Genomic DNA, 222097 nt, shown 5'->3' on the forward strand with positions numbered 1-222097 from the left:
GGTTGATAGGCCAGATATGGAAGCGCCGTAAGGTGTGGAGTTGACTGGTACTAATAGGCCGAGGGCTTGTCCTCAGTTGCTCGCGTCCACTGTGTAGGTTCTGAAGTAACGACCTGTGTCCGTGCCGGGTTGGTTAACTTCATAGTGTTTCGGTGGTCATAGCGTTAGGGAAACGCCCGGTTACATTCCGAACCCGGAAGCTAAGCCTTTCAGCGCCGATGGTACTGCAGGGGAGACCCTGTGGGAGAGTAGGACGCCGCCGAACAAATTTTGATAAAGCCTCGTTCCCCGAGTTTCGACTCGGGGAACGAGGCTTTTTTGCGTTTCCGGCCTTTGTGTTTCGGGAGCGGAGGTGCCAGGGGAGCGGGGGACGGCAACGGTGGTGATGCCGTTGCGTACGGCGGGTGGCAGGGGGGAGCGGTGTCGGGGGGAGGCCGAGCCGGGGCAGGGCGCGGTGGGCGCAGTGCCGGGTGGCGGTGAATTCGTGGGGGCGCTTGGCGCCGGCGTGGGCGATGGCCCGTTCCTCGGCGGGGAAGAGGGCGGGGGCGATGTGCGCCGGGTGGGGGGCCGGTCGGGGTCGCCGAAGGCGTCCTCGCCCACCGCGGTCGTGGGAAGAACGGCTTCGATCATCTGCAACTCCTCGTTCTCGCAGGTCGGTTGGGGGTGGGGGGCGGGTTTTGGCGCTGGTGGGCGGCGCGGGAAAGTTGGCGTTGTTTTTCTAGGTCGCGTGACCTAGTCTCGTCCGTGTGGACGATGACATCCAGCTTGATGTGACAGGGCCGGTCCTGGTGGTCGGCGGCTACGGCACGGTCGGCGGGGATCTGGCGCGGCTTGCGGCTCCCTCGTGGCCGCTGCTGCTCACGGGGCGTACCCCGGAGCGTGGACAGGCGCTGGCCGATGAGGTCGGTGCGTCGGTGCGGCGCTGGGATCTGAGCGATCCGGAGCCCTTTTCGGCCAAGGTGCGGGCCGTGATCAGCACGGTGAACGACCCCGAGGACCGGGTGCTGCTGGCCGCGATCCGGGGCGGTGTCCCGTACGTGGACATCACGCGCTGGACGGCGCGACTGCAGCGGGCCACGGCGGTGGCGGCGGTGGAGTCGGTCAAGGCGCCGGTGCTGCTGTCGTCCAGTTGGATGGGCGGGGTGACCGGGCTGGTCGCCGCGGCGCTGGCGGCGGAGGTCGGCGGGGCGTCGGCGGTGGAGATCGCCATCCGCTACGACCTCAAGGACCGGGCGGGCACCGACTCGGTGGAGTTCATGGACCGGCTGGGCCTGGACTACGAGGTGACCGAGGGCGGCCGGCGACGGATGATCATGCCGCTGAGCGGTGCCGGGTACGTGGACATCGGCGGGCACCGGACCAAGGTCGCGCGGATCGACACGCCGGAGCAGTTCACGCTGCCGCTGGTGCTCGGTGTGGACACGGCCCTCACCCGGATCGGGTTCAGCGCCAACTCCTCTACGTCCACCCTGTTGGCGCTCAAGAAGACCGGGTTCTTCCGGTGGGGGCGTGGGGACCGCTTCGAGTCGACGCGCCGGTCGATGCTGTACTCGCCGGGCGAGGGCGGCAGCGCGTTGCTACGGATCGATGTGCGGGGACGGGGTGGTCAGCGCCGTTCGGCGACGCTCACCGATCCGGCCGGGCAGGCGCATCTCACCGCGCTGGGCGGACTGTTGGGGCTGCGCCGGGTGCTGGGTGAGGACGGGGCCGCCGCGCCGCAGGGGGTGGCCTTCCCCGAGATGACGCCGGTGCCGCAGGACGTCGTCGCCGCGCTGGAGAAGGCGGGCGTGAAGGTCGAGGTGTCATGACGGAGGAGAAGGGGCCGGGTGCCGCCGGGAAGGGCTCGACGCTGACCCGGCAGGGCAGCATCCGCCGGACGAGTCTGCTGGACGCGGCCGAGGCGGTGCTGGTGGCCAAGGGCTCGGATGCCTCGTTGCGGGCCATCGCCGGTGAGGCCGGGGTGCGGGTCGGGCATCTGCAGCACTACTTCCCGACCAGGGCCGATCTGATCAAGGCCGTACTGGAGCGGGCGCTGGAGCGTTCGCTGGAGCGGCTGGCCGAGACGACGGGGCTGCGCACGGTGCGCGACGACCCGTCGGCACTGGAGAGCCCGGCGGGGCCGGCGGACCCCGACGAGGTGGTGGCCGTGGTCCTCGCCGAGCAGGAGGATCCGCAGCTGGTCCGCCTCTACGTCGAGGTGTGGGCGCTGGCGGCGCGGGACGAGGAGATCGCCGCGGTGGTGCGGGAGTTCTACCGCAAGTACGTCGCCCATGTGGAGGCGTTCGTCCAGCAGGGGCGGCCGGACTGGTCCGGTGAGCTCTGCCGGGCCAGGGCCGAGACGTTCGTGGCGCTGGTGGAGGGGGCGGCGCTGATGCGGTCGGGGATCGCCGGCAGCCGGTCGGCCGCGATGGACGCACAACTGGCGTTCTTCGCCGTGCAGTTGCTCCGGGACTGAAGGGCCCGGGGCCATCTAGGGGGGATCTGTACATGACCGAGGTAGTGGATCTGGCCGAGCTCGCTTCGACGGCCGGACTGGAGCAGGAGCTGGACCGGCTCGCCGGGAGCCAGGGCATCATCCGTACGCGGCAGCTGAACGGGCAGGAGACCTGGACGGTTCTGGGGGCGGGGCTGACGCGGGAGCTGCTCGGCGATCCGCGGCTGTCCAACGACGTGCACGCGCACGCCCCGCACGGGGCGCTGGTCCCGGGCATGGCCGTGATGCTCCTGGAGCAGGACGACCCCGGGCACGCTCGGAACCGGCGGCTGGTGAGTGCGGCCTTCGCCTCGCGGGCGGTGCGGCAGCTGGAGCCGCGCATCGAGGAGATCACCCGGCAGCTGTTGGACAAGCTGGGGGACCGCGGTACGGCGGACTTCATCGAGGAGTTCACCTATCCGATGCCGCTGGAGGTGATCTGCGAGCTGCTGGGGGTGCCGGCCGAGGACCGGGAGCCGTTCCGCAAGTGGGCGATGGACATCTCCGCGGCGCCGTCCGCGGAGGCGATGCAGTCGGCGGCGGTGGAGCTGTTCGGCTACTGCATCGGGCTGATCGGCGCCAAGCGGGAGCGGCCCACCGAGGACCTGCTGAGCGAGTTGATCGCCGCCCGGTTCGAGGACGGCGGTGCGCTGAGCGACGAGGAACTGTCGTCGTTCGCCGCGGTGTTGCTGATCGCCGGGCATGACACGGTCACGAATCTGCTGGCGAACGCGCTGCACGATCTGCTGGCCCATCCCGGGCAGCTGGCCGCGCTGCGTCGCGATCCGTCGCTGGTGGGTGCGGCGGTGGAGGAGGCGCTGCGCTTTCGGGGCTCGGCGATGACCACGGTCAACCGGGTGGCGCGCGAGGACATCGAGGCCGGGGGCGTGACGATCCGTGCGGGGGAGCTGGTCCGCTTTCTGCTGAACGCGGCCAACCGCGATCCCGAGGTGCGGGCCGATCCGCATGCGTTCGACATCCACCGGGCGACCGCACAGCATGTGGCGTTCGGGATGGGGGCGCACTTCTGCCTGGGGCAGCGGCTGGCCCGCCAGGAGGCGACGATCGCGCTCACCGAGATTCTGCGGCGGTTCGGCACGCTGGAGTTGGCGGTGCCGGCCGAAGAGGTGCGGTGGCTGCCCTCGGATGCGATCCGGGGCCTGGTCGAGCTGCCGCTGCGCTACGCGCGCTGAGGAGTGGGGGAGTGGGCAGGGTGAAGATCACTGTGGATCACGGGCTGTGCGACGGGCTCGGGCAGTGTGCGCTGGTGGCGCCCGAGGTGTTCGCGCTGGACGACGACGAGCGGCTGGTGGTCGCGCCGGACCCGGCTCCTGAGCTGGCCGGCAGGGTGGCCGCGGCGGCGCGGGCCTGCCCGGTGCGGGCCATCTCGGTCGAAGGGGCCTGACCTTGCGCGACGTGGTCGTGGTGGGGGCCGGTCTGGCGGGTGTGCGGGCCGGCGAGTCGCTGCGGGCGCAGGGGTTCGCCGGCCGGCTGACCCTCGTGTCGGACGAGCGGGAACTGCCCTACGACCGGCCGCCGCTGACCAAGCAGCTGGTGTCCGGGACGTTGACGGAGGCCGATGTCCGGCTGGCGGGCGCCGAGGACTTCGGCGCCCGCTGGATCCGGGGGGTCGCGGCGGTGGGACTGGACCGGGAGCGGCGGCGGGTCCGGCTGGCCGACGGTACGGCGCTGCCGTACGACGGGCTGGTGCTGGCGCCCGGCGCCAAGGCCAGGTCCTGGCCCGGGGCGCCGGTGCCGGCCGGGGTGCTGACGGTGCGGGGGCTGGCGGACGTCCGTGCGCTGCGGGCCGAAGTGGCCGGCGGGGCCCGTGAGGTGGTGGTCGTCGGGGCCGGGTTCGTCGGGGTGGAGCTGGCGTCGTCGCTGAGCGGGCTGGGTGTGCGGGTGACGCTGGTGGAGCCGTCCGATGCGCCGCTGCGGGCGCTGGGCGGGGTGGTCTCCGAGGTGGTGGCCGTGGCGGCGCGCCGTGCGGGGGTGGTGTTGCGGCTGGGCGTCGGCGTGCGGGGGTTTCGGGCCACTGGCGGGCGGGTCGGCGCCGTGGAGCTGGTCGACGGGGGTGTGCTGGCCGCGGACTGTGTGGTGGTGGCGATCGGGATGGAGCCCGCGACCCGGTGGCTTGTGGGGTCGGGGCTGGCGCTGCCGGGTGGGCGGATCCACTGTGACGAGCGGCTGTTCGCGCGGGGTGCCGGGGCGCCGGGGGCGCCGGATCACGGGGTGGTGGTGGCCGGGGACGCGGCGTGGTGCGATGCGGTGCGGGGGGCCGACGGGCCGGTTCCGCTGGAGCATTGGAGCAATGCGGCGGCGCAGGGGGAGCTGGCGGCGCGCAATCTGCTGGCCGGGCCGGCGGCGGCGGAGCCGTATGACCATGTGCCCTCGTTCTGGACGGCGGCGTTCGGGCTGCGGATCAGGTCGGTCGGGTTGCCCGGCAGCGGTGACCGGGTGGTCGTGGAGGCGGGGGAGTCGGCCGAGGGCGCGGCGCTGGTGGCGCACTACCGCGGGGACCGACTGGTCGGTGCGGTGAGTGTGAACCAGGGGCGGTTGCTGCCGGCGTACGCGCGGCGGCTGCGCGCGGAGCGGTGCATCGGGCCGGGGGAAAACAAAACCTCGGGAATGTGAACCCGCCGTTAAGGCTCTCATTACCACGGATGCTTTTGGATTAATCCCTTCCGGATGTGATTGGGTCAGGTGACCTATCGCACATTTCCGTGACGGTGCCGGGCGGCTCTGGTAACGTTTTTATCGCGCCTCCAGGAGAGGCGGTGCAGGCCTTGTGGGGGATCACGACGAGGTGCTCGCCGACGATTTCTGGCCTGTTTCTGTATGCAGGTACCGGGGGAACTTTTTCTACGGGGGATGGCATGTGTAGCACCTTCAGCCATGTCTGAATCGGTGTCTGAAATCGGACCTTCCCACAGCTGGGAAGCCTGTTCCGACCTTCTGTTTTTCCTAGGTTGAGTGCGCCGCCACGGCGGCCGTCACCTCTTGTCGGGCACTCCTGACGTGAATTTCTGAACCCTTCGCGCGGACCGACTCAAAGTAGCTCCGGTCTGTTTTGCCGTGGGTTTTTCAGGTCTTACCAGTGCCCTTTGCCGACGCTTTCGTTTCGGTGTCGGCCCATCGCTTCACATGCGCGACGAAGCGCTTCTCCAGGTATCTTCCGCTGCCGTTTCCCTGGATTTTCCATGGCTGGAAACGGCCGCATCCACAGTGCGTATCCATGCGTCCGCAGTGCGCAGAGACGAGGAGAGAACGATGCAGAACCCCTTCGAGACGGAGCAGATCCACGACATTGTGCGCGAGGGCCTGGCGCAGGTCCTGGGCAGCGGTATCGACGAGATCACCGCGGACGCCACCCTCGTCGCCGACCTCGGCGCCGAGTCGCTCGACCTGGTCGAGTTCCGCTTCGAGATGGAGACCAAGCTCGGCGTGGCGCTGCCCAAGTCGAACGTGCTCGACCAGCTGGCGTCGGTGCTCGGCGGTTCGGAGCAGCTCTACGACGAGCGGGGCGGCATCTCCGAGCTGGCCGCCGAGGTGCTGCGGCGCAGCGCGTTCGGCTACTCCGAGGAACAGGTGCACGCCGGGATGCGCCCGTACGAGGTCGCCGGGGCGGCCACCAGCGCGCACTGGGCCGCCTTCACCCACCGGATCTTCGACCACCTGCCCGAGGTGTGCACCGAGTGCGCCGCCGACAAGGCGCAGATCGCCCCCTCCGGCAAGGCCCAGTGCGCCGGTTGCGGCGTGGCGCTGGAGCCGGCCACCGGTGACGAGGTGATGGCGGACGGCGTCCGCGCGGCACTCGAGGCGCTGGGGCACGCCCAGCCCGTCGGCTGAGGCGGCGGGCAGTCGCAGATGGCGCCCGTCGTGCGAAAGGAACCCAAGTGAACCGCCACATACCCCCCGGGGCCGGTCATGAGGTCGTGGTGACCGGGATCGGCCTGGTGGCCGGTCGACTGACCGACCCCGAGTCGTTATTCGACCATCTCGCGCAGGGACACACGCTCATCACCGAGCACCCGCTCCACAAGGAGTGGGGAGTGCCCTGCGCCGTCTCCGCGCACGTCGACCCCCACGTCCGGCAGGCGCTGGCGGACGCGGTGCCCGAGGAGGCCGGGCCGCTGGGGCCGGCCGGGACGCTCGCCTGGCACGCCGCCGCCCAGGCCTGGGAGCGCAGCGGTCTGCCCCGGCGGCTGGAGAGCGAGCGCGGCGGCGTCTTCCTCGCCTGCAACCGCATGGTCATGGAACCCGCCGAACTGACCGGCCTGGCCGGCCATATCGACTTCGAGGGCGGCGCGCTGGACCTGGACGGCTACCTCGACGAGGGCGGCCTCGACCCGCGGCGCTACGAGCAGATCCAGCCGGACACCGCCACCGTGCGCCTGGCCGACTACTTCGGCGCGGCCGGCGTCCTGGAGACCCACGCCGACGCCTGTGCCGCCGGCGGCATGGCCATCGGCAGCGCCTACCGCTACATCCGCAGCGGAGCGCTGGACGTGGCGCTCGCCGGGGGCGCCGAGAGCCTGACGACGCTGACCTCCGTCGCCGCCTTCCACGGGGTGGGTGCGCTGGCCCCCTCCGAAGGGCGGGACGCCGACCGGATCAGCCGCCCCTTCGACAAGGACCGCTCGGGCTTCGTCATCGGCGACGGCGCCGCCTTCCTCGTACTGGAGTCGCGGGCGCACGCCGAGGCCCGCGGCGCGGGCATCCTGGCGCGGGTCGCCGGGTACGCGGGGGTGACCGAGGCGGTGAAGATGACGTCCAGTTCCCGCGACGGCGCCGACTACGCGGAGTGCATCCGCGCCGCCCTCGCCGACGCCGGGCTCACCCCGGGCGACATCGACCACGTCAACGCGCACGGCACCTCGACCGAGGCCAACGACACCTGCGAGGCCGCGGCGCTGCACACCGTGTTCGGGGAGCGGGCCGCCCGTATCCCGGTCACCGGCAACAAGTCCGCCATGGGGCACTCCCTGGCGAACAGCGGCGCGGCCGAGGCGGTGCTGTCGGTGCTCAGCCTGCAGCGGCAGTCCGTTCTGCCGACCCTGAACTTCACCGAGCCGGACGAGGTGACGCGCGGGCTGGACATCGTCACCGAGCGCCGGGCGGCGCCGGTCAGCGCCGTGCTGTCGAACTCCTTCGGCTTCGGCGGGCAGAACTGCTCGCTGATCCTGGCCAAGGCGGGGTGAGCGGGCGATGACGAACCTGGACGCGGTACGGCTGACCGCACCCGGCCTGTACACGGCGGCGGGCCCGGACCCGGCCGCCCTGTGGGAGGCCCTGGTCGCCGGCAAGGACACCAGCCGGCCGAGCGGACTGCCGGCGTCGCCCTGGCCGGAGGCCGTGAGCGCCTTCCTCGTCGACGACCCCGACGCCGCGACGCTCGGTGTGCACCGCAGGGTGCTGCGCACCTCGGAGAAGCAGGCCCGGATGGCGCTCTACGGCGCCCGGCTGTCGCTGGGCGGCCACACCGGGCCGGTGGGCGGGGAGCGCTGGGGGCTCTACCTCGGACTGCCCACGGTGGACGAGGAGCTGCTGCGGTTCACCGCGCTCGACGGGCTGCGCAGGGCCGCCGGTTCGCCCGACGCGGTGGCGGCGCTCTACGCCCGCGAGGTCCCGCCGTTCAGCGGCCTGTCCCACCTCAACAGCACCGCCGCCGCCCATGTCTCGGCCGTCTTCGGGCTGACCGGGGCGATGGCCGCGTACTCGCCGTTCTCCGACGCGGGGCTGCAGGCCCTGATCGACGGGGTGCTCTCGGTCGTCGAGGACGAGAACGAGGCGGCCGTCATCGGGGCGGTCAGCCCCAAGGTCCATCCGCTGCTGCTGCCGCAGTACGAGGAGCTGGGCTGGGACGGGGCCGCCCCGGGCGAGGGGGCCGCCTTCCTCCTCGCCGCGCGGACCGCGGACGTGCCCGCGGCGGCGGTCCGGCTGGCCGGCTACGGGCGGGCGTTCGGCGCGGACGGCGCGGGCCGGACCGAGGCGATCGCCGAGGCCGTGCGCGCGGCGCTGCGGATGGCCGGCACCGACGCCGGCGGCATCGGCTGGGTGCTGCCGGACGCGGTCTGGACGCCGGACGGGCGGCGGGCCCAGCGCGCCGCGCTCGACGCGGTCTTCGCGGGGGCCGCCGAGCGGCCCGCGGAGTTCACCAGCGCCGCCGTCACCGGCGTGCTCGGACCCGCCCACCCGCTCGCCCATGTGCTGCTGGCGCTGCACGGCCTGGCCGGCGGGCGCCGGCTGGTGGCCGACGGCGCCGCGGTGCGCGAGGAGGACCTGGGCATCCCGCGGGTGCTGGCGCTGGCGTGCGGGGTGCGCGGTCAGGTGTGCGCCGTCGTACTGGAAGGAGGGGACCGATGAGCCGCCGTGTCGTGGTGACCGGCATGGGCGCCGTCTGCGGACTGGGGCTCGACCGGCAGACGGTGTGGGAGGGCCTGTGCGAGGGCCGCTCGGCGATCCGCGCCTGGCGACCGCCGGGCGTGGAGGACTTCCCGGTGCGCTATGCGGCGCCGGTCGACGACGCGGAGTTCGCCCGGCGCCACGGCGCCGACGAGGGCCTGGACCGGCCGATGGAGCGGCGGATGCGGTTCGGCCTGGCGGCCGCCGGGCAGGCGCTGGCCGACGCCGGGCTCGACGCCGGCGACGACGCCGCGCGCCCGCCGGGCCGGGTCGGTACGGCCGTCGGCTCGGGCGTCCCCGAGCGCGACGCCCACGAACTGCTGCACGCCATCGGGGACGACGGGCAGCCCGGCTGGCAGACGCTGTACGACCGGCGCGCCGAACTCGACCGTGCGAGCGGCCTGTTCTGCACCAACGACGCGCTGGCGGCCGGGATCGCCACCCGCCACCGGCTGCGCGGGCCGGCGCTGAACTACAGCACCGCCTGCGCGGGCGCCAGCCACGCCATCGGCCACGGCTTCCGGATGATCCGCCGCGGTGAGGTGGACGCGATGCTGGTGGGCGGCGCCGACTCGGTGCTGAACCTGCCCACGATGACGGGCCTGCACCTGCTGGGCGCGCCGTCGACGTCGGAGCTGTTCGGGGACCGGCTGTGCCGCGCCTTCGACCGCGACCGCAGCGGTCTGGTCGCCGGGGAGGGCGCGGCGATGCTGGTGCTGGAGAGCGAGGAGAGCGCCCGCCGACGCGGAGCGCGGATCTACGCGGAGGTGGCCGGCTTCGGCAGCTCCCTGGACGCGTACCAGGTCACCGCGCCGCATCCGGAGGGCAGGGGCGCGGCGCTGGCGATGAGCCGGGCGCTGGCCGACGGCGGGGTGGAGCCGGACGAGGTGGCCTCGATCAACGCGCACGGCACCTCCACCCCGCTCAACGACCCGGCCGAGACCCGGGCGATCAAGGATGTCTTCGCCCGCGGCGAGCACTACCGCAGGCTCGCGGTCACCGCCAACAAGACCGCCCTGGGCCATCTGATCGCGGCGGCCGGCGCCCCTGAGCTGATCGCCACGGTGCTGTCCGTGCGCGACGGCATCGTGCCGCCGACGCTGAACCTGCAGAACCCGGATCCGGCCTGCGACCTCGACTACGTCCCGGACAAGGCCCGGCACCAGGAGGTGCCGGTGGCAGTGAGCAATTCCTTCGGCTTCGGCGGACTCAACGCCAGTCTGGTGGTGCGCGGTTATGACTCCTGACCCTGCGAACACGAACCCTCCCTCCGGCCCCGCGGACCGCTGGTCCGACCCCGACGCCGTCGTGGTGACCGGTATCGGCGCGGTGCTGCCCACCGGTCGCGGGCCGCAGGCCCTGTGGTCGGCCTGGCGCGCGGCGCAGCCCGCGCTCTCCCCCTACCGGGACCCGTACGTACGGACCGAGAAGATCACCCACTTCGGGCACGTCCCCGACGAGCTGCAGCAGCAGAGTCGGGAGAGCGTGCCGCACAAGCTGCGGAAGTTCGGCACGGCCTTCACCTTCAACGCGGTGCTCGCCGCGCAGGACGCCATGGAGCAGGCCGGTGAGAGCTGGCAGGCGATCCCGGAGGAGCGCCGCGGGCTCTACGTCGCCCAGGACGACTCCACCGAACTGAGCGCCGCCGCCTTCCACAAGGCGCTCGACCGGGCCCGGTCGGACACCTCCCCGCAGGCGGGGGTGGACCTGCAGCGGCTGGTGGCCGAGGCGTTCGGCAACGCCGCCACCTTCAACCCGTTCACCGTGATCAGGGCGCTCAACAACAACACCCTGGCGATGGTCTCCATCGCCCAGCGCTTCCGCGGCGACTGCGCGGCGTTCGTCCAGGACGCCGGGGCCGCGCTCGGGGCGCTGCAGCGGGCCGCCTTCACCCTCCGCCAGGGCCACTGCGACACGGCCCTGGTGGTCGGCGCGGGCAGCTACAACGAGCCGTTGAAGCTGGCCGCGCAGTACCGTGCCGGGCACTTGAGCGCGGGCGGCGCCGGCGGCGCGGCGGTGCGCAGCTTCGACGCGGAGCGCGACGGCACGGTCCTGGCGGAGGGCGCGGTGGCGCTCGTACTGGAGCGGGCCGGCGATGCCGCACGGCGCGGCGCACGGCCGCTGGTGACGTTCCTCGGCGCCGCGCTGCGGCCCGCGGTGGACAGCGGCATCGGCCCGTCCACCCTCGCCGAGGGGCCCCGCGGGCTGCTGGCCGACCACGGTCTGACGCCCGACACCCTGGGCGCGGTCCTCGCCGACGGCAAGGGCACCGTCGCGCACGACGCGGCCGAGGCCGAGCTGCTGCGGGCGCTGCTGAAGGACAGCGGCGTCCCGGTCGGTTCGCTGCGCCCGGTCACCGGCACGCTCGGCGCCGCCGGGCCGCTGGCCGAACTCGCCCTGGCGCCGCACCTGTTCGCCGAGGGCGAGCTGCCGCCGATCGCCCATCTGCGCACCCCGCCCGACGACGGCACCGACTTCGTCATGGGCGCGCCCAGGAAGCGCCGGATCGACTCCGTGCTGAGCCTGCACAGCACCTTCAACGGGTTCGCCGGCGCGCTGCTCGCCCAGCGCCCGCACACGCCCTGACGCACGAGGGGACCACCATCACCATGTCGCAGTTCACCGACTTCGTTCAGCCCCGGATGGGGCGGATCTTCGCCGCCCTGGGGCTGGACGTGGAGTACGTCCGCGCGCAGGGCAACACCCTCTACCACCGTGACGAGCAGGGCAGGGACATCCCGGTCCTGGACCTCATGGGCGGCTACGGCTCCCTGATCCTCGGCCACAACCACCCCGAGATCGTCGCGCACGCCCGCGCGCTGCTGGACCGCGACCTCGCCGTGCACGCGCAGTTCTCGCTGCGCGGCGAGGCCGGCCGGCTCGGCGCCGCGCTCAGCGACGTCGTCCGCCGGGAGACCTCCGCCAAGGAGCCGTACGTCGCCACCTTCGGCAACAGCGGCGCCGAGGCCGTCGAGGCGGCCGTCAAGCACGCCGAACTCGTCCGGGTGGACAAGGTCACCGCGCTCGCCGACGAGATCGCCGGCAACGCGGCGGCCGCGCGGGAGGCCGTCCGCCGCGGGGACGCCGTCCTCGACGCGGACGCCTTCCGGCTGCCGGCCGTCCGGGAGCGGGCGCCGCACGACCGAAGCGTCGACGCGCTGCTGGCGGCCGTGGAGGCCCACAACGCGGCGGCGCTCGCCACCCGGCCGCTGTTCCTGGCACTGGAGCGCTCCTTCCACGGCAAGCTCGTCGGCAGCGTCCAGCTCACCTACAACAGCGGCTTCCGCGCCCCGTTCACCCACCTCGGCGCGCGGGTGCGGTTCGTGTCCATGGACCGGCTGGAGACGCTGGAGGCGATCGCCGACGAGGAGCGGGTGACGCTGCTGGACACCGAGATCGACGCCGGGCGGATCAAGGTCGTCGAGCGCGGCCTGCCGGTCATCACCGCGTTCCTGGCCGAGCCGGTGCAGGGCGAGGGCGGTATCCACGTGCTGACGGCCGAGCAGGGCCGGGCCATCCGGCTGTTCTGCAACAAGGTCGGCACCCCGCTGATCCTCGACGAGGTGCAGAGCGGCATGGGCCGCTGCGGCGCGTTCCTGGCCAGCTCGCTCATCGGACTGCGCGGCGACTACTACGCGCTGTCGAAGTCGCTGGGCGGCGGGCTCGCCAAGATCTCCGCCATGCTGGTCCGCCGGTCGCTGTACCAGGGCGAGTTCGACATCATCCACAGCTCGACCTTCGCCATGGACGACTTCTCCTCGTCCGTCGCGCACAAGGTCGTCGAGCTGCTGGAGGCGGACGACGGAGAGGTCTACCGGCGGGTCGCCGAGCGCGGCGAGAAACTCACCGCCATGCTCACCGGACTCAAGGCGGACTTCCCCGACGTCGTCGAGGACGTCCGCGGCAAGGGCCTGTTCATCGGCCTGGAGCTCAAGGACCAGGGCGAGGCCCGCTCCATGGTGCTGCGCGGCAGCGCCTACACCGGCTCGCTGGGCTATCTGCTCTCCGGCTACCTGCTGCGCCAGGAAGGCATCCGGATCGCGCCGACCGGCAGCGCCGGCAACGTGCTGCGCATCCAGCCCTCGGCGTACCTCACCGACGAGGAGATCGAGCGCCTGCGCGGGGCCCTTGCGCGGCTGTGCCGCATCCTGCGCTACGAGGACACCCTGCACCTGGTCCACCCGGCCAGCGACCGGCGGATCCCCAAACCGCGGGCGGAGATCAGGGACTTCCGGGGCGCGGTGGCCGGATACGAGCAGGGCGGGGGGCGCCCGGCGACCGGGCCGGTGCGCAAGGTGGCGTTCCTCAACCACCTCATCGAACCGGCCCATCTGCGGCAGGTGGACCCGGCGCTCGCCGACTTCGGTGACGCGGCGCTGCGCTCCTTCGTCCTGGGCATGGACCCGGTCAAGACGGCGGCGCCCTACCCCGGCGTGCGGATCGACTCGCCGCTCGGCAGCGCCGTCGAGTTCGCCCTCTATCCGCTGATGGTCGGCTCCGAGCAGATGGGCGGCTACCTCGCCTCGGGGGACGTCACGGGCATCCGCGCGGACATCGAGGAGCGGGTGCAGGCCGCCCGCGACGACGGCTGCGTGGTGGCGGGCCTGGGGATGTACACCTCCATCGTCACCGCCAACTGCACCTCGCTGCGGGTCCCGGGGATCGCGCTGACCTCCGGCAACGCGCTGACCGTGGCCATGGGTGTGCAGGCCATGGAGCGGGGCGCGAAGGACCGCGGCTGGCGGGTCGAGGACGCCACGCTGGCCGTGGTCGGTGCGGCCGGCAACATCGCCTCGGTCTACAGCCAGCTCTTCGCCGAGCGGCTCGGCCGCATCGTGCTGGTCGGCAGCCGGCGGGACGGCTCGGCCAGGCGGCTGCAGAACACCGTGCACGGGGTCTACCAGGAGTGCTGGTCGCGGATCGCGGAAGGCGGGGAGCTGACCGGGATCCCGGCGCGGCTCGCCGAGGAGCCGCTGATCACCAAGTGGCTGGCAGAGGGGCCGGCCGACGACGCGGGCCGGGGCCGGGCGATCGCTGCGTACCTTCAGGAGCGCTACGGCAGCGACCCGTTCCTGACCGTCACCCAGGACAGCGCCGCCCTGAAGGAGGCGCAGCTGGTGCTGTGCGCCTCCAACAGCCCCGAACCGTTCCTGACCGGCGAGCACTTCGCGCCGAACACGGTGATCTGCGACATCGCCGTGCCCAACAACGCCGTTGCGGGCCTCGCCGAGCAGCGGCCCGACCTGGCGTACATGCTCGGCGGCATCGTCGCCACGCCCCACGGCGAGAGCCTGCACCCCTCGGCGCGCGCCTTCCTGGAGGCCGGCCAGCTGTTCGCCTGCATGGCGGAGACGGCTCTGATGGGCCTGGCCGGCCTCGACCAGCACTACTCCTACGGGAACATCAGCCGCCAACAGGTCATCGACATCGCCGCGCTGGCCAAGGCCCACGGGCTGCGGCTCGCCGACTACAAGAGCGCGCACTCGGTCTGAGGACCGCAACCCACCGATGCGAGAGGACACCATGGAATTCGAAGGCCAGGTGGCGCTGGTGACCGGCGGCAGCCGGGGCATCGGCCGCGCGATCGCCGTGAAGCTGGCGGCGGCCGGGTGCGATATCGCGCTCAACTACCGCAGCGCGACCCGGGAGGCGGAGCAGGTCGCCGAGCAGATCGCCGGACTCGGCCGGCGGGTCGAGCTCTTCCAGGGGGACGTCTCCGACCCCGAGGTGCCGCAGGCGGTCGTCGGCGGCGTACGCGGCGCCTTCGGGCGGCTGGACGTACTCGTCAACAACGCCGGGATCACCCGCGACGAGCTGCTGGTCAACCAGAGCCTGAAGGACATCGAGGAGGTGCTGGCCACCAACCTGGTCGCCCCGATGCTCACCGTGCAGGCCGCGGCGCCGTTGATGCTGCGCCGCCGCTACGGACGGATCGTCAACGTCTCCTCGTCCGCGGCCTCCAAGCCCGGCCGCGGACAGTCCAACTACGCGGCGGCCAAGGGCGGGCTGGAGGCGTTCACCAAGGCGATGGCCGTGGAACTCGGCTCCCGCGGGATCCTGGTCAACGCCGTCGCCCCCGGCGTGATCAACACCGAGATGACCGACACCATCCGCAGCCACGGCGAGGACGAGATCATGCGCCGGCTGCTGGTGAAGAGCTACGCCGAACCCGAGACGATCGCCGACGCCGTGGCGTACCTCGCCAGCCCCCGCAACACCTACACCACGGGCGAGGTACTCCACGTCGACGGCGGACTGAAGATGGCGTGAGGGAGCGCAGGATGAGCGATGTGAGCGAAGGCGACGTGCGCGAGGACGGCGGGCGCACCGAGCGGCCGCGGCCCGGTGAACTGGCGGGCAGGACGGCCGTGGTCACCGGCGCCGCCCAGGGCATCGGCCGCGAGGTGGCGCTGGTGCTGGCCGAGGCCGGCGCGGCCCGCCTGATCCTCCTCGACCGGGACGCCGGCGGGCTGGAGACGGTCGTCAAGGAGGTGCGTGAGCTGGGCGCGGCCGCCGTGGCCGTCGCGGCCGACCTGCGCGAGCGCGAGACGGTCCGCACCCGGCTGCGCGCCGAACTGCGGGCCGCCGGCCGGCTCGACATCCTGGTCAACAACGCCGGGGTGGCCGACGAGAACGGGCCCGACGACGAGCGCACCTGGCTGCGGGTGCTCGACATCAACCTCAACGGCACCTTCGCGGTCACCGCGACCTGCCTGGAGTACCTCGCCGACCAGGGCCGCATCGTCAATGTGTCCTCCATCCTCGGCAAGGCCGGCAAGATGCGGAACACCGCGTACTGCGCCTCCAAGCACGGCCTGATCGGCTACACCAAGGGCCTCGCCCTCGATCTCGCCGCCCGCGGGATCACGGTCAACGCCGTGCTGCCGGGCTGGGTCGACACCCCCATGCTCCGCCGTGAACTCGCCGCCCAGGCCGACGAGATCGGCGCGGACCCGGTACGGATGCTGCGCCAGGCACGCAAGGGCGTCCCGCTGCGCCGGCTGGTGGAGGCACGGGAGGCCGCGGACCTCGTCGGCTTCCTGGTGTCCGGCCGGGCGGCGGCGATCACGGCGCAGAGCCTGACCGTCGACGGGGGCTTCACCCGTGGCATGTAGCCCCTGGTTGCGCCGGCTGGCTCCGGGGGCGGCCGGCGCCGCCGTCGTGGTGTGCTTCCCGCACGCGGGCGGCGGCGCGGGCGCCTTCCGGCCGCTGGCCAAGGCCCTCGCCGGTGCCACCGAGGGCGCCCGCCCCGAGGTGCTGGCGGTGCGCTACCCGGGCCGCCACGACCGCGCCGCGGAGGAGCGGATCGAGGACCTCCGGGCGCTGGCGGCCGGGGCCCACCAGGCGCTGGCGCCGCTCGCCGGCCGGCCGTTGACCCTGCTGGGGCACAGCATGGGCGCACTGGTGGCGTACGAGGTGACCCGGCTGCTGGAGCAGCAGGGGCACGATCCGGTCCGGCTGGTCGTCTCCAGCGCCTGGGCGCCGTCCCGGGTCAGGGGCGGCACGGTCCATCTGCGGGACGACGACGGTCTCGTCGAGGAGGTCCGCCGGACCCAGGGCACCGACCCCCGGCTGCTGGAGTACCCGGAGCTGCTGGCCATGGCCCTGCCCGTGCTGCGCGGCGACTACAAGGCCGTGGAGACCTACCGGCACCGTCCGGGCCCGCCGCTGCGCACGCCCGTCACGGCGCTGGTCGGCGACGCCGATCCGCTGGTCGCCGTCGAGGACGCGGCCGCCTGGCGCGCGCACACCGCCGGGGACTTCCGGATGCGGATCTTCCCGGGCGGTGGCCACTTCGCGCTGCGCGCGCACTGGCCGGAGCTGGCGGAGCAGCTGGCCGAGGGGGCGCGGCCGGCGGCGTCACACCGGCAGTGAGCGGTGCGGCCAGCGGGCCCGGGCCTGCTCCTGGGAGCGCATGGTCGCCAGGGTCAAAAGGCCGCGCGTCCGGCCCGTTTCCAGCAGGTCGGGGAGGGCGGGCAGCGGGGCGAGCGCGGCGATGTCGTCCAGGACGAGGGTGAGTGGTGGGTCGAGCCGACCGTCAGATGACCGTTCGGCCATGCGGCGGCCGTGCTCGACCACGCTGGAGAGGAGTGCGGTGAGCAGCGGCATCGCACCCGGGTCGGTACGCGGATCCTCGACGGGTTCGCCTACCACGTACAGCGTTCCCCCCTCATCGAGGAATGATTCGAGAAGGACCGAATCCGCTCGAAGTGGAGTGCAGACGTCCCGGATGTGGAGGGAGGACAGGGCGGTCAGCGCCCGGCCGACCAACTCCGTGGCCAGCTCGCGGCGTTCGGCGTGCGCGGTGAGTACCGACTCCAGCTCGCCGGCCTGGCCGCCGGAGGCCTTCGGGCTGGTACGCAGAATGCGCACCGGCTCCTGGGCGCTGCCCGCGGCGTGGGCCCAGCGGTGCAGCTGGCGGAACGGGCGGCCGTCGACCGCGGCGGCGTGCAGCCAGCAGCGCAGCAGGGTCTGCGCGGCGTCGGCGACGGCCGAGTCCGGCGCGCCGGACGGCCGTACGGGGGCGAGCAGCGCGGCGGCCCGGGCGGCGGCGGTGGCCAGGTCGTCGCAGCCGGACGTGGGCGACCAGCGCAGCCGGGCCGGGGTGTCGAGGCGGTGCGTCGGATCGTAGGTCAGCAGCGGGCCGAGCTTGGCACGGGCGTCCTTGGTCTCGGACCACAGCGTGGGATCGGTGGTGGCGACGATCAGGGGGCCCGGGGCGGCGGTGGCGGTGGCGACGGCCGCGGCGAGGGCCGCGGCCCGGCCGGAGGTGGCGAACTGGACGCGGGGGAGGGTGGGTTCGGCGAGCCGGCCGGCGGCCACGGGGGAGTCGGTGCGCTGCTCGGGGACCGGGCCCGTAGGGGCGGTGGGGTCGGCGGGCGTGGCGGGGGCGGCCGGGACGGCGGGGGCGTCCTCGGCGGGCGCGGACGGTGCGGCGGGTGCGGCCGCGCCCGCCCGCGCGGCGCGGGCCGCCGCCAGGGCCTCACGGTCCTCCCGCTCCTCCCGCTCCCGGCGTGCGAGGTCCTGCGCCGCCCGGTCGGCCTCCCCGGCCGTGCGCGCGGACCTGGCCTCCCGGGCCTTCGCCCGCCGCGTGGCCCGTACGGCGCGATAGCGGGTGACCGTCCCCAACGTGAAGACGGTCAGGACCAGCAGCACCATCAGCTCGCCGATGAGGATGCCCCAGAACAGGCCGTAGCCGGAGAGCTGGCCCTTGGGGGTGGCGGGCCAGGCGGCGGCCATGTCGTGCGGCGCGGAGACGAGATGGCGCAGGGCCATCGGCGTTCCCGGGTAGCTCACGCCGTCGGGCCAGGCGCCGTGCGCGAACAGACCGGCCAGGCCGGTCGCCGTCCACACCAGCACGGTCAGGCCCAGCAGGAAGGCCAGCAGCCCGACCAGCAGGGAGTCGGGGATACCGCGCCCCCGGCCGCCGTGCGGATCGCGGTAGCCGCCGCGGCCGCCGCCTCGTTCGTCGTCGTATCCGCGCCTCACGCCACCGTCTCGCTCGACTCGTCTCTCCACTGGCGCTCCATCGCCATCGCCTCCGCGCGCGCCTCGGCCTCGGCGTCCGCCGCCGCCTCCAGGGCGCGGGCCTCGTCCGTCGGCATCGCGGAGGCCTCGGTCATCGCCCGGTCGGTGAAGACCAGCGGGCGTTCGGCCTCGGTGATCAGGTGTTTGACGACCTGGACGTTGCCGTTGACGTCCCAGACGGCGATGCCGGGGGTGAGGGTCGGAATGATCTCCACGGCCCAGCGTGGCAGGCCCAGCACCCGCCCGGTGGCCCGCGCCTCGTCCGCCTTCTGGGCGTAGATGGTCCGCGTCGAGGCCATCTTCAAGATCGCCGCGGCCTCGCGTGCGGCCGCCCCGTCCACCACGTCGGACAGGTGGTGGACGACCGCGACGAACGACAGGCCCAGCCGGCGCCCGAACTTCAGCAGCCGCTGGAACAGCTGCGCCACGAACGGCGAGTTGATGATGTGCCAGGCCTCCTCGACCAGGAAGATGCGTTTCTTCCGGTCGGGCCGGATCCAGGTGTGCTCCAGCCACACCCCCACGATCGCCATCAGGATCGGCATCGCGATGGAGTTGCGGTCGATGTGCGAGAGGTCGAAGACGATCAGCGGCGAGTCCAGGTCGATGCCCGCCGACGTCGGTCCGTCGAACATGCCGCGCAGGTCACCGTCGACGAGCCGGTCCAGGACGAGCGCCACGTCCAGGCCCCAGGCCCGCACGTCGTCTATGTCGACGTTCATCGCCTCGGCGGACTCCGCCTCCGGGTGCCGCAGCTGCTCGACGATGTCGGTCAGCACGGGCTGCCGGTCGGTGATGGTCTCGTTGACATAGGCGTGCGCGACCTTGAGGGCGAAGCCGGACCGCTCGTCGAGTCCGTGGCCCATGGCGACCTCGATGATCGTCCGCAGCAGGGCCAGCTGGCCGGTGGTGGTGATCGACGGGTCGAGCGGGTTGAGGCGGATACCGCCGTTGAGGGCGGCGGTCGGGTCCAGGCGGATGGGGGTGATGCCCAGCTCCTCGGCGATGAGGTTCCACTCGCCGACGCCGTCCTCGCCCTGCGCGTCCAGGACGACGACCTGCCGGTCGCGGAAGCGCAACTGCCGCAGGACGTAGGTCTTCTCCAGTGCCGACTTGCCGTTGCCGGACTCGCCGAGCACCAGCCAGTGCGGCGCCGGCAGCTGCTGTCCGTACAGCTGGAACGGGTCGTAGATGTACCCCTTGCCGCTGTAGACCTCACGGCCGATGATCACGCCGGAGTCGCCGAGACCGGGGGCCGCGGTCGGCAGGTACACCGCCTGGGCCTGGCCGGTGGAGGTGCGTACGGGCAGCCGGGTCGTCTCCACCTTCCCGAACAGGAAGCTGGTGAACGCGTCGGTGAGCGCTCCGAGCGGATCGTGCAGGGCCATGACGTACGCGCCTCCCAGCGGCTTAGCGGCGGATCCCGGTCGCGAACGGCAGGGTGTTGACGAACGCCCGGTGGTGCTCGCGGTCGCACCACTCCAGCTTGAGATAGGACTTGCCGGCCGAGGCGCGGATGGTGCGCTTGTCGCGGGCGAGCGCCTCGGGCGAGCGGGAGGAGACCGTGATGTAGCCGACGAGGTTGACGCCGGCCGCGCCGGACGCGAGGTCCTCACCGCGCTGGTCCACCCGTCCGTGGTGTGCCACGTCCCGCGGGTCGACCACCCGGTTCATCTTCGCCGCCCGGCTCGCCTCGGCGTCGTCGTTGGTCTTCTCCGTCAGCATCCGCTCGATGGCGACCTCGGTGGGCTCCAGGTCCATGCAGACCGCGACCGTGCGGATCACATCCGGGGTGTGCACCAGCAGCGGTGCGAGGAAGTTGACGCCCACCGGGGTCAGCGGCCACTCCTTGACCCAGGCCGTGGCATGGCACCACGGCGCCCGCGTCGTCGACTCCCGGGTCTTGGCCTGCAGATACGTCGGCTCCATCGCATCGAGCTCGGCGGGCCAGGCGTTGCGCCTGCTCATCGCCTGGATGTGGTCGATGGGGTGGTCCGGGTCGTACATCGAGTGCACCAGGGAGGCGAGCCGGGCCTGGCCCAGGGGCTGGCGCACCCGGATGTCGGCCTCCGCGAGGCGGGCGCAGATGTCGGTCAGCTCACGGGCCATCACCACCGCGAGCCCGGCGTCCCGGTCGAGCTTCCTGCGCAGCAGTCCGCCCTGGTGCATCCGGGCCGCGCGCGCCATCGTCTGCGCCTCGGCGGCCAGTTCGCGGGTGTAGTGCATACAGGCGACGAGGTAGGCGCGGTGCTGCTCGGAGGAGGTGGAGACCATCGACTGCAGCTGGTCGTAGGAGTCCTGCAGCCAGCGGGGGGAGCCCTTGTCGCCGCGCTGGGCGACGTCCTTGGCGTGCGCGTCGGGGTCGGCCGGGAGCGTACGCGCCAGCATCTGCAGCCGGGTGACGAAGCCGTCCCCGTTGGCGACGTGCTTGAGCAGCGTGCCGAACCGGTCGACGAGGGCCTCCTGGTCCTCGCTGTCGCGCAGTCCGACGCCCGGCCCCTCGATCTCGATGGCGGCGGTCACCGTCTTGCGGTCGGCGTGCAGCAGGACGGCGATCTCGTCCGGGCCGAACGGCGCGGACAGCCAGTTGATCCGCCCGATCCCGGGCGGCGGGCCGATCTCGACCTCCCGGCCGTCGAGCCGTACGCCCGCCTCGGCGGCGCCGGAGCGGTAGACCGCGCCGCTGCGGACCGTACGGCGGAAGCTGCGCCGGATCTCGAACCACTTGTAGAACGTCCGGCCCTTGTACGGGACGTAGACGGCGGCCAGGCCCAGCATCGGGAAGCCCGTGAGCGTCATGATCCGCAGCGGCAGCATCGGCACCAGCAGCCCGCACATCATGCCGAGGAACGCGCCCGCGATGATCAGCGCGATCTCGCCGGTCTCGCGGTTCTTGCCGACGATGGCGTTGGGCCGGGCGCGGCCGATCAGATATGTGCGACGCGGCGCGATCGGGTGGGACTGCGTACTCAACGCCCATCACCTCCTGCTGTCTTGCCGGTGCGGGCGTCGCTGCCGGTCCGGGGGTTCGTACGGGGAGCGGGGGCGGCGGGGGACGAGCCGCCGCCGGAGCGGGAGCCGTGGGCCGCGACGCCACCGGAGACCGCGTCGGCCGGCCGGGACTGGCCGCCCTGCGCCTGGCCGCCGCCGTCCCCGCCGGAGCTGCGGGAGCTGTGCGTCTTGATGCCCTGGGACACCAGCGCGGCCGGGGAGCTGAGGACGGCCGCCGCGGTGTTCTCCGCCCCCCGGCTCATCCGGTTGTTCCGCGACGCCGCGATCTCGTCGCCGAAACCGGGCACGAAGCGGTAGATCACGGCGCTGGCGAAGATGGCCAGCAGGATGATCGCGAGCCCGGAGACCACCGCGGAGATGGCGTTCGGCCCCTTGTCGGACGACAGCGCCCCGGCGACGCCCAGCACGATCACGATGACCGGTTTCACCATGATCACCGCGATCATGATGCCCGCCCAGCGACGCACATGACCCCACATGTTCTTGTCGACCAGCCCGGCGTAGACCACCGTCCCCAGCAGCGCCCCGACGTACAGCAGCGCGGCCCGGATCACCAGCTCCAGCCAGAGCACACCGGCGGCCAGCACGGAGACCAGCGACACCACGATCAGCATGATCGGGCCGCCGCCGATGTCGGTGCCCTTCGTGAGCGCCTGCGAGAACGACCCGAAGAAGGTGTCGGTCTGCGCCCCCGTCCCCTTCGCGATGATCTCGGTGACGCCGTCCGTCGCCGAGACGACCGTATAGAGGATCAGCGGCGTGAAGGCGGAGGCCAGCACCGTCAGCCAGAGGAACCCGATCGCCTCGCTGATCGCCTCCGTCAGCCGCACCCCGCGCACCGCCCGCTTGGCGACGGCCAGCAGCCACAGCACGAGCGTGAGCACGGTGGAGGCGGCGAAGACGACGGCGTACTGCCGCAGGAAGGCCGCGTTGGTGAAGTCCACCTGGGAGGTGGCGTTCACCGCGTCGGACAGCTTGTCGACGATCCACGCGGCGGCCTTGGCACAGCCTTTGGCGAGGGACTCGAGGGGGTCGAGGGGGTTGGCGTCGGTGAGGCCGCCGCCGCCCGGATCGCTCGTACCACCGCCGCCACCGCCCGTGCTCCGCTGTTCGCAGAGCTCCTTGGCCTTGTCCGTGAGCAGATCGCAGGCGCCCTCGGTCGGCTTCGGCGAGGGAGCGGCGACGGCTCGGGTCGACAGCAGCACGCCTGCCGCCTGCAGGCCGGTCAGCGCCGAGGCGACGGCGAGGGCCCGGCGTCGGTTGTTACCTCGCATAGGTGAACCCTCCGAACCCTTGGACGGCCTTGGACATGTCCTTGGCGGTCGCGGCGGTCTGGTCGCCGCCGACCGGGGCCGGCCCGGCCTTCTGTGTGAAGCCGGCGACCTTCCAGTCACCGTCCACCCACTGCAGCTCCATCGTGGACGTGTACCAGCTCTCCGCGACCGGAGTCTGGGAGCCCTGGCCGGCGAGGCCGAACAACTGGGAGTACCAGACCGCGACCTTGGCGGTGGTGCCCTCGAACTTCTCGGTCTTCGTGCCCGCCGGGTTCGCCCGGGAGACGAAGGTCATCCCGCCGGGCGCGCTGCCGTCCGCCTTGAGGCCGACCCGGCCCAGGAACTTGGGGTCCGTGTAGACCTTGCGCAGGCTCTCCTTGCGGGCCGCGGCCGCGGAGGGGGTGTAGACGGCGTTGACGATCGCGTCCCGCCGGTCGGAGGTGTACATGCCGTCACTGGACAGCGCCACCACGTAGTTCGCCGCCGCCGACTCGGCCCCCTGCTCCGTCTTCGCGAACCCCGAGGCGATCTGGCCGTTCTTGCCCGTGACCGGCTTGGTGCCGGTGGGGGCGGTGGGGCGGGCGGCGCCGGCGCCGGTGTCCTTGGGGGAGTCGCCGCCGGACTCGCTGTTGCCGCTGCCGTCGCGGTTGGCGAAGGCGATGGCCGCGAGCAGCAGGACGATCACGCCGACGATCGTGACGAGGTTGCGGCTGGACATGCCGGCCCGGGGCCGCCGCCCCGAGCCGTACAGGTCGCCGTCGTCGACGGGGAGTCTGGTCCGTGTCTGGCCCGTCTCGGGACCACGGTGGCCGTCGCCGCCGTAGCCGCCGTCGTCACTGAGACTCATCGCGCCTGTGCCCCCTCTGCCGCCGCCGTGCGTGCTGTTGTCGTGCCGCCCTCATATGACCGTAGCCGCGCGGGCGGCGGCTCGGGCGCAGTGGTACGAGTACATCTCACCGTGACGGGTCCTCAGATGCGGTGCGGCGGAGGCGAATGGGGGACATGGGGGACTCTGGGCCGTTTTGTGATCATCGCCTGCTCCGCGTGCGCCATCGCCGTCCGGAGCCTGTTGGCCCCGGGTTCACCTGTCCCCGTGCGGTGGGTCGCCCAATCGGTCCGCTGGTGGCGGGGGTGGCGGCGGCGCGTGGCCGTGCGGGGTGAGGGGGCGTCAGCATGGGGCCTCGGCAGGGTGGGGGCGGCCGGTGGAGGCGAGTGGGGGCACGGGACGGCGGAGAGATGTCGGACGGGGGCGCACGGGCGGCGGCACGGGGACGGGCGCGCGATCAGGGTGCGCGGGCGGTGTGGCGGCGGTGGCGGCCGCCGCGCGGTATGACGGCGGCGCGCCGGACGCCGCGCCGCGGCCGGGCTAGACCGCCATGCCGTAGACGATCGTGAACAGTGTCCCCAGGGACCCGATGATGAAGACGCCGGTCAGACCGGCCACGATCAGGCCCTTGCCCTGCTCGGCGCTGAAGGTGTCGCGCAGTGCGGTGGCGCCGATGCGCTGTTTGGCGGCGCCCCAGATCGCGATGCCGAGGCACAGCAGGATCGCCACCGCCATGACCACTTCGACCATCACACGGGCCTCGTTGCCCAGGCTGCCGAACGGGCCCCAGTCCGGGGCGATTCCGCCGATGATGGTGGTGATGTCGCCCTTTTCGGCCGCAAGGAACATGTGTGACATGTGTGCCATGTGTGAACTCACCGCCCTTTATGGGTAGTTGGTTGCCCTCGCCCGCGCCGGTGCGGCACGGGTCGGCTTCTATCTTCGCTGACGAAGGCGCCGTCAGAAATCGACTTGGCGCCTTTCTTTGGCGGATCCGATGCGAGTGACGTGCGCGGGTGGGCGCACGTCCTCCATTGAACCGACTGGTCTCACCGTGTGTATCACGGGCGGTAACCCTGAGCAATGATCATCGGGGCGGGGGTGCGCGGCGATCCGGGGCTGGCGCCGGGCGGCTACTTCGGGGCGTGCGACATGGCGAAGATCATGACGAGGGCCACCAGGTGGATGGCGAAGAGGAAGTACGCCACGCGCCACCACAGGTGGCGGTTCATCTGCTTCTGGTTGTTGGGGTCCATGGCTCTCGTCCTGTTCGGGATGCTGGGTGCAGTGTCGCTCATCCGGCGGCGCCCCCGGGCACCGCGGTGCGCGCAGTCGCCCCGGGCCGGGGCGCCGCTGCGCCCCCCGTGTGACGCAACGCGCACCGAGCGGCCGGAAAAAGGCAGTGAACCGCCGCTGAATGGGGGAGGGTTGTGAGGTGCGGAAATTCTGGGTGGCCGGTGGGCTCGGGGCAGGGCTGGTGCTCTGCCTGCTCGGGCTGCTTGTGATCGGTACGTACACGGCGGCGGTCGGGCTGGCCGGCGGCCGGGCGGTCGGGCTGGCCAAGGGTGCGGTGCCGGCCGCGTATCAGTCGCTGGTGCAGAAGTGGGGCACGCTGTGCCCGGCGATAAGCCCCGCGCTGCTGGCGGCGCAGCTCTATCAGGAGAGCGGCTGGAACCCCAAGGCGCAGAGCCCGGCGGCCGCGCAGGGGATGGCGCAGTTCATCCCCGGCACCTGGCAGACGCACGGCATCGACGGCAACGGCGACGGCAAGCGGGACGTCTGGGACCCGGAGGACGCGATTCCGTCGGCCGCGTCGTACGACTGCGAGCTGGCCAGATACGTCGAGCGCGCGCCGGGCAACGACACCCACAACATGCTCGCCGCGTACAACGCGGGCGCGTACCGGGTGATCCAGTACAACGGGGTCCCGCCGTACCGCGAGACGCAGAACTACGTGAAGACGATCACGACGCTGGCCAAGAGCTTCGAGGCGCCGGCCGGGCCGGTGGCGCCGTCGCGGCAGGCCGCGGGCGCCATCTACTTCGCGCAGGACAAGCTCGGTACGCGCTATCTGTGGGGCGGCAACGGGACGCCGGAGCAGGGCGGGCGGTTCGACTGCTCGGGGCTGACCAAGGCCGCGTACCACTCGGTGGGCATCGAGCTGCCGCGGGTGGCGAACGACCAGTGGAACGCCGGTCCGCACCCCAAGCGCGACGAGCTGCTCCCGGGGGACCTGGTGTTCTTCGCCTACGACCTGCACGATCCGCGGTCGATCCACCATGTGGGGATCTATGTGGGCGGCGGGTACATGATCAACGCGCCGTACACCGGTGCCGTGATCAGGTTCGACAAGATCGATACGCCGGACTACATCGGTGCGACCCGCGTCACCTCGGATGGCGCAAAAGCGCTCCCTCGTGCCAACGCTGCGTAAACATAAGGCCCTGAACTGCAGCGATGAGTCAAGCTTCGATAACGTCCTGGTGATCTTCCGGTGGAGAGTGGAACGACCGGGGCGGGCATGGCGTTTCCTTTGCGTGGGGACGTAAGCGCGCTCGAAGCAGCACACGCTCGACGACCACGGGGGCTGGCAGCAACACGAAGGCGCTCGCGCGCGCGAAAGATAAGGGGCCGCGGCAGATGGCTGGACTCGCACTCGAGGGGCCGAACCCCGACGTCGACGTGCTCGAGGGCGTCAACGGCCTCGCGAGGGACGCCCCCCACTGGGTCAACAAGGCCATGGAGTTCATCGGCGAGTACGGCATCATCGCCGCCCTCGCGGTGCTGTGCCTGGTCGCCTGGTGGTCCGCGCGCCGCCGGCCCGGCGCGCCGTCCGCGGTCGCGGGCCTGGTGTGGGCGCCGCTGGCCGCCGGTATCGCCCTGCTGGCCAACATCCCCATCCGGGAGTTCGTCGAGCGGCCGCGGCCCTTCAAGGACCACGCCGGCCTGGAAGTGCTCATCCCCGGCAAGAGCGACTTCTCGTTCGTCAGCGACCACGCGACGCTCACGATGGCGGTCGGCGTCGGCCTGTTCGTCGCCCACCGCAGGTACGGCCTGATCGGGATCGCGCTGGCGCTCGCCGAGGGCTTCTGCCGCGTCTACATGGGCGTGCACTACCCGACCGACGTGGTCGGCGGCTTCGCGCTGGGCACCGCCGTCGCGCTGCTGCTCGCGCCGCTCGCCCAGGCGCTGCTGGTGCCGCTGACGGCGGCCGTCGCCCGCTCCCCCCTGGCGTGGCTGGTGCGGGCGCCGGGCACGGAGGCGGACGACGGCGCCGAGGGCAGCCGGGTGGTGGCCGCGGGATCGGCGCTGCCGAGCGGACACAAGGAACGGGACAAGGACCTGGCGGCCTGAGGGCGGCACACGAGCACGACGGAGCCTGGCGGATAGGGACGGCCCGGACCCCTCACGGGGCCGGGCCGTCCGTATGTCCGCCGGGCTGCCGGCAGACGCTCAGAGCGCCTGCGCGAAGGTGCTGAACAGCCGCTGCGGGTCGTAGGTCCGCTTGACCCGGTCCAGGCGCCCGGCGGCGGCGCCGTAGTAGGCGGACTTCCAGTCGGTCAGCCCGGGGTCGGTGTAGTTCTGGTACGCGGCGCCCGACGCATGGCGGCGCATCGCGTCATGGAACGAATTGAGCCACGCTGTGCGCGTGCCGGGCGACCCTTTCGCCGGCCAGGACGTCAAGTACTGGGCGAGGAACCGCGATCCGCGGTGCACGAACGCGGTGTCGGTGCGGCCGACGCGGTTGATCGCACCGCCCAGCGCCGTCAGCGCCACGTTGCCGCTGACACCCTTGCGGCCGCCGCTCTCGATCTGGTCCATCAGGGTGCGGATGCCGGCCGCGGACAGCGAGCGGTCGAAGAAGTGCGAGCGCGCCGCGTAGGTCTCGCGGCCGAGCTGGCCGGCGCCGTTCTGGCCGGGCAGCGAACCCGGTGTGTGGCACTGCGCGGTGGACTTCGACGAGCAGCCCGCGTAGGCCTCCATCGCGTCCAGGTAGCCGATCGGGGTGAGGCGGACGGTGGCGGCGGGGCCGGGGCCGCCCGGCTGGTCGGCGAGCTTGTCGAGGGCGTTCTTCAGCTCGCCGTAGCCGCCCAGGGAGAACGCCGCGACGGACACCGCCGGAGTGCCCCCGGGTCGCGCGTCGAGATGGCAGGCGGACCAGATCTCGTCGGCCTGCACCGGCCCCCACTTCTGCCAGGAGGCCACGACCTTCGCCGTCTTGGCCCACGGCCAGGTCAGGTACGCCATCACCGCGCGCGGCGCCGGATGCGTACGGAAGCGGAGTTCGGTGACCACGCCGAAGTTGCCGTTGCCGGCGCCGCGCAGTGCCCAGAACAGGTCCGGATGGTGGTCCTTGTCGCACGAGACGGTCTTGCCGTCGGCCGTGACGAGGGTCGCGCCGACCAGGCTGTCGCAGGTCAGACCGTAGGCGCGGGAGACCACGCCATGGCCGCCGCCGAGGGTGAGGCCGGATATGCCGACGGTGGGGCAGGATCCCCCGGGTATGGTCACGCCGTGCGCCGCCAGCCCCTGGTAGACGTCGATCAGCTTGGCTCCGGCGCCGATGCGGGTGATGCCGCCGGAGGGCGCGCCGACCTTGGAGAGCGCGGAGACGTCGACGACGAGCCGGCCGTTGCCGCTGGAGAAGCCCGCGTAGGAGTGGCCGCCGCTGCGGATGGCGACCGGGGTGCCGTGGCGCCGGGCGAAGGCGAGGCATTCGGCGATGTCGGACGGGTGCTTGACGTACGCGATGGCCGACGGCTTCAGCGTGTCGTAACGGGTGTTGTAGAGGCGGCGGGCGGTCGCGTAGGCGGCGTCGGAGGCCCGTATCAGCCGCCCGTCCAGGCTCTTGCCGAGCGCGGTCCAGGAGGCCTGGGTGGCGCGGCCGGCGGCGGCCGCCGTCTGGGTCCGCGCGCCACCGGCGGCGGCCCCGTCGGCCGGGGCGGAGGACGCCGCGGCCGCCGCGGCGTTCTTGGTGTCGCAGCCGGTGGCCAAGGCGACCGAGGTGGCCGCCAGTCCGGTGCCGGCCTGCAGGAGTGTGCGCCGCTTCACTGGGATGAGTCCCCCTCGATGTCTGCGGCCCGGCCCCGGCGGCCGATGACGGCCGGTGGTCGCGGGGCGTGCCGCGCCGTTGCTTCCCTCCACTAGCCAGATGCCGTAAGGGCGTTGGGGGTTCCCGGAACGGACTGAGTCATTCCACAGGGGGCTGGGGGCCGGCTCCTGCCCCGGCCTCGACCAGATGCCGCTCCGCGTCCGTGCGCGCCTGTGAGCGGGCACGGCGGGCCGGCCCGCGCCAGCCGCAGGTGCAGCGGGCCGTGCAGAAGGAACCTCGCTCGGTGGTGGAGGTCGCGTGGTGGGCTCGGTCGGGCACCCGTCCACGCTACGCGCCCCGGCCGCCGTTGCGTGACGAGCCCCCTCAACGGTCGTTGAACGGGTCGGTCGACGGAACGTCAGAGGTGGCGTTGGCGGAACGTCCGACCCTCCCGAGCGGGCCGGCCGGACCAGGCCGGTCCCGAAGACGGCGGCCGAGGGGGCTCGTACGCGATGGTGGTGCAGGACAGGCGAGGCGGGGCGGCCGCCGTGGCCGTGGCGTGCGGGACGGGTCTGGCGGTCGGGCTGCTGGTGACGGGCTGTTCCTCCAAGGGCGCCGCGGCCGACGACCAGCAGGTGCCCGGCCGGGCCGCCGGCGCCGCGGCCGCCGTCCGCGCCAGCGCCGACGCCCTGGTCCGCGCCCGCTCCGCGGAGGTCCGTACGGCCATGGAGACGGTCAGCGGCGGCACCCGCGTCGCCATCCGCGGCACCGGCGGCTATGACTTCACCACCAGCAGCGGGCAGCTGCGCGTCGTCCTGCCCGACCCCGCGGGCCGGCCCGGCGAGGGCCGCCAGCCGATCACGGAGATCCTCGCGCCCGGCGCGCTGTTCATGAAGAACCGCGGGGCGGGGGTGCCCGCCGACAAGTGGGTGCGGGTGGACACCGGCACGCTGACCGACGGCAACCTGGTCACCGGCGGTGCCACCGATCCGTTGGCCGCCGCGGAGCTGCTGCGCGGTGCGCGGGACGTGACGTATCAGGGGCAGGAGCGGCTGGACGGCGTCGTGGTGCGGCACTACCGCGGCACGACGGACATCGGGACGGCCGCGCGGGCGGCCTCGCCGCGCACCAGGCCGGCGCTGGTCGCCGCGGAGAAAGGGTTCACCACCGACGCGGTGCCGTTCGACGCCTATCTGGACGAGGCCGGCCGGCTGCGCAAGGTGCGCCAGCGGTTCCGCTTCGCCAACGGCGCGCCCCAGGGGGCCTCGGTGACCTCCACGACGGAGCTGTCCGGCTTCGGCGGCCGGATCGCCGTCCGGCTGCCGGACCGGCGGGACATCTACGCGGGGAAGATCGCTTCCGCCGCCCCCTAGGGCGGGGCAGGTGACGGGGGCGGTTGCCCCGTGGCGGAAATGGTCCATCCGTGCCATGGGCCCGGGGGACGGCCGTCCTTACGCTGGGCGGTAACCACTCAGAGGCGTGGTAAGGCGCTCGAAGGAGGAGGTGTCGTACGTGGCCGGACACCGCCGTACGACGGTTCAGGACCACGTAGCCCTCGTCGAGATCGACCTGACTGGTGAGCTGATGATCGCGGCCGCGGCCGCGAGCGAGGATCGGCTCAGCCCGGACCGTATCGACGAGGTACTGGACGTGGACGGGGACGGCCGCGAACCGCCGGGTGAGCCGGGCTGAGGCGGCAGTGACCCCCGGCCGCCGTCAGGTGCGCAGCATCCGCTCGATGGCCTTGGTCGCCTCCTGGACCTTGGCGTCGATGGCCTCGGGGCCCTTGACGGCGGCGTCGGCGACGCAGTGCCGCAGGTGCTCCTCCAGGAGCTGGAGACCGAAGGACTGCAGGCCCTTCGTGCTCGCCGAGACCTGGGTGAGTATGTCGATGCAGTAGACATCTTCTTCGAGCATCCGCTGCAGCCCGCGGATCTGCCCCTCGATCCGGCGCAGTCGCTTGATGTGCGCGTCCTTCTGCTGTGCGTAGCCGTGGACGCCGGTCGTGGGGGAAGTCTCTGCGGTATCGGTCACGGTCCGGGGGGCGCCGTGGGGGGCGGATTCCGGCTTCGGGGCGGGGCGGGCCGCGGCGGCTGCGGCGGGGCCGTTGGCGTCGGCGTCCGTGGTCGTCATGGCCGTCTCCCGTGGTATCTAGGCGATCTATATACCCCTGGTGGGTATATGGTACCGAACTTTGCGGGCACCTGCGGTACCCCGTGCAGAGCATGCTGCCCGATGGGCGACACTGAGGGAATGCCGGTTAGCAGTGGCTGGATGATGCGCCTAGCATCAACCCGACCGAATCCCATGCACCCCGAGGATTTCACGTGCGCTTTCGTCTGACCCCCAGGGAGACGAGCTTCTACGACATGTTCGCCGCCTCCGCGGACAACATCGTCACGGGCTCCAAGCTCCTGATGGAACTGCTCGGGGCGGACGCCTCCGCGCGGGCCGAGATCGCCGAACGGATGCGTGCGGCGGAGCACGCGGGAGATGACGCGACGCACGCGATCTTCCACCAGCTGAACTCCTCGTTCATCACGCCGTTCGACCGCGAGGACATCTACAACCTCGCCTCGTCGCTCGACGACATCATGGACTTCATGGAGGAGGCCGTCGATCTGGTCGTCCTCTACAAGGTCGAGGAGCTGCCCAAGGGCATCGAGCAGCAGATCGAGGTGCTGGCGCGGGCGGCGGAGCTGACCGCCGAGGCGATGCCGAACCTGCGCACGATGTCGAACCTCACCGAGTACTGGATCGAGGTCAACCGTCTGGAGAACCAGGCCGACCAGATCCACCGCAAGCTGCTCGCGCACCTCTTCAACGGCAAGTACGACGCCATCGAGGTCCTCAAGCTCAAGCAGATCGTGGACATCCTCGAAGAGGCGGCCGACGCCTTCGAGCACGTCGCCAACACCGTCGAGACCATCGCGGTCAAGGAGTCCTGAGCCCCGGCCATGGACACCTTCGCGCTCGTCGTGACCATTGCGGTCGCGCTCGGATTCACCTATACCAACGGCTTCCACGACTCGGCCAACGCCATCGCGACCTCGGTCTCGACGCGGGCGCTGACCCCACGGGCCGCGCTGGCGATGGCCGCCGTGATGAACCTCGCGGGAGCCTTCCTCGGCAGCGGCGTCGCCAAGACGGTCAGTGAGGGGCTGATCTCCACTCCCCACGGCAGCAAGGGGATGGGCATCCTCTTCGCCGCGCTCCTCGGCGCGATCGTCTGGAACCTCGTCACCTGGTACTTCGGTCTGCCGTCGTCGTCCTCGCACGCCCTGTTCGGCGGCATGGTCGGCGCGGCGCTCGCGGGCGGCACCGAGGTGATCTGGACCGGGGTGATCGAGAAGGTCGTCCTGCCGATGTTCATCTCGCCCGTCATCGGTCTGGTCGTCGGCTATCTGGTGATGGTCGTCATCCTGTGGATGTTCCGGAAGGCCAATCCGCACAAGGCCAAGCGGGGCTTCCGCATAGCGCAGACGGTCTCGGCCGCGGGCATGGCGCTCGGCCACGGTCTGCAGGACGCCCAGAAGACCATGGGCATCGTGGTGATGGCCCTGGTCATCGCCGATGTCGAGGAGGCGAACGCGGCCATCCCGATCTGGGTCAAGCTGGCCTGCGCCATCACCCTCTCGCTCGGTACGTACGCGGGCGGCTGGCGGATCATGCGGACGCTCGGCCGCCGGATCATCGAGCTGGACCCGCCGCAGGGCTTCGCCGCGGAGACCACGGCCGCCTCGGTCATGTACACCGCGTCGTTCATGTTCCACGCGCCGATCTCCACGACCCATGTCATCACCTCCGCGATCATGGGTGTGGGCTCGACCAAGGGCTCGCGCGCGGTGCGCTGGGGCGTCGCCAAGAACATCGTGATGGGCTGGTTCATCACCATGCCCGCGGCGGCGCTGGTCGCGGCGATGGCGTACTGGCTGGTCCAGCTGGCGTTCGGCTGACGGCCGGCGCCACGGCGCCGGGAAAGAACAGCGGGCCCGCCCCCCGGGAAGGAGGGGCGGGCCCTTCGTCTTGCGGTGGCACCGCCATGCAGCACCGCAGGACGCTCGGGGGGCGTCGGCCGGGCAGGGCCTAGCCGAAGCGGCCGGAGATGTAGTCCTCCGTGGCCTGGACCGAGGGGTTGGAGAAGATCCGCTCGGTCTCGTCGATCTCGATCAGCTTGCCGGGCTGCCCGACGGCCGCGAGGTTGAAGAACGCCGTACGGTCCGACACGCGCGCGGCCTGCTGCATGTTGTGCGTCACGATGACGATCGTGAAGCGCTCCTTCAGCTCGCCGATCAGGTCTTCGATGGCGAGGGTGGAGATCGGGTCGAGGGCCGAGCACGGCTCGTCCATCAGCAGCACCTGCGGTTCGACGGCTATCGCGCGGGCGATGCACAGCCGCTGCTGCTGGCCGCCGGACAGGCCCGAGCCGGGCTTGTTCAGGCGGTCCTTGACCTCGTTCCAGAGGTTGGCGCCCTTGAGGGACTTCTCGACGACGTCGGTCAGCTCGCTCTTCTTGTACGAGCCGTTCAGCCGCAGGCCGGCCGCCACGTTGTCGAAGATCGACATCGTGGGGAACGGGTTGGGGCGCTGGAAGACCATGCCGACGGTGCGGCGGACGGCGACCGGGTCGACGCCCGCGCCGTAGAGGTTCTCGTCGTCCAGCAGCACCTTGCCCTCGACGCGGCCGCCGGGGGTGACCTCGTGCATGCGGTTCAGGGTGCGCAGGAAGGTCGACTTGCCGCAGCCGGAGGGGCCGATGAAGGCCGTCACGGAGCGCGGCTCGACCGTCATCGAGATGTCGTCGATGGCCTTGTGGTTGCCGTAGAACGCGGAGAGGCCGCTGACGTCGATTCGCTTGGCCATGGGATCACTGCTTCTTTCGGTGCTTCAGAGGGTCGCTGGTCGGCCCCGCTCGCGGGAGCGGAGAGTGTCGCGTTAGCGACCGGTCTTGGGGGCCTTCCAGCGGGCGATGCCGCGGGCCACCAGGTTGAGGATCATGACGAAGGCGATGAGGACCAGTGCCGCGGCCCAGGCGCGGTCGTAGGAGGCCTCGGAACCCTGCTGCCACTGCTGGAAAACGTAGAGCGGAAGCGACTGCTGGGCATCTTCGAAGGGGTTGTTGTTGATCGTCTTCGCGCCCCACACCAGGAGCAGCACGGGCGCGGTCTCACCGGCGATACGGGCGATGGCGAGCATCACGCCGGTGGTGATTCCGCCGATCGACGTCGGCAGCACGACCTTGAGGATGGTGCGCCACTTGGGCACGCCGAGCGCCAGGGAGGCCTCGCGCAGCTCGTTCGGGACGAGCTTGAGCATCTCCTCGGTCGAGCGGACCACGACCGGCATCATCAGGATCGCCAGGGCCATCGCACCGGCGAAGCCGGAGGGGCCGAAGCCGAGGATCAGGATCCACACGGACAGGATGAACAGGCCGGCCACGATCGAGGGGATGCCGGTCATCACGTCGACGAAGAAGGTGACGGCGCGGGCCAGCCGGCCGCGGCCGTACTCGACGAGGTAGATCGCGGTGAGCAGACCGATCGGCGCGGCGATCAGGGTGGCCAGGCCGACCTGCTCCAGGGTGCCGATGATCGCGTGGTAGATACCGCCGCCGGGCATCGCGTCGGGGAGGGTGCCCATCGAGTGCGACAGGAAGTAGCCGTCCAGGACCTTGATGCCGCGGGCGACGGTCTCCCACAGCAGGGAGGCGAGGGGGACGACGGCGAGCAGGAAGGCGCCCCAGACCAGGCTGGTGGCCAGCCGGTCCTTGGCCTGCCGGGTGCCCTCGACGCCCGCGGCCAGCGCGAAGGTGCCGAAGACGAACAGCAGGGCGGCGATCAGGCCCCACTGGATCGCGCTGTCCAGGCCGGCGGCCAGCCCGATGCCGCAGCCCGCGCCGGCCGCGACCAGCGCGAGGACCGCAGGGGCCCAGCGGGGCAGCCGGGGGTGCTTGAGGGAGGGGAGCGGAGTGCCGCCGTTGGAGACCGCGACGCGGTCGGTGGTGATACTCATGCTGCGGCTCCCGAGTACTCCTTGCGACGGGCGATGATCAGGCGGGCCGCGCCGTTGACGAGGAGCGTGATCACGAAGAGGACGAGGCCGGAGGCGATCAGGGCGTCCTGGCCGAATTCGTCGGCCTCGCTGAACTTGCTGGCGATGTTCTGGGCGAAGGTGCCGCCGCCCGGGTCCAGCAGGCTGGCGTTGATCAGGAAGCTGGGGGAGAGGACCGTGGCGACGGCCATCGTCTCGCCGAGCGCGCGGCCCAGGCCCAGCATGGAGGCGCTGATGACGCCGGAGCGGCCGAAGGGGAGCACCGACATCCGGATGACCTCCCAGCGGGTGGCGCCGAGCGCCAGCGCGGCCTCCTCGTGCATCCGCGGGACCTGCAGGAAGACCTCGCGGCTGACGCTGGTCACGATCGGCAGGATCATGATCGCGAGCAGGATGCCGACGGTGAACAGCGAGCGGGCCGCCCCGCCGCCGTACTCGAAGATGCCGGTCCAGCCGAGGTAGTCGTCCAGCCAGCCGTAGAAGCCGCCCAGGTGGGGGACGAGGAAGAGCGCGCCCCACAGGCCGTAGATGATGCTGGGCACCGCGGCGAGCAGGTCGATGACGTAGCCGAGCGGCGAGGCCAGCCTGCGCGGGGCGTAGTGCGAGATGAACAGGGCGATGCCGACCGCGACCGGGACCGCGAGGAGCATCGCGACCACCGAGCTGACGAGGGTGCCGAAGGCGAGCACCGCGATGCCGAACTTGGGCTCGGTGCCGCTGGCGTTCCAGTCCAGCGTGGTGAAGAAGTTGGCCTTGTCGCCGGAGATGGCGAGCACGGACCGGTAGGTGAGGAAGACCGCGATGGCGGCCATGATCACCAGGAGGGCGATGCCGGAGCCCCGGGAGAGCCCGAGGAAGATCCGGTCACCGGGACGGACCGCCTTGCCGGACACGGCGGAGCCGTCGGCCCGTGGCGCGGGCGGGTTGTCGGTTATCGAGGAGGGTGTGTTCATGGGTTCTCCGGTCTGCGGAGCCCGGTGGGGGCTCCTGGCGCGGCGGTGCACCGGACGGGCGGCGGCCCGAAAGGGGCCCTGGTCTCAGGACCCCTTCGGCCGTACGACGGCGAGCTGGGCCGCCGCCCGGTAGGTCAGGAGATCTTGGCGACGGTCGCGCGGACCTTGTCGGCGATCTCGGTGGGCAGCGGGGCGTAGCCGAGCTCCTTGAGGGCGGCCTGGCCGTCCTTGCTGGAGACGTAGGTCAGGAAGGACTTGGTGGCCGGCAGGGTCTCGGCCTTGTTGCCCTTGTCGCAGGCGATCTCGTACGTCACCAGGGTGATCGGGTAGGCGCCGTCGGCCTTGGTGGTGTAGTTGAGCTGCAGGGCCAGGTCGTCGCCCTTGCCGACCTGCTTGGCCTCGGAGATGGCCTTCGAGGCGTTGTCGACGGTGGCCTCGACCGGCTCCTTGGCGCCGGTGTTCAGCTTGACCGTCGGGATCTTGCTGGAGGTCGCGTAGGACAGCTCGAAGTAGGAGATCGCGCCGCTGGTCTGCTTGACCTGCGAGGAGACGCCGGCCGAGCCGGACGCCGCCTGGCCGCCCTCGCCCTCCCACTTCTTCGCCGGCTCGTGCTTCCAGCCGCCGGCGGCCTTGAGGTACTTGGTGAAGTTGTCGGTGGTGCCCGAGTCGTCGGAGCGGTGGAACGCCTGGATCTTGAGGTCCGGGAGCTTGGCGTCCGGGTTCAGCTTCTGGATCGCCTTGTCGTTCCACTTGGTGATCTCGGAGTTGAAGATCTTCGACAGGGTCGGGGCGTCCAGCACGAGGTCGTCCACGCCGGGGACGTTGTAGCCGACCGCGATCGGACCGCCGACCATCGGCAGGTCGATGGCCTGGCCGCCCTTGCAGACCTGCTTGGACTTGGTGACCTCTTCGGGCTTGAGGGCCGAGTCGGAGCCCGCGAAGGCGGTCTGGCCCTGCAGGAAGGTGGTGACGCCGGCGCCGGAGCCCGTCGGCTGGTAGTTGATCTCGGTGTCCTTGCAGGCGCCGGAGTAGTTCTGGACCCAGACGTCCATGGCGTTCTTCTGCGCGGAGGAGCCGGAGGCGAGCAGCTTGCCCTTGCCCTCACACTTGATGTTCGAGGCCTTGGCGGAGCCGCCGCCACCGTTGGCGCCGGTGGTGTCGTCGGAGCCGCACGCGGTCAGGGCCAGGGCACCGGAGACGGCGAGAGCGCCAACGGCGAGGGCGCGAACCCGGTTCTTGCGCTGAAGCTTCACAGTCGGGAATTCCTTCCTGGGGCGCGCCGCTTCTCCGGCGTGCGAGGTGGTGTGGCGTGTGGTGTGTGGTGACCGCCGTGGGGGTGCGGTGTCAGCTAGCCGTGCCGCGGTTGCCGATCAGGCATGACGCGCACTCGGTACGGCCGAAATTAGGCAGATCAGGTGAAGCAGCCGATGGAGGAGAGTGAACGCAAGGTGAACCTCGGCCATCGGATGGGTGCGGGGGAAGAAGTGTTCGCCCACTCGTACTAAAGGGCCCGTCGCTCTGTTGAATTACTGATGGGTATGGCAGCATCCGCGCCGGAGGACCACGCGAATCGGTGCGGAACGACCGGAGGTGGCTGGTGGGGCGCCAGGGGGCACAACAGGGCGTTCGGGGTGTGCGGGAACTAGGGGGCGAAGAGGGCGTACGCGGCATAAGGGGCAGGCGCGGCGTCCGGGCCGGCCGGCTGGTGGCGTGCACGGCCGTCGTCCTGTGCGTGACGGGTCTGCTCGGCGCCACGGCGGGGACCGCGTACGCCGACGACCCCAAACCCGACGCTACGACCGACTCCGACGCCCGGCACCTCGACGACGTACGCCAGAAGATCGACGCCCTCTACCGCAAGGCCGAGCGGGCCACCGACGCCTACAACGCGGCCAAGGAGCAGGTCGAGCTCCAGCAGAAGGAGATCGTCCGGCTGGCCCGCAGCATCGACGGCACCCAGCGCAGGCTGGCCGCCCTCAAGCGGCAGGCGGGCGCGCTGGCCAGCGCCCAGTACCGCGGCGGCGGGCTGCCCGCCGAGGCGAAGCTGGTGCTCAACACCGACCCCGAGGCCTTTCTCGACAATGTCACCCTGGCCCGCAAGGGGCAGCTCGCCGCCAAGCGCGTGATCGGTGAACTCACCCGCCTCGAAGGCGACTTGAAGAAGTATTCGGACTCCGCCACCGATCGCTGGGAGCGGCTGGAGGCGAACCGCAAGAAGAAGGAAAGCGCCCGGCGGGACATCAAGAAAAAGATCGACGCGGCAAAGAAGCTGGAATCCAAGCTGGCCGCCAAGGAAAAGGACTGGCTGCGGAAACTGGAGGACGAGCGGGCCTTCCGGGAGCAGCAGAAGTGGCTCGACTCGGGTGTTCTCGACGACATCAGCAACAAAGCCTCCGCCCCGGGCAAGAAGGCGATTTCGTACGCCACCGCGCAGATCGGCAAGGATTATGTGTGGGGTGCGGAGGGGCCGGACACCTTCGACTGCTCCGGGCTGACGCTGCGGGCCTGGCAGCACGGCGGCCGGACGATCCCGCGGACCTCGCAGGAGCAGTGGCGGCAGCTGCCGCGCGTCGCGCTGCGGGACATGCGCCCCGGCGACTTGATCATTTACTTCTCGGACGCCAGCCATGTCGGCATGTATCTCGGGGACGGCGCCATCGTGCACGCACCGCGCCCCGGCCGCCAGGTGACGATCACCGGCGCCGGCTCGATGCCGATCCTCGGAGTGGTCCGCCCCGATCGTGACGGCGGACACCATGACGAGGGTCGCGCACGATAAATGACCGGAATGTTTCCTCTCCGAGGGTTGCCGCGTTGTAGCTGAATGCACTCAAGCGGGGTGATATTCGTCATTCCGCATTCCGGCTGCCGCAGGTCAAATGCCTTATCGGGTGCGGCATATGACAATGGCCGATTGCCGTCGGCCATTCCCTCTTCCTCCACGCTGCCGCTATGGTCGCCTGTCAGTGCCGGTGCGCGCCCCGCCCGGAAGACCGAAGGGCGGGTGCGGAGCCGGGCACGGTGGTGCGCCGGTCGGCGCTCACCGAACCCCCTCGGGGGGAGGGAAGGAAGCAGACCGATGCCCGTACCCGTACCGCACCAGCGGACGGTCGTGCTGCCCCACCAGGCAGGACCGGTGAACGACGCCTGCGCGGATTCCGCGCGGGCGGCCGGCGCGCCGGGCGCGGGGGACGCGACGGACCAGGGCGTGCGCGTCCCGGCACCCGACGCCGGCCGGCGGACCGCCCACGCGGCGCCGCAGGGCCTCCAGGAGCCCGAGGAGCCGCTTGTGGACGAACGGCGACTTTCGGCCGACCACGGGACGCCCCAGCAGGGCCTGACCCTGCTCCTCATCGGCGAGGACCCCAACAGCCATGTCCCGGAGATGTCGGACTGGGCGGGCCGCCGGGTACGCCTGCGCACCGCCCGCAACCTCACCGAGGCCGAGCGGCTGCTCACCGACGACGTGCACTGCATCCTGCTCGACCTGCCCCCGGCGGAGCGCGACGACCGCACCGAGCGCGACGGCGGCCCGGACGGCGTGCCCGGCGCCGAGCTGGGCATGCTGCACGACGTCCTGCGGATGGCGCCCTCGCACGCCGTCCTCGTCCTGACCTACGAGACGGACGCCGAGCGCGCCGCCGACGCCGTACGCGTCGGCGCCCAGGACTACCTCTTCCGCGACGAGCTGGACGGCGCGGTCCTCAGCCGCGCCGTGCGCTACGCCGTCGAACGCAAGCGCGCCGACCTCGCGCAGCGCCAGCTCACCGAGTCGCGGATGCTCGCCCAGGAGAACGCCCGCCTGGAGCGCGGCCTGCTGCCCACACCGCTGCTCGACGGCTCCGACCTGCGCTTCGCGGCCTGCTACCGCCCCGGCCGCAGCCGCGCGCTGCTCGGCGGCGACTTCTACGACACGGTCCGCACCCCCGACGGCACCGTCCACGCGATGATCGGCGACGTCTGCGGCCACGGCCCCGACGAGGCAGCCCTCGGAGTCGAGCTGCGGATCGCCTGGCGCGCCCTGACCTTCGCCGGGCTCTCCGGCGACGAGCTGCTGGCCACCCTCCAGAAGGTCCTGGAGCACGAGCGCTCCGACGACGAGATCTTCGCCACGCTCTGCACCGTCGACATCTCCGCCGACGGCCACCACGCCGGCCTCTCCCTGGCCGGCCACCCGGCCCCCCTGCTGGCCCGCGCCGGCGAGCTCCCGCAGCTGCTGCCGTACGAATGCGGCGGCCCGGCGCTCGGTCTGCTGCCGCAGGCCCGCTGGCCGCGCCGGCAGGTCGAGCTGGGCGGCTCCTGGAGCCTGATGATGTACACCGACGGCCTGATCGAGGGCCGGATCGGCGAGGGCAACCGGCGCCTGGGCCAGGAGGGCATGACCGAGATGGTCAGCCGGCAGATGGCGCGCGGCCTCACGGGCGAGGACCTGCTCGACGCCACGGTCCGCGAGGTACGCGACCTCAACGGCGGCGAGCTGACCGACGACGTGGCCGTACTGCTGCTGGACCGCTGACCGCTGAGGTCACTGCTGCCGGACCGGAGCCGATGTGCTCGCCGTGTGCCCGGTGCTCAGCGCCCGCCGTTGTAGGGCCCGTACGGCCCGTCCGAGCTGGAGCCGCCGCGCCGCGGGCCGCGCCCGCCGCCGGTGACCTCCCGCAGCGCCGGTCGCACGTCGACGGTGTAGACGATCACCGCGATCACGCCGATGATCGGCAGGAACGACATGATCGGGAGGATGAACAGCAGCGCCGTGGCGAGGGCGAGGAAGATCAGCCACATGCCCTTGGTCTGCTTGCTCGCGGCACGGTAGGCGTCCTCGCGGCGCACCGCCGCATCGATCAGCATCACGCCGGCATAGATGCCCAGGGCGAGCTGCACCCAGCTCAGAAGGCTCTGGAACCCGTAGATCAGCACGCCATACACCGCCCGTTCGCCGGTCGTGTCGTCTTCGTCGGCCGCGGCCGTCCACCGGCCCGCCGCGGCCCCACCGTACCCGGACAACGGGCCGGGCACCTCAAGGGTGCCCGGCCCGGCCGGGCGATCCGCGTCCCCGGGGAAAGGGGGCGCCGGTTCACTTCGCAGACGGCGGGGTGCTCTTCTTCGCCGGTGCCGGCTTGCGCTGCGCGACCGGCTTCTTCGGGGCGGCGGGCTTGGCCTGGGTCGTCGACGGGGTGGCCTTGGTCTCCGCCTTGGCCCCGTTGGCGGTCTCGGTCTTCGCGCCGCCCTTGGCCGCCGACTTCGGGGCCGGCTCCGGCTCGATCGCCACCGCGAGCTCCTCGACCTGGTCGGCGGCCTCGCCGCGCCAGGTCGCCACCGCGCCGCGGCCGCGCTCGGCCAGCTCCTCGTAGCCCTCACGAGCCCGCACCGCGGTCTCGGCGACCCGGCCCACGCCCTGCAGCGCGAGCTCCTGCGCCTGGTCGCGGAACTTCTTGAAGTCGCCGTCGAGCGAGTCCAGCAGCTCGGCCAGCTTCTCCTGGGCGTCCTTGGCCTGCTTGGTGACCAGCGCCTGGACGTCCTTGGGGTCGGTGCTGCGCACGGACTCGAAGCGCTTGGGCGCCTCGGCCTTGAGCTTCTCGACGAGCTGCGGCACCTCGCCGAGCTTCTCGGCGGCCAGGTCGACCGTGCCGGCCAGGGCGTACAGCGGGGTCGTGTTGGTCAGGGCCTTGCGGAGGTCATCGGTGTTGATGGCCATGACGTGGTTCCTCCTGGAAACGAAATCGGTTGCTCAGGTGGCGTGCGGGCCGTCTTCGGCCTCTGTCTGGGTGTCCGTGCCGCGCCTGTTCCCGGACCCGCTCGCAGTGCCGTCCTTGTCGCCGCCGACCAGCCCGTTCTCCTTGCGGAAGGACTCGTAGATCTGCAGCAGGACCTGCTTTTGCCGCTCGTTGAGCGCGGGGTCGGTGAGTATCGCGGTCTGCACCTCGACCCCGTCGAGCCCCCGCCGCTCGTCCAGGATCCCGGCCTGGACGTACAGCGTCTCGGCGGATATCCGCAGCGCCTTGGCGAGCTGCTGCAGGATCTCCGCGCTCGGCTTGCGCAAGCCGCGCTCGATCTGGCTGAGATACGGATTGGACACCCCGGCGGCATCCGCGAGCTGCCGCAGGCTCAGCTGCGCCGTGCGCCGCTGCTCCCGCAGGAACTCGCCGAGATTGCCGACGTTGAGTGATGCCATGACTCGATACTGCATCCTCGTGCTAACTATTGCAAGCAAGCCGCTAGCAAAAGTGGTTCGAGCAGGTGTGACGTAGCGCTCCCGTCGGCCCTTCAGCGCTTTCGTCGGGCCGAGCGGGGCCGGGCGCGCAGGGCAGGCAGCCGGGCGCAGTCGTCCGCTCCGGCCAGGCTCTCGCCCAGGGCCAGGAGCGAGAGGACCCGCACCGGCCGGCCGACTGTGGCAGCGGCCTCCAGTTTGTGGTGGCCGTCGAGGAGGAAGTGGGTCAGCCCCCAGTGCGCGGAAGGGTCGTCTCCCACGTCGAGGGCCGGCCGGCACACGTCGAGCGTGGAGATCGCGACCGCCGTGGAGACCGTTCCCTGCTCCATGAGTGCTCCGTACTCCTCGACGCGTTCCCTCTCGTTCCACGTCGGGGGAACCATGGGCACGATGAACTCGTAGAGGTGGGCGTCCGCGTCGACGGCGGTCTCGAAGGTTCGGTAGTACGGGGTGTGCGGGTACTCCGGGAGGCCCCAGAACTGATCGACTCCCCACGTCGCGACCTGTTCGTGGCTGAAGTAGTCGCCTTCTTTGCCGGGGACGACCAGCCGGGGTTCTACGTCCAGGAGCAGCGGGAGGTACTCGCCCTCCGGCAGCAACGCACCGAATGCCTCGATCACGCCGGCGTCATCCGGATCGTCCAGCGCACCGGTGAGTCGTTCCTGCACGCTCTCCAGGGACAACTTCTCCCGCGCGGTCTCCAATCGGCGGAACAGGAGTGGGCACGTTCCGCAGTAGAAGCTGAGCTCGAAGGCGGGCTCGTCGTCGACCATGAGCAAGCGGCGCCGCGGCCCGCCGCCGATCTCCTGCCGTTCCGTCTCGAAGCGCAACCGCGCCTCAGGGGCGGGGAGGCCGAGGCTGCGCGAGCCGCCCGTTTTGATCATCACGGACCGACAGTACGGGTACGGGGCCCTGGGGTCGGCTCCACCGACTACTGAGCGCCTATCTGGTCGGTCGGGCCGACTGAAGCGCTCGGTCACAGCAGGTGCGAGCCGAGCGATCCAGCCGATAGACCTCCCCGGTCGCCGGGCCGACGCGGACGTCCACGACGGCAGGCGACGCCACCGTCCCAGCCCCCGCAAAGGACCTGTGCACGAGGCCACTTGTACAGGGAAAACGCAACTTCGACAGGGCCCGCGGAGGCCGCTACCTTCACCTGGTCTTCGGCGATCGCCCACGGTCGCAGGGGAGTTCCTTCGGACTGAGCCACCCGTGACGGGACGAGCTGTCACGCCCCACGAACCCTCGCCCCATGCCCCATGCCCAAGCCACCGAACCGGGTCCACACCAGGCACCCCCACCAGGGAGAGACGCATGCCCCATCTTGCGCTGTACACATTCGGCGTCCTGAAGTCACCTCTCGCCGATCCCGGACCTCTCACGCGCGAACTCCACGGCAGCGGCGAGGCCATCTACCGGAAGATCAGCCAGCACCCCGGGTACCTCACTCGTGCCGAAGCGGCAGACCGCAGCCGGGGCACACACTTCGACTTGGACTGGGGTGCATGGGGCGAGTTCGCCGTACCGACCTGGTACGACAAGGGCCGCACCGTGGAAACCGCCGTCCTGGACGCGACCCTCTCGCTCTGGACCGACCTGCGCCTCGCCTTCGACGCCGTCTACACCGGTCTGCACCGCGAGGCGCTGAACAGGCGTCACGACTGGTTCGAGAGGACAGAACACCCGAGCCACGTCTGCTGGTGGGTCTCCGACGGCGTGATACCCACCTGGCGGGACGGGGTTTCCAGGCTGGAATACCTCCACGACCACGGCTCCGCGCCGCACGCCTTCACCTTCCACCACTCGTTCACCCCGGACGGAACTCCCACCAGGATCAAGGACATCGGGCCGAAGAGCGACCAGGTCCGCTGACGAGGAAGCCTGAACGACCGGGCCCGCTGCCGAGCGCCTCGGTGGAATGACGGCGAACGACCCGGCTCGGGACCGGACAAGTGACCGAGCCCGGCCCGGTGCGGCCTCGCCCTGGCGGAAAACCGCGGGGTACGCCCGCGGCATGGGCAACCAGGCCACACGATGAGTCGACGTGGATGGCACGGACAGCAAGTGACCCCGCACGACATGCGCTTTCAGGAGGTGGGCACTATGACGGACAGTGCTGAGCGAACCGGTCTCCCCGCCATGCGTCCCATGGTGCAGGAGGTGTACGGCCCGGCCGATCTGAGCGGGAAGCCGATCTTCGCCGGTGGATTCATCAACTTCGGGTACTGGCGCGCCCTCGACCTGAGCCTCCCGCTCGGCGAGGCGGAACGGGTGCGCAGCCAGGAGGACCTCTACCGGCACGTCCTCGGCGCCGCCGGTCTGCGCAGGGAGCCGACGGAGCCGCCGGAGTCGACGGGACCGAAGGTCCTTGAAGTGGGCTGTGGGCTGGGCATGGGGTGTGCGGTGACCCTGCGGGAGTACGGCTCCGCTGCGGTGACCGGTATGGACATCCATCCGCAGCAACTGCGGCGGGCGCGCGACGCCCACGCGGACCTGCTGCGGGACGTACCGCGACGGTTGCGGTTCGTCCAGGGGGCCGCGGAGCGGATGCCTTTCGAGGACGGCGAGTTCGATGCCGTCATCAGTGTGGAGGCCGCTCAGCACTTCCCGGATCTCGAAGCCTTCGTCGCGGAGACCTCGCGGGTGCTGCGGCCGGGTGGCCGGATGGCCGTCGCCACCTTCTTCACGGTGGACGACGCGCCCGGCCGGCCCGAGGAACTCGCCCGGTTGCTGGACACGTTCGCGAACGGGCTGGACATCGCCTGGCCGGTGAACGTACTCGCGGATGCGCTCACGGCGGCCGGGCTCACGGACGTCCGCGTCGAATCCATCGGGCCGCACGTCTGGCAGGGGTGGGACCTCTGGCTCGGCCGGTGGTGGGCCCCGGAAACCTGGCCGCGGAACTTTCTGCGCGCCTACGAGGAGGGGGTCCTCGACTACTACGTCGTCACGGCGGGGCGGCCGGAGTAAGGGACGCGGCGCCGCCGCCCGACGGGCGGGCCGGTCACCGCCGCCGTAGTGACGGTGACCGGCCCCGGCGGCCTGGATTCGGCCTGCGCGGCAAGCCTCGACGGGAAGCGATGTGGAGTCAGCTCGCCGACGCCTCGCCCGGACGTTCTTCCTGCCGTGCCAGCGGGGTGCCGCCCCAGCCGTCTTCCAGCAGGGCGAACACCTCGCGCATGGTCCGGACCGGGTCCTCACCGGCGCGGGCGATGCCGGGGGCTTCCAGGGTGAAGCGAGCCAGGGCGGCGACGGCGGGGGAGTCCGGGGCGAGCCCGGTGGCCTCGGCGAGGGCGGCGGCCAGTGCCTTCTCGTGGCGCGACCACATGCGCCGGGCGTAGTCCCGCAGCGCGGGCGTGGATTCGACGAGGACGAACGTGGGGTCGTCGGTCCGGACGGCGGTACGGCTGCGGACCATGTGGTCGCGCAGGGCGTGCAGCACGGACTGGCCGGGGGCCCGGTCGCGGACCGCGGCGACCAGCGCGTTCTCGACGTCCGCGTCCAGGTCGAAGACGAGGGCTTCCTTGCTGGGGAAGTGCTTGAAGAGCGTGCTCAGCGAGACGTCGGCCGCTTCGGCCACCTCGCGTACGCCGACGTCGTCGAAGCCGCGCTCGGTGAACAGCCGCACCGCGGCATCCGCCAGGGCCTGCCTGGTCTGGGCCTTCTTGCGCTCACGGCGCCCTGTCGTCGTCTCGGCCATGCCCCCACCCTACCCCTTGAGGGGATTTGATCATAAAGGCGATCGACTAGAAAGTCGGAGCAGTTGTACTTTTGGAGCTGCTGTGTTTCTGTGGATGGGCGCACCCGACCGGCGGCACTGAGCTGCCGGACCCCGGGAGGCGACACCCCTCGGCACCCCTGTCGTCAGCGCCCTCTTCGTCAGTGCCCTCTTCGCCGGCACTCCCTTGATCCGTAGAACGGAGCGTGCCCCTCATGTCCACCACTCCCCGCATCGCGATCGTCGGCGCCGGACTCGGCGGCCTCGTCTGCGCCCGCGTCCTGCAGCGGCACGGCGTGCCGGTCACGGTCCTCGAGCAGGAGGCCGACCCCCGCTCCCGCGCGCAGGGCGGCACCCTCGACATCCACGAGGACACCGGCCAGGTCGCCCTGCGCGCGGCCGGACTCTTCGACCGGTTCCTCGCCCTGTCCCGGCCCGAAAGCCAGGAGTGGCGCCTGTACGACCGCCACGCGACCCTGATACGCCACGACCGGGCCGACGAGGGCGATCTGAGCAGGCCCGAGATCGACCGCGGCCAGCTGCGCACCCTCCTGCTGGACTCCCTCGCCCCCGGCACGGTCCGCTGGGGCCACTCCGTCAGGGCTGCCACCCCGCTACCGAACGGCGCCGCCCGCCTGCACCACCACGACCGCACCACCGAGGACTTCGACCTGGTCGTCGGCGCCGACGGCGCCTGGTCCCGGGTGCGCCCCGCGCTCTCCGACGCCCGGCCCGCCTACGCCGGCGTCACGATGGTGGAAACCCACTTCGACGACGTCGACCGCCGCCACCCCGGCATCGCCCACCTGGTCGGCCGCGGCACCATGTCCGCCAAGGCGGGCCGCCGCAGCCTGGTGATGCAGCGCAACAGCAACGGACATGTGCGCGTCTACGTCACCTTCCGCGGCCCCCAGGACTGGCACGCCGGCCTCGACCTCGCGGACACCGACGCCGTACGCGCCCGACTCCTCGCCCAGTACCAGGGCTGGCACGAGAGCCTGCTGGAGATCCTGCGCGACAACGAGGGCGGTTTCCTCAACCGGCCGATGTTCGTCCTGCCCGTTCCCCACACCTGGCAGCGCGTTCCTGGCGTCACCCTGCTCGGCGACGCCGCCCACCTCATGCCGCCCGTCGGCGTCGGCGCCAACCTCGCCCTGCTCGACGGCGCCGAACTCGCCCAGGCCGTCATCGGCCACCCCACCGTCGACGCGGCACTCGACGCCTACGAGGGCGTCATGCTGCCCCGCGCCGCCGACCAGGCGAAGACCGCCCGGCAGCTGCTCACCACCCTGATGCCCGACACCGACTCCGACGAGGCCGCCTTCCCCGACACCCTCTGGCCGACCGACACACTCCCCGACTCCCGCCCCGTGCACAGCGGTTGAGCCCGGGGGGAGTGCGTCGCCCCGCGTTCCTGCAAGGGGGGTGTGGGGCGCTCCGGCCCCACCGGGCGGTGTCGTGAAGTGAATCACACCCGCGGGCTGTCACGGTTTGCCGGCGCGGGGTGTCTCGATGGGCGTCCGAGGAGAGGAGCCGGGTGTGATGTCGGGGTACGCACGCATGCTCATGGTGGGGGCGGGCCATGGTTGAGGACGCCTTCACCGAACACCGTCCACTGCTGTTCACCATCGCCTACGAGATGCTGGGCAGCGCCGCCGACGCCGAGGACGTGCTGCAGGAGAGCTATCTGCGGTGGAGCGCGGTCGATCCGGCCACGGTCGAGCATCCGCGCGCCTACCTGGTCCGCGTGGTGACCCGGCAGGCCCTCAACCACCTGCGCACGGTCAGGGCACGGCGCGAGGACTACGTCGGCCCCTGGCTGCCCGAGCCGATCCGCACCGCGCCCGACGTGAGCGACGACACGATCCTGGCCGAGTCGGTGTCGATGGCCATGATGCTCGTCCTGGAGACGCTCAACCCGACCGAACGCGCGGTCTTCGTACTGCACGAGGTGTTCGGCTACACCCACGGCGAGATCGCCGCCTCGGTCGGCAGGACCGAGGTCGCCGTCCGGCAGATCGCCCACCGGGCACGCCGGCACGTCCACGCGCGGCGCCGCCGCTTCGAGCCCGACTCCGGTGCCGCCCGCGAGGTCGTCCAGCGGTTCCTGCTCGCGGCGACGACCGGCGAAGTCCAGGCGCTGATGGACCTGTTGGCCCCCGACGTCGTGCAGATCTCCGACGGCGGCGGGAAGGTGGTCGCCGCCCGCCGCCCGATCACCGGCCGCGCCGAGGTGGCCCGCTTCGTCCTCGGCGTGCTGCGCACCACCACCGCGGCGACCCGCATCGAGCACGCCACCTACAACGGCATGCCCGCGGCCCGGTTCGTCACCGACGGCGAACTCGACTGGCTGGTCGCGTTCGAGATCCACGACGGACGGATCACCGGCCTCTACGGCATCCGCAACCCCGACAAGCTGCACCGCGCCGAGACGGTGCTCCCACTCGACCGAGGAGGCCACCAGCCGTGGAAACCATGACCGTCGAGCGCGTCATCGACGCCCCGATCGAGGACGTGTTCGCCTGGCTGACCACGACCACCCACTACACGGCCTCGCCGCTGATCCTGCGCTGCCGCCTCACCCGGCACGGCGAGTCCGCGCCCTACGGGGTCGGCGCGGTACGCAACCACCTCTGGCTCATCGGCTGGTTCCGGGAACGCATCACCCGGTACGACCCGCCGTATGCCACCGAGTACGTCGTCGAACGCAGCCTGCCGCCGTCCCGGCACGAACTCGGCCGGATGACGTTCACCGAGGTCGACGGCGGCACCCAGGTGTGCTGGACCACCCGCGCCGAGATCCCGGTCCCCCTGCTCGGCGCCTTCCTCACCCGGCGCCTCGCACGGCCGGTCATCACCCGCACGTTCCGCAACATCCTCGACACCGCCGACGCCGCGCTGGCCCGGCACCCCGACCGGAAGCGGGCCTGACGGCGGGCGCGGCGCCGACGAGCGGACACCGGGCCCGCCCCGCCGTCAGTCCGGGCGGGTCCCGACGACGATCGTGGCGTACAGCTCGTCGGAGGAGTCCACCCGGGCGAGCAGTCCGTTGCGGGTGAAGGCCTCGACGGCCCGGGGCGCCTGACGTTCGCTCGTCTCGACCAGCAGATGGCCGCCCGGCGCCAGCCACCGCGGGGCGGCCGCGGTCACCCGCCGCAGCACGTCGAGCCCGTCCGCACCGCCGTCGAGCGCCACCAGCGGCTCGTGGTCACGCGCCTCCGGGGGCAGCAGCCCGACCTCTTCGGACGGTACGTAGGGGACGTTGGCCACCAGGATGTCGATGCGCCCCCGCAGGGCGGCGGGCAGCGGGTCGAAGAGGTCGCCCTCGTAGACCTCGCCGCCCATGGCGGCGACGTTGCGGCGGGCGCAGCGCACCGCCGCGGGCTCGATGTCGGCGGCGTACAACTCGACCCGTTCCAGGCCGTCGGCCAGCGCGGCGCCCACCGCGCCGGAGCCGCAGCACAGGTCGACGGCGACGAGGGGACGCCGGGTGCGGCCGGTGGTCCGGCGGCCGAGCTCCACGGCCCGCCCCACGAGGAATTCGGTGCGGCGCCGGGGCACGAAGACACCGGGGTCGACGGCGACCCGCAGGCCGCGGAACTCCGCCCAGCCGACGACGTGTTCAAGGGGCAGGCCGACGACTCGCTGCTCGACCATGACGGCGAGTTCGTCCGGCGTACGCGCCGCGGAGACGAGCAACTCCGCCTCGTCCTCGGCGAAGACACAGCCGGCTGCGCGCAGCCTGGCGACGACGGTGGAGCGGGGGAGTGGCGCTACGTGCCCAGGGGTGAGAGGTGACGACTGCCCAGGCGTGAGAGGTGGCGACTGCGCGGGGGCGAAAGGCGAGAACTGCGCGGGCGGTGACTTCGGAGATGACGACATGTGAGCCCTTTCGGGGCGCCGAGGGCGCTTACCGGGTCACGTGTGCCGGACGGTCACCTGCATCGGGTGGCCGTACGGGCGTGAGACGAAAGCGCCTGCCTGCTCTGGCGGGGTATCGGTCTCACCTCCTCGGTCGGTCCACTGCTGGCACGCAACAGTACCTGACCTGGGGCGGGGGCACATGAGGGGGTGGGGTGGGGCGGGACGACGGGTTGGAGCGGGGGCCGTGGAGAGCGGGGCTGCGGAGAGCGGCGCTGAGGAGAGCGGGGCTGCGGAGGGAGCGAGCAGGGTCTGGCCGGAAAGTACTTGTCAGATTGGAAAGTTCTTGTCACGATGAATGCACGAGGCCGGCGAAGGACCGGCGGGGAGAAGAAACACCGGTTCGTCAGGGGGGACTGACACCATGTCGGAGTACGCGTCTGCTTCTGGGGCGTCATCCGCGGCACGGGACGCGGCGGCCGCACTGGCCCGTGCGCAGGAGTTGCGCTCAACGGTCAAGGACGGCACGAAGTGGTACGTCCGCTATCAAGTGATCTACGGTTGCGCCTCCGCGCTCCTGGTGCTCGCCATAGGGCTGTTGGGTCAGCCCCATGGTGTGGCGCTCGGCATCGGTTTCTGGGTCGTCGTCATCACCGGCCTGTCGGTGTACTCGGCCCGGCAGCGCGTCTCCCGGGTCGGGTTCGGCCGATGGCATGCCGGCCTGATCATCGCCTGGGCGCTGCTCTACGGCGCGGTGCTGGTGCCTGGCCTGATCTGGTTTCAGGGCGCGGCGGCATGGTGGGTGCCCGGCGCACTGGTGGTTGCCCTTCCCGGGCTGATAGGCGGCTATTTGGAGGCCCGGCGGTGACCGACCCGCACCAGGGAACCCATCCACGCCACGGGCTCGACGAGGTCATCCACGCACCGGTCCGATTCTCCATCGTGGCGACGCTGGCGGCCGCGGAGAAAGCCGAGTTCGCCTTCGTCCGCGACACCGTGGAGGTGAGCGATTCGGTGCTGTCGCGCCAGGTCGCCACCCTGGAGAAGGCCGGCTATGTCGCCGTCACCAAGGGGTACGTCGGCAAGCGCCCGCGCACCTGGCTCGCCCTGACGCCCACCGGCCGTGCCACCTTCACCGCCCACTGCCAGGCCCTCCGGGCCATCGCGGGAGCCACTGACTGACAGCGGCGCACCGGCTGACGGGGGAAGCCGACTGGTGGGGCACCGACTGGGGGAGCACCGACTGACGCGGGACTCCGCCTGGTGGGGGACGGGGCGACGGTGCGGACCGGTAGGCACTGAACTGCCGCCTCACCCTGACAGCAACCCGCAATCCAGGCGTCGTTGACTTCGAGTGCGCTCCAATGCATACCGTCCCGAAGGGGCTCCGGGAAAGGCCCGGCCCAGGAGGTAGCAGCACCATGACCACGACCAACATTCCTTCGCGCAAGCTCGGTGGCCTGGTGGTTTCCGCGCAGGGGCTCGGCTGTATGGGGATGAGCCACGGCTACGGGAAATCGGACGACGCACAGTCGATCGCGACCATCAACCGGGCGCTCGACCTCGGCGTCAGCCTGCTGGACACCTCCGATTTCTACGGTGCGGGGCACAACGAAGAGCTGATCGGCCGAGCCATCGCGGGGCGGCGCGACGAGGTGGTGCTGGCGACGAAGTTCGGGTTCGCCAACCGGCTCGGCGAGCCGACCGCGATCCGGGGCGACGCCGCCTTCGTACGGCAGGCCTGCGACGCGTCGCTGCGCCGGCTCGGGGTCGACCACATCGACCTCTACTACCAGCACCGCGTCGACCCCCGCACACCGATCGAGGAGACCGTCGGTGCGATGGCCGAGCTCGTCGCGGCCGGCAAGGTGCGGCACCTCGGACTGTCCGAGGCGAGCGCGACGACGCTGCGGCGGGCGCACGCGGTGCACCCGATCGCCGCGCTGCAGAGCGAGTGGTCGCTGTGGACCCGTGATCTGGAGCAGGAGATCGTGCCGGTGTGCCGTGAACTGGGCATCGGCCTGGTGCCGTTCTCGCCCCTCGGCCGGGGCTTCCTGACCGGGCAGTACACCTCGGTGCAGGGGCTGGCGGAGACCGACGTACGGCGGACCCAGCCCCGCTTCGCCGACGGCAACCTCGAACAGAACCTGGCCATCGTCGGCAAGCTGAACGAACTCGCCGCGGAGAAGGGCGTCAGCGCCGGACAACTCGCGCTGGCCTGGGTCCAGTACCGAGGGGACGATGTCGTGCCGATCCCCGGCACTCGTCGCCAGAAGTACCTGGAGGAGAACCTCGGCGCACTCGCCGTCGAACTGTCCGCCGACGAGCTCGCCGCCATCGACGCCGCGGCCCCCGCGGCCCGAATAGCCGGGACCCGTTACGACGAGGTGAGCATGACGTTCGTCGACGGCTGAGGCTGACGGCCCCGAGAAGGGGAGAGGTGGGGCCCTGGGGGAGGGCGAGTCCGGTGAGGAGGCCGAGGGGCGGGATCGCGTAGGCGGCATGGCATGGTCCGGGCCCGCGGCCTCGGCGGCGCACAGGATGCGGGTATCCGCCTTCGCTCCCTAGACTTTTTGCAGCGCGACAAGGCCTGAGGTGACGGCGGCCCGGACAGGGGCCGTCGCCCGTACGGAAGGACGGCGCGCCATGGACTGGAAGCTCGAACTGGTGCCGGTTCCGGTGTCCGATGTGGAGCGGGCGAAGCGCTTCTACAGCGAGCAGCTGGGCTTCGCCGTGGACCACGACGTCTGCGTCGGCGACGCCGAGGTGCGCATCGTGCAGCTGACGCCGCCGGGATCGGGCTGCTCGATCGTCATCGGGAGCGGTGCCGGCGTCACACGGGTGCCGCCCGGTTCGGTGCAGGGGCTGCAGCTCGTGGTCTCCGATATCGCCGCGGCCCGTGCGCAGCTGGTCGAACGGGGGGTCCCGGTCAGTCCCGTGCAGCACGTCGAGGACGGGGCGATGGCCGACGGCCCCGGTGGGGCCTGGAACTCGTTCGTCTACTTCAACGACCCGGACGGAAACGGCTGGGCACTGCAGGAGCGCCCCGAGGAGGGCTGAGGCACCCCCCCGGTCGCCGCTTCCGGGCGGGAGACGGATACCGGCGTGCTCTCCTAGGGTGGAGTGGATGACGACGCCTCAGGAAGACTTTCTGCGCAGCTTCCACGCCGCTCGTCCGGCGGTGACCGTGCGGGCGATGGCCCATGGGCGGGCCGAGGACGGCCGGTCGAGTTACGAGATCCTCCGGGACCGGGTGGCGGCGTGCCGGCGGGTGCTGGACCTGGGCTGCGGCGACGGGCTGCTGCTGGAACTCCTTGCCGTCCGCGGTCCGGGCGCCGGCCGGGCGGCGTCCGCACTGGCGGGGCTCGACCTGTCCCCGGAGGAACTGGCGCTCGCGCGTCGGCGCCCGTGCCTCGGCGGGGCCGATCTGCGCCTCGGGCGCGCACAGCAACTGCCGTTCCCGGACGGCTGGTTCGACGGCTGTGTGTCCCATATGGCGCTGATGCTGATGAGCGATGCGGAACGGGTCGCGGCCGAGGTGGCGCGGGTGCTGGCGCCGGGGGGCACGCTGGCCGTCGTCGTGGGGGGCGGCGCGGCCGGCGGGGAGGCGTACGAGACGTTCCTGCGGCTGGCCAAACCGCGGTTCGAGGCGGCGCCCGAGGGGGAGCGGATTCCGCCGCTCGGGGACCGGCGGCTACGGACCCGCGAGGGGTTCGACGAGGTGTTCGGCCCGGCTGGATTCGGCCCCGTGGAGTGGGAGACCGTACGGATCGATCTGACCGGGTCGCCGGAGCGGGTCTGGGCGACGGTGGGCGGCATCTACGACCTCGGGCCGCTCGATCCCGCGGTCACGGCGGAGCTGCGGGGGCGCTTCGAGGCGGAGACGGCGGCGTCCGCCCTGCCCGACGGGCGGATCCCCTGCGCGATGCGGGTGCATATCGCCACGGCGGTACGGCAGGACGGTGGCCCCCGGGGCGGGCAGATGCCAGGTGCCCCGGGCGGCCAGGGGCCGGCGCCTCGTTGAGCCGGGGCGCCGGCGGGGCGGGGCCTTCCGGCCCCGTTCACCGGTCACGGTCCCGGTCTCCTTGTCCACCGGTCACGGCCTCGTTCACAGGCCCTGGGCGGCCATCCACTCCGGGTCGGGGTCGATGAGCTGCAGTACCTCGATCAGGGTGCCCTCCGGCCCCCAGACGTTGAAGCGGCGCTGGCCCCACGGCTCGTCGCGCACCGGTTCGGCGATCGGCACACCCTTGGCGCGCAGTGCGGCCTCCTCGGCTGCGGCGTCCTCCACGAGGAAGGCGACCACTATGCCGCCGGTCTCCTGGGTGCGAAAGCCCTCGGGCATGGACTCATGGCCGCGCTGGACGAAGTCCAGGGTGAATGCGGGGTGCTGGGGGTGCTGGAGGCTGGAGTACCAGTCCAGTTCCGCCAGCGGGCGGAAGCCGAAGTGGTCCGCGTAGAAGCGGGTGCTGACGGCGACATCGTCGGTGAGCAGGGCGGTTCCGAGCTTGGCGAAGCGCATGGTGGTCCCCTCTGTTCGCGGCCGGCCGGTCCGACCGCGGCAACAACTCCAGTTGTAGTACTCTGGCCGTAGTGGTTGCAAGTCGTTTTCTGAAGACGCTCGGAAGGAGTGCGGACGGCATGACGCGAGGTGGACGACATGGTGCGTAATCCGGAGCGGCGGGCGGCGCTGGTGGATGCCGCGATCGAGGTGCTGGCGCGGGACGGTGCGCGCGGGCTGACCTTCCGGGCCGTCGACGAGGCCGCGGGCGTGCCCAAGGGCACCGCCTCCAACTACTTCGCCAACAGGGACGACCTGCTGGGTCAGGTCACCGGGCAGATCCACCAGCGCATCGCGCCCGACCCGGACGAGGTCGCCGAGGTGATGGCGGCGCCGCCGAGCCGGGCGCTGGTCGTCGAGCTGATGAGGTGGATCAACCGCCGGGTGACCGAGAACCGCACCGGCTATCTGGCGATGCTGGAGTTGCGGCTGGAGGCGACCCGGCGCCCCGAACTGCAGGTGGAGATGGTCCGGGCGATCCGGACGACGCTCGACGACGACATCCGCTTCCACCTGGAGAACGGGCTGCCGGGGGACCGTACCGCCGTGATGCTGATCTATCTCGCGATGACCGGACTGATGCTGGAGCAGCTCACGCTGCCCGGAGTGGTCCCGGTCGAGGAGACCGACGGTCTGATTTCGGCGCTCGCCGACCGCGCGATCGTCCCGCAGGACGGTGCGGTGGGCCGGGAGGTCTCCCCGTAGGGGTGCCGCCCGTCGCCGACGGTCCGACGGCCCGGCGGCCGGTGCGGTTAGGCGCCGTACGGCCGGGCCGTACGGGCCTCGCGGAGGGCCACGGCCCACCAGGTCAGCTGGCGGAGCAGGGCGTCGGCGGCCTGGGCGACGGGGGCCGGGTCGTGCAGCCGGCCGGCGTCGTCGAAGAGGTTGCCGGCGAACGGGAGGCTCACCGTCTCGCGCACCGTCGTGGCGTGCAACTCGGCGAAGACCAGCCGCAGTTGCTCGACGGCGCGAAGCCCGCCGGAGATCCCGCCGTACGAGACGAAGCCGACCGGCTTGGCCTGCCACTGGGGGTGCAGCAGGTCGATGGCGTGCTTGAGCGGGGCCGGGAAGGAGTGGTTGTACTCGGGGGTGATCACGACGAAGGCGTCCGCCTCGTCGACGCGCTTGGCGTACGACCCGAACTCCTCGCTGCCGTGGCGGAGTTCGTACGGACGGATGGTGTCCAGGTCGATGACGTCCACGTCGATGTGGGCGTGGCTTTCGGCGTGCCGGGTGAACCAGTTCGCGATGACGGGCGCGAACCGGCGCTCCCGGGTGCTGCCGACGATCACTGCGAGGCGGTAGCGGTGCTCGGACATGTGTGGCCCTTCGTGGCGTGGTGGGTGAGTCGGCGGACGGCGGTGTCGCCGTCGTCGGGACCCGACGCTAGGACCTCAAGCAAGCTTGAGGTCAAGCGCCACGAAAACCCTGTTCAGCCGCCGTGAAGGGCGCCGTTCGCCGGCCGATACGGACGCCGCTCACCCGCCGTCACGGGCGGTGCCCACCCGCCGGTCACGGGCGTCGGGCACCTGCCGTCACGGGCGCGGACACCCGCCGCCGCCAGCGGCGCCGCCCGCCGGTTCACTCCGCCCCGAACAGCTTCAGCAGTTCCGTCTTCTGGAACATCCGGGCCGTCTCGATCGCCGAGGGCGCGCCCGCCGACGGGTCCGCGCCGTGCGCGATCAGCACCTTGACGACCTCGTCCTCGCCCTTGAAGACCGCTCCGGCCAGCGGGGTCTGGCCGCGGTCGTTGGTGCGGTCGACGTCGGCGCCGCGCTGCAACAGGGCCTCGGCGGTGGCGGCGTGGCCGTGGTAGGCGGCCAGCATCACCAGGGAGTCGCCCCTGTCGTTCGTCAGGTTGGCGGGGACGCCCGCGTCCACGTACGCGGCGACGGTGTCGGTGTCACCGTGCCGTGCCAGGTCGAAGACCTTCGCCGCGAGCTGCAGCACCTCGGGGTCGTGCGCGTGCTCGATCGCCTCGGGTCCCTGCGGCTCGGGATTCGCGTCGCTCATGGTCGCCGGCCTCCTGCTGTGGTGGATGGTGCGTGCACTGTCATCGCCACTTTATGCAGGCCATGGCCGTCGCGGCAGCGGTCGCGGGGCCGATGGTGGCCGGGAGTTGCCCGTCTGCTGACGGCTCCCGGCCATGTTCGGGCCGACGGGCCCTACGGGCTGGGCGAACAGATCCCGTAGGGGGTGCGAAGGCCCCCTGCGGGTCCACAACGTGGTGGGGTGTGGGCGGTATTCCGGTGCGGGCTGTGTGATCCGGTCCGGCCGTGCGGCCCGGTGCGGGCGGTGCGATGCGGTCCCGGTGGTGCGATCCGGTGCGGGCGGTGCGGTTCGGGCCGCGCGATCCGATCCGGGCCGCGCGACGCGGTCCGGCCGCGACCCGGTGTGGGCCGTGTGATCCGGCTCGGGCGGTGCGACGCGGTGCGGGCCGCGCGATCCGGTCCCGGTGGTGCGATCCGGTCCGGCCGCGCGACCCGGGGCAGGTGGTGCGATCCGGCCCCGCCGCGCGACCCGGTGCGATGCCGAGGCCTCAGATCCGGGCGGAACCCGTCCGGGCAGGAATCCGGTGCGGGCGGAGATCCAGTCCGGGCGGAGATCCAGTTCGGACGGAGGTCCTGTCGGGGCCGCGCGACCCGGCCCGGGTGGATGCGCCCCCGCGCCGCCCGCCCTCAGAACGCTGCTCGGATCTCGCCCACTCGTACGCCGCCGCCCAGCAGAGGTGCGTCCTCCAGGCGGGACAGTACGGGGGAGTCGATGCCCATCTGGCGCAGGGTGCGGGCCAGGATCGGGCCGAGGGTGCGGGTGGCGCCGTCGTCGATCTTGAAGGCCACGGCGCGGCCGTCCGGGAGGGCCAGCGCCTGCACGGCCTCGGCGCCCATCTTCGACAGGGTGCCGGGCATCGCCTGCATCAGCCAGGTGTCGGGGCGGCGGGTGCCGGCGACGTACTCCGGGTGGGCGCGCATCGCGTCCGCCACCCGCCGCTCCGGGGTGCCGGGCTCGGCCAGTACGAAGTGCCGGAAGGCGCGGGCCAGGCCGGTCAGGGAGAGCGAGAGCAGCGGCGCGCCGCAGCCGTCGGTGCCGACGTGGGCGACGTCCTCGCCGCTGGCGCTGCGCACGCCCTCGGCCACCAGTTGCTGCAGCGGGTGGTCCTGGTCGAGGTACGAGGCCAGCGGCCAGCCGTTGAGCGCGGCGGCGGCCAGCATCGCGGTGTGCTTGCCCGAGCAGTTCATGGCGAGGCGGTCACGGACCCGGCCCGAGGCGAGGTAGGCCTCCGCCTCCGCCGGGTCCAGCGGCAGGTCCGGCGGGGTCTGCAGATGGTCGGGGGTCAGTCCGTGCTCGGCCAGCATCGTACGGACCAGATCGAGGTGGAAGGCCTCGCCGGAGTGGCTCGCGGCGGCCAGCGCCAGCCGCTCACCGGACAGCTCCAGGCCCGCCCGCAGCACCGCCGCCGCCTGCATCGGCTTGTTCGACGAACGCGGGAAGACCGGGGCGGCCACATCGCCCAGCGCCGATTCCACGCTGCCGTCGGCCGCGAGCACCACGAGCGAGCCGCGGTGCCGGCCCTCGACGAAACCGGAGCGCACGACCTCGGCGAGGACGGGAGAAACCGGAGAAGCCGGGGAAGCCGCAGAAGGCACCGAAGCGGCGGACGCCGGGGTCGGCGCGGGGATCGGGGTGGGCGAGGACGAGGTCATCGGCGGCCTTCCGGGGTGGGGGAGTGACCTTCTGGCCCGGAGGCTTGTGGCCCGTTCAGGACAGCAGGTCGTCTACTTGTGCTTCGCCTTCACGGTACCTGCGGGCGATTTCCGCGCTGCACTCGTCGGTGGTCCGCTGCAGCGACTGACGGCGCTGCGAGACCTGCCGCTCGTAGCGAATCAGCCGACCCATCGCGTCGTGCAGTTCCTGGTCCGTACGCGCGGTGAGATCGGACAGCTCCACGTCACCGAGCATCTCGTCGGCCAGCCTGCGGTACTCCTCGCTGTGCGGGGTGCCCAGCGTCACATGCCGCGCCGAGGAGCGGTGCCGGGACGGCAGGTCCGTCAGGATCTCCGGCAGCCGGTCGAGCAGGGGTGAGTGCTGCGCGGTACGGCGGGCGATCTCGGCCCGCAGGATGTCGATCCGGCCCTGCAGCAGCCGCCGCAGATAGCTCAGATCGGCCTCCTCCTGCTGCGAGTCACGTCGCACCACCCGCAGCTCGGGCAGCCCCAGGCCGGAGAGATCGGGAATGTCGGCCGGGCGGCAGTGGTCGCGCTGCTGCGGGGGGCGGGGGTGCTGCGCCTGGCCTGCCTGGAGCATGGGGCCGTCCTCGGTGCCGGCGGGCTCGACCCGAGCCGCTGCCGTGGTCGTAGTGGTGGTCGGTGCGGTGGTGGTGGGTGCGGCGGTGGTGCTCGTCGTGGAGGCGGCCGGCGGCGCCGGCGGGACGGGTACCGCAGGTCCGGGGTCTGGTGCGGGGGAGGCCGGTGGTGTCCGTCCGGTCGGTGTCGTACGGGCGGTTGGTACGGGCCCGGGTGTCTGTCCGGCGCCGAGAGTGCTCATGAATCGTTCCGTCCCCTCGTCCGGTGCCGCGTCCAGGGCATGTTGTCCATGAAACGCACCACGTGCACGCATCGTGCCACTCTGGGCGGTCCTTCTGCAGGGCCATGGCACCCGAACGGCCCCTGCAGGGGCACGGCTGTCCGAAGCGCCCCGCCTGCCCGGCATCATGGCGGGTATGCGAGCTGTGGTGCAGAGAGTTGACGGCGCACGCGTCGAGGTGGCGGGCGAGACGGTCGGGGAGATCGTGGGGGAGGGCCTGTGCGTGCTGGTGGGCGTGACCCACGACGACACCCCGCAAAAGGCGGCGCAGCTCGCCCGGAAGCTGTGGTCGGTGCGGATGCTGCAGGGCGAGAAGTCCTGCTCGGACACTTCGGCGCCGCTGCTGGTGATCAGCCAGTTCACTCTCTACGGTGACGCCCGCAAGGGCCGTCGCCCCACCTGGAACGCCGCGGCGCCGGGGCCGGTCGCCGAGCCGCTGGTCGACGAGGTCGTCGCCCAGCTGCGGGCGCTGGGCGCCCAGGTGGAGACCGGCCGCTTCGGCGCGCAGATGAAGGTGTCGCTGACGAACGACGGGCCGTTCACGGTGCTGGTGGAGGTCTAGGGCGTGTCCGATGCCCTGTCCGGTGGGTCAGAGGGCGGACAGGCCCCGGACCCCGGACAGGCCCCGGATAGGCCCTAGGCCCGGGGCTGGGGGCTGGGGGCTGGGGGCTGGGAACGGCCCCCACCCCGCCCGCGGGCGCCCCCTACGGCTCGACCACGACCTCCTGGGCCGCCGCCGTGGTCCCCGCCATCAGTTCGGCGTCCACCGGGACGTTGCGCTTGACCAGGGCCAGGGCGATCGGGCCGAGCTCGTGGTGGCGGGCCGAGGTCGTGATGAAGCCGAGCTGGCGGCCCTCCGGGCCGTCGGCGGCCAGGCGTACGGGGGTGCCGTGCGGCGGCAGATGCACCTCGCTGCCGTCCAGGTGCAAGAAGACCAGCCGGCGCGGCGGCTTGCCCAGGTTGTGGACCCGGGCGACGGTCTCCTGGCCGCGGTAGCAGCCCTTCTGAAGGTGGACGGCGGTGCCGATCCAGCCCAGTTCGTGCGGGATGGTGCGGTGGTCGGTCTCCAGGCCCAGGCGCGGGCGGTGCGCCTCCACCCGCAGCGCCTCCAGCGCCAGCACGCCGACCGCCGGGCCGCCCGCGGCCGCGGCGAAGGACTCCAGGTGCGCGCGCGGCAGGAACAGGTCGCGGCCGTGCGCGGTCTCGCGTACGACGGTGTCCGCGGGGGTCTCGGTGATGGAGCCGGCCGGCAGATGCACCACGGCGATCTCGGCGGTGCGGTCGGCGACCTCGACCCGGTAGAAGAACTTCATGCTCTCCAGGTAGGCGATCAGCGCCTCCTGCCGGCCCGGCTCGGTGTGCAGCCAGGTCGTCCCGCCGTCGTCGACGAGGTACACGGCGTGCTCGATGTGGCCGTGCGCGGAGAGGATCAGCGCCTCGGTGGCCTGACCGGGCGGGAGTTCGCTGACGTGCTGGGTGAGCAGCAGATGCAGCCAGGTCAGCCGTTCGGGGCCGGTGACGGTGACCACCCCGCGGTGCGAGAGGTCCACGAAGCCGGAGCCGTCGGCGAGGGCGCGCTGCTCGCGGAACAGATCGCCGTAGTGCGCGGCGACGCCTTCGTCGGGCGCCTCGGCGGGGACGGCGCCGGGCAGCGACAGCAGAGGGCTGGCGGGTGATTGTCGCAGCATGAGCCCAGCCTACGACCCGCCGGCGGTTGCCTCAGCCGTCGCCCTCCTCGGACGCGGTGCGGCAGTTGGCGCAACGCCCGAAGATCGCGAAATGCTTCATGTCCGTCTCGAAGTCGAACCGTTCGCGCAGCGTCGCGGTGAACGGCTCGGCCACCGACAGATCCGCCTCGATGACGTCCGTGCAGTCCCGGCACACCAGATGGATGTGGTGGTGGCGGTCGGCGAGGTGGTACGTCGGCGCCCCGTGCCCGAGGTGGGCGTGGCTGACCAGGCCGAGCTCCTCAAGGAGCTCCAGCGTCCGGTAGACGGTGGAGATGTTCACCCCGCCCGCCGTCTTGCGCACCTCGGTGAGGATGTCGTCCGGGGTGGCGTGCTCCAGTCTGTCCACAGCTTCGAGCACGAGCTGACGCTGCGGGGTCAGGCGGTAGCCGCGCCTGCGGAGGTCGCTCTGCCAGTCGGTGGTCACCACACCGCCAGTGTAGGAGGCCGGGCGCCGGCGTGTACGCCCGCCGCGTCAGCCGCCCGCCCGTACGCCGCGCAGATAGCGGGCGAGTGCGCTGACGGCGGCCGGGTTGCGGGGGCTTTCGACCAGATCGGCGTAGTCCATGACGTAGATCCGGTCGTTCTTGACGGCCGAGACGTTCGCCAGCGGCGGGTAGGACTTCAAGAACGCCTTCTTCTGCGCGCCGGTGGGGGTGCCGTAGTCGTTGACGACGATGACGTCGGGGTCGCGGGCCACGACGGTCTCCCAGCCCACGGTCGTCCAGGAGTCCTTGAGGTCCTTCATCACATGGTCGCCGCCGGCCTTGGTGATGATGTCGTGCGGGCCGGCGTACCTGCCCGAGGTCAGCGGCTTGTCGTGGCCGCCGTCGTAGAGGAAGACCGAGGGGCGGCGGGAGGGCGCGGGGGCCTTGGCGGCGGCCTCGGCGACCTGCGCGCGGTACTTCTTCACCAGGGCGGCGGCCCGGTCCTCGACGTGGAAGATCTTCCCGAGGTTCTCCAGGTCGGCGTAGAGCGCCTCCAGGGGCGGCATCACACCGCGGGAGCCGCCGGAGGTGCCGTTGCGGCAGGACTCGGTGAGCACGTAGCTGCCGATGCCGAGCTTCTTCAACGACGCCGGGGTGAGGTTGTTGTCCTCGCCGAAGCCGTAGTTCCAGCCCGCGAAGACCAGGTCGGCGCGGGCGTCGAGCGCGATCTCCTTGGTGATGGCCTTCTTGGAGAGCCAGGGGACCTTGCCGTAGGCGTCCTTCCAGGCCACCGCGTCGATCCTGCCCCGGTAGGCGGGCATGACGTAACCGGCCATGTGGTCCTCAAGGCCGAGCGCGAACATGATGTCGGCGATCCCGACGTCGTTGGTGACCACGCGCCGGGGCGCCTGGCGGTAGGTCGTGGGCACACCGCAGTTCTCGACGGTGACCGGATAGTGGCCGTCGGCGGCCCGGCCGGCGGCGCGGTCCGGGGCGACCTGGGCCCCGCAGCCGGTCAGGGCGAGGGCGAGGACGGCGAGCAGGGCGGCGGTGCGGTGGATGCGCATGGTGGTCCTCACGGGGCGGTCGGGGCGATGCGGTCGAAGAGCAGCTGCACGGCGCCGGATCCGGGGTGCGTGACGCGGTGCGCGCGGACGTGGAAGACCTCGGCGAGCAGGTCCTCGGTCAGCACGTCGTGCGGGGCGCCGGAGGCGACGATGCGGCCGCCGGCGACGACGTACAGCTCGTCGCAGTGGACGGCGGCCAGATTGAGGTCGTGCAGGGCGGCGAGCACGGTCGGGCCGCCCTGCGACCCGTCCCCGGGGCGCCCCCAGTCCCGTACCAGCGCGAGCACCTCCAACTGCTGTGCGATGTCGAGGTGGTTGGTGGGCTCGTCGAGCACCAGCACCCTCGGCTGCTGGGCCAGCGCGCGGGCGATCAGCACCCGCTGCTTCTCGCCGCCGGACAGGCTCGCGAAGCCGCGGTCGGCCAGATGGCCGGTGCCGGTCCGCGACAGCGCCGCCGCGCAGATCTCCCGGTCGGCGGTGCCGGGGCGCCCGGAGCCGCCGCGCTGGTGCGGCAGCCGCCCCATCGCGACGACCTCGGCGGCGGTGAAGTCGAAGTCGGTGGCGGTCTCTTGGGGCAGCACGGCCAGCCGCCGGGCCCGCTCGCGGGCGGTCATGGCGGCCAGCTCGGCGCCGTCCAGCCGTACGGTGCCGGCGGTCGGGCGCAGCGCGCGGTAGACGCAGCGCAGCAGGGTCGACTTGCCGCTGCCGTTGGGGCCGACCAGCCCGACGAACCGGCCGCTGCCCGCGCGCAGGGTGACCTCGCGCAGCAGGCGCACGCCCGCCACGTCCACCGACACGTCCTCGACGTCGACCCGCATCAGGCACCGCCCGAGAAGCTGTAGCCGCGCCGCCGCATCAGTACGACGAAGCAGGGCACGCCGATGACGGCGGTGATCACCCCGACCGGCAGCTCGACGGGCGCCAGCAGCACACGGGACAGGGCGTCCACCCACACCAGCAGCACCGCGCCGAGCAGCGGTGCGACGGCCAGCACCCGGCGGTGGTCGGCACCGACCAGCATCCGGGCCGCATGCGGCACCATCAGCCCGACGAAGCCGATCGCGCCGCTGACCGCGACCACCGCGCCGGTGACGGCGGCCGAGATCACGAACAGCTCGCGGCGCATCCGCCCGGCGTCCACGCCCAGGGCGGCGGCGGTCTCGTCGCCCATGGCCAGCGCGTTCAGCCGGCCCGCGGTCAGCAGCAGACGGGCCAGCGCGGCGGCCACCGCGACCGCGGCGATCGGCAGCGAGCCCCAGCCGGCCCCGCTCAGGCTCCCCAGCAGCCACATCATCGCCGAGCGGGCCGCCTCGCCGCGGTCGGCGGTGAAGACCATCAAGGTGGTCAGGGCGGAGAAGCCGTAGTACATCGCGGTGCCGGTCAGCACCAGCCGCAGCGGGGTGAGCCCGTGGGCGGTGCGGGCGGCCGCGTACACCAGGGCCATGGCCAGCAGCGCGGAGGCGAACGCCGACACCGACAGCGCCCACACGCCCAGTGCGCCCAGCGCCCCGAAGAGCAGGACGGCGTTGGCGCCGACGGCCGCGCCGGAGGATATGCCGAGGACGAAGGGGTCGGCGAGGGCGTTGCGGACCAGCGCCTGGACGGCGACGCCGATGGCGGCCAGCCCGGCGCCGACGACCGCGGCCAGCACCGTCCGGGGGAGGCGCAGCTCCCACACGATGGTGTACGCGGCGACCTCGTCGGGTGCGATGGTGCCGCCGGTCAGCCCGGCACCGAGGTAGCGCAGCACCTGCGCCCAGCTCACCCCGGCGGCGCCGAGGCCGACGCCGCACAGCAGGGAGCCGAGGAGGACGGCGCACAGCGCGGCCACCAGGGGGGTCGTTCGGGCGGGGGGTGCCAAGGGGGCCTGCGCCTTCGGCTCGGGCCGCGGGCGCTGGAAAGGAGCGGCGGCCCGGGCGCCCCGGCTCGCACCGGGAGGCGCCCGAAGGCAACGGCGGCGTCCCCTCGCAGTCCACGGCGAGTTGTGAGGATCGGGCGCCGCCGCGGGCGATCGGGCTTGCGGAAGGGGGCTTCCGCTTACCGTTGCGGGTCAGCGCCGGACTCTCACCGGACTTCCCCCGCGGGGCGCGTCACACTGAAGAGGGCCGGTCAGCCCTGGTACGGGGTGCCGTCCGGGTTGAAGAAGGCGACCCCGTCCGGCATGTCGTCGGGCAGGCTCTCGGCCCACTCCTTCAGGCCGGCGACCTTCTTCAGGTGCGCCGACATGTACGGGCGCAGCGGCACGTCCGGGGTGGACTTCTCGCCGACCCACATCAGGTCGCCCTTGACGTAGCCGTAGAGCCGCTTGCCACCGCTGTACGGGCCGGAGGCGGCGGTGCGGGCGACGGCGTCGGTGGCCAGGTCGATCTGCGGCTTCTTGTCGGCCAGCTCGCCGTACCAGACCTCCACCACGCCCTGGTCGCGGATCATGACGATCTCGACCTTGCGGTCCGCGTCGACGCGCCAGTAGCCGCTCTCGGTCTCCAGCGGGCGGACCTTGTTGCCCTCGCTGTCGAGCACCCAGCTGTGCGAGGTGTATTCGAGGAAGTCACGGCCGTCGTGGGCGAAGATGACCTCCTGCCCGAAGTTGCACTTCTCGGTGCCCGGGAAGTCCGCGACGCCGGCACCCTCCCAGCGGCCGAGGAGGAAGGCGAGCGGCACCAGGGCCGGGTTCAGGTCGGACGGGATCTCGATCATGACAGCTCAGGCGATCTTTAGAGGGGGCAGTCGGCAGGGGTGCGCGAAGCGCTCTGGCGAAGGTCGGTGCTGGGCGGCGCGCAGGCCGGTCAGCGCTGGCCCTGATACAGCTTCTTCCAGGTCAGACCGGCGAACGCGATCACGCCGACGCCGACCAGAACCAGCAGGGTGGTGAAGAATGCCTCAAGCACGAGCGCGCTCCTTGGACGGAGTGACGGTGTAACGGACCGCCTGCGAGTCTAGTCGGCGCGGGTGACGGCGGCGCTGTGAGGTCCACCGCGCCGGTGTCCGCTCTACTCTTGACCCTATGGCGAAGAAGCTCGTGATCAAGGTGACGGCGGGCGCGGACGCGCCCGAGCGGTGCTCGCAGGCGTTCACGGTGGCGGCGGTGGCGGTGGCCAGCGGCGTGGAGGTGTCGCTGTGGCTGACCGGCGAGTCGGTGTGGTTCGCGCTGCCGGGCCGGGCGGCCGAGTTCGAGCTGCCGCACGCCGCGCCGCTGCCGGAGCTGATCGACGGGATCCGCGCGGGCGGCGGGGCGATCACGGTGTGCACCCAGTGCGCCGCCCGGCGGGACATCGAGCAGAAGGACCTGATCGAGGGAGCGGGCATCGCCGGCTCCCAGCTCTTCGTCAGCGAGATCATGCCGGATGACGTGCAGGCGCTGGTGTACTGACGGTGGTCTCGACGGACGCGCACCGGGCGCTGGTGTACTGACCGCGGTTCCGACGGACGCGCACCGGGTGCTGGTGTACTGAGCGGGCCCTGCCGGGCGGTCTACCGCGGATGCTTGTCGTCGCCCCGGTCGTCCAGCTCGCGCCACCAGCGGTCGGACTCGGGGTCGCCCGACTCGTCCCACCAGCGCTCGCCGGGCTCCCGCCGGTTGCCGATGATCGCCGCGATCGGGGGGATGACCATGGCGACCAGGCACATGCCCACCGCGGCCGGCACCGACCACAGCCGCACCACGCCCCAGGCCAGGACGAACAGCACCAGGCACACGCCCATCAGCACGAAGTAGCGGCGGTGGCGGCGCTCGGCGGGCGACCGGCGGCGGCTGTCCATAGCTCCACGGTAAGTCCGCGGCGAGACGGAAAGAAGCCGCCGCGAAGGCCCGTTCCGCCCCCCGGACACGCCGAAGGGCCGCACCCCCGCAAAGGCGTCCAAACCTCTGGGGTGCGGCCCTCCGGCCGTACGAAGGCGCCCGAAGGCCGCCGTCAGACGGCGATGGCGACCTCCGCCAGGCCGCCCTTCTGGGCGACGACGGTGCGGTCCGCGGTGCCGCCCGGGACCAGGGCGCGCAGCGTCCAGGTGCCCTCCGCCGCGTAGAAGCGGAACTGTCCGGTCGCGGAGGTCGGAACCTCGGCGGTGAACTCTCCGGTGCTGTCCAGGAGTCGGACGTAACCGGTGACGGGCTGGCCGTCGCGGGTCACGCTGCCCTGGATCGTGGTCTCACCGGGCTTGATGGTCGAGGCGTCCGGGCCGCCGGCCTGTGCTCCACACATAGCGGTACTTCCTTGAGGGGTTCGGGGGAGAAGCTGTCTTGCTTACTTGTTGGCGCCGAGCTCGATCGGGACGCCGACCAGGGAGCCGTACTCGGTCCAGGAGCCGTCGTAGTTCTTGACGTTGGTCTGGCCGAGCAGCTCGTGCAGCACGAACCAGGTCAGCGCGGAGCGCTCACCGATCCTGCAGTAGGCGATGGTGTCCTTGGCGAGGTCGACGGACTCCTCCTCGTAGAGGGCCTTGAGCTCGTCGTCCGACTTGAAGGTGCCGTCGTCGTTGGCGTTCTTCGACCACGGGATGTTGCGGGCGCTGGGCACGTGGCCGGGGCGCTGCGACTGCTCCTGCGGGAGGTGCGCGGGGGCGAGCAGCTTGCCGCTGAACTCGTCGGGGGACCGCACGTCGACCAGGTTGAGGTTGTCGATCGCGGCGACGACGTCGTCACGGAAGGCACGGATGGAGGTGTCCTGGGCCTTGGCCTTGTACTCGGTCGCCGGGCGCTGGGGCACCTGCGCGCCGTCGACCAGGTCGCGCGAGTCCAGCTCCCACTTCTTGCGGCCGCCGTCGAGCAGCTTGACGCTGTCGTGGCCGTAGAGCTTGAAGTACCAGTACGCGTAGGAGGCGAACCAGTTGTTGTTGCCGCCGTAGAGGACGACGGTGTCGTCGTTGGCGATGCCCTTGGCGGACAGCAGCTGCTCGAAGCCCGCCTGGTCGACGAAGTCGCGGCGCACCGGGTCCTGGAGGTCCTTCTTCCAGTCGATGCGGACCGCGTTCTTGATGTGGTTCTTGTCGTAGGCCGAGGTGTCCTCGTCGACCTCGACGATCACGACCTTCGGGTCCTCGAGGTGGGCCTCGACCCAGTCGGCGTCTACGAGGACGTCGCTACGGCTCATGTTCTTCTCCTCCGGGGCAGTTGCGGGGGGCGGTTGCAGACTTGCACGCGGGTACGCCGGTTATGCGCCGATCTCGTGCGGACGGCCCGATTCATTCGAACGGGGGCCAAAGTGGCGCTGAGTGGGGACTCGCGGGGGGTGCGGCCTTGAAGGCCGACCGGGCGCGGGGCTCCCTCCGCTGCTCCGACAGCTCGGGGGAGGGTGCTCAAGCCCGTCAGGCAGGGCGACAGAGCATGGCGGCGACGCGACACAGGTCTACTGCCCGCCGCTTCGTGAGTACCGCCTGTCCCCGATGCCGGAGAGGGCTCCATGCGCTCTGCATGGCACCGATCGTAGGGACGCGGAGCCGGGCATGTCACCGGTGTGTCAAATGCCGAGACGCGATTGTCCGTGATGTGGGATGAGAGGTGGTGCGGGGCGGGCGCGGGCGCCGGGCCGGGGCCCGCGCGCCGGTGGGGGGTCTGGCGTACGGACCGGGGTGTCTCAGGAAGTGGACGGCGCGGCGGGCCGGTGGGGCGGACCGCCGCCTTTCGCGCGTCAGCCGGGGAGCTTGACGTTCTTGCCGGAGACCGACAGGGAGATGCCCTCCGGCTTCGTCACGACCTCGTCCAGCTTGAGGTTGCCGGGCAGCCGGTTCAGCGTCCACACGTGGTCGGTCTGGGTGCGCACCTTGGACTGGCAGGTCGGGATGGCCTTGCACATCGCCGGGATCTCGTCGGCGCGCAGCCTGACGGTGTTGCCGGAGACGGCCAGCGAGCCGGTCACCTCGACGGAGCTGAGGAGCGGCAGGTTCGGCGAGATCTTGACCCGGGGGCCGTTCTTCTCCCCGGCGTAGCTGATCTTGATGCCGCCGCCGGCCGCTTTGGTCAGGTCCGCGTAGGAGATCGTGGCGCTGCCGGTGGCCGAGGCGGCGCTCTCGATGGAGGAGTAGTCGCTGGTCAGCCTGACGTCGTGGAACTGCGCGCGCAGCTTGTCCACGCGCAGCGTGCGCCCGTCGGCGCTGGCCGACATGCCCCCGAGGTCGGCGTCCACCTCGGTCAGATTGCGGCCGAGGACCTGGGTCAGGAACGGGAAGCCCTTGATGGAGACCTCCGGGGTCCGGTCGAGGCCCTGGCTGCCGCGGATCTTCTCCGCGGCCATGTCCTCGGCGAGGTTGACCGCCAGCCGGTCGCCGGCGACGAACAGCCCGCCGAATATGACGAGGATGATCAACAGCACGCGAAGTGCACGCATCGAACCACTTCCCCCACACCTGGGCCGGTACCCGGCCGGATCGTCCGTGCAGGCCCCCTGCCTGCGTTCCGGACAGACCCTAGATGACGTGGTCGAGGGAGCGGGAGCGGCGGCCGCCGCAAGGCGCAACAAGCGCCGCGATACGGCCGGCGGCGGCCGTCGGGAGGTAGGGCCTCCCAGCGGCCGCCGCAGCGGACGGAACCCGGGCAGTGGCCCTACTGGCCCAGCGCCCGGCCCAGCACGTACACCGCGGGCGCGGCCAGGGCCAGCGGCAGCGCGACGCCGGCCGTCATGTGCACGAAGCGCGACGGGTAGTCGTAGCTGGCCACCCGCAGGCCGATCAGGGCGCAGCCGCCGGCCGCCAGGCCCAGCAGCGCGCCGGACGCCCCCAGGCCGGTCAGCTGGCCGGCGCCGATGCCGGCGCCCGCGGCGGCCACCAGGGCGACGCCGATCGAGACGGCGGACGGCAGCGGCAGCGCCCGGGCGAGCGTGGCCACCGCGACCGCGGCGGCGCCGACGGTCACCGCGTGCCCGCTCGCCGCGAGCTGCCCGGCGGCGAGCACCGCCAGCGCGGTCGAGGTCAGTCCGGCGGTCAGCGCGTACATCCGCTCGTCGGCGCTGCTGCGGTTGCGCAGTTGCAGGATGAGGACGAGCAGGCACCACACGCCGAGCGTGCCGATGCCGACCAGCGGCGCGCTCTCGCGGTCGGTGGCGAGCAGGGCGGCGTCGGTGGTCAGTCCGGCCAGGAACGCCAGCGCGATGCCCTGGCGGGCCGGCCACATGCCGTTCAGCCGGAACCAGCCGGCGGCGGTGACCGCCTGCAGCAGCGCCACCGGCACGGCGAGCGCCGGGCGGCCCAGCGGCGCGGTCAGCGCGAGCAGGGCCGCGAGCACGGCGGTCAGCGCGGCCGGCTGGATGCCGGGCGGGATGATCGGTGAGCGGCCCTCGGCGCGGGCGCGCTGGTTGGGCGCGAGGTGCGCGGTGCCGACCGGCGCGGTGGCGGCCGGCGCGGTGGCGGCCGGCGCGGGGGCCGGCGCGGGCCGGGCCGGCGGGTGCTGGTGGGCGTGCGGCTCCCCGGCCGGCGGGGCGCTCTGGTGCTGGGCGGGCAGCTGGCCGTAGTGCTGCGGGGGCGGTGCGGGCTGCTGCTGCGGCTGCTGCTGCCCGTACGCCTCGTAGCCGTAAGGGCCGCGCCCGTACGCATCGTGCCGGGGCTGTTGTTGCTGTTGCTGCCCGTAGGCGTCGTAGGCCTGCTGCCCGTACGGGTCGCCGTACGCCGCCGGTGCGTCGTGGGGCGGGTGCCCGGAGTGCCGGGCCTGCTGGGCGTACGGATCCGGCTGCGCGTACGGGTCGTGCGACGGGTACGGCTGGTGGTCCTGCGGCTGGTGGTCGTTCATGGTCTCCTGCTCACCCTCCCGCGAACGGCGGCAGCACCTCGACCGTGCCGCCCTCGGCCAGCGGCACCGCCGCATGGTCGCGGGTGCCGACCGGATCGCCGTCCACCAGGAACGAGCAGCGCATCAGGACGCGGGCGAACTCGGGGTCGTGGGAGTGCGCCGCGCGTGCCGCGTCGAGCGCCTCGGCGAGCGTCGCCGCCGTATACGGCTCCTCAGCCGTGCCGGCGGCGGCCTTCGCCGCGGCCCAGTAGCGCACGGTGCCAGTTGTTGTCACGGCGGCCTCTTCGTCGTGTCGGTCGGGGGCCGCCCGCCTTGCGGGCCGCCCCGTCGTCTGCCGCCTCCATGATGGCGCACGCGGCGGCCGGTGCTGTTCCGGGCACGTCCCGGCAGCGGCCCGCCCGGCGCCTCGCCGGCGGGCTGAGGGAAATTCGATTGCCGAGGGCAAGTGTTCACATAGGCTCCCTATGTGTTGGTCCGACTCGCGCGGGCGCATCTGCGGCCCCACAAGCGTTCGATATCCCTGATCGTGCTCCTGCAGCTGATCCAGACCCTGGCGACCCTCTATCTGCCCACCCTCAACGCCGACATCATCGACAACGGTGTCGTGAAGGGGGACGCGGGCTACATCCTCCGCATCGGCGGCTTCATGACCGCCGTGACCCTGCTGCAGATCGTCTGCGCGATCGCCGCCGTCTACTTCGGCGCCCGTACGGCCATGGCGCTCGGCCGGGACATCCGCCTCGCGGTCTTCGACCGGGTGCAGTCCTTCTCCGCCCGGGAGGTCGGGACGTTCGGCGCCCCGTCGCTGATCACCCGCACCACCAACGACGTCCAGCAGGTCCAGATGCTGGTGCTGATGACGTTCACGATGATGGTCTCGGCGCCGATCATGTGCGTCGGCGGCGTCGTCATGGCGCTCAACCAGGACGTTCCGCTGTCCGCCCTGCTGCTGGTCATCGTCCCGGCCCTCGGGATCCTCGTCTCACTGATCGTGCGCCGGATGCGCCCGCTCTTCCGCGGGGTGCAGGAGCGCATCGACACCGTCAACCGCGTGCTGCGCGAGCAGATCGCCGGTATCCGCGTCATCCGCGCCTTCGTCCGCGACGGGCACGAGCGCGAGCGGTTCGCCGGGGCCAACACCGACCTGTACGACGTGTCGATGCGGGCCGGCCGGCTGATGTCGATGATGTTCCCGCTGGTCATGCTGATCATGAACCTCTCCAGCGTGGCGGTCGTCTGGTTCGGCGGACTGCGCATCGACAGCGGCGACATGCAGATCGGCGCGATGACCGCGTTCCTCAGCTACCTGATGTACATCCTGATGTCGATCATGATGGCGACGTTCATGGTGATGATGCTGCCGCGCGCGGAGGTCTGCGCCGAGCGCATCCAGGAGGTGCTGGCCACCGACTCCAGCGTCGTGCCGCCCGCCCACCCCGTCACCGAGCTGCGCCGGCACGGCGAACTGGAGCTTTGCGACGTCGAGTTCCGCTTCCCGGGCGCCGAGCAGCCGGTCCTCAAGAACATCTCGCTGACCGCCCGCCCCGGTGAGACCACCGCCGTCATCGGCTCGACCGGCAGCGGCAAGTCCACCCTCCTCGGGCTCGTCCCCCGCCTCTTCGACGCCACCGGCGGCACGGTCCTGGTGGACGGCGTGGACGTGCGCACCCTCGACCCGGAGACCCTCGCCAAGACCATCGGCCTGGTCCCGCAGAAGCCCTACCTCTTCTCCGGGACGGTCGCCTCCAACCTGCGCTACGGCAATCCCGACGCCACCGACGACGAGCTGTGGCACGCCCTGGAGACCGCCCAGGCACGGGACTTCGTCGAGCGGATGGAGGGCGGCCTGGACGCCCCCGTCGCACAGGGCGGCTCCAACGTCTCCGGCGGCCAGCGCCAGCGCCTGGCCATCGCCCGCGCCCTGGTGCGCCGCCCGGAGATCTACCTCTTCGACGACTCCTTCTCCGCCCTGGACTACGCGACGGACGCCGCGCTGCGGGCGGCGCTCGCCCGCGAGACCGACCGGGCGACGGTGGTGATCGTCGCCCAGCGGGTCTCCACGATCCGCGGCGCCGACCGGATCGTCGTCCTGGACGAGGGCCGCGTCGTGGGCACCGGCACCCACACCGAGCTGATGGCCGACAACGAGACCTACCGGGAGATCGTGCTCTCCCAGCTCACCGAGCAGGAGGCGGCGTGACCACCGCGGACAAGGCGGACCAGGGGGCGACGGCCCCCGCGGCCGCCGAGGAGGCCCCTTCGAAGGCTCCGGCCCGGGGCCCGGCCCCGGCGGCCGGCCCGGCGCGCATGATGGGCGGCCAGCCCACCGAGAAGTCCATGGACTTCAAGGGCTCCGGCAAGCGGCTGCTCGCCCAGATGCGGCCCGACCGCGCCGCGATGTCCGTCGCGCTGCTGCTCGGCGTGCTGAGCGTGGCGCTGACCGTCGTCGGCCCCAAGGTCCTGGGGCACGCCACCGACCTGATCGTCTCCGGCGTCATCGGCCGCCGGCTGCCCGACGGGCTCACCAAGGCCGAGGCCGCGGCCCGGCTGCGCGCCGACGGGCAGGGCGGGCTGGCCGACATGCTCACCACGATGCCGGTCGTCCCCGGCCACGGCATCGACTTCGGCGCGGTCGGCCAGGTCCTGCTCTGGGTCACCGTGATCTACGCCGCGGCGTCGCTGTGCGGTTTCGTCCAGGCCCGGATCGCCACCAAGGTCGTCCAGCGCACCGTCTTCCGGATGCGTGAGCAGGTCGAGGAGAAGCTCGCCCGGCTGCCGCTGAGCTACTTCGACAAGCAGCAGCGCGGTGAGGTGCTCTCCCGCGCCACCAACGACATCGACAACATCCAGCAGACCCTGCAGCAGACCCTCAGTCAGATCGTGGCCTCGCTGCTGACCATCCTCGGCGTGCTCGCCATGATGTTCTGGATCTCCTGGCTGCTGGCCCTGGTCGCCCTGATCACGGTCCCGGTCTCGGTCGTCGTCGCCACCAAGGTCGGCAAGCGCGCCCAGCCGCAGTTCGTCCAGCAGTGGAAGACCACCGGCAAGCTCAACGCGCACGTCGAGGAGATGTACACCGGCCACAGCCTGGTGAAGGTCTTCGGCCGCCAGAAGGAGTCCGCCGCACTCTTCCGCGAGCAGAACGAGGCGCTCTACTCGGCCGGCTTCAGGGCCCAGTTCATCTCCGGCGTCATCCAGCCCGCGATGATGTTCATCGGCAACCTCAACTATGTCCTGGTGGCCGTCGTCGGCGGTCTGCGGGTGGCGTCCGGATCCCTGTCCATCGGCGACGTCCAGGCCTTCATCCAGTACTCCCGCCAGTTCAGCCAGCCGCTGACCCAGGTCGCCTCGATGGCCAACCTCGTCCAGTCCGGCGTCGCCTCCGCCGAGCGGGTCTTCGAGCTGCTCGACGCCGTGGAGCAGGAGCCGGACGCGGCCGAACCGGCCCGGCCCGAACACGTCGCGGGCCGCGTCGAGTTCGAGGACGTGTCCTTCTCGTACACCGCGGACAAGCCGCTGATCGAGAACCTGTCGCTGTCCGTCCGCCCCGGCCAGACGGTCGCCATCGTCGGCCCGACCGGCGCGGGCAAGACCACCCTGGTCAACCTCCTGATGCGGTTCTACGAGGTCGGCGGCGGCCGGATCACCCTCGACGGGGCCGACATCGCGGACATGTCCCGCGAGGACCTGCGCGGCCACATCGGCATGGTGCTGCAGGACACCTGGCTCTTCGGCGGCACGATCGCGGAGAACATCGCCTACGGCGCCCCCGCCGGCACCTCCATGGACAAGATCGTCGCCGCCGCGAAGGCCACCCACGTGGACCGCTTCGTGCGCACCCTCCCCGACGGCTACGACACCGTCATCGACGAGGAGGGCGGCAACGTCTCGGTGGGCGAGAAGCAGCTGATCACCATCGCCCGCGCCTTCCTCGCCGAACCCGCGATCCTCGTCCTGGACGAGGCCACCAGCTCGGTCGACACCCGCACCGAGGTCCTCATCCAGCACGCCATGGCCCAACTCCGCGCCGGCCGCACCAGCTTCGTCATCGCCCACCGCCTGTCCACCATCCGCGACGCCGACACCATCCTCGTCATGGAGCAGGGCAGCATCGTCGAACAGGGCTCGCACGAGGCGCTGCTGGCGGCCAACGGCGCCTACGCGCGGCTGTACGCGGCGCAGTTCGCGGAGGCGGTGGCCGAGACGGGGTGAGGCCGTCTCGCCCGTGGTGCGCCCGTGACCTGCGGGTAAACCCAACTCCCCCTGGACGTTGTGGATTTGTGTGTAGGTCATACGGGCGCACCGCTATGGTGTGACCAACACGTCACGCACGGCGACGTTGTGACGCATGGGGTTCGGGAATGATCCTGGATGCCGTCGCCCGGGAGGAACTGACGGGCGACGGCTGCTGCTTGGGGTGAGTGGTGCCTCCCATGAGGCCTGATCCGCCGCAGAGCACGCACCCGCTCGGTCGCCGGGTACGCGCGTGTGCGTGGTGAGAGGGGACGCTCCACGCCAAGAGGGTGCGGACGATGGCGTGCGCGCGCGGTCCTCAATGCGGCCCAGTACGGAGACGGCTGTCATGGCCACCCAGGAATCCGCCGCGCCGCTGCGGATCATCTTCGCCGACGACGCCGGCGACTCCCGCACGATCGCGGCCTTCGCCTCGCTGTCCGTCCATCTGGACGACATGGAGGCCGCCAAGAAGGACCTGCTGCGCTTCCGTTCGGCACTGGAGGGCGACCCGGACCTGGGCATCCCGATCGACGCCTCCCTGCACGCACAGGACCTCGCCGCGGGCCGCGGGCGCCACGTCTACCGACCGGGGCTGCCCGACCGGCAGGCACGGGAGGCCCACCTCGCGCACTGCCGGGGGGTGATCCGCCGCGGCCTCGGGGCCGTCGCCGGCATCCCCGGGGTGCGGGTGACGGCCGTCTACCGGGAGACCGGCGACTACGGCCGGGACCGCCCCGCCCTCCAGCGCGCCTGGCTGGCGCGCGTCAACGCCGAACTCGCCGCGTCGGGCGAGTACGGGGTGGTGGTCGTGGACGGCGACGGGACCGAGACCGCGCTGATCGACGCCTACCACGACCTGCCGGAGCACGACCGGCGCATCCAGGGCGTCCCGGTCTTCGAGTCCGCCCGCATCAACTACTTCCTGCAGGCCGCCGACCTGCTGGCCTACGCCGCGTACCAGAGCGTGGCCAAGCGCCCGGAGCGCGAGTTCATGTGGGACTGGTTCGGCGCCGCCCTGCCGTGGGCGGACGGGCCGTGCGCGCTGTGACCGATGGGTTCGAGTCTTCAACCACCTGCAAACGACGGAGGGTTCATGTCGAAGTCCGCGGCAGCGCAGCCGATCACCGTGCCATGGGGCAAGGAACAGGTCGTGGTGTCCGACGTCGCGCGGGAGCTGCCCGACGCCTCGAAGGTCGACGACCGGGCGAAGGTGATCAAGGCCGGGACCGCCAGCCGGCTGGTGTCGCTCCCCGAGGACGCCTGGCACGCGGTCTCCCGCGCCTCGGTCACCCCCGAACTGGTCGCGATGCAGCTGCGCCGGTCGGAGGACGCAGGCGGCAGTCTGCTGCTGGAGGAGCATGTGGACGGGGCCACGCTGCGCTCGGTGCACACCCGGGTGTGGCTGACCGAGCTGTTCCCCGGCATCCAGCCGCGCACCGGTCAGAACGCCCTGGACGAGGACGACCCCCAGGTCCTGGGCATGGCCGAGGACGGCCGGCCGCAGGCGATTCTGCGCTACCGCTACCGTGACCGCGCCCACCTGCGCAACCACATCTGGCAGACCGTCGAGGGCACCCTGACCCTCAACTCCTACGAGGAGTCGATCCTGGCCCGGCGGGTGACCCGGGCCCTGATCGTGCACCCGGCCGTCTTCGAGTTCGAGGCCGAGGGCGAGGAGCCGGTGCACGCCCTGGTCGCACGCGACGGCATCACCCGGCTCGCCAGCGCCTGGAAGATCCTCGCCGGGCCCGGTGCCACACAGGCGCGGGCCGCCGAGCTGGCGGTGGAGACCCTGACGGCCGAGCGGGAGCAGCCGGCCAACGAGCCGCGAAAGTCGCGCTCGCAGCGCTGGGCGCTGAGCCGGGAGCAGCGGCGGGGCCTGCTGCGGGAGGAGTTCGGCCGCGAGTCGGCCGGGGAGGTGCCCTCGCTGCGGGCGATCCAGATCGCCCAGACGTATGCGGTGCCGGCGCACATCGCGGTGGGCGCCGAGGCCCACCACACGGGTCTGCTGCCCGCCGCCGACGTCTTCGACGACGCCCTGCGCTCGATCCTCGCCTCGGTGCACGTCGAGTTCAAACCCTGGGACGCGGCGGCCCAGAACCTGGAGGTGGCCACCCGGGCGCTCAAGCTCGTAGCCCAGACCCGGGCTCGCGAGTGGGGCAAGGAGGAGCTGCTCGGCGAGGTGTACGCGCTCGCCGTGGGCCGCCGCGGGGAGTCGGCGACCCCGGACATCTTCCAGGACGCCCGGATCCCGGGAACGCCGCTGTGGCGGGCCGTCTACCTGCTGCACGTCCTGACCAGGCCCCGGCTCCTCGAAGAGCTGCGCGGCCGCGCCAAGGAGATCAAGAACGAGCGGCGGATGACCGTCAAGGGGTATGCGGGGCTGCTCGGCCCCGTGGTGGACAAGCCCTGGCGGGGGCAGAAGAAGTTGGTCGTCAAGCAGGCGCTCAAGGCGTGGGGCAACGGCGGAGTGCTGTCCAAGGACGTGCTGTCCGAGGGCTGGATCCCGGTGCCGGTCGACGACTTCACCAGCCTGGTCGCCCCCGCGCTGAACGGCGACGTCAACGCCCGCTGCACGCTGGCCCTGGCCGGCGGCACGGCGCTGATCGCGGACAAGCTGATCACCAGCAACGTCGGTTCCGCCCTCAGCGCCCGGCGCGAGCCCGGCAAGGTGCCCTTCCGCGCCGACGCCAACATCGTGGTCGCCGGGCTGGCCCGGGAGGGCAACGCACTCGGACTGTGGACCCTGGCGCTGGCGGCCCAGCGGTTCCAGGCCGACCGGCTGCCCCGCAACGCCGGCTCCCGGCAGGAGTTCGGGCTGCCGGGCGAGGACGACGCGGGCGCGGAGGGGTACCAGCACGTCGCGGTGGACCTGGAGGCGCCGGACCGGATCCGCCGGGTCGACGGGACCGAGGTGCCGCTGCTGACCTGGGACGTGGTCTACGCCTCGGACTCGCCGCGGGCGCAGCGGGCCGTCGCGGACGCGCAGCCGGTGGCGCCGGTGCTCTGGCCGTCGCCGCGGCAGCCGGACGGGACGGGCGAGCCGGGCGAGCCGGACCCGGGGACGGGGCCCGCACAGGAGGAGGCGGACGAGCGCCCGGTGGGGCAGCGGATCGCCGATCAGCGCCAGTCGCTGGGCCGGTCGCTGGACCATGCGCAGGGGGCGCTCGCCAAGCTGGCGGAGCTGGACCAGGGCCGCTCGCAGCCGCTGTTCACCGACCGCGACGAATGGGCCGGGCTGCGGGAGACCGCCATCCACGTACTGAAGAGGCTGGAGGACTTCCGCCCGCCGATGGAGGACGAGGAGGAGGCGGAGCCCGACGGTGACGCCTGACAGGTCGGTGCCGGGCCGTGCCGGGGCGCGCACGGTGTGCGCATCCGTGCGCTCCCTGTGCTCCCCCTGGCCGCAAAGCGCCGCCCGCTCGTGCGCAGGGCGGGGCGGCGTCGGGCGGCCGGCGGCGGCGGTCGGGCGGCGGCCGGGCGGGGCCCGGGGAGCGGTCCGAAGGCCCGGTCCGGGACCCGCGGCCGCCGCTCGCCCGGTGCCCCACCGCCGCCGCCGGACCTCGGGGCGAGGCCGTGATCATGTCCGCATGCTGGGAAAACGCGGTCGCGGCGAAAAAATGGTGCGGGGCGGGCCGGCGCCGGCGAGGCGCCGCGCGAGGACGGCGGACGCGGCGTCGGCCAGGGCGCCGGATTCCGCTTCAGGACGGGCTTTCCGGGGGTGCGGGCGGCCTCTACTCGGCTCCCCGTTTCGTCAACTGGGGACACGCGCCGACCACTCGAAGTGATCGAGAGAACACAAGAACGTGCAAAATCGGCCTCGGGTCCGGAAGCCGGGTGGGCTATTCTGCTGGGCAAGAAGGATCCGGGCAGCGTAGCCCCCGGGTCCTTTTGTGCTTTCAGCCGCGAGCCGCGCGGCTGAGGGAACCGTACGAAGCAGTGCCGCAGACTCCCCCGGCCAGCGCCGGGAGGTGCCCCCGTCGCAGGGACCGAGGAGGAACCAGACGTCATGGGCGAGCGAAGCAGGCAGGACCGCGAGCAGGACAGGGCGAAATGCTCCGGGAACCGGGCAGGTGGTCGGAGGTGAGTTCGCTCCTACTGCTGACCAACGCACTCCAGCCGTCGACGGAGGTGCTCCCGGCGCTCGGCCTGTTGCTGCACAGTGTGCGGGTGGCCCCCGCCGAAGGCCCGGCCCTCATCGACACCCCCGGGGCCGACGTCATACTGATCGACGGCCGCCGGGACCTTCCGCACGTCCGGTCCCTGTGCCAGCTGCTGCGGTCCACCGGGCCCGGCTGCCCGCTGGTGCTGGTCGTCACGGAGGGCGGCCTGGCCGCCGTCACCGCCGACTGGGGCATCGACGACGTCCTGCTGGACACCGCCGGCCCCGCCGAGGTGGAGGCGCGGCTGCGGCTGGCGATGGGCCGCCAGCAGATCACCACCGACGACAGCCCGATGGAGATCCGCAACGGCGATCTCTCGGTGGACGAGGCGACCTACAGCGCCAAACTCAAGGGCCGGGTCCTGGACCTGACCTTCAAGGAGTTCGAGCTGCTGAAGTACCTGGCGCAGCACCCGGGCCGGGTCTTCACCCGCGCCCAGCTCCTGCAGGAGGTGTGGGGCTACGACTACTTCGGCGGTACACGGACCGTGGACGTGCACGTCAGGCGGCTGCGCGCCAAGCTCGGCCCCGAGCACGAGTCGCTGATCGGCACCGTCCGCAACGTCGGCTACCGCTTCGTGACGCCGGAGAAGGCGGAGCGCCAGACGGAGGCCAAGGCCAAGGACGGCGCCGAGCAGGCCGCCGGCCGGCCCGCCGCGGACGGCCGGGGCGCCGCCGACGGTGACGGTTCCGCGAAGGCGGTCGCCACCGGCGCGGAATCCACCGCCGTACGGCCTGCCCGCCGGTAGGACCACCCGCGTAGACTGCCGCGCGTGGCCAAGGTGACGCGGGATGATGTGGCAAGACTGGCGGGTACGTCCACCGCCGTTGTCAGTTACGTCATCAACAACGGACCACGGCCGGTCGCCCCGGCCACGCGCGAGCGGGTGCTCGCCGCCATCAAGGAGCTCGGCTACCGGCCGGACCGCGTCGCGCAGGCGATGGCGTCCCGCCGTACCGACCTCATAGGCCTGATCGTGCCGGACACCCGGCAGCCGTTCTTCGCGGAGATGGCGCACGCGGTCGAGCAGGCCGCCGCCGAGCGCGGGAAGATGGTGCTGGTCGGCAACGCCAACTACCTCGACGAGCGCGAGGTGCACTATCTGCGGGCGTTCCTCGGGATGCGGGTGTCGGGGCTGATCCTGATCAGCCAGGGCCCCAGCGAGCACGCCGCCGCCGAGATCGACGCCTGGGACGCCCGGGTGGTGCTGCTGCACCGCAGGCCGGACGCCATCGACGACGTCGCGGTGATGACCGACGACATCTGGGGCGCGCAGCTGGCGACCCGGCATCTGCTGGAGCACGGCCACCCCTATGTCGCCTTCCTCGGCGGCACGGAGGAGACCCCGAAGTCCGGCGACCCGGTCACCGACCACGTCGAGGGCTGGCGGCGGGCCATGCTGGAGTCGGGCAAGACACCGGACGGCCGCTACTTCCAGGCGCCGTACAACCGCTATGACGCCTACCAGGTCGCGCTGAAGCTGCTGGCCGGGCCGGAGCGGCCGCCGGCGATCATGTGCGCGACCGACGACCAGGCGATCGGTGTGCTGCGGGCCGCCCGTGAGCTGCGGATCGATGTGCCCGGGGAACTGGCGGTCGCCGGCTTCGACGACGTCAAGGAGGCCGCGCTGACGGATCCGCCGCTGACCACCGTCGCCTCGGACCGCGAGGCGATGGCGCGGGCGGCGGTCGATCTGGTGCTGGACGACGGGCTGCGGGTGGTCGGCTCCCGGCGGGAGCGGCTGCGGCAGTTCCCCTCGCGCCTGGTGGTGCGGCGGTCGTGCGGCTGCGACGGCGGCTAGGGCACGCCTCAGCACTCCGCCACCCGGGTTCCTTATACCGGGCATACCCACTTCTGTCGGGTCTCTCAGGGCGTTCTCAGACGGTTCTCATGGACCGGGAGCACAGTGATCACCATGACCGAGAGCCACCGCCGAAGCGGCGACGAGATGCCCCAGGACCGGCCGTACGCGTACGGCGCCGAGCACAGCGCGGAGTACCACGGCGGGCAGGCCTTCCCGCCGCCTCCGCCCTACGCCCCCGCGCCGCCGCGGCGCCGGGTCCGCCGGCCGGTCGCGCTGATCGCGGCGGTGGCGCTCGTCTCCGGTCTCGTCGGGGGCGGCAGCGCGGCGCTGATCGCCGGCGCGACCGCCCGGCAGAGCGCCGACGGTGCCTCGACCCCGCTGGTCAACGCGGGCAAGAGCAGCGGCAGCGGGGTCTCGGGCGTGGCCAAGGCGGTCAGCCCGGCGATAGTGGAGATCAGGGCGCGGACCGCGAGCGGGCAGTCCACCGGCTCCGGTGTCGTCATCACCGGCGACGGCGAGATCGTCACCAACAACCACGTGGTCGCGGGCGCGGACTCGGTGGTCGTCACCTTCAGCGACGGCAGCCGGAAGCGGGCCGAGGTCGTGGGCACCGACCCCGGCAAGGACCTGGCGCTGATCAAGGTCCGTGGGGCCAAGGGCCTGACCGCGGCCGCGCTCGGCGACTCCGACAAGCTCGCGGTCGGCGACCAGGTGGTCGCCATCGGCTCCCCCGAAGGCCTCACCGGCTCCGTGACCAGCGGCATCGTCTCCGCCCTCAACCGGGACGTCACCGTCCCCAAGGAGGACGGCCAGGGTCGGCAGAGCAACCCCGACGGCGGTGGCGGATGGCCGTTCGAGTTCGGCGGCAACCAGTACAACGGCGACACCGGCTCGTCGAAGACCTCCTACAAGGCCATACAGACCGACGCCTCGCTCAACCCCGGCAACTCCGGTGGCGCACTGATCAACATGCAGGGGCAGATCGTCGGCATCAACTCCGCGATCTACTCGCCGAGCTCGGCGACGAGCAGCACGGCGGGCAGCGTCGGCCTCGGTTTCGCCATCCCGATCAACACCGTCAAGGCCGATCTCGACGCGCTGCGCGGCGGCGGGAGCGGTGGCGCCAACAGCGGCGTGTGACGGCCCGCCCGTCCGCCCCTCCCGCGACCGCCCCGCCACGGGACGTTCCGCGTCCCCGCACCCGGACCGCCGCCGTCGTGCGAGGCTGAGGAGCAGCCCTTCGTCCCGTCGTCCCACCCGAGGAACCCATCCACATGAGCCCCGCCGAGCACGGTGATCAGCCCGCCCGCATCCTGATCGTCGACGACGAGCCCGCGGTCCGCGAGGCGCTCAAGCGCTCGCTCGCCTTCGAGGGGTACGGCACCGAGCAGGCGGTCGACGGACTGGACGCGGTCGAGAAGGTCGCCTCCTACGACCCCGAGCTGATCGTGCTGGACGTCCTGATGCCGCGGATGGACGGGCTGACCGCCGCCCGCCGGCTGCGGGCGAGCGGGGTGACCGTACCGATCCTCATGCTGACCGCCCGCGACACGGTCGGCGACCGCGTCACGGGGCTGGACGCCGGCGCCGACGACTACCTCGTCAAGCCCTTCGAGCTGGACGAGCTGCTCGCCCGGATCCGCGCGCTGCTGCGCCGCAGCTCCTACGCGGCGGCCGGCGCACAGCCCGAGGAGGGCGAGACGCTTCGCTTCGCCGATCTGCGGATGGACCTGTCGACCCGCGAGGTGGTCCGGGGCGGCCGGCAGGTCGAGCTGACCCGCACCGAGTTCACCCTGCTGGAGATGTTCCTGGCGCACCCGCGGCAGGTCCTGACCCGCGAGCAGATCCTCAAGGCCGTCTGGGGCTTCGACTTCGAACCCACCTCCAACTCCCTCGACGTGTACGTGATGTACCTGCGCCGCAAGACCGAGGCGGGCGGCGAGCCGCGGCTGGTGCACACGGTGCGGGGGGTCGGGTACGTCCTGCGGACGGACGGCGGAGCGGAATGAACCACGGCCACACGGGCGCGGGAGGCCGGCTCGGCGTGCGCTTCGGGCGGCTGCCGCTGCGCTCGCGGCTGACCCTGCTCACGGCCGCCGCGGTGGCCGTGGCGGTGGCGGTCTCCGCGCTCGCCTGCTGGCTGCTCACCCGCGCCCAGCTGCGCGACGAGGTGGACAACTCGCTGCAGAACGTCAGCGTCCCGGCGGACTACCTGCAGGTCACCTACGCCAACTGCCAGCCCACCGACCCCACCGAGAACACCAACGCCCCGCCGTCGTACTACAACGTCCAGATCGTCCAGGTCGACGGGTCGCGCTGCGTGGGGCCCAACTCCCAGCCGGTACGCGTGCAGCGCACCGACCTCGCGGTGGCGCAGGGCGTGCTGCGCGACACCCTGCACGACGCGGTCACCACCGGCGGCGCGGACGTGCGGGTGCTGACCAAGCACATGGACGTCCAGGGCGGGCAGTTCGCGGTGTCCATCTCGCGTCCGCTGGGGGAGATCGACAGCGCGCTGAACACCCTGGCGCTGCTGCTGGCCGCCGTCGCGGGACTGGGCGTCGTCGGCGCGGGCACGGCCGGGCTGGTCATCGCGCGCTCCGGCCTCAAGCCCGTCGACCGCCTCACCGAGGCCGTCGAACACGTCGCCCGCACCGAGGACCTGACCATCCGCATCCCGGCGGACGGCGAGGACGAGATCGCCCGCCTCTCGCGCTCCTTCAACTCCATGACCGCGGCGCTGGCCGCCTCCCGCGACCTGCAGCAGCAGCTGATCGCGGACGCGGGCCACGAGCTGCGGACGCCGCTGACCTCGCTGCGGACGAACATCGATCTGCTGGTGCGCAGCGAGCAGTCCGGCCGTGAGATCCCGGCCGCCGACAAGGCGGCGCTGCTGTCCTCGGTGAAGGCGCAGATGGGGGAGCTGGCGGCGCTGATCGGCGATCTGCAGGAGCTGTCGCGGCACCCCGAGCCCGGGCAGAGCGCGGTCGAGGTCGTGGCGCTGCACGACATCGTCGGCTCGGCACTGGGTCGGGCCCGGCTGCGCGGCCCGTCGCTGACCATCACCGCCGACATCGAGCCCTGGTACGTACGGGCCGAGCCGGCCGGGCTGGAGCGCGCGGTGGTCAACCTGCTCGACAACGCGGTCAAGTTCAGCCCGGCCGGCGGCGGCATCGAGGTCTCCTTGACCGGTGGCGAGCTGACGGTGCGCGACCACGGCCCGGGCATCCCGCAGGACGAGCTGCCGCACGTCTTCGAGCGGTTCTGGCGCTCGCCGTCCGCGCGCAGTCTGCCCGGCAGCGGCCTGGGGCTGTCGATCGTGGCGCGTACGGCGGAGCAGGCGGGCGGCGCGGTACGGCTGCGCTCCGCCGACCTCGGCGGCACCGAGGCGGTGCTGACCCTGCCGGGCGCGCCGACGCCACCGCCGCGGCTGCCCGACGAGCCGCCGGCGGGCGCGGGGAGCTGAGGCCCCGGGCGGCGGTCCCCGTCCCCGCCGCTACTTCTTCTTCGCCGCGTCCCCGAACGGGAGGTTCGACCCCGACAGCTCGGCCCGGATGCCGTCCTTCTGGACGGAGATGTTGCGCAGCCGGACGTCGCCGGGCGTCTTGGGGAGGCGGAAGGACAGCGACAGCCGGTCGGCGAGCTGCGGCTTGGTCAGCCCGCTCAGGGCGCCGAGGACCTTCGGGTCGATGCCGACCTTCTCCAGCAGCCAGGGGTGGTCGATCACCACGTCGACGAGGTTGACCTTCATCAGCTGCTCGATGAAGCGCGGCGACCCGGTCAGCTCGTGCAGCTTCTCCTCGTTGCGCAGCGCCTCTTCGATGTACGGCCGGGGGATGCCGATCCGGTCCGCGATCGCCGGGACGGACAGCATCGACTTGACCTTGGCGGCCTGCCGGCTGAGGTCGGCGGCGGCCTTGCGGGTCAGCCGCAGGCCCTCCTCCTTGCCGGTGCCGGGGCGGTAGACGGCGACGTCGCCGATGTCCAGGCGCATCCGGCTGATCTCGGTGGAGATACCGCGGTCGCCGGCCCGCTGAATGCGCGCCTCGGCCTGTACGCGCAATGCGTGGCCGGCGATCGGCAGTTGCCCGTCCGCGCGGATGGAATTGTGTCCCAGCTCACTGAATTTCACCTGCGAGGCGCCCAGTTCGCGGTTCATGTCGTCAAAGGCGAGCAGCACGGTGCCGTGCATGGAGCCGATCGTGGCGCCCTTGACGGAGCTGGGCAGATCGCCGTCGAGGCGTACGTCGTTCGCGGTCGCCTCGAATTTCGCCAGCGATACCCGGTCGGCGGCGACATCGGGAATGGCGACGTGCACCTGGTCGACGCGCTTGCCCAGGACCTGGGTGAGGAACGGGAATCCCTCGATGTCGACTTCCGGGGTGGCGTTCAGATGCAGCGCGTCCTTCAGCTTCTCCGCGGTCTTGTCCTGTGCGTACAGGACGGCGAAACGGTCGAAGAGGCTGAGGAACGCGGTGCACACGAGCACCGCCACCAGCAGCTTCACGGTGATCGGGACGGCGGCGAAGCGGCTGATGCCGCGCTTGGTGCGGCGGTGGTTGGGCCGCTTCCAGGCCTCGCCCTCGTCGTCGTCCGAGCGCAGCCCCAGGCCCAGCGGGTCGTCGCTGTCGTCGCGCTCGTTGAGGTAGCTGCGGCGGCGGACGGATCCGTGGCCGTCGAAGGTGCCGAATTCCCCGTCGAGTTCGGCCGCCGGGTCCGGCTCGGGGTCGGCGAGGGCCGCCAGATCCGCATACGGATTGACCGGTTCAAGCTTTCTGGTGTCGCCGGCGGGGTCGTTCCCGGCGCCCGGCACCGGGGAATCGGAGTGGGCGCGGTCGGCGTGCGCCGGCGAGGGTGAAGATATGCGTATGGGGGTTCGCATCCGAACATCCCACCATGAGTACGACCCTTGAACGCAACTCAAACTGTGGGTAAGCCGGAAAAGTGAGGGTTGTCCACTCGCTCTTGGCACAAAATTACCGCGCCTGCCGAGCGGAGCTGAACTACCGTCACTCCTCTTGCCTGACTGCGGAACCGGCCGCGTCACACGGCCGAATTCGCCTTTCCTTGAAGGTGGTCCCCATGATCGTGGTAACCGGAGCAACCGGCAATATCGGCCGCTGCCTCGTCGGCCGGCTCCTCGCGGAAGGCGCCGCGGTACGCGCGCTGACCCGCGATCCGGCGCGCGCCGCGCTGCCGGCCGAGGCGGAGGTGGTCCGTGCCGACCTCACCGGCACCGACGACCTCGCACCGCTCCTCGACGGCGCCGACGCGCTCTTCCTCAACCTCGCGGCCGGTGGTGACGGGGCGACGGCCCGCCTGGTCGACGCCGCCGTCAAGGCCGGCGTCCGCCGCATCGTCCTCAACTCCTCGATAGGGGTGACCGACACCCCCGCCGACGAGACCAACTTCATCTCCCGTATGCACGCCGCACTGGAGCGCGCGGTGCGCAACTCCGGCCTGGAGTGGACCTTCGTCCGCGGCGCCAACTACGCCACCAACACCCTCGCCTGGGCCGGATCGATCCGTGAGTCCGGCGTGGTGCGCGATGCCCACCCGGGCGCCCGGGGCGTCCCCGTCCACGAGGCCGACCTCGCCGATGTCGCCGCCGTCGCCCTCCTGGACCGCACCGGCGCCCATCTGGGCCAGACCTACCAGGTCACCGGCCCCGAGACGATGACCGTCGCCGAACAGGTCGCCGAGATCGGCCGGGCCATCGGGCGCGAGACCCGTATCGAGCAGATCTCGGAGGACGCGGCGGTCGAGGCGATGTCCGGCCCGCACCTGCCGAAGGAGGCCGCCCGGGAACTCGTCCGGATGTTCGGCGGAACCGTCGACGCCCCGCCCTTCGCCCCCTCCGACGCCGTCGAACGCGTCACCGGCCGCCCGGCCCGCACCTTCGCCCAATGGGCGAGGGATCACGCCGCCGACTTCTCCTGAGCGGTCCGCACTCCCCGCTGGTAGCGCAGCACCAGCGGCAGCATCACCACCGCGCCCACGAAGAAGTACGTATTGATCGCCATCGTCGTCCAGAATTCCCCGGACGCCGCGTCGATCGGCTGCTCCGACAGCCCCAGCAGGCCGTACGGGGTGAGTCCGGTGGCCGTCGTGATGTTCTCGACGAGCCCCGGCACACCCCGTACGGTCAGCAGCACCGTCCCGCCCCACAACGGCAGCCGTACCATCCACACCGGGAGCCGCCGCCCCCACGGCCGTACCGTCGCCAGCGTGAGCGCCGCACCGGCCGCCGACATCACCGTGATCAGCCCGTCGTAGGCGAGAAACACCCACACCGGCCCGGCGTCCTCGCCCCCCCATCGCCGACCGGTGGTCGACACCCATCCACAGGTGCCAGACGAACGACGAGGTCAGCCACCCGAAGGCCGCATACGCCCAAAGAACCGTCCGCCGTTGGAAAGGCCGCACCGAAGCCGCTCCGCGCACAGAAGTCATACCCGGCACGCTAGGAACGCGGCGGCGACCGGACGTCCTCCTGCGGGCGCCTCCGGCTCCCCCGCGAGGCGGAGCCGCCGTGGGTCCCCTCGCCGGGGGAAAACCCTTTGCTGCCAGGGCACTTCCCGCCCTACGGTCCGCGCATGCTGCCTCGTGTGGAAACGGACGACGAGTGGGACGCGATCGTCCCCGATGAAGCGGTGATGCGGCCGGGGGCCGCCGAGCTCTGCAAGCGGCTGGGGCTGGCGGACGCGCCCCTGGACCGCTTCCCCACAGGCTCGCAGCCGGTGTACTCCGTCGGGGACCGGTATGTGCTCAAGCTCTTCCCCGCCGCCAGCGCCGACGACGGCATCGCCGAGGCCCGGGTCCTCGCCCACCTCCAGGGGCGGCTCCCGGTGCCCACGCCCTACCTCCACGACTCCGGCGAGTACGTCAACGGCTGGCGCTATGTGCTGATGTCCCGGCTGCGCGGCACCGACCTGGCCGTCGCCTGGCCCCGCGTCCCCCGCGCCGACCAGGACCGCATCGCCACCGAAGCCGGCGAGACCCTCGCCGCCCTGCACGCCCTGGACCCCGCACCGCTCACCGACGTCCTGGGCCCGGGGGACTGGGGCGCCTTCCTCGGCAGCCGGCGCGCCGCGGCCGTCGAGCAGCAGCGCTCCCGCGGGCTCCCGGAGCCCTGGCTGGAGCAGATCCCCGACTTCCTCGACTCCGTGGCGCTGCCCTCGCAGCCGCCCGCCGCCCTGCTGCACACCGAGTTCATGCGCCAGCACCTGACGGTCGAGGAGGCCGACGACTGGCGGCTGACCGGACTCCTCGACTTCGAGCCCGCCATGATCGGGCACCGCGCGTACGACTTCGTCGCCGTGGGCCTGTTCGTCTCCCGCGCCGACCCCCGCCTGCTGTCACGCGTCTTCGGCGCCTACGGCACGGACTTCGCGCCCACCGAGCTGCTGGCCTACACGCTGCTGCACGTCTACAGCAACCTCCCCTGGTACCTGCGCGAACTGCCCGCCCCGCCCGAGGCGACCCTGGAAGCGCTGGCGGAGCGGTGGTTCGGGACGCGGTGAGCCGCCCCGGGCGCGGTGGCTCAGAAGTCCACCAGGGCCCGGTCGTCGACGCGGGCCACCGACTCCTGGCCGAAGCGCTGGGTGTAGGCGGTGCGGATGCGTTCGATCGCCGGGTCGTGCCGGCGGGCCTGCGAGGTGGGGTAGAAGAGGGTGAGTTCGTAGGAGCGCTCGCGTTCGATGGTGCCGTGGGCGTCGCGGTACTGGCCCTGGCCCACCTGGACGGTGAGGCCGTCGGGGAAGTGCGGGGTGACGAACCGGTCGACGAAGCCGCGGAACTGCCGGTCGGTGACCGCGGGACCGCCGTCGGGGCGGGCGGTGCCGAAGAAGAGGCTGGTCTCGATGTACGGGCTGCCGTGGGCGGGCAGCGGCGGCTGCGAGGCGGGGGCGCGCCCCGGGGCCACGGCGGGCGCCGCGGCGGGGGACGCGGCGCCGAGCAGCACGGTGCACAGGGCCAGCACGGCCAGCCGTGCACGGGCGTGCGGGGACGTCGTGCGCGGGGAACGCGACGCGGGCAGGGAACGCAAAGGGGCTTCCTCTCGTGGGACCGGCCGAGCGAGGTGCTCGGCCGGATAACGAGAGGAAGCCCCGTGGAGCTACTGCGGGCCGCCGCCGACGGCTACTTCACCACGGTGATCCGGTCCGCCTTCGGCGGGGTGAGGGGCCGCTCCGCCGAGGAGTGGGCGGTCAGGTAGCCGGTGAAGGCGTCGAGGTCGGAGGGGCCGACGTACTTGTTGCGGCCGTCCTTGAAGGCGGGGAAGCCGTCGCCGCCGCCGGCCAGGAACTCGTTCATGGCGACGCGGTAGGTCTTGGCGGGGTCCAGGGCCGCCCCGTTCAGCTTGATCGAGTCCTTGACGACGCGGTCGGCGCCCTTCTTGGTCATGTCCAGGGTGTAGGTCAGGCCGTCGGAGACCTGGAGGATCTTGGGGGAGGCCTCGTTGGGGCCGCTGACCTGCTGCTGGAGGGCGGTCAGCAACTGGGCGCCGGTGAGGTCGACGACGTTCGTCATGTTGGTGAAGGGCTGGACGGTGAACGCCTCGCCGTAGGTGACCGTGCCGTCCCCCTCCGAGCCGGACGCCTTGAAGGCGAGGTCGGAGCGGATGCCGCCGGGGTTCATCAGGGCGAGCTGGGCGCCGCCCTTGTCGGCCGCCTTGGTGGCTTCGAGCTGGGCGTCGGCGATGACGTCGCCGAGCGGGGACTCGGGGGCGTTCGCGCCGCGGCCGGCTATGTCGGCGGAGATGTGCCCCACCGGGCGGTTGGCGACCGGGGCGGCCAGCTTGTTCCAGCGGGCGATCAGGGACGTCATGTCCGCGGCCTTGGGCTGGGTGCGGTCCACGACGTGGTTGACCGCGCCGGGGGCCTTGACGCTGGTGCGCACGATGTCGCGGGTGCGGCGGTCGTACGTCAGCGTGGTGTCGGTGTAGAGCTTGCCGTAGGACGCGGCGGAGGTGACGGTGCGCGGCCGGCCGGAGGGGTCGGGGATCGTGCAGGCGTAGGCCTGGTGGGTGTGGCCGGTGACCAGGGCGTCGACCTTGGGGGTGACGTGCTGGGCGATCTCGGTGATCGGGCCGGAGATGCCGTCGCCGGGGCCGGGGCTGTCGCACTTGTAGTTGTAGGAGGTGGAGGCGGGCAGGCCGCCTTCGTGGATGAGGGCCACGATCGCCTTGACGCCCTGCTTGTTCAGCACCTTGGCGTACTTGTTGATCGTTTCTACCTCGTCGTGGAACTTCAGGCCCTTGATGCCGTCGGCGTTGACGATGTCGGGGGTGCCCTCCAGCGTCACCCCGATGAAGCCGATCTTGACGCCCTTGCGCTGCCAGACGCTGTACGGCTTGAGCAGCGGCCTGCCGGTCGTCTCGTCCGTGACGTTGGCCGTCAGGTACGGGAAGCCGGCGCCCTGGAACTCCTTGCCGTCCTCGTAGCAGCCGTCCTTCGGGTGGCAGCCGCCCTTTTGCAGACGGGTCAACTCCGTGCGGCCCTCGTCGAATTCGTGGTTGCCCACGGAGGTGACGTCCAGGCCCAGCTTGTTCATGGCCTCGATGGTCGGTTCGTCGTGGAACAGCCCGGACAGCAGCGGGCTGGCGCCGACCATGTCACCGGCGGCAGCGGTGACCGAGTAGGGGTGGCCCTTGCGGGCCGTGCGCAGGGACTGGGCCAGGTACTCGACGCCGCCGGCCGGGACGGCCTTCTTGGTGCCGTCCGGCTGGAGCTCCTCGACCGTGCCGGAGGAGCCCTGCGGCGGTTCGAGGTTGCCGTGGAAGTCGTTGAAGGAGAGCAGCTGTACGTCGACGGTGCGGCCGGTGCGCTCCGCCTGGCCGGTGTCGGCGCCGGCCGGTAGGGCGGTGGCGGCGAGGCCCGCCGCGGCGGCCAGGGCGGCGGCGCCGATCGTCAATCTGCGTACGGTGCGGCGCCGTTGCGGTGTCGCTGGCATGGGTTCCCCTCCTGGATGTACCTGAGCGGACGGCAGCATACGGTCGACGCGCGTAGCGCAACAGGGGGTGCCGGGTTACGGACTGATTGCCGGGGAGCGGCGGGAGAGTGGGTGGCGCCCCTGCGGGGCCCCGGCCGAGACGTACGCTTCAGACATGACTGACGCTGCACAGGAGATGGGACGGACCGGCCGCCGGATCCAGGTGGTCGACGAGCTCGCGCCGGAAGGGGCGGCGGCCGTCCTCGAGCTGATCGAGCGGGCCGCGCGCACGGACGGACAGCCCGCCGTGTCCGAGCAGGGACGGCTGCAGCTGCGGGGCGGCCCGCGCGAGGGCGTGCGGCATGTGCTGGTGTACGCGCGCGGGGACGAGGCCGAGGAGCTGGTCGCGTACGGGCAGCTGGAGGACACCGACCCGGTGGAGGCGCCGGCCGCCGAGCTGGTGGTGCACCCCGGGTTCCGCGGCCGCGGGCACGGCCGGGCGCTGGGCGGCGAGCTGCTGGAGCAGTCCGGGCGCCGGCTGCGGGTCTGGGCCCACGGCGGGCATCCGGCCGCCCGCCACCTGGCCCAGACGCTGGGGCTGACGATGTTCCGGGAGCTGCGGCAGATGCGGCGCTCGCTGGCGGATCTGGAGCTGGCCGAGCCGGTGCTCCCCGAGGGGGTGTCGGTGCGGACGTTCCAGCCGGGCACGGACGACGCGGCCTGGCTGGAGGTGAACGCGGAGGCGTTCGCGCACCACCCGGAGCAGGGCTCGCTGACCCAGCGCGACCTGGACGACCGCAAGGGCGAGGCGTGGTTCGACCCGAAGGGCTTCTTCCTGGCGGAGGAGGGCGGCCGGCTGGTCGGCTTCCACTGGACCAAGGTGCACGCCGACGAGGGCCTCGGCGAGGTCTATGTGCTCGGGGTGCGGCCCGGGGCCCAGGGCGGCGGCCTGGGCAAGGCGCTGACCTCGATCGGGCTGCGGCATCTGGCGGGGCAGGGGCTGCCGACGGCGATGCTGTACGTCGACGCGGACAACGTGGCGGCGGTGTCGGTGTACGAGCGGATGGGGTTCGTCACGCACGAGACGGATCTGATGTACCGCTCGGAGACGTGACGGGCGCGAAGACGTAAGAGGCGGCGGGGCGGGCCACGAAGGGCCCGCCCCGCTCGTCGTGCGACGCCCTCAGTCCCGCTGGGCCCGCCACTCGCGCGCCAGCATCGCGTAGACCACCTCGTCGGTCCATACGCCGTCGAGGAACTCGTTCTCCCGCAGATGGCCCTCGCGGCGCATCCCCAGCCGTTCCAGCACCCGGGCCGAGGCGGTGTTCCGGCCGTCCAACTCGGCCTGGACGCGGTGCAGTCCCAGCTCCTCGAAGCCCAGCTTCAGCAGCGCCCGGCCGGCTTCGGTGGCGTAACCCCGTCCGAAGTGGTCGGGGTTGAGGACATAGCCGATGCCGCCCTGGCGGTGCTCGCGGCTGGTCCAGACGAAGGTGACGTCGCCGACCAGGGTGTCCGTGTCGCGGACGACGACGGCGAGCTGGAGGATGTCGCCGGAGTCGCGCAGCGTGGTGCGCGCGGTCTTGTTGGCGACGGACTCCCGGGACCCGGCCTCGTCGAGGGGGCCCCAGTAGAGGTACCGGCAGACCTCGGGGCGCCGTTGGTAGGTGTGGATCGCGGCGAAGTCGTCGGCGGTGACGGGGCGCAGATCCAGGCGTGCGGTGCGGATCGGGTAGTCGGGGGTGTACGGCAGCGGCGGTGTGGGGGGTTTCGAAGGTAGGGGCACGCGGTCAGGGTAGGCGGCGAGGTTGACAGGTGCAGCCCACTTCCCGCACGCTTCCACTACTTCATTAGTGGAATGGGGCGGGGATGGGGCAGGGGGCTCGGGGGATGGCGATACGGCCGGTGGCCGACCACGAGGCGACCGGCCGCACCACGGGCCGCGCCGCCGTCGAGGCGATCGGCCTCGGCAGGCGCCACCGCCGCCGCTGGGCGCTGCGCGACTGCACCTTCCGGCTGCCGGCCGGCAGTATCTGCGCACTGGTCGGGCCGCCCGGCGCCGGCAAGACCACCCTGCTCTCGCTCGCGTCCGGGCTGGTCCGCCCCACCGAGGGCACGGTGCGGATCGACGGCGCGAGCGGGTCCGGCCCGGCCGGCCGCGCCAAGGTCGCGTGGGTGCCCCAAGGCGGGGCGCTCTCCCCCCGGTTGACGGTCGCCGAGACCCTGCGGCTGGGCCGCGCGCTCGCCCCGGGGCACTGGAGCGAGCGGCGCGCCGAGCGGATCGCGCGGGCCGGCCGCCTGCCCCCAGACGCCCGCGTCGGCGCCCTCTGCGCCGGACAGGGCGTCCGCCTCGCGCTCACCCTCGCCCTCGCCCGGCAGCCCGAAGTCCTGCTGCTCGACGACCTGCCGGCGCACGCCGACCCGCTCGTACGGCACCAGGTCGCCGCGCTGCTGCTGGCCCAGGCCGCCGAGTACGGCACCACCGTCGTGCTGACCTCGCCCCCGCTCGCCGAACTGGACGGGGTCTGCGACCACCTGCTGGTGCTGGGCGGCGGCCGGGTCCGGCTCACCGGCGCGGCCGAGGACGTCGTCGGGGCGCACGCCCTGGTGACGGGGGAGCGCCGGGGCGAGGGCCTGCCGCCCCAGATCGCCGCCCACCCGGTCGTCGACGCGCAGCTGTCGGGGCGTCACTTCACCGCGGTCGTACGGCCCGAGGGCGCGATCGCCCCCGGGCCGTGGGAGGTGGCGGAGCCGTCCGTCGAGGAGCTGCTGCTCGGCTATCTGCGGGCCCCCGACCCGCCCGCGCCGAGCGCGCCGGGCGGGGAGCCGGCCGCTTCGCGGCCGCGCCGCTTCCCCGGCGGCACCCCAGGGCACCGGCCCGGCATCCCGGGCATGCCGCGCAACGCGGCACCCGGCCGACCCGGCCCGCCGGGCGGCGCACCACGCATCGGCCACGACCATCACAGCGGCAAGGGAGCGGCGGCATGACCGGCACCACGGCACACCTCACGGCAGGCGGGCACGGGCCCGGCGCGGACGGCGCCGGCCGCGGCGACGGGCCGGGCGATCCGGCCGGGCGCCGGACGGCGGGCGGGATGGCCCCGCTGCGCGGCCTGCCCTGGCTGGTCTGGCGGCAGCACCGCCTGGTCCTGGGCGTCCTGCTCGCCGGATCGGCCGCCGCCGCGGTCTGGGGCGCGGTGCTGCGCGGCCGGATGGCCGGGTTCATCGACGCCCACCAGATCGCGGGCTGCTCGCTGATCTCCCTGGTCCCGCGCTGCGAGGGCACCCAGGAGGCGGTCGGCGCCTTCCGCGCGGCCTACCACCCGTCCCTCCAGCTCGCCGAGCTGGGGCTGATGCTGCTGCCCGCGCTGATCGGCGTGTTCCTCGGCGCGCCGCTGATCGCCCGCGAGCTGGAGGCCGGCACCCACCAGCTCGTACTGACCCAGTCGGTCGGCCCGCTGCGCTGGCTCGCGGCGAAGCTCGCGCTGCCCGCGCTGGTCGTGCTCACCGCGACCTCGGGGCTCTCGGCGGTCTTCGCCTGGCTCTGGCGGGTCGGCGGCGACGAGGTCTCCGGCTCGTACTGGTACTCCACCCTCGGCTTCCACTCGCTCGGCCCGATACCCGTCGCCTACGCCCTGCTGGGCCTGGCGGCCGGGACGCTGGCCGGTCTGCTGCTGCGCCGTACGGTCGCGTCGATGGCCCTCACACTGGCCGCCATGATCGTGCTGCAGTCCGCGTTCACGCTGCTCAGGCCGCATCTGATGCCGTCCACCACCCTCTCGTTCGGGCGCGACGCGGCGGTTCAGGCCCCGGACGACAGCTGGGTCCTGGGCGAGGGGTACACCACCCGCTCCGGCGCCCGGCTGACCGCGGAGGACATGGGATGCCGGCCCGACGGCGACCACGGCGGCTGCCTGCGCGAGCACGAGGTGACCGGCCGGTTCCTGGACCAGCATCCGGTGGGGCACCACTGGCCGCTGGCGTGGATCGAGGCCGGGCTCGTACTGGCGCTGGCGGTGGCCCTGACCGCGCTCGCCTTCCGGGTGATGCGCCGCCGGCACGGCTGAGGCCGGCGGCCGCGCCCTCCTGCCCGCCGGCACGGCCGAGCCGGCGGCCGGCCACCTCCCGCCCCGGCGGCACGGCCGCTATCTTGGCGTCGCCGAGGGGCGCGGGAAGGCGCCGGGAGGCGGCATCCGGGCCGGTGCCCGCCCCCGCCCGTGGCACCCCGATTGCCTGTCCGCCATATCCGCGTTACCAGTGATTCAATGTTGCTTGCGAGCATCGCTGAATGCAGCCCGCTGTGCCGAACGTCCCCAACCCGAGGCTCCGTCTCGCGCCGCCTCCTCCTGACGCGCCTGGAACCCCGGGGACGCGGAAGAATAAGGCCATGAACCAGCAGCCCAGCGCTCAGGCCCAGGTCCAGCCCGAGATGCCGACCACGAAGCCCCCGCAGGCCCCGGCCCCCTCGGCCCAGCCGTCCGTGGGCTCCATCGCCGCGCACCGCCCGAACGCGGTCCGTGGGACGGTGCCGGGCCTGGAGCCGGACCTGGACGCCGATCCGGACGCGTACGAGGACCAGGGCGTGGTGGGCGCGGACGGCGAGGAGCTGCCGGGCGGCCGCTTCCTGGACCGCGAGCGCAGCTGGCTGGCGTTCAACGAGCGGGTGCTCGAACTGGCCGAGGACCCGGCCACCCCCCTCCTCGAACGGGCTAACTTCCTGGCGATTTTCGCCAGCAACCTCGACGAGTTCTTCATGGTCCGCGTCGCCGGGCTCAAGCGGCGGATAGCCACGGGCGTGGCCACCCGCTCCGCGTCGGGCCTGCAGCCCCGCGAGGTGCTGGAGCAGATCTGGACGCGCTCGCGCGAGCTCATGGCCCGGCACGCCGCCTGCTACCAGCAGGACATCGCCCCCGAGCTCGCCGAGCAGGGCATCCATCTGATCCGCTGGCCGGAGCTGACCGAGAAGGAGCAGGCCCGCCTGTTCACCCTCTTCCGCCAGCAGATCTTCCCGGTGCTCACCCCACTGGCGGTGGACCCCGCGCACCCCTTCCCCTACATCTCCGGCCTCTCGCTGAACCTCGCCGTCGTCGTGCGCAACCCCGTCAGCGGCCACGACCACTTCGCGCGGGTCAAGGTGCCGCCGCTGCTCTCCCGCTTCCTGGAGGCCTCCCCGCAGCGCTACGTCCCCATCGAGGACGTCATCGCCGCCCACCTGGAGGAGCTGTTCCCGGGCATGGAGGTGCGCGCGCACCACATGTTCCGGGTCACCCGCAACGAGGACCTGGAGGTCGAGGAGGACGACGCGGAGAACCTCCTCCAGGCGCTGGAGAAGGAGCTGATGCGGCGGCGCTTCGGACCGCCGGTCCGCCTGGAGGTCGAGGAGTCCATCGACCCCGCCGTGCTCGACCTGCTGGTCCAGGAGCTGAAGATCTCCGACGCCGAGGTCTACCCGCTCCCCGGCCCGCTGGATCTGACCGGCCTGTTCGGGATAGGAGCGCTGGACCGGCCCGAGCTGAAGTACCCCAAGTTCGTCGCCGGCACCCACCGCGACCTCGCCGAGGTCGAGTCCGCCTCGGCCCCCGACATCTTCGCGGCCCTGCGCGTGCGCGACGTCCTGCTGCACCACCCCTACGACTCCTTCTCCACCTCCGTGCAGTCCTTCCTGGAGCAGGCCGCCGCCGACCCCGACGTCCTGGCGATCAAGCAGACGCTCTACCGCACCTCCGGGGACTCACCGATCGTCGACGCCCTGATAGACGCCGCCGAATCCGGCAAGCAGGTCCTCGTCCTGGTCGAGATCAAGGCCCGGTTCGACGAGCAGGCCAACATCAAGTGGGCGCGGAAGCTGGAGGAGGCCGGCTGCCATGTCGTCTACGGCCTGGTCGGCCTCAAGACCCACTGCAAGCTCTCCCTGGTCGTCCGCCAGGAAGGCGAGATGCTGCGCCGCTACTCCCATGTGGGCACCGGCAACTACCACCCCAAGACGGCCCGGCTGTACGAGGACCTCGGCCTGCTGACCGCCGACCCGCAGGTCGGCGCGGACCTCTCCGACCTCTTCAACCGGCTCTCCGGCTACTCCCGCCGCGAGACCTACCGCCGGCTCCTGGTCGCCCCCAAGTCCCTGCGGGACGGCCTGGTCCAGCGCATCAACAAGGAGGCCGCGCACCACCGCGCGGGCCGCCCCGCCTACGTCCGCATCAAGGTCAACTCGATGGTCGACGAGGCCGTCATCGACGCCCTCTACCGTGCCTCGCAGGCGGGCGTACCGGTCGACATCTGGGTGCGCGGCATCTGCGCGCTGCGCCCGGGGGTCACCGGCCTGAGCGAGAACATCCGCGTCCGCAGCATCCTCGGCCGCTTCCTGGAGCACTCCCGGGTCTTCGTCTTCGGCAACGGCGGCGAGCCCGAGGTGTGGCTGGGCAGCGCCGACATGATGCACCGCAACCTGGACCGGCGGATCGAGGCGCTGGTGCGGGTGGCCGACCCGGCCCACCGCGCCTCCCTCAACCGGCTGCTGGAGACCGGGACGGCGGACTCCACGTCCTCCTGGCACCTGGGACCGGACGGCGACTGGAACCGGCGCGCGGTGGACGCGGACGGCGCGCCGCTGCGCAACGTACAGGAAATGCTCATTGACGCCCGGAGGCGCCGGCGTGGCCCAGCGACATGACCAGCCGATCGGGGGGCCGGCCGGTCTCCTCGGTGCCGGATACGAGCCCGGCGCGGCGCCCGGAGCCCGTGCCGCGGTGGTGGACGGGCCGTACGGCGCCGACGACGAGGCATCCGGCGGCGCACCCGGCACCGACTCCGCCCTCGGCGCCGGCCCGGCCGGGACCGCCGAGGAGGTGCTCGCCGGCTATCTGCACCGGCAGTCCGCGGAGTTCCTGCGCAGTCTGCGGCTGCACCGCGAGAGCGGCCCGGACGCCGAGGGCGCCGGCGAGGCCGCCCGCCAGCTGCGCCGCGCCGCCCGCCGGATCAGCGCCACCCTGCACACCTTCCGGCCGCTGACCGAGGAGGCCTGGGCCGACCAACTCCTGGCCGAACTGGGCTGGTTGTCCGGCACCCTCGCCCGCGAGCAGGCCTGCGAGGCCCGCCGCGAGCGGCTGATGGCGGCGCTGCAGCGGCTGACGGGCCGGGGGGAACGGCCCGAGCGGTCCGCACGCGGCGAACGGGGCGGCCGGGGCGAACGCGCCAAGCGCACCGACCGGACGCCCGCGGGTCAACGCCCCGCACCCTCCGTATCGTCCGGCACCTCCCCGGAGGCGTCGGCCGCCGCTCCCCCCTCCGAGGCGGATCCCGACGCCGCGCTGTCGGCCGGTGCCGCGCGGGCCGGGGCGCTGCTGGACCGCCAGCTCACCCTCGCCCGCACCCGCGCCCACTCCGCCGCGCTGCAGGCGCTGGGCTCCTCCCGCTTCCACGCCGTCGCCGACGCCGTCGCGGTACTCGCCTCCGAGGCCCCACTGGCCCGTACGACCGCGGAGCTGCCGGCCGCCGAGGCGCTGCCGCCGCTCGCCGAGCAGGCGCACCGGCGGCTGACCGAGGCGGTCGCGGCGCTGCCGCTGTCGCGTGCCGGGTACCCGTACAACGCCGAGGCGCTGACCGCCGACCACCGCCAGGACGCGCCCTGGCACCAGGTCCGGCTCCTGGTGCGGCTGAGTCGCTACGCCCAGGAGGTCCTCGCGCCGGAGGGCGCCGACCCCCGGCTCCTGGAGGCAGCCTGTGCACTGGAGCGCCACCGCGACGCCGCGGAGGCCGCCGCCGCTGCCGCCGCCGCGGCCCGCACCCCCCGCATCGCCCCCGCCACGGCCTACGCCCTGGGGGTGCTGCACGCCGATCAGCGCCATCAGGTGGAGGCGGCCCGGTTCGCGTTCGGCCGGGTGTGGCTGTCCAGGGCGCCCAGGGGCTGAGGGGGTGGGGAGGTGACCGTCCCTCAGAAGCCGGTACGCGCCGCCGGCTGCGTGCTGTGGCGCCGCGCGGCGTCCGAGGACGGGCTGGAGATCGGCCTGGTCCACCGCCCCAAGTACGACGACTGGTCGCACCCCAAGGGCAAGCTCAAGCGCGGTGAGGACGCGCTGGCCGGCGCGGTGCGCGAAGTGGCGGAGGAGACGGGGATGGACTGCCGCCTCGGCGCCCCGCTCCCGACCGCCAGCTACCTCGCCGGCAACCGCCCCAAGCAGGTCCGCTACTGGGCCGCCGAGGCCGTCGCCGGCGCCTTCACCCCGAACGCCGAGGTCGACCGCCTGGCCTGGCTCCCACCCGCCCAGGCCCGCGACCGCCTCACCCACGAACGCGACCGGCCCCTGGTGGACGCGCTGTTGGCGTCCTTGCACCTGGCCTGAGTCCGCGGGCGTGGGGCGTCTCCCTTAGCGGGCACGCGGCCCCGCCGACGCCTCAGGCCCCGTCCTCCTCGCCCCGTGCGTGCGGAAGCAGGGGGAACAGTCGGGTGATCAGGGCCACCGGGAGGGCGTCGTCGGGGCGGGCCAGGGGGCGTTGTTCGCGGTCGCGGTAGGGGGCGAGCGCTCGTCGGATCGTCTCCGCGACCCGGCTCATCTCCTCTGGGGTCAGGTAGGCGACGGCGCTGAAGGCTTCGTCGTGGCGCCACTCGGGCGGGGCCGCGTCCCGCTGCGTCAGCCATCGCTGCCAGCTCTCGTCCTCCAGCCCGCGGGCCAGATCGCCGAACTGGTCCTCCGCGGGGCCGCCGGCGGCGGGGGCGGGCCGCCGCAGCCGCCAGGGGCGGGCGCGGCCCCCGCTGCGCGGGGCCTCCTCGAGGTATCCGTGGCGGGCGAGCTGGCGCAGGTGGAAGGAGCACAGGCCGGAGCTGTAGCCCAGCCGGGAGGCGGCTTCGGTCGCGGTGACGGTGCCGACTTCGGCGAGCAGGTCCAGCAGGGCCGCGCGGACCTCGTGCTCGCGCAATCCCTCGCCGGTGCCGCCGGTGCCGCCGGTCCGGCCGTCCGGAGTGGTGAGGTCGTCTTCAGTCACTTTGCAAATTCTGCTACTTTGCAAAGGCCTTGGCAAGCACTGGTCCTGGCTGAAGGCATCGGGTCGCGGTGACCTCCGCGGCCGCTGTGGCATGTGTGAAATAGGGGAGACAGCTATGCCTTTTCGTCGTGAGCGGTCCCGACCCGTCGACCGGCGGGTCCGACTGCAGGGCCGTCCCGTCGACTCGTACCCGGCGCTGCCGCCGGAGGCGGAGCGGGGCTCGGTGCGCCGTGTCACGGTGGTCGGCGAGGAGGTCCTCGGCCGCCCGTGCCGGGAGGTGACCGAGTTCGGGACGCCGGAGCTGTCGGCGTTGATCGACGACATGTTCGTGACGATGTACGTGGCCACCGGTGCCGGTCTGGCCGCCAACCAAGTGGGCGTCGACCTGCGGCTGTTCGTGTACGACTGCCCCGACGACGAAGGGGTCCGGCACGTCGGCCACCTCGTCAACCCGGTGCTGGAACTGCCCGACCCGGGCAGCCGCCGGCTCATCGACGACTCCGAGGGCTGTCTGTCCGTGCCCGGCGCCACGATGTCGGTCCCCCGTACCGACCGTGCCGTCGTCCGCGGCTTCGACAAGGACGGCAACCCCCATGTCATCGAGGGGACGGGCTACTTCGCCCGGTGCCTGCAGCACGAGACCGATCACCTCGTCGGCCACACCTACCTCGACCGGCTCTCCAAGGCGGACCGCAAGGACGCGCTGCGGCAGATGGAGGACCGCCGAGAGGACGTCTTCGCGCGGCGCGCCGAGAAGGCCGCAAGTCTGGGGCGGTGAGCCCCGCGGGGCCCGGGGCCGGACCGGCCGTCCGGCCACCGGGCCGGTGCGCTCAGCGCCGCCGCAGCGACGCGTCCTCGACGGCCGGCGGCAGATAGTAGCTGTCCGCCCGGTTGAGATCGGTGCCGGGCGGGACGATGGCGTCGATGCGGTCCAGGATCTCCGCGTCCAGGGTGACCTGGGAGCCCTCCAGCAGGCTGTCGAGCTGGTCGAGGGTGCGCGGGCCGATGATGACGGAGGTCACCGCCGGGTGGCTGCGCACGAACGCGGTCGCCAGGTGCGGCAGCGGCAGGCCCGCGTCCGCGGCGACCTCGGACAGGGCGGCGACCGCCTCCGCCTTGCGGGCGTTCTCCGGCAACGAGAGGTCGAACTTCCCCGTTTCCATGCCGGCCCGCGAACTGTCCGACAGGGCCCGGCCGGAGAGCCAGCCGGCGCTGAGCGGGCCCCAGGTCAGCACGCCCATGCCGTAGCGCTGGGCGGTCGGCAGCACCGCGTTCTCCGCGTCGCGCGCCAGCATCGAGTACGGCGGCTGCTCGGTGCGCGGACGGACGTGGCCGCGGCGCTCGGCGGCCCAGTGGGCCTCGACGATCTGCTCGGCCGGGAAGGTCGAGGTGCCGATCGCCCGGACCTTGCCGGCCCGCACCAGGTCCGAGAGCGCGGCGAGCGTCTCGTCGATGTCGGTGGTGGGGTCGGGGCGGTGCACCTGGTAGAGGTCGATGTGGTCGGTGCCGAGCCGGCGCAGGCTGTCCTCCACGGCGCGGACGATCCAACGGCGGGAGTTGCCGCCGTGGTTGGCGTCCGGTCCCATCGAGTTGAAGAACTTGGTGGCCAGTACGACGTCGTCGCGGCGCCCCTTGAGCGCCTTGCCGACGATCTCCTCGGACTCGCCGGCGGAGTAGACGTCCGCGGTGTCGACGAAGTTGATGCCGGCGTCCAGCGCCCGGTGCACCAGGCGCACGCACTCGTCGTGGTCGGTGTTGCCCCAGGCGCCGAGCATCATCGCGCCCAGTGCGTACTCGCTGACCGAGATGCCGGTGCCGCCGAGGATCCTGCGCTGCATGCGTCACTCCTTGTCCGTCCCCCGGGATACGTCCCTCCAAGGGGTGTGCGGACCACCCTGGTGCCCTGACCGCGAGCGGACCAGGCCCGTCGCAGCCTGGGTCCGGCGGAACCACCCGGCCGGCCGTGCGTCGCATACTGGACGGATGCTGCACGCGGAAATCGAGATCAGCTCCTTCCTCAAGGCGCGCCGCGCCGCGCTCGACCCGGCCGACCTCGGCCTGCCCGGCGGGGTCGGCCGCCGGCGGGTGCGCGGACTGCGGCGCGAGGAGGTCGCCCAGCTCGCCGGGATCAGCGTCGACTACTACACCCGGATCGAGCAGGGCCGTGCGCAGGCCATCTCCGAGACCGTCCTGGACGCCATCGCGCGGGCGCTGCGGCTGTCCGGCGGCGAGGTGAGGTATCTGCACAACGTCGCCGCGCCCCGCCGGCGCAGCGCGGACTGCTGCGAGACGGGCCCCGTCGGCCGGACCGTACGGCCCGAGGTCCGCCAGCTCCTGGACGCCATGGACACCACCGTCCCGGCCATGGTCGTCGGCCGCGGCCTGGACATCCTCGCCTTCAACACCCTCGGCGGCCGGGTCTCCTTCGACCTGGAGGAGCTCGCGCCGGACCGCCGCAACAGCGCCCTGCTGGTCTTCCTCCACCCGGCGGCGCGCGCCCTGCACCCGGACTGGGAGGCCAAGGCCGTCGAGGTGGTCGGCAATCTGCGCGCCGACAGCGGCCGGCACCCCGACGACGTGCGGATCTGCGAGGTCGTCAACGAGCTGCTGGCGCGCAGCGCGGAGTTCCGGCGGATCTGGGAGACGCAGTCGGTGCGCGAGTGCCTGCGCGGCACCAAGCGCATCCTGCACCCGGAGGTCGGCGAGCTCGAGGTGACCTTCGAGAGCTTCCGGCTGAGCACCGACGAGGACCAGTCGCTGGTGACGTACACGGCCCCGCGCGGGTCGCGGACCGAGCTGCGGCTGCGGGAACTGGGAGCGCGGCCGGCCGCGGCCGGGGAACGGGCCGAAGCGGCCTCGGCGGGGGCGGCCTGAGCGAGGACGCCCTCGGGCCGCGGCAGCGCTATCCGCGCGGAGCCAGCGCCTCCCAGCGCACCGTGACCTCGCCCTGACGGCGCCGCCGCGGGTCGCCGGCCAGCGGCCAGTCCGCCGCCAGGGCCGCCACGGCGGCGAGCCACCGCTGGCGCGCGCCCAGGGCGCCCAGCGGGGCGGCGCTCGCCCAGGCGCGGTCGAAGTCCCGCAGGAAGGCGTGCACCGGCTCGCCCGGCACATTCCGGTGGATCAGCGCCTTGGGGAGGCGTTCTGCCAGGTCGGAGGGAGTGCCCAGGGAGCCGAGCCGGGTGGCGAAGGTGACCGTGCGGGGTCCCTCGGGGCCCAGCGCCACCCACACGTGCCGCCGCCCGATCTCGTCGCAGGTGCCCTCCACCAGCAGTCCGCCGGGCGCCAGCCGGGCGCACAGCCGCCGCCAGACCGCGGCCACCTCGTCCTCGTCGTACTGCCGCAGCACGTTCGCCGCCCGGATCAGCACCGGCGCCCGCCCCCGCCCGCCCGGCAGCGGCACCTCGAAGCCGCCGTGGAGGAAGTCCAGCCCCGGCCTCTCGTACGGCCGGGCGGCCTCGACCCGCGCCGGATCGATCTCGACGCCGACGACCCGGGCGTCCGGGCGGACCGTGCGCAGCCTGCCCAGCAGCTCCACCGCGGTCCAGGGCGCGGCGCCGTAGCCGAGGTCGACCGCGACCGGGTCGGCGCTGCGGCGCAGTTCGGCGCCGTGTTCGGCGGCTATCCAGCGGTCCATGCGGCGCAGCCGGTTGGGGTTGGTGGTCCCGCGGGTGACGTTTCCGACGGGCCGCGCAGGGGACACCGCGGCCGCGGCGGCGGTGAAGGAGGGCGGCGAGAGGCGGCGGACCATGGCTTCGAGAGTATGGGGTGCCCGGCGAACCTCTGTATTCGGCCGCGTTCTATGGTCACGCTTTGGCAAAGTACGCAGACCGGGCGCCGGACGGGAAGGGATGGCCGGGGTCCGTTGTTGCACCGGGGCGGAGGCGTGCCACCCGCCCCTGCCTAGGAGGTAGCCCGACGTGAGCCAATACGTGTCCCGGCTCCGCAGCCGACCCCACGGCCCGTTCCCGGGCCAGGGGCGACTGCGTCTGCCCGGCGGGCCCCGCCGTCCCCGCCGCGTGGCCATGCTCAGCGTCCACACCTCGCCGCTGCACCAGCCCGGCACCGGCGACGCCGGCGGCATGAACGTCTACATCGTCGAGCTGGCCAGGAAGCTCGCCTCGATCAACATCGAGGTGGAGATCTTCACCCGCGCCACCACCGGCACCCTCCCGCCCACCGTCGAGCTCGCCCCCGGCGTCCTCGTCCGGCATGTCGACGCCGGCCCGTACGAGGGCCTGGCCAAGGAGGACCTCCCCGCCCAGCTGTGCGCCTTCACCCACGGCGTGATGCGCGCCTGGGCCGGCCAGCGCCCCGGCCACTACGACCTGGTCCACTCGCACTACTGGCTCTCCGGCCACGTCGGCTGGCTGGCCGCCGAGCGCTGGGGCGTCCCCCTGGTGCACGCCATGCACACGATGGCCAAGGTCAAGAACGCCGCGCTGGCCGTCGGCGACACCCCGGAGCCGGCCGCCCGGGTCATCGGCGAGACGCAGATCGTCCGGGCCGCGGACCGCCTGATAGCCAACACCGCCGAGGAGGCGGACGAGCTGGTGCGGCACTATGACGCCGAGCGCGACAAGGTCGCCGTCGTCCACCCCGGCGTCAATCTGGACCGCTTCCGGCCCGACGGCGAGGTCGCCGCCAGCCGGGCCGCCGCCCGCGCCCGCCTGGGCCTGCCCCAGGACGCGGTCATCCCGCTGTTCGCCGGCCGAATACAGCCCCTGAAGGCCCCCGACATCCTGCTGCGCGCGACCGCCGCCCTCCTGGCCGAGGACCCCTCGCTGCGCTCCCGCCTGGTCGTGCCCGTCGTCGGCGGGCCCAGCGGCAGCGGTCTGGCCAAGCCCGAGGGCCTGCAGAAGCTGGCCGCCCGGCTGGGCATCGCGGATCTGGTGCAGTTCCGGCCCCCGGTCGGCCAGGAACAGCTCGCCGACTGGTACCGCGCCGCATCCGTGCTGGTCATGCCCTCCTACAGCGAGTCCTTCGGGTTGGTCGCGATCGAGGCCCAGGCCTGCGGCACCCCCGTCGTCGCGGCCGCGGTCGGCGGCCTCCCGGTGGCCGTACGCGACGGCGTCAGCGGCTTCCTCGTCGCCGGCCACGACCCCGCCGACTACGCCCGCGCCCTGCGCCGTTTCGTCGCCGACCCCGCGCTGGCCACCCGCATGGGCGCCGACGCCGCCCGGCACGCCCAGTCCTTCGGCTGGGACACCGCCGCCGCCGCGACCGGCGAGGTCTACACCGCGGCGATGCAGGAGCGGCGGCGTCACCTACGATCGGCGCATGGCTGACCGCGCGCGGCAGGTGCGGGACGCGGGATCGGCGCGGCAGGCACAACAGACGGGACGGGTGCGGCAGGTGGGATCGGTGCAACAGGCGCAACAGGCACGCGAGGTGATCGAGTCGGCTCTGGCGGACGCCGGCCTCGCATGGGAGTCCCCCTCCGACGGCAGCTACGTCGTCAAGCTCCCCGGCACCCGCAAGCTCTCCACGACCTGCTCCCTGATCGTCGGCCGGCACTCGCTGTCCATCAACGCCTTCGTCGTCCGCCACCCCGACGAGAACCACGAGGCCGTGCACCGCTGGCTGCTGGAACGCAACACCCGCCTCTACGGCGTGAGTTACGCGATCGACCGGCTCGGCGACATCTATCTGGTGGGCAAGCTCCCGCTCGCCGCCGTCACCCCCGACGAGCTCGACCGCATCCTCGGCACGGTCCTGGAGAACGCCGACGGCAGCTTCAACACCCTCCTGGAGATGGGCTTCGCCACCGCCATCCGCAAGGAGTACGCCTGGCGGGTCGCCCGCGGCGAGTCCACCCGCAATCTGGAGGCGTTCGCGCATCTGACGCGGGAGAGCACCACCGAGTCCTGAGGCCCCCGGGCGGCCCTGTTGCGGAAACGGCAACAAGGTTTGCCCGTCGAGCACCCCCGGGCGCATGGTCGGCGCCAGGAGGTGCTCCACCATGGAAGACGGACTGCAAGACGTACTGGATGTACTGATCGTCGGGGGCGGCGCCGGCGGGCTGAACGCCGCGCTGATGCTGTCCCGGACCCGCCGCCGGGTGCTGGTGATCGACTCCGGCGACCCGCGGAACGCACCCGCCCGGGAGGTGCACGGATTCGTCTCCCGCGACGGCACGCCGCCGGCGGAGCTGCTGGCCGCAGGCCGGGCGGAGGTTGAGCGGTACGGCGGACGGGTCGTGGCGGGCGAGGTGCGCGCCGTACGGCCGGCCCACGACCGCCGCGGCCGCCTCGCCTTCGAGGCCGAACTGGCCGACCGCACGGTGCTCGCCCGCCGGGTGATCGTGGCGACCGGCCTGCGCGACGAGCTCCCCGACCTCCCCGGCCTGCGCGAACGCTGGGCGCGCGAGGTGCTGCACTGCCCGTACTGCCACGGCTGGGAGGTCCGCGATCAGCCGCTGGGCGTGCTCGCGGTGGCAGGCCGGGAGGCGGCGGCGGTGCACCAGGCGCTGCTGGTGCGGCAGTTGTCGGACGACGTGGTCTGCTTCGCCGAAGCGCTGGCCGGTGCCGACCGCGCCCGGCTGACCGCCCGCGGCATACGGATCGTGGACGGCGCGGTCGACGGCCTGGTGGTCGAGGACGACGCGCTGCGGGGCGTACGGCTGACGGACGGCACCGTCGTGGCGAGGACCGCGCTCTTCGTGCCCACCCGGCCCGTGCCCCGTGACGAGCTGCTCACCGGCCTGGGCTGCGCACGGGACGAGGAGGGCCGGGTCGTCACCGACCCCAGCGGGCTGACCAGCGTGCCGGGCGTCTGGGCGGCCGGCAACGCGGTCGACGTCCGCGCCCATGTGGTCACCGCGGCCGCGGCCGGAGCCAAGGCGGCCCTCGCGGTGAACCTGGACCTCATCGAGGAGGACCTGGCCGAGGCAGCCCTGCCCGAGGAAGATCTCCCGGATCACGACCAGACCGCCCACGACCAGACCGCCCACGACCAGACCGACCACGAACTGACTGGCCACGCACTGGCCGCCCACGAACTGGCCGAACACGAGCGACTGGAGCAGGCGCGATGACCCACGACGACCACGGCCACCCGACCCACGACGACCACGGCCACACAAGCCATGGGGGCCACGACAGCCACAGCGGCCACCACACCCACCACACCCACAACGGCGACGACTTCGACTGGGCCGCGCTGGCCGACCTGCTGGAGCTCGAAGGCGAGACCCACAGCCCCTACGTCCGGCAGGCCCTCGCCGAACTGGGGCAGCTGACTCCGCGCCGGGTCCTGGACATCGGCAGCGGTCCGGGCGTCGCGGCCTGCCGGCTGGCGACGGTCTTCCCCGGGGCCGAGGTCACCGCGGTGGACGGGGCACCGGAGCTGCTGGCCCGCGCCGAAAGGCGCGCCGAACGGCTCGGCGTCCGACTGCGGACCCAGGTGGCCGAGTTCCCGGCGGGGCTGGCCGACCTGGGACCGGCGGACCTGGTGTGGTCCGGGCAGGCCGTCCACCACGTAGGAGACCAGCAGGGCGTACTGGACCAGCTGGCCGGGCTGCTCGAACCGGGCGGTGTACTGGCCGTCGTCGAGGGCGGTCTGCCGCCCCGCTGGCTCCCGCGCGACCTCGGCTTCGGACGGTGCGGGCTGCAGGAACGGCTCGATGTGGCGATGGCGGAACGCTTCGGCCGGATGCGGGCCGAGCTGCCCGGTTCGGTGGCGGTGGTCGAGGACTGGCCCGGCATGCTGCGGGCCGCGGGACTCACCGGCGCCCGCAGCCGCACCTTCCTCGTCGACCACCCCGCGCCGCTGGCCGAGGGGCCACGGCGGTTCGTACGAGGGTCGCTGGAGCGGTGCCGCCAGGTGCTCGCCGACCTCCTGGACGCCGAGGACCTGGCGACCCTGGACCGCCTCCTCGACCCGTCCGACCCCGCGGGCGTCGACCACCGCACGGACCTGTTCCTGCTGACCGCGAAGACCGTGCACTTCGGCACGGCGCCGGGGGCCTGAGCACCGAGCGTACGGGGGCGGGCCGACCGGCCGGCCCCCGTACGGCTGGTCAGCCCGCCCCGCGCAGCTGCGCGATCCGCACCGCGTCCGCCAGCGCCGCACATAGCTGCTGCGCCAGAAACCGCAGCTGCCGTGCGTCCACCGCCGGATCGCCGATCATCGCCCGCGCGTGCTCCATCAGCCCGCCGCACATGCCGAGCTGCAACGCCTCGACGCCGTCGGCGTACCGGGCGACATAGCTGTCGTCCCGGTCCGTGAGTAAGTAGCCGGGCTTGCCGTCCGGACGGGTGGAGGGGAGCAGCCGGGGGGTGGGGGGAGTCGTCATGGCTACCTGCCTTCTGCTCGCGTGAGCCGTCGTCTTCGACGGCGCCGGCAACGTTAGGCAGGGCTTCGCGCGTCCGACAGTGACGCCCTGTGCCACTTTCCCCGACGGCCAGGACACCGTGTCCTAGCCGCCGAGGTCCAGCCGGTCGGCCAGTTCCGTGAGGGGGGACGTGCGCCGGCGTTCGCGATCGCGCAGGTCGGCCACGAGGCGGCAGCTCGTGGAGTGGTAGCGCATCCACTCCGGTGCGGTGCGCTCGGCGGTGAGCAGCGCCCCTACCGCGCCGTCGTCCTTGTGGAGGTCGGCGAAGGCCAGGGCGCGGTCCACGTGGAACCGTGCACGCCAGGTCGGCGGAAGAGTGTGCAGCTCGGGGACGGTACGCGCGGTGCGCAGGGCTTCGGCGCCCTCCGCCATCTCCACCAGGAAGTTGACCTTCGCCACGCCCACGTTCGTCGGACCGAACGGTGTCGCGTAGTCGAGGCGGTCGGTGCCGATACGGGCGGCCGCCGCGCCGGCCATCGCCAGCAGCTCCCGTACGGCGTCCTTCCGGTCCAGCCGGACCGCCGCCGTCGCCGCGCGCAGCAACAGGATGCCCCACAGCGAGAGTTCGACCGGCGCGGACCGGAATCCGGGCTCGATCCGGTCGGCGGTACGCAGCGCGACACGTTCGGCGTCGGCCAGCCTCCCCTGCTTGGTGAGCACCCAGGCGAGGCTGGAGAAACCGACGGTCTCCAGATGGGGGTCGTCCCCCTGGGCCGCCGCTGCCATGGCACGTTCGAGGGCCGTGAACGCGGCGTCCTCCTTGCCCAGGGCCGCCAGCGTCGTCGCCGCGACCTGGTAGGCCTCGGCCAGGACCGAGTAGGCCGCGGCCGCCTCGCTCCCGGAGGAGGCGCGGGCCACGGCCTTCGCATCCCTGATCAACTGCGGCAACAGCGCACCGATGTCCGCCATCCGCCCCTCGCGCCGGATGCGCTCGGTCGACCGCAGGGACGCCTGCAACGCCGCGATGCCCGGCGGATCCTCGGGGTCCGGATCGTCACCCAGCAGATCGGACACCGGCGAGACCGCCTGACGCAGCGCGAGGACGGACGGCTGCTCGCCCTCGCTGCGCACTTCGAAGGTGGTGGGCTGCCCGACGAGCACGGACGTCTCCACGTCCAGAGCCCTGGCCAGCGCGTTGAGCGTGGTCAGCCGAGCCGTCCGACGCACGCCTTGTTCGAGCTTGCGGACGATGTCGACACACAGGCCCGCCCGCTCGGCGAGGCCTTCCTGCGTCAGCTTCCGGCGTGCGCGCAGCCGGGCGATGCGCTCACCGATGCCGGGTTCCTCGTGGTTCAACTCCATGGCCACCCCCGCGAGAAGGACGTATCGACCACGCTACGCCCGTCACGCCACCCTCTCGTGCCGCCGGCCGGACGCACGCCTATGCGGCGCAGCTGGGCGACCCCTTCACCCAGCGGTTTCCTTGGTTCGTCGACCAGGCACGCGGGATTCTCCGGTGGGGGAGCGGCAGCCGTTCGCGGACTCGCCGCGGTTCGCGGTGATGGTCCGTGAGCTGAGGGCGGCCACCTAGCCCTGCGGCAACACGAAGCGCCGCCGACGCCGCCGACGTTGCCGGGACGGACAGCTGCCCGCCCTCGCCACGCCCGTCACGCCACCGTCTCGCCCGTTGCCACCGGCACGACCGCATCCTCCGTACCCGCCCCCTGCGCCTCCGCCCCGCGAGGCGAGCGCGCGATCGGTTCCGCCGGATCCGGCAGGCTCCGCAGCAGCAGTCCGTAGCCGAGCGCCGCCACCGTGCCGACGACCGCGCAGCCCGCCCACAGGACATCGGCGCCGTAGTGGTCGATGACCGTGCCGCCGAGCAGAGGGGCCGTCAGGGTGGCGATGGACCACGACAGGGCGTACATGCCCTGGTAGCGGCCGCGGCCGTGGAGGGGGGAGAGGCGCACCACCAGGCCCATCTGGGTGGGGGAGTTGATGATCTCGCCGAGGGTCCAGACGGTGACGGCGAGCGCGTACATGGCGACCGAGCCCGCCAGCGCGGTCAGTCCGAAGCCGTAGCCGGCCAGCAGTGCCGAGCCGACGAGGAGCATCGCGGGGCTGCGGTGCTCGATGAAGCGCGTCACGGGGATCTGCAGCAGCACGATCAGGACGCCGTTGACCGCGATAACTGTGCCGAAGTCGGCGCTGGAGAAGCCGTTCTGACCCATCGACACCGGCATCGAGACGTACGCCTGCTGGAAGAGCAGCGCCAGCAGCAGGTTGAGGCCCACGACGGTCATGAAGCGGCCGTCGCGCAGCACGGTCAGCATGGAGACGGCGGTGGGGGAGGGGGCGGCGGTGTCCTGGGCGTTCGCCGCCGTAGTGGCGGTGGGGCGGGACTCGGGGAGCTTGACGAAGACGACCACGGCGCAGGCCAGTACGAGTGCCGACTCGCCCAGGAAGAGGGCCAGGTAGCCGTGTTCGGCGATGAGTCCGGCGGCCGTGGAGGAGATGGCGAAGCCGAGGTTGATCGCCCAGTAGTTGAGGGAGAAGGCGCGGACGCGGTCCTCGGGGGCGACGATGTCGGCCATCATCGCCTGGACGGCGGGGCGGGAGGCGTTGGTCGCCATGCCGACCACGGCCGCCACCGCCGCGATGGCGACCGGGTTCTCCATGAAGCCGAGCAGCGCCACCGATGCCGCCGTGGACAGCTGGGCGATCAGCATGGTGGGGCGGCGGCCGAGGCGGTCGGTCAGTACGCCGGCGCCGATGGAGGAGACCACGCCCCCCAGGCCGTAGAGCGCGCCGACCAGGCCGGCGTAGGAGGCGGAGTAGCCGCGCTCGACGGTCAGGTAGAGCGCCAGGAACGTCGCGACGAACGCGCCGAGGCGGTTGATCAGGGTGCTGGTCCACAGCCACCAGAACTGGCGGGGGAGGCCGCAGACGCTCTCCGCGACGGCGCGCCTCAGGCTGCTGATGGATGCGGACATGACATTTCCCCCTGGTGGTGCGGCGCACGGTGGTGCGCGGGTGCGTACGCGGCCTGTCCGGCGGACGTGGGTAAGTGGCGCAGGCGACGTTCGCAACCTACTTGTGGGTCTGCTTTCGTCGCCACCCAATTGACGGGAACCGTCAAACATCACCGGGAAGCCCAGGTCGTGGACCCGCGCAAGGCCATATCCGGAATTGGATTACGCTCGACGGCATGGCCGACGCACCGTACAAGCTGATCCTCCTCCGTCACGGCGAGAGCGAGTGGAACGCGAAGAACCTGTTCACCGGCTGGGTGGACGTCAACCTCAACGAGAAGGGCGAGAAGGAGGCGGTCCGCGGCGGAGAGCTGCTCAAGGACGCCGGTCTGCTCCCCGACGTAGTGCACACCTCCCTCCAGAAGCGCGCCATCCGCACCGCGCAGCTGGCCCTGGAGTCCGCCGACCGGCACTGGATCCCGGTCCACCGCAGCTGGCGGCTGAACGAGCGCCACTACGGCGCGCTGCAGGGCAAGGACAAGGCGCAGACGCTGGCCGAGTTCGGCGAGGAGCAGTTCATGCTCTGGCGCCGCTCGTACGACACCCCGCCGCCCGCCCTTGAGGACGGCTCCGAGTTCTCCCAGAGCGACGACCCGCGCTACGCCGGCATCCCCAGCGAGCTGCGCCCGCGCACGGAGTGCCTCAAGGACGTCGTCACGCGGATGCTGCCCTACTGGTACGACGGCATCGTCCCCGACCTCCTCGCGGGCCGCACGGTGCTGGTCGCCGCCCACGGCAACAGCCTGCGCGCCCTGGTCAAGCACCTCGACGGCATCTCCGACGCGGACATCGCCGGCCTGAACATCCCCACCGGCATCCCGCTCTCCTACGAGCTGGACGCCGACTTCCGCCCGCTCACGCCCGGCGGCACCTACCTCGACCCGGAGGCCGCCAAGGCCGCCATCGAGGCAGTGAAGAACCAGGGCAAGAAGAAGTAGCTCGGAACGGTCGAGGCCCCTACCTGCGGTGTATCCGCTGGTAGGGGCCTCGATGCTGGGCTGGGGCCGGCTCTGGGCCGTCAGGTGCGACGGCGCCGGCGATAGACGCGGATGTCGAGGACGATCAGCAGCGCCACAGGGACGGCGATCTCGGTAGGTGCGTTGGCCCAGAGGGCGAGTGCGCCACCGGCCATGCCGATGAGCGCGATCGGCAAGTCGCGGGGGTGGATGTCGACGGTGACACCTGTACGTGGGACCATGAGGCCTCCATCTGTGGTCGGTTCCTGGCTATGGCTTCCGAACGCGGAAACGGAAACGAATGCCGCCCCTGCTCGGGCGGCATTCGCATGCGCTGAAACTTTCCCATAGCTGTCACCTGCCACACAAACGTGCAGCTGAAATGCGGGTGCCGTCTAGTTTCTTAGACGGTTTGTCTACGAAACTAGACATCGAGGCTTTCCGGGACTTCAAGGCTCCTCTGGTTTCCGCTGCTTTCCTCTATCTTCTGCACCTTCTCCGTGCTCCCCGTCGCTCCCTAGGCCTCCCTAGGCCTCCCTAGGCCTCCCCCTAGGCCTCCCTAGGCGTACCTGAGGCTTCCTGAGGCGCTCTGGTTGCCTCGCGAGGCGTGCCTCGGCGGGTGGGAATTCCATGCCTGGAATGAATCGTTCCAGGCATGGAACGAAGGCAACTCTCCCTCGCCGTGGAGAGTTACCGTCGCTGATGGTGCGATTTCCGCTCGTCAGCTCGCTTTCTTGCTAGCCAGAAAGACTCCCTCCCGAGGGAGAAAGGAGGTGTTGAGCTCTCTTCTGGAGTCCTGCGAGCCTGGTCGGGCTTAGGTCTCCGTACCGAATTCTTCGTATGCCTGAGCGATTGCCTTCGCGTGTGTTCCTGGTTGGAGGGCATCAGGTGCGTACACCCGGGCTCGGCGAGTTGCGCTCCCCGGCCCTCCCTCGGGGGCGCCTGCCTCACTCGTCTGCGGGTGCGCCGTGGTGAGGGGCGGTGGGGCCATGACTCCTGTCGACGAGGGCCGCCGTCTGCAGAACCAGCTCCCCCGGATCAGATGTGGCGGCCGCGCCACGGACCCCGTGTGCGGCCGGGACTCAGACCCGCGCTCCCGGCACGTGCCGGGGCTCGGCGACCAGTCCGTAGATGACGAGCAGCGACATCACCATCACGAAGATCGACCAGTACGGGAACGTCGACAGGAACATCAGCTGGCCGACCAGGCAGGCGGAGGCCAGCACGAGGCCGGTGATCCGCGCGGCCCGTGCGCCCAGCAGCACGCCCAGACCGGCCAGGATCTGCGCGACCCCGACGATGATCCACACCCAGCCCCAGGCGGCGAAGTTGAAGACCAGCAGGCGGTTGCCGTGGTTGGCGGTGGTCGCGTAGTAGCCGTGGTCCAGCAGCGCCACGAAGCCGTTGATGAGGTCGAACAGGCCGCTGAGCATCAGCAGGATCCCGGCGAACACCACCCAGTGGGAGCGCTCGGCGGGCGGTACGGGCGGGCTGTCCGAAGCGGGGGGATTCGGCTGCATGGATCCCATCTCGCCGGGCGCGGCGCGGCGGCGCAACGGGGGGCGGGCCATTGGGGCGAGAACCGGGGCGTACGGAGGCAGCATGGAAGTGCAGGAACTGTGGGGGAACCGGGCGCAGGGGCTGCGGGAGGGGACCGGGAGCCCTGCCCGGCACCGTCTGCGAGCGGAAGGATGACTCAGATGCCCAAGTTCATGGACGTCCATCACGGCATGACGGGCCTCACGCCCGAGAAGTTCAACGCGGCACACCAGGCCGACCTCGCCATACAGAGCGAGGAGGGCGTGACCTTCGAGCACGCCTGGGCCGACACCGAGTCCGGCGACGTGTTCTGCCTGTCGGACGCGCCCTCGGCAGGCGCCGTGCAACGCATCCACGAGCGCGCCGGCCATAAAGCGGACGAGATTCATCCGCTGACGCTCAGCCTGTGACCCTGCCGTACGGCGGGGCCTGCCCGTAGCGGGAGCCCGGCCCCGCGAACACGGCAGCGGCCCCGGCCGGCTGATCAGCCGACCGGGGCCGCGGTGCCACTGTGCCGTGGCCGGCCGGTGCCGCTAGCAGCCGCCGCCGCACTGGCACGGTCCGCCCGACTGGCAGCCGCAGCTGCACCCCGGGCCGCACGAGCAGGACATCAGGGCGGGCTGCGGGTGCTCGACGGGGGTGTGGGAGTGCGCAATGGATGCCATGCATTGCCTCCTAGGGGTCGTCTGGTGCCCGGTGGGGCACCCGTCGCCCATTGCAAGCCCGGGCGGCACGGCGCGTCAACGGCGCGTGGAGGCACGCGTCAATGGCGCTCGGTCGCTCAAGGGGGCGGACGGACATGGTCGACCCGCCCCCTTCAGGGCACCCTCCGGCTACGCGCCCTCGACCGACGCCGGCGGGGCGATCTCGTCGGCGTGCTCACCGGTCACGAGGTAGACGACGCGCTTGGCGACGGAGACCGCGTGGTCGGCGAAGCGCTCGTAGTAGCGGCCCAGCAGCGTCACGTCCACGGCCGTCTCGATGCCGTGCTTCCAGCGGTCGTCCATCAGGTGCTGGAAGAGCGTGCGGTGCAGCATGTCCATCGCGTCGTCGTCGTGCTCCAGCTGGAGCGCGAGATCGACGTCCTTGGTGATGATGACCTCGGCGGCCTTCGCCATCAGGCGCTGCGCCAGCTGCCCCATCTCCAGGATGGTGGCGTGCAGATCGCGCGGTACGGCCGTCTCCGGGAAGCGCAGCCGGGCCAGCTTGGCCACGTGCTGGGCCAGGTCGCCGGAGCGCTCCAGATCGGCGCTCATCCGCAGCGAGGTGACGACGATCCGCAGGTCCGTGGCGACCGGCTGCTGCCGCGCCAGCAGGGCGATCGCCCGGGCCTCCAGGTCGCGCTGCAGGTCGTCGACCTTCTCGTCGGCGGCGATGACGTGCTCGGCCAGCTTGAGATCCGCGTCGAGTATCGCCGTGGTGGCGCGCCCGATCGCGGAGCCGACGAGCCGGGCCATCTCGACCAGGCCCTCGCCGATCGAATCGAGCTCCTCGTGGTACGCGTCCCGCATCTGTGACCTTCTCTCGCGTCGAGTGGTGGTGTGGCGTGTGGGGGGTGGGACGGGGGCAGGGGTGACCTGCGCCCACGGTCTCACGGTCTGTTCCCGTGCGGCCCGTGTCCCGAAGGGCGGTGCTCCACGGAGCCGGTGCCCCGCGGTGCTCCACGGAGCCGGTGCCCCGCGGTGCTCCACGGAGCCGGTGCCCCGCGGTGCTCCACGGAGCCGGTGCCCCGCGGTGCCGGTGCTCCGGTGGAGCCCAGGCCCCACGGCCGCTTTTGAGCCGATCCGTCACCCGCACCCTCACCCTGCGGCCGGATCGCGACCTGCGGTGCCACCCGGGGTGAACCACCGCCGACGTGAAGGTGAACTCTGGGCGACGACGTCACTGCCCCGAGGCCGCCACCGCCGTTCACCCGGCCGCGCGCCGACGCGACGGGCTGCTCGCGCCGGTGTCCCAGGGACGTCCGCCGGGCGGCCGGGCGCCCCGTACCGGCCTCCGGAGTGAACCCGTACGAACGCCACGGTGAACTCTGGGCGACGGCTGTTCGTGCAGCCGCTCGCGAGGCTGGGGCGGTGTCCGACCCGGCACATACTCTGGACTCATGAACGTGGATGCGGCCGTCGCCGCAGTGGCAGCGATCGCCGGACTGTGCACCGGCGTCTTCGCCATGCTGGCGTTCCGCTGGAGCGAGCGCGACCAGGCCAAACCCACCCGTACCTCACTGCACACCGACGCGGTGCTGCCGCCCGGCGTCGACACCGTGCTGTCGGTGCTGCGCTCCTCGGCCGTGGTCCTCGACGAGGCCGACGCCGTCGTCAAGGCCAGCTCGGCGGCGTACGCCCTCGGCCTGGTCCGCGGCGGCAAGCTCGCCGTCGAGCCGATGCTGCAGATGGCCCGCGACACCCGCAGGGACGGCGAGATACGCCAGGTCGAGCTGGATCTGCCGCGCCGCGGCACCGGCCGCGGCGAGGCGCTCGCGGTCTCCGCCAGAGTCGCCCCGCTCGGCTCCCGGCTCGTCCTGCTGCTGGTCGAGGACCTGACCGAGGCCCGCCGCATAGAGGCCGTCCGCCGCGACTTCGTCGCCAACGTCAGCCATGAGCTCAAGACCCCCGCCGGCGCGCTGTCGCTGCTCTCCGAGGCCGTGATGGACGCCAGCGACGACCCCGAGGCCGTCACCCGCTTCGCCGGCCGCATGCAGAACGAGGCCACCCGCCTGACCAACCTCGTCCAGGAGCTCATCGACCTCTCCCGGGTTCAGAACGACGACCCGCTGGAGGACGCCGAGCCGGTCCGGGTCGACGAGCTGGTCGCCGAGGCGATCGACCGCTGCCGCCAGCAGGCCGGCGCGAAGCAGATCACCATGGCCGCCGGAGGCACCGCCGACCTGCACGTATGGGGAAATCGCGGCCAGCTCGCGGCTGCTCTGGGCAACCTCGTCGAGAACGCCGTCAACTACTCCCCGGCGCGCACCCGCGTCGGGATCGCCGGACGCCGGGTCTCCGCGCCCGGCGGCGACCTGATCGAGATCGCGGTGACCGACCAGGGCATCGGGATATCCGAAAAGGACCGGGACCGCGTCTTCGAGCGGTTCTACCGCGTGGACCCGGCGCGCTCGCGCGCCACCGGCGGGACCGGCCTCGGCCTCGCCATCGTCAAGCATGTGGCCGCCTCGCACGGCGGGGAGGTCACGGTCTGGAGCGCTGAGGGACAGGGCTCCACCTTCACCCTGCGTCTCCCGGAAGCCGGAGCCGTCCGCGACCGCGAACGGCCCGCCGACCTCTCCGCGGAGGGCCTCGACGACGAGGACCGCCCGTACGAGACCTTCAACGATCCGCTCCCTGCCCACCCAGCCCCGGAGGTCCTTCCGTGACCCGAGTGCTCGTCGTCGAGGACGAGGAATCGTTCAGCGACGCACTGTCGTACATGCTTCGCAAGGAGGGTTTCGAGGTCGCCATCGCGGCAACGGGCCCCGACGGACTCGACGAGTTCGAGCGCAACGGCGCCGACCTCGTGCTGCTGGACCTGATGCTGCCGGGCCTGCCCGGCACCGAGGTCTGCCGCCAGCTGCGCGGCCGCTCCAACGTCCCGGTCATCATGGTGACCGCCAAGGACAGCGAGATCGACAAGGTCGTCGGCCTGGAAATAGGAGCCGACGACTACGTCACCAAGCCCTTCTCCTCCCGTGAGCTGGTGGCTCGCATCCGCGCGGTGCTCCGCCGCCGCGGCGAGCCGGAGGAGGTCACCCCGCAGGCGCTGGAGGCCGGCCCGGTCCGGATGGACGTGGACCGCCATGTCGTCACGGTCTCCGGCGGCAAGGTCGATCTGCCCCTGAAGGAGTTCGACCTCCTGGAGATGCTGCTGCGCAACGCGGGCCGGGTGCTGACCCGCATGCAGCTCATCGACCGGGTCTGGGGCGCCGACTACGTCGGTGACACCAAGACCCTGGACGTGCACGTCAAGCGGCTGCGCGCCAAGATCGAGCCCGACCCGGGCGCGCCGCGCTACCTCGTCACGGTCCGCGGCCTGGGCTACAAGTTCGAGCCGTAGGCCGCCGGCCGACCGCCGCATACGCCAGGGGCGCCCCTCCGGACCGGAGGGGCGCCCCTGACGTGTGACGAGCGGGTCAGTGACCGCTGTGCGACGACCCCGCGGGCTTGGTGGTGCCGGTCGGCGTGGCCGTGGAGGTGGGCGTGCCGGACTCCGTCGGCTTGCCCGGCTCCGAGGGCTTGCCGGTGCCGCCCGGGGTGGCCGAGCCCGACGGCTGCGGCACCTCGGCGGGCCCGTAGCCCTCGAAGTAGCTCTTGGCCGGGACGACGAAGGCGGTGATCTTCACCTTGCCGGTGGAGCTGAGGTCGAACGTCAGGTTCTGGACGTTTCCGTCCTGGACGGCCTCCCGGCCGCTCGCCAGGACGGCCGAGGCGTTGCCCTTGCCGCCGATCACGACCGAGCCGCCGGCCGGCACGGTGATCGAGCCCGAGCCGCCGCCGGCCGGCGCCAGCTTGGCCGACTGACCGGTGCCGTCGACGGCGATCCCGGTCAGCTTCTGGTCCTTGGAGCCGTTGTTGAACAGCGTCGCGGTCACCACGGCCGGGCCCTTGGCGTCGACCTCGGGCTGGGTGACGACGGACGCGTTCTGGATCTTGATGTCGCCGGCGGAGGTCGCGGCGTTGTCCGGCTTGACCTGCAGCGTCTGGGCGTCGTTCCCGGCCCCGCACGCGGACAGCGTGGCGATCGAGAGCGAAAGGACGGTGGCGGCGAGGACGCCGCGTCGAAGGCTGCGGCTCACGGCGGCGGCATCTCCTTGACGAGCTACGGCGGCCGAACGTTCGTGCCCGGTCGCGGATGGACGGCTGGGGCGGCGCCGCGCAGGCGTCGGGCACGACGCGTACGTAAAGCCGCCCTAAGGGTGTGTCAGCGCCGCTAGGTTACCGAGCCGTCCTCGCGCCGCCGCACCCGACCCGCCCCCAGCGCGATCACGGGCCCCTCGCCGCCGTCCGCACGCGGTGCGCCGGCCGCGGCCCCGAGCCCGGCCGCGCGAGAGCGGGCCGGAAAACCGGGCCGCGGTTCAAGATCTTTTCGAGTTCGCCGGGAACGTCCCCGGAGATCATCGCGGGAACGGCGCCGGCGGGAACTTCGCCGGACTATGGACGGGGGAACAGGGATGAATATTCGGCAGGCGGCCGTTCGGGTGGGTGCGCACGCGTTTCCCCCGGCCGGTTTCCCCGGCGAAAAGAAGTATTCGAAGGGAATGTGAAGGCCTCGCGGAATTGATCACACTCTTCGCCGGTCGGAAGGTGATCAATTCGAGAATCGGCCGCGAGGAGCACCTGGGCGGCCGAACGGAGTAGCGGAACTCGCTCATGCGGATCCGTGCAAAACGGGACGTTCACCCCGTCGATCTTGGTGCTGCCGGTGTGCGGCGGGCGCGTTTCCGTTCGCCCGCGAAGCGCCTCCGACCTGCGAATACCTGCGTCCAAGGGCCCCTCGCAGCACGTTCCGGTTGCTGTTGTCAAGCCCCGAGATATGCCCTGACCTGCGAAAACGCCATTCAGAACGGCCCGTTCCCGTGTTAGCATGGATAGCCACGGAAGGGGTACCTGTCACATGACGTTCAAGGTTGGCGACACCGTGGTCTATCCCCATCACGGGGCCGCGCTGATCGAGGCCATCGAAACTCGCCAGATCAAAGGCGTGGACAAGACCTACTTGGTGCTGAAGGTCGCCCAGGGCGACTTGACTGTTCGTGTGCCAGCGGACAATGCGGAGTTCGTCGGCGTACGCGACGTGGTTGGCCAGGACGGGCTGGACCGGGTCTTCGAGGTGCTTCGCGCACCGTATGCCGAAGAGCCGACGAACTGGTCCCGTCGCTACAAGGCAAATCTCGAGAAGCTCGCTTCCGGCGATGTGATCAAGGTCGCCGAAGTAGTGCGCGACCTGTGGCGGCGTGAGCGCGAGCGCGGACTCTCCGCCGGTGAGAAGAGGATGCTCGCGAAGGCCCGCCAGATTCTGGTGAGCGAGCTCGCCCTCGCGGAGAACACCAACGAGGACAAGGCCGAGGCCCTGCTCGACGAGGTTCTCGCGTCCTGACGCCGTAAGGCGCTCGTCCGACGCAGTGACGACACACGCAGCGACCACACACCAGTGACGCCACGCAGTGATGACGTAGCAATGCCGCGGTGCCCGAGTGACGACCGTTTCCCATGTGGAGGGGTCTGTTGCCGGGCGCTGCGGCATATCTGCCTCTGACGCGGCGATCGGCCGACCGGCGAGTGCGACGACCCGCTGGAGGCCGATCCGCTGTGGCGTCCCGGGCGGCTGCCCCGACCGATGTCACGGAAGGGTCCGGTCAAGGCGTCGCACCCGGCACTCCCCCACGCTCTGCGAGCGGGGGGCACGCCCAGGCCATACCCACCTCGCCCGAGGAAACAAACCTGTCTGCGCCAATTCCGGGCCCGCCCCGGACTCCGGAGCCATCGATGTCAGATCCCTCCCGCCCGATCCGCACCGCCGCGGTGATCCCCGCCGCCGGACGCGGCGTCCGGCTCGGTCCCGGCACCCCCAAGGCGCTGCGGACGCTGGGCGGCACGCCCATGCTGGTGCACGCCGTCCGCGCGATGGCCGCCTCCCGCGCCGTCTCGCTCATCGTCGTGGTCGCCCCGCCCGACGGCGCCACCGAGGTCGACCGCCTGCTGCACGAGTACCCGCTCGCCGACCGCACCGACCTCGTGGTCGTCCCCGGCGGCCAGACCCGCCAGGAGTCGGTACGGCGCGGTCTGGCGGCGCTGCCGCCGGACATCGACGTGGTGCTGGTGCACGACGCCGCCCGCCCGCTGGTCCCGGTCGACACGGTCGACGCGGTGATCGCGGCGGTCCGCGCCGGTGCGCCCGCCGTCGTGCCCGCGCTCCCGCTCGCCGACACCGTCAAGCAGGTCCAGCCGCAGCCGCAGGGCGCCCCCGAGCCGGTGGTCGGCACCCCCGAGCGGGCGCTGCTGCGCGCCGTGCAGACCCCGCAGGGCTTCGACCCGGCGACCCTGCTCAAGGCGCACGACACCGTCGTCGAGGGCGAGGGCGCCACCGACGACGCCGGGCTGGTCGAACGGCTCGGCGCGCCGGTCGTGGTCGTCCCCGGCCACGAGGAGGCGTTCAAGGTGACCCGGCCGCTGGACCTGGTCCTGGCCGAGGCCGTACTCGCCCGCAGGAGGGCCACCGATGGCTATGTCTGAGCCGACCCCCGCCGGCGGGCTCGCCGGCATCCCCCTCGTCGGCGTCGGCACCGACGTGCACGCCTTCGAGCAGGGCCGCGAGCTGTGGTGCGCCGGGCTGCTGTGGGAGGGCGAGGAGTACGGCCTGGCCGGCCACAGCGACGGCGACGTGGCCGCGCACGCCGCCTGCGACGCGCTCTTCTCCGCGGCCGGCGTCGGCGACCTGGGCGCGCACTTCGGCACCGGCCGCCCCGAGTGGTCCGGCGCCTCCGGGGTGACGCTGCTGGCCGAGGCCGCACGGATCGTCCGGGCCGAGGGTTTCGCGATCGGCAATGTCGCGGTGCAGGTCATCGGCGTCCGCCCGAAGGTCGGCAAGCGGCGCGACGAGGCGCAGCGGGCGCTGTCGGCCGCGGTCGGGGCACCGGTCTCGGTCTCCGGTACCACCACCGACGGATTGGGACTGACCGGGCGCGCCGAGGGGCTGGCGGCGATCGCCACCGCCCTGGTGGTGCGCACCGCCTGAAGGGTTCCGGCGGGCCGGAACGAGGCGTGCCGCCGATTGGCCGTACCGCGTGGGAATGCCCGGCGCCACAAGGGGGTTGGGCAAGGAATCGGGGTACTCGTCTCCATCGGAAGCCCTCGTTCGGCCCGCAGGAAGGACCCTTCGTGACTGCAACGCTCTCCGACGCGCTCAAGGAGCTGCTCGACTCCCCGGTCTTCGTGACGGTGGGGACGATCCAGCCGGACGGCAGCCCCCAGCTCTCCCCGGTCTGGGTGAAGCGGGACGGCGACGACCTGCTGATCTCGACGACCGTCGGCCGGCGCAAGGAGCAGAACCTCCGCCGCGACCCGCGGGTCTCGGTCGTCCTCCAGCCCTTCGACGCGCCGTACGTCTACGCCGAGATCCGCGGCACCGCCGATCTCCGCACCGAGGGCGGGCAGGAGCTGATCGACGAGCTGTCGCTGAAGTACACCGGCAAGAAGTACGCGGAGTTCAACCCTGCCGCGGCCGACGACGACCAGCGGGTCGTGGTCCGGATCACCCCGCGCAAGGTGGTCGGCAGTATCTGACGGACGCCCTCCAGGCAGTGGGATCCGGCAAATCGGACGGTTTTGGCGGATCCATGTCCCCGTGGCCGATGCGTCGCGGGGCACTGCCAGGTTCCGACTACCCTGGTTCCGTGACGATTCGCCTGTACGACACCAGCGCCCGGCAGATTCGCGACTTCACCCCGCTCACGCCGGGCTGTGTCTCGATCTACCTCTGTGGTGCGACCGTGCAGGCCGCCCCGCACATCGGGCACATCAGGTCGGGCCTGAACTTCGACATCATGCGCCGCTGGTTCGAGTACCGCGGCTACGACGTGACGTTCGTGCGCAACGTCACGGACATCGACGACAAGATCATCGCGAAGTCGGAGGAGCAGGGCCGCCCCTGGTGGTCGATCGGCTACGAGAACGAGGTCGCCTTCAACACGGCGTACGACACCCTCGGCTGCCTGCGCCCGACCTACGAACCGCGCGCCACCGGCCACATCCCCGAGATGATCGAGATGATGCGCGGCCTGATCGAGCGCGGCCACGCCTACGCCGCCGACGGCAACGTCTACTTCGACGTCCGGTCCTTCCCCGGCTATCTCCAGCTGTCCAACCAGGAGTTGGACAATCTGCGCCAGCCGTCCGGCGAGGGCGAGACCGGCAAGCGGGACCCGCGCGACTTCGCCATGTGGAAGGCCGCCAAGGAGGGCGAGCCCAGCTGGGAGACCCCCTGGGGCCGCGGCCGTCCCGGCTGGCATCTGGAGTGCTCGGCGATGGCCCACAAGTACCTGGGCTCCGCCTTCGACATCCACGGCGGCGGCGTCGACCTGGTCTTCCCGCACCACGAGAACGAGATCGCCCAGGCCAAGGCCTTCGGCGACGACTTCGCCGCGTACTGGGCGCACAACGCCTGGGTGACCATGAGCGGCGAGAAGATGTCCAAGTCGCTGGGCAACTCCGTGCTCGTCTCGGAGATGGTCCGGCGCTGGCGCCCGATCGTCCTGCGCTACTACCTGGGCACCCCGCACTACCGCTCGATGATCGAGTACAGCGAGGAAGCGCTGCGCGAGGCCGAGTCCGCGTTCGCGCGGATCGAGGGGTTCGTCCAGCGCGTCGTCGAGAAGGCCGGCGTCGTCGAGCCCGCGCCCGAGGTGCCGCTCGCCTTCGCCGAGGCGATGGACGACGATCTGGGCGTCCCGCAGGCGCTGGCGATCGTGCACACCACCGTCCGGCAGGGCAACGCCGCGCTGACCGCCGACGACAAGGAATCCGCGGTGGCCCGGCTGGCCGAGCTGCGGGCGATGCTCGGCGTGCTGGGCCTGGACCCGCTCGACGAGCGCTGGGCCGGTGGCGGCACGGACCGCGGCGAGGACCTGCACGGCGTCGTGGACTCCCTCGTGCGCCTCGTCCTCGAACAGCGCCAGGCCGCCCGCTCCCGCAAGGACTACGCCACCGCGGACGCCATCCGCGACCAGCTCCAGCAGTCGGGACTGTCCATCGAGGACACCCCCTCGGGCCCGCGCTGGTCGCTGTCCTGACCCCCGTCGCGCCCGTGGGAGGCCACCCGGATTCGCCCTTCCCGGTGGCCGCGCGCGACACTCAATCCATACGTACGTACCCACTCCACGTCGCGAGACGTCGAGAGCAGTGAAGAAACAGGTGACCCATGGCCGGCAACAGCCAGCGCAGGAACCGCCGCACGTCCAACAAGAAGGGCGCGCAGGTCGGCAGCGGCGGTAAGCGGCGCCGGAGCCTGGAGGGCAAGGGCCCGACCCCGCCCGCCTCCGCTCGCAAGGGACACGTCAAGAACCGAGTGGCCAACGCCAAGGCCAAGCAGGCCGCGGCCCGCCGCCCGGCCCCGCGGCGCGGTGGCGCCAAGGGCACCGCGGAGCTGGTCGTCGGCCGCAACCCGGTCGTCGAGGCGCTGCGCGAGGGCGTGCCCGCCACGACCCTGTACGTCCAGCAGTTCATCGACACCGACGAGCGGGTGCGCGAGGCGCTCCAGCTCGCCACCGAGCGCGGGCTGCACCTCATGGAGGCGCCCCGGCCCGAGCTGGACCGGATGACCAACGGCCTCAACCACCAGGGCCTGGTCGCGCAGATCCCCCCGTACGAGTACGCCCACCCCGAGGACCTGGCGGCCGCCGCCTTCGACGCCGGCGAGGACCCGCTGATCGTCGCCCTGGACGGGGTCACCGACCCGCGCAACCTGGGCGCGGTGGTCCGCTCCGTCTCCGCCTTCGGCGGCCACGGCGTGGTCGTGCCCGAGCGCCGCGCCGCCGGGATGACGGCCGGTGCCTGGAAGACCTCGGCGGGCACTGCGGCCCGTACGCCGGTCGCCCGTGCCACCAACCTCACCCGGGCCCTGGAGTCGTACCAGAAGGCCGGTCTGACGGTCGTCGGCCTGGCCGCGGACGGCGAGCTGGAGCTGCAGGACGTCGAGGCGCTGGACGGCCCGGTCGTCATCGTCGTCGGCAGCGAGGGCAAGGGCCTGTCGCGGCTGGTCGGCGAGACCTGCGATCTGCGCGTACGGATCCCGATGCCGGGCGGCGCGGAGTCGCTGAACGCCGGTGTCGCGGCCGGTGTCGTGCTGTGGGAGGCGGCGCGGCGGCGCGCCTGAGCGGCGGTGCCCCGGGGCGGCCGGTACGGGTGCGCCGCACCCGCGCCACACCTCGGGGCAAAACCTGACCCTCCGTACGGTCTGCCCGTATCCCGTGATCTTTTGACGGGTCTCGGACAGATCGGCCCGGTCAAGGCAGTGTCTTAAACGCGGGTCACTCGGTTAGATGAGCGTGGACACCAGAACACCCCGCACGCCTACGGGGGGACGCTCGCCGGGTTTCGATGACGAGCCGGGCCTGAGCTCGGTCAAGGTGCCGTGCGATCCCGCGCAGGTCATCGTCAACCACGCCAGCTTCCGCGTACAGCTCGCCGGGCCCGCGGCGGGCCACGTCACGGCCGAGGCCGCGCGCATCCCCGCCACCCGGGGCCCGGCCCCCGGCGGCAGACGCCGGGCACCGGTGGTGTGGAGCGGCCGCACCGAACCGGGCGGCGCGGCCGGCGCCACCACCCAGCTCCTGCACGCGGTGCGCAACGCGGGCATCGGCCTCGACGGCGGCCAGAGCGAGGACGTCGGCACGACCCAGGTCCTGCCCCGGGTCCGCCTCGACGACCCGGCCCCCGCCCAGACCGTGATCGGCCAGCGCGGCCCCGCCGACCCCGACACCACCCTGCTGCGCGGCGTACGCCCCGTAGGCAGCGCATACGGCGACAACTACGGCAACACACCCCCTCGCGACACCTACGGCGACCGCCTTCACGACGGCTACGACGACGACCGCTACGACGACGACCGCTTCGAGGCCCGCGAGCCGTACGACGCCGGGGGCAGGCGGCGCGGCACCGAGGCCGTGCGGCACGCGTACTACCCGGGCCGACGGATGAACCTCGGCGTCGTCCTGCTGCCGCTGCGCATCTTCCTCGGACTGATCTCCGTCTACGCCGGCATGGGCAAGCTCTGCGACCCCGTCTACTTCGACGGCGGCGAGCGGGGCTCGATGGTCAAGTGGCTGCTGTCGCTCGACCCGTGGGCACTGGCCGTGCCGCTGCGCGACTTCGCCGTCTCCCACCCCGTCGGCGCCGGCCTGACCGTCGCCTTCCTCCAGGTCGTCGTCGGCGTCCTCACCATCTGCGGACTGTGGCAGCGGGTCGCCGCGTCGATCGGCGCGCTGCTCTCCGCGGCGCTGCTGATGACCGTCAGCTGGCGCACGCTCCCCGCCTACGACGCCCCCGACATCATCTACCTCGCCGCGTGGAGCCCGCTGATCATCGCGGGCGCCCCGGTCTACTCCATGGACGCCCGACTGGCCGGCGAGGCCTGGCGGCGGCTCGGCCCCCGTGTCGAGGTCGCCGACCTGCGCCGCCGGGTACTGCGCCGCGGCGCGATGATGACCACGGTGGTGGCCGGGCTGACCCTGCTGATCGGCTCGCTGCTCGGCGGTGCCGTACGGTCCGCGACGGTCGCGACCGTGCCGCGACCCGGCGAGCCCGCGATCAACAACCTGCCCGGCTCGCCGCTGCCCCGCCCCGGCAAGAGCGCCACCCGCCCCGGCCAGCGGCACCCCGGCGCCGTACGCCCCGGGACCCCGTCCGCGGGCGCCTCGCACAAGGCCCGCAGGCCCGGCGCGCCCTCCGCGTCGGCTCCCGGCACCGGCCGCTCCGCGGGCACCACCAGCGGCCTCTCCCAGCAGCCCGGCGCCACCACCAGCGCCCCACGGCAGACCATCCCCACCCGCGCCCCCGCCCCGACCCGGGCCCCGAGCACGGCGGGCGGCACCGGCGGCGGCACGACCGGCACCGGCAACAGCGGCTCCAGCGACTCCGGCGACTCCGGTGGCCGGGGGAGCACGTTGGGGGGCCTGTTGGGGTGAGACGGGGGAGCGGCGCCGGGTGGGCCGTTGCGCTGCTCCGGGGGCGCCGGTCGGGCCGTTCGCCGCTTCGGCGGCGCCGGTCGGGCCGTTCCGCCGCTGGAGCGGCGCCGGGTGGGCCGTTGCGCTGCTCCGGGGGCGCCGGTCGGCCTGTCCGACGCTCCGATTTCCCCTCCGTTTTTCCTCTCCGCTTTTCCTCTCCGCCTCTCCCCTCTGCCTTCCCTCCGCCTTTCCCTTCTGCTTTTCCCCTCCGCCCACCCCCCAAAGGGGGGTGGGCGGGTCCTTGTGCGGGGGTCCTTGTGTGTGGGGGCCTTGCGGGTCCTTGTGGGCGGGGCCTAGTGCGGGGGCCTTGCGGGTGGTGCCTTGTGCGTGCGGCCCGGTGGCCTGTGCCCCCAGCCGTGGGGCAGCGGCGTAAGCGGCCGGAGCGGGCGCGTACGGCCGCTGGGACGGCCGCTGGGAGGGCCGCTGGGACGGCCGCTGGGACGGCCGCTGGGACGGCCGCTGGGACGATGAGGGCCAGTGGAGGCCGATTGGAGGCCCGGGAGGCGCGGACGGGGCCGCTGAGGCGCGTACGGCCCCTCAGAGGCCGCCGCAACAGCTGGCAGACGCCGCTGCAGCACCCGGCCCCCGCCGGACGGACTCGAAACGACGCAGACGACACAGACGACACCGGCAACGCCCTACGAGGCGCCGTAAGACGACCCGCGAGGCCTCAACGCGCCTGTGCGCCCAGCTCCTTGGCCGCCTCGGTGAGGTCCTTGGTCGTGTCGATCGCGCGCCAGTAGGCCCCCTGGGGGAGCGGGAATCCCGCCAGGCGGCGTTCGCGGGCGAGACGGGGGAAGGTCGTGCGCTCGTGGTCGCCGCGGTCGGGGAGCAGGTCCGTGAAGGCGGCCGAGAAGACGTAGACGCCGGCGTTGATCAGATACGGCGAGGGCGGCGCCTCGATGAAGTCCAGTACGTGCCCGAACGCGTCGGTCTCGACGACGCCCCAGGGGATGCGGGGGCGGGCCAGCGCGAGGGTGGCGTCGGCATCGCGTTCGTGATGGAACGCGGCCATTTCGCGGAGCGGGAAGCGGGTCCAGATGTCGCCGTTGGTGGCGTACCAGGGTTCGTCCGGGCGGGGCAGGGAGGCGGCCGCGTGCTTCAGGCCCCCGCCGCGGCCCAGCGGCTCGGTCTCGACAACGGTGGTGACACGCAAGGGGAGTTGGGCCTGTGACAGCCAGTCCTGCAGCACCTCGGCGAGGTGGCCGCAGGAGACGACCGCGTCCGTGACGCCTTCCTCGGCCAGCCAGTTCAGCTGATGGCCGATGATCGGGGTTCCGGTGCCGGGAATCTCGACCATCGGCTTGGGGCGGTCATCGGTGTACGGGCGGAGACGTGAGCCCTGGCCGCCGGCCAGGACCACGGCCTGCGTGGGGTACGGATGCTGGGCGCCTGTCATGGTTCGCACCTTATGCGGTGCGAGTGGTGGTCACTGGGCGGCGGCGACGCCGGTGGCGAAGGAGGTGTCGCAGACCGGGCGGGAGAAGGCCTGGGCGCGGTGCGCGGCACCGTACTTGGCCACCGCGGCACGGCCGAGGTCGCGGGCGATGGAGGCGCACGCCTTGGCCAGCGAGGGGCGCTTGGTGGTCGCCTCCTGGAGGTGGGTCAGGGCGACGCCGGGGTTCTTCTCCTGGAGCTCGACCAGCAGGCGCTTGCGGAGCACGTCCGCGGGGGCGCTGGGGCCGGCCTTGGTGGAGGCCGTCCCGGAGGAAGCGGTCAGCACCTGCGAGTCGGTGGCGGTCGAGGCCCAGGGGACGCGGGTGACCGCGAGGGTCCCGGACAGCACCAGGACGACGGGAAGGACGAGGGCGAGAGTTCTGCCGATGCGGCGGGCTGCGGAGTTCACGGTCGAGATGGTAGCGAGGAGTAATGATTTGGCGACATTTGGTCACCGTATCGGGGGACGCAATGGCCCGTCGGTGCGGTTGTGATGTTGACGCACTGGTACGAAAAGCGCCGTTATGTCCCCATGGGCCGCTCTGTTGATCCCCTACTGATCCCCCACTGGTCCCCCACTGGTCCCCTGCTGGACGGCCCTGTACAGCCGCCCCGGAGACGCGTCGGCGGCGGCGATCCAGGGCTACCCCGAACCGCCGCCGCTCTAACGCGCCTGCCTTCCGTACCGGTTGCGCCGGCGACGCCGCTTCCGATGACCGCATCCGGCGTCGCCCGCCGCGTTCGCTCGCTCGCCGCGCTCGCCGTCCGGCGCGCCCGTCCTCGTCCCGATCAGTCGGGTGAGCCGTGTCAGCCGTGTCAGCCGTGTCCGTCAGGTCAGCCGGGCCAGTCAGGTCAGTCGCTGAGGCGCTCGCCCGACGACGTCGAGAACACATGCGTCTCGCCGGGTCGCGGCACGACGTGCAGCCGGCTGCCCTTCTCCGGGACCTGGCGGCCGTTGACCCGTACGACCAGGTCCTTGACCTCGCCGCCGACCTCCGCGGTGCCGTACACATAGCCGTCGGCGCCCAGCTCCTCGACGACGTTGACCGTGACGGCCAGGCCGGCCGGCGCGTCCGCGGACTCCTTGGACAGCGACTTCGCCGCGGCACCGTTCTGCTCGACGATGTCGAAGTGCTCGGGGCGCACGCCCACCGTCACCGTGCGGTCGCCCTTGTCGGCGGCCGCGCTCAGCGCCTCCCGGTTGACCGGCACCACGCTGTTGCCGAACTTCACCCCGCCGTCGGTGATCGGCACCTCCACCAGGTTCATGGCGGGAGACCCGATGAAGCCCGCGACGAAGAGGTTCGCCGGACGGTCGTACATGTTGCGCGGCGAGTCGACCTGCTGGAGCAGGCCGTCCTTGAGGACGGCGACCCGGTCGCCCATCGTCATGGCCTCGACCTGGTCGTGGGTGACGTACACCGTCGTGATCCCGAGCCGGCGCTGCAGACCGGCGATCTGCGTACGCGTCTGCACGCGCAGCTTCGCGTCCAGGTTGGACAGCGGCTCGTCCATCAGGAACACCTGCGGTTCACGGACGATCGCCCGGCCCATCGCCACGCGCTGGCGCTGGCCGCCGGAGAGCGCCTTGGGCTTGCGCCCCAGGTACTCCGTGAGGTCCAGGATCTTGGCCGCGTCCTCGACCTTCTGCCGGATCTCGGCCTTCGGTACACCGGCGATCTTGAGCGCGAAGCCCATGTTGTCGGCGACCGTCATGTGCGGGTAGAGCGCGTAGTTCTGGAACACCATGGCGATGTCCCGGTCCTTGGGCGGAAGGTGGGTGACGTCGCGGTCCCCGATGCGGATGGCGCCCGCGTCGACGTCCTCCAGCCCCGCGAGCATCCGCAGCGAGGTGGACTTGCCGCATCCGGAGGGGCCGACCAGGACGAGGAATTCGCCGTCCTCGATGGCGATGTCCAGTTTGTCGACGGCGGGCTTGTCGGAACCCGGGTAGATACGGGTTGCCTGGTCATACGTGACCGTAGCCATGGTGAGAAGTCCCTTCACCGGCAGGAACGTGCCGGACGATCCGAGTAAAAGGAGTGGTGTAGTCCACTTGTGCGGACTGTCCCGTGACGCTACCTCCGACCGGCCCGGATGTCAGTACCCTGGCTCTCACCAAATACGGAACCCGGCACCCGGCACGCCTGGGTACACTTCTTCCCGCACGCCTCCTTAGCTCAGCTGGCCAGAGCACCGCTCTTGTAAAGCGAAGGTCGTCGGTTCGAATCCGACAGGGGGCTCTGAGAAGGTCCAGGTCAGATACCCGCTGACCTGGGCTTTTTCTTATGCCCTGACCAGGCGAGGGCGGAACTCGATGATCTTCGCGCCGTCCTGCGTGCCCGTTGCGTGCCCATCGGTCCAAGCGGCTGCCCCACCACCGGCAACGGAGACAAGGGCGGCCGGCTTTTCGGCGGGCTTGCGCGCCCCACCGCGAGGAACCAGGGCAGCGGTTGCCTCGGCGGCGTCGCGTGCCGCCTTCGGCATGACCGACTGGTAGATATCCCGAGTGATCCGGGTGTCGCTGTGCCCGAGGGTCTCGGACACGATCTTGACGTCGACGCCGGCGGCGAGCATGAGCGAGGCGGCGACGTGCCGCAGATCATGCAGCCGGATCGGCGGCAGTCCGGACAGCTCGACGAGCCGCTCGAAGTAGTCCGTCAGCCACCCAGGGTGGATGGGCGACCCATCCTCCATGGTGAAGAAGCGGCCCGAGTCGATCCACGCCTCGCCGCATTCGAGGCGCTCGGCCTCCTGGCGCCGCTCCTGCTCGTCGAGTACCTCGTCGGTGTAGTCGTCGAGAACGACGACGCGCTCGCCGCTGTCCGTCTTGGGTGCGTTCTCGATGACCTCCCAACCGTCCAGCACGAGTTGCGTGGCAACGGTGAGGGTCTTCTGTGTTCGGTTGCGGTCCGTACGACGCAGGCCGCACCCCTCACCGCGGCGCAGACCGCGAAAGGTGATCACGTGGAAGAGGCCGTACAGGCGCTCTTCCCGGTTGGCGAGGAAGTCGAGGAACTCGCCGGCGTGTTCCGGGGTCCAGACCATGACCGGGGATGGCTTGATGCCGGTCCGCAGCCATTCGGCGATGCGCTCATCGGTCCACACAAGCGCCTTGGCCCGCTTGGCTGGTGCGAGCTCGACGTGCGCGGCGGCGTTGAACACGATCAGCCCGCGAGCCAGGGCGATGTTCAGCGCGGCGCGTAGGGTGGTCTTGATGCGATGCTGGGTGGAGACTCCCGTGACGCGCCGGAAGGGCGGCATCGCGGCGATACCCTCCTTGAGCGCCTTACGTTGGCGGCGGTACTCCCTTCCCTTCCAAGGGATTTGGGCGAGCTCGTCGAGCGCGGTGCGGCGGAGAATGTTGGCGTCGTTGATCTCGATGTTCGTCTCGGCGATGCCGGCGAACATCTCGTCGAGGTGCGCGACGGTGAGGCGGTCGAGGCGTATGTGCCCGATCCGCGGCTTGAGGTGCAGGCGGACGTCGTTCTCGTACCTATCCTTCCCCTTCTTGCGGAGTGCGTTCTTCCCGGCAAGCCACTGGTCGAGCCACTCGCCGATGGTCAGGTGCTGGGTAAGGGACTGGCCGGTGGCGAACTTGCGCTTTGTCTCGTCGTAGTCGGGTATCGGGTCCTTGCTCGCCGAGACGGTTTCGAGCATGTCGCCGATGCGGCACCGGCCCTCGGTGTCGTCCTTGCCGGCGATGTTGAGCAGGGCGCGGACTTTGTCGAGGTCGTCCTGCGCATCGGTCTTGGTGTCGTAGCCGGCGCGGCGGAAGAGGCGTCGTTCACCGTCCTTGTTCGGCGGCAGTTCCTGCCGCACGGACCAAACGCCGTGGGTGCGCTGATTGAGCTTGGGGCAGGCGGCGCCCAAGGGCTTGCCAGTTTCCTTGCTGCGGCAGTAACAACGTTTCGTCGTGGAGCCGTTCACTCGTTGCCTCTCGGGTTGATGGTGTTGGGAGCGTCGAGGATGTCGAGCCCCTTCATGTCCTTGATCAGGTCCGCTCGTAGGGCGGGGACCGGGACGCCGGCGCGACCCATGTCGTTGATGTGCCGGGCGAGTTCTTCAAGGCGGTGCAGGTACTCGGTCTGTGCAGCGGTGGCACCTCCCTTCGACTTCTCGGTTTCGGCGCGTAGGTGGGCCCGATGGACGGCCTCACGGCGCCGTTCGAACTCGGGGTAGAGCGAGGCGGGATAGGCGGCCTCGGCCCACGCGGCGGACCACTTAGGGCCGTTCTCGACGATCGGCTGGGGGTCGGGGTAGTGGCGTCCGTCGAGGGGGCCGGCGAGCGTCGGTGTCTCCTCGCCTGTCCACCATTTCCACACCGTGTAGGGGTCGCGTGGGTCGGCCGCGGGGGCGGTGGGGACGTTCCCCTCGGTGCCCAGAGGGAGCGCCAGGAGGAGCGGGGGAACGGCGAGGGCGAGCCCCAGCACGGTCAGCTCGTCGACCGTGACGTGCCGGCGGCGCTTCCCTTCCTTTGTCCGGCGGCCGTTCTCGATGTCGACCAGGGCGGAGTAGGTGAGCTCGGGTGCGCCGAGGTTGGCGCAGCGTTCGGCGAGCAGTTCGCGGTTGATTCCTAGGCGGGTGCGATGGCGGCGTACTTGGGCGCCGACGACGTCACTTGGCCTGTCGTGAGCTTTGTGCATATCGCAAAGCTAGCAATGCATGTTGCGCAAGATCAATTCGTATCGGTACGTTGATGGCAGAAAACGATCTGTACGCGCCATATCCGGCGCAGACCTGACAAGGGGGACGCCGTGCCGAACAACGAACAGGCGATGACGCATGAGGAACTCATGGCCCTGCCTGTGGCCGTGCCGCTGGACGTCGCCAACCGGGCGCTGGGCATCGGCCGTACGAACGGATACGCCATGGCCAAACGTGGTGCCTACCCCGTCCGGGTTCTGCGCCACGGGCGGCAGTACAAGGTGACGCGCTACGACTTGCACCGTCACCTCGGTCTTGCGGTGGCCGTTGGCGAGCAGGCTCTTGACGAGGCGGCGTGACAAGACCCCTGGATCGTGAAAATCCGCCCTGACCAGTAGAGACGCTGAGTTCGAGCGTCTCGGCCGCCCCACATGGGGCGGCCGAGGCACGGAACCGCCTTGCCTCGCAACGCGAGGAGACGGGTTGGACCAACGTAGCCCCGCACTTGCCTGGGCCGCTGCTACGGTCGCCGTATGACGCTCTCGGCATCCGCAACCCCATCTGTCGACTTGCGGGTTGAACCGGTCGCTGACCTTCTTGATCGTGTGGAGCGGTCGCTACAGACGCGCTTCGATCGGGCCTCAGTGGTGCGTAAGCGCCGCTCCGTCGGCGCTCGGACTGATCGCGATACCTGGGTGCGCATCGAGAGGCGAGGGCTCGACAAGATCGGCGTCCAAGGGTGGAACGGAACCGAGTGCGCCGCGCGTCTGGCCGGCGTCGCCCAGCCCGCGTGGCAGGGCTGCGTGGTCTGGCGGGACGCAGACGGGGCCGTGATGTGGCGGGCTGATGAGACTGAGCTCTTGCCCGGAACGCCTATCGGAACCGCCATTCTCAGCGAAGACCCGAGACTGCCTGATGAGTGGTGGCAGGCGTTCAACTCCTCGCTGGACGCCCTCGCAGCTCACGAGACACAGCGCGTTGCTACGCCGGACACGGATACCGTCACGCAGGCCCTCGTCACTGACTCCATCCGCAGTGCCTTCCCCAGCGACTTCGACACGACCGTTGAGCGCTGGGTGCCGGCGCACGCGGATCTGAACTGGGCCAACATGACGGCGCCGACGTTCAGCCTCTTCGACTGGGAGGACTGGGGGAACGCGCCGCAGGGGCTCGACTCCGCCTCCCTGTGGGGGAGCTCCCTTGCCGTCCCAGCCCTGGCTGCTCGGGTGCTGCAAGAGCGGCTATCTGACTTCGAGAGCCGGGACGGCAAGCTGATGACGCTGTTCGTGTGCTCGAAGATCCTCGGGCCGTATGCGCACCCGGAGGATCCCCGGCTGGAGCCGGCCCGCCGTATGGCGGACCAGGTCATCGCGGAGCTTCAGACTGGCTGACTGCGCAACCGGCCTCGCAGCAGGGACCGGTAGTCGCGGATCGCCCGCTCATCGACCTGGCCGGCCAGGGCGCCGATCAACTCACCCAAGTGGGTGGGGTCATCGGTGCCCACGGCGACGGCGCTGACGCGCGGGAGGTGAAAGGCGGTGCGGAAGGCTGCCTGTATGCGGGAGAGGCCGCTATCGCCTTGGATGAATAGTCGGGGGTCGATCTTCTCCCACACCGGGGTACGAGCGCTGCCACCAAAGGGGCTCATCCCCCACACCGCGTTCTCAGTCAGGCTCCACGCCTTGGTGAGGGCGTCGGTGGCGTCGAGTGTTCTGATCCCGACCAGCAGCCCGGCGCGGACCATAAGGATGGACGGTTTTGGCGCAGCTGTGTCGATCAGGTTCGGGAGCGGTGACGGGTCCCAGGATGCGATGCCCCAGGCACCGCACAGTCCCCTCGCCGTGGCGTCGTCGAGCTCGGCGCACGCTTGGGCCAGCAGGTCTCGACAGCGCGGCGCGGTGCCCTGGAGAGGGTGTTCGGGGTTGTGCAGGAACACGAGGTCCGGCTCCCGCCCGAGGTCCCGAACCGCCTGTTCTACGGCTCCACGCAGCCGCAAGGGGCTCAAGGAGTGCTCCGCTCTGTCCGGCCCCGGAAAGTAGCCCACCTTGGTGGAGAGCGTGAACTTCGGCAGGAGATCGCCCGCGGCTTGGGCAAGGGCCTGATGCGAGCGGAAGCCGAGGTAGTTGGCGCTGGTGTCGAGTGCGGTGACGCCGAGGTCGAGCGCGCCGGTCAGGAGACGGCGTTCGTGACGAGACCGGTGTAGCCCGAGGACAATTCGGGGGTCAGCGGCGCGCATATCTCCTCCTTCACCAGGATCTCGGCTACCTCCGCTACTTCGGTCCCGACGACAACCGCAGCCTCGGCAAGCGGTACGGGCCTGCCGCTGAGCAGCAGGCGCAGCGCGGGCAGGGCCTTGGCTGCGAGGGTGATCTTCTTCCCCGAGGTCACAACGTCGACAGTCTCGCCGTTCTCCCGGATCTTGGGAGCGAAGTAGGTAGTGCACACCACGGCGTCGAGCGGCCCGAGGATGTCGAGGTACGGCACGTGCCGGGGCAGCGTCGTCTCCTGCTCGTACGCGGTCAGGAAGTCGGCCGGAGGGCGCTCTCCAATCAGACGGACAGCGGCCTCGGTCAGTGCTTCGCTGCCGGTTCCGTGCCGACGGTCCAGGTCGTGCCGAAATACTTCGTGTTCACGGCACCAGTCGGCCAGCCAGGCGAGCCAGCTCGCCCCCGTGCGCTTGGTGATCCCGAACGTCACGTGAAGGCTTTTGCCCGAACCGCTACCCGTCCGGGTCGCCTGGTGCCAGTGGCCTCGGGGGATGTGCATGACATCGCCGGTCTTCATGGTGCCGGACCAGATGATCTCGTCGGTCGGGGTGTCGTTGGGGTCGGAGTCCCGATACATGGGGACCTTTCGGGAGGTGCCTCGTACCTCCCATTCCTTTTCGCCGGCAAGCTGGATGATCAGGACATCGTGATCGTCCCAGTGCAGGGGGAAGCCCGCGGCGTCGTTCGTCGTGAGGTAGGCGTTGACCTGTACCCGTTCGTGGGACCACCACTGCAACGCGCGGCATGTGACTTCCATCGTCGGGTCGAAGACGTTGACCTGATCGAGGATGAGCGTTGCGCCCTCTCGCAGGAGTCGTCCCAGGCTGCGCATGTTGACCATGGGGATGCTCTGGCCCCGGGGGCTGACGCTGTCGGTGTAGTAGATGGCGGGGTGGACTTCCTCGCCCTTCTGGAAACAGCGGAACTGAGGGCGGTTCAGGCTCCGGCGCATCGCGATGTCGAGCAGATGGTTCGGGGTCAGAATGCGGGAGACGAGCGCGGGGTCGTTCATGCTTCCCCGCGCGAAGCCCTTGCCCAGCTCTTCCGGTCCGTCCCATCCGAGCGTTGTTTCGATGGCGCTGATCAACTGGTGTTCCATCGTTGCCTCCTCGTAGGTCCGATCAGGGGATGTGGACACAGCGGGGGCCCGACGCGGCAGACCGCTCGGACCCCCGCCAGTCGGCACTACTCGGTGTCGCTCAGGTTGCCGTCACCACCTGGCCACGGTGCATCGCCGGAACTGCCGGCGTTGTCGGACCGGAGGCTGTCGTACCGATCGTGGACGGCGGTCAGCTCTTCCACCGTCACGAGAAGGCCGCTCTGGGCCGGAGGCGGAGTCGTGCTCTGTGCCACCTCGTGCTCCTTCCTCTTCGGTTCTCCCGCCAGGGGTTCCGGCGGAAGCAAGGCCGCCCCCACGGCCGTGGGAGATGTGGAACGACGTGGGGGCGGGGTCAGTGGGGGCCGCGCTGGGATGCGGCTCTGCGGTCGCGGCCTGTGTCACGAAGTCGAGCTGTGCGGTTGCCGGGCAGGACGCTCGCGTCCTTGCGCATGTTGGCGTTCAGGACTCGCTGGTCCAGTTGGTACAGGCACGCGCGGCAGGCGTAGAGGGCAGCATGCATGCCGCTGGACCGGACAGGGCCGATCCACGTCACCTCGACGTCATCGCGCCCGCACCAGAGCCAGCACTCACCACCTGGCTGCCAATCGTGGCGGTCCCAGAGGGCGTTTTCCGTGGGCTCTCTTGCGATCGGGTCGATATCCCGGCGGGTGGGCCGGAACACGACGTCAGGATCGGGCAGAGGTGACGGGCGTAACGCGTGCCGACCCATCAGGCCACTGCCAGGGTGAGTTGCCATCGCGATGATGTGCTGACGTTCAGGTTGAACCGAGCCATGAAGAACTTGCGAAGCACTTCAACTCGCATCGCGGGCACCGGCTTCGGAAGCGCGACTTCGGCCCATACCCGTTTCCCGTGCTCGACGGACTGCCATCCCGATCGCACCGCGAGCAAGTCGACCAAAGCTAGGCCACGCCCACTTTCGTCCGCTGATCCGGCACAACCCATCAGCGGAGCAAGGCCGTTGCCGTCGAATACCTCGATCACCAATCGGCCGGGCTGGTAGTGCAGCCAGATGGTGACGGTCCCTTGTCCGTGGACCACGGCGTTGGTGATGAGCTCGGAGGCGATGAGGCGGATGGCGTCGGTTGTCTCGTCGTCCAGAGGGATGCCCCACGCACGTACCTGGTCAACGACCTGACGTCGGGCAGCGGGGACCTCTTCCTCCGCACCAGCAAGGGCGATACGAGCGACGAGCGTAGGCATGGCAAACGCCTCCGAAGCGGATGGGAAAGGCGACTCCATCCCCGACGGGGGCGGGTAATGGAGCCGCCGATCTGGGTAGCCGTTCGCGAGGCTGTCGCTCAGTGCGCCGGCCTTCGGAACGGCTGATGCACAGTCAACGGCGTCAGAGTGCAGACGCGGAACGTTTCTCGGGGGTTTCTCCTGTGCGACGCAACCCCAACGAAGCACACACCGGGAGTAGCCTCCGAACTACGCCGCGAGGGGGAGACGGGAGCGACGACGTGCTTGGTGAACCGTTACCAGTCCACCCGCTGAGCTTCGTCCTGCAATCGCACGGATGGGGCAAGGCGGAATTCGCACGACTCATGCGAGCACACGGGAAGTTGCTGGGAGTTCCGCTGGCGACCAACCGCACGACCGTTTGGAAATGGGAGAACGGGCAGGAGCCTGACGCGGATGCTCAACGCGTGCTCGGCGACCTGTTGTGCGTCCCGCACGAGCACGTACAGGCCGAAGGGTGGCCGCGATGGCTCCCCGTATGGGAAGTGACCGGGCTTTCTGTCCCCTGGACCGAGGCCGGTACCGTGGAGGCATTGGCTGATCTGGTAGGGAGTGGCCGCATGGACCGTCGGGGATTTCTCACCATCACGGGCGCTGCGCTGACGGGGTTGGCAGCGAGCTGGGCCGAAGCGCCATCGGCGTTCGCCTCCGCTCTCGATGGAGATCGCGTCACGGACACGATGGTCTCGACGATCGAACAGCGCGTCAGCACTCTCCGAACGCTAGATGACCAACTCGGGGGCGCCCGGCTGCTGGAACAGGCACGCGGCGACCTTGCCCTGATCACCGGGCTCCTCAGCGCTGGCCGGTACACCGAAGGAGTAGGCAGCCGCTTGTACGCGCTGGCGGCGCGGGTGTCGCATCTGACGGGCTGGATGGCCTACGACGCCGGCCTTCGGTCTGCCGGACAGCAGCACTACGTGGGAGCTCTCCGCAGTGCTCGCACTGCCGGGGACGATGCCTTCGGGGCCTTCGTCCTCGCAGAGATGGGCGTCCACGTCTCAGAGGCCGGGCGGACCGCGGAGCGCGTCGAACTCATCTCGACCGCCATCGACAACGCTCCTCGAAAGCTGTCGCCCTACACCCAGTCGTTCCTCTACCTGCACCAGGCCGAGGCACACTCCCGCGACGGCGACCACCAGAAGGCCGGCGCAGCACTGAACCGCGCCCTCTCCCTCTGGGACCGCCACGCGGAAGACGAATCTCCTGACTGGCTCGACTGGTACGGCGAAGCGCAGCTGAAATCGACTGAAGGCAAGGTCATGCTGCGCTCCGGCCAGGTGGAACGCGCCACGAGCTCTCTAGAGACCGCCGTCAAGAAGGCCGCACCCCGCGACAAGGCCGTCAGGTCCAGCCGTCTGGCCGAAGCCCGACTCGCCGGCAACGACCTGGATGGAGCACTCGACGCCGCGAACTACGGTGCCGAGCTGCTCGAAGACAAGGTCAGTTCGGTGCGGGCACTGGACCGGCTGAAGGAGTTCTCCGAACGGCTCAGCCCACACCGGTCGGTTCCTGCGGTTCGTGAGTTTCGAGAGCGCATCCAGGCTCTGCCCGTGGCGGCCTGACCCAGGTTTGCATAGGGACTGGAGGAGCCCAGCCATGCGGTGAAACGCCTCCGCTCCGGCACATGGCCGAAGCGGAGGCATGGCGAGCTTCTGTCGAGTGCGTCGAAGGGTTTAGAGGATTTCGTGCAACTCGTCAGACAAAGAAATCAGGCGCGCCTCATCCACAACGGGCAGGGCGTACCCATGCTCGCGGACACGGGAGAGGAAGTCGTCCGGAAGGCGCACGTGGTAGCGGCTCAGGTAGAACCACAGATCCCCGCGCCAGATCCACTCGCCATCGGTGAGGACGGAGTCCCCGCCCAGGATGCGCTCGTCCGATCCCAGAACGTCGCTGACAGTGCCCATGGCTGAGAACAGCTCTTCGCCGGCGCGGAGATACTGCACGATGCGGTTCTCGTCCGGTTCGCCTGTCTCCTGCGTGAAGTCCTGGAGTTTCCCGTCGGGGGTCCCAGCGCGCTCCAGCCACAGCTCTTGGTAATGACCGAGAATTTTCATCGAGGGTCCTTGGTGTCAGTGCTCACTGGGCTATGGGCAGGAAGGTACGCCAGTAACCGTCGCCGAAGATGATCGGCTCCTGGCCGGCACCGGCGCCCCTCATCACGCCCACCTTGTTGGTGGGGGCCATAACCGGGACGCCTAGTTCGTTCGCCACCTGCTGCGCTGCCGGTGTGACGCTCACACCCTCACCGGCCGTTCCCGAATGACAGGATACGAGCCTGACCGGTCCGCCGTCATAGTTGGGATTGTTCCGGATGGCTTCCGCGATCTGGGCCGGGTGCGTGTTCCCACCGGAGAATCCGTTGCCGTGCGCGTTGACGCGGCCCGGCTCGAAGAACCCACGGTCATTGCCGTGGATGACGACATCGTGGAAACCGTCCTTCGGCTTCACCCAGTCCATGTTCTTCAGAGTTGCCGAGTCGTAGCCGATCCCCGTTGAGCCGGGGCGGTAGTACACAGGATCGCCGGCGGCAAGATGAGCATCACCTGCTGTCTTGGGTGGCGCGGGGACCGTGGAGTCAGGGGCAACCCGGGCGTCGTAGTGGCGGCTCATGTTGTGCGAGCCGGCCCTTGGCACGCGCAGGGAGCTGATCCCCTGAAGGTCGATTCTGGTCGCACCGAGGGCGGACTCTGCGCCCATCCCCTTGGCGACCCGAGAAGCCACGCCGGCTCCAGCTCCGAAGGCCCCTCCGAAGAGGACGCCGGTCTTGCCGGCGTCGCTGGCTTCCTGGAGGTTGATCCCGTGCTGGTCGCCGAGGAGGTTCCGGCCGCCCTGTGCGACCACCACGTCCACGGTGATGGCTTCGATGCCGCCGATGGCAGCGGTGGCGAGGACAGTTCCGGCGATTTCGGCGACGGTGGCGGAGACCGCAACCCCGGCTGTGCTGGCTGCGGCGACGATCGCCTCGGTGGCGCCCACTGCCGCGACTTCGCTGATGCCGCCGGTGAAGATGGCCAGGGCCGTACCGGCGACCAGGACCGCGCCGGCGATCTCCAGTTCGTGCTCGATCTTCTTCTTGGCCTCGGCGACCTGGTCCGCGTACTTGTCCAGGGCCTTGGCCATGTCGCGAGCGGCGGTGGCTACATCGTCGAGGTAGCCCTTGCCGCCACCGTGGTACTTGCGCCAGAACTCGCCGAACTTTTCGATCGACTGGCCCTTGTTGTTGTCGATCACGTCCTGGGCCTTCTTGTGGCAGGCCGCCGTGCAGTCCTGGACGTCGTCGGCGTACGTACGCCAGGCCCGCGCGGCTTCGCGTAACTCGTCTTCGTCGCCTTCCGGCCACCACATGCCGGTAAGGTCCTGGACGATCTCTTTGGCTTTGTCGGCAGCGCTCATCGCTTACCGCCCTCAAAGCCGGACTTGGCCGACTGGTCCGCGTCATGGTGGTTGGCTGCCATGTCGTTCATGGCTTTGGTGATGCTGGACAAGCCCTTGGTCAGAGCTGCGGCTGCCTTCTCGATCTGCGCCCGGTGCGGGGCGTAGACGTGCTCGAACTTCTTGCCCTGCTCGTCAGCGCCCCACGGCTCCCCTAATCCGTTGAGGGCATGCCGGAGCTTGGTCGTCGCACGTTCCAGAGCGACAGACTCCCGGTGGAATGTAGGTGCGGCGGACTTGAGTTGGTCGATATCTACATCGAAGCCGTCGCCAGCCATGCCTCCCCCTTGGCTCACTTCTCGTACCCTGTCGAGAGCCGCTGACATGCTTGCGGCTCTCAGTGGTGACGATGGCATACAGCACTGACAATCGACCTGGTGGCGGTGCAATCCAGCCACGATGTGACGTTGGGGCTGGCTGCTAGTTCGCGGTCCTCGGGCAGCACGGCACCATCCGGGGCCAGGGGGCCGAACCAATTGCCTTGGCGGAATCTCGTCTGCACTTGCTGATCAACCAGAACACGCCCCGTCGCCGGCATAGTCGGCGACGGGGCGTGTTGATCAGTGGGCGGTGGTGGCTTGCCACAGGGCGAGGGCGAGTGCGGCGACGCTGACGAGGGCGGCCAGGCTGGGGAGCGGCCAGCGGGCCCGTTCTAGGCTGTCGAGCCGTTGTTCGTGGTCGGCGAGCTGCTTGTCGGACTGGTCGGATCGTTGGACGAGGAGGGCGAGGGAGCCGTCGACGCGCGCGAAACCCTTGTCGACGGCGCCGCGGAGGCGTTCCAGTTCGAGAGCAACGTCGCCGGGGTCGCGTTCGGTCATGCGCCGCCCCCGTCGCCCTTTGCGAGTGCCCGCAGCTCGTCGTCGGGGCGTGGCTCGGAGCGCAGCCATCCGGGCATGACCGCCTGGACGCCGGGCAGAGCCATCACTCGGGCCAGTCCGCCGGCGACGGCGAGGGCGCCGGCGACCCACGGCAGGGATGCGGGGATGCCGGAGGCTTCGACGATGGTGGGCAGCAGCACGGCGAGGGCGACCGTCGTCTGTAGGACGGTGCGGATGGTGCGGCGGGTGGCGTCAGTCATGGGGGTATCTCATTTCGTGAAGTGGTAGACAGGCCCGCCGGCCCGCGGGTGCGGGCCGGCGGGTGAGGGCGGGGTCAGACCTTGGGAACCTTCAGTGCGTCCCACTGCTTGCGGCCGGGCCAGCCGTCGCAGTACTGCGGGTCGTCGCCGAGGTGCTCCTGCCACTTGCGGAACGCTGCGCGGTCGGCACTGGTCCACTGCGGACCGGGCCCGGAGCCATAGGCCGAGCAACCGACCTCGACGAGGCGTCGGCCCATGGCCGTCACGACCGGGGAACGCGGGTTGGACTTGAAGAATTCGACGCCGGGGAACGGCTCGAATCGCGGGGCGGGAGCGGGCTTGCCGGGGAGAGTGAGGGACTGGCCCGGCTTGATCACATACGGCTCACGGAGTCCGTTGGCGGCGGCGATCTCCTTCCACGGCACACCGTGCGCCCGGCCGATCGAGCTGAGGGTGTCGCCGGCCTTGACGGTGTACGAACCGCTACGGCCTCCGTGCTCCAGGCGCCGGTCGATGCGCTCGCGCATCGTGTTCATGGAGAACCCGCGCGGGTCGATCTTGTCGGACGTCCACTCCCTGTGGCCGATCACACTCGCCGCGCTCCAGCCGTACGCGCGGCACAGGGCGGCGCTGACGCGCTCGATGGCGTCGAGCTGCGCCTCTGGCCAGGGGTCCGCGCCGTTGCCGAGGTTGATGCACTCGAAGCCGTAGAAGTGGGGGTTGCCGTCACGGTTGTTGTCGGTGGTGCGGGGCAGGGCACGCTCGCCGATGACGGCAGAAAGCACGTCGGCGTCGCCCTTGCCAGCGTGGTTGGCGCGGCCGTTGCCAACGAGGTAGACGTCGCCGTTCTTGGCGATCACGCCGTGACACAGCGGGCCGGGAAGTTCGGCATAGCCGTCGTAGCACATGCGCACCGACGCATCGGTGCCAGAGCTCACGGTGTGGTGGATCACCACGCCATTGATCGGGCCCCATGCGCCCTTGTGGTTGCGGTTGTGGGTGCGCCAGTTGCCGTACTCGATGACGTTGACGCCCTCGGCGCGCAGCGCGGCGAGCAGGCGGTCGGCGGACAGGGGAGATGCCATGCGGTATGCCTCCAAGCATGAGAAAACGCCCGGCGCGGTGCGCTCGGGCGTGCGGGGTAGGGGTGGTCAGGCCAGGGCGAGAGCCATGATCGGAATGTCGTGATCAGTGAGCACGCCCGGCGCGGCCTGGTTCAGCCGGGTGGGCGTGTTGGACTGGGCGTTGAGGTACCAGGCGCGGGCGAACGGTGTGCCGAGGAAGAAGTTCGCCGCGGCGACGGGGGCCTCGTTCTGTACGTGGTAGAACGCGTAATCCGCTGTGCCGCCCGTGGTGAGAACCCACGTCACCCAGTAGCGGCCGGGCGACAGGGTCACGGCCTGTGGCATGGGGACCGGCGTTGCCCCGATGTGGTTGTCGACCATCTGCGGCGGGCTGCCGGCCGTCTGCCCGGCCATGGCGAGGGTGACCGGCGTGGTGCTGCTGGTGACCCTCGTTCCATCCTCGCGATAGATGCCCGCGGCGAAACGGTTGGCGGACACGCCCCCATAACCACGGGCGAACATGATCACCCTGTCGACCTCGGTTGGCTCTGTGATGTTGATGCCGCACACGTAAAGCCGTTGGGGCGTGAGGTACTTCGCTACGGGGTTGGCGATCGTGTACGGGTCACACGTCCACGCCTGAAACCCGAGGGCCTGCGGCGTCCAGACATTGCGGGCACCACTCGCCGGGGGGAGCTGCGCGGCGGGCACGCGTCCGTCGCCGTCGAGGGCGGCGACGCCGCCCGCAGCGCCGGCTGCTGAGGCGGGGATCGCGCCGACGGCGGCGGCGTCCAGGACGACGGCGCCGGTCTTGTGGTTGACCGACTGCACGGGCGCGTCGGTCGGTTGTAGGTATCGGGCGTCGGCGGCGGCCTGGTCGAGCGCGCCCACGTCGGCCGCGGCGAGGGTGATGTCCGGGCCGGGGTTGCCGTTGACGGTATTCACGGATCCGGAGCCCGGGTCACCCTTGGGTCCGCGGGGGCCGGTCGGACCCAGTGGTCCCTCGGGGCCTTGCGGGCCTTGTGCTCCTTCGGGGCCGGGCACGGTGGAGTCGGCGCCGGGCGGGCCGGCAGGGCCCGGTTCGCCTTGGGGGCCGACAAGGCTGGCGAGCCAGTCGGCGGGAGCGCCGCTGAAACCCTCGGCGAGGGCAACCTCGTACGCGCTTGAGCCCGGCTCGCCGCGCGGTCCCTCGGGGCCGACTACGGCCACGTAGTTCGGTTTTGTCGGGTCGGTAGGGGCGATGTCGGCGAGGTCGACCTGCGGCTCGGCAGCCGGCAACAGGATGTTGTAGGCGCGGCCGTTGGGGATGCCGGTGAGCTGCTCGGTCACGGTGTACGACCAGCCGGCCGGATCCATGCGCGGGGCGTCGGTTGCGGGCAGGGTCGCGGAGATCTGCCCCTGTGAATCAAGGGCGGCGACGACCGGACCGCCGAGGATCACGTCGGCCTCCGGGAACGTGAGCTGCGCCGGCGCGCGGAAAGTGACACTGCCGGACAGGGGGCGGCCGTCCGGGCTGAGGAAACGTCCGGTGACGGTCACAACGGGTATGGCTTCGGGGAGCACACGTCTCCTAGGTAGCTTCGTTGGCGTTGATGGTGTTCAGGCCCCAGATGCCGCGGACGCGGAGAGCGCATGTACCGGCGCCGGCGGTGCGGCGGGCCCACATGACCACGGAGACGTCCGTCCCGTACGGGAAATCGACAGCAGGTAGCACGATGCGCTCGTTGACATCACGCGTCCTGGCGGTGCTGCTGAGGGTCCATGTCGGTCCGTACTGCGTGCCGCCGATCCGCATCAGAACCTCCGCGGCCGTGCCGATGGGGCCGGAAAGCTGAAGATTCACCCGGAGCACCTTGTGCTGGGTGAGCATCTGCCCGGAGAACACTGCAACTTCATCGCCGCTGGTGAAGTCCACGTAGGGGGCGCAGGGGATGGGGATCCAGGGGCGGCCGAGGTAGCCGTCGGCGTGCGCGTCGTCCATCACAATCGGCGACTGGTAGCCGCCGCGCGCGAACAGGCGGATCATCTGGGCGGAAGTGTCGGCATTACCGCCGATCTCCAACGCGACGCCGGTACCGTCCTCGCGGGCTGCGCTGACGCCGTACCGGCCCGTACCGAACTGCCCCACGCCCAGGACTTGGGCGCCGTTGGGGGAGCGTACGTCGAGGCTGCCGCCTTCCCCGATCCGGACGGCACCGTGATTGATCTGGTTCAGGGCTGGTCGCATGTGGGCGCGTCCGGCGAGTTCGCGCACCTGCCGTTCCAGGGCGCGGATGCGGTCGAGGAGGTCGAGGGGGATCGCTGCCATCAGGGCGCCTCCAGGTAGAGTTTCGCGGTTTCGGGACGGCCGCGCTCCGGGGGCGTGATAGCCATGCCGACGACGCGGTATCGCTCGTTGAGTCCGTCGGGCCACCACAGATCACGTATCCGGAGCCGGATGGTGGCGCCGAGCAGCGCGGGGGACAGGGGAGTTCGGCCCATGTGCACGGTGACCTCGGGGATGCTGCGCGGCTGCCGGGCGGTGCTCCAGTCGGCTACGGCGTGAGCGTTGAGCGTCTTCTTTTCGATGACGGTGGAGTAGTCCGACGTGCCGTCGAGGCGCGGCCAGCCGGCGGCGATCGCGCGGTCGTCGACCAGCAGATCGGACAGCAGTGGCACAGTCTCCGCGGCCTGGTTCTGGTTGTCGCTGGCACCGCGGCTCTGCCAGCCGTTGGCTAGCACGCTGGCGTCGACCGGCCACGTGTAGGACGTGACCGGACCGGGGTGGTCGAGCACGATCTCACTCGTCCCGGTCCGGATCACCGGTGAGCCCATGTGCAGGCGCTTGATGCGCCGGCCGCTTTCTGGGTCGCGGTGAGCCGCTATGCGCCACTCGAACCCCTTCTCCACGGCGCCGAGTTGCTCGATCAGCTCGCGTATCGAGGGCACGTCGTACCGGCTGTAGATACGGTCCCGCAGCATGCCGGAGACGTCCGCTCCGCACTCGATGCCGATGTCGCCGCCGGCAGTCTGCTGCGCGTAGTCGATCAGGCGCCGGACGATGTCGTACTGATCGACGCCCCGGGCCTCGAACGTGTCGAACAAGCGCCGGTGATCGAGGTAGCTGTCGAAGGTGCCGGCCTGCACCTGCATGTCGAGATACCCACGGTCGTTGGACTGAACGGCAGCGGTCCACAGGATCCCGCCCCACCAAATCTCGCGCCCCCGCTCAATCCACAAGGCCGTCCGGCCCGGGACAACGGCGGCGCGCACACGCGCGGCGATCTGGGCGTTCGGGATCGGGATGGTGCCCGAGCAGGTACCCGTCTTGCCGAGGTAGTCGTCGAGCGCGACGCCTTGCAGCGGCAGGACGTCGAGCAGTTGGTCGGTGCGCAGATCGCAGAACAGCGCCCGATAGGCGGGGGTGGGCATGCGCTCACCCCCTGCTCTGTGTCAGTCGGTGCAGTAGGTGACGCCGTCGAGGCTGATCCACGAGGGCAGGTCGTGCGACTCGAAGATCCGCAGCGTGCCGCCGACGTTGATCTCGACGCGGGTGACGGAGGGGCCCTTGTTCGTCTGATCGCGAGGTGAGGCCCAGGCGAACTCTTTGCCGCCGGCGGGGCGGATATCGGCCGGCAGGGTCGCGATGGTGGCGCCGTTGGCGATGGTGGTGCCGGTCTTGGTGGGGGCGATCCGGCCGCGCAGCATCACCATGGAGCCGAGGCGGCGCCATGCTGCGGGCATGCCGTGTCCGGGGTTGCCGTAGCCGGCGGTCAGGGCGAGAGGCCGCCAACCGGAGTCATACGGATAGGGCAGCCAGGCGCCGGCGGCGGAGTTCCAGCGCTGTAGTCCCGCGGCGCCGTCGTCGCGGTACTGGCCGTCGTGTGCACCGTCGAAAGCCAGTCCCCAGCCGCGCGGGATGATCCCGCCGAGGGCGGTGGTGTAGCGGCGTCGGTCGGCGAGCGCGTTCGACCAGTCCAGCCCGCCGACGCCGGCCGAGACGCCTGCGGGCACGGTCACGTCCCACAGACGCAGCGACGCGGGTGGAAGGGGCGGCGCGACCGGGGTTGTTGCCGCGGCCCCCTGGACGATCTCTACGGTGGCCGTGGTGGTTTCGCTGGTGTCGTACAGCCCGTCGTAGATGCGCAGCATGACCGAGTCGATACGGGAGTGCTGCGGGTCGCCGTCGGCGACGGTCAGAGTCTCGGGGGACGTGACGGCGATGGGGTAGGCGCCTTGGGCGTCGGTGCCTTGGACGATGGCGCGGCCGGTGCCGATCCGCAGTTGCATGAGGCCGGCGCCGGTGGCCTTGAGTGGGTCACCTCCTGCGATCACGCCCCCGCGGGACCGTAGCTCGCTCTCGGGCGCCATCGGTGTCACGGGTGCGAGACGGGTGTCTTCTCGGGTCTGTCCTTCGGGCAGCAGCCACGCGGCGCGGACCGTCACGGGCAACCTCCTGTCACCAGAAAGCGGAGCGCCACCGCACGGAGCAGGCGGCGCGGGGGTCGGTTGATCCGGGGGCGGCCCGGAAGGCGTAGTTCGTGGTCCCGGGCAGGAGGGTGAACGTTTCCTCGGGCACGCTGCGGGCGCTGACGGTGTAGAGCCGTGAGGCGGTGCCGTTGAGCGTGACCGTGCCGGCCGCGGTGTCGACGAGCAGCTCGTCGTCGGCGGCGAGCGTGAGGTCGTACTCGATCACGTCGCCGGTGGCCAGGTTAGCCAGTGAGGGGCGGTCGACCGGCCCGCGGAACATGATGATCGGGTGCGCGGCGGTGTCGCCCTCGTTGACGGCAACGAGACTTCCCGTCGAGCCGGGAGCGCCGAAGGCGAGCGGCCAGTCGAGGCGTTCGGGGCCGGGGTCGAGGTGCCAGTCGAGGCCGGTTTCGGGCATGGGCAGTCGCGTCTCGACGCGCTGCTCGGTGAGCGAGTACCGGCGCGGGTCGGTGGCCTCGAACTGCAAGGCGCCGCCAGCGGCGATGCCGAGCGCGTACCCGCCCCGGCCGACCGGGATCGAACGGCGTATGCACCGGGCCCAGGACAACAGCGGTTCGGAGTCGTCGAGCATGACCACGAGCGGTACCTCGTCGTCACCAAGCGCGGTTGCCGTGGCCAGGTGCCGCACCACGGTCCCCAGAGCGCCCGGTTCGGCACGGACGACCAGTCCGTCAACCGTGATCGTGCGCGGCTGCGCCAGCAGACGCCCGGGGAACGCACCGTGAGCGCTGGAGCGGTTGACCGTGCCGGAATCGAGGCCGGGGGAGTCCTCCCACCCGGTGAGCGTCTGCCACCGGTAGGGGGTGGCGGGGCCGAGCAGCAGCTCGCCGAACTGTATGTGCCCGGGGAGGGTGACCAGATCACCAGAGGCCATCTGATCACCCCCTCTGGCTCACCCCCTGCCCTTGGCGTGCCAGGCGAGGGCGGCGGCGGTCTGTTCCGCGGTTGCTGATCCGGAGTGCCAGTTCTCGATATGCACCGCGGGCGCCGGAGCAGCGAAAGCTGCGCCGGCTGGCGCACCGCCAGCCGTGGCGAACCGCGGGGAGGACGGCACGGTGACGAGGTCGCGCATGGTGCGGTCGACGGCGGGTGCGCCGGCCTTGATGCCCTCGACGAGGCCCGAGGGGATATGGCGGCCGATCTGGTCGCGCATCACGCGCGAGGGCGAATGGATGCCCAAGGCGCGGGCGATCGGGCCGGGAATCAGGTTCTTCGCCCAACTCGCCAGGGTGCGGGCCAGCCAAGGACCCATGTTCTGGATCCCGCGCCACAGGCCCGTGATCAGGTCACGTCCCTTGCCGTAGAGCATCGATCCGAAGTCACCGAAGAACGACACGATGCGTCTGGGGAGGCCGCGGACCCAGTCGAGCATCTCGCCGGCCTTGCGCTTCGTGCCCTCCTTGATCTCCGACCAGTGCTTGATGATCAGTCCGACGAGGGTCCAGTTCAGGAAGAAGGCGACGATGCGCCGTGGCAGCGCCTTGACCCAGTCGACGATCGCGGTCCACACGCGCACGGTGCCGGCCTTGATGTCGTCCCAGTGCTTGATAATGATCCCGACGAGGGTGAAGTTCAGGAACAGGTCGAGCAGCCACTGACCGACGGATTTGATCTTGTTCCAGACCCAGTCCCAGGCGGCGGCGGTGGCGTTCTTGATGGCGTCCCACTTGGCGACGATCAGCGCGACCAGACCCACCACGGCGGTAATGACCCAGCCCACGGGGCCCATGGCCATCACCCACGCTGCGGCCATCCGTGCGCCCTGGATCAGACTTTGTGCGCCCATGAGGACCCATGCCCCCGCCACGCGTGCCCCGTTGGCGACGGCGGCGCCGCCCTGTGCCGCCCATCCGGCAAGGATCGCGGCATTGGTGACGACGAAGCGGCCGGCGGCGGTGGCGCCGGCGGCGGTCTGCGTGGCCCAGCTCGTCACTACCGCCGCACCCGTGGTGCCAGCCTGAGCGGCGAGCGTGACCAGGGTGGGAAGCATGAGCGTGAGGATCACGCCGGCCCCGATGCTGAGCGCGGTGGAGTGGTCGGAGACGAAGCTGCTGGCGGTCTTGAACGCGCCGCCGAGGCCACCGTCGCCCAGCCAGTTCACCAGCTTCTCGATCGCCGGAATGGCATAGGTGCCGAGGACCTCGACGACCCCCTGCATGAACTGCCGTTTGAACGCCTCGACCTTGGTCGCGGCGTTGTCCCGCATGGCGTTACCCGCACCATCGGCGGCACCCTTGACGTCCCCCAACGCCTTGACCGCGCTGGACGGATCCAGGGAGTACAACGCCGCTCCCAAGTCTTCGGCCTTGGTGCCGAACAACTCAGTTGCGATGGCGTTGCGTTCGATCGGATCTTCGACTGCCCGTAGGGTGTCGAGGGTCTTGTCGAGCGCGCCGGTCGCGCTGCTGCCGCCCTTGCCGATGGCGGCGAACATCTTGTCGGCGTCCAGGCCGAGTTTCTCGAACCCTCCCCGGACCTTGTCCGATCCGGCAACCGCCTCGATCGAGAACTCTTTGATGGTGTCGGCGACGACATCGGCGTCACGCGCGCCACCCTTGAGGCCCTGCTGAATGAGCCCCATGGCCTGCTGACCGGACAGGCCCATGTTCCGGAACTGGGTGCTGTACTCGGTGAAGGTGTCGAGCAGATCCTCGGCTGCGTTCCCGCCGCGCTGCGTGCCGCGTACGAGCACGTCCATGGCCTCGTCCGCATTCTTGGCGAGACCGGTGCGCATCATCTGCCCCACGGACCGGGTGACGGCCGAGACGTCCTCACCCATCACGGCGGCCGTATCGGCGACCCGCCGGCCCATGGTGCTGATCTGCTGCTCGGTCGCCTCCGGAGGCAACAGACCAGCCCGCGCTATGCCCTTGAGAACCTCGGCCCCGTCCTGGACGGAGTCCACAACCGCGCTGCTGTAGAGCTTTCCGGCGACCTTGCCGTACCGCGCGGCCATGGGCCCGGAGGTGCCGAGCTGTGCCTGGAGCTGTCCGGGAACCTTGGACTGGTCGAGCGCCTCGCCGATCCCCCCGACCAGCGCCGTACCGATGGCGAGCCCGACCGCAGCGGCGGCGAGCTTCTTTAACCCTTTCTGGATGGCCTCCGCGGCACGATTGCCGCCGCGCTCTGCACCGCCCTCGACACCGTCGCCGAGCTCCTCGCCCGCCTCACGTCCGGAGCGGTCCGCATCCGCGGTCATCCGGTCGCCGCTGGCGCGCAGTGCAGCCTCGGCCCGCTGCACGCCGGTACGGGCGCCGGAATCGTCGATGCTGATCGTTGCGGCGAGTTCGCCCACGCGGAGAGCCACGGCTCATCACCTCCGGTGGGTCGTGCCTCCCGGGGGTGCGGGGGCGGTAGGCGGGGGTGTGAGGACGCGGGCGAGCCGGGACTCGGCGGAGAGCAGAGCGAGGATGCGCACGCGCAGCCAGCGCCAGGACCGGGCGCGCAACAGCCCACGGTCGCCGACATCGATGCCGTAGACCTCGTGCAGGTCGGCCTCGATCAGGGGCCAGTGATCAAGGAGTTTGGGCCAGCTCAGCGCGGCGTGCTGGCCTTGCGCCGCGCTGGAGCGGCTGCCTTCGGGCCACTCGTACCACTCGTAGAGCCCCGATTCGGGGTCGACCTCGCCGCGCCCGACCGGGCCCGGCGCGCCTGCCGATTCGGGGCTGCTCGATTTGGGTCGCCGCTCGCATTCCAGAACTTCTCGGCCGCCGCCTTGTCTTGGGTGATCCACACCATGGCGGTCAGCGCTGCGTGCTTGAGGGCTGGCCACGTGACGCCGTCGGCGATCATGCGGTCGTGCGCGCTGCCGAGCACGTCTCGATACAGATCGCGCTCCGCGGCATCCGAGAGCACCTGTTCGTCGACGCGCCCGCCGTCGGCCGCTACCGCCGCAGCGTTCAGTAGGGCCTGCGTACGCAGACCCACCTCGGCCGAGGGCGCCGGAACGGTGTAGACGGTGCCGCCGATCGGGAGCTGAATCGTTTCGTCGAGCAGCTCATCGAGCGCTTTGAAGGCCACTACGCGTCACCCTTCTTGTTCACGGGCGCGGGAACGCCGGCTACCGGGTTGGCGATCTCGATCAGTGGGCCGGACCCGGTGAGGGTGACCTTGATGGTGTCCACTTCGTCTGGTCCGCCGCCCTCGGGCTCCCACGTCACCAGGGCCGTACCCTCTTGCGCGTCGGGGGCGCCGTTGCGGTCGTAGTAGCGGACACGGACGTACGAACCAGCGCCAAACGACATCGACGCCCGGCGCAGTGTCTCCTGCGCTGCGTTGAACGCGCCGGTGGTCGGGTGGGCGCGATGGGCGAGGGTGGTCTCGATGGACCACGCCAGCATTGTTACCGCCTGCTCCGACCAGCCGTCGGCGTCGTATGTGGTCACGTCCTGCTGCGTCGGCTCGACCTTGGGCGTGAATTCCGTGATCCCCGGGACCAGGGTCCACGCAGGGGTGCCGTCGGTGCCCATGTCGAGCTCCAGGCGGTAGCGGCGGGCTAGCGCGGTGATTGTCTCCGCCGGCGGCGTGGGGGTTGCCATGGGGCGCGTCTCCTATTCGAGGTGTCGGGCCGCGCGGTGGGCGCGGGCGTAGTAGTTGCTGCTGCGCTCCGCGCGCCCGCTGCCATCGGCACCGATCGGAGCGGCTGAGGCCCGATAGATCAGCTGCACCCAAGCCGCGCCCCAGGTGTGAGGGCCGGCGCCGTGCAGCACGTCGAAAACGCGGTCGTCGAGGGCGTCGACCTCGCGCGGATCCGGGCTGGCGCGGGTACGAACCTGAATGCCGGTGGTGGTGTCAGTCAGCACCGGTGAGTCGGTGACCGGATAGGCGGACAGGCAAATGACGCGGTCAGGGGCGGGCGGAGTGGCGGCGATGGTGATTGCGGTCTCGCCCGGGGCGTACATGCCGTCGGGGCGGTAGGTGCCGACTCCGTGTTCTTCGAGCAGGCGGGCGAGTCCGTCGAGCAGGTCGGGGGTGTAGCTCATAGAGTTGTTGTCCAAGGTGCTGCATATGCTCTGAGGCATGGCTCAAGGCAGACCTGACGTCCCAACGGCGTTGAAGCGTGCGGTACTTGTTGAAGCGGGGCACCGGTGCGCCATCCCGACGTGCCGTCATCCGACGGTCGAGCTTGCACACATCGTCCCGTGGGCAAGAATCCAGGAGCATACGTTCGACAACCTAATTGCGCTGTGCCCGACCTGCCACACTCGCTTCGACAAAGGTGAGATCGACAAAAGGTCGATGCTTCAGTACAAGGCCAATTTGGAGGTCTTGAATCATCGGTATACGGATGTCGAACGTCAGCTGTTGAAAGTCCTCCTTCACAACCTGGAGTTTGCAACTGAGGGCGATGTGGCGGAGCGTGTCGATGTCACGGAAGGCGCAGTGAGGCCACCGCAGGAGCTTCTGCGTAACATTCTTGAACACGTGGTGGTTTCCATGGGGGTGAGGATTCATTCCTCGATGAGCTGGATGCTATCCAACCTTCTGGGGGATGGAATTGTCGAACTCAAGCCAGTTGGGGATGTGGTGGATAGTTCTAAGGGGGTCGTGAAACTAGAATCGCCTGCCGATCTCAGTACGTCCTTCATCTCGCTCACTCCCAAGGGGCGCGAGTTCATCAAAAACTGGAAGGACGCGCAGCCGATTTAGCGCAGCGCCCGCCGGATCTGCGCCGCGATCAACGCCTGTACCGTGGCTGCCTCTTGCGGCAGCACCGATTCTAGGTACTTGGCCGAACGGCCGGGTGAGTGACGGGCGTTGAGGTCCTCATGCACCCGGCGGGCGTACGGGGTGTCGTAGCTGACTGCGGCGGTGAGCTGCTGCTCGTCGACGCTGGCGGCGCCGGATCGTTCGAGGGTGCCCTCGGCAATCGGCACCTTCTGCCGGCTGCTCTGCAGCACATGCTCGGCCCCCAGCAGCGCGCCGCGGGCGGCGGCCTGTCTGAGTGCTGCGGAGACTTGGGGGCCGTTCCAGTGCAGGTGGGCGCGTTGGGCGGTCACTCGCAACTCACCTCCGTATTCGCGGGGATAGGAAGTCCCGGCGCGGTGTGGAGGGCGGTGGTGATCGCGGTGATGGTGCGTCCGTCGGGGAGCGTGATGCGGCTGCCAGGCGGGCAGTCGAGCAGCGGGCCGGCGATGAAGGTCGCCGATGCGGTCACCTGTCGCCCGTCCGTCGTGCGCACCAGGCGCGGGGACTCGTCGACCAGAGCGGGGACGTCGGGGATCGCGTGGCGGTACTGGGCGCCGTAGGCGCCTTCCCCGGCGTACGGCTCGACCACAATCCGGTGGCGCAGCAGGGCCGGGGGAACGCGGGTCACCACGCGAACACCCGTCCCGGTTCCAATCCGGCGCGGCGCAGCACGCGGTCGGCGCGCGGGGCGAGGTCGACGCCGGATGATCCCGCGCTGCGCCCGGCGCGGCCGGACAGCGATACGGGTCCGATGGACACCGAGTCCCACTGTCCGGCTGCGCCCGTGCCGTCGTCGCCGGCGGCGAGCTGGCACTCGACCTGAGCGCATACGGCATCCCGCAGCGCGGCACGTATGCGCTCGTCGAGCGGGTCGCCGTCCTCGTCGACCGGATACACGGCGGTGAGCAGGGCGCTGTCGATGTCCTCGGAGGCGCGGGCGAGCAGTCGCTCGGCTCCCTCCGGCGCGGGCTCACCGATCCATGCGGCGAGCTGCTCGGGGGTGGCGTAGGCCCGCCCCATGCGCATCATGCCGCCTTCTTCGTGCGCTGCGTCGCCGCCTTGTCCCCGTCCGTGCCGGTGTCGGTGGTGGGCCGCCCGGCCGCGGTGCGCAGCACGACGATCCCCTCGTCGTCGAGGCGGTGAGTGGCGTAGTGCACGTTCGTGGTGATCACGGTGGTGCGGGCGAGCACGTTGCGGTCGGTCTCGACCAGCGGGCGCCGCTTGTAGAGCAGGCCGAGCGAACCGCGCCGGATCATCAGTGCGTTGTACGTGGTCAGCTTCCCCTCGGCGCCGGGCGTGGTGGTGACGCGGTCGGAGACGTAGACGTTGATGCCGCCGATCTGGCCGATCACGCCGCGGGGAATCACAGCCCCAGTACCGAACTTGTCGGCACTGATGAAGTTGGGGTCATTGAGCAGGCTGGCCCGCTGCACGCTGTGGATGATGATGCCGGCCATGTTGTCCGGTTCCCACTCGTCCCGGAACCGTTCGATGCCCTCGACCATGACCTGCCAGGACAGAGGCTCGGTTGTCGCGTCGACGTCGAGGGCGCCGGGCGCCTCGGCCGCAGCGATGAGGTCGCGGTCGATCTTCCGGGCGATCAGGACGCCGAGCTGCCGCTGCGTCTCCGCGAACGGGTCGCCGAAGGCCACAAGACGCGACTTGTCGGTGAGCTCGACGGCCTTCCCGGCTTCCTTGATCGTGGCGGTGGCGCCCGGGTTGGTGCTGAGCTGCTCGGGGGTCATCGGGGTGCCCTCGTCGAGCTCTTCGGCCTCTCCCAGGGCGTGCCACTTGGGGAAGTGCACGGAGTCGCCGGGCTTGCCTTCGAGGGTGTTGTCGTCGAGGGCGAGTGAGCCGATGACGAGCTTGCCCTTGAACTTCGCCTGGACCATGTCGGCCCAGACGTCCGGCACGATCATCTGTGCCGAGGTGGTCTTTCCGGTCGCCATCTGGCGCCTCCTACTTACTCAGACGCGGCAGACAGCTGCCGGTACAGATCGGGGTCGGACTGGTGGAGCTCGACGCGCTGCCCGTAGGTCATGCGCGCGAACTGCTCAGCACTCGGTGCCTGCGGGGCGCGGGGGGTGAAGTCGACGCCGCCCTTGGCCGGCCCTGTCGGAGCCTGCTTGGCGCGCAGCAGGGGGTTGGCTTCCACCGCCGCGGCGATCACGGCATCGAGCCGCTCACCGAACTTGGCGTCGGTGGGGTTGAGTTCGGCGAGCTGTCTTTCGACGGTGCGGGAGTCGAGCAGCCGCGCGGGATCTGCACCGGACTTATGGGCGGCCTGGTGAGCGGCGAGGTCGACGCGCAGCCGACGCGCCTCGGCGAGGGCGGCGTCACGCTCGACGGTGGCCTGCTCGGCAAGCCGTGCCGGGTCTTGCTCGCTGGCGCCGCCGCTGGGGTCGAGCACCTTGCGCAGGGCGGCGAGCAGCTCGTCGCGTTCCGCGGTGGCTTGCTGTGCGGCCTGTTCGGTGTCGGCGGGGCGCTGCGCGGCGGCGGGATCAACGGTGGTCGCCTCGATGGCGTTGGTGCCACCAGTGACGTGCGTGGTGGGTGGGCCGGCGGTGTCCGGGGCGGTTCCGGTCGGTAGGGCGTCGGGGGTGTCAGGCATGGGGGCATGGCCTCTGATGTGGTGCGGGCAAAGGAAAGGGCCCGCAGGTCTGCGGGCCCGGGGGGGACGGAGCTTGGTGAGTGTGGTGGCTGCATGTACACGCAGTTATTTCCGCTTAGTAATATGCCAATGGCAACATAAGTGGATAGCGGGTCGATTTTCGCTAAGCCCCTGCACTTTCCCTGTAATCTGGTGCTGCTCCCCCTCGCTCGTCTGGGCAACTCGGTTGATGTCACGTCAACCGGGCTGCTGGACAAGCGAAAAGGAGCGTAGATGGACGATCAAGAGGCGTGCGACTGTCGTTGCCATAGCAGGCATCGGCGTTGGCGACAGGCTCTGTTGGATTGGAGTCCTGTTGTAGCCCTGATCATTAAGCAGTTAGCGCAGCTGTTCCAGTAAGCACTGGATGCCGGACCCGGCCGTGGGCTCAAGCGAGCCCGGCCGCTCGATGGACGACCGGGCTCCGAACTGCTTGATCGGCCCGTTTCTGGCTGGAACCAGGAGCGGGCCCCGTCAATTCAGGGCCGATACGGGCCGCTCAGAGCAACATGCAGTTGCAACAAGGGGTTGCAACATGCTGCTGCCCTCGAAATAGTACAGCGCGCGTCACTAATCGTGCCTTATTGCGTCCATCGATCTACTCAGCCGGTGGGCCTGCGTGGACAGGAAGAGGTAGGTGCAGTGGCCCGCGGTAGGGCCTAGTTCAACGAGGTGCTCGGCGAACTTCGACCAGTCGCATAGCCGCGGACCCACGCCATGCGCAGCAGGGAGTCGGCGGGGTGCGGGCAGTCGGTCACCGGGCGGCCGGCACGGGCGGCCACGTATCCGGCGTGACGCGCGCGAACGGCGTCCTCACGGAACCCCATAGCTAACCTCCTTCAGAGCTTACGGCGTTGGTCCTGGCGGGCGTGGCGGGCGGTATCGGCCGCGCTGCTGCGGATGCCGGTCACCTGCTCGGTGAACTCGGCCAGGGTCACGCGGGGCGATTGCTCCTCCCAGAATCTGATCAGGTCCTCCGATGCGCGGGCGTAGGCGACATGCGACGGGCCGGTGAACAGTGAGCGGGGGTCGACGCTGTCGGCCTCGGCCTTGCGGCTGAGCATGTTTCCGCGGGTGGCGTCCTCGGCGGCCAGCCATTGGAGATAGATGTGTTCCTCGTACATCGCGCGTATCTCCTGGCGGGTGTACGCGGTCTGCGCGAGGCGGTCGGCGAGCTCCCGTTCGTACGCCCAGCGTTCGACGGCCGACATGTGCACGGTGCCGTCCGGGCCTCGGGTGATGTCGCGTCCAAAAGTCCCCCATTCGTCGGTGTCGGCTGGCAGTGGGTTGTCCAGACGGAGGGGGTCGAGCAGTCGGTCGAGCACGGCTCGATCGGCGACATAGTCGGCAACCGTCCCACTCGCAGTGGCCGGCGGCGGGACGACGGGGTAGCGCCGGTCGAACTCGGCAGCAACACGTCGGCGGTCGCGGTCGTCGAGAACGCCCGTGCCGATCGCGGCGCCGAGCTGGTCGTCGCCCATCTCGCGCAGCGTGGCGTCGTCCCCGCCGCGCACACGGGCAGCCTCGACAGCTTCCTCCGACGGGCGGGCCGCGGTGCTGGGAAGGTTCCCGGCGCCGGGCTGCTCGCGGTACCGCTTACGGATCAACTCCGGGTGTGCAGCGAGCAGTTCGCGCTGACGCTTCTGCCACTGCCGCACTTTGAACTCGGCGGTGCGCTTGCCCTCGGGCGTAGTCGAGGCGGCGACGCGGTTCTTCCACTTGCGGATGCCGCGTTCGATGGCGCGCTGCTTCTGCGTGGCCTCGTAGCCGTCAGGGTCGGTGGAGTGCTCGACCGGCGCCCGTGTCACCCCGGGCAGGTAGGCGGCAACAGAGTGCCGGCAGTTCGGATGGTGGAAGCCGTGGCGGCGTGCTTCGTCGAGGGAGCCGGCCACATGTACGCGGACTGTGCGACCGTCCTCGACGGCGTGCTCGACTTCCACGGTGCGAGCACCGTCCGGCCCGTCCAGGGCCAGCACACGGCCCTCGTATGGGCGGCACAGCGGGCATTCGTGCGGAGCGTTGGACACGATCACCAGGGACACTCCGGCGGCGCGGATCCGGTCGCCGTGCGCCTCGACCGCGGCCCGACCAACCGCGGTGCGAACCGCCATCTCGGCGTACGAAGTCATGCTCCACGAGTGGCCGGAGCGGTCGACGAATGTCCGCAAACCGCGATCGGCAAATCGTTCCATCGCGCGTTGGGTCGCCTGGCGCCGGGTGTCGATGCCCAGTAGCGGCGTGCCGGACACCTCGGCAACCACCTGCCGATGACCATCCTCAACGCCGCGGAGAATGCCGCGATGCGTGGCGGTGACACGGTCGATGGTCTCGTAGGCAAGACGGTCAATGGCTCGGCCGTTCGGGGTGTTTTCTGCGATCCGCCGAGCGTCCTCGTCATGTAGTGCACCGAGTTCGGCAAGTCCGGCGCGGGCGCCGGCGTTGTATGCCTCGGCGATCACGTCGAAAACGTCCAGGGTGGTTGCCTTGGCGAGTTCGTCGACGACACTCTGCGCGGCCCGGCGTAGCGGCTGATTATCGCGCAGCTTGGCAACCGCCCACCCGGGCGCCTCCAGGCCGACGGCGAGTTGCTGGGCGACGATGCCCAGCAGGCGCGCCTCGGCGTCCGCATAGAGGTTGCGCACGCTGGCCGACAGGTCCTCCACCATCCCGGGGTGGATCGGCATACGGCCCCTCCTTGCGTAAAGGCAGAGCTGATACGAGAGGGGTTATTTCAAGCCGTCATTACCTGCACAATTGGCGCCCAATGATTGTCCAACGGATGTATATACATGCGCGTCATTTCAGGGTTTTGTTCAAAGGCAACGCCCCTACGTTGGACCTGTCCGAAGGCATTCGGCCGTTGCGCGAGGGCAGGCGCAGCCTGGATACGGTCCGGGCCATGAACGAATCATTCGGCGCTCTGGGCGCCATCGTCATGTCGCTCGCCCTCGTTGCGCTCGCTCACCCTGACCCTTCGCTCCGCGCTACCGCCGAGCGCTTGTTGCGCATCATGTTCGGTGCCCGTTGAGAGCCGTCACATGGGAAGCACGGCAATCGGGTCGGGCACTGCTGTGCCGGTCTCCATCTGGATGCGGTCGACCTCGGCCTGAATGGCGCCGTCGTCCCAGTCTGGGTGCAGGATGCGCACCTTCGTGTCGGTGCTCATTGCCTGCGCCTGCTGGAGCAGCGACAGGGTCTGCGCAACGGTCTGCGGGTCCTCGCTGATGGAGTCACCGAAGGTGATGCGCGGTCGTTCGACCACGAGGCTCGGGGTGAACATGGCGCGATCGAGCTGAAGCATGACGAGGAGGGTGTGCGCGAGAGTGGGTCGCCAGTATCGGGACTTTTTGTCACGGGTGATCATCGAGCGGCGTTCGCGGGCGGTGACCTCGGTCGCGGTGATCGCTGCGCCCTGGTCGCCGAGTCCGAAACTCTGCGCGGAGTATCCGGCGGACCGTACGGTCTGCTGCACGATCGCGTCGGCGGTCGACTGGTGCTCAGCGACTCTGATCGCGAACTGGGACAGGGTGATCCCGCTGGCCTCGGTGGGTGGAATGGCGAGGGCCTGCCAGATTTCCCGGTCGTCGTCGAAACTCGCACCGCGGCCGGGGCCGTGGTCGCGCAGGTAGCCGTCGGGCACGATCAGGCGGGCGCGGGCGAGGCGGATGTCGCGCAGCCACGAGGACCAGGTCTCATCCAGCGCGTCCATGAGGTCATGCAGAGCGGCGTAGTCCGAGCGTCCGAATGGGCTGGCTCGGTGACGTCGGTTGGGCCGGATGTTGGGGACGTAGGCGGCGGTGAGCTCGGGTATGCCGGTCTCGATCGCGTCGCCCTCGGGGCCGAGAGACTCGGAGAGGCCGGCGACCTCGGGGTGCTCTGCGAGCGGCACGCGTCGGCCGAGTCGGCCGACGGTTCCCTCGTACAGTGCGTGCAGGATGCGGCCGGGTTCGTGGTGTTCGAGATGGCGCCACACCGTCGAGCTGTCCGAGGCGAGATCACGCCAGAACGTGACCTCGCTCAACTGTCCCCAACGGAAGGTGGGTACGGCGGAGTCGGCGTGCACGATGGTCAGAAGAGGTCGTGCGGCGAGCGAGGTATCCCACGTGATCCGCAGGTACACACCGCCCAAGGCGGCGGCGACCTCGGCCGCTTCGAGCAGGGTGTTCTCAACGCCGCCGGCCTCGACAAGCTCGGCAAGTCGATCCTGCGTGCCGGTGTCGCTGACGGTGAACGTCGGCGGCTCGGAGAACAGCAGGTCCGCGCTCGTGGCGGCGATGTCGCCGGCGAGCGGAACATGCAGACGGGCGTCCCGCTTCCCGGGCTGGGAGTGTCGGTGTCGGGCCCACAGTCGGCGCTGGCCGTCCTGGCGCCGCTGCTGGTGCTGGTACACGTCGGCGAGCTTCTTACGGTCGCCGGAGTACCAGGCGTCGTCGACACGCAGCTCACGGTGCAGGCCAGCAAGTTCGACCGGCGGCCAGGCAGCCCCGTTGTCAGGGAGCGGCAAGCGGATCACCTCACAGGTGGGCAGAGTCTGCTGTCTGGCACCGTCATCTGCCGTAGATTCACGTGCTATGGAAAGGCGGAGCAGTAATGACCTCAGCGGGCAGGTGGCGGGTCATGTGGTGCAGGCCGGGGAAGTGCATGGCGATGTCGTGCTACATGGGGCAACTCAGGCTCAGGTCGAGCACGCTCGGTCGCTGAGGGAAGATCGACTATCTGCGTGTGCAGCGTTTCTCGAAACTGCCGAGTCCGTAGAGGCAGACATGCATGAAATGACTGCCGCCAGCGAGAAGTGGATCAAGTTCGCGGAGGAAGAAAGAGCCCTTCGGGGGTGGGGTACGCGTCCAACGAGGCGGTTCTATCGCAATGCGTCCACTCGACATTTTCTGACTTGGACGGACCTAGCTACGAATATGCCCTCGCGTCTGATGGAACTGGGTAAGTGTGAAAAGGCAATTCGCGTGGTCGGCCCATCGAGCATCTTTGAGCCGGCGCGATCAGTGGCGCGAAACGCAACCCTGTTGTGGTACTCGTGCGACTTCGTCAATGTTCCCGATGAGGCTCCAGCGGACTGGAAGAAAGATTACAAGCGTTACGAAAAACTTTTAGAAGTGGATTTGCTGCGATTTAGAGATGCGGTTCGCCAAGTGCGAGAGCTGCCTCTTATCTAATTCGGCCTCACAGTAGATGGCGCCACTCGTGCGTGGTCGAGTGGAGGGCATAGCGCAGCGCGTCGACACTGTGATCGTCCCTCTTCAGTGGTTTGTCCTCACCCCGGTCGGCGGCCTCTGCGGACCACACGTAATTGGGGAGCTCGGCGAGTAGCCCCGAGCATGATCGGTGGATGCGCAGCAGCCCGGAGCCGAGGGCGACCGAGACGCTTCGGATACCGTCGAGAACCTCGTTGACCGCGCGGGCGACTCCGGGGTGCCCATCGGTCCAAAGCTGGGTCGAGTAGCTCGCGGCGCTCGGGTCAATGAATGTCCACTCCGGTACAACGTCGAGCGCCGCGAGCCATTCGCGAACGGCGCGGCTGTACTGGGTGTCGGTCATCTGCCGGTGGGCGGCACGGGCATCGTGGCGCCACTCGCTCACCGCGTACAGACGGTCGTCGTCGCCCAGGCCGAGCAGGATCGCGGAGAACGGATTGCTCGTGCCGTAGTCGATTCCGACCCAGTACCGGCGCATGGCGGGCAGCTCGTCGACGACGTGCCGCTGCTCGTCGTACGAGTCGTAGATCGCGCCCTCGGCGACCACCCACTCGCCCAAGATCATGCGCCGGCGCCACAGACCCGTGAACTCCTTGGCCAGCGCGGCGACGTACGCCTCGGAAAGACTCGGGTTGTCAGCGAGCTGAAAGTGAAACTGCGCGAGGTCGAGCTCGCCGGCGCGGTCGAGGTAGTCGGTCCGCAACCAGTGCCGCGGCGAGTCGGGGTTCGTGGTCCCGATCAGCTTCGCCCCGGGCGCGGACAGGCGGGCGAGCAACTGCCGGAAGAACGCGGCGGGCAGCAGCGTGACCTCGTCGGCGTAGGCCAGGGCAGCAGTCATGCCCCGCAGCCGGCCCTCGGCCCTCGCGTCCGCCGCACCGACCAGGTGCACCACGCGCCCTAGGATCACGGCGGTTGTGGCGCCGCGGGTATGACGGACCTGGGTGGCGAGGTCCCCGAACAACTCGGGGTCTTGCAGCACGTCAAGACAGTTGCGCTCGATGGTTTGCAGGCTGCGCCCGACGATGACAATCAAGCCTGAGGCCGGCGCCCGGCGGACCATGAGTAGGAAGCAGACCAGGCTCGCGATGGTCTTCCCCGACCGCACGCTGCCGTGCCAGATATTGATCCGGGCTGTTGCGCTCCGGATCGAGGCGAGCTGTTTGTCGGACAGGGGTAGGCGCGAGGCCATCACACCCCCTGTCCGTCACCTCCCGTCGGCCCGAGCAGGGCATCGGCGAGGCGGTCGAGCATCGAGCCGGCACTGGTGCCGGTGCCGGTCTGCCGGGCGAGCTCGGCCACGCGGGCGTGCACCTCGGAAAGGGCGCGGGCGGCGGTGGCGTGGTCGCGAGCATCGCGTGCCGACTCGGCGCCGGCGGTCTTGGTGACCTGCCCGAGGGCGCCGTCGAGCGCCTCCTCGGCGAGCAGCTCGCGCCGTGCGGCGGCGTCGGCCCGGTGTGCCTCGGTAGCTGCGGCGACACGGGCGCCGCCGGCAAAGGTCAGTCCGAGCTCGGCGGCGATCTTTGAGACCGTGGCGGTGCCTCGGTTCAGCTCGCGGGCAATCGCGTTACGGGACTTGCCCTCGGCGTGCAGGCGACGCACGGCCTCGCGGTCGCGGTCGGTGATCGGCTCGGCCACGTGCTCACCTCCCGGACGGGATATGCGTACGCCCCGCCGCAAGGGGGAGTTGGGGCAGGGCGTACGAGTGAGGGGCCAGAGTTTCCGGGCACGCCGGAGGCACGGCCAACATTAGGTCACGAAACGATAACGGCGCAAGTGGTCTTCGGTGGGGGGGCGGGGTGAAGGTCGACCCGCCTCCTTCGGCGGGGGGTTGATGTCGTTACCGCACCCCCCGTGATGCATCATCCTGCGTCGCTACAGCAGGCCTGCGAGCCAGGCGCAGCCACCGAGAGTCAGGGCGGTGCACGTGACCGCGCCCATGAAGAAGATGAGCCGCAATGTGCCGTCTCCACTCTTCAATGCTTCCTCGATGATTCGCAGCATGCGCTTGAGCATTGCGCCTCCCCAATTAGTTCATTCATTAGCTGACGTTCGTTATTAGCGCCGTCCAAGTCTGAAGTTGCTTAGCGAAACTAAATAAATTCAGACCGAGCGAACCCGTGGTTGCGATTCCTCAATCAGGATTGCGGCTAAATATCGGTACGTACAGGGGTAAGTGACGCATCGTTATGCAAATGAGACAGGGCGTCGAGAGTCCCGAGGCCCTGTCTGCCGTGGCGTTACGCCGCCTGCTCCGCTGGCTGTCTGCCCTCGGCGAGCGCGGCGACCAGGGCGACGAGGTCGGCCCACTGCCACACGCGCCGCCCCTGCTCGTCGAGCGGTACGGGCGCGGTGCACTCCGACCCGGTTGAGCAGGTCACGTTCGGTGCCGTGTCCGGTCCGGTGTGCAGATCGAGGTCGCCCCCGCACCACGGGCACGCCCGGTCCGGTACCGGGGTGCTGCGGGTGTCGAGGCCGAGGGTGCGCAGCAGCCGGCCCTCGGCGATCCGAGCGGCCCGTCGTACCTCGTGCAGTAGGTACGGGGGCAGGGGAGCGAACGGTGGGGCTGCGAGGGCGTCGTCGAGCTGCTTCTCGGGTTCGGTGTCCTCGTCGAGTAGGCGCCCCTCGATCCACACACAAGCGAAGTGCAACCCATGCGCCCGCGATCCGGCCGCGCCCCGACCATCTGCTGCGCCCGGGTTCTGGAAGTCCCACCGGCGGAGATCGCCGGGGTCGGCGCGCTGGACGACGGCGGCGAGAGTGTCGGCGAGGTCGAACACTTGGCGCTCGATGGCGAGGCCGGCGTCGAGCGCGTCGAGGTTGGCTGGGGCAGGGTGCTCGCGCAGCACGAGCGGCGCCCGGTCCTGGACGACGAGCGGCTCGTCGACGTCGGCGCGCAGTGTGTGCGCGAGTTGCCGCGGTGGCCAGACGTCCGCAGGCGGCGTCTCGATGGCGAGCAGCAGCTCGCCCCAGTGCTCACGGATGGAGCGCAGGGCGGCGACAGCCTCGTGAACGGCGGCGGTGTAGGTCATGCGGTGGTGCTCCCGGTCGATGGTGGTCACGTTGAGGGCTGGCTATGCCGCGGGCGCGCGCTGTGGGGCGGTGGGGTGGGTGCGGAGCAGGGTGACCTCGGCGGGGAGCAGCACGCCGCGCTCGGCCCGGTCGAGCAGCACGTCGAGACGGAGCCGGACAGGCGCTTGATCGCGCTGTACGGCCCTCTGCGGGGCGTTCGCGTGGCAGTCGTGGTGATCTTCGGGGATCGGGTCTGAGAGGCGCTCAGCGTCCCGCGCGCGAGGTGCGACCGGTCGCGCGGCCTGGGTGATGGCCCATCCCTCGTCGGTGAGGTCAGTGACGATGTCGGCGGCGGTGAGGCGGGCGAGGACCGGGCTTACGTCGAGGTGGTCGGTCAGGCGGGCGGCGATGGTGGCGAGGGCTGCGGGCGGGGTCATCGGTGTTCTCCTCCGGTGGTGTGGCGGGCACGGTGTTGGCGGGGTGCGGGGGGTTGGCACATGAGGCGGCCGAGGTGCTCGGTGTAGGCGCGTTGCCGTACGTCGTGGGTGTGCTCGCGCAGTTCCGTCCCGCTCGGGCGCTTACAGCGGTGTCGCTTGCGGGCGCGGCAGGTGTGCAGCGGGCATTCGATTTCCAGCTCGGGGAAGTTGCGGCGGCGGGCGCCGAACCCTTGCTCCGCGAGTTGCTCGGCCGCCGCGGGCGGGACGTAAGGGCGCGACTGGGCGTTGTAGACGGCTCGGCCGACGCCGGCGGTGAGGGCTAGCACGTCGGGCGGGGGTGTGGCACCTATGGCGTGGGTGATGGTGCGGGCGGGCAGGGTGCCGTCGGCCGCGGAGGCGATCTGGGCACGGCGGCGCTCGGTGAACTCGGCTCCGGTCTCGTCGGGGTTGCCGTCGTACACCGGATGGGCGGCGCCGATCCGGTTGTTGCGGATCCGGGTGCGCATCTCCCGTACCTGGGCGGCGCTGATCCACTTGTCGGTGTGGCCATAGTGCTCGGCGACGGCGGTGCGGGTGTCCTCATCGAGGGGGATGTCGTTCAGTGCACGCGCCCAGGCGTGGGCGTCGGCTTCACCGATGGTGCGGCGGTCGAACGCGGCGCAAAGAGATAGCAGTTCGGCGGCGTCGGCCGGGGTCATGGGATGGCCTCCTGTTGGCGGAGTCGGGCGGCCAGGTCGAGGCCGTCGCGTACGCGTTGGTCGGTGGTGGAGGAGCGGGCGGCACGCAGTGGGACGACGTTGGGACCGTGACCGGGCATCGGTGCGGCGTTGGTTGGTGCGCTGGGGAGGGAACGCCAGCCGGGCAGGAAGTAGCGGGCGGAGCGAGGGCGGGTACGGGCGGCCTGCCAGGCACCGCCGGCGTGGTCGACGAGAGTCGCCATCCCGCAGCGTTCGATCAGGGACTGCAACAGGAACCACTCGGCCGGGGCGAGCTCCCATGAGACGGACATGCCGGCGGCGGTCATGGCGTCAACCAGGGGCCGGACGGGTTCGGCGATGTGCGGACCGTCCGGGCTAGCTTGCTGGTTACTTCCGTAGGAAGTAACGGACTGGCTTGGCTTGGGGCTGGCTTGGAGGGGTGTGACCCCCTCGACAGGGTCACGGTGTGACACCCCCGCCTGACCTGCGGATTCCTCTGAAAAATGGGGTGCTTTTCGTTCCCGATTCGGTGCGGGATCGCTGGCGTTTCGATCGCGATTCGCGGCCGATTCGTCGTCGATTCGCCCTCGATTCGTGCGCGTTCTGCTGCGCGCTTTCCGTTCCGCGGCGCTGGTGCGGGCGGCGTCGACCTGAGCGCGGGTGGCGTTGCGCCCGCCCTCGAAGTAGTCGTGCACGACGTAGTCGCCGGCTGCGGGCTGCGGGCAGCGAGCGCAGTCGTGACCCTGCTCGTGCCACAGACCGACTGCGATCAACTTCCGTGCCTGCGGGGCGGTTCCGTACATCTGCGCCACGACACCGGGCACGGTGCCCTCGGTCAGATGCTGGGCGGCGTAGGCGCCACAGCGCAGCCACAGGCCGAGCGCGGCGTTACCGGCCTTGACGAACTTGGGGTGCGAGTGGCTGCTGTCGTCGATCTTGAACCACGGCACGGGCCGGCCCTCCGTTTCTTCGGTGCGCGCTGCGGGGCGGGGTGGTTGGGGGTTCGGGGTGGCCGATGAGGGCGGCTGGGGTGTGGAGCGGGCATCGGTTGCCGGTGACGTAGCGGCGGGCGCCCGGGGCGCCGCAGTACCGGTGCCCCGGCCCGTCCCAGTGCCGACACCGAAAAGCAGTCGGCCGGCCGATCAGACGCCGGCCAGCCGCCGTCACCGCTTCGGCCTAGGCCGGCTAGGAGCGGCCGAGCATTCGCCGGGCCGCCCCACTGCCGGCGAGCGGCGGCGGGACGTGGCCGAGCACGTTGCGCCAGAAGGGGCAACTGCTTCCGCGCGTGCCGCGGTGGTGAGGTGACCAGCACGGATCAGTCGCTGCCGGATCAGCTCGACACCACGCGGGGTGACGCGCAGCGTGTAATGCGCGCACGGCCCCGTCGAGTTGTGGCTGATCACGGTCTCCGTGGGACGGAAGTGCGCCCGGTACTGCGCATACGCGTCGTAGAAGCGGGTGCCGCACGGCGCGTAGCGGGGGAAGATCAGCCCATCGTCGACCAGGAAGCCACGCAGCCATGATTCACGGACGCCAAGCAGCTTGGCAGTCTCCCGGACCAGGCGGTCGGAGTCGTGTGCGGCGAGGTAGGCGTCGTGCGCGGCGGCCTTGGGCTCCAGTTCCTTGACACGTTCGGTCTGTGCGACCAGGGTGCGGGCGGTGTCGACGTACTGCTCTGCCAGCGCCAGCACACCGGCCGGCGAGGACAGGTCGGCAACCGCCGGGGCGACCGGGGGCGTCTCGGCCTCGCGCGTCTTGACCGCGAAATACGTCTGCGCCGCCGCGATCTCCGGTTTCCGCGGGTCGCCGTTCATTGCCCACATGTAGGCGCCGTACCGGGTCAGACGGAAGTCCGGTATCTCTCGGCGGGCGCCGCTCCCTAGCGCGACCATTTTGAGACCGGCCTCAATATGGTTCTGACCTGCGGCCTCGCCCATGGTGTTGGCGATGGCGACGCGCGCGCGTGCGATGCCGTCGCGCACCTCGGTCCATCTCGCGTATCCGAAGTGGGCCATCAGATCGCGAGCGCTCCAGTTCTCAACGCCTTCGTCGTCAATGTGCCGGATGGAGTCGAACGGGCTGGCCTCGGCGTGTGCGGGGAGGTTCATGCGGCGGCTCCGTGCATGGCGGCCGGCGCCGGGGCAGCAACGGCGAGAGGAGTTGCGCGTCCCGTGGGCGCGAAGAGTACGAGGACGTCGACGCCGATCCGGGCGGCGATGGCATGAGCGGTTGCGGCCGGGACGCTGTGCTGCTGCTCGACGAGTAGGTTCCCGATGGTGCTGTGACTGCACCCGACCGCGTCGGCGAGGCCGCGAATGGTGACGGGCGCGCCGGTGCCGGTGCGGCGCATCAATGTGCGCAGCAGGTTCGGGTCGACCAACCGGTACATGGGCAGGGAAGGAGACACGTTCACCCCCGTAAGCGATTCGTTTAACTCAATGAACATCGTGATCATGGCACGACCTAAACGATCTGTCTATCGAGATGAACGCTGCTGCAGGTGCGGTGCCGGGGTTCGAGGTCAAGAGTGTGAGGCGCTAGGGAGTCGTTGGGGCTCCGGTAACGTGAACAACTTGTCGTCTATCATCCTGGACATGCTGTCTATCGCGTGAAACACCTCGCGCGGTCGATATGGGCAGAGCGTGATGCGAAGCGATGGCCGCCTCAAGGGGCGGGGGACCACACTGGGGCGATGGGATGAGTCGTGTCTGAGATGCAGCGAACGGACCTATCGGACCTCGTGCGAGACAGGCGGGCTGAGCTCAAGCTCGGACTGCGCTCCCTCGCGGACCGATGTACGGATCCGGAGAGCAGCGAGCAACTCAAGTTCGGATGGCTGTTCCGGCTGGAGAAGCGTGAGGCCGTGATCCCGCCTCAGCTCCCCGGCCTCCGCGCGCTTGCGGCAGGGCTGGAGCTACCGCTGCGGATCGTTCAACAGGCAGCGGGCGCTCAGTTCATGGGGATCGTCTCCGAGGTAGAGAGCGAAGGCGGGGAGGCCCGCGCGCTCGTGGCACACCTCGACGACATGAGCGAGGCCGAACGGCGCCAAGTCAAAGCCATGGTCGAGGCGTTCGCGCGTAGCCGATCGACAGGTTGACGGTGGCGCCCGCTCTGGGGCGTGCTTAGCCGACGAGCGTAGCAGTGCAAATCGGAGGCAGTGTCAGATGCCTCCGATAAGGTGATCTATGCACCGTGTGACGAACCGTCGGCGTATGCGTTCCTGGATACCTTAGGGGGCCTTTTGTCCACTCCTGTCATGACCATCAAGTTCGTTGATGAGCTGCCCGGTGGCAGGCAGGTCCTGCCCCTGGAGCGCGACGGCGAGCTGCGCTGGCTCGTCCTTCGTGGTGCCATGACGGAGGAGGCGCGCGACGAGTTCGCGGTGTGCTTCCGGTACCTGACCGAGAACCGTCACTGGGTACAGCAGTGGAAAGGCCGGGGCATCCCGCCCCAGAGCCGCCGAGCTGCCTAGCCGGCCTCGTGCACGCAATCAGAAGGGCCGCGCGGCTTATGCCGCGCGGCCCTTTGGCGCCCTGTGGGCACGCACTGCCCGGAAGGGTTCGTATCCCCGAGTGTCCTCAAAGGCGCAGGTCATCGGGTGCCGTTGCGTGCCCGGTGCGTGCCCGGACGGTACCGGATGGGGTGACAGCGGTTGATCTTCAAGGTGCCGCCGCAAGCCGCTGACCTGCACTTATTGGCCTGCGGCGGCATGTGGTGAGCCCCCTTGTCATGATCGCTCTTGGGCTTGTAAAGCGAAGGTCGTCGGTTCGAATCCGACAGGGGGCTCTCAGCGTGACCAGGGAAGAAGCCCCGGGCCGATCTTGGCCTGGGGCTTCTGACATCTATGGGTGACATCAACGGGGCGGTCGGTACGGGGCGGCCGGTCGGGATCAGTCCCGGTCGAGCCGTCGTTTCAGCAGCCGGTCCATGTGACTGATCGCCTCCCGCTGGGTGTCCTGGGCCACGTGCGTGTAGACGTTCATGGTCAGGCTGATCTGGCTGTGGGCGGCCAGGCACTCGCCCCCGATCGCGCCGCACGACTGGCGCGCCAGAAGCGCACCAGTTGCGGCGGAGAACCGCGGTCAACGGCGGTTCGATCCGAGGGTTCGCGACAGCGCCCCGGCGAGCTGTTCTGCCTGGTCAACGGCCGTAAGCGAGGCGAACCGCTGGTGATGCCCAAGCTGATGGCTGAGGCAGTGTGCTCACGGGCCGGTCGCCTTAGCCTCCTCTGGTAGACGACACCGTCACAGCGTGGCTGAGGTCAGTGAAAGTGCAGCGAGGCGCACGCGCGCCTGGTCGGTCGGCAAACCCGCCATCGTGGCTGACTGTCGTCGGTTGAGGCGCAGGCGACTTGGCTCGACGGTGCACCGTAGGTCACGTCCCTGGCCTGCGTGATTCTGCTAGGTGGAAGGGGAATGCAGCCCTGTGGCGAAGTAAGGCCAGGGGAGGGGTAAACAGGTGGCGCAGCGGGGCAGCGGCCGAGGCAACGACTACCAGCGGCAGCAGCAAGCTTTACGACGTGCCCAGGAGCAACGGGCACGGCAAGTGGAGCGGGAACGCAAGGCCGCTGAGACGGCCAGCAAGCGGCAGGAACGCGAGCGGAAGGCTGCGTATCAGGAGCAGCAGGCCGAGCAGGCGCAGGTGCGCACGATCGGGGTCGAGCACGAGGTCGAGCAGCTCGGGCAGCTGCTCCGTGACGCTTTGGTCGGCGATCCGCCAACCACCTTTGAGCGCCGGCGGAGGACCCACACGCCGAGGAAGTTAGACGAACGTCCTTGGTCTCGTCCGGAGCCTTCCCCGCGCTGGGAGGAGTTCGCACCACCGGAGCCCGGCGGCCTGGCTGCCGTCCTGGGTCTTGGCAGAAAGCGCTATGAAGCTGAGGTAGCCGAGGCGCGTCTGCGGTTCGGCGAGGCGCATGAGCGCCACAGGCGAGCCGAGGCGAAGCGGCTGGCAACGCTGGAGCGGAAGCGTGCCGAGCACCGCCAGACCGAAGCGCAGGCTCTCGACGAGGTGGCGACCTTCAACGGGAAGTTGGACGAGGAGCACGAGGCGTACAGGGCCGGGGAGCCCGCGGCGGTCGAGGCTCATCTCGGGGCAGTTCTGGATGCGTCAGAGTACCCAGTGGGCTTCCCCCACGAGCATCGGATCGCCTTTCGCCCTGCCACCGGTGACGTGCTCGTTGAGATCCACTTGCCTCCTGAGGCGATCGTTCCTAGCGCGCGGGGCTACCGGTACGTGAAGAACCGAGACGAGACGACCGTGCTGCCTCGTCCGGAGAAGGAGCGCAAGGAGATCTACGCCTCCGTCCTGGCACAAGTCGCCCTGAGGACAGTCCACGAGGTCCTGACGAGTGATCTGGACCGGGTCGTCAATGACGTGATCCTGAACGGCCATGTCAGAACCATTGATCGGGCCACTGGCCAGGAGGTCTCACCCTGTCTGGTGACGCTCAGCGCCAGCAGGGAGCAGTTCGGGAAGCTCCGCCTCAGTCAGGTTGATCCAGCGCAGTGCCTCAGGGGGCTCAACGCCCTGGTGTCTCCCAACCCCTACGATCTCGAACCGATCCGTCCCATCGTCGAGTTCGACCTGTCGAAGTACCGGCTCATGGACAGCATGGACGTAGTCGCCGACCTGGACAGCAGGCCCGTGTTGGTGAAGTTGACACCCACCGAGTTCGAGCACCTGATTCGCCAACTGTTCGAGGCGATCGGCATGGAGGCCTGGAACACCCAGGCGTCCAAGGACGAGGGCGTTGACGCGGTGGCCGTCAGCAAGGACCCCGTCTTCAACGGTGAGTGCATCATCCAGGCCAAGCGCTACAGCAAACTTGTGGGTGTTGAGTCCGTCCAGGCACTCGCCGGAGTCGTGGAGCACAAACGTGCCGCCAAGGGGGTCTTGATCACCACATCGTGGTTCGGCAGGGCCAGTCACGACTTCGCCCGCCAGCATGGCCGGCTCCAGCTCATCGAAGGGCCGGAACTCAAGTACCTGATTAAGGAACACCTTGGCAAGGATGTGATCCCTGGGCCGGTTCCCCCGAAGAGGCGTCCCTCGCGCTGAGACCTGGGGCCGTTGCCCTCCAGCGTCACAGAGCTTCGGACGGCGTTCCGCCAGGCCGCGCGCGGGAGGCTCTCGGCTACGGCGACCTCGACGACTCGACGGCAGTTGACTCAGGTATCGAGTAGGACGGGCTCTTACCGGGAAGCGCGCAGGGCGTCCTGCTTGGCCTGCCAGGCCCGGAACGTACATCCCTTCATCCACCGGAGGAAGGTGGGGGTGTTGTTGGACGGGGTACCCCGAGGGCGGGGCCAAGGACGGTCAGGAGATCGCTGCCAGGAGGGCCGCCTCGCCCGGGTAGACCCAGGCACGGCCCAGCCGAGCTCGCCAACTGGCAAGATCCTCTGCAAGGACGTACCGCCGCACGAACGGCATCTAGGGAGCAACCATGGGCGTCTTCGGCAAGTCCGCGAGCAGCAACGGCGGCGGCTCGGGGCGAGCATGTCCCGACTGCGGGGAAGATTTGTGGGCCGACTCAGGAGAGCTTGCAGGCCGGTACGAATGCCGCAACGGTAGTTGCTTTGGGTTTCGGGTCTACTTCGACGAAGGCGGCATGCTCTTTGACCCGCCGAACCGCGCCAAGAGCCGCGGCAGCCGCACCTGTCAGTGGTGTCAGTCCTCGCTCTCAGGTGGAACGAGCTACCTGCCCTATGAAGATGGCAGCAACTCACACCCCTACATCGTCTGCCCGTCCTGCAAGCAGGAGAACATTCGGTACGGCTTCGGCGAGGATGACTAGAGAGGACTGCTGTAGACCAGCGTCCGGTCCGATCCCTGTCGAGTGCGGCATCCCCGCGCCGGTCCCAGGCCGGTGCGGGGATGCTCTAGTGGCACCGTTCGCTTGGTGGGGTGTCAGTTGATGAGGACGCGGGCCTGTGGGGAGTGCGGGGTGGGGGCGGGGTGCTGGTCGAGGGTTTCGCCCTCGACGTCCACTCGGGGCAGGATGCGGTCCAGCCACTTCGGCAGCCACCAGGCGGACCTGCCGAGCAGGGCGAGGAGCGCGGGCACGAGCGCCATGCGGACGATGAAGGCGTCGAAGAGGACGGCGATCGCCAGGGCGAAGCCGATCATCTTGATGAAGTCGTTGTCCTCCACGATGAAGCCGGAGAAGACGCTCATCATGATGACCGCGGCAGCGGCGACGACCCGGCCGCCGTGGCGGAAGCCGTCGACGACCGCCTCGGCGGGGCGTGCCCCGTGGACGTGGGACTCACGCATCCGGCTGACCAGGAAGACCTCGTAGTCCATGGCGAGGCCGAAGACCACACCGATCATGAAGATCGGCATCGTGCTCATGATCGGGCCGGTCTGCTCGACGCCGACGACCTCCGCGAGCCAGCCCCACTGGAAGACCGCCACGACGGCGCCGAGGGCCGCGGTCACCGAGAGCAGGAAGCCGAGGGCCGCCTTGAGCGGTACCAGGAGGGAGCGGAAGACCACCATCAGAAGAAGGAAGGCGAGGCCGACGACCAGGCCGAGGTAGGGCAGGAGTGCGTCGTCGAGGGTCTGCGAGAAGTCGATGAACATGGCCGTCTGGCCGGTCACGAGGATCTGGGACGCGGTGCGCGGCTCCAAGTCGCCTGCGGTGGAGCGCAGTTCGCGGACCAGTTCCTCGGTCTTCTCGTCGGTCGGGCCGGTCGTCGGGACGACGTTCAGGATCGCGGTGTCGTCCGCCCTGTTGGCGGCGGCCGGGGAGACCGAGACCACGCCGTCCGTCTTGCGGAGGGCCTCGCCGACCTTGTCGCCCGCGGCCCTGGCGCCGTTCGCCTGCACGGTGACCATCAGCGGTCCGTTGAACCCGGGACCGAAGGACTCCGAGAGCATGTCGTACGCCCTGCGCTGAGTGGTCTTCGTCGACATCGACCCCTCGCCCGGCAGCCCGAGCTCCAGGCTCGCGGCCGGTACGGCGACCGTGCCGAGGCCGACCACGCCGATGAGCAGGACGGCCACGGGGTGGCGCAGGACGTAACTCGCCCAGCGGGTGCCGAGGTTGGGCCGGGCGCTCTTGGCCGGATCGGTGGCGCGCTTGGCGGCCTTGCGCTGCCGGCGTGCCGACAGCGGCTTGACGGCGTACTGCAGGCGGTTCCTGCGGGCCATCACCTTGACCGGCGCGAAGCCCAGCAGGGCGGGGACCAGGGTGATCGCGACGAGCACGGCGACCGCGACGGTGCCGGCCGCGGCGAGGCCCATCTTGGTGAGCATCGGGATGTGGACGACGGCCAGTCCGGCGAGGGCCACGATGACCGTCAGCCCCGCGAAGACGACCGCCGAACCCGCGGTGCCGACGGCGCGGCCCGCGGCCTCTTCGGGGTTGCGCCCCTCGACGCGCTCGGCCCGGTACCGGGACACGATGAACAGCGCGTAGTCGATGCCGACCGCGAGGCCGATCATCATGGCGAGCGTCGAGGTGGTGCCGGACAGGCCGAGGGTGGAGCCGAGCGCGGTGATGCCGGAGATGCCGATGCCGACTCCGATCAGCGCGGTGATCAGCGGCATGCCGGCCGCGATCATCGAGCCGAAGGTCAGGACGAGGACGACCGCGGAGACCAGGATGCCGATCTTCTCTCCGGTGCCTCCCATCGTCTGGTCGAGCTTGACGGCGTCCCCGCCGGCCTCGACGGTCAGGCCCGCCCTGCCGGCTTTCTCGACGGCGGCGTCGAGCGCGTCGTGCGCCTTGTCGCCGACCTCCATCGCGGGGACCTTGTACGTCACGACCGTGTAGGCGGTCGTACCGTCCTTGCTGATGGCGACCGCGGGGGTCTGGTACGGGTCGGTGGCGCCCACCACGCGCGGGGACGATGCCTTCAACTCGGCGACGAGCCGGCGGACTTCGGCCCGCTGGCCGCGGTCGGTGATCTTCTGGCCCTCGGGCGCCCGGACGACGACCCGGGCGCTGGCGCCATCGGCACTCGCGTCCGGGAACTTCTTCGTCAGCAGGTCGAAGGCCTTCTGTGACTCGGTGCCCGGCATCGAGAAGGTATCGGCGGGCGGTAGCGGGGCGGAGGAGGCGGCGAAGCCCACGCCGCCGAATATCAGCAGCCAGAGCAGCAGCATCACCCCCCGGCGGCGAAAGGCGAGGCGGCCGAGTCTGGAAAGGGACGTAGCCACGGTGGGGCTCCCGTTGGTTGGTGGGCCGGAGTGCGGTTGGTTGGTGGGTGTGGGGTTGGTCGGTATGTGGTGGGTGGGTGTGGGGTTGGGGGGGTGTGGGTTGGTGGGGTCGAGGCGGGACGGGGCGGCCAGGTTGGCCCGGTGATCGGGGCGCCTGGGACCTGGGCAGCACGGCATGGCGCCTTGAGGGCGCAGGGGTGGTTCTTGGTCGGGGCACGACCGTGCCGGGTGCATGGTGCGACCGGGGCTGGGATACCTAGGGGGCCCGGAACCCCGGCCTGCTGCGACAGCAGGGGAAGGTGTGCTGAGCGGCTTGCTTAGCTGCTTGCTGAGTTGCTTGTTGAGCAGCTTCGTCTGCGGCAGTCATCCGCAGGGCCCCATGCCGCTGGTGGGCCCCATGCCGATGGTGCGTCCCATGCCGCTGGTGGTGATGTCGAGCTGCCGGCTGTGCCCGGGGTGGGCGGGAGGGCGGCCTCGATCGAGCATCGCGCGTATCAGCGGTTCACGTGGCTGAGCACCGTACGCGAGCGTTGAGGGCGGGCTTGTCGCCGGAGGACTTGCGCGGCCCGGTGGTGGAGGCGGCGGCCGGCGGCAATGGATCGGGCCGGGCGGCAGTGGACCGGGCTGCGTGTCCTGGTGCGGGGCGTCGTGGCGCGTCTTGGTGTGGGCATGACAGATAGCCCGAAGTGGCTGGGGCGGGTGGGAGTGAGGGGCAGGGTGAGGGGTGAAGGTGAGCGTGAGTCGGTAGAGCCCGTGGTCAGGGCTTGGCGCGGAGGATGTCGATGTTGCCGTGTCGGGTGCGGGCGCGGACCTCGACGCTGTCGCCGGTGTTCTCGGGGGCCTCGGAGGCGGTGAGGGTGTTGCGTACCTGTCCGGAGCCCGAGCTGACGTCGAGCCAGGCGGCGCTGCCCTCGCGGATGCCGACCTCGATGGCGCCGTAGGAGGTCTCCAACTGGACGGTTCCGCGGGCCACGTCGGCCGCGCGCACGGTGCCATGGGCGGTGGTCGCGGCGACCGAGCTCTCGGCGCGTGCGATGTCGATGTCCCCGTGGCCGCCGCGCACCCGCAGCTCGCCGCTCACGGCGCCGACGATCGTCGTGCCGTGCGAGTTCTTCAGGACGGCGGAGCCGTTGACGGTGCCGACGCGCAGGCTGCCGGTGCTGGTGGTGATCTCGGCCGTGCCCTCGACCCGGTCCACGGTGATCGAGCCGTGCGCCGCGGTCAGGTGCAGCGGTCCGGTGGTGTCGAGGCGGGTGTCACCGGACGAGGTCTTCACGCGGACCTCGCCGAGCCGGCCCTCGCCGAGCACCTGGGCCCAGGCGCCGGTCATGTCGATGCGCGAGCCCGTGGGCAGTTCGACCGTCACGTCGACGGTGCCGGGGCGGCGAAGCGAATTGCGCTGCTTGGGGGTCCTGACGGTCAGGTTGCCGCTCGCGTAGGTGACCTCGGCCTGCTCGGCGGCCCGTACGTCCCGGTCCTGCTTCGGGTTGCGGGGCCGCACCTCCACGACGGTGTCGAGGCGGTCGCTCGCGGTGAAGTGGATGGAGCCGGCCTCCACGTGGGCGGTGACGGCGATCGGTTCGGGAGAGTCGAAAGAAGGCATGGCTGTACCGTCCTCTTGGGTCTTGGTGGCGTCCCTGCTGGTGGGACGTGGTGTGGATGAAGTGGCGCGGGCGCGGGCGCGGCTAGTGCACCCAGCCCGTGAAGCTCTGTCCGACGGTGCGGGTCCTGCCCGTCGTGCTTCGGGGCTGCGTGCCGCCGGTGACCGCGGCCGACACGGCCCGCACCAGCCACGCGTTGACCGACAGGCCCTCGCGGCTCGCGGCCTCCTCGGCGCGCGCCTTGAGGTGGGCCGGCAGGCGCAGATTGACGCGGGCGGTGCCGCCCTCGTCGCCTTCGGTGGGTGCCGGTGCCTGGAGCGGTTCGGCGGGGCCGGCGGGTGCTTCCGTGGGGCCGCCGCCGGTGGGCGGGGTCACCACGAAGTCGGGGTCCAGTCCGCGCAGCCGTACGTCGACCGAGCCGGGGGCGAGTTCGCGGGTGATCTCGTCCATCGCGGCGGAGAGCACATTGAGCATGGTCAGGCGGGTCGCCGACTCCAGGGGAGCGGTGAGCCGCTCGGCCAGCTCGCGGGCTTCTTCTCCGCCGGCTTCGGCGGCCACCGCGAGTTCGCGGCGCAGGGTGTCGACATACGGCGTGAGGTCCATGACGTCATGATGGCACCATGATGGCGCCATGTGCAAGTGTGGGTGACCCCTTATGGGGCGCGGCGGGTGACGCCGGGCAGTGTCAGGTGGTGCCACGTGATGCCATGTGATGCCACGCGGCGCCGCGCGGCACCGCGAGGAGAGTGGCCGGGTCGACCACCCATCGCCCGTTCACCCGGTGAGAGCGGCCGCGGCCACCTCGCGCCAGCCCGTGCGCGCCCCGTCCCGCGTCGCCTCGGTGAACCGCGCGTCACCGAGGACACGCCGCGCGGCCCGCTCGATGCGGGCCACATCCGGTTGGGAACGATCCGGCAGACCGCGCACACCGGCGCTCGCCGCCAGCAGCCGCGCGGCCTGCTCGTACCGTCCGTCACGCAGCGCCAGATCCGCGATCCCGACGAGCACCTGCGCGATCAGGGGGGCATGCCCCGCCTCGGACGCCGCACGGAAGGCCGCGAGGCGGTGTCCGCGGGACTCGCCGAGATCCTCGGCAAGGTAGCCGAGCAGGTCCTGTATCCCCGCGCGGATGTTCGCCCGCTCGGCGTCGTCGCCCAGTATCGCCGTCACGACGCCGAGTTGCCGGTGGGCCTGCTCGGCGTCGCCGCGCCAGCGCGCGAGCGCCGCCTTCGCCAGGGCCAGCTCCGCCAGCGCATTCGGCCAGGCGACCCGTTCCGCGGACCGCTGCGCCTCGGCCATCGCGTCCGCGCTGGACTTCTCGTCGCCCAGCAGCCAGTACAACTGGGCCTGTCGCGACCGCATCGGCGCCACGTCCTCGAGGGCCCCGACCTCGGTGACGACCGCGATCGCCTGGTCGTAGTACGCGCACGCAGCGGCGAACTCGCCGCGCATGGCGATGCGATTGGCCAGCTCGATCAGGGCGAACGACATCCCCCACCGTTCGCCGAGCGCGCGGAACTCGGTGAGCGCCGCCTCCAGATACGCGTCCGCGTCCCGGCCGCTGTGACCGAGCATGATCCGCATCTTGCCGAGGTGCAGCCGGGCGAGGGCACGCACCCAGGGGTCCTCGTCGGTGAGCAGCGAGGCGAACGCGGGCAGGGAGGCGTCCGGCGCCCGCAGCAGGCGTTCCAGCGGGGCGACGAACCCCAGCGCCGGGTGCCGGCCCCGCACCCGCCGGCTGAGGTCGTAGGCCCTGCGGATCCACTCCTGCGCCTGGTACTGGTCACCCAGCCCGGAGGTCACGTACATGACGACGAACGCGTACACCACGGCCCGGATCTCGTCGGCCACCTCGCCGGGCAGGGCGGTGGCCGCCATGATCAGCTCATGGCCCTCGGCCTTGTGCCGGCCGAGCCACCAGTACCAGCCGGCGGCCGCCGCGAGCCGCATCGCCCCGAGCGCCTCGCCCGCCGCCAGCGCACCGCGCATCGCCGCAGCGATGTTGTCGTGCTCCACCTCGAGCGCGGCAAGCCATTCCAGCTGCTCGGCGCGGCGAAGATGCGGCTCCGCGGTCTCGGCGAGTCCGGTGAAGTACGCCAGATGCGCGCGGCGCGCGAGATCCGCCTCCCCCGCCTCCGCGAGCCGCTGCCCGGCGTACTCCTTGATCGTGCCGAGCGACCGGTAGCGGGGCGCCCGGTCGCCCTCGGCGAGCACCAGCGACTTCTCGGTCAGCGCGGTCAGCAACTCCAGTACCTGCCCCGCCTCGACCGCGTCGCCCGCGCAGACGTGCTCGGCCGCCTCCAGGCTCGCACCACCGGAGAACACCGAGAGCCTGCGCAGCACCGTCCGTTCGGCGTCGGTGAGCAGCTCCCAGCTCCAGTCGATCACCGCACGCAGCGTCCGGTGCCGCGGCAGCGCGGTGCGGCTGCCGCCGGTCAGCAGGCGGAACCGGTCGTCGAGCCGATGGGCGAGCTGGTCGAGGGACATGGTGCGCAACCTGGCCGCGGCGAGTTCGATCGCCAGGGGCATACCGTCCAGCGCCCGGCAGACGCGCGCCATGGCCGTCAAGGTGCGGGCGTCGACCGCGAGGTCCGTGCGCACCGCGCCGGCCCGGTCCCGCAGCAGCCGCACGGCCGGCGAGGACGCGATCCGGCCGGGGTCGGCGTCCTGCGCGGGAAGGGCCAACGGCGCGACCGGCCACAGCGCCTCACCGGTGATGCCGAGCGGTTCCCTGCTCGTCGCGAGGATCCGCAGCCGCCGGCACTCCCCGAGCACCCGATGGGCGAACACCGCCGCGGACTCGATCACATGCTCGCAGTTGTCCAGGATCAGCAGGGCGTCCCGCTCACGGATCGCGGCGATCAGCCGGTCCGTCAGCTCCGCGTGGGGCGCCCCGCCGAGCAGCGCGTCGCGCAGGCCCAGCCCGGCGAGCGCCGCCTGCGCCACATCGCCGTCCGCGCCGAGCGCGGCGAGCTCCACCACCCAGGCCCCGTCCGGCAGATCGCCGAGCAGCGTGCGCGCGGTCTCCGTCGCCAGCCTGGTCTTCCCCGCACCGCCGGGCCCGATCACGGTGGTGAGCCGGTGCCCGGCCAACAGCTCACCGACCGCGGCGACATCGGCGTCCCTGCCGACGAAACTGGTCAGCTCGGCACGCAAGTTGGTCCTGCGGCCCTCCTCCCGCGGCCCCAACTCGCCGCGCAGCAGCGCGACATGCAAAGCGGCCAGCTCCGGCGACGGGTCGACACCCAGGGCGTTGGCCAGGGTCTCCCTCGTACGTTGAAACACCAGCAGCGCCTCACTGTCGCGACCGGACGCGACCAGGGCCCGCATCAACGCGGCGACCAGCCGTTCCCGCACCGGATGCGCGGCCACCAGGTCGGTCAGCTCCGTCACCAGCCTCACGCCGTGGCCGAGGTCGATCTCCGCATCGAACCGGTCCTCCATGGCGGTCAGACGCAGCGCCTCAAGCCGGCTGACCGCCGCGTCGAACGCCGCACTGCCCCGCACACCGACGTCCTGCATGGCCGCACCGCGCCACAACGCCAGAGCCTCGCGCAGCCGCCGCGGATCCTCCTCGTCGCGGGCCCGGCCGACGAGGCGTTCGAACCGCACGGCGTCGACGGCGTCGGGCTCCACCGCCAGCCGGTAGCCGTTCGGCCGCCCCTCCACCGACCCCTCCGGCAGCGCCTTCCGCAGCCGGGAGACCAGGCGCTGCAAGGCGTTCGCCGCGTCGGCCGGCGGGCGCTCACCCCAAATCCAGTCGACGAGCGCCGCCTTCGAGACCACCCGACCCGCTTCGAGCGCGAGGGCGGTCAGCAGTCCGCGCAACCGGGCGCCCGGCACGTCGGCCAGGACGCCGTCATCCGTGCGAACCTCGAACGAACCGAGCATCCCGATCTGCACCCGGACGATTTTGCCACGGGCGAGGAACGGCCCGGGGCCGCGCCATCTCCCCGACCGCGCCCGGGGCTTGGCCGTGTCAGAGCCGTGTCAGCCGGATGTCAGGCCCCTCGGCGATCGTGGCCGCAACACCAACCGCCGCGAAAGGAATCCCGATGCCTCAGAAGAACCAGACCGCCCCCGTACCGCAGGGCCTGCCCATGGACCGCGACGCGGGCCCCTTCGACCCGCCCCGCGACATCACCCGGCTGCGCGAGACCCGCCCGGTCAGCCCCATGGCCTTCCCCGACGGCCACCAGGGCTGGCTCGTCACCGGCTACGACGCGGTCCGCCGGCTCATGGCCGACACCCGCTTCAGCTCCCGCCAGGACCTCGGCGTCATCCACCTGCCGTACGAGACCCCCGGCATGCCCGTCGTCACCGAACCGTCCCCGCAGGTCCCGGGCCTGTTCGTCGCCATGGACCCGCCCGACCACACCCGGCTGCGGCGCAAGCTCACCGGCGCCTTCACCGTCGCACGCATGAAGATGCTCGAAGAGCGCATCAGCGACATCGTCGAGCGGCAACTGGACGAGATGGCACGCCTCGCCCCGCCGGTCGACCTGGTCAAGGAGTTCGCGCTGCCGGTGCCCTCACTGGTGATCTGCGAGCTGCTCGGCGTCCCCTACGAAGACCGCGACACCTTCCAGACCAACTCCGCCAAGTTCATGGCCAAGGACCAGGTGCTCGAGGAGAAGATGGCCGCCTACGGCGCCATGAACGGCTACCTCGCCGAACTGGTCACCCGCAAACGCGCCACCCCCGGCGAGGACATCCTGTCCGACCTGGCCCGCCACGACGACCTCACCATCGAAGAACTCACCGGCATCGCCTTCCTGCTGCTGCTCGCCGGCCACGAGACCACCGCCAACATGCTGGCACTGGGCACCTTCGCGCTCCTGGAACACCCCGAGCAGATCGCCGAACTGCGCGCCGACCCCGACCTGTTCCCCGACGCCGTCGAGGAACTCATGCGCTACCTGTCCGTCGCCGACATCTTCTACCGCTACGCCACCGAAGACCTCGAACTCGGCGGGGAGACCATCGGCAAGGGATCGACCGTCGTCGTCTCCCTGCTGGCCGCCAACCGCGACCCCCGGCGCTTCGACCACCCCGACACCCTGGACATCCACCGCAAGGCCCGCGGCCACACCTCCTTCGGCCACGGCATCCACCAGTGCCTGGGCCAGCAGCTCGCCCGCATCGAGATGCGCGCCGGCTTCGCCGGCCTGCTGCGCCGCTTCCCGACCCTCCACCTCGCCGTCCCCGCAGGCGAGGTGCGCCTGCGGACCGACATGAACATCTACGGCGTCCACGAACTGCCGGTCACCTGGACGCCGACGGACCCGAGGACGGCATGAGGGGAGGGCCGCTGGATCCCGGCCCTCCCCCCGACGTCCGTCGGCAGCGGTCAGCGCAGCCGCAGCGCCTTGCGCAGAGTGGTGAAGAGGTCGGTCTGGTTGGTGACGCCCAGGACCCGGTAGGCCTGCGGGCCCTGCGCGGCGATCCGTACCTGGGTGCCGGTGTGCTCCTGCGGCTGGCCCGGCGTGTTGGTCGAGTAGTTGACCTTCACCCGGCCGCCCTCGTCGGTGACGAGGGTGGAGGACAGGCCGGGCGGGTTGGCCTCCAGCGGCACCATCTGGCTGGAGTGGCCGTGGTCGGCCGTGGTGACCACCAGCGTGTCGGGGTGCTTCGCGGCGTAGTCGCGGGCCACCTTCACGGCCCGGTCGAAGGCCGCGGTCTCACCGATCTGGCCGCAGGGGTCGGCGGCGTGGTCCTGCTTGTCGATCGAGGCGCCCTCGATCTGGAGGAAGAAGCCCTGGTGGCGGCCCTGGCCGCGCCGGGACTTCTGCTTGTTCTCCAGCAGTTGGATCGCCTTGGTGGCCTGCTCGTCCAGCGCCGGGGTACCGGCGGGGCGCTGCGCGTTGCTGGTGGTGCAGCGCTGCGGGTCCGTGCCGCCGACGGCCGCGGGCTTGCCGGTCCACTCGACGGGGACCGTGCCCGGCGCGAACAGCCCGAGGACCGGCTTGCCGCCCTCGACACCCTTCAGGCCCTGCTTGTCGGTGACGATCTGGTAGCCGAGCTTGCGCGCCTGCTCCGCCACCGTCAGACCCTTGTACGGGCCTTGGGTGATCTTCTGGTCGAAGCGCTGCTTCCCGCCGCCCAGCAGCACGTCCACCTTGTGGTTGACGCTCTGCTCGGCGATCGAGCCGAGGCCGCCCGCGGCGATCGTGTCGACCGCGCACTTGGCCATGTCGGCCGGGCCCTGACAGCTGCGGTCGCTGACGTGGGAGGCGAGCACGGCCGGTGTGGCGTCGGTCAGTTCGGCGGTGGTGACCGAACCGGTGGCGTAACCGTTCTTCTGCGCCAGCTCCAGGATCGTCGGCAGCGGCTCGTCGGTGTCCGGCGTCTTGGAGATGCGGCCGTTGACCGTCTTGTGCCCGGTGGCCCAACCGCTGCCGCTGGCCGCGGAGTCGGTGACGTAGTCCGGCTTGCCGTTCTTGTCGACCGCGTACGTCGTGTACGCGCCGGTCAGCGGGAACTTGTCCATGTTGAGCCGGCCCGCGGCGCCCACGGTGTAGTTCCGCGCCAGCGTGATCTCCGAGTCGCCCATCCCGTCACCGATCAGCAGGATGACGTTCTTCGCCTTGCCGCCCTGGATCGCGCGCGCCGCCTGGTCCTTGGGCCCGAACGCGGCCGCTCCCGCGGGGATGGCCACACCCGCGGCGAGCAGCACGGCGGCGCCGGTGATGGCGCGGCGGCGGGACAGGCGCAGTCTTCGCATGAAATCTCCTCGTCTACGACCGGCTGTCGCCGGACGCTCGCAGCTCACCAGGAGCGGGTGAACACCGCATGGCCTGCCGGTGGCGTACGACCCACGGGCGGGTGCCGCACGGAGGGGAGGAGTTGACGGCGCGAGGGCGCTGGGGAGCGAGGGAGTGGATCTCCCCGGAGATGCCGGCGCTTCGTCAGCGGGGCCACTCCTCCGGGGTGCTGCTGGTGACCACGTGGCAGACGGCGGGCTTGCCGGGGCCGGGAGACCTGCCCGAGGCGACGACGCGGACGCCGTCCAGCAGGATGCGGCAGGAGACGGTCCCGTTCCCGGCCGGGGTGACCTCCACGCGCGCCTCCTCGCCGGTGTTGACGAGGGCTTCCGTGCTCCAGGGCAGCTTGACGGGACCCAGCGTCACGTCCTTGCGGTCGGGCTGGTGCCGGTCCGGGTTGTGCCGGTAGCTCACCGCGGCGGCCCGGGGTTCGCCGCGGGAGGACGTGGCCTCGTACGTGAGGTACCAGGCGTTTCCGCCCCGCCACTTCTTGATCTCGGTCACGTTGTTCTTGGCCCACAGCATCCCGCCGAGGATGAGGGCCGCGACCGCGACGAAGACGATCACGAAAAGCGCGTCGCCCCGGCGGCGGCGAGACGGCTGGTGCGGTGGTGCCATGGTGACCTCGGCCTGTTCCTGTGCCCTGTCCGTGCTGTCCTGTCCGTGCTGTGCGGCCCGTCCCGCGTGGCGCTGACCGCGCTGTGGCACGCGGCTCCTTCGCTCTCCGGGCCACCGTACTCAGGGTGGACACGGCCGGTGGTCGACCCGCCGACCGATCTCCTTCTCCCCCTCTGGTCGCACCCGCCCGGCACGGAGGACGCCTGAAGGATGACCGGCGAAGGCCGGGAGCGGGGGCCGGGAGCCCGGGTCGGGAGGGGGAGTCTCCGGGATGGGAGGGGCACGGGGACGGGACCGAAGAGGCGTCTGTGGTGACACTGGAGGGGTGAAGGGGCCCGAGGACGACCGGTTCTGACGGGCCGTCCGCCCGGCGTCGGCGTAAGTTCACGGGCATGGTGACTTCGATGACCCAAGAGGACTACGAGCGGCGCATGGAGCGGGCGGGGCAGGCCGCCGCCGAGGCGGGCCTGGCCGGGCTGCTGGTGACGCCGGGGCCGGATCTGACGTGGCTGTGCGGCTACCGGCCGCCCGCGGTCACGGAGCGGCTGACCGCCCTGGTGATCGCGCCGGGGCAGCGCTCGCGGCTGCTGGTACCCCTGTTGGAGCGGCCGGACGCGGAGCGCTCCACCGGGGGCGGCGGGGCGATGGAGGTGTCCGGGTGGAGCGACGGCTCGGATCCGTACGCGGAGATCGCCAAGTGGATCGAGCCGCAGGGGCGTTACGGGGTGTCCGACGCGACCTGGGCGCTGCATCTGCTGGGGCTGCAGCGGTCGCTCCCGGGGAGCGCGTACGCCGCGCTGACGGAGGTGCTGCCGATGCTGCGTGCCGTCAAGGACGCGCACGAGGTGGCGCGGCTGGCCGCGGCCGGGGCCGCCGCCGACGCGACGTACGAGGAGATCCTCAGGGTGCGCTTCGCCGGGCGGCGGGAGTCGGAGGTGGCCGGCGACCTCTCGCGGCTGCTGATCGAGCACGGACACAGCCAGGTGGACTTCACGGTCGTCGGCTCCGGCCCCAACGGCGCAAATCCGCACCACGAGGCGGGGGAGCGGGTCATCGAGGACGGCGACATGGTCGTGCTCGACTTCGGCGGGCTGAAGGACGGATACGGCTCGGACACCTCGCGGACCGTGCACGTCGGCGAGCCGGGCGCCGAGGAACGCAAGGTGCACGACATCGTGCGCGAGGCGCAGCAGGCGGCCTTCGACGCGGTACGGCCGGGCGTCGCGTGCCAGGACATCGACCGGGTGGCCCGGAGGGTGATCAAGGCGGCGGGGTACGGCGAGTACTTCATCCACCGGACCGGGCACGGCATCGGGGTGACCACGCACGAGCCGCCGTACCTGGTGGAGGGCGAACATCTGCCGCTCGTACCGGGGATGTGCTTCTCGATCGAGCCGGGCATCTATCTGCCGGGGAGGTTCGGGGTGCGGATCGAGGACATCGTGACGTGCACGGACGCGGGCGGACGGCGGCTGAACGAGACGGCGCGGGAGATGGCGGTGGTGCACTAGGGCCGCAGGGCCGGGCCGACGGGTCATGGCCGGCCGGGCCCGCAAAATCCCGCCCGTCCGTCTGCCTGTGCGCCCGTCCGCCCGTCCGCCCGTCCGCCCGTCCGCCCGCCCGTCCGTCTGCCTGTGCGCCCGTCCGCCGGTCTGCCTGTCCGCCCTTCCGGCCCGCGCCGGCCGCGGCGCCACTACGGCACCAGGACCACCTTCCCGATCGTCCCGCGGGTCTCCAGGGCGCGGTGTGCGGCCGCGGCCTCGGACAGCGGGAAGGCCTGGACCGCCGGTACGAGCCGACCGGCCGCGGCCTCGGCGAGCGCGGCGGTCTCCAGGGTGCGGATCGGGTCGGCGCCGCCGGCCCGGGCCAGCATGGGCGGCCCGAGCACCTGCTCGGAGGTGATCCCCCGGGCCGCCAGCTCGCCGTCCGTGAACTCCAGCGGGCCACCGGTGAGCACACCTTTCGAGGACCAGCCGAAGACCAGATGGCGGCCGCCCTCGGCGAGGAGGTCGACGGCCGCGCGTCCGGGGGCGCCGCCGACCGAGTCGAAGACGATGGTGGCGCCGGGCGCGCCGCGTGCGTCGAGGAAGGCGCGGACCAGCGACGGCCAGTCGTCGTCCGTGTAGTCGACGGCGAGGTCGGCGCCGAGTTCGCGGGCCCACGCCGCCTTGATGGTGCCGCCGGCCAGCCCGATGACCGTCGCGCCGGCGTTCCTGGCGTACTGGACGAGCAGTGAGCCGATACCGCCGGCGGCCGCGGGGACGAGGACGATGTCGTCGGCGGTCAGGTCGGCGAAGAGCAGGATGCCCATGGTGGTGCGGCCGGTGCCGATCATGGCGACCGCCTGGGCCGCGGTCAGGTTCTCGGGGATCGGGTGCAGCCGGTCGGCGGCCACGACGGCCAGTTCGGCGTAGCCGCCGGGGGCCGCGCCGAGATGGGCGACGACGCGCCGGCCGAGCCAGGCGGGGTCGGTGCCCTCGCCGAGCGCGTCGACGGTGCCGGCGACCTCCCGGCCGGGCACGGTCGGGAGCGGGGGCAGCGGTATCGGCCCGCCCTGCAGGCCTTCCCGTAGAGCCGTGTCCAGGAGGTGGACGCCGGCCGCGGCCACCGCGACGCGGACCTCACCGGGGCCCGGCACGGGGTCCTCGACGGTCTCGTGGGCGAGGTTCTCGGCGGGGCCGAAGGCGTGCAGCCGGATCGCGTGCATGGCGCTGTCTCCTTGGCGGTTGGGACGTGGACGGTTCGCCCTACCCGGCGGGCGAACACCAACACTCTGTTACCTCAAGCCCGGTTGAGGTCAACCCCCGCCCGCCGGACGGTCCGGCCGGCCGAGACGCATGCGCCGAGGGCCGCGCATGAGGCCCGGGATCCGCTGTTTTCGCAGGTCAGGGCGGATTGTCAGTGGGGTGGTCCACGATGGATGGGCAGGGACGGAACCGGAGGGCGGAACGCGTACGGCGCGAGCACGGGACGCGGACGGCGCCAGGACGGAAGAAGGTGAGCGCGTGGCGGGGCGCGGTAAGGAGACGGTGCGGGCGGTGCGGCGGCCTCAGGTGCGGTTGCCGGAGCTGGCGGCGTACGACGGCGGGGAGCTGGAGGCCGAAGGGGACTACGACGGGCTGGAGTTCGCGGAGGCCGACTGGGCCGGGCAGTCGGCGCGCGGCGCGCGGTTCATGGACTGCGCGGTGCGGCGCTGCGGACTCGACGAGACGGTGCTCAGCCGGGCGCGGTTCATCGACAGCGTGCTGAGCGGTGTGCGCGGGGTGGGGACGGACCTGTCCGGGGCCTCGCTGCGCGATGTGGAGGTCTCGGACGCCCGGCTCGGCGGGGTGCAGCTGCACGGTGCGGTGCTGGAGCGGGTCGTGGTGCGCGGCGGGAAGATCGACTTCCCGAATCTGCGCCGCGCCAAGCTGCGGGACGTCGCCTTCGAGGGCTGTGTGCTGATCGAGGCGGACTTCGCGGGGGCTGAGCTGGAGCGGGTGACGTTCGACGACTGCACCCTGGCGCGGGTGGACTTCTCCGAGGCGCGGATGAAGGACGTCGATCTGCGCGGAGCGGCCGCGGTGGACATCGCACGGGGCATCGACCGGCTGTCGGGCGCGGTGATCAGCGCGACCCAGCTGATGGATCTGGCGCCGGCGTTCGCGGCGCAGATAGGCGTACGGGTGGAGTGACGCCGGGCCCGCGCGAGGAGGAGGCGCCGCGCGGGGTGCCGGAGCCCGCCGGGTGTGGCTCAGACCCGGGGGAAGCGGGCCTGGAGGTCCCAGATGGCGGGGTTGTCGCCGAGACCGTCGTGCATGTCGGTGAGGTCGGCGATCAGGTCGTGCAGAAAGTCGCGGGCCTCGCGGCGCAGCGCGGAGTGGTTGAAGGTGAGCGGGGCCTCGTCGGCCGGCATCCAGTCCGCGTCGATGTCCACCCACCCGAAGCGGCGCTCGAAGAGCATCCGGTCGGCGGATTCGGTGAAGTCCAGCTCCGCGTGGATCGGGCGGGCGGAGCGGTTGCCACGGGGGTCGGTGTCGAGCCGCTCGACGATGTCGCACAGCGCCCAGGCGAAGTCGAGGACCGGCACCCAGCCCCAGGCCGTGGACAGCTCGCGGTCCGTCTTCGTGTCGGCGATGTAGACGTCGCCGCAGAAGAGGTCGTGGCGCAGCGTGTGCACGTCCGCGCTCCGGTAGTCCGTCTGCGGCGGATCCGGAAAGCGGCGGGAGAGGGAGTAGCCGAGGTCGATCACGTCTTGATGGTGTCACGCCCCCGCGGCGGGCCCTCGCCCGCATCGGCCCGCAACCAAGGGGGCGCGGGCCACGGCGTCGGCCATGGGTCGGCCATGGGTCGGCCATGGGGTCGGACATGGGGGCGGTCGTGGGGGGCGGTCATGGAGGGGCCTGCCGGCGCCTCAGGGCAGCAGCCGCTGCTCCTTGGCGACGGAGACGGCGCCGGCGCGGGTGTCGACACCGAGCTTGTCGTAGATGCGCCCCAGGTGCGTCTTGACCGTGGCCTCGCTGATGAAGAGGGCGCGGGCGATCTCGCGGTTGCTCAGCCCGCGCGCGAGCTGGCCGAGGATGTCCAGTTCCCGGTCGGTGAGGGTGGGGCGCGGACTGCGCATCTGGGCCAGGACACGATGGGCGACCGGCGCCGAGAGCGTGCTGCGGCCGGCGGCCGCGGCACGGATCGCGGAGAACAACTCCTCCGGCCGCTCGGCCTTGAGCAGATAGCCGGTGGCGCCCGCCTCGATGGCCCGGGTGATGTCGGCGTCGGTGTCGTAGGTGGTCAGCACGAGGACATGGGGGGTGCCGCGGCCGGCAGGTGAGGAGCCGGGGGAGCCGGGTACGGAGGCGGGTACGGAGGGGGACCCGGGTGCTGCGGGTGCCGAGCCGGGTGCGGCCTGGGCGCGGGTGATGCGGCGGGTGGCCTCGATGCCGTCGATACCGGAGCCGAGCTGCAGATCCATCAGGACCACATCGGGGCGCAGCGCGGCGGCCAGCGCCACCGCCTCCTCGCCGTCACCGGCCTCGCCGATGACCTCGATGCCGTGGGCGCTGCTGAGCAGGGCGAGCAGCCCGGCGCGCACGACGGCGTGGTCGTCGCAGAGCAGGACGCGTACGGGGGTGTGCTCGGGTGCGCCGGCGGATGGGGTCATGGGGCGTTCTCCAGGGGGACGGCGGCGGACAGGACGGTGCCCTCGCCCGGTGCGGATTCAATGGTGAGGGTGCCGCCGAGCTGCCGCATCCGGGCGTACATGGCGGGCAGGCCGTGCCCCCGTTCACGCCCGGAGGCGGCGGGGGAGACGGGGGTGTACGGGGCCGGCGGCGGGGTGAAGCCACGGCCGTCGTCGGCGATGTCGAGGACGATCTGGTCGCCGAGGTAGCTGAGGGTCAGGGTGACGGTGGTCGCGGCGGCGTGCTCACGGACGTTCGCCAGGGCGCCCTGGGCGATGCGCAGCAGCGCCGACTGCACCCGGTCGGGCAGCGGAGCGGGCGTGCCGTCCTGGTGGAACCGTACGGCCGGTCCACGGGTGGCCGGCCCACCGCCCACCCCCGACCGGCCCACTCCCGACTCGCCGCCCAACCCGGACTCGTCCGTCCGCGCGGCGAGTTCGCGCAGCGCCTGGGACAGCGAGGCGCCGTCGGCCAGGTCGGCGGGGGCGAGGTCGTGCACGAAGCGGCGGGCCTCGGCGAGGTTGCGGGCGGTGATCTCGGTGGCCGTACGGACATGGCCGCGGGCGGTGGCGGCGTCGAAGTCCCAGACGCGGTCGGCGGCCTGCAGCAGCATCTGCTGGCTGGACAGCCCCTGGGCGAGGGTGTCGTGGATCTCCATCGACAGCCGCTGCCGTTCGGCGAGGGTGCCTTCGCGCCGCTCCGTGGCGGCCAGTTCGCGCCGGGTGCGCAGCAGATCGTCGATCAGCGCCCGCTGGCGTTCGGCCTGCCGCTCCATATGGATGAACACGGCGGTGGCGAGTGCGGCGACGGCCGGCGGGGCCAGCAGCAGATTCGGGTCGAAGCCGGTGGACAGCCGCAGTTGGGCGGCGACGACGAACGCGGTGAGCAGGCCCACCAGCAGCGACGCCGCACCGGCGGGCAGGGTCTGCAGGCCGGTGTAGAACAGCGGCACCGCGCACCAGGCGAAGCTCGGCGCGAGCAGGACCAGGACGACCCAGGTGGCCACCACCGCGCCCAGCCACAGCAGCCGGCGGGCGTTCGGCCGCCGCTCGGCGTGCGTACGGAAGCCGAGCGCCGGGCCGAGGACGTACAGCAGGGCGAGGGCGAGGCTGAGGGCGATGATCCAGGGGGTGCGGGGCTCACCGGGGTGCCGGGTCAGGAAGCGGGCGAGCGAGGCGCCCAGCAGCAGGAAGAACGCGATATGCATGACCGGGCCCAGCCAGCGGGCGTCCGGATGGGGCTCTCGCGGCGGGTCCGCTGCCGGGGGCTGCGGGGTGCTGTGCACGTGGATCTCCTCGTCGGGGCCGTGGCGACCTCGTGGCCGTGACGACCTAGTGGCCGTGACGACCTCGGGGCCCTGGTGACCTCGTGGCCGTTGTGACCTCGTGGTCACGACGACCTCGTGGTCATGGCGACTCTGTCGTCGTGGCGACCTGGTCGTCGTGGTGACCCCGTAGTCCTAAGTCCTAGCCCGCGCGGCGAGCGTCCCGCATCAACCGATCGGCCGACACCCGTATCCCCCATCATGCACGGCGATCCCGGCCGGACCACCGATTCGCGCGCCCCCGCGTCCCCTCGACGATGAGGACATGACTGACAACGCCACCACCCAGACGACCGACTCCCCGGCCGCCGCCAAGACCCCGGCCGCCAAGAAGCTGTCCCCGCGCGCCCGTATCGCCGCCGGTGCCGTCGCGCTCGCCCTGCTCGGCGCGGGCACCTTCGGCGCCGTCTCCGCGACCGCCGCCCCCGCGCAGGCCACCACCGCCGCGGCCGCCGCCACCGTCGACGAGAGCCTCACCCGCACCAGCACCCACCTCACGCTCGGCGCCGCCACCCGGGCCGCCCGGGCCGCCGTGGACGCCGCGAAGAAGGGCGGCCATGCGGTCTCGGTCGCCGTCGTGGACCGCAACGGCAACACGCTCGTCCAGCTGCGGGGCGACGGCGCCGGGCCGCAGTCGTACGAGTCGGCCGGGCGCAAGGCGTTCACCGCGGTCTCCTGGAACGCCCCGACCTCGGAGCTGGTCAAGCGGCTCGACCAGGCACCCACGCTCAAGGACATCCCCGGCACGCTCTTCCTCGCGGGCGGCACGCCGGTACAGGCCGAGGGGGCCCCGATCGCGGGCATCGGCGTCGCGGGCGCCCCGAGCGGTGCCCTCGACGAGCAGTACGCCACGGCCGGCGCCGAGGCGCTCGGCAAGTAGCGGTGGCCATGCGGCAGCCACCCGGCAGGCGCCCCGTAGGGCGGGGTCGAACGCTTCCCGTAGGGGATGCGAGCGCCCCCTGCGGGGCCACAACGGGCCCGGGCCGGGGAGGTATTCCCGACGGGCCGGACGGGCTCCGGCCCTACGGCATGCCCGCCCCTACGGCACCGTCAGCACCCGCGGTCCCTCGTCCGTCACCGCCACCGTGTGTTCGAAGTGGGCGGCGCGGCCGCCGTCCATGGTGCGCAGCGTCCAGCCGTCGGCGTCCGCGCGGTAGTCGTCCCTGCCGCCGGACAGGAACATCGGCTCGATGGCGATGACCAGGCCGTGGCGCAGGACGGGGCCCCGGCCGGGGCGGCCGTCGTTGGGGACCGGCGGGTCCTCGTGCATCCGGCGGCCGATGCCGTGGCCGCCGAAGTCCTCGGGGATGCCGTAGCCGGCGGCGCGCCCGATGCTGCCGATCGCATGGGAGACATCGCCCATGCGGGCGCCGACCACGGCCGCCGCGATGCCCGCCGCCAGTGCCCGCTCGGTGGTGTCCATCAGCCGCCGGTCCTCGGGGCGCGCGGTGCCGACCGTGAAGCTGAGGGCCGCGTCGCCCGCCCAGCCGTCCACGACGGCGCCGCAGTCGATGCTCACCAGGTCGCCGTCGCGCAGCCGGGTCGCGTTCGGGATGCCGTGCACGATCGCGTCGTTGACGGAGGCGCAGATCACGGCCGGGAACGGGGTGGGGGCGAAGGACGGGCGGTAGCCGAGGAACGGCGAGGTGGCGCCGGCCTCGTGCAGGACCGTACGGGCGACCTCGTCCAGCTCCAGCAGCCGCACCCCCGGGGCGGCGGCCGCGCGCACCGCGGCCAGCGCGTCGGCGACCACCCGGCCGGTCACCCGCATCGCGTCGAGTGCCGCATCCGTCTTGATCTCCACCATCTGTACGACCTCCCCAGCGCCCGCCACCCAGGCAAGCGTTATTTCTTTACCGGTATTTCTATACCGGTATTAGTATCACGGGCATGGTGCGAACTCCACTGACCCCCTGGGAACGTGAACGCGGTGAACGGCTCGGCGCGCTGCTGCGTACGGCGCGCGGCGGGCGCAGCATGGTCGAGGTCGCGGCGGCGGCGGGGCTGTCCGCCGAGACGCTGCGGAAGATCGAGACCGGCCGGGCGCCCACACCGGCGTTCTTCACCGTCGCCGCGCTGGCCGGCACGCTCGGACTGTCGCTGGACGAGGTGGCGGCGCTGGCCACGCCGACCGACGCGGCCCCCGAGGACGCGGTCGCCTGATCCGCGCCGGCCCCCGCGGGCGCCCCCGGGGCCGGCCGGCGCCCACGCACGAAGGGCCGGCCCCCCGAAGGGGACCGGCCCTGTAAGCCTCGTGCGCCTACGCGCCCGTGACGCTCACGCGTCGTGGGTGCTCGCCCGGCTGCCTCAGACGTTCACGCCGAAGTCCTGCGCGATGCCGACGAGGCCCGACGCGTAACCCTGGCCCACGGCGCGGAACTTCCACTCCGCGCCGTTGCGGTACAGCTCACCGAAGACCATGGCGGTCTCGGTGGCCGCGTCCTCGCTGAGGTCGTAGCGGGCGATCTCGGCGCCGCCGGCCTGGTTGATGATGCGGATGAAGGCGTTCCGCACCTGGCCGAAGTTCTGGCTGCGGTTCTCGGCGTCGTAGATCGAGACCGGGAAGACGATCTTGTCGATGTCGGCCGGCAGACCCGCCAGGTTGACGTTGATCTGCTCGTCGTCGCCCTCGCCCTGGCCGGTGACGTTGTCGCCCGTGTGGACGATCGACTGGTCCGGCGTGGCCTTGTTGTTGAAGAAGACGAAGTGCTGGTCCGAGTAGACCTTGCCGCTCGGGTTGACCGCGATCGCGCTGGCGTCGAGGTCGAAGTCCGTGCCGGTGGTGGTGCGGACGTCCCAGCCGAGGCCGACCGTGACGGCGGTCAGGCCCGGTGCCTCCTTGGTGAGGGAGACGTTGCCGCCCTTGGACAGGCTTACAGCCATGGGGATGTCCCTTTCCTTGTCAACGCGTCGATTCGTCGGGCTCCGTACTGCGCACGAAGCTACCGTCACTCACCACAACGCCGTGAGGGGACCACGAGGTTCCAGCTGTCTTTACTCTCTTTGCCGAATCCTGATGCCGAAGGCCCCCGCGGGCGCCCAGTAAAGAGGGTGACGGGAGCCCTTGGCCCGGGGGATCATAGGACGCATGTCCGGGCCCTATGTCATCCGCGGTTCGGTCGTCCTTCCAGAGGCCGAGCTCGTATGGCGTTTCTCGCGGTCCTCGGGTCCGGGCGGCCAGCACGTCAACACCAGCGACAGCCAGGTCGAGCTGCGCTTCGACCTCGTCAAGACGCAGGCGCTGCCGCCGGTGTGGAAGGAGCGTGCCCTGGAGCGGCTGGCCGGCCGGCTGATCGACGGCGTGCTGTCCGTACGCGCCTCCGAGCACCGCTCCCAATGGCGCAACCGCGAGACCGCGGCCGTCCGGCTCGCCGCGCTGCTGGCACAGGCCACCGCGCCGCCGCCCGCACCGCGCCGCAAGTCGCGGATCCCACGGGGCATCAACGAGCGCCGGCTGCGGGAGAAGAAGCAGCGCGGCGAGACCAAGCGCGGCCGCTCGGGCCGCGACTGGGGCTGAGCCGCCGGCACCGCCGCCCCGCTCACCCCAAGTGCCGGTACTTCCCCCGGAAGTACGTCAGCGGCCCGTCGTCCTCATTGGGGACCGACGTCGCCAGCACCCGCCCGATGACCAGCGTGTGATCGCCGGCCACCACCCGCTGCTCGGTACGGCACTCCAGCGTCGCCAGGGCACCCCCGATGAGCGGGGCGCCGGACGCTTCGCCCCTTACATGCGCGATGTCCTCGAAGAGCAGTCTGTCGCTGATGCGGCCCTTCATCGCGAATCGTCCGGCAATCTGCCGCTGGTGCCCGGACAGTACCGACACCGCCCACAGCGGCTGCGCCGCCAGCAGGTCGTCCATCCGTGAGTCGTTGCGAACGCTCACCATCACCAGGGGCGGGTCGAGGGAGACGGACAGGAACGCCGTCGCGGTCATGCCGACGTCCTCGCCGCGCGGCCCGTCGTCCGGGTCGTGGGCGGTGATCAGCACCACGCCGGCGGCGAGGCGGGACAGGGCGGCACGGAACTCGTCGTCACTCACCCCAACAGAATGCGGGATCGGTGCGCCGCCCGGCACGGATGTCAGGGCGACGGCGGGTGTGGCTGGGGCCGCGGGCCCGGCGGACGCCGCGTCGGCGGGGGTTTTCGTGAACACGCCACGAACGCTAACGTCCCCCCGCGCCGGGTCGCATCGGGCCCGGGGACCACATGCGACCTAGGTCCGACGACCCAGTCGCCCGGGGTGGAAGCGCCCGGAAGCCCGCGAACCTCAGAATTTGCGTTCAGAAAGTGTAGAAATAGTGAACGCGGACTCGAATAATGGGGGCGCCGAAGATCGCCAAAGCCTGCTCACAGTCTGTGACTTGAGTCACAGCAGGCGCTAATTGTTGACCCTGTGTACCGAGTGAACAGCTCACTGTGATTCAGTGAGCGTGGAAATCGGACGACGAAGAATCGTGGAGTTTGCTGTCGAGGTCTCAGGGAGAGCGAGCGATGGAGACCGAGTCGGAGCCATACGTCCGTCTTGCGACCCTGCGGCAGCTGCACCAAGTGGTCGCCGAGCTGAACACCGCACGCAGCCTTGCGGACACCTTGCAGACCGTCGCCGACGGCGCGCTCGCCGGCCTCGGCTACGAGCTGTCCGCGGTCAACCTCGTCCGCCCCGACGGTGACCTCGTCGTCGCCGCCGTCGCCGGCAGCGCGGGCGCCGAAGCCCTGATGGCCGGGCGGGTCGGCTCCCGGGCCTCCTGGGACCGCCGGCTGTCCATGGGCGAACGATGGGGCGACCTGTGCTTCATCCCGTACACCGAAGGCTGGGTCCTCGACGACGACGACGTCCCCCAGTGGCACACCGCCGGCCCCGCACCCCGCTTCCCCGACGAGTGGCACCCCATGGACCGCCTCTTCGCGCCCATGTACACCGCCGGCAACGGCGGCGGCGAGCTGCTCGGAGTGATCTCCGTCGACCGTCCGCGCAACGGCCGCCGCCCCGGCCCCTGGGGCCAGGAAGCCCTCCAGATGTACGCGTTCCAGTCCGCCATCGCGATCAGCAACGCCCGACTGCGGGCGAACATGCAGCGCGCCCTGGTCCGGCTGGAGCGCGAGCAGCAGGCCCTGCGCGCCAGCGAGGAAAGCTTCCGGCAGGCCTTCGAGTACGCACCCAGCGGAATGGCCGTCGCCGAAATGGGCGGCGACCAGCACGGACGGCTGCTGCGCACCAACGACGCCCTGTGCCGGCTCCTCGGCCGCACCGCCTCCGGCCTGCGCCGCTACTCCTTCTCCGACCTGGTCCACCCCGAGGACATCGGCACCCTGCTGCGCACCTCCGCCGAAGGCGGCCGCGCCGAGCTGCGCCTCGCCCGCCGCGACGGCACCTACGTCTGGGTCTCCCTGCGCAACTCCGTCGTCGCCGACACCGCCGACGGCCCCCGCTACCTGCTCACCCACGTCGAGGACATCGAGGAACGCAAACGCCACGAGCTGCAGCTCGCCCACCGCGCCAGCCACGACTCCCTGACCGGACTGCCCAACAGCGCCGAACTGCGCGCCCGGCTCGGCGCCCGACTGTGCTCGCGCCCACCGGGCTCGATGGCCGACGCCTACGCCTCCGCCGGCGGCGCCCACCCCAGCGACCAGCCCTTCGACGGCATCGACGGCTTCGAAGGCAAGGCCCCCGTCCCCCTCGACCACCACGTCCACCTCATCGCCCCCGCCGAGGGACCGGCCGACGACGGCTCCAAGGGCCTCGCCGTCCTCTTCTGCGACCTCGACGGCTTCAAGTCGATCAACGACCGCTTCGGACACAACACCGGCGACGCCGTACTGATCGAGGTCGCCCGCCGGCTGACCAGCGGCGTCCGCGACGGCGACACCGTCGCCCGGCTCGGCGGCGACGAGTTCGTGGTGCTCGCCGACGGCCTGGGCACCGCCGACGCCGCCGACCTCGCCGTCCGCCTGCGCAACGCCATCATCCCGCCCATCCGCGTCGAGGGCCGCGCCGTCCGCGTCGGCGCCAGCTTCGGCATCGGCTGGGCCAGCTGCGGGATGACGGCCGAAGAAGTACTGGAGTCCGCCGACCAGCGGATGTACGTCGAAAAACGCTCCCGCTCCAAGGCCAACCGGCGAGCCGCCGGCTGACCCGGCCCGCGCCACGGACACACCGCATGCCGCGCATCTCACACCAGCCCCCCGCCGACCACCGCACCAGCAGTTCACCGATCCGCTTACCGATCCGTTCACCGATCTGTAGCGATCTTGTGGCCCTCCGGAGCCGGTGTGGCCCGGCCATCACGGGGTAGGCTGCGCCGATGCGGCGCGGCGCCGCCGGGGGCCCCGAAGACACAGCGCGCAGAGACCTCTGCGCACGCGTCCACACGCGTACACGACGCGCACAGATCGCTTGGGAGTGACACGGAATGACGGCCGGCAACAACGGCGCGGACACGCCGGAGAACGACGACCCGTTCGCCTACCTCTACCGCTCGGAAGGCGGCCAGGACGGCGCACCGGGCTCGGCGGGCGACGGCGCGGCCACCCGGCAGCCGGGAGTCCCGCGCACCTCCTACAACCAGGTGCGCGCCGTGGGCCAGCGCCAGTACGGCCAGCAGGCCCAGCAGCAGGTCACCTACGGCCAGCAGAACGCCAGCTACGCCGCCCCCGAAACCCTCCCCGGCGGCGAACGCACCCGCACCACCCCGGCCCCGGGCCACGGCGGCGGCCACGAACCACGCCGCCGCAACGGCCTGCTGATCGGCGCCGTCGCCGTGGTCGCGGTGGTCTGCATAGGCATCGGCGTCGCCATGCTCACCAACAACGCCGGCGACAAGAAGTCCGACAACGCCGGCAAGCCGGGCCCCACAGCCGGCGACACCGTCAAGCCCGACAAGCCCACCAGCAAGCCCAAGCCCGGCGAACTCCCCAAGGAGGAGGCGGCCAGCCTGCGGCTCGACGGCGGTGCGACAACCGCCAAGGACATCGAGGGCGCCCGCTCGGCGAGCGGCTCGTACGTCGGCGGGTTCAACCAGGTCGGGGCGAAGGTCAAGTGGACCGTGGACCTGCCGGACAACGGCGATTTTCGGCTGTACGTGCGCTACAGCATCCCCGGAGAGGACGCCAACGCCACGCTCTCGGTCAACGGCAAGCCGAACAGCCAGCCGCTCGGCCTGAAGAACTTCATTCACTCCCCGCAGGGCGACTGGAAGAAGGGCTGGCAGTCCACCTGGGCCCCGATCACCCTGAACAAGGGCACCAACACCGTCGAGATCGCGTGCGGACAGGGCAACCAGTGCAACGCCATCCTGGATCAGGTGTGGCTGGCGAACGCCAACTAGTAGCCGGATACCCGCCCTTCCGCACCTTGGCCGAACAAGTCCCTTGTCCTGCGCACCGCGTTGCCCATGACTCCTTGATCAAGTGGAATAGGGCGGCGTCAACCCACTTGACCTGAGGAGACGACGCATGAAGATGCGCTCCATAGCCCTGACCGGCGCTGCATTACTGGCTACGCTGCCGCTCACCGCAGGAACAGCCGACGCCGCCCCCAGGTGCTCGACGACCTTGCTCTGCGGCTGGACGCAGCCGAACTTCGGCGGCCGTGCGATGAACTTGATAAACCCTACGCCGGGGTGCGACGGCTTCAACGGCGATGCTCGGTCGGTGTCCAATCAGACCAGGCACCGCGTGACCTTCTACAGCGACACCGGGTGCTATGGCAGGCGCTTCGATCTGACCTTCGGCCACTACTCGGCCAAGACTCCGTGGCCGGTCAAGAGCGTCGCTGTCTGGGGATGACGCCGTCGCGGCCGGGCCCGGTCGCCGCACCCCTCACGCCACCGCCGGACGATCCGTCACCACCACCCGCCCCAGCAGCTCCTCATAGGTCGAGGCGTCGAACTCGCCCGCCGCCGGGGCCCGTACGGTGGCGGCCGACAGCGCCACCGCCCGCGTCAGACGGTCCGGCCACGGCAACTCCTCCACCAGGCCGGACAGCAGGCCGGCCACCGCCGAGTCGCCGGCGCCGGTGGGATTGCCCGCGAACCGACGCGGCGGCGCCGCCTGCCAGGCACCGTCCGCGGTGACCGCCAGCATGCCGTCCGCACCCAGCGACGCCGCCACCGCATGGGCGCCGCGGCGCCGCGCGTCACGGGCCGCCCGCAGCGGCTCGGTGCTGCCCGTCAACGCCGCCAACTCGTCGGCGTTGGGCTTGGCCAGATCGGGACGGGCCGCCAGACCCCGGCGCAGCGGCTCGCCACTGGTGTCGAGGAGGACCGGCACACCCGCGGTGCGCGCGGCACGCGTCAAACGGGCGTAGACATCCACCGGGACGCCCGGCGGGAGACTGCCGCACAACGCCACCGCCCGCGCCTCGCCCAGCAGTTCGCGATACGTCCCCAAGAACGCCTCCCACTCGGCCGGAGAGACCGTCGGGCCCGGCTCGTTGAGCTGCGTGGTGTCCCCGGTGGCCGCGTCGACGACGGCGACCGTGCGGCGGGTGGCACCGCCGACCGGGACCAGCGCGTCGGTGACCTCCGTGTCCGCCAGCAGCGCCCGCAGCGCCTCCCCCGTGCCGCCGCCCGCGAAGCCGGTGGCGACCGTACGGTGGCCGAGCGCGGCCAACACACGGGCGACGTTCAGGCCCTTGCCGCCGGGACGCTCGGACACCTCGGTGACGCGATGGGTGCTGTGCGGACGGAGCCGGGGCACGCGGTAGGTGATGTCCAGGGCGGCGTTCAGCGTGACCGTGAGGATCATGGTCCCCCCTCCGGGCAGTCATGGCCGGGCGGCCGTGAGCGGGCGACCGCACTCGGCGGTGGCATGCGGACAAGTGCGCGAGCGATCATGCCATCGCCGACGGTGGTTGGCCCAGACCCCGGGTGACCACCGTGCGGCCGCCGACCACCAGGAACAGCCGGCACCCTGCGTAGCCGCCCTGGTGCCGACGCGGAGCGTCACACCCCCCGCGGGCGCACCACCCACTCACCCCGGCGCATGACACCCACCACGTCGTACGCCGCATCGAGCACCACCAGATCGGCGTCCTTGCCGGCCTCCAGGGAACCGGCCCGCCCCCCGATGCCCAGCAACCGGGCCGGGGTCGCCGACAGCGCCTGCACCGCCTGGTCGACCGTCAGACCGTCGACGGTCACGGCCCGCCGGAACGCCCGGTCCAAGGTGAGCGTCGAACCCGCGATCGAACCGGCCGTGGGACCCTCGCTGATCCGCGCCACACCGTCCTTGACCTCGACCCGCATCGGGCCCAGCGGATACATCCCGTCGCTCATCCCCGCCGCGCCCATCGCGTCCGTGATGAACGCGACCCGCCCGTCCCCCGCGCTGCGGAAGGCCAGTTGGAGCATCGCGGGGTGCAGATGGGTGCCGTCGTTGATGAGCTCGACGGTGATCCGCTCGTCCTCCAGGAGCGCGGCGACCGGACCCGGCGCCCGGTGGCCGAGCGGCGGCATCGCGTTGAAGAGGTGGGTGGCGACGGTAGCGCCCGCGTCGACGGCCTGCCGGGTGGCGTCGTAGGAGGAGTCGGTGTGGCCGATCGCGGCGATCACTCCCGCGTCGGCGAGCAGCCGCACCGACGCCAGGCCACCGGGCAGCTCGGGCGCGACGGTCATCATCACCGCGGTGCCGCGCGCGGCGTCGACAAGCCGGCGGACATCGGCCGGATCCGGATCGCGCAGCAGGCCCGGCTGGTGCGCGCCGCAGCGGTGCGGCGAGATGAACGGGCCCTCGAAGTGGATACCGGCCAACTCGCCCTGCTGGACCAGCTCGGCGAGCACCCCGGCCTGCCGGGCGAGTTCACCCAGCTCACCGGTGACGGTGGAGGCCAGCATCGAGGTCGTGCCGTGCCGGCGGTGCGTCTCGATCACCGTCATGCACTCCTCGGGATCGGCCGACGAGAAGGAGCCGCCGCCTCCGCCATGGACGTGCATATCGACGAACCCGGGGACGACGAGATGCCCCGAAAGGTCCACGACGACCCCGGCCGCGCCCGCGTCCGCCTCGGCGTCCCGGTCGCTGCCGCGGCTGTGGACACCGGTGATCCGGCCGCCCTCGACGGTGATCCGGCCGCTGTCGACCACACCGGACGGCCGGGCGATCCGGGCGCCGGCCAGGGTGGTGCGGGACGGGCCCGGGGCCGGCCGCGCGGACTGTTGCTGTGCCATCAGGCGGTTACCTCCGTGGAGAGAAGATCCCAGGCGAGGAGCCCCGCGCCCAGGCACCCGGCGGCGTCCCCCAGGGCCGCCGGAACGATCGAGGGAAGACGCTGGAACGTAACGCGCCGGCGGACCGCTTCCCGCAGAGGGACGAACAGCGTGTCGCCCGCCTCGGCGAGCCCGCCCCCGATGATCACCGTCCGCGGGTCGAGCAGGGTGAGCCCGGTCACCAGGCCGTCGGCCAGCGCGTCCACCGCGTCCTGCCACACGGCGCGGGCGCGGGCGTCACCGGCCTGAACGGCCTTCGCCGCGTCCGCCGCACTGGCCCGCGGATCACCGCAGACCGCCGCCCAGTCCCGGCCCACCGCGGCCGCCGAGGCCAGCGTCTCCAGGCAGCCGCGCTGCCCGCAGCCGCAGACCCGCCCCCCGGGCCGTACGACGATGTGGCCGATCTCGCCCGCGCTGCCGTGCGCACCGGCCTCGATCCGCCCGTCGATGCCGATGGCGCCCGCGATACCGGTGCCCAGCGGGACGAACAGGAAGCGGTCGGCGCCCCGACCGGCGCCGATCCGGCCCTCGGCCAGCCCGCCGGTGCGCACATCGTGGCCCAGAGCCACCGGCACCTCGCCGAGCCGCTCGGACAGCAGCGCCCGCAGCGGTACGTCCCGCCAGCCGAGGTTCGCGGCGTAGACGGCGGTGCCGGACTGCTCGTCGACGATGCCGGGGACGGCGACGCCGGCGGCCGCGGCGGTGGTGCCGAAGCGCGCCGTGCCGATGTCGCGCAGCTCGGCGGCGAAACCGAGGATGGCCTCGACGACCGCGTCGGGGCCGTGCTCGCGGCCGGTGGGGCGCCGCGCCTCGTACAGCAGGGCGGGCGGCGACCCCTTCGACGGTGCGGTGTCCACCCCCACGAGGGCGGCCTTCATCCCGGTGCCGCCCACATCAAGGGCGATGACGTGTCTCACGGGAACAGTTTCGCGCGATCCGCCCTGAAAGGTCTAGTCCACTCACCGGGGGATCGCGAAGGGAACCGCAGGGGTCCGGCAGGTGAAAAGTCTGTGGGAACCCGATACCGGAGCCGGACCACCGGTGGTGTAGACCTTGAGGGGAACGCGGGAGAATTTCGCTGTTCACGCCGGTCGAGGGCGATCCCCAGACGGCGTTGCCACACCCGGCAAGCACTCCATTTCGGGCACGGACAAGGGCGGTAACAGCGGTGCAGCGGCGGTACTTGAGCTTGGCGGCGGCGACGGTCGCCACCACCATGGCGCTGACACTCACCGGCTGCGGCAGCGGCTCGGGCGACGACGACGTCACCCTCAAGCTGATCGCGGCGGACTACGGCGACAGCGCGGACAACAGCTCCCAGCACTACTGGGACGAGCTCACCCGCGCCTTCGAGAAGAAGAACCCCGGCATCAAGGTCGACGTCGAGGTCTACAGCTGGACCGACGTCGACAAGAAGGTCGAGGACCTGGTCAAGGACGGCCACGCGCCGGACCTCGCCCAGATCGGCGCGTACGCCGACTACGCCGCCGCCGACAAGCTCTACCGCGCCGACCAGCTGCTCTCCGTCTCCACCGAGGCCGACTTCACCCCCTCCCTCGCGGAGGCCGGCGAATACCGGCGCATCCAGTACGGCCTGCCCTTCGGCGCCAGCACCCGGCGGCTCTTCTACAACAAGAAGCTGTTCGCCAAGGCCGGTATCGCCAACCCGCCGCAGTCCTGGAGCGACATAGCCCGCGACGCCCAGCTGCTGAAGGCGCGCGGCGTGAAGATGCCCTACGCGCTGCCGCTCGGCCCCGAGGAGACCCAGGCCGAGACGCTGATGTGGATGCTCAGCGGGGGCGGCGGCTACACCGACAACATCGGCAAGTACCGCATCGATTCGCCGGAGAACATCAAGACCTTCAACTGGCTGAAGGACGACCTCGTCGGCAAGGGCCTGACCGGCACCGACCCCGCCCAGCTCAACCGCGAGGACGCCTTCCAGGGCTTCGCCGACGGCCAGGTCGGCATGCTCAACGGCCACCCCACCCTGATGAAGCAGGCCGAGGCCAAGGGCATCGACTACGGCACCGTCGACCTGCCCGGCGTCGAGGGCAAGGCCAAGGCCACCATGGGCGTCGCCGACTGGATGATGGCCTTCAAGCAGAACGGCCACCGCGCGGAAGCCGGCAAGTTCCTCGACTTCGTCTACAGCGACCGCAACGTCGTGAAGTTCTCCGGCGAGTACGGCCTGCTGCCGGTCACCACCTCCGCCTCCCAGGCGATGCTCGCCGACGACAAGTACGCCAAGCTGCACAGCTTCCTCAAGCAGCTGGCCGCCGCCGAGTTCTACCCCGCGGACAAGACCTCCTGGCCGCTGGTCTCCAAGACCGTCAAGGCGAAGATGGGCGCCGCCGTCGGCCCGAAGGGCAACCCCGCCGGCGTCCTCACCGACATCCAGAACGCCGCAGAGGCCGCGGACAGCGCGGCGGGCTAACGGCCCGGCCCGGCCCGGCGCGGACGCGGGTCCGCGCCGAGCCGGCGGGGGTGTTTGTGGGCGGGCGGCCGTGAGGGGGCGGCCGTTCGTTGGTGGCGGGGCGGTCGTGGGCGGGCGGTCATTCCGGGCGTGCGTTGGTGGGTGGGTGGTCGTTCGTGAGCGGTCGTTCGTGGGTGGGCACCGCACGTGGCTCGTGGGCGGGCCGTGTGCGGTGCCCCTTCAGAGAAACCGACCGAGACGCATGCGACCCCGGGCCCCCCGGGCAGACACAAGTCATGGAACCCCGAGGCGCGCCCATCCAGAGAGCGCTGAGGCGCTCCTCGGCACAGGGCGCCGAGGTGCTTCTAGGCGTAGAGGCCCGAGGTGCACCGCGGTTACACTCCGAGGGAACTGATTACTCTCCGTAATCGTTGCCGTAATAAGTGGAGGCCATCGAGGCAGCAGACAAGCGTCGCAAAGGCCGGAAGCAGGAGGCAGGGGGCCCTGTCCGACCATGCGCTTATCGTGGAAACGTGACGACGAGCGGTGCGGGGGACAGCGGTGCGACCAGCGCTGCGGAGGCCAGCGGCACGACCAGCGGTGCGGAGGACAGCGGTACGGAGGCCATGGGCGGGGCGAGCGGAGCAGACGGCACGGACGCCGGCGGCACGGACGCCGGTGGCACGGCGGGCGCTTCGGACTCCGCGGGCGCGGTGGACTCCACCGGCTCGGACGCCAGCGGCGCGGCGGGCGCAACGGACTGTGCGGACGCCACGGACCGTGCTGATTCCGCAGACCGTGCTGATTCCGCGGACCGTGTGGGTGCCGAAGGTCGTGCGGCCGCCGGGCAAGCTGCGGGGGACGAAGGCGCATCGGGGCTCTCCGCCCGGGACGAGGCCGTGCTCGCCGTGGAGCGCCGCTCCTGGCCGGGCCCCGGGCCCAAGGAACGAGCCATCCGTGAGCGGCTCGGAATGTCCCCGACCCGCTACTACCAACTCCTCAACGCCCTGCTGGACGACCCCCGCGCGCTGGCCCACGACCCCGTCACCGTCAACCGCCTGCGCCGCGTACGCGAAGCCCGCCGCGCCCGCCGCTGACGACGCGGGGCGCGGCCGGGCGATGCGGGGCGTTGGCCGGGTGGCGCGGGGCACGGCCAGGGAGAGCGAGCGCGGTCACTCGGGCGGCGGCGGTGCGGTTCGGCGGCAGGCCGGTTCGAACGGCAGGGGCGGTACCGACGGCAGGCCGGTTCGACGGCAGGCTGGTACGACGGCAGGGTGGTTCGGTGCCGCCCGCTTCGGCGCCGCCCCGTTCGACGTCCGCCCGGTTCGACGCCCGCCCGGCCCCAACCCGTCGGTGTGATGCGCCCGTACACCCGCCGTGCGCCGGTCCCACGCCGGTAGGGTCGGCGCATGGGCAGCTCCCCGAACGCCGCGCCGCACTCCCAGCCGACACCCGAACCCGAGCGTGCGCCCGGCTCCGTGCCGACACCGCACACGCCTGCCGGCCGCGACGGCCTCGCCGCGCTGCTGGCCCACCCCGAACGCGCCGTCATCGCCCTGGACTTCGACGGCACCCTCGCCGACATCGTCCCCGACCCGGAGAAGGCTCGCGCCCATCACGGCGCCGTCGCCGCCCTCGGCCGCCTCGTGCCCCGGCTGCGCGCGGCCGCCGTGATCACCGGCCGCCCGGCCGCGGTCGCTGTCCGCCTCGGCGGCTTCGACTCCGTCCCCGGCCTGGACCACCTCACCGTCCTGGGCCACTACGGCGTCGAGCGCTGGGAGGCGGCCACCGGCACCGTCCACGCTCCCGCCCCGCCCCCCGGTGTCGCCGCCATACAGGCCGAACTCCCCGGCGTACTGGACGCTTCCGGCGTCTGGCACGGCACCTGGGTCGAGACCGCCATCGAGCGCAAGGGCGGGCAGGCCATCGCCGTCCACACCCGCCGCGCCGACGACCCCCAGGGCGCCTTCGACCGGCTGCGGGCCCCGCTCGCCGCGCTCGCCGAACGCCACGGTCTGATCGTCGAACCGGGCCGCCTCGTCCTGGAGCTGCGCCCCCCGGGCATGGACAAGGGTGTCGCCCTCGCCGAATGGGTCCGCGAAACCGGTGCGTCGACCGTCCTCTACGCCGGCGACGACCTCGGCGACCTCGCGGCCTTCGCCGCCGTCGACAAGCTCCGCTCCGACGGACTGGCGGGCGTCCTCGTCTGCAGCGGTAGCGCCGAGGTGACCGAACTCGCCGACCGCGCCGATCTGGTGGTCGACGGACCCGCCGGGGTGGTGGAACTGCTCGGGGCCCTCGCGGACCGCCTCGCAGTGATCTGAGCGTTCGGCCTGAGCGTTCGGTCCACCTGAACCCCTGGCGGCACCGGTGACAGCACGACGCCCTCGGCCACGATGCCGCCCCGTCTACGATGCCGCCCCGTCTACGACGACGCCCCGTCTACGCTCCCCGTCTACGAAGCCCCCGCCGTCGTCCGCCCGTAGTGTGCGGCGATCTCGTCGCTGGTGGTCGGCCACACTCCGGGGTGGTTGACGATGTGGGCGAGGGCCTGGTCCAGGTACTTGTGGCGGAACGCCTGGCCGATGACGAACGGGTGCAGGGCCAGTGACATCACCCGGCCGCTGTCCGCCGCGTCCTCGTGGAGCTGGTCGAGCTGGTCCTTGACGATCTGCACGAAGTCCGGCCCCGTCAGGCCCTTGCTGACGAACAGGCCGATGTCGTTGAGCTCGACGGAGTACGGGACGCTCAGCATCCCCGGCACGTTCAGCCGGTACGGCTGGTCGTCGTTGGTCCAGTCCAGTACGTAGTCCAGCCCGAGCTCGGCGAGCAGTTCCGGTGTCCGGAAGGTCTCGGTGAGCGCCGGTCCCATCCAGCCGCGCGGCCGCCGGCCGGTGGTCCTCTCGATGCTGGCGATCACCTCCGTCAGGTAGGCGCGTTCCTCGTCGGGTGTCATGTCGGCCTGGAAGGTGGAGTTGTTCTTGCCGTGGGCGAGCCATACCCAGTCGCGGGTCCGCCCCGCTTCGATGATCTGCGGATAGCGTTCACCGGCATCGGAGTTGAGCAGCACGCTGGCGCGTACCCGATGGCGGTCGAGGCTTTCGAGGAGCCGCCAGAAGCCGACGCGGGGCCCGTAGTCGCGCCAGCCGTAGTTCAGCGGGTCCGGGGTCAGCTCCGCGGTGCCGGGGAAGGTGCTCGTCGACGGGCGGTCGATCCGGTAGTGCTCGATGTTCAGGCCCACGTAGAAGGCGACCCGGGCGCCGCCCGGCCACCGGATCGGAGCCCGGTCGACGATCGGGCTGTAGTCGTACAGCCGGTTTTCCACGGGCCGGTTTTCCACGGGCCGGTTCTCCATGGGCCCGTCGTCCACCGGCCGGTTCTCCGCGGGCCGGTCGTCCATGGCCTGGTCGTCGTCCAGGAGCTGGTGGTTCGGCGTCTGGTTCATCGTTCTCGCCTCGTGTCGGGTGCGTACTGGTGCGGTGCTTCCTGGTACGCAGCCTCGAACGTTCACATTGATGTGAGCCTCAAAGGGGAGGAGGGTGACGCCGGTCACGGTCCCGGAGGGTGGCTCGGCGGGCGGCCCGGCGCCCGGCGGGAGAGACCGTCGGCGGCGTCACGCCCGGCCAGGGCCGCCCCCGGCGCCCGCCCAGGGCCACCCCCGGCGCCCGCCCAGGGCCACCCCCGGCGCCCCCGGCGCCCACCCAACACCCGCCCCCAGCCCCCGGCTCAGCCCACCAGCGCGCGCAGCTGCTTGAGGAACCACTGCGCCGGCGGCAGGGCGGTGGCCGCCGCCGCCAGCCGTGCCGTCCGCTCGCCGCGTTCCCCGGCATCCATCGACAGCGCCTCGTGCAGCGCCCGCGCCGTAGCGCTGACGTCGTACGGATTGACGGTCAGGGCGTGGCCGCCCAGCTCCTCGTGCGCCCCGGCCTCCCGTGACAGCACCAGTGCGCAGCCCTGCTCCGACACCACGGGGATCTCCTTGGCGACGAGGTTCATCCCGTCCCGGATCGGGTTCACCAGCGCCACGTCCGCCAGCCGGTAGGCGGCCAGCGACCGCGCGAAGTCGTCCTTCACATGCAGCACGACCGGCCGCCAAGTGGCCGTCCCGTACTCGGAGTTGATCTCCTCGGAGAGCCGGCCGACCGCCGCGGTGTACTCCCGGTAGACGGCCAGGTCCTGGCGCGAGGGGTAGGCGAAGGCGACATGCACCACCCGCTCGCGCCATGACGGCTCCTCCGCCAGCAGCTGCCGGTAGGCCAGCAGGCCGCGGACGATGTTCTTCGACAGCTCGGTGCGGTCCACCCGGACGACGGCCTTGCGCGGCGTCCCGTCGGGACCGGTGCCGATCTGCTCGCGCAGGGTGGCCAGCCGCTCCTCGACGTCCGCCCGCCGCGACCGCTCCAGCAGGAAGTCGGCGTCCGCCCCGAGCCCGTACGCGCCGATCCGGGTGCCGCCGGTGCCGCCGGTGACCTCGGCGCAGCACGCGGTGAACGCGTCCGCCCAGCGGTGGGTGAGGAAACCCAGCTGATCGGCGCCCAGCATGCCCTCCAGCAGCTGCCGCGCCACCTCGTCCGGCAGCATCCGGAAGTAGTCCGGCGGCGCCCACGGCGTGTGGGAGAAGTGCGCGATGCGCACGTCGGGCCGCAGTGCGCGCAGCATCCCCGGCACCAGCGCCAGGTGGTAGTCCTGCACCAGCACCGCCGCCCCCTCGGCGGCCTCGTCGGCGAGGGCGTGGGCGAAGGCGCGGTTGTACGTCTCGTACGCGCCCCACTGCTGCCGGAATCCGGCGTCGAAGACCGGCTCCAGCGGTGTCTGGTAGAGCATGTGGTGGACGAACCACAGCACCGAGTTCGCGATGCCGTTGTAGGCGTCGGCGTGCACCTGGGACGGGATGTCCAGCATGCGGACGCGCTGTCCACCGGTGTCCTCGGGTGCCAGGGCGCCCCCCGTCCGGCGGACGGCCTCCCGGTCCCCGTCACCGAGCGCCGCGCACACCCACACCGCGTCGGTACCGGGACCGATGGCCGACAGTCCGGACACCAGCCCGCCCCCGCCCCGCTTGGCACTCAGCGCCCCGTCCTCGCCCACGGCGTACGACACCGGCCCGCGATTGGACGCGACGAGAACCTCGGCACCTGCCCGGACCGCACTGCGCTCGGAGACCATGTCGCGACATTAACCCGCCGCAGAACCGCGCAAACGTACGGACACGGTCAGGCCGCCCGCCGCGCCGCGTACTCGGGGATTTCGGCCATGGGCGGCCGCTCCTCGGTGTCCACGTCCGTGGTGCGCGGGACGAAGCCCTCCTCGCCGCGGTCGAATTGGGTGAGCCGGGGGCGCACCAGGTGGCCGCGGGCGAGGCGCAGCTGGGCGGTGCGGTAGATGGCGGCCGCCATCCGGCCGAGGGCCTGGCCGCCCTGGTGGCGGTGCTTGCGTACGCCGACGTCCACCTGGGCGAGGGCGTCGAGGCCGACGGTGTGCAGGGCGTCGACGAGCAGACCGAGCTCGACGCCGTAGCCGACCGGGAAGGGCAGGCGCTCCAGGAGGGAGCGCCGGGCCGCGTACTCACCGCCCAGGGGCTGGACGAAGCCGGCCAGCTGCGGCCAGTGGAGGTTCAGCAGCGGGCGGGCGACCAGCTCGGTGACCCGTCCGCCCTGCTCGCCCGGGTGCCCGCCGGCCTCCAGGGGGCGGTCGTACATCGCCTTGACGAAGCGGATGTCGGGGTCGGTCAGCAGGGGGCCGACGATCCCGGAGACGAAGGTGGCGGAGAACTCCCGCAGGTCGGCGTCGACGAAGCAGATGATGTCGCCGGTGGTGACCAGGAGCGAGCGCCACAGGACCTCGCCCTTGCCGGGCAGCGCGGGCAGCCGGGGCAGGACGGTGTCGCGGTGGACGACCCGGGCGCCGGCCGCGGCCGCGACCTCGGCGGTGCGGTCGGTGGATCCGGAGTCCAGCACCACCAGCTCGTCGACCAGAGGGACCGCGTCGCACATCAGCTCGGCGCGGATCGCGGCCACGATCGCGCCGACCGTGGCCTCCTCGTCGAGCGCGGGCAGCACGACGCTGACCGTGCGGCCCGTCTGGCGCTTGGCCTCCAGCAGCTGCTCCAGCGGACGGTCCGCGGCGGACCAGGAGCGGCTGCTCAGCCAGCGCTCCACCTCTTCCAGCACGTCTACGACTCCTCGGTGGCCGCCGGTGCCGCGACCGGTATGCGATCCGTCGGGTGGGCCATTCTGTGATCCATCTCGCGGTTCGGACGACTATCTCAACTGTCAGTGCCTTCGGTTACAGTCTTGAACAACGCGGACGGCCGTCGCATGTCGGGGTCGCCGCACCACAAACGCCTGGGTTTCGACCCAGCGCCATACCGCTCATCCAGAGGGGCAGAGGGATACGGCCCGTTGAAGCCCCGGCAACCCTCCAGCCGGTCTCCGTCGCGATCATCGCGCGCGAGGCTCCCGGCTAGGGAAGGTGCCAAATCCGTCTCATGGCGAGATGCGCCATGAGGAAGATGAGGAGAAAGGGCCTCGCCTCCATGGCTGTGTACAGCACCGAAGTCACCGAAAACGCCTCCGCCGTCGCTCTGGGGCCCGCCGTCGCGCTGTCCTGCCGCGAGTGCGGCGAGCGCTTCGACCTGAGCCCGCTCTTCGCCTGCGCGACCTGTTTCGGGCCGCTCGAAGTGGCGTACGAGCTGCCGAGCGGCGACCCCGAGGCGCTGCGGAAGCAGATCGAGGCCGGTCCGGACAACATCTGGCGCTACGCTCCGCTGCTGCCCGTCCCCGTCGACGTGGCGGACAAGCCGAATCTGAACCCCGGCTGCACCAAGCTCGTCAAGGCCGACCGGCTCGCCGCCGAGCTGGGCGTCACCGGCGCGCTCTATGTCAAGGACGACTCCGGCAACCCGACGCACTCCTTCAAGGACCGGGTCGTCGCGATCGCCGTCGAGGCCGCCCGCGCCTTCGGCTTCACGACGCTGTCCTGCTCCTCCACGGGCAACCTCGCCGGCGCGGTCGGCGCCGCGGCCCGCCGCGCGGGCTTCAAGTCCTGTGTGTTCATCCCGCACGACCTGGAGGCCGGCAAGGTCGTCATGGCCGCGGTCTACGGCGGTGACCTGGTCGGCATCGAGGGCAACTACGACGACGTCAACCGCTTCTGCTCGGAGCTCATCGGCGACCCGCTGGGCGAGGGCTGGGGCTTCGTCAACGTCAACCTGCGCCCCTATTACGGCGAGGGTTCCAAGACGCTGGCGTACGAGATCTGTGAGCAGCTGGGCTGGCGGCTCCCGGACCAGATCGTCATCCCCGTCGCGTCCGGCTCGCAGCTGACGAAGATCGACAAGGGGCTCAAGGAGCTGATCGCCCTCGGCCTGGTCGAGGACCGGCCGTACCGGATCTTCGGTGCCCAGGCGGAGGGCTGCTCGCCGGTGTCGACGGCCTTCAAGGCCGGGCACGACGTCGTGCGCCCGCAGAAGCCGAACACCATCGCCAAGTCGCTGGCGATCGGCAATCCGGCCGACGGGCCGTATGTGCTCGACATCGCGCGCCGTACGGGCGGTGCGGTGGAGGACGTCAACGACGAGCAGGTCGTGGACGCGATCAAGCTGCTGGCCCGGACGGAGGGCATCTTCGCGGAGACCGCGGGCGGTGTGACCGTCGGCGTCACCAGGAAGCTGATCGAGGACGGTGTGCTCGACCCGTCCCTGACCACCGTCGTGCTCAACACGGGTGACGGCCTCAAGACGCTTGACGCCGTCGCGCCGACGTCCGGGCCCACGGCCACGATCCGCCCGAGCCTGGACGCGTTCCGCGAGGCCGGCCTGGCAGGCTGAGTCCACAGCTCTACGAATCCGCACTCCCCAACCCTGTCCGGAAGGCAGAACCATGAGCGTCAAGGTCCGCATCCCCACCATCCTCCGTACGTACACCGGTGGTGAGGCCGAGGTCACCGCCGAGGGCGCGACCCTCTCCGAGGTGATCGCCGACCTGGAGAAGAACCACCAGGGCATCGCGGCTCGTGTACTGGACGACGCGGGCAAGCTGCGTCGCTTCGTGAACGTCTACGTCAACGACGACGATGTGCGCTTCGAGCAGGGCCTGGAGACGCCGACCCCGGACGGTGCGGGCGTCTCCATCATCCCGGCGGTCGCCGGCGGCTGCTGAGGAAGCACGCGCCCGGTGACTGTTGACCGGTCACCCCCGATCGGTCGACGGGTGAGCGCTAATTTGCGCCATCTCTTCACCTACTTGACCGGAATTGCCCCGTCCGTTGAAATCGGACGGGGCAATTCCGCTTAGTGAAAGGGGATACCATTGCGGTGATCTCCGTTCCGGATAACTCCGCGCACGTGCCGAACGCATAGGAAAGCGCGGAGAGTTGTGCTCAAAGTGTGTGCGGCATTTGTCGCTTACGTGCGCTATGCCCGGCCCGACTTGCCCCGGAGAAACGGGATTTCATCGCATATTGCCGATTCTCCGGCGCCAGAATTCTCGTCCGATTGACCTGTTGCGCTGGGCATCGGTGCAGATACATTCAGCGGCGGTCGACGCGTTCCGGCGCACACCCCACGGGCCATTTCGCGGGGTGAGGTCTGACCCGGGTCCGCGGAGTGCGGTCCTGCGCAAGGGCCAGTAATAGGGGAGTTAGGCATGGCTCAGGGCACCGTCAAGTGGTTCAACGCGGAGAAGGGGTACGGCTTCATCGCGGTCGACGGTGGTGCGGATGTATTCGTCCACTACAGCGCGATCCAGATGGACGGCTACCGCACCCTTGAGGAGGGCCAGCGGGTCGAGTTCGAGATCTCGCAGGGCCAGAAGGGGCCGCAGGCGGACATGGTCAGGGTGAGCGCCTGAGGCGCGGGCCGACTGCAGCGTAGAGAAGGCCCGTACCCCGTCACGGGGTACGGGCCTTCTGCCTGCCCTCCCTGCGGCGGGACCTGAGCCCCCGTCGCCTGCGCCCGCCCCCCGTCCCGCCTGCGCCCGCTCCGTGCCGCTCGCCGCCGCGTGGCGCCCCGGCGGCACCCCGCCGGGCGGCCGGCGCCCGTCCGTCGCTCACCCCTCGCCCACCCGCCGACCCTCGCCGACCCCCTCCAGGCGGCTTGCACTCGCCCTGCCCGAGTGCTAATCATTGGCGTTAGCACTCTCCGAGTGAGAGTGACAGAACTTGGATCGGGCCGGTGAGGTCCGGACGCCGGGTGGGGCAAGGAACCACACGGCGCACGGACCGTCCGTCGCGGGCACGGGTGCCGATCCGGAGAAATCCACCCCGTCCGGGAGGACCACTTCACATGGCCAAGATCATCGCGTTCGACGAGGAGGCACGGCGCGGTCTCGAGCGCGGGATGAACCAGCTCGCCGACGCCGTCAAGGTCACCCTCGGCCCCAAGGGCCGCAACGTCGTCCTCGAGAAGAAGTGGGGCGCCCCCACGATCACCAACGATGGTGTCTCCATCGCCAAGGAGATCGAGCTCGAGGACCCGTACGAGAAGATCGGCGCCGAGCTGGTCAAGGAGGTCGCGAAGAAGACGGACGACGTCGCCGGTGACGGCACGACGACCGCGACCGTCCTGGCCCAGGCCCTGGTCCGCGAGGGCCTGCGCAACGTCGCCGCCGGCGCCAACCCGATGGCCCTCAAGCGCGGTATCGAGAAGGCCGTCGAGGCCGTCTCCGCCGCCCTGCTGGAGCAGGCCAAGGACGTGGAGACCAAGGAGCAGATCGCCTCCACCGCCTCCATCTCCGCCGCCGACACCCAGATCGGCGAGCTGATCGCCGAGGCCATGGACAAGGTCGGCAAGGAAGGCGTCATCACCGTCGAGGAGTCCCAGACCTTCGGTCTGGAGCTGGAGCTCACCGAGGGTATGCGCTTCGACAAGGGCTACATCTCGGCGTACTTCGCCACCGACATGGAGCGTATGGAGGCGTCGCTCGACGACCCGTACATCCTGATCGTCAACTCCAAGATCGGCAACGTCAAGGACCTGCTGCCGCTCCTGGAGAAGGTCATGCAGTCCGGCAAGCCGCTGCTGATCATCGCCGAGGACGTCGAGGGCGAGGCCCTGTCGACCCTGGTCGTCAACAAGATCCGTGGCACCTTCAAGTCCGTCGCCGTCAAGGCCCCGGGCTTCGGTGACCGCCGCAAGGCCATGCTCGGCGACATCGCCATCCTCACCGGTGGCACCGTCATCTCCGAGGAGGTCGGCCTCAAGCTGGAGAACGCCGGTCTCGACCTGCTCGGCCGCGCCCGCAAGGTCGTCATCACCAAGGACGAGACCACCATCGTCGACGGTGCCGGCGACAGCGACCAGGTCCAGGGCCGCGTCAACCAGATCCGCGCCGAGATCGAGAACTCGGACAGCGACTACGACCGCGAGAAGCTGCAGGAGCGCCTGGCGAAGCTCGCCGGCGGTGTTGCGGTCATCAAGGCCGGTGCCGCGACCGAGGTCGAGCTCAAGGAGCGCAAGCACCGCATCGAGGACGCCGTTCGCAACGCGAAGGCGGCCGTCGAGGAGGGCATCGTCGCCGGCGGTGGCGTCGCCCTGCTCCAGGCCTCCCAGGTCTTCGAGAAGCTGGAGCTCGACGGCGACGAGGCCACCGGTGCCGCCGCTGTGAAGCTGGCCCTGGAGGCCCCGCTGAAGCAGATCTCCGTCAACGCCGGCCTCGAGGGTGGCGTCGTCGTGGAGAAGGTGCGCAACCTGACCCCGGGTCACGGCCTGAACGCCGCGACCGGCGAGTACGTCGACCTGGTCGCCGAAGGCATCATCGACCCGGCCAAGGTCACCCGCTCCGCGCTGCAGAACGCCGCCTCCATCGCGGCGCTGTTCCTCACCACCGAGGCCGTCATCGCCGACAAGCCGGAGAAGGCCGCCGCGGCCGCTCCGGGCGGCATGCCGGGCGGTGACATGGACTTCTGATCCTCCGGATCGGAACGCTGATCCCTCCCGGATCACACGTCCGCACATACGTCGGGGCGGCACCCTCCTCCCAGGGGGTGCCGCCCCGACGGCGTTCACCGGCTCCTCACCGCGAGTCCTCGGCCGCGTCGGCGTCGGCGTCGTCCGCCGCCCTCTCGGCGTCCCGGACCTTCTTCGCCATCTCTGCCATCTCCGCCTCCTCGGTGGAGGAGTCGGAGGAGTTGGAGGAGTCGGAAGACCCCTGCGACGCCGCGGACGGCGCACCGCTTCCCGCGGAGTCCCCCGAGGACGCCCGGCCGGAGTCCTGCGAACAGCCGGTGGCCGCCAGGACCGGTACCGCCACCACCACCGCCGTCAGCTGCAGCGCGATCCGGCGGGAGGGCCGCCTCATGAGCCGCTGCCACCCTTGGCGTCGTCCTTCTTCGCGCACCAGGCCGCAACGGCCTTGAGGTCACGGAGCTCGCGGGTGAGGGTCGGCTTCAGCTCCCTGCGGTGGGTGAGCCGGTCCTGGAGGAACGTCGCCACCTCGTCGTGGTTCCTGGCGTGGGCCCTCTTCACCCGCACCTCCATCCGCGCGATCGAACCCCTGGTGTCCGCGTCGCCGTTGAGCCGGTCGAGCGCCTTGGTGATGCGCTCCTCCAGCCGGGGCACCCGCGCACACATGCCCTTGCCCTTGTTCTTGCTATTGCCCTTGGCCTTGGCCTTGCTCTTGTCCTTGCCGTCGGGCTGCGAGGCCGTCGCCGCGGGGGCCGGGCCGTCCTCCGCCGCGTTCGCCGGCCCTGCCGCGGCCAGCAGGGAACCGGCGAGAGCGAATGCGGCCAGAACTCCTGCCACGGCGCTCTTGGGACGCTGCATGGTGGTGCTCCCTTCCAGGAACGAGTGGGTCTTTGCGAGTGGTCGGACCCGGCCGCATCCGTCCCCACGTCACGGGGAGGCGGACCGACCGACCGGCCGACCGGCCGTGCCGCAGACCGTAGGGGCCTTCTTTGTGGGGATCTTGTGACTCGGTGCGGTGTGCGCCGCAGGGGTCCGGAGGGCGTTCGGCGTACACAAGGAATCCACAAGGAGCGTCCCTACGCTCCGGGGCAGTTGAGCGCCCGCGCCGCGTCGGCGGCAGCGCACGCATCGAGCCGTCGAACCCCGGGAGACACAGTGGACCGCGGTGGTTTCCTCATGCCGGACGAGCCCTCCCGTACGGGCTCCGCCACCCTCACCGCCCTCGGGCCCCGTGCCCTGCGGTTGCCCCTGAGCGGCTGGCGGCTGCGCCTCGCGCGGGGCACCGAGGGCCGCCCGGCGCTGGAGGTGCACAACGAGGCCGGACTGATCGACGTGTCCGTCGTGAGCACGCTGTGCTTCTCCCCGCTCAGGGGCGGCCGGCACAGCGGCCGGGCGGCGACGCGCTGGTCCCTGGCGTGGGGGCAACTGCCGCCCGGTGCCGACGTCGTCGAGGTGTCCTTCCGGGCGTGGCGGAGCGACCGGACCGTCCAGGCGCTCACGTTCGCCGATGCGTTCTGGGTCGCCGAGGTCGGGGGGCGGTTCCGCTCGGTGACGTGCTCCGCGGGCGCGACCCGGATGACGACGCGGGTGGTCAAGGAGCCCCGGAGCCACGAGGGGTGGTGACGGGCTCAGAGGGGTGGTGGTGGGGTGACGGGCTCAGGCTCCGGGCGGTAGCGGGGAGGTTGGCGGGGAGCCTGGCGCGGAGGCCAGCGGGGAGCCGGACGGGGAACCCGGGGGCCCGGGGGGAGCCTGGCGGGGAATCCCCTAGGGGCCCGGTGCGGAATCCCGTATGGACCCTGACGTGGGCTCCGGTGTGGATTCCCGTACGGGCCCTGACGTGGGCTTCGGTGGGGAATCCCGTATGGACCCTGCCGCGGACCCCGGCGCGGATTCCCGTACGGGCCCTGCCGCAGGCTCCGGTGCGAAACCCTCGGCCGGAATCTCGCTCAACCAGGTGCGGCGCAGCGGCAGTTGAAGGGTGCGGGTGTCGGCTTCCACGTCAACGGGCCGCGGCAGCCGCACCTCGAACCGGGCGCCGGTCCCCACGGGCCGGTCCATGATCTCCACGGTGCCGCGGTGCAGGGCGATCTGCTGGGCCACCAGGGTCAGCCCCAGTCCCGAGCCGGGGCTGCCCGTGCGCCGGTGGAACCGCTGGAAGACCTGTCGGCGCTCCTCCGGCGCGATGCCCGGACCCTCGTCGTCCACGGTGAGCACGGCGACCGGTTCCGCCGGCGAACCGCCCGGCCGCAGCACCACCTCGACCCGTGTCGCCGCGCCCGGCCGGCTCCCGTGGACCACCGCGTTGCGCAGCAGGTTCCCGACCGCCATCCGCAACCCCGGCTCCCAGGCGCTCAGCCTCAGCCCGGGGACGACGCGCAGCGTCAGCCGGGCGCCCGGATGGTGCCGTTCCACCTCGTGCACCGCCCCGGCGACCAGCTCGGAGAGGTCCACGGGCCCGAAGGCGTCGGCCCCCACCAGGTCGCCCTGGGCGAGCGCCCGGAGCGCGATCAGCGTGCCCATCAGCCGCCGCTGCCCGGCGTGCAGGTCGTCCAGGACCTCCGCCCGATCGGCCGGGGCGAGATCCGGGTGGTCGGTGAGGACGTCCAGGTTGGTCTGCATGCCCATCAGCGGGGTGCGCAGTTCGTGTGAGGCGGTCGCGGAGAACGCCCGCGCGGTGGCCAGCGCCTCCTGGGTCCGCGCCGCCTGCTCGTCGTACCGGGCCAGGACGGTCCGCAGAGTGCGGGCCAGATCGTCCACCTCGGTGATCCGCGACGGGGCGTGCTCCAGGCGGGCCGTGCTGGTGCCGGGGTCCAGGCCGCCGGCCCGGTGCTGGAGGCGGCGCAGCGGCCGGGTGGCGCGTTCGGCGATGGCCCAGGAGAGCAGCCCGGTCAGCGGCGCGGTGATCAGCGCCACCACCAGGATGCGCTGCTGCACGGCGTCGATCTCGGTGCTCCCGGCCGATCCGCGGGAGAACACCCACAGCACGCCGTGCGGGCCGGACCGCGCGCTCGCGCCGCTCACCTGCACCGACAGGGCGCGCCAGGCGTGCCCGCGGGCCCGTACGGTCACCGGGGCGGGCGCGGCGGCCGGCAGCGGTGTGCCGGCGTCCGGCCGGGGACCGGCCTCGGCCACCACCCGGTACGACGGCCGCACGACCGTCGTCGTGCCCGGACCGTCCTCGGCCGGGTCCGGCCCGCGCGTGGTCGTGCGCGGGCCGCGCGTGGCGGCGTCTGGCCTGTGTGTGGCGGCGTCCGACCCGTATGCGGCGGCGTCCGGCCCGCGCCTGGTGGCGTCCGCGCCGCCGCTCCTCGTGTCGCCGCCCTGGCTGCCCTCGCCGCCGCCCTCGCCGCCGCGCTTGCCTCCCGCGCTCCCGGCCGCCGCCGATCCGTCCGCCGTCGACCCGGCCGTGACCGCGAGGAGCCGTACCCCCACGTCGAGGCCCGCGTCGAGCAGCCGCCGCTCCTGGTTCGCCGCCTGCCGCGGCCGTCCGCCCGCCTCCGTCCGCAGCAGCCCCCTGGCCATCGGCAGCAGCACCGCGGCCCGCTCCCGCAGATGGGCGTCCTGCTCGGCGTGCACGTCATGGGTGACCAGGCGCAGCAGCAGCGCCCCCGAGCCCAGCACCAGCAGGGGCATGGCGATGCCCATGGCCAGGGCGATGCGGGTGGAGAGCCTCATCGCGCGACCTCCGGTCCCGTTCCGGCCGCCCGCAGTACGAAGCCGACCCCGCGGACCGTGTGCACCAGGCGCGGCCGGCCCCCGGCCTCCGTCTTGCGGCGCAGATAACTGACGAAGGTGTCGACGGCGTCGGTGCGTACGTCGAAGTCGTAGCCCCACACCCGGTCCAGAAGCTGGTCGCGGGTGAGCACCACGCCCGCGTTGCGGGCCAGGACCTCCAGCAGCTCGAACTCCCGCCGGGTGAGCCGCACCTCCGCGCCCCCGTACGTCACCTCGCGCGCGGCCGTGTCGAGGACCAGGTCACCGACCCGCACCGCGTCCCTGCCGACGGGCGGCCGGCGGCGCAACAGGGCCTGCAGCCGGAGCACCAGCTCCTTGAGCGCGAACGGCTTGACGAGATAGTCGTCGGCCCCGGCCTGCAGCCCCGCGACCCGGTCCGCGAGCTCGTCCAACGCGGAGAGCATCAGCACCGGCACCTCGTCCCCGTTGGCCCGCAGCGTGCGACAGACGTCGGTGCCGCTGATCCCCGGCAGGGAGACGTCCAGGACCACCACGTCCGGGGGCCGCTCCGTCAGCTCCGCGAGGGCGCTCGGGCCGTCCTCGGCGAGCGCGACGGCGAAGCCGTTCAACCGCAGACCGCGCCCGAGGGACCGCAGGATCATCGCGTCGTCGTCGACGACCAGGACTCGGTCCAGGCGCTTGGCCGCGCACATTCCAGACTCCGCTCTCGTCTCATCGGGCGGCTCAGCCCCTTCGCCGGGCGGCTCAGCCCCTTCGCCGGGCGGCTCAGCCCCTTCGCCGGGCGGCTCAGCCCCTTCGCCGGGCGGCTCAGCCCCTTCGCCGGGTGGCTGAGCCGCTTCGTCGGGTGGTTGCCGTTCATCGGTGGCTCAGCCGTTCATCGGTGGCTCAGCCGCTCGCCCCACAGTTGTTGCAGCACCATCGGCCGTCCGGGCCCTGGATCACCGGGCCACCGCATCGTGTGCAGTTCACTGTCGACGCCGTTCTGGTCCACCACCCCCTCCACCGACGGCACGCCGTGCAAGGTAGCCGCACCAGGAAGGTAGGCGGCAATCTTGTGGGTTCTCTGTGGCGCCCCCGGCAACGAACCTCCGAGGTGAGGGTGTGGCCGGGGGGGGCAGCCGCGGACCCGGGCTCGGCCGCGGACCCGGGCGCGGCCGTGCACCCCGGCGCGGTCGTGCACCCCGGGAGCGGCCGTGCACCCCGGGAGCGGCCGTACGCACCACTCCGGACGGGGCTCCCGACCGCCCGCGAGCTGCCGTGATTACCTGGTGCGGTGACTCCACTGCGAACGGTGACGGCGCCGGAAGCCGCACATGACCCGCGTCCGGCCCGGCGCACGACACGCGTGAACGCCCTGCCGTTCGCCGTGTCCGCCGTGCTCTACAACAGTTGGCTCCTGGAGTTCGCGCTGTCGACCGGGCTGGACCCGCGCCACTCCTACGTCAGCGAGCTGTACGCCGCCGACCAGCCCTTCCGCCCGCTCTTCGGCGGCATCGAGAGCGTCTGCGCCGTACTCGTCGTCGTGGGCGCGCTGCTGGCGTACGGCTCTGCGCACGACGGCTGGGCACGGTGCGGCTGGCTGGCGCTCCTCGGCTTCGGGGTGTCCTCCGTCGCTGACGTCCTGCTGCCGATGCGCTGCGCGCCCTCGGCGGAACCGGCCTGCGCGGCCGTGCACCCCGGCCACACCCTCACCAGCGCACTGGCCCACTTCTTCGTGTTCGCCTCCATGGCGCTGCTCACCCGGGCCGCCGTGGCAGCACGGCCCCGTCGGCACCTGGTCGGACGCTGGGGCCCGCGTGTCCTGGCGCTGGCCCTGCCGACCGCGGTGTGCACGGTCGGGCCGCTCTTCGGCCGACCCGGCTGGCACGGCGTCTCGCAGCGGGCGCATCTGATGCTGGTGGGGGTGTGGTTCGCCCTGCTGGCCGTGGAGCTGGCCAGGGCGTCCCGGCGGCCGTCCCTCGTGTGACGTCAATCGTCCGTGTGACGTCAAGCGTGTGACGGTACGTCACTCGCGGCGGGCACAGACGGGTGGGGCGGCGTCGCGGGATTGACCGAAGCGGGCGAGGCCCGGTGGGGAGCGGCGTACGCTGCTGCGACGATGACCGAGTTTGTCGAAGAAGTCCGTTCCCGTGTTGTGCGGCTGCTGAGGATGGCCAACACCACGGACGACCGGCTGCGCAAGCAGATCGTCGCCTATGCCGACGCGACGCCGGAACCACCGATCATGGGGTCGCTGGGAATCGGTACGACCGGCTGTCCGCTGTGCCGGCGGACCATGTGGCAACAGCGGGACAGTGAGGGGCCGGTCTGGGTCTGCGCGTTCTGCGGCCACGTCGAGGGCGTGACGGTGCGCTGCCCGCACTGCGAGGTGGCGATGCGGCCGCCCGCCCGGGGCTGGACGGACCGGTGGTCGTGCCCCGAGTGCCCCCGGGTCGCGGCGACAGGCGAGAGCGCCCAGGAGATCGAATCCCGCGAACGGGGGCGGCAGAGGGCCCTTGGCCTGCTTGACCACGCCCTGACCCTGCGCGAGACGAAACGCGAGGCGGGGGGCGGGGGCTGAAGGCTCCGGGGCTTGCCGTAGTCCCAGGTGTGGTTCCGGGCGGGCTGAGGAGCCCCGGGGGGCTCGCCGTGGTTCCGGGCGGGGCCTGACGTGGTCTCGGGTGTGGAGTGGGCTCCTGTGTCTCATGTCCCGCCCGCCGTCGCCTCGGAGGTGGAGGGCGCGCTCTCAAGATGGAGGGGGCGCTCTCAAGATGGAGGGCGCGCTCTCAGGTGCCTGCCTCGGCCGGGGTGCCCGCTTCCCGCTCCGTGTTCAGGTCCGTCCGCAGCTGCTTGCTGATGCCGAAGAAGTAGGTCGCGAGGAAGCCGGTGACATAGCCGACGGCGAGGCCCAGGGCGTAGATGACGACTGTGGTGGCGATGCCCTGATTGCCCTTGACCAGGGGGAACAGGGCCCAGCCGGAGGGGCCGATGGCGGTGGCGCCGACCGTGTCGCCGAGTTGGTGGAACAGGCCGATGAAACCGCCGCCGAACGCGCCGCCGATGCCCGCCGTGACGAAGGGGCGGCCCAGGGGCAGTGAGACGCCGTAGATCAGCGGCTCGCCGACGCCCAGGAAGCCCGCGGGGAGGGCGGACTTGATGGTCGTGCGGATCGAGCGGTTGCCGGGGAGGCGGAGGTAGACGGCGAGGGCGGCGCCGACCTGGCCCGCGCCGGCCATGGCGAGGATCGGCAGCAGGGTCGTGTAGCCCTGCTGCTGGATGAGGGTGGTGTGCAGGGGGATCAGGGCCTGGTGGAGGCCCAGCATGACGAGGGGGAGGAAGAGGCCGCCGAGGACGAAGCCGGCGAGCGCTCCGCCGTGGGCGAGCAGCCAGTTGGCGAAGGACCCGACGGCCGTGGAGACCTCGCCCGCCGCGTACATCAGGCCGAAGAGCGTGACCAGGCCGGTGACCAGGACCGTAAGGGTGGGGGTGACGAGGACGTCGAGCGCTTCGGGGACCGCCTTGCGGCAGGCCTTCTCCACCTGGACAGCGAGCAGCGCCGCGGCCAGCGCGCCGAGTACGCCGCCCTGGCCCGGGGAGAGCCGCTGGCCGAAGGCGGTGAGGTGCGCGACGCCGGGGAAGACCGTGATGGCGGCGACGGCGCCGCCGAGGACGGGCGTACCGCCGAACTCCTTGGCGGTGTTGAAGCCGACGAAGACGGCGATCAGCGACAGGAAACCGGAGGCGATGGCGGCGAGGGCGGGGACGACGGACGGCAGCCAGCCGAGGTTGCCGAGCAGCCCGTTGATGCCGGCGACGATTCCGCAGCCGATGAGCGCCGGGATCAGCGGGACGAAGATGTTCGCGATCCGGCGGAGGTAGAGCTTGACCGGGGTGGCGTTTCTGGCTTTCTGACGGGCTTTGATGGCGGAGCCTTGGGCGGCGAGTTGCTCTGCGGTGGTGGTGGCGGGGGCGGTGGGAGCGGCGGTGGTGGGAGCGGCGGTGGCGGTGGGGCCGGGGGCGGGAGCGGTGGTGGTGGGCTGTGGCTGTTGCGGGGTGAGGGGCCCCGTATTGGTTGGTGTGGTGGGCGGGTTGGGTGGGCTGGGCGGTGGCTGGGCCTGGGGCGTCTCCTTCTTGTGGGTTGTGTGGGGGGTCTGCTTTCTCGTCTTTGCTGTGGGTGCCTTGTCTCTGTGCGCCTTGGTGGCCTCCTTCTTATTGCGGCAACGATTACGGAGAGTAATTGGTTCCTTGCGGATTGGTGCCTGGTGGGGGGTGGTTTCCCGTGGTGGTTGGTGGGGTGGTGGGGCGGATGCCGTGCGGGTTTGGTCCACCAGGCGTTCGAGTTCGGGGGTGACGCGGGCGACCGTTCCGGGGCCCAGCACGATCTGGTAGGTGTCGTCGTCCTCGACCACGCCCATGACGGCCGGTAGTGCCTTGAGGGCCTCGTCCTGGACTCGTGCGCGGTCCTGGATGCCGAGTCGGAGCCGGGTCATGCAGTGGGCGATGGAGGTGAGGTTCTCGGCGCCGCCGACGAGGGGGAGGATCGCGGCGGCGGTGGCGCGGTGCTTGGGTTCGGGCATGTGGGGTGCCTTGCTGTGGGGAACACCGGGTGCTGTGGGCCCTGTGGGCGCTGAGGGGGATGGGGGCGCTGAGGGGATGAGGGTGGTGTGGGGTGTGACGGGTGTACGCCGGGTGTGTGACAGGTATTGGGGGTGTGGGGGTGTGGCCGGCTGGGGTGGTCAGGGGGGTAGCGCTCTTTGGGGGTTAGTGCTTTTGGGCTGCTTCGAGGGCTGCTCGGAGGTGGCCGCCGGAGGCGTCGAGGAGGCGGGCGGCGGTCGGGCCGTCGACGTCGCCGAGGAGGGTGAGGACGGCGTTCTTCACCTCGCCGCCGGTGCTGCTGAGGGCCTTCTCGATCTCCGGGTCCGTGGCGCCGGTGGCGAGTGCGACGATGCGCCGCGAGCGGGCCCGCAACTTGTCGTTGGAGGCGCGGACGTCGACCATCAGATTCCCGTAGGTCTTGCCGAGGCGGATCATGGTGATGGTCGAGAGCATGTTGAGCACGAGCTTTTGCGCGGTGCCCGCCTTGAGGCGGGTGGAGCCGGTCAGCAGCTCGGGGCCGACCACTATTTCGATGCCGTGCTCGGCGGCCGCGGCCAGGGCCGAACCGGCGTTGCAGGACAGGCCGATGGTCAGTGCGCCGTGGGCGCGGGCGTGCTCGACGGCGCCGATCGCGTACGGCGTGCGGCCGGAGGCCGAGATGCCGACGACGGTGTCGAGTTCGGTCAGACCGATCGCGGTCAGGTCCTCGACCGCGAGTTTCTCGCTGTCCTCGGCGCCCTCGACGGCGGTGAGCAGCGCGGAAGGGCCGCCCGCGATGAGGCCGAGGACCTCGGACGGGTCGGTGTTGAAGGTCGGGGGGCATTCGCTGGCGTCCAGCACCCCGAGGCGGCCGGCGGTGCCGGCGCCGGCGTAGATCAGGCGTCCGCCGCGGGCCATCCGGGCGGCCGTGGCGTCGATCGCGGCGGCGATCTCGGGGAGGCGCTTGGCGACGGCGGCGGGGACGGTGGCGTCCTCGTCGTTCATCGTGCGGGCGATGTCGAGGGTGGGGCGGCGGTCGATGTCGGCCAGGTCGGGGCGGAAGGCCTCGGTGGTGAGGGTGTCGAGCTGGGCCCGTAGGCCGGTGTCGTGGTCGGCGGTGGAGGTCATGGACGTGACGGCTCTTTCCAGCGGCGGACGGCGGGCGGGGGTCAGTGCCGGTTGTTGCGGGGGGAGTGGCGGTGGGCCAGGGCCTCGTAGGACGCCGAGAGGGCGGGCGCGGCGGTCTCGTAGGTGCGTTGGGCCACTCCTATGAACAGGCAGTCCACGACCAGTAGTTGGCTGGTCCTGGACGACATCGCGGCGGGGCGGAGTTCGCTTTCGCGGGCCGTGGAGGTGGTCAGGATGTGGTCGGCGTAGGCGGCGATCTCGCCGTCGGGGCGGCCGGTGACGGCGATGGTCGTGGCGCCGTGGTCGAAGGCGACGCGGAGGGGCTCTATGACGTCGGTGGTGCGGCCGGAGTGGGTGATGGCGACGGCGACGTCGCCGGTGCGCATCTGTACGGCGTTGGTGACGGCGAGGTGCGGGTCCGCGTGGGCGTGGGCGATCAGGCCGATGCGCAGGAGCTTTTGTGCCAGGTCCTGGCCGACGAGGTGGGAGGCGCCGACGCCGTAGACGTCGATGCGGCGGGCTGCGCAGAGCGCGGCGACGGCCGCTTCGAGCTGGGTGACGTCCAGCCCGGCCGCGGTGTCGGCCAGGCACTGCTGCTCTTCCTGTGCCAGCTTCGCGACGACGTCGACGAGGGAGTCGTCGACCGCTATGTCGGCGGTCACGGCGGGTGCGCCGCCGGCCGCCTGCTGCGCGGCGAGCGCGGCGAGCGCGAGGCGCAGGTCGCGGTAGCCCGGGTAGCCCAGCAGTCGGGAGGTGCGTACGACGGTGGCCTCGCTGGTGCCGGTGCGTTCCGCCAGGCCGGTGACGGTGAGCGCGGCGCAGCCGGCCGGGTCGCTCGCGACGGTCTCGGCGACCCGCTGCATGGAGCGGGTCATCGTCGGGGCGAGCGTGCGGACCTTGGCGGCGAGCGCCGCGGGGGCGGGTGGGGTCGGGGCCGGCCGGGTCTCGACCGGCGCTTCCTTGAGAGATTCCTTCTTGAAAGTTTCCTTCACGCTGCTACTCACCCTTGAAAAGTAATTTCATCCGCTCGTTGCGTCAATACCCTCCGTGAGGGCTGTGGATACCCGTC

General features: G+C 71.3%; 217 protein-coding genes, 2 tRNA genes, 1 rRNA gene, 2 pseudogenes and 2 riboswitches. Of the genes and pseudogenes, 100 read left to right on the forward strand and 122 right to left on the reverse strand.

The genetic code is table 11. The annotated features are described in order from the left end of the window. The first annotated feature begins 148 nt into the window (after positions 1-148). A 5S ribosomal RNA gene (rrf, locus tag ACFWZH_RS02815) occupies positions 149-265 on the forward strand. Positions 266-409: 144 nt separating this feature from the next. Here the strand turns inward: rrf and ACFWZH_RS02820 are convergent. After that, a pseudogene (locus tag ACFWZH_RS02820) lies at positions 410-652 on the reverse strand (hypothetical protein); the annotation flags it as partial. Positions 653-746: 94 nt separating this feature from the next. On the opposite strand from ACFWZH_RS02820, the gene ACFWZH_RS02825 reads away from it, so the two are divergent. The 14 genes from ACFWZH_RS02825 to ACFWZH_RS02890 all read left to right on the forward strand — a co-directional run bounded on the left by ACFWZH_RS02825 (position 747) and on the right by ACFWZH_RS02890 (position 16753). Continuing rightward, a complete protein-coding gene (locus ACFWZH_RS02825) occupies positions 747-1808 on the forward strand; it encodes a saccharopine dehydrogenase (protein ID WP_384424654.1) in 1062 nt (353 codons plus the stop codon). Then, entirely contained in the window at positions 1805-2455 is a 651-nt protein-coding gene (locus tag ACFWZH_RS02830; protein WP_384424656.1) for a TetR/AcrR family transcriptional regulator, read from the forward strand. The genes ACFWZH_RS02825 and ACFWZH_RS02830 overlap by 4 nt, the downstream gene beginning before the upstream one ends. 32 nt (positions 2456-2487) lie before the next feature. Continuing rightward, positions 2488-3666 carry a cytochrome P450 gene (locus ACFWZH_RS02835; protein ID WP_384424658.1) on the forward strand — a complete coding sequence of 393 codons (1179 nt, stop codon included), beginning with the start codon at positions 2488-2490 and terminating at the stop codon, positions 3664-3666. A gap of 20 nt (positions 3667-3686) precedes the next feature. Further along, entirely contained in the window at positions 3687-3878 is a 192-nt protein-coding gene (locus ACFWZH_RS02840; RefSeq protein ID WP_384424660.1) for a ferredoxin, read from the forward strand. Between the two features lie 11 nt (positions 3879-3889). After that, positions 3890-5107 (forward strand): NAD(P)/FAD-dependent oxidoreductase, encoded by a 1218-nt coding sequence (locus tag ACFWZH_RS02845; RefSeq protein WP_384425596.1) that lies wholly within the window; start codon positions 3890-3892, stop codon positions 5105-5107. Positions 5108-5743: 636 nt separating this feature from the next. Further along, complete coding sequence (locus ACFWZH_RS02850) at positions 5744-6322, forward strand: acyl carrier protein (RefSeq protein ID WP_384424662.1); 579 nt, start codon at positions 5744-5746, stop codon at positions 6320-6322. Positions 6323-6369: 47 nt separating this feature from the next. Further along, entirely contained in the window at positions 6370-7674 is a 1305-nt protein-coding gene (locus ACFWZH_RS02855) for a beta-ketoacyl-[acyl-carrier-protein] synthase family protein (protein ID WP_384424664.1), read from the forward strand. Between the two features lie 7 nt (positions 7675-7681). Next, the gene (locus ACFWZH_RS02860) at positions 7682-8839 is read left to right on the forward strand and encodes a beta-ketoacyl synthase N-terminal-like domain-containing protein (RefSeq protein WP_384424666.1); all 1158 of its coding nucleotides are present in this window, start codon (positions 7682-7684) and stop codon (positions 8837-8839) included. Then, positions 8836-10125, forward strand: coding sequence for a beta-ketoacyl-[acyl-carrier-protein] synthase family protein (locus tag ACFWZH_RS02865; protein ID WP_384424668.1), 1290 nt, complete (start codon positions 8836-8838; stop codon positions 10123-10125). Before ACFWZH_RS02860 ends, ACFWZH_RS02865 begins: the two co-directional genes overlap by 4 nt. After that, positions 10115-11464, forward strand: a complete 1350-nt coding sequence (locus tag ACFWZH_RS02870; RefSeq protein WP_384424670.1) for a beta-ketoacyl synthase N-terminal-like domain-containing protein — start codon at positions 10115-10117, stop codon at positions 11462-11464. Before ACFWZH_RS02865 ends, ACFWZH_RS02870 begins: the two co-directional genes overlap by 11 nt. Positions 11465-11487: 23 nt before the next feature. Further along, the gene (locus tag ACFWZH_RS02875; RefSeq protein WP_384424671.1) at positions 11488-14370 is read left to right on the forward strand and encodes an aminotransferase class III-fold pyridoxal phosphate-dependent enzyme; all 2883 of its coding nucleotides are present in this window, start codon (positions 11488-11490) and stop codon (positions 14368-14370) included. A gap of 16 nt (positions 14371-14386) precedes the next feature. Beyond that, on the forward strand, positions 14387-15148 hold the full coding sequence (locus tag ACFWZH_RS02880; protein ID WP_384424673.1) for a 3-oxoacyl-ACP reductase family protein: 762 nt from the start codon (positions 14387-14389) through the stop codon (positions 15146-15148). A gap of 11 nt (positions 15149-15159) precedes the next feature. Then, complete coding sequence (locus ACFWZH_RS02885) at positions 15160-15993, forward strand: SDR family NAD(P)-dependent oxidoreductase (RefSeq protein WP_384424674.1); 834 nt, start codon at positions 15160-15162, stop codon at positions 15991-15993. Then, a complete protein-coding gene (locus tag ACFWZH_RS02890; protein ID WP_384424676.1) occupies positions 15983-16753 on the forward strand; it encodes a thioesterase II family protein in 771 nt (256 codons plus the stop codon). Before ACFWZH_RS02885 ends, ACFWZH_RS02890 begins: the two co-directional genes overlap by 11 nt. Here the strand turns inward: ACFWZH_RS02890 and ACFWZH_RS02895 are convergent. The 7 genes from ACFWZH_RS02895 to ACFWZH_RS02925 form a co-directional block, all read right to left on the reverse strand. Next, positions 16739-18367, reverse strand: coding sequence for a TraM recognition domain-containing protein (locus ACFWZH_RS02895; RefSeq protein WP_384424678.1), 1629 nt, complete (start codon positions 18365-18367; stop codon positions 16739-16741). The genes ACFWZH_RS02890 and ACFWZH_RS02895 overlap by 15 nt on opposite strands. Further along, entirely contained in the window at positions 18364-19788 is a 1425-nt protein-coding gene (locus ACFWZH_RS02900; protein WP_384425598.1) for an ATP-binding protein, read from the reverse strand. Before ACFWZH_RS02900 ends, ACFWZH_RS02895 begins: the two co-directional genes overlap by 4 nt. 28 nt (positions 19789-19816) lie before the next feature. Continuing rightward, entirely contained in the window at positions 19817-21379 is a 1563-nt protein-coding gene (locus ACFWZH_RS02905) for an SCO6880 family protein (protein WP_384424680.1), read from the reverse strand. Beyond that, positions 21376-22692 carry a hypothetical protein gene (locus ACFWZH_RS02910; RefSeq protein WP_384424682.1) on the reverse strand — a complete coding sequence of 439 codons (1317 nt, stop codon included), beginning with the start codon at positions 22690-22692 and terminating at the stop codon, positions 21376-21378. Before ACFWZH_RS02910 ends, ACFWZH_RS02905 begins: the two co-directional genes overlap by 4 nt. Next, positions 22682-23539: a hypothetical protein gene (locus tag ACFWZH_RS02915; RefSeq protein WP_384424684.1), complete on the reverse strand. Its 858-nt coding sequence runs from the start codon at positions 23537-23539 to the stop codon at positions 22682-22684. Before ACFWZH_RS02915 ends, ACFWZH_RS02910 begins: the two co-directional genes overlap by 11 nt. Positions 23540-24058: 519 nt before the next feature. Further along, complete coding sequence (locus ACFWZH_RS02920) at positions 24059-24367, reverse strand: hypothetical protein (protein ID WP_046930918.1); 309 nt, start codon at positions 24365-24367, stop codon at positions 24059-24061. Between the two features lie 284 nt (positions 24368-24651). Then, positions 24652-24774 (reverse strand): hypothetical protein, encoded by a 123-nt coding sequence (locus ACFWZH_RS02925; RefSeq protein WP_280525004.1) that lies wholly within the window; start codon positions 24772-24774, stop codon positions 24652-24654. Between the two features lie 179 nt (positions 24775-24953). Between ACFWZH_RS02925 and ACFWZH_RS02930 the strand changes: the two genes are divergently transcribed. Beyond that, positions 24954-25952, forward strand: coding sequence for an NlpC/P60 family protein (locus ACFWZH_RS02930; protein WP_384424686.1), 999 nt, complete (start codon positions 24954-24956; stop codon positions 25950-25952). Between the two features lie 206 nt (positions 25953-26158). Then, positions 26159-26872 carry a phosphatase PAP2 family protein gene (locus ACFWZH_RS02935; RefSeq protein WP_384424688.1) on the forward strand — a complete coding sequence of 238 codons (714 nt, stop codon included), beginning with the start codon at positions 26159-26161 and terminating at the stop codon, positions 26870-26872. Between the two features lie 99 nt (positions 26873-26971). Here ACFWZH_RS02935 and ACFWZH_RS02940 read toward each other — a convergent pair whose 3' ends face one another. Next, positions 26972-28570, reverse strand: a complete 1599-nt coding sequence (locus ACFWZH_RS02940; protein ID WP_384424690.1) for an FAD-binding oxidoreductase — start codon at positions 28568-28570, stop codon at positions 26972-26974. Between the two features lie 492 nt (positions 28571-29062). Between ACFWZH_RS02940 and ACFWZH_RS02945 the strand changes: the two genes are divergently transcribed. After that, complete coding sequence (locus tag ACFWZH_RS02945; protein WP_384424692.1) at positions 29063-29923, forward strand: hypothetical protein; 861 nt, start codon at positions 29063-29065, stop codon at positions 29921-29923. A 130-nt stretch (positions 29924-30053) separates the two neighbouring features. Beyond that, positions 30054-30242, forward strand: a complete 189-nt coding sequence (locus ACFWZH_RS02950) for a hypothetical protein (RefSeq protein WP_384424694.1) — start codon at positions 30054-30056, stop codon at positions 30240-30242. A gap of 24 nt (positions 30243-30266) precedes the next feature. On the opposite strand, the gene ACFWZH_RS02955 is transcribed toward ACFWZH_RS02950, so the two are convergent. Beyond that, the gene (locus ACFWZH_RS02955; RefSeq protein ID WP_384424696.1) at positions 30267-30683 is read right to left on the reverse strand and encodes a metal-sensitive transcriptional regulator; all 417 of its coding nucleotides are present in this window, start codon (positions 30681-30683) and stop codon (positions 30267-30269) included. 194 nt (positions 30684-30877) lie between these two features. Between ACFWZH_RS02955 and ACFWZH_RS02960 the strand changes: the two genes are divergently transcribed. After that, the gene (locus tag ACFWZH_RS02960) at positions 30878-31498 is read left to right on the forward strand and encodes a DUF47 family protein (protein ID WP_361329612.1); all 621 of its coding nucleotides are present in this window, start codon (positions 30878-30880) and stop codon (positions 31496-31498) included. A 9-nt stretch (positions 31499-31507) separates the two neighbouring features. Then, on the forward strand, positions 31508-32506 hold the full coding sequence (locus tag ACFWZH_RS02965) for an anion permease (RefSeq protein ID WP_384424698.1): 999 nt from the start codon (positions 31508-31510) through the stop codon (positions 32504-32506). Positions 32507-32636: 130 nt separating this feature from the next. Here ACFWZH_RS02965 and pstB read toward each other — a convergent pair whose 3' ends face one another. From pstB to pstS, 4 genes are all read right to left on the reverse strand, one after another. Beyond that, a complete protein-coding gene (gene pstB, locus ACFWZH_RS02970) occupies positions 32637-33413 on the reverse strand; it encodes a phosphate ABC transporter ATP-binding protein PstB (RefSeq protein ID WP_384424700.1) in 777 nt (258 codons plus the stop codon). 72 nt (positions 33414-33485) lie between these two features. Then, entirely contained in the window at positions 33486-34562 is a 1077-nt protein-coding gene (gene pstA, locus ACFWZH_RS02975) for a phosphate ABC transporter permease PstA (RefSeq protein WP_384424702.1), read from the reverse strand. Further along, positions 34559-35554 carry a phosphate ABC transporter permease subunit PstC gene (gene pstC, locus ACFWZH_RS02980; protein ID WP_384424703.1) on the reverse strand — a complete coding sequence of 332 codons (996 nt, stop codon included), beginning with the start codon at positions 35552-35554 and terminating at the stop codon, positions 34559-34561. The genes pstA and pstC overlap by 4 nt, the downstream gene beginning before the upstream one ends. 134 nt (positions 35555-35688) lie before the next feature. Next, complete coding sequence (gene pstS, locus ACFWZH_RS02985; RefSeq protein ID WP_384424705.1) at positions 35689-36807, reverse strand: phosphate ABC transporter substrate-binding protein PstS; 1119 nt, start codon at positions 36805-36807, stop codon at positions 35689-35691. Positions 36808-37259: 452 nt separating this feature from the next. Between pstS and ACFWZH_RS02990 the strand changes: the two genes are divergently transcribed. Next, positions 37260-38333: a C40 family peptidase gene (locus ACFWZH_RS02990; protein ID WP_384425601.1), complete on the forward strand. Its 1074-nt coding sequence runs from the start codon at positions 37260-37262 to the stop codon at positions 38331-38333. Positions 38334-38633: 300 nt separating this feature from the next. Further along, a complete protein-coding gene (locus tag ACFWZH_RS02995; RefSeq protein WP_384424707.1) occupies positions 38634-40070 on the forward strand; it encodes a PP2C family protein-serine/threonine phosphatase in 1437 nt (478 codons plus the stop codon). Positions 40071-40126: 56 nt separating this feature from the next. Here the strand turns inward: ACFWZH_RS02995 and ACFWZH_RS03000 are convergent, their stop codons facing one another. From ACFWZH_RS03000 to ACFWZH_RS03015, 4 genes are all read right to left on the reverse strand, one after another. Then, positions 40127-40471, reverse strand: coding sequence for a DUF2516 family protein (locus ACFWZH_RS03000; RefSeq protein WP_384425604.1), 345 nt, complete (start codon positions 40469-40471; stop codon positions 40127-40129). Between the two features lie 157 nt (positions 40472-40628). Then, the gene (locus ACFWZH_RS03005) at positions 40629-41249 is read right to left on the reverse strand and encodes a hypothetical protein (RefSeq protein ID WP_384424709.1); all 621 of its coding nucleotides are present in this window, start codon (positions 41247-41249) and stop codon (positions 40629-40631) included. Between the two features lie 33 nt (positions 41250-41282). After that, positions 41283-41726: a helix-turn-helix domain-containing protein gene (locus ACFWZH_RS03010; RefSeq protein WP_384424711.1), complete on the reverse strand. Its 444-nt coding sequence runs from the start codon at positions 41724-41726 to the stop codon at positions 41283-41285. A gap of 92 nt (positions 41727-41818) precedes the next feature. Further along, a complete protein-coding gene (locus ACFWZH_RS03015; protein ID WP_384425607.1) occupies positions 41819-42646 on the reverse strand; it encodes a hypothetical protein in 828 nt (275 codons plus the stop codon). A 430-nt stretch (positions 42647-43076) separates the two neighbouring features. Between ACFWZH_RS03015 and ACFWZH_RS03020 the strand changes: the two genes are divergently transcribed. Both ACFWZH_RS03020 and ACFWZH_RS03025 read left to right on the forward strand, forming a co-directional pair. Beyond that, positions 43077-43634 (forward strand): DUF3291 domain-containing protein, encoded by a 558-nt coding sequence (locus ACFWZH_RS03020; protein WP_384424713.1) that lies wholly within the window; start codon positions 43077-43079, stop codon positions 43632-43634. A gap of 276 nt (positions 43635-43910) precedes the next feature. After that, positions 43911-44732, forward strand: coding sequence for a class I SAM-dependent methyltransferase (locus ACFWZH_RS03025; RefSeq protein ID WP_384424715.1), 822 nt, complete (start codon positions 43911-43913; stop codon positions 44730-44732). Positions 44733-44850: 118 nt separating this feature from the next. On the opposite strand, the gene ACFWZH_RS03030 is transcribed toward ACFWZH_RS03025, so the two are convergent. Next, entirely contained in the window at positions 44851-45462 is a 612-nt protein-coding gene (locus tag ACFWZH_RS03030; RefSeq protein ID WP_384424717.1) for a TetR/AcrR family transcriptional regulator, read from the reverse strand. Positions 45463-45695: 233 nt separating this feature from the next. On the opposite strand from ACFWZH_RS03030, the gene ACFWZH_RS03035 reads away from it, so the two are divergent. The 3 genes from ACFWZH_RS03035 to ACFWZH_RS03045 all read left to right on the forward strand — a co-directional run bounded on the left by ACFWZH_RS03035 (position 45696) and on the right by ACFWZH_RS03045 (position 48411). Beyond that, complete coding sequence (locus tag ACFWZH_RS03035) at positions 45696-46865, forward strand: FAD-dependent oxidoreductase (RefSeq protein WP_384424719.1); 1170 nt, start codon at positions 45696-45698, stop codon at positions 46863-46865. A gap of 197 nt (positions 46866-47062) precedes the next feature. After that, complete coding sequence (locus ACFWZH_RS03040) at positions 47063-47959, forward strand: RNA polymerase sigma-70 factor (RefSeq protein WP_384424721.1); 897 nt, start codon at positions 47063-47065, stop codon at positions 47957-47959. After that, positions 47947-48411: an SRPBCC family protein gene (locus tag ACFWZH_RS03045; RefSeq protein ID WP_384424723.1), complete on the forward strand. Its 465-nt coding sequence runs from the start codon at positions 47947-47949 to the stop codon at positions 48409-48411. Before ACFWZH_RS03040 ends, ACFWZH_RS03045 begins: the two co-directional genes overlap by 13 nt. Positions 48412-48456: 45 nt before the next feature. On the opposite strand, the gene ACFWZH_RS03050 is transcribed toward ACFWZH_RS03045, so the two are convergent. Continuing rightward, positions 48457-49362 carry a putative protein N(5)-glutamine methyltransferase gene (locus tag ACFWZH_RS03050; protein ID WP_384424725.1) on the reverse strand — a complete coding sequence of 302 codons (906 nt, stop codon included), beginning with the start codon at positions 49360-49362 and terminating at the stop codon, positions 48457-48459. Between the two features lie 403 nt (positions 49363-49765). Here ACFWZH_RS03050 and ACFWZH_RS03055 point away from each other — a divergent pair, with 403 nt between their 5' ends. The 5 genes from ACFWZH_RS03055 (at position 49766) to ACFWZH_RS03075 (ending at position 53365) form a co-directional block, all read left to right on the forward strand. Beyond that, positions 49766-50209, forward strand: coding sequence for a hypothetical protein (locus tag ACFWZH_RS03055; RefSeq protein ID WP_384424726.1), 444 nt, complete (start codon positions 49766-49768; stop codon positions 50207-50209). Further along, a complete protein-coding gene (locus ACFWZH_RS03060; protein WP_384424728.1) occupies positions 50206-50523 on the forward strand; it encodes a winged helix-turn-helix domain-containing protein in 318 nt (105 codons plus the stop codon). The genes ACFWZH_RS03055 and ACFWZH_RS03060 overlap by 4 nt, the downstream gene beginning before the upstream one ends. Positions 50524-50762: 239 nt before the next feature. Beyond that, on the forward strand, positions 50763-51755 hold the full coding sequence (locus ACFWZH_RS03065; protein ID WP_384424730.1) for an aldo/keto reductase: 993 nt from the start codon (positions 50763-50765) through the stop codon (positions 51753-51755). Between the two features lie 232 nt (positions 51756-51987). Next, positions 51988-52401 carry a VOC family protein gene (locus ACFWZH_RS03070; RefSeq protein WP_384424732.1) on the forward strand — a complete coding sequence of 138 codons (414 nt, stop codon included), beginning with the start codon at positions 51988-51990 and terminating at the stop codon, positions 52399-52401. Positions 52402-52468: 67 nt separating this feature from the next. Continuing rightward, entirely contained in the window at positions 52469-53365 is an 897-nt protein-coding gene (locus ACFWZH_RS03075) for a class I SAM-dependent methyltransferase (RefSeq protein ID WP_384424734.1), read from the forward strand. Positions 53366-53449: 84 nt separating this feature from the next. Here ACFWZH_RS03075 and ACFWZH_RS03080 read toward each other — a convergent pair whose 3' ends face one another. Next, positions 53450-53863 carry a VOC family protein gene (locus tag ACFWZH_RS03080; protein ID WP_384424736.1) on the reverse strand — a complete coding sequence of 138 codons (414 nt, stop codon included), beginning with the start codon at positions 53861-53863 and terminating at the stop codon, positions 53450-53452. A gap of 138 nt (positions 53864-54001) precedes the next feature. On the opposite strand from ACFWZH_RS03080, the gene ACFWZH_RS03085 reads away from it, so the two are divergent. Then, complete coding sequence (locus ACFWZH_RS03085; RefSeq protein ID WP_384424738.1) at positions 54002-54607, forward strand: TetR/AcrR family transcriptional regulator; 606 nt, start codon at positions 54002-54004, stop codon at positions 54605-54607. A 47-nt stretch (positions 54608-54654) separates the two neighbouring features. Here ACFWZH_RS03085 and ACFWZH_RS03090 read toward each other — a convergent pair whose 3' ends face one another. From ACFWZH_RS03090 to ACFWZH_RS03105, 4 genes are all read right to left on the reverse strand, one after another. Further along, a complete protein-coding gene (locus ACFWZH_RS03090; RefSeq protein WP_384424740.1) occupies positions 54655-55221 on the reverse strand; it encodes an NADPH-dependent FMN reductase in 567 nt (188 codons plus the stop codon). Positions 55222-55483: 262 nt separating this feature from the next. Then, positions 55484-55915 (reverse strand): ankyrin repeat domain-containing protein, encoded by a 432-nt coding sequence (locus ACFWZH_RS03095; RefSeq protein WP_384424742.1) that lies wholly within the window; start codon positions 55913-55915, stop codon positions 55484-55486. A gap of 665 nt (positions 55916-56580) precedes the next feature. Further along, entirely contained in the window at positions 56581-57606 is a 1026-nt protein-coding gene (locus ACFWZH_RS03100; protein ID WP_384424744.1) for an asparaginase, read from the reverse strand. Between the two features lie 55 nt (positions 57607-57661). Then, positions 57662-58207 (reverse strand): ABC transporter substrate-binding protein, encoded by a 546-nt coding sequence (locus ACFWZH_RS03105; protein ID WP_384425609.1) that lies wholly within the window; start codon positions 58205-58207, stop codon positions 57662-57664. Positions 58208-58622: 415 nt separating this feature from the next. On the opposite strand from ACFWZH_RS03105, the gene dtd reads away from it, so the two are divergent. Beyond that, on the forward strand, positions 58623-59048 hold the full coding sequence (gene dtd, locus ACFWZH_RS03110; protein WP_384424745.1) for a D-aminoacyl-tRNA deacylase: 426 nt from the start codon (positions 58623-58625) through the stop codon (positions 59046-59048). A gap of 142 nt (positions 59049-59190) precedes the next feature. On the opposite strand, the gene ACFWZH_RS03115 is transcribed toward dtd, so the two are convergent. From ACFWZH_RS03115 to ACFWZH_RS03140, 6 genes are all read right to left on the reverse strand, one after another. After that, positions 59191-60174 carry a YgfZ/GcvT domain-containing protein gene (locus ACFWZH_RS03115; protein WP_384424747.1) on the reverse strand — a complete coding sequence of 328 codons (984 nt, stop codon included), beginning with the start codon at positions 60172-60174 and terminating at the stop codon, positions 59191-59193. Between the two features lie 31 nt (positions 60175-60205). Beyond that, positions 60206-60643, reverse strand: coding sequence for a Fur family transcriptional regulator (locus ACFWZH_RS03120; protein ID WP_384424749.1), 438 nt, complete (start codon positions 60641-60643; stop codon positions 60206-60208). Between the two features lie 45 nt (positions 60644-60688). Beyond that, positions 60689-61708 (reverse strand): ABC transporter substrate-binding protein, encoded by a 1020-nt coding sequence (locus tag ACFWZH_RS03125; protein ID WP_384424751.1) that lies wholly within the window; start codon positions 61706-61708, stop codon positions 60689-60691. Positions 61709-61716: 8 nt separating this feature from the next. Continuing rightward, positions 61717-62526, reverse strand: coding sequence for an ABC transporter ATP-binding protein (locus ACFWZH_RS03130; protein ID WP_384424752.1), 810 nt, complete (start codon positions 62524-62526; stop codon positions 61717-61719). Beyond that, entirely contained in the window at positions 62526-63569 is a 1044-nt protein-coding gene (locus ACFWZH_RS03135) for a FecCD family ABC transporter permease (protein WP_384424754.1), read from the reverse strand. The genes ACFWZH_RS03130 and ACFWZH_RS03135 overlap by 1 nt, the downstream gene beginning before the upstream one ends. A 144-nt stretch (positions 63570-63713) precedes the next feature. Further along, a riboswitch (cobalamin riboswitch) is annotated at positions 63714-63787 on the reverse strand. A gap of 30 nt (positions 63788-63817) precedes the next feature. Further along, on the reverse strand, positions 63818-64405 hold the full coding sequence (locus tag ACFWZH_RS03140; protein ID WP_384424756.1) for an FABP family protein: 588 nt from the start codon (positions 64403-64405) through the stop codon (positions 63818-63820). 307 nt (positions 64406-64712) lie between these two features. Between ACFWZH_RS03140 and ACFWZH_RS03145 the strand changes: the two genes are divergently transcribed. Continuing rightward, complete coding sequence (locus tag ACFWZH_RS03145; protein ID WP_086718474.1) at positions 64713-65078, forward strand: DsrE family protein; 366 nt, start codon at positions 64713-64715, stop codon at positions 65076-65078. 101 nt (positions 65079-65179) lie between these two features. Here the strand turns inward: ACFWZH_RS03145 and ACFWZH_RS03150 are convergent, their stop codons facing one another. The 7 genes from ACFWZH_RS03150 to ACFWZH_RS03180 form a co-directional block, all read right to left on the reverse strand. Next, positions 65180-65467 carry a DUF3099 domain-containing protein gene (locus ACFWZH_RS03150; RefSeq protein WP_384424758.1) on the reverse strand — a complete coding sequence of 96 codons (288 nt, stop codon included), beginning with the start codon at positions 65465-65467 and terminating at the stop codon, positions 65180-65182. Positions 65468-65619: 152 nt separating this feature from the next. After that, the gene (locus ACFWZH_RS03155) at positions 65620-65907 is read right to left on the reverse strand and encodes a DUF1416 domain-containing protein (RefSeq protein ID WP_030660503.1); all 288 of its coding nucleotides are present in this window, start codon (positions 65905-65907) and stop codon (positions 65620-65622) included. 42 nt (positions 65908-65949) lie between these two features. Next, positions 65950-66795, reverse strand: a complete 846-nt coding sequence (locus tag ACFWZH_RS03160; RefSeq protein WP_384424760.1) for a sulfurtransferase — start codon at positions 66793-66795, stop codon at positions 65950-65952. 214 nt (positions 66796-67009) lie between these two features. Then, complete coding sequence (locus tag ACFWZH_RS03165; RefSeq protein ID WP_384424762.1) at positions 67010-67117, reverse strand: Ms5788A family Cys-rich leader peptide; 108 nt, start codon at positions 67115-67117, stop codon at positions 67010-67012. A gap of 215 nt (positions 67118-67332) precedes the next feature. Further along, positions 67333-68028 (reverse strand): DUF2993 domain-containing protein, encoded by a 696-nt coding sequence (locus ACFWZH_RS03170; RefSeq protein ID WP_384424763.1) that lies wholly within the window; start codon positions 68026-68028, stop codon positions 67333-67335. Between the two features lie 215 nt (positions 68029-68243). Further along, the gene (locus ACFWZH_RS03175; protein ID WP_384424765.1) at positions 68244-69422 is read right to left on the reverse strand and encodes a hypothetical protein; all 1179 of its coding nucleotides are present in this window, start codon (positions 69420-69422) and stop codon (positions 68244-68246) included. A 10-nt stretch (positions 69423-69432) separates the two neighbouring features. Continuing rightward, positions 69433-69678, reverse strand: coding sequence for a MoaD/ThiS family protein (locus ACFWZH_RS03180; RefSeq protein WP_384425612.1), 246 nt, complete (start codon positions 69676-69678; stop codon positions 69433-69435). Positions 69679-69888: 210 nt separating this feature from the next. On the opposite strand from ACFWZH_RS03180, the gene ACFWZH_RS03185 reads away from it, so the two are divergent. The 9 genes from ACFWZH_RS03185 (at position 69889) to ACFWZH_RS03225 (ending at position 83091) form a co-directional block, all read left to right on the forward strand. Next, positions 69889-71622: an ABC transporter ATP-binding protein gene (locus ACFWZH_RS03185; RefSeq protein ID WP_384424767.1), complete on the forward strand. Its 1734-nt coding sequence runs from the start codon at positions 69889-69891 to the stop codon at positions 71620-71622. Then, entirely contained in the window at positions 71619-73634 is a 2016-nt protein-coding gene (locus tag ACFWZH_RS03190) for an ABC transporter ATP-binding protein (protein ID WP_384424768.1), read from the forward strand. The genes ACFWZH_RS03185 and ACFWZH_RS03190 overlap by 4 nt, the downstream gene beginning before the upstream one ends. A gap of 370 nt (positions 73635-74004) precedes the next feature. After that, the gene (locus tag ACFWZH_RS03195; protein ID WP_384424769.1) at positions 74005-74706 is read left to right on the forward strand and encodes a DUF3800 domain-containing protein; all 702 of its coding nucleotides are present in this window, start codon (positions 74005-74007) and stop codon (positions 74704-74706) included. Between the two features lie 45 nt (positions 74707-74751). Beyond that, positions 74752-76992 (forward strand): hypothetical protein, encoded by a 2241-nt coding sequence (locus ACFWZH_RS03200; protein ID WP_384424771.1) that lies wholly within the window; start codon positions 74752-74754, stop codon positions 76990-76992. Positions 76993-77741: 749 nt separating this feature from the next. Beyond that, positions 77742-78569 (forward strand): winged helix-turn-helix domain-containing protein, encoded by an 828-nt coding sequence (locus ACFWZH_RS03205; RefSeq protein WP_384424773.1) that lies wholly within the window; start codon positions 77742-77744, stop codon positions 78567-78569. 24 nt (positions 78570-78593) lie between these two features. Beyond that, entirely contained in the window at positions 78594-79622 is a 1029-nt protein-coding gene (locus ACFWZH_RS03210; protein WP_384424775.1) for a LacI family DNA-binding transcriptional regulator, read from the forward strand. Between the two features lie 114 nt (positions 79623-79736). After that, complete coding sequence (locus tag ACFWZH_RS03215) at positions 79737-80765, forward strand: S1C family serine protease (RefSeq protein WP_384424777.1); 1029 nt, start codon at positions 79737-79739, stop codon at positions 80763-80765. 134 nt (positions 80766-80899) lie between these two features. Continuing rightward, the gene (locus ACFWZH_RS03220) at positions 80900-81634 is read left to right on the forward strand and encodes a response regulator transcription factor (protein ID WP_384424779.1); all 735 of its coding nucleotides are present in this window, start codon (positions 80900-80902) and stop codon (positions 81632-81634) included. Further along, positions 81631-83091: an ATP-binding protein gene (locus ACFWZH_RS03225; protein ID WP_384424781.1), complete on the forward strand. Its 1461-nt coding sequence runs from the start codon at positions 81631-81633 to the stop codon at positions 83089-83091. Before ACFWZH_RS03220 ends, ACFWZH_RS03225 begins: the two co-directional genes overlap by 4 nt. 30 nt (positions 83092-83121) lie before the next feature. On the opposite strand, the gene ACFWZH_RS03230 is transcribed toward ACFWZH_RS03225, so the two are convergent. After that, positions 83122-84507, reverse strand: coding sequence for a DUF2993 domain-containing protein (locus ACFWZH_RS03230; RefSeq protein ID WP_384424783.1), 1386 nt, complete (start codon positions 84505-84507; stop codon positions 83122-83124). Between the two features lie 200 nt (positions 84508-84707). Here ACFWZH_RS03230 and ACFWZH_RS03235 point away from each other — a divergent pair, with 200 nt between their 5' ends. Then, entirely contained in the window at positions 84708-85565 is an 858-nt protein-coding gene (locus ACFWZH_RS03235; protein ID WP_384424784.1) for an SDR family oxidoreductase, read from the forward strand. Here the strand turns inward: ACFWZH_RS03235 and ACFWZH_RS03240 are convergent. Next, positions 85544-85963 (reverse strand): hypothetical protein, encoded by a 420-nt coding sequence (locus ACFWZH_RS03240; protein ID WP_384424786.1) that lies wholly within the window; start codon positions 85961-85963, stop codon positions 85544-85546. The two genes, ACFWZH_RS03235 and ACFWZH_RS03240, sit on opposite strands and share 22 nt — an antisense overlap. A gap of 258 nt (positions 85964-86221) precedes the next feature. On the opposite strand from ACFWZH_RS03240, the gene ACFWZH_RS03245 reads away from it, so the two are divergent. Beyond that, on the forward strand, positions 86222-87148 hold the full coding sequence (locus tag ACFWZH_RS03245; protein ID WP_384424788.1) for a phosphotransferase family protein: 927 nt from the start codon (positions 86222-86224) through the stop codon (positions 87146-87148). Positions 87149-87168: 20 nt separating this feature from the next. Here ACFWZH_RS03245 and ACFWZH_RS03250 read toward each other — a convergent pair whose 3' ends face one another. Together ACFWZH_RS03250 and ACFWZH_RS03255 are read right to left on the reverse strand one after the other, a co-directional pair. Further along, positions 87169-87672, reverse strand: a complete 504-nt coding sequence (locus tag ACFWZH_RS03250) for a DUF3574 domain-containing protein (protein ID WP_384424790.1) — start codon at positions 87670-87672, stop codon at positions 87169-87171. Between the two features lie 92 nt (positions 87673-87764). Further along, positions 87765-89576 (reverse strand): bifunctional metallophosphatase/5'-nucleotidase, encoded by a 1812-nt coding sequence (locus tag ACFWZH_RS03255; RefSeq protein WP_384424791.1) that lies wholly within the window; start codon positions 89574-89576, stop codon positions 87765-87767. Positions 89577-89751: 175 nt separating this feature from the next. Here ACFWZH_RS03255 and mshD point away from each other — a divergent pair, with 175 nt between their 5' ends. Next, positions 89752-90669, forward strand: a complete 918-nt coding sequence (gene mshD, locus ACFWZH_RS03260; protein ID WP_384425615.1) for a mycothiol synthase — start codon at positions 89752-89754, stop codon at positions 90667-90669. A gap of 69 nt (positions 90670-90738) precedes the next feature. Here the strand turns inward: mshD and ACFWZH_RS03265 are convergent, their stop codons facing one another. Then, a complete protein-coding gene (locus tag ACFWZH_RS03265; RefSeq protein ID WP_384424793.1) occupies positions 90739-91338 on the reverse strand; it encodes a GNAT family N-acetyltransferase in 600 nt (199 codons plus the stop codon). A gap of 104 nt (positions 91339-91442) precedes the next feature. Here ACFWZH_RS03265 and ACFWZH_RS03270 point away from each other — a divergent pair, with 104 nt between their 5' ends. From ACFWZH_RS03270 to ACFWZH_RS03290, 5 genes are all read left to right on the forward strand, one after another. Beyond that, the gene (locus ACFWZH_RS03270; protein WP_384424795.1) at positions 91443-92540 is read left to right on the forward strand and encodes an ATP-binding cassette domain-containing protein; all 1098 of its coding nucleotides are present in this window, start codon (positions 91443-91445) and stop codon (positions 92538-92540) included. After that, positions 92537-93619 (forward strand): ABC transporter permease, encoded by a 1083-nt coding sequence (locus tag ACFWZH_RS03275; protein ID WP_384424797.1) that lies wholly within the window; start codon positions 92537-92539, stop codon positions 93617-93619. The genes ACFWZH_RS03270 and ACFWZH_RS03275 overlap by 4 nt, the downstream gene beginning before the upstream one ends. A gap of 320 nt (positions 93620-93939) precedes the next feature. Further along, positions 93940-96222, forward strand: coding sequence for an RNA degradosome polyphosphate kinase (locus tag ACFWZH_RS03280; RefSeq protein ID WP_384424799.1), 2283 nt, complete (start codon positions 93940-93942; stop codon positions 96220-96222). Continuing rightward, a complete protein-coding gene (locus ACFWZH_RS03285) occupies positions 96185-97459 on the forward strand; it encodes a CHAD domain-containing protein (protein WP_384424800.1) in 1275 nt (424 codons plus the stop codon). Before ACFWZH_RS03280 ends, ACFWZH_RS03285 begins: the two co-directional genes overlap by 38 nt. A 12-nt stretch (positions 97460-97471) precedes the next feature. Beyond that, a complete protein-coding gene (locus ACFWZH_RS03290) occupies positions 97472-97891 on the forward strand; it encodes an NUDIX hydrolase (RefSeq protein ID WP_384424802.1) in 420 nt (139 codons plus the stop codon). A 52-nt stretch (positions 97892-97943) separates the two neighbouring features. Here the strand turns inward: ACFWZH_RS03290 and ACFWZH_RS03295 are convergent, their stop codons facing one another. Further along, the gene (locus tag ACFWZH_RS03295) at positions 97944-98531 is read right to left on the reverse strand and encodes a winged helix-turn-helix domain-containing protein (protein WP_384424803.1); all 588 of its coding nucleotides are present in this window, start codon (positions 98529-98531) and stop codon (positions 97944-97946) included. Positions 98532-98646: 115 nt separating this feature from the next. On the opposite strand from ACFWZH_RS03295, the gene def reads away from it, so the two are divergent. Next, positions 98647-99309: a peptide deformylase gene (gene def / locus ACFWZH_RS03300; protein WP_384424805.1), complete on the forward strand. Its 663-nt coding sequence runs from the start codon at positions 98647-98649 to the stop codon at positions 99307-99309. Positions 99310-99361: 52 nt separating this feature from the next. Here def and ACFWZH_RS03305 read toward each other — a convergent pair whose 3' ends face one another. After that, entirely contained in the window at positions 99362-100369 is a 1008-nt protein-coding gene (locus ACFWZH_RS03305) for an aldo/keto reductase (RefSeq protein WP_384424807.1), read from the reverse strand. Positions 100370-100514: 145 nt separating this feature from the next. Between ACFWZH_RS03305 and ACFWZH_RS03310 the strand changes: the two genes are divergently transcribed. Beyond that, a complete protein-coding gene (locus tag ACFWZH_RS03310) occupies positions 100515-101405 on the forward strand; it encodes a helix-turn-helix transcriptional regulator (protein WP_384424809.1) in 891 nt (296 codons plus the stop codon). A 28-nt stretch (positions 101406-101433) separates the two neighbouring features. On the opposite strand, the gene ACFWZH_RS03315 is transcribed toward ACFWZH_RS03310, so the two are convergent. Continuing rightward, positions 101434-102279: a class I SAM-dependent methyltransferase gene (locus ACFWZH_RS03315; RefSeq protein ID WP_384424811.1), complete on the reverse strand. Its 846-nt coding sequence runs from the start codon at positions 102277-102279 to the stop codon at positions 101434-101436. 169 nt (positions 102280-102448) lie between these two features. Here ACFWZH_RS03315 and mshA point away from each other — a divergent pair, with 169 nt between their 5' ends. The 4 genes from mshA to ACFWZH_RS03335 all read left to right on the forward strand — a co-directional run bounded on the left by mshA (position 102449) and on the right by ACFWZH_RS03335 (position 106499). Then, positions 102449-103816, forward strand: a complete 1368-nt coding sequence (gene mshA, locus ACFWZH_RS03320; RefSeq protein WP_384424813.1) for a D-inositol-3-phosphate glycosyltransferase — start codon at positions 102449-102451, stop codon at positions 103814-103816. Next, positions 103809-104399: a YbjN domain-containing protein gene (locus ACFWZH_RS03325; protein WP_384424815.1), complete on the forward strand. Its 591-nt coding sequence runs from the start codon at positions 103809-103811 to the stop codon at positions 104397-104399. Before mshA ends, ACFWZH_RS03325 begins: the two co-directional genes overlap by 8 nt. A 91-nt stretch (positions 104400-104490) precedes the next feature. Beyond that, positions 104491-105564 carry an NAD(P)/FAD-dependent oxidoreductase gene (locus ACFWZH_RS03330; protein WP_384424817.1) on the forward strand — a complete coding sequence of 358 codons (1074 nt, stop codon included), beginning with the start codon at positions 104491-104493 and terminating at the stop codon, positions 105562-105564. Further along, positions 105561-106499, forward strand: a complete 939-nt coding sequence (locus tag ACFWZH_RS03335) for a class I SAM-dependent methyltransferase (protein ID WP_384424819.1) — start codon at positions 105561-105563, stop codon at positions 106497-106499. Before ACFWZH_RS03330 ends, ACFWZH_RS03335 begins: the two co-directional genes overlap by 4 nt. Positions 106500-106548: 49 nt before the next feature. On the opposite strand, the gene ACFWZH_RS03340 is transcribed toward ACFWZH_RS03335, so the two are convergent. The 3 genes from ACFWZH_RS03340 to ACFWZH_RS03350 all read right to left on the reverse strand — a co-directional run bounded on the left by ACFWZH_RS03340 (position 106549) and on the right by ACFWZH_RS03350 (position 109796). Then, a complete protein-coding gene (locus tag ACFWZH_RS03340; protein WP_384424821.1) occupies positions 106549-106824 on the reverse strand; it encodes a hypothetical protein in 276 nt (91 codons plus the stop codon). Positions 106825-106947: 123 nt separating this feature from the next. Next, entirely contained in the window at positions 106948-108165 is a 1218-nt protein-coding gene (locus ACFWZH_RS03345; RefSeq protein WP_384424823.1) for a helix-turn-helix domain-containing protein, read from the reverse strand. A 305-nt stretch (positions 108166-108470) separates the two neighbouring features. Beyond that, positions 108471-109796: an MDR family MFS transporter gene (locus tag ACFWZH_RS03350; protein ID WP_384424825.1), complete on the reverse strand. Its 1326-nt coding sequence runs from the start codon at positions 109794-109796 to the stop codon at positions 108471-108473. A gap of 215 nt (positions 109797-110011) precedes the next feature. On the opposite strand from ACFWZH_RS03350, the gene ACFWZH_RS03355 reads away from it, so the two are divergent. Continuing rightward, the gene (locus ACFWZH_RS03355; protein ID WP_384424826.1) at positions 110012-110773 is read left to right on the forward strand and encodes a phosphoglyceromutase; all 762 of its coding nucleotides are present in this window, start codon (positions 110012-110014) and stop codon (positions 110771-110773) included. A gap of 80 nt (positions 110774-110853) precedes the next feature. Here the strand turns inward: ACFWZH_RS03355 and ACFWZH_RS03360 are convergent, their stop codons facing one another. Both ACFWZH_RS03360 and ACFWZH_RS03365 read right to left on the reverse strand, forming a co-directional pair. Then, a complete protein-coding gene (locus ACFWZH_RS03360; protein ID WP_384424828.1) occupies positions 110854-111033 on the reverse strand; it encodes a hypothetical protein in 180 nt (59 codons plus the stop codon). Positions 111034-111873: 840 nt separating this feature from the next. Further along, entirely contained in the window at positions 111874-112311 is a 438-nt protein-coding gene (locus tag ACFWZH_RS03365) for a hypothetical protein (protein ID WP_384424830.1), read from the reverse strand. Positions 112312-112491: 180 nt separating this feature from the next. On the opposite strand from ACFWZH_RS03365, the gene ACFWZH_RS03370 reads away from it, so the two are divergent. After that, positions 112492-112740, forward strand: coding sequence for an SCO4226 family nickel-binding protein (locus ACFWZH_RS03370; protein ID WP_384424832.1), 249 nt, complete (start codon positions 112492-112494; stop codon positions 112738-112740). 423 nt (positions 112741-113163) lie between these two features. On the opposite strand, the gene phoU is transcribed toward ACFWZH_RS03370, so the two are convergent. Continuing rightward, a complete protein-coding gene (gene phoU, locus ACFWZH_RS03375; protein WP_384424834.1) occupies positions 113164-113841 on the reverse strand; it encodes a phosphate signaling complex protein PhoU in 678 nt (225 codons plus the stop codon). A gap of 590 nt (positions 113842-114431) precedes the next feature. Here phoU and ACFWZH_RS03380 point away from each other — a divergent pair. Both ACFWZH_RS03380 and ACFWZH_RS03385 read left to right on the forward strand, forming a co-directional pair. Next, entirely contained in the window at positions 114432-115700 is a 1269-nt protein-coding gene (locus ACFWZH_RS03380) for a sensor histidine kinase (RefSeq protein WP_384424836.1), read from the forward strand. Beyond that, the gene (locus ACFWZH_RS03385; protein ID WP_006603892.1) at positions 115697-116377 is read left to right on the forward strand and encodes a response regulator transcription factor; all 681 of its coding nucleotides are present in this window, start codon (positions 115697-115699) and stop codon (positions 116375-116377) included. The genes ACFWZH_RS03380 and ACFWZH_RS03385 overlap by 4 nt, the downstream gene beginning before the upstream one ends. Before the next feature lie 76 nt (positions 116378-116453). On the opposite strand, the gene ACFWZH_RS03390 is transcribed toward ACFWZH_RS03385, so the two are convergent. Continuing rightward, positions 116454-117116, reverse strand: a complete 663-nt coding sequence (locus ACFWZH_RS03390; RefSeq protein WP_384424838.1) for a DUF461 domain-containing protein — start codon at positions 117114-117116, stop codon at positions 116454-116456. 818 nt (positions 117117-117934) lie between these two features. Between ACFWZH_RS03390 and ACFWZH_RS03395 the strand changes: the two genes are divergently transcribed. From ACFWZH_RS03395 to ACFWZH_RS03425, 7 genes are all read left to right on the forward strand, one after another. Beyond that, complete coding sequence (locus ACFWZH_RS03395; RefSeq protein ID WP_003953493.1) at positions 117935-118417, forward strand: CarD family transcriptional regulator; 483 nt, start codon at positions 117935-117937, stop codon at positions 118415-118417. A 389-nt stretch (positions 118418-118806) separates the two neighbouring features. Continuing rightward, the gene (gene ispD, locus ACFWZH_RS03400; protein WP_384424840.1) at positions 118807-119553 is read left to right on the forward strand and encodes a 2-C-methyl-D-erythritol 4-phosphate cytidylyltransferase; all 747 of its coding nucleotides are present in this window, start codon (positions 118807-118809) and stop codon (positions 119551-119553) included. Further along, a complete protein-coding gene (gene ispF, locus ACFWZH_RS03405) occupies positions 119546-120055 on the forward strand; it encodes a 2-C-methyl-D-erythritol 2,4-cyclodiphosphate synthase (protein WP_384425617.1) in 510 nt (169 codons plus the stop codon). Before ispD ends, ispF begins: the two co-directional genes overlap by 8 nt. 143 nt (positions 120056-120198) lie before the next feature. Beyond that, complete coding sequence (locus ACFWZH_RS03410; RefSeq protein WP_384424841.1) at positions 120199-120603, forward strand: PPOX class F420-dependent oxidoreductase; 405 nt, start codon at positions 120199-120201, stop codon at positions 120601-120603. Positions 120604-120713: 110 nt separating this feature from the next. Further along, positions 120714-122108: a cysteine--tRNA ligase gene (gene cysS / locus ACFWZH_RS03415; protein WP_384424843.1), complete on the forward strand. Its 1395-nt coding sequence runs from the start codon at positions 120714-120716 to the stop codon at positions 122106-122108. A gap of 128 nt (positions 122109-122236) precedes the next feature. After that, a complete protein-coding gene (gene rlmB / locus ACFWZH_RS03420; protein ID WP_384424845.1) occupies positions 122237-123190 on the forward strand; it encodes a 23S rRNA (guanosine(2251)-2'-O)-methyltransferase RlmB in 954 nt (317 codons plus the stop codon). Between the two features lie 166 nt (positions 123191-123356). Further along, positions 123357-125000, forward strand: a complete 1644-nt coding sequence (locus ACFWZH_RS03425) for a DoxX family membrane protein (protein ID WP_384424847.1) — start codon at positions 123357-123359, stop codon at positions 124998-125000. 709 nt (positions 125001-125709) lie between these two features. On the opposite strand, the gene ACFWZH_RS03430 is transcribed toward ACFWZH_RS03425, so the two are convergent. From ACFWZH_RS03430 to ACFWZH_RS03440, 3 genes are all read right to left on the reverse strand, one after another. Continuing rightward, complete coding sequence (locus ACFWZH_RS03430) at positions 125710-126438, reverse strand: NDP-sugar synthase (protein WP_384424849.1); 729 nt, start codon at positions 126436-126438, stop codon at positions 125710-125712. Between the two features lie 30 nt (positions 126439-126468). Continuing rightward, entirely contained in the window at positions 126469-126885 is a 417-nt protein-coding gene (locus ACFWZH_RS03435) for a hypothetical protein (RefSeq protein ID WP_384424851.1), read from the reverse strand. A gap of 443 nt (positions 126886-127328) precedes the next feature. Next, a complete protein-coding gene (locus ACFWZH_RS03440; protein WP_384424853.1) occupies positions 127329-128465 on the reverse strand; it encodes an ABC transporter ATP-binding protein in 1137 nt (378 codons plus the stop codon). A 180-nt stretch (positions 128466-128645) separates the two neighbouring features. Between ACFWZH_RS03440 and ACFWZH_RS03445 the strand changes: the two genes are divergently transcribed. Further along, positions 128646-128719, forward strand: a tRNA-Thr gene (locus ACFWZH_RS03445). Between the two features lie 43 nt (positions 128720-128762). Here ACFWZH_RS03445 and ACFWZH_RS03450 read toward each other — a convergent pair. Both ACFWZH_RS03450 and ACFWZH_RS03455 read right to left on the reverse strand, forming a co-directional pair. Next, positions 128763-130406 (reverse strand): tyrosine-type recombinase/integrase, encoded by a 1644-nt coding sequence (locus tag ACFWZH_RS03450; RefSeq protein ID WP_384424855.1) that lies wholly within the window; start codon positions 130404-130406, stop codon positions 128763-128765. Then, positions 130403-131122, reverse strand: a complete 720-nt coding sequence (locus tag ACFWZH_RS03455; protein ID WP_384424857.1) for a hypothetical protein — start codon at positions 131120-131122, stop codon at positions 130403-130405. Before ACFWZH_RS03455 ends, ACFWZH_RS03450 begins: the two co-directional genes overlap by 4 nt. 111 nt (positions 131123-131233) lie before the next feature. Between ACFWZH_RS03455 and ACFWZH_RS03460 the strand changes: the two genes are divergently transcribed. Next, the gene (locus ACFWZH_RS03460; RefSeq protein ID WP_384424859.1) at positions 131234-131482 is read left to right on the forward strand and encodes an integrase; all 249 of its coding nucleotides are present in this window, start codon (positions 131234-131236) and stop codon (positions 131480-131482) included. 174 nt (positions 131483-131656) lie between these two features. Then, entirely contained in the window at positions 131657-132514 is an 858-nt protein-coding gene (locus ACFWZH_RS03465; protein WP_384424861.1) for a hypothetical protein, read from the forward strand. Here the strand turns inward: ACFWZH_RS03465 and ACFWZH_RS03470 are convergent. The 4 genes from ACFWZH_RS03470 to ACFWZH_RS03485 form a co-directional block, all read right to left on the reverse strand. Continuing rightward, entirely contained in the window at positions 132502-133359 is an 858-nt protein-coding gene (locus tag ACFWZH_RS03470; protein ID WP_384424863.1) for an aldo/keto reductase, read from the reverse strand. The genes ACFWZH_RS03465 and ACFWZH_RS03470 overlap by 13 nt on opposite strands. Then, a complete protein-coding gene (locus ACFWZH_RS03475; protein ID WP_384424865.1) occupies positions 133293-134489 on the reverse strand; it encodes a JmjC domain-containing protein in 1197 nt (398 codons plus the stop codon). The genes ACFWZH_RS03470 and ACFWZH_RS03475 overlap by 67 nt, the downstream gene beginning before the upstream one ends. A gap of 86 nt (positions 134490-134575) precedes the next feature. Next, a complete protein-coding gene (locus ACFWZH_RS03480; RefSeq protein WP_384424867.1) occupies positions 134576-134743 on the reverse strand; it encodes a hypothetical protein in 168 nt (55 codons plus the stop codon). A 475-nt stretch (positions 134744-135218) separates the two neighbouring features. Further along, positions 135219-135713 (reverse strand): ATP-binding protein, encoded by a 495-nt coding sequence (locus ACFWZH_RS03485; protein ID WP_384424869.1) that lies wholly within the window; start codon positions 135711-135713, stop codon positions 135219-135221. 260 nt (positions 135714-135973) lie between these two features. Between ACFWZH_RS03485 and ACFWZH_RS03490 the strand changes: the two genes are divergently transcribed. Next, positions 135974-137317, forward strand: a complete 1344-nt coding sequence (locus tag ACFWZH_RS03490) for a transcriptional regulator (RefSeq protein WP_384424871.1) — start codon at positions 135974-135976, stop codon at positions 137315-137317. A gap of 111 nt (positions 137318-137428) precedes the next feature. Here ACFWZH_RS03490 and ACFWZH_RS03495 read toward each other — a convergent pair whose 3' ends face one another. From ACFWZH_RS03495 to ACFWZH_RS03565, 15 genes are all read right to left on the reverse strand, one after another. Further along, entirely contained in the window at positions 137429-137812 is a 384-nt protein-coding gene (locus tag ACFWZH_RS03495) for a hypothetical protein (protein ID WP_384424873.1), read from the reverse strand. A 22-nt stretch (positions 137813-137834) separates the two neighbouring features. Then, entirely contained in the window at positions 137835-139151 is a 1317-nt protein-coding gene (locus ACFWZH_RS03500; RefSeq protein ID WP_384424875.1) for a WXG100 family type VII secretion target, read from the reverse strand. Next, positions 139148-139468 carry a WXG100 family type VII secretion target gene (locus tag ACFWZH_RS03505; protein ID WP_384424877.1) on the reverse strand — a complete coding sequence of 107 codons (321 nt, stop codon included), beginning with the start codon at positions 139466-139468 and terminating at the stop codon, positions 139148-139150. Before ACFWZH_RS03505 ends, ACFWZH_RS03500 begins: the two co-directional genes overlap by 4 nt. A 282-nt stretch (positions 139469-139750) precedes the next feature. Next, positions 139751-140008 carry a hypothetical protein gene (locus tag ACFWZH_RS03510; protein WP_384424879.1) on the reverse strand — a complete coding sequence of 86 codons (258 nt, stop codon included), beginning with the start codon at positions 140006-140008 and terminating at the stop codon, positions 139751-139753. Beyond that, positions 140005-140268, reverse strand: a complete 264-nt coding sequence (locus ACFWZH_RS03515) for a hypothetical protein (protein ID WP_384424881.1) — start codon at positions 140266-140268, stop codon at positions 140005-140007. Before ACFWZH_RS03515 ends, ACFWZH_RS03510 begins: the two co-directional genes overlap by 4 nt. Positions 140269-140342: 74 nt before the next feature. Beyond that, on the reverse strand, positions 140343-141353 hold the full coding sequence (locus tag ACFWZH_RS03520; protein ID WP_384424883.1) for a peptidoglycan-binding protein: 1011 nt from the start codon (positions 141351-141353) through the stop codon (positions 140343-140345). A gap of 66 nt (positions 141354-141419) precedes the next feature. Further along, a complete protein-coding gene (locus ACFWZH_RS03525) occupies positions 141420-142871 on the reverse strand; it encodes a hypothetical protein (RefSeq protein ID WP_384424885.1) in 1452 nt (483 codons plus the stop codon). Between the two features lie 31 nt (positions 142872-142902). Next, positions 142903-143640 carry a hypothetical protein gene (locus tag ACFWZH_RS03530; RefSeq protein ID WP_384424887.1) on the reverse strand — a complete coding sequence of 246 codons (738 nt, stop codon included), beginning with the start codon at positions 143638-143640 and terminating at the stop codon, positions 142903-142905. Then, positions 143640-144743, reverse strand: a complete 1104-nt coding sequence (locus tag ACFWZH_RS03535; protein ID WP_384424889.1) for a hypothetical protein — start codon at positions 144741-144743, stop codon at positions 143640-143642. Before ACFWZH_RS03535 ends, ACFWZH_RS03530 begins: the two co-directional genes overlap by 1 nt. Before the next feature lie 21 nt (positions 144744-144764). Further along, positions 144765-145757, reverse strand: a complete 993-nt coding sequence (locus ACFWZH_RS03540; protein WP_384424891.1) for a hypothetical protein — start codon at positions 145755-145757, stop codon at positions 144765-144767. 13 nt (positions 145758-145770) lie between these two features. Continuing rightward, complete coding sequence (locus ACFWZH_RS03545) at positions 145771-146676, reverse strand: phage distal tail protein (RefSeq protein ID WP_384424893.1); 906 nt, start codon at positions 146674-146676, stop codon at positions 145771-145773. An 18-nt stretch (positions 146677-146694) separates the two neighbouring features. Next, the gene (locus ACFWZH_RS03550) at positions 146695-149109 is read right to left on the reverse strand and encodes a phage tail tape measure protein (protein ID WP_384424895.1); all 2415 of its coding nucleotides are present in this window, start codon (positions 149107-149109) and stop codon (positions 146695-146697) included. Positions 149110-149336: 227 nt separating this feature from the next. After that, a complete protein-coding gene (locus ACFWZH_RS03555) occupies positions 149337-149822 on the reverse strand; it encodes a hypothetical protein (protein WP_384424897.1) in 486 nt (161 codons plus the stop codon). After that, positions 149822-150340: a phage tail tube protein gene (locus tag ACFWZH_RS03560; RefSeq protein WP_384424899.1), complete on the reverse strand. Its 519-nt coding sequence runs from the start codon at positions 150338-150340 to the stop codon at positions 149822-149824. Before ACFWZH_RS03560 ends, ACFWZH_RS03555 begins: the two co-directional genes overlap by 1 nt. A 12-nt stretch (positions 150341-150352) precedes the next feature. Continuing rightward, positions 150353-150784, reverse strand: a complete 432-nt coding sequence (locus ACFWZH_RS03565) for a minor capsid protein (protein ID WP_384424900.1) — start codon at positions 150782-150784, stop codon at positions 150353-150355. Between the two features lie 37 nt (positions 150785-150821). On the opposite strand from ACFWZH_RS03565, the gene ACFWZH_RS03570 reads away from it, so the two are divergent. Further along, a complete protein-coding gene (locus tag ACFWZH_RS03570) occupies positions 150822-151451 on the forward strand; it encodes an HNH endonuclease (protein ID WP_384424902.1) in 630 nt (209 codons plus the stop codon). Here ACFWZH_RS03570 and ACFWZH_RS03575 read toward each other — a convergent pair. From ACFWZH_RS03575 to ACFWZH_RS03605, 7 genes are all read right to left on the reverse strand, one after another. Further along, positions 151448-151807, reverse strand: a complete 360-nt coding sequence (locus tag ACFWZH_RS03575; protein ID WP_384424904.1) for a hypothetical protein — start codon at positions 151805-151807, stop codon at positions 151448-151450. The two genes, ACFWZH_RS03570 and ACFWZH_RS03575, sit on opposite strands and share 4 nt — an antisense overlap. Then, on the reverse strand, positions 151798-152118 hold the full coding sequence (locus tag ACFWZH_RS03580; protein WP_384424905.1) for a hypothetical protein: 321 nt from the start codon (positions 152116-152118) through the stop codon (positions 151798-151800). Before ACFWZH_RS03580 ends, ACFWZH_RS03575 begins: the two co-directional genes overlap by 10 nt. Beyond that, positions 152115-152519, reverse strand: coding sequence for a hypothetical protein (locus tag ACFWZH_RS03585; protein WP_384424907.1), 405 nt, complete (start codon positions 152517-152519; stop codon positions 152115-152117). The genes ACFWZH_RS03580 and ACFWZH_RS03585 overlap by 4 nt, the downstream gene beginning before the upstream one ends. Beyond that, on the reverse strand, positions 152516-153439 hold the full coding sequence (locus tag ACFWZH_RS03590) for a N4-gp56 family major capsid protein (RefSeq protein ID WP_384424908.1): 924 nt from the start codon (positions 153437-153439) through the stop codon (positions 152516-152518). Before ACFWZH_RS03590 ends, ACFWZH_RS03585 begins: the two co-directional genes overlap by 4 nt. A 14-nt stretch (positions 153440-153453) precedes the next feature. After that, positions 153454-154101, reverse strand: coding sequence for a hypothetical protein (locus ACFWZH_RS03595; protein ID WP_384424911.1), 648 nt, complete (start codon positions 154099-154101; stop codon positions 153454-153456). Positions 154102-154799: 698 nt separating this feature from the next. Continuing rightward, the gene (locus ACFWZH_RS03600; RefSeq protein WP_384424913.1) at positions 154800-154967 is read right to left on the reverse strand and encodes an Rmf/CrpP fold protein; all 168 of its coding nucleotides are present in this window, start codon (positions 154965-154967) and stop codon (positions 154800-154802) included. Positions 154968-154979: 12 nt separating this feature from the next. Continuing rightward, a complete protein-coding gene (locus ACFWZH_RS03605) occupies positions 154980-156824 on the reverse strand; it encodes a phage minor capsid protein (protein WP_384424915.1) in 1845 nt (614 codons plus the stop codon). Positions 156825-157039: 215 nt separating this feature from the next. Between ACFWZH_RS03605 and ACFWZH_RS03610 the strand changes: the two genes are divergently transcribed. Next, positions 157040-157168, forward strand: a complete 129-nt coding sequence (locus tag ACFWZH_RS03610; protein ID WP_384424917.1) for a hypothetical protein — start codon at positions 157040-157042, stop codon at positions 157166-157168. A gap of 6 nt (positions 157169-157174) precedes the next feature. On the opposite strand, the gene ACFWZH_RS03615 is transcribed toward ACFWZH_RS03610, so the two are convergent. The 10 genes from ACFWZH_RS03615 to ACFWZH_RS03660 form a co-directional block, all read right to left on the reverse strand. Continuing rightward, positions 157175-158653: a phage portal protein gene (locus ACFWZH_RS03615; RefSeq protein WP_384424918.1), complete on the reverse strand. Its 1479-nt coding sequence runs from the start codon at positions 158651-158653 to the stop codon at positions 157175-157177. 665 nt (positions 158654-159318) lie between these two features. Beyond that, entirely contained in the window at positions 159319-160539 is a 1221-nt protein-coding gene (locus ACFWZH_RS03620) for a PBSX family phage terminase large subunit (protein WP_384424920.1), read from the reverse strand. Next, entirely contained in the window at positions 160539-160985 is a 447-nt protein-coding gene (locus tag ACFWZH_RS03625) for a helix-turn-helix domain-containing protein (protein WP_384424922.1), read from the reverse strand. The genes ACFWZH_RS03620 and ACFWZH_RS03625 overlap by 1 nt, the downstream gene beginning before the upstream one ends. 237 nt (positions 160986-161222) lie before the next feature. Continuing rightward, positions 161223-161363 (reverse strand): hypothetical protein, encoded by a 141-nt coding sequence (locus ACFWZH_RS03630; protein ID WP_384424924.1) that lies wholly within the window; start codon positions 161361-161363, stop codon positions 161223-161225. Between the two features lie 224 nt (positions 161364-161587). Further along, the gene (locus tag ACFWZH_RS03635; RefSeq protein ID WP_384424926.1) at positions 161588-162409 is read right to left on the reverse strand and encodes a hypothetical protein; all 822 of its coding nucleotides are present in this window, start codon (positions 162407-162409) and stop codon (positions 161588-161590) included. A gap of 12 nt (positions 162410-162421) precedes the next feature. Next, on the reverse strand, positions 162422-162796 hold the full coding sequence (locus tag ACFWZH_RS03640) for a hypothetical protein (RefSeq protein WP_384424928.1): 375 nt from the start codon (positions 162794-162796) through the stop codon (positions 162422-162424). Next, complete coding sequence (locus ACFWZH_RS03645) at positions 162793-163494, reverse strand: hypothetical protein (RefSeq protein WP_384424930.1); 702 nt, start codon at positions 163492-163494, stop codon at positions 162793-162795. The genes ACFWZH_RS03640 and ACFWZH_RS03645 overlap by 4 nt, the downstream gene beginning before the upstream one ends. Then, positions 163491-164444, reverse strand: coding sequence for a mucin-2 (locus tag ACFWZH_RS03650; protein WP_384424932.1), 954 nt, complete (start codon positions 164442-164444; stop codon positions 163491-163493). Before ACFWZH_RS03650 ends, ACFWZH_RS03645 begins: the two co-directional genes overlap by 4 nt. Positions 164445-164657: 213 nt before the next feature. After that, positions 164658-165602 (reverse strand): phage antirepressor KilAC domain-containing protein, encoded by a 945-nt coding sequence (locus ACFWZH_RS03655; RefSeq protein ID WP_384424934.1) that lies wholly within the window; start codon positions 165600-165602, stop codon positions 164658-164660. After that, on the reverse strand, positions 165599-165949 hold the full coding sequence (locus ACFWZH_RS03660) for an XRE family transcriptional regulator (protein WP_384424936.1): 351 nt from the start codon (positions 165947-165949) through the stop codon (positions 165599-165601). Before ACFWZH_RS03660 ends, ACFWZH_RS03655 begins: the two co-directional genes overlap by 4 nt. 258 nt (positions 165950-166207) lie before the next feature. On the opposite strand from ACFWZH_RS03660, the gene ACFWZH_RS03665 reads away from it, so the two are divergent. The 3 genes from ACFWZH_RS03665 to ACFWZH_RS03675 all read left to right on the forward strand — a co-directional run bounded on the left by ACFWZH_RS03665 (position 166208) and on the right by ACFWZH_RS03675 (position 167280). After that, positions 166208-166591: an XRE family transcriptional regulator gene (locus ACFWZH_RS03665; RefSeq protein WP_384425619.1), complete on the forward strand. Its 384-nt coding sequence runs from the start codon at positions 166208-166210 to the stop codon at positions 166589-166591. Between the two features lie 159 nt (positions 166592-166750). Continuing rightward, complete coding sequence (locus tag ACFWZH_RS03670) at positions 166751-166966, forward strand: hypothetical protein (RefSeq protein WP_384424938.1); 216 nt, start codon at positions 166751-166753, stop codon at positions 166964-166966. A 246-nt stretch (positions 166967-167212) separates the two neighbouring features. After that, positions 167213-167280 (forward strand) — tRNA-OTHER (locus tag ACFWZH_RS03675). A 104-nt stretch (positions 167281-167384) separates the two neighbouring features. On the opposite strand, the pseudogene ACFWZH_RS03680 reads toward ACFWZH_RS03675, so the two are convergent. Beyond that, positions 167385-167507: pseudogene (locus ACFWZH_RS03680) on the reverse strand (site-specific integrase); the annotation flags it as partial. 445 nt (positions 167508-167952) lie between these two features. On the opposite strand from ACFWZH_RS03680, the gene ACFWZH_RS03685 reads away from it, so the two are divergent. Together ACFWZH_RS03685 and ACFWZH_RS03690 are read left to right on the forward strand one after the other, a co-directional pair. Then, the gene (locus ACFWZH_RS03685) at positions 167953-169554 is read left to right on the forward strand and encodes a restriction endonuclease (protein ID WP_384424940.1); all 1602 of its coding nucleotides are present in this window, start codon (positions 167953-167955) and stop codon (positions 169552-169554) included. A 385-nt stretch (positions 169555-169939) separates the two neighbouring features. Then, positions 169940-170290 carry a hypothetical protein gene (locus ACFWZH_RS03690; RefSeq protein WP_384424942.1) on the forward strand — a complete coding sequence of 117 codons (351 nt, stop codon included), beginning with the start codon at positions 169940-169942 and terminating at the stop codon, positions 170288-170290. Between the two features lie 113 nt (positions 170291-170403). Here ACFWZH_RS03690 and ACFWZH_RS03695 read toward each other — a convergent pair whose 3' ends face one another. From ACFWZH_RS03695 to ACFWZH_RS03710, 4 genes are all read right to left on the reverse strand, one after another. Continuing rightward, the gene (locus ACFWZH_RS03695) at positions 170404-172659 is read right to left on the reverse strand and encodes an MMPL family transporter (RefSeq protein ID WP_384424944.1); all 2256 of its coding nucleotides are present in this window, start codon (positions 172657-172659) and stop codon (positions 170404-170406) included. A gap of 757 nt (positions 172660-173416) precedes the next feature. Next, positions 173417-174262 (reverse strand): DUF4097 domain-containing protein, encoded by an 846-nt coding sequence (locus tag ACFWZH_RS03700; protein WP_384424946.1) that lies wholly within the window; start codon positions 174260-174262, stop codon positions 173417-173419. Between the two features lie 82 nt (positions 174263-174344). Further along, positions 174345-174863, reverse strand: a complete 519-nt coding sequence (locus ACFWZH_RS03705; protein ID WP_384424948.1) for a hypothetical protein — start codon at positions 174861-174863, stop codon at positions 174345-174347. 171 nt (positions 174864-175034) lie between these two features. Continuing rightward, complete coding sequence (locus ACFWZH_RS03710) at positions 175035-178163, reverse strand: BTAD domain-containing putative transcriptional regulator (protein ID WP_384424950.1); 3129 nt, start codon at positions 178161-178163, stop codon at positions 175035-175037. Between the two features lie 152 nt (positions 178164-178315). Here ACFWZH_RS03710 and ACFWZH_RS03715 point away from each other — a divergent pair, with 152 nt between their 5' ends. Further along, on the forward strand, positions 178316-179560 hold the full coding sequence (locus ACFWZH_RS03715; RefSeq protein WP_384424952.1) for a cytochrome P450: 1245 nt from the start codon (positions 178316-178318) through the stop codon (positions 179558-179560). Positions 179561-179610: 50 nt separating this feature from the next. Here ACFWZH_RS03715 and ACFWZH_RS03720 read toward each other — a convergent pair whose 3' ends face one another. Continuing rightward, the gene (locus ACFWZH_RS03720) at positions 179611-180984 is read right to left on the reverse strand and encodes an alkaline phosphatase (protein ID WP_384424954.1); all 1374 of its coding nucleotides are present in this window, start codon (positions 180982-180984) and stop codon (positions 179611-179613) included. 184 nt (positions 180985-181168) lie between these two features. Further along, the gene (locus ACFWZH_RS03725; RefSeq protein WP_384424956.1) at positions 181169-181732 is read right to left on the reverse strand and encodes a hypothetical protein; all 564 of its coding nucleotides are present in this window, start codon (positions 181730-181732) and stop codon (positions 181169-181171) included. Positions 181733-182046: 314 nt separating this feature from the next. Between ACFWZH_RS03725 and ACFWZH_RS03730 the strand changes: the two genes are divergently transcribed. Then, on the forward strand, positions 182047-183153 hold the full coding sequence (locus ACFWZH_RS03730; RefSeq protein ID WP_384425622.1) for a M24 family metallopeptidase: 1107 nt from the start codon (positions 182047-182049) through the stop codon (positions 183151-183153). Positions 183154-183335: 182 nt separating this feature from the next. On the opposite strand, the gene ACFWZH_RS03735 is transcribed toward ACFWZH_RS03730, so the two are convergent. After that, the gene (locus tag ACFWZH_RS03735) at positions 183336-184349 is read right to left on the reverse strand and encodes a zinc-binding dehydrogenase (RefSeq protein ID WP_384424958.1); all 1014 of its coding nucleotides are present in this window, start codon (positions 184347-184349) and stop codon (positions 183336-183338) included. A gap of 322 nt (positions 184350-184671) precedes the next feature. Here ACFWZH_RS03735 and ACFWZH_RS03740 point away from each other — a divergent pair, with 322 nt between their 5' ends. Next, on the forward strand, positions 184672-185316 hold the full coding sequence (locus ACFWZH_RS03740) for a pentapeptide repeat-containing protein (RefSeq protein WP_384425623.1): 645 nt from the start codon (positions 184672-184674) through the stop codon (positions 185314-185316). A 59-nt stretch (positions 185317-185375) separates the two neighbouring features. On the opposite strand, the gene ACFWZH_RS03745 is transcribed toward ACFWZH_RS03740, so the two are convergent. The 3 genes from ACFWZH_RS03745 to ACFWZH_RS03755 form a co-directional block, all read right to left on the reverse strand. Beyond that, on the reverse strand, positions 185376-185873 hold the full coding sequence (locus ACFWZH_RS03745) for a hypothetical protein (protein WP_384424960.1): 498 nt from the start codon (positions 185871-185873) through the stop codon (positions 185376-185378). Between the two features lie 162 nt (positions 185874-186035). Continuing rightward, positions 186036-186779, reverse strand: a complete 744-nt coding sequence (locus ACFWZH_RS03750; protein WP_384424962.1) for a response regulator — start codon at positions 186777-186779, stop codon at positions 186036-186038. Continuing rightward, positions 186776-188005 carry a sensor histidine kinase gene (locus tag ACFWZH_RS03755; protein WP_384425626.1) on the reverse strand — a complete coding sequence of 410 codons (1230 nt, stop codon included), beginning with the start codon at positions 188003-188005 and terminating at the stop codon, positions 186776-186778. The genes ACFWZH_RS03750 and ACFWZH_RS03755 overlap by 4 nt, the downstream gene beginning before the upstream one ends. Before the next feature lie 382 nt (positions 188006-188387). On the opposite strand from ACFWZH_RS03755, the gene ACFWZH_RS03760 reads away from it, so the two are divergent. Next, a complete protein-coding gene (locus ACFWZH_RS03760; protein ID WP_384424964.1) occupies positions 188388-189002 on the forward strand; it encodes a heme-binding protein in 615 nt (204 codons plus the stop codon). A gap of 159 nt (positions 189003-189161) precedes the next feature. Here the strand turns inward: ACFWZH_RS03760 and map are convergent, their stop codons facing one another. Next, on the reverse strand, positions 189162-189929 hold the full coding sequence (gene map / locus ACFWZH_RS03765) for a type I methionyl aminopeptidase (RefSeq protein WP_384425628.1): 768 nt from the start codon (positions 189927-189929) through the stop codon (positions 189162-189164). 83 nt (positions 189930-190012) lie between these two features. On the opposite strand from map, the gene ACFWZH_RS03770 reads away from it, so the two are divergent. Continuing rightward, positions 190013-190285 (forward strand): helix-turn-helix domain-containing protein, encoded by a 273-nt coding sequence (locus ACFWZH_RS03770; RefSeq protein WP_384424966.1) that lies wholly within the window; start codon positions 190013-190015, stop codon positions 190283-190285. A 144-nt stretch (positions 190286-190429) separates the two neighbouring features. Here the strand turns inward: ACFWZH_RS03770 and ACFWZH_RS03775 are convergent, their stop codons facing one another. Further along, complete coding sequence (locus ACFWZH_RS03775; RefSeq protein ID WP_384424968.1) at positions 190430-191005, reverse strand: TerD family protein; 576 nt, start codon at positions 191003-191005, stop codon at positions 190430-190432. 205 nt (positions 191006-191210) lie between these two features. Between ACFWZH_RS03775 and arfB the strand changes: the two genes are divergently transcribed. After that, the gene (arfB, locus tag ACFWZH_RS03780; protein WP_384424970.1) at positions 191211-191639 is read left to right on the forward strand and encodes an alternative ribosome rescue aminoacyl-tRNA hydrolase ArfB; all 429 of its coding nucleotides are present in this window, start codon (positions 191211-191213) and stop codon (positions 191637-191639) included. 22 nt (positions 191640-191661) lie between these two features. Here the strand turns inward: arfB and ACFWZH_RS03785 are convergent, their stop codons facing one another. Continuing rightward, positions 191662-192276: a flavin reductase family protein gene (locus ACFWZH_RS03785; protein WP_384424972.1), complete on the reverse strand. Its 615-nt coding sequence runs from the start codon at positions 192274-192276 to the stop codon at positions 191662-191664. 338 nt (positions 192277-192614) lie between these two features. Here ACFWZH_RS03785 and cdgB point away from each other — a divergent pair, with 338 nt between their 5' ends. The 3 genes from cdgB to ACFWZH_RS03800 all read left to right on the forward strand — a co-directional run bounded on the left by cdgB (position 192615) and on the right by ACFWZH_RS03800 (position 195911). Continuing rightward, a complete protein-coding gene (gene cdgB, locus ACFWZH_RS03790; protein WP_384424974.1) occupies positions 192615-194258 on the forward strand; it encodes a diguanylate cyclase CdgB in 1644 nt (547 codons plus the stop codon). 278 nt (positions 194259-194536) lie between these two features. After that, entirely contained in the window at positions 194537-195451 is a 915-nt protein-coding gene (locus ACFWZH_RS03795; RefSeq protein ID WP_384424976.1) for a carbohydrate-binding protein, read from the forward strand. A gap of 127 nt (positions 195452-195578) precedes the next feature. Next, positions 195579-195911: a peptidase inhibitor family I36 protein gene (locus ACFWZH_RS03800; RefSeq protein WP_384424977.1), complete on the forward strand. Its 333-nt coding sequence runs from the start codon at positions 195579-195581 to the stop codon at positions 195909-195911. A 33-nt stretch (positions 195912-195944) separates the two neighbouring features. Here the strand turns inward: ACFWZH_RS03800 and ACFWZH_RS03805 are convergent, their stop codons facing one another. The 3 genes from ACFWZH_RS03805 to ACFWZH_RS03815 form a co-directional block, all read right to left on the reverse strand. Then, on the reverse strand, positions 195945-196871 hold the full coding sequence (locus ACFWZH_RS03805) for a 1-phosphofructokinase family hexose kinase (protein ID WP_384424978.1): 927 nt from the start codon (positions 196869-196871) through the stop codon (positions 195945-195947). A gap of 197 nt (positions 196872-197068) precedes the next feature. Then, positions 197069-198292: an N-acetylglucosamine-6-phosphate deacetylase gene (gene nagA, locus ACFWZH_RS03810; protein WP_384424980.1), complete on the reverse strand. Its 1224-nt coding sequence runs from the start codon at positions 198290-198292 to the stop codon at positions 197069-197071. Beyond that, a complete protein-coding gene (locus ACFWZH_RS03815; protein ID WP_384424982.1) occupies positions 198292-199248 on the reverse strand; it encodes an ROK family protein in 957 nt (318 codons plus the stop codon). The genes nagA and ACFWZH_RS03815 overlap by 1 nt, the downstream gene beginning before the upstream one ends. 299 nt (positions 199249-199547) lie before the next feature. Between ACFWZH_RS03815 and ACFWZH_RS03820 the strand changes: the two genes are divergently transcribed. The 3 genes from ACFWZH_RS03820 (at position 199548) to otsB (ending at position 203071) form a co-directional block, all read left to right on the forward strand. Beyond that, positions 199548-200768, forward strand: a complete 1221-nt coding sequence (locus ACFWZH_RS03820; protein WP_384424984.1) for an extracellular solute-binding protein — start codon at positions 199548-199550, stop codon at positions 200766-200768. 797 nt (positions 200769-201565) lie between these two features. Continuing rightward, positions 201566-201844, forward strand: a complete 279-nt coding sequence (locus ACFWZH_RS03825) for a DUF3263 domain-containing protein (protein WP_384425631.1) — start codon at positions 201566-201568, stop codon at positions 201842-201844. A 312-nt stretch (positions 201845-202156) separates the two neighbouring features. Next, on the forward strand, positions 202157-203071 hold the full coding sequence (gene otsB, locus ACFWZH_RS03830; RefSeq protein ID WP_384424986.1) for a trehalose-phosphatase: 915 nt from the start codon (positions 202157-202159) through the stop codon (positions 203069-203071). A 131-nt stretch (positions 203072-203202) separates the two neighbouring features. Here the strand turns inward: otsB and ACFWZH_RS03835 are convergent, their stop codons facing one another. The 3 genes from ACFWZH_RS03835 to ACFWZH_RS03845 form a co-directional block, all read right to left on the reverse strand. Continuing rightward, positions 203203-204192: a polysaccharide deacetylase family protein gene (locus ACFWZH_RS03835; protein WP_384424988.1), complete on the reverse strand. Its 990-nt coding sequence runs from the start codon at positions 204190-204192 to the stop codon at positions 203203-203205. 281 nt (positions 204193-204473) lie between these two features. Beyond that, complete coding sequence (locus ACFWZH_RS03840) at positions 204474-205913, reverse strand: trehalose-6-phosphate synthase (RefSeq protein ID WP_384424990.1); 1440 nt, start codon at positions 205911-205913, stop codon at positions 204474-204476. 47 nt (positions 205914-205960) lie between these two features. Beyond that, positions 205961-206917 carry a glucosyl-3-phosphoglycerate synthase gene (locus ACFWZH_RS03845; protein WP_384424992.1) on the reverse strand — a complete coding sequence of 319 codons (957 nt, stop codon included), beginning with the start codon at positions 206915-206917 and terminating at the stop codon, positions 205961-205963. A 198-nt stretch (positions 206918-207115) separates the two neighbouring features. After that, a riboswitch (SAM riboswitch) is annotated at positions 207116-207265 on the forward strand. On the opposite strand from ACFWZH_RS03845, the gene thrC reads away from it, so the two are divergent. From thrC to groL, 4 genes are all read left to right on the forward strand, one after another. Then, positions 207259-208575 (forward strand): threonine synthase, encoded by a 1317-nt coding sequence (gene thrC / locus ACFWZH_RS03850; RefSeq protein ID WP_384424994.1) that lies wholly within the window; start codon positions 207259-207261, stop codon positions 208573-208575. (Overlaps the previous riboswitch by 7 nt.) Before the next feature lie 52 nt (positions 208576-208627). Beyond that, positions 208628-208906, forward strand: a complete 279-nt coding sequence (locus ACFWZH_RS03855) for a MoaD/ThiS family protein (protein WP_016578817.1) — start codon at positions 208628-208630, stop codon at positions 208904-208906. Between the two features lie 486 nt (positions 208907-209392). After that, positions 209393-209596 (forward strand): cold-shock protein, encoded by a 204-nt coding sequence (locus ACFWZH_RS03860; protein WP_010035953.1) that lies wholly within the window; start codon positions 209393-209395, stop codon positions 209594-209596. Positions 209597-210030: 434 nt separating this feature from the next. Continuing rightward, positions 210031-211653, forward strand: a complete 1623-nt coding sequence (gene groL / locus ACFWZH_RS03865) for a chaperonin GroEL (RefSeq protein ID WP_384424997.1) — start codon at positions 210031-210033, stop codon at positions 211651-211653. 106 nt (positions 211654-211759) lie between these two features. On the opposite strand, the gene ACFWZH_RS03870 is transcribed toward groL, so the two are convergent. Then, positions 211760-212044 carry a hypothetical protein gene (locus ACFWZH_RS03870; RefSeq protein ID WP_384424999.1) on the reverse strand — a complete coding sequence of 95 codons (285 nt, stop codon included), beginning with the start codon at positions 212042-212044 and terminating at the stop codon, positions 211760-211762. Continuing rightward, positions 212041-212508 carry a hypothetical protein gene (locus tag ACFWZH_RS03875; RefSeq protein WP_384425001.1) on the reverse strand — a complete coding sequence of 156 codons (468 nt, stop codon included), beginning with the start codon at positions 212506-212508 and terminating at the stop codon, positions 212041-212043. Before ACFWZH_RS03875 ends, ACFWZH_RS03870 begins: the two co-directional genes overlap by 4 nt. Before the next feature lie 318 nt (positions 212509-212826). Here ACFWZH_RS03875 and ACFWZH_RS03880 point away from each other — a divergent pair, with 318 nt between their 5' ends. Then, complete coding sequence (locus ACFWZH_RS03880; protein ID WP_384425003.1) at positions 212827-213273, forward strand: hypothetical protein; 447 nt, start codon at positions 212827-212829, stop codon at positions 213271-213273. Positions 213274-213414: 141 nt separating this feature from the next. On the opposite strand, the gene ACFWZH_RS03885 is transcribed toward ACFWZH_RS03880, so the two are convergent. The 3 genes from ACFWZH_RS03885 to ACFWZH_RS03895 form a co-directional block, all read right to left on the reverse strand. Next, positions 213415-215325 carry a sensor histidine kinase gene (locus tag ACFWZH_RS03885; protein ID WP_384425005.1) on the reverse strand — a complete coding sequence of 637 codons (1911 nt, stop codon included), beginning with the start codon at positions 215323-215325 and terminating at the stop codon, positions 213415-213417. Next, positions 215322-216038 carry a response regulator transcription factor gene (locus ACFWZH_RS03890; RefSeq protein ID WP_384425007.1) on the reverse strand — a complete coding sequence of 239 codons (717 nt, stop codon included), beginning with the start codon at positions 216036-216038 and terminating at the stop codon, positions 215322-215324. The genes ACFWZH_RS03885 and ACFWZH_RS03890 overlap by 4 nt, the downstream gene beginning before the upstream one ends. Before the next feature lie 182 nt (positions 216039-216220). Continuing rightward, positions 216221-216358, reverse strand: coding sequence for a hypothetical protein (locus tag ACFWZH_RS03895; protein ID WP_384425009.1), 138 nt, complete (start codon positions 216356-216358; stop codon positions 216221-216223). Between the two features lie 333 nt (positions 216359-216691). Between ACFWZH_RS03895 and ACFWZH_RS03900 the strand changes: the two genes are divergently transcribed. Together ACFWZH_RS03900 and ACFWZH_RS03905 are read left to right on the forward strand one after the other, a co-directional pair. Continuing rightward, the gene (locus ACFWZH_RS03900) at positions 216692-217312 is read left to right on the forward strand and encodes a DUF998 domain-containing protein (RefSeq protein ID WP_384425011.1); all 621 of its coding nucleotides are present in this window, start codon (positions 216692-216694) and stop codon (positions 217310-217312) included. Between the two features lie 132 nt (positions 217313-217444). Then, positions 217445-217906, forward strand: coding sequence for a hypothetical protein (locus ACFWZH_RS03905; protein ID WP_384425013.1), 462 nt, complete (start codon positions 217445-217447; stop codon positions 217904-217906). 205 nt (positions 217907-218111) lie between these two features. Here the strand turns inward: ACFWZH_RS03905 and ACFWZH_RS03910 are convergent, their stop codons facing one another. From ACFWZH_RS03910 to ACFWZH_RS03920, 3 genes are all read right to left on the reverse strand, one after another. Further along, entirely contained in the window at positions 218112-219902 is a 1791-nt protein-coding gene (locus ACFWZH_RS03910; RefSeq protein WP_384425015.1) for a PTS transporter subunit EIIC, read from the reverse strand. 184 nt (positions 219903-220086) lie between these two features. After that, positions 220087-221028, reverse strand: coding sequence for an N-acetylmuramic acid 6-phosphate etherase (gene murQ, locus ACFWZH_RS03915; protein ID WP_384425017.1), 942 nt, complete (start codon positions 221026-221028; stop codon positions 220087-220089). Between the two features lie 41 nt (positions 221029-221069). Further along, the gene (locus ACFWZH_RS03920) at positions 221070-222032 is read right to left on the reverse strand and encodes a MurR/RpiR family transcriptional regulator (protein WP_384425019.1); all 963 of its coding nucleotides are present in this window, start codon (positions 222030-222032) and stop codon (positions 221070-221072) included. Positions 222033-222097: the final 65 nt, after the last annotated feature.

Origin of the sequence: Streptomyces sp. NPDC059008 (assembly GCF_042749045.1) — a bacterium.
In the GTDB taxonomy this organism is placed as follows: domain Bacteria; phylum Actinomycetota; class Actinomycetes; order Streptomycetales; family Streptomycetaceae; genus Streptomyces.

Excerpts from the sequence above, each read along its gene's own strand:
- ACFWZH_RS02875 (WP_384424671.1), top strand. The coding sequence starts at position 11,488 with ATGTCGCAGTTCACCGACTTCGTTCAGCCCCGGATGGGGCGGATCTTC.
- ACFWZH_RS03040 (WP_384424721.1), top strand. The coding sequence starts at position 47,063 with ATGGTTGAGGACGCCTTCACCGAACACCGTCCACTGCTGTTCACCATC.
- ACFWZH_RS03170 (WP_384424763.1), bottom strand. The coding sequence starts at position 68,028 with ATGCGTGCACTTCGCGTGCTGTTGATCATCCTCGTCATATTCGGCGGG.
- ACFWZH_RS03315 (WP_384424811.1), bottom strand. The coding sequence starts at position 102,279 with ATGGTCCGCCGCCTCTCGCCGCCCTCCTTCACCGCCGCCGCGGCCGCG.
- ACFWZH_RS03630 (WP_384424924.1), bottom strand. The coding sequence starts at position 161,363 with ATGCTCAAGCGCATGCTGCGAATCATCGAGGAAGCATTGAAGAGTGGA.
- ACFWZH_RS03050 (WP_384424725.1), bottom strand. The coding sequence starts at position 49,362 with ATGTCGTCATCTCCGAAGTCACCGCCCGCGCAGTTCTCGCCTTTCGCC.
- ACFWZH_RS03275 (WP_384424797.1), top strand. The coding sequence starts at position 92,537 with ATGACCGGCACCACGGCACACCTCACGGCAGGCGGGCACGGGCCCGGC.
- ispF (WP_384425617.1), top strand. The coding sequence starts at position 119,546 with ATGTCTGAGCCGACCCCCGCCGGCGGGCTCGCCGGCATCCCCCTCGTC.
- ACFWZH_RS03870 (WP_384424999.1), bottom strand. The coding sequence starts at position 212,044 with ATGAGGCGGCCCTCCCGCCGGATCGCGCTGCAGCTGACGGCGGTGGTG.
- ACFWZH_RS03595 (WP_384424911.1), bottom strand. The coding sequence starts at position 154,101 with ATGCCTGACACCCCCGACGCCCTACCGACCGGAACCGCCCCGGACACC.
- ACFWZH_RS03560 (WP_384424899.1), bottom strand. The coding sequence starts at position 150,340 with ATGGCAACCCCCACGCCGCCGGCGGAGACAATCACCGCGCTAGCCCGC.
- ACFWZH_RS03620 (WP_384424920.1), bottom strand. The coding sequence starts at position 160,539 with ATGGCCTCGCGCCTACCCCTGTCCGACAAACAGCTCGCCTCGATCCGG.
- ACFWZH_RS03660 (WP_384424936.1), bottom strand. The coding sequence starts at position 165,949 with ATGATCACGATGTTCATTGAGTTAAACGAATCGCTTACGGGGGTGAAC.
- ACFWZH_RS03145 (WP_086718474.1), top strand. The coding sequence starts at position 64,713 with ATGGCGAAGAAGCTCGTGATCAAGGTGACGGCGGGCGCGGACGCGCCC.
- ACFWZH_RS03600 (WP_384424913.1), bottom strand. The coding sequence starts at position 154,967 with ATGGGGTTCCGTGAGGACGCCGTTCGCGCGCGTCACGCCGGATACGTG.
- ACFWZH_RS02955 (WP_384424696.1), bottom strand. The coding sequence starts at position 30,683 with ATGACGACCACGGACGCCGACGCCAACGGCCCCGCCGCAGCCGCCGCG.
- ACFWZH_RS03880 (WP_384425003.1), top strand. The coding sequence starts at position 212,827 with ATGCCGGACGAGCCCTCCCGTACGGGCTCCGCCACCCTCACCGCCCTC.
- ACFWZH_RS03100 (WP_384424744.1), bottom strand. The coding sequence starts at position 57,606 with ATGACCTCGTCCTCGCCCACCCCGATCCCCGCGCCGACCCCGGCGTCC.
- ACFWZH_RS03270 (WP_384424795.1), top strand. The coding sequence starts at position 91,443 with ATGGCGATACGGCCGGTGGCCGACCACGAGGCGACCGGCCGCACCACG.
- ACFWZH_RS03255 (WP_384424791.1), bottom strand. The coding sequence starts at position 89,576 with ATGCCAGCGACACCGCAACGGCGCCGCACCGTACGCAGATTGACGATC.
- ACFWZH_RS03835 (WP_384424988.1), bottom strand. The coding sequence starts at position 204,192 with ATGAACCAGACGCCGAACCACCAGCTCCTGGACGACGACCAGGCCATG.
- ACFWZH_RS02995 (WP_384424707.1), top strand. The coding sequence starts at position 38,634 with ATGCCCGTACCCGTACCGCACCAGCGGACGGTCGTGCTGCCCCACCAG.
- ACFWZH_RS03500 (WP_384424875.1), bottom strand. The coding sequence starts at position 139,151 with ATGAGCGCTGCCGACAAAGCCAAAGAGATCGTCCAGGACCTTACCGGC.
- ACFWZH_RS03890 (WP_384425007.1), bottom strand. The coding sequence starts at position 216,038 with ATGTGCGCGGCCAAGCGCCTGGACCGAGTCCTGGTCGTCGACGACGAC.
- ACFWZH_RS03380 (WP_384424836.1), top strand. The coding sequence starts at position 114,432 with ATGAACGTGGATGCGGCCGTCGCCGCAGTGGCAGCGATCGCCGGACTG.
- ACFWZH_RS03340 (WP_384424821.1), bottom strand. The coding sequence starts at position 106,824 with ATGACGACTCCCCCCACCCCCCGGCTGCTCCCCTCCACCCGTCCGGAC.
- ACFWZH_RS03035 (WP_384424719.1), top strand. The coding sequence starts at position 45,696 with ATGTCCACCACTCCCCGCATCGCGATCGTCGGCGCCGGACTCGGCGGC.
- ACFWZH_RS02945 (WP_384424692.1), top strand. The coding sequence starts at position 29,063 with ATGGTGGTGCAGGACAGGCGAGGCGGGGCGGCCGCCGTGGCCGTGGCG.
- ACFWZH_RS03430 (WP_384424849.1), bottom strand. The coding sequence starts at position 126,438 with ATGACAGGCGCCCAGCATCCGTACCCCACGCAGGCCGTGGTCCTGGCC.
- cdgB (WP_384424974.1), top strand. The coding sequence starts at position 192,615 with ATGGAGACCGAGTCGGAGCCATACGTCCGTCTTGCGACCCTGCGGCAG.
- map (WP_384425628.1), bottom strand. The coding sequence starts at position 189,929 with ATGGTGGAGATCAAGACGGATGCGGCACTCGACGCGATGCGGGTGACC.
- ACFWZH_RS03690 (WP_384424942.1), top strand. The coding sequence starts at position 169,940 with ATGGGCGTCTTCGGCAAGTCCGCGAGCAGCAACGGCGGCGGCTCGGGG.
- ACFWZH_RS03510 (WP_384424879.1), bottom strand. The coding sequence starts at position 140,008 with ATGACCGAACGCGACCCCGGCGACGTTGCTCTCGAACTGGAACGCCTC.
- ACFWZH_RS03085 (WP_384424738.1), top strand. The coding sequence starts at position 54,002 with ATGGTGCGTAATCCGGAGCGGCGGGCGGCGCTGGTGGATGCCGCGATC.
- ACFWZH_RS03465 (WP_384424861.1), top strand. The coding sequence starts at position 131,657 with ATGACGCTCTCGGCATCCGCAACCCCATCTGTCGACTTGCGGGTTGAA.
- ACFWZH_RS03160 (WP_384424760.1), bottom strand. The coding sequence starts at position 66,795 with ATGAGCCGTAGCGACGTCCTCGTAGACGCCGACTGGGTCGAGGCCCAC.
- ACFWZH_RS03640 (WP_384424928.1), bottom strand. The coding sequence starts at position 162,796 with ATGACCCCGCCCGCAGCCCTCGCCACCATCGCCGCCCGCCTGACCGAC.
- ACFWZH_RS02850 (WP_384424662.1), top strand. The coding sequence starts at position 5,744 with ATGCAGAACCCCTTCGAGACGGAGCAGATCCACGACATTGTGCGCGAG.
- ACFWZH_RS03885 (WP_384425005.1), bottom strand. The coding sequence starts at position 215,325 with ATGAGGCTCTCCACCCGCATCGCCCTGGCCATGGGCATCGCCATGCCC.
- ACFWZH_RS03545 (WP_384424893.1), bottom strand. The coding sequence starts at position 146,676 with ATGGCCTCTGGTGATCTGGTCACCCTCCCCGGGCACATACAGTTCGGC.
- ACFWZH_RS03070 (WP_384424732.1), top strand. The coding sequence starts at position 51,988 with ATGGACTGGAAGCTCGAACTGGTGCCGGTTCCGGTGTCCGATGTGGAG.
- ACFWZH_RS03105 (WP_384425609.1), bottom strand. The coding sequence starts at position 58,207 with ATGCTCCAGGCAGGCCAGGCGCAGCACCCCCGCCCCCCGCAGCAGCGC.
- ACFWZH_RS02880 (WP_384424673.1), top strand. The coding sequence starts at position 14,387 with ATGCGAGAGGACACCATGGAATTCGAAGGCCAGGTGGCGCTGGTGACC.
- ACFWZH_RS03495 (WP_384424873.1), bottom strand. The coding sequence starts at position 137,812 with ATGAAAATTCTCGGTCATTACCAAGAGCTGTGGCTGGAGCGCGCTGGG.
- ACFWZH_RS03305 (WP_384424807.1), bottom strand. The coding sequence starts at position 100,369 with ATGCAGCGCAGGATCCTCGGCGGCACCGGCATCTCGGTCAGCGAGTAC.
- ACFWZH_RS03345 (WP_384424823.1), bottom strand. The coding sequence starts at position 108,165 with ATGGAGTTGAACCACGAGGAACCCGGCATCGGTGAGCGCATCGCCCGG.
- ACFWZH_RS03795 (WP_384424976.1), top strand. The coding sequence starts at position 194,537 with ATGACGGCCGGCAACAACGGCGCGGACACGCCGGAGAACGACGACCCG.
- ACFWZH_RS03875 (WP_384425001.1), bottom strand. The coding sequence starts at position 212,508 with ATGCAGCGTCCCAAGAGCGCCGTGGCAGGAGTTCTGGCCGCATTCGCT.
- ACFWZH_RS03755 (WP_384425626.1), bottom strand. The coding sequence starts at position 188,005 with ATGCATATCGCGTTCTTCCTGCTGCTGGGCGCCTCGCTCGCCCGCTTC.
- dtd (WP_384424745.1), top strand. The coding sequence starts at position 58,623 with ATGCGAGCTGTGGTGCAGAGAGTTGACGGCGCACGCGTCGAGGTGGCG.
- ACFWZH_RS03355 (WP_384424826.1), top strand. The coding sequence starts at position 110,012 with ATGGCCGACGCACCGTACAAGCTGATCCTCCTCCGTCACGGCGAGAGC.
- ACFWZH_RS03155 (WP_030660503.1), bottom strand. The coding sequence starts at position 65,907 with ATGTGTGGAGCACAGGCCGGCGGCCCGGACGCCTCGACCATCAAGCCC.
- ispD (WP_384424840.1), top strand. The coding sequence starts at position 118,807 with ATGTCAGATCCCTCCCGCCCGATCCGCACCGCCGCGGTGATCCCCGCC.
- ACFWZH_RS03455 (WP_384424857.1), bottom strand. The coding sequence starts at position 131,122 with ATGCACAAAGCTCACGACAGGCCAAGTGACGTCGTCGGCGCCCAAGTA.
- ACFWZH_RS03165 (WP_384424762.1), bottom strand. The coding sequence starts at position 67,117 with ATGCAGAGCGCATGGAGCCCTCTCCGGCATCGGGGACAGGCGGTACTC.
- ACFWZH_RS03055 (WP_384424726.1), top strand. The coding sequence starts at position 49,766 with ATGTCGGAGTACGCGTCTGCTTCTGGGGCGTCATCCGCGGCACGGGAC.
- ACFWZH_RS02965 (WP_384424698.1), top strand. The coding sequence starts at position 31,508 with ATGGACACCTTCGCGCTCGTCGTGACCATTGCGGTCGCGCTCGGATTC.
- ACFWZH_RS03655 (WP_384424934.1), bottom strand. The coding sequence starts at position 165,602 with ATGAACCTCCCCGCACACGCCGAGGCCAGCCCGTTCGACTCCATCCGG.
- ACFWZH_RS03515 (WP_384424881.1), bottom strand. The coding sequence starts at position 140,268 with ATGACTGACGCCACCCGCCGCACCATCCGCACCGTCCTACAGACGACG.
- ACFWZH_RS03370 (WP_384424832.1), top strand. The coding sequence starts at position 112,492 with ATGCCCAAGTTCATGGACGTCCATCACGGCATGACGGGCCTCACGCCC.
- murQ (WP_384425017.1), bottom strand. The coding sequence starts at position 221,028 with ATGACCTCCACCGCCGACCACGACACCGGCCTACGGGCCCAGCTCGAC.
- ACFWZH_RS03470 (WP_384424863.1), bottom strand. The coding sequence starts at position 133,359 with ATGCGCGCCGCTGACCCCCGAATTGTCCTCGGGCTACACCGGTCTCGT.
- ACFWZH_RS03330 (WP_384424817.1), top strand. The coding sequence starts at position 104,491 with ATGGAAGACGGACTGCAAGACGTACTGGATGTACTGATCGTCGGGGGC.
- ACFWZH_RS03350 (WP_384424825.1), bottom strand. The coding sequence starts at position 109,796 with ATGTCCGCATCCATCAGCAGCCTGAGGCGCGCCGTCGCGGAGAGCGTC.
- ACFWZH_RS03860 (WP_010035953.1), top strand. The coding sequence starts at position 209,393 with ATGGCTCAGGGCACCGTCAAGTGGTTCAACGCGGAGAAGGGGTACGGC.
- groL (WP_384424997.1), top strand. The coding sequence starts at position 210,031 with ATGGCCAAGATCATCGCGTTCGACGAGGAGGCACGGCGCGGTCTCGAG.
- ACFWZH_RS03150 (WP_384424758.1), bottom strand. The coding sequence starts at position 65,467 with ATGGACAGCCGCCGCCGGTCGCCCGCCGAGCGCCGCCACCGCCGCTAC.
- ACFWZH_RS03245 (WP_384424788.1), top strand. The coding sequence starts at position 86,222 with ATGCTGCCTCGTGTGGAAACGGACGACGAGTGGGACGCGATCGTCCCC.
- ACFWZH_RS03565 (WP_384424900.1), bottom strand. The coding sequence starts at position 150,784 with ATGAGCTACACCCCCGACCTGCTCGACGGACTCGCCCGCCTGCTCGAA.
- ACFWZH_RS03735 (WP_384424958.1), bottom strand. The coding sequence starts at position 184,349 with ATGCACGCGATCCGGCTGCACGCCTTCGGCCCCGCCGAGAACCTCGCC.
- ACFWZH_RS03075 (WP_384424734.1), top strand. The coding sequence starts at position 52,469 with ATGACGACGCCTCAGGAAGACTTTCTGCGCAGCTTCCACGCCGCTCGT.
- ACFWZH_RS03125 (WP_384424751.1), bottom strand. The coding sequence starts at position 61,708 with ATGCGCATCCACCGCACCGCCGCCCTGCTCGCCGTCCTCGCCCTCGCC.
- ACFWZH_RS03475 (WP_384424865.1), bottom strand. The coding sequence starts at position 134,489 with ATGGAACACCAGTTGATCAGCGCCATCGAAACAACGCTCGGATGGGAC.
- ACFWZH_RS03910 (WP_384425015.1), bottom strand. The coding sequence starts at position 219,902 with ATGCCCGAACCCAAGCACCGCGCCACCGCCGCCGCGATCCTCCCCCTC.
- ACFWZH_RS03535 (WP_384424889.1), bottom strand. The coding sequence starts at position 144,743 with ATGCCCACCCCCGCCTATCGGGCGCTGTTCTGCGATCTGCGCACCGAC.
- ACFWZH_RS03770 (WP_384424966.1), top strand. The coding sequence starts at position 190,013 with ATGGTGCGAACTCCACTGACCCCCTGGGAACGTGAACGCGGTGAACGG.
- ACFWZH_RS03665 (WP_384425619.1), top strand. The coding sequence starts at position 166,208 with ATGCAGCGAACGGACCTATCGGACCTCGTGCGAGACAGGCGGGCTGAG.
- ACFWZH_RS02860 (WP_384424666.1), top strand. The coding sequence starts at position 7,682 with ATGACGAACCTGGACGCGGTACGGCTGACCGCACCCGGCCTGTACACG.
- ACFWZH_RS03225 (WP_384424781.1), top strand. The coding sequence starts at position 81,631 with ATGAACCACGGCCACACGGGCGCGGGAGGCCGGCTCGGCGTGCGCTTC.
- ACFWZH_RS03335 (WP_384424819.1), top strand. The coding sequence starts at position 105,561 with ATGACCCACGACGACCACGGCCACCCGACCCACGACGACCACGGCCAC.
- ACFWZH_RS03080 (WP_384424736.1), bottom strand. The coding sequence starts at position 53,863 with ATGCGCTTCGCCAAGCTCGGAACCGCCCTGCTCACCGACGATGTCGCC.
- ACFWZH_RS03230 (WP_384424783.1), bottom strand. The coding sequence starts at position 84,507 with ATGCGAACCCCCATACGCATATCTTCACCCTCGCCGGCGCACGCCGAC.
- ACFWZH_RS03805 (WP_384424978.1), bottom strand. The coding sequence starts at position 196,871 with ATGATCCTCACGGTCACGCTGAACGCCGCCCTGGACATCACCTACCGC.
- arfB (WP_384424970.1), top strand. The coding sequence starts at position 191,211 with ATGTCCGGGCCCTATGTCATCCGCGGTTCGGTCGTCCTTCCAGAGGCC.
- ACFWZH_RS03425 (WP_384424847.1), top strand. The coding sequence starts at position 123,357 with ATGAGCGTGGACACCAGAACACCCCGCACGCCTACGGGGGGACGCTCG.
- ACFWZH_RS03720 (WP_384424954.1), bottom strand. The coding sequence starts at position 180,984 with ATGCGAAGACTGCGCCTGTCCCGCCGCCGCGCCATCACCGGCGCCGCC.
- thrC (WP_384424994.1), top strand. The coding sequence starts at position 207,259 with ATGAGGAGAAAGGGCCTCGCCTCCATGGCTGTGTACAGCACCGAAGTC.
- ACFWZH_RS03310 (WP_384424809.1), top strand. The coding sequence starts at position 100,515 with ATGCTGCACGCGGAAATCGAGATCAGCTCCTTCCTCAAGGCGCGCCGC.
- ACFWZH_RS03775 (WP_384424968.1), bottom strand. The coding sequence starts at position 191,005 with ATGGCTGTAAGCCTGTCCAAGGGCGGCAACGTCTCCCTCACCAAGGAG.
- ACFWZH_RS03905 (WP_384425013.1), top strand. The coding sequence starts at position 217,445 with ATGACCGAGTTTGTCGAAGAAGTCCGTTCCCGTGTTGTGCGGCTGCTG.
- ACFWZH_RS03015 (WP_384425607.1), bottom strand. The coding sequence starts at position 42,646 with ATGATCAAAACGGGCGGCTCGCGCAGCCTCGGCCTCCCCGCCCCTGAG.
- ACFWZH_RS03065 (WP_384424730.1), top strand. The coding sequence starts at position 50,763 with ATGACCACGACCAACATTCCTTCGCGCAAGCTCGGTGGCCTGGTGGTT.
- ACFWZH_RS03485 (WP_384424869.1), bottom strand. The coding sequence starts at position 135,713 with ATGCCTACGCTCGTCGCTCGTATCGCCCTTGCTGGTGCGGAGGAAGAG.
- pstA (WP_384424702.1), bottom strand. The coding sequence starts at position 34,562 with ATGAGTATCACCACCGACCGCGTCGCGGTCTCCAACGGCGGCACTCCG.
- ACFWZH_RS03610 (WP_384424917.1), top strand. The coding sequence starts at position 157,040 with ATGAACGAATCATTCGGCGCTCTGGGCGCCATCGTCATGTCGCTCGCC.
- ACFWZH_RS02910 (WP_384424682.1), bottom strand. The coding sequence starts at position 22,692 with ATGCGAGGTAACAACCGACGCCGGGCCCTCGCCGTCGCCTCGGCGCTG.
- ACFWZH_RS03140 (WP_384424756.1), bottom strand. The coding sequence starts at position 64,405 with ATGATCGAGATCCCGTCCGACCTGAACCCGGCCCTGGTGCCGCTCGCC.
- ACFWZH_RS02835 (WP_384424658.1), top strand. The coding sequence starts at position 2,488 with ATGACCGAGGTAGTGGATCTGGCCGAGCTCGCTTCGACGGCCGGACTG.
- ACFWZH_RS02885 (WP_384424674.1), top strand. The coding sequence starts at position 15,160 with ATGAGCGATGTGAGCGAAGGCGACGTGCGCGAGGACGGCGGGCGCACC.
- ACFWZH_RS03365 (WP_384424830.1), bottom strand. The coding sequence starts at position 112,311 with ATGCAGCCGAATCCCCCCGCTTCGGACAGCCCGCCCGTACCGCCCGCC.
- rlmB (WP_384424845.1), top strand. The coding sequence starts at position 122,237 with ATGGCCGGCAACAGCCAGCGCAGGAACCGCCGCACGTCCAACAAGAAG.
- ACFWZH_RS03760 (WP_384424964.1), top strand. The coding sequence starts at position 188,388 with ATGACTGACAACGCCACCACCCAGACGACCGACTCCCCGGCCGCCGCC.
- ACFWZH_RS03010 (WP_384424711.1), bottom strand. The coding sequence starts at position 41,726 with ATGGCATCACTCAACGTCGGCAATCTCGGCGAGTTCCTGCGGGAGCAG.
- ACFWZH_RS03820 (WP_384424984.1), top strand. The coding sequence starts at position 199,548 with ATGGCGCTGACACTCACCGGCTGCGGCAGCGGCTCGGGCGACGACGAC.
- ACFWZH_RS03030 (WP_384424717.1), bottom strand. The coding sequence starts at position 45,462 with ATGGCCGAGACGACGACAGGGCGCCGTGAGCGCAAGAAGGCCCAGACC.
- ACFWZH_RS03530 (WP_384424887.1), bottom strand. The coding sequence starts at position 143,640 with ATGGCAGCGATCCCCCTCGACCTCCTCGACCGCATCCGCGCCCTGGAA.
- ACFWZH_RS03005 (WP_384424709.1), bottom strand. The coding sequence starts at position 41,249 with ATGGCCATCAACACCGATGACCTCCGCAAGGCCCTGACCAACACGACC.
- ACFWZH_RS03025 (WP_384424715.1), top strand. The coding sequence starts at position 43,911 with ATGGTGCAGGAGGTGTACGGCCCGGCCGATCTGAGCGGGAAGCCGATC.
- ACFWZH_RS03840 (WP_384424990.1), bottom strand. The coding sequence starts at position 205,913 with ATGGTCTCCGAGCGCAGTGCGGTCCGGGCAGGTGCCGAGGTTCTCGTC.
- mshD (WP_384425615.1), top strand. The coding sequence starts at position 89,752 with ATGGGACGGACCGGCCGCCGGATCCAGGTGGTCGACGAGCTCGCGCCG.
- ACFWZH_RS03715 (WP_384424952.1), top strand. The coding sequence starts at position 178,316 with ATGCCTCAGAAGAACCAGACCGCCCCCGTACCGCAGGGCCTGCCCATG.
- pstC (WP_384424703.1), bottom strand. The coding sequence starts at position 35,554 with ATGAACACACCCTCCTCGATAACCGACAACCCGCCCGCGCCACGGGCC.
- ACFWZH_RS03395 (WP_003953493.1), top strand. The coding sequence starts at position 117,935 with ATGACGTTCAAGGTTGGCGACACCGTGGTCTATCCCCATCACGGGGCC.
- ACFWZH_RS03590 (WP_384424908.1), bottom strand. The coding sequence starts at position 153,439 with ATGGCGACCGGAAAGACCACCTCGGCACAGATGATCGTGCCGGACGTC.
- ACFWZH_RS03280 (WP_384424799.1), top strand. The coding sequence starts at position 93,940 with ATGAACCAGCAGCCCAGCGCTCAGGCCCAGGTCCAGCCCGAGATGCCG.
- phoU (WP_384424834.1), bottom strand. The coding sequence starts at position 113,841 with ATGCGGGACGCGTACCACGAGGAGCTCGATTCGATCGGCGAGGGCCTG.
- ACFWZH_RS03440 (WP_384424853.1), bottom strand. The coding sequence starts at position 128,465 with ATGGCTACGGTCACGTATGACCAGGCAACCCGTATCTACCCGGGTTCC.
- ACFWZH_RS03115 (WP_384424747.1), bottom strand. The coding sequence starts at position 60,174 with ATGCTGCGACAATCACCCGCCAGCCCTCTGCTGTCGCTGCCCGGCGCC.
- ACFWZH_RS02935 (WP_384424688.1), top strand. The coding sequence starts at position 26,159 with ATGGCTGGACTCGCACTCGAGGGGCCGAACCCCGACGTCGACGTGCTC.
- ACFWZH_RS03020 (WP_384424713.1), top strand. The coding sequence starts at position 43,077 with ATGCCCCATCTTGCGCTGTACACATTCGGCGTCCTGAAGTCACCTCTC.
- ACFWZH_RS03175 (WP_384424765.1), bottom strand. The coding sequence starts at position 69,422 with ATGAACGACCACCAGCCGCAGGACCACCAGCCGTACCCGTCGCACGAC.
- ACFWZH_RS03645 (WP_384424930.1), bottom strand. The coding sequence starts at position 163,494 with ATGACCCCGGCCGACGCCGCCGAACTGCTATCTCTTTGCGCCGCGTTC.
- ACFWZH_RS03855 (WP_016578817.1), top strand. The coding sequence starts at position 208,628 with ATGAGCGTCAAGGTCCGCATCCCCACCATCCTCCGTACGTACACCGGT.
- ACFWZH_RS02830 (WP_384424656.1), top strand. The coding sequence starts at position 1,805 with ATGACGGAGGAGAAGGGGCCGGGTGCCGCCGGGAAGGGCTCGACGCTG.
- ACFWZH_RS02870 (WP_384424670.1), top strand. The coding sequence starts at position 10,115 with ATGACTCCTGACCCTGCGAACACGAACCCTCCCTCCGGCCCCGCGGAC.
- pstB (WP_384424700.1), bottom strand. The coding sequence starts at position 33,413 with ATGGCCAAGCGAATCGACGTCAGCGGCCTCTCCGCGTTCTACGGCAAC.
- ACFWZH_RS03195 (WP_384424769.1), top strand. The coding sequence starts at position 74,005 with ATGGCCACCCAGGAATCCGCCGCGCCGCTGCGGATCATCTTCGCCGAC.
- ACFWZH_RS03130 (WP_384424752.1), bottom strand. The coding sequence starts at position 62,526 with ATGCGGGTCGACGTCGAGGACGTGTCGGTGGACGTGGCGGGCGTGCGC.
- nagA (WP_384424980.1), bottom strand. The coding sequence starts at position 198,292 with ATGGCACAGCAACAGTCCGCGCGGCCGGCCCCGGGCCCGTCCCGCACC.
- ACFWZH_RS03505 (WP_384424877.1), bottom strand. The coding sequence starts at position 139,468 with ATGGCTGGCGACGGCTTCGATGTAGATATCGACCAACTCAAGTCCGCC.
- otsB (WP_384424986.1), top strand. The coding sequence starts at position 202,157 with ATGGGCAGCTCCCCGAACGCCGCGCCGCACTCCCAGCCGACACCCGAA.
- ACFWZH_RS03585 (WP_384424907.1), bottom strand. The coding sequence starts at position 152,519 with ATGATGCGCATGGGGCGGGCCTACGCCACCCCCGAGCAGCTCGCCGCA.
- ACFWZH_RS02925 (WP_280525004.1), bottom strand. The coding sequence starts at position 24,774 with ATGGACCCCAACAACCAGAAGCAGATGAACCGCCACCTGTGGTGGCGC.
- ACFWZH_RS03800 (WP_384424977.1), top strand. The coding sequence starts at position 195,579 with ATGAAGATGCGCTCCATAGCCCTGACCGGCGCTGCATTACTGGCTACG.
- ACFWZH_RS03235 (WP_384424784.1), top strand. The coding sequence starts at position 84,708 with ATGATCGTGGTAACCGGAGCAACCGGCAATATCGGCCGCTGCCTCGTC.
- ACFWZH_RS03200 (WP_384424771.1), top strand. The coding sequence starts at position 74,752 with ATGTCGAAGTCCGCGGCAGCGCAGCCGATCACCGTGCCATGGGGCAAG.
- ACFWZH_RS03705 (WP_384424948.1), bottom strand. The coding sequence starts at position 174,863 with ATGGACCTCACGCCGTATGTCGACACCCTGCGCCGCGAACTCGCGGTG.
- ACFWZH_RS03220 (WP_384424779.1), top strand. The coding sequence starts at position 80,900 with ATGAGCCCCGCCGAGCACGGTGATCAGCCCGCCCGCATCCTGATCGTC.
- ACFWZH_RS02915 (WP_384424684.1), bottom strand. The coding sequence starts at position 23,539 with ATGAGTCTCAGTGACGACGGCGGCTACGGCGGCGACGGCCACCGTGGT.
- ACFWZH_RS03730 (WP_384425622.1), top strand. The coding sequence starts at position 182,047 with ATGACCCAAGAGGACTACGAGCGGCGCATGGAGCGGGCGGGGCAGGCC.
- def (WP_384424805.1), top strand. The coding sequence starts at position 98,647 with ATGCCTTTTCGTCGTGAGCGGTCCCGACCCGTCGACCGGCGGGTCCGA.
- ACFWZH_RS03700 (WP_384424946.1), bottom strand. The coding sequence starts at position 174,262 with ATGCCTTCTTTCGACTCTCCCGAACCGATCGCCGTCACCGCCCACGTG.
- ACFWZH_RS03750 (WP_384424962.1), bottom strand. The coding sequence starts at position 186,779 with ATGACCCCATCCGCCGGCGCACCCGAGCACACCCCCGTACGCGTCCTG.
- ACFWZH_RS03325 (WP_384424815.1), top strand. The coding sequence starts at position 103,809 with ATGGCTGACCGCGCGCGGCAGGTGCGGGACGCGGGATCGGCGCGGCAG.
- ACFWZH_RS02865 (WP_384424668.1), top strand. The coding sequence starts at position 8,836 with ATGAGCCGCCGTGTCGTGGTGACCGGCATGGGCGCCGTCTGCGGACTG.
- ACFWZH_RS03670 (WP_384424938.1), top strand. The coding sequence starts at position 166,751 with ATGACCATCAAGTTCGTTGATGAGCTGCCCGGTGGCAGGCAGGTCCTG.
- ACFWZH_RS02920 (WP_046930918.1), bottom strand. The coding sequence starts at position 24,367 with ATGTTCCTTGCGGCCGAAAAGGGCGACATCACCACCATCATCGGCGGA.
- ACFWZH_RS03090 (WP_384424740.1), bottom strand. The coding sequence starts at position 55,221 with ATGTCCGAGCACCGCTACCGCCTCGCAGTGATCGTCGGCAGCACCCGG.
- ACFWZH_RS03570 (WP_384424902.1), top strand. The coding sequence starts at position 150,822 with ATGGCTCAAGGCAGACCTGACGTCCCAACGGCGTTGAAGCGTGCGGTA.
- ACFWZH_RS03215 (WP_384424777.1), top strand. The coding sequence starts at position 79,737 with ATGACCGAGAGCCACCGCCGAAGCGGCGACGAGATGCCCCAGGACCGG.
- ACFWZH_RS03520 (WP_384424883.1), bottom strand. The coding sequence starts at position 141,353 with ATGGCATCTCCCCTGTCCGCCGACCGCCTGCTCGCCGCGCTGCGCGCC.
- ACFWZH_RS03360 (WP_384424828.1), bottom strand. The coding sequence starts at position 111,033 with ATGGTCCCACGTACAGGTGTCACCGTCGACATCCACCCCCGCGACTTG.
- ACFWZH_RS03605 (WP_384424915.1), bottom strand. The coding sequence starts at position 156,824 with ATGCCGATCCACCCCGGGATGGTGGAGGACCTGTCGGCCAGCGTGCGC.
- ACFWZH_RS03095 (WP_384424742.1), bottom strand. The coding sequence starts at position 55,915 with ATGAGCGACGCGAATCCCGAGCCGCAGGGACCCGAGGCGATCGAGCAC.